Source organism: Faecalibacterium langellae (genome assembly GCF_002549775.1).
In the GTDB taxonomy this organism is placed as follows: domain Bacteria; phylum Bacillota; class Clostridia; order Oscillospirales; family Ruminococcaceae; genus Faecalibacterium; species Faecalibacterium langellae.
Genome location: NZ_NMTR01000004.1, coordinates 1 through 225108 on the forward strand (window position 1 = coordinate 1; position 225108 = coordinate 225108).

At 57.2% G+C, this 225108-nt stretch carries 229 protein-coding genes, 2 tRNA genes, 1 other RNA gene, 7 pseudogenes and 2 riboswitches (1 of these 241 only partly in view); of the genes and pseudogenes, 135 read left to right on the forward strand and 104 right to left on the reverse strand.

Annotated features, from left to right (window positions below):
• Positions 1 to 123: 123 nt before the first annotated feature.
• From CGS49_RS01235 to CGS49_RS01430, 38 genes and pseudogenes are all read right to left on the reverse strand, one after another.
• Complete coding sequence (locus tag CGS49_RS01235; RefSeq protein ID WP_097800160.1) at positions 124 to 327, reverse strand: transposon-transfer assisting family protein; 204 nt, start codon at positions 325 to 327, stop codon at positions 124 to 126.
• On the reverse strand, positions 317 to 832 hold the full coding sequence (locus CGS49_RS01240) for a YodL domain-containing protein (protein WP_097800161.1): 516 nt from the start codon (positions 830 to 832) through the stop codon (positions 317 to 319). Before CGS49_RS01240 ends, CGS49_RS01235 begins: the two co-directional genes overlap by 11 nt.
• An 8-nt stretch (positions 833 to 840) precedes the next feature.
• On the reverse strand, positions 841 to 1728 hold the full coding sequence (locus CGS49_RS01245) for an LPD16 domain-containing protein (RefSeq protein ID WP_097800162.1): 888 nt from the start codon (positions 1726 to 1728) through the stop codon (positions 841 to 843).
• Entirely contained in the window at positions 1728 to 3770 is a 2043-nt protein-coding gene (locus CGS49_RS01250; RefSeq protein ID WP_242975297.1) for a type IA DNA topoisomerase, read from the reverse strand. Before CGS49_RS01250 ends, CGS49_RS01245 begins: the two co-directional genes overlap by 1 nt.
• A gap of 100 nt (positions 3771 to 3870) precedes the next feature.
• Positions 3871 to 4599, reverse strand: coding sequence for a DUF4366 domain-containing protein (locus CGS49_RS01255; RefSeq protein ID WP_179859000.1), 729 nt, complete (start codon positions 4597 to 4599; stop codon positions 3871 to 3873).
• A complete protein-coding gene (locus CGS49_RS01260) occupies positions 4589 to 4855 on the reverse strand; it encodes a DUF4315 family protein (RefSeq protein ID WP_097800163.1) in 267 nt (88 codons plus the stop codon). Before CGS49_RS01260 ends, CGS49_RS01255 begins: the two co-directional genes overlap by 11 nt.
• 15 nt (positions 4856 to 4870) lie before the next feature.
• A complete protein-coding gene (locus tag CGS49_RS01265) occupies positions 4871 to 6604 on the reverse strand; it encodes a C40 family peptidase (RefSeq protein ID WP_097800164.1) in 1734 nt (577 codons plus the stop codon).
• Positions 6601 to 8994: a VirB4-like conjugal transfer ATPase, CD1110 family gene (locus CGS49_RS01270; RefSeq protein ID WP_097800165.1), complete on the reverse strand. Its 2394-nt coding sequence runs from the start codon at positions 8992 to 8994 to the stop codon at positions 6601 to 6603. Before CGS49_RS01270 ends, CGS49_RS01265 begins: the two co-directional genes overlap by 4 nt.
• Positions 8966 to 9331 (reverse strand): PrgI family protein, encoded by a 366-nt coding sequence (locus CGS49_RS01275; RefSeq protein WP_097800166.1) that lies wholly within the window; start codon positions 9329 to 9331, stop codon positions 8966 to 8968. The genes CGS49_RS01270 and CGS49_RS01275 overlap by 29 nt, the downstream gene beginning before the upstream one ends.
• Before the next feature lie 13 nt (positions 9332 to 9344).
• Entirely contained in the window at positions 9345 to 10211 is an 867-nt protein-coding gene (locus CGS49_RS01280; RefSeq protein WP_097800167.1) for a VirB6/TrbL-like conjugal transfer protein, CD1112 family, read from the reverse strand.
• Positions 10212 to 10424: 213 nt separating this feature from the next.
• Positions 10425 to 10520, reverse strand: a pseudogene (locus tag CGS49_RS14625) (Maff2 family mobile element protein); the annotation flags it as partial.
• Between the two features lie 86 nt (positions 10521 to 10606).
• Positions 10607 to 12226 carry a recombinase family protein gene (locus CGS49_RS01290; RefSeq protein WP_074754402.1) on the reverse strand — a complete coding sequence of 540 codons (1620 nt, stop codon included), beginning with the start codon at positions 12224 to 12226 and terminating at the stop codon, positions 10607 to 10609.
• Between the two features lie 111 nt (positions 12227 to 12337).
• Complete coding sequence (locus tag CGS49_RS01295) at positions 12338 to 12526, reverse strand: transposon-encoded TnpW family protein (RefSeq protein WP_020995296.1); 189 nt, start codon at positions 12524 to 12526, stop codon at positions 12338 to 12340.
• A gap of 14 nt (positions 12527 to 12540) precedes the next feature.
• Positions 12541 to 13383, reverse strand: coding sequence for an ATP-binding protein (locus CGS49_RS01300; RefSeq protein ID WP_074754404.1), 843 nt, complete (start codon positions 13381 to 13383; stop codon positions 12541 to 12543).
• A complete protein-coding gene (locus CGS49_RS01305) occupies positions 13380 to 14132 on the reverse strand; it encodes a phage replisome organizer N-terminal domain-containing protein (RefSeq protein ID WP_074754406.1) in 753 nt (250 codons plus the stop codon). Before CGS49_RS01305 ends, CGS49_RS01300 begins: the two co-directional genes overlap by 4 nt.
• Before the next feature lie 112 nt (positions 14133 to 14244).
• A complete protein-coding gene (locus CGS49_RS01310; RefSeq protein WP_430407815.1) occupies positions 14245 to 14610 on the reverse strand; it encodes a cysteine-rich VLP domain-containing protein in 366 nt (121 codons plus the stop codon).
• A gap of 10 nt (positions 14611 to 14620) precedes the next feature.
• On the reverse strand, positions 14621 to 16246 hold the full coding sequence (locus tag CGS49_RS01315) for a relaxase/mobilization nuclease domain-containing protein (RefSeq protein ID WP_097800169.1): 1626 nt from the start codon (positions 16244 to 16246) through the stop codon (positions 14621 to 14623).
• Positions 16218 to 16616: a plasmid mobilization protein gene (locus CGS49_RS01320; RefSeq protein WP_002584975.1), complete on the reverse strand. Its 399-nt coding sequence runs from the start codon at positions 16614 to 16616 to the stop codon at positions 16218 to 16220. The genes CGS49_RS01315 and CGS49_RS01320 overlap by 29 nt, the downstream gene beginning before the upstream one ends.
• 521 nt (positions 16617 to 17137) lie before the next feature.
• On the reverse strand, positions 17138 to 17350 hold the full coding sequence (locus CGS49_RS01330; protein ID WP_002586615.1) for a helix-turn-helix domain-containing protein: 213 nt from the start codon (positions 17348 to 17350) through the stop codon (positions 17138 to 17140).
• Positions 17343 to 17624 carry a sigma factor-like helix-turn-helix DNA-binding protein gene (locus tag CGS49_RS01335; RefSeq protein WP_069988273.1) on the reverse strand — a complete coding sequence of 94 codons (282 nt, stop codon included), beginning with the start codon at positions 17622 to 17624 and terminating at the stop codon, positions 17343 to 17345. Before CGS49_RS01335 ends, CGS49_RS01330 begins: the two co-directional genes overlap by 8 nt.
• A gap of 174 nt (positions 17625 to 17798) precedes the next feature.
• The gene (gene tet(W) / locus CGS49_RS01345; RefSeq protein ID WP_097800170.1) at positions 17799 to 19718 is read right to left on the reverse strand and encodes a tetracycline resistance ribosomal protection protein Tet(W); all 1920 of its coding nucleotides are present in this window, start codon (positions 19716 to 19718) and stop codon (positions 17799 to 17801) included.
• A gap of 652 nt (positions 19719 to 20370) precedes the next feature.
• Positions 20371 to 20499 (reverse strand): annotated as a pseudogene (locus tag CGS49_RS01355) (Maff2 family mobile element protein); the annotation flags it as partial.
• Positions 20500 to 20636: 137 nt separating this feature from the next.
• A pseudogene (locus CGS49_RS01360) lies at positions 20637 to 21455 on the reverse strand (VirD4-like conjugal transfer protein, CD1115 family); the annotation flags it as partial.
• Between the two features lie 41 nt (positions 21456 to 21496).
• Positions 21497 to 21655, reverse strand: coding sequence for a transposon-encoded TnpW family protein (locus CGS49_RS01365; protein WP_081027740.1), 159 nt, complete (start codon positions 21653 to 21655; stop codon positions 21497 to 21499).
• 143 nt (positions 21656 to 21798) lie between these two features.
• Positions 21799 to 23670, reverse strand: a complete 1872-nt coding sequence (locus tag CGS49_RS01370) for an AAA family ATPase (protein WP_055191777.1) — start codon at positions 23668 to 23670, stop codon at positions 21799 to 21801.
• Complete coding sequence (mobQ, locus tag CGS49_RS01375) at positions 23667 to 25163, reverse strand: MobQ family relaxase (protein ID WP_055191775.1); 1497 nt, start codon at positions 25161 to 25163, stop codon at positions 23667 to 23669. Before mobQ ends, CGS49_RS01370 begins: the two co-directional genes overlap by 4 nt.
• Positions 25129 to 25488 carry a DUF3847 domain-containing protein gene (locus tag CGS49_RS01380; RefSeq protein WP_055191773.1) on the reverse strand — a complete coding sequence of 120 codons (360 nt, stop codon included), beginning with the start codon at positions 25486 to 25488 and terminating at the stop codon, positions 25129 to 25131. The genes mobQ and CGS49_RS01380 overlap by 35 nt, the downstream gene beginning before the upstream one ends.
• 127 nt (positions 25489 to 25615) lie before the next feature.
• Entirely contained in the window at positions 25616 to 26140 is a 525-nt protein-coding gene (locus tag CGS49_RS01385) for a hypothetical protein (RefSeq protein ID WP_015516227.1), read from the reverse strand.
• Positions 26141 to 26766: 626 nt separating this feature from the next.
• Positions 26767 to 27111, reverse strand: coding sequence for a TnpV protein (locus CGS49_RS01395; RefSeq protein ID WP_097800172.1), 345 nt, complete (start codon positions 27109 to 27111; stop codon positions 26767 to 26769).
• Positions 27108 to 28994: a DUF4368 domain-containing protein gene (locus CGS49_RS14630; RefSeq protein WP_369807620.1), complete on the reverse strand. Its 1887-nt coding sequence runs from the start codon at positions 28992 to 28994 to the stop codon at positions 27108 to 27110. The genes CGS49_RS01395 and CGS49_RS14630 overlap by 4 nt, the downstream gene beginning before the upstream one ends.
• 60 nt (positions 28995 to 29054) lie before the next feature.
• Positions 29055 to 30035 (reverse strand): annotated as a pseudogene (locus CGS49_RS14635) (type IV secretory system conjugative DNA transfer family protein); the annotation flags it as partial.
• Positions 30032 to 30454 carry a PcfB family protein gene (locus tag CGS49_RS01405; protein ID WP_430407812.1) on the reverse strand — a complete coding sequence of 141 codons (423 nt, stop codon included), beginning with the start codon at positions 30452 to 30454 and terminating at the stop codon, positions 30032 to 30034. The gene CGS49_RS01405 and the pseudogene CGS49_RS14635, both read right to left, overlap by 4 nt.
• 66 nt (positions 30455 to 30520) lie before the next feature.
• Positions 30521 to 30952 carry a DUF3846 domain-containing protein gene (locus CGS49_RS01410; RefSeq protein ID WP_242975298.1) on the reverse strand — a complete coding sequence of 144 codons (432 nt, stop codon included), beginning with the start codon at positions 30950 to 30952 and terminating at the stop codon, positions 30521 to 30523.
• Entirely contained in the window at positions 30945 to 31076 is a 132-nt protein-coding gene (locus CGS49_RS14520) for a hypothetical protein (protein WP_275542713.1), read from the reverse strand. Before CGS49_RS14520 ends, CGS49_RS01410 begins: the two co-directional genes overlap by 8 nt.
• Before the next feature lie 8 nt (positions 31077 to 31084).
• The gene (locus tag CGS49_RS01415) at positions 31085 to 31507 is read right to left on the reverse strand and encodes a hypothetical protein (RefSeq protein ID WP_005945996.1); all 423 of its coding nucleotides are present in this window, start codon (positions 31505 to 31507) and stop codon (positions 31085 to 31087) included.
• A 63-nt stretch (positions 31508 to 31570) separates the two neighbouring features.
• The gene (locus CGS49_RS01420) at positions 31571 to 32500 is read right to left on the reverse strand and encodes a ParB/RepB/Spo0J family partition protein (RefSeq protein ID WP_097800176.1); all 930 of its coding nucleotides are present in this window, start codon (positions 32498 to 32500) and stop codon (positions 31571 to 31573) included.
• The gene (locus CGS49_RS01425) at positions 32457 to 33284 is read right to left on the reverse strand and encodes a ParA family protein (RefSeq protein WP_097800375.1); all 828 of its coding nucleotides are present in this window, start codon (positions 33282 to 33284) and stop codon (positions 32457 to 32459) included. The genes CGS49_RS01420 and CGS49_RS01425 overlap by 44 nt, the downstream gene beginning before the upstream one ends.
• A 4-nt stretch (positions 33285 to 33288) precedes the next feature.
• Positions 33289 to 34170: a DUF6017 domain-containing protein gene (locus CGS49_RS01430; protein WP_097800177.1), complete on the reverse strand. Its 882-nt coding sequence runs from the start codon at positions 34168 to 34170 to the stop codon at positions 33289 to 33291.
• Positions 34171 to 34666: 496 nt separating this feature from the next.
• On the opposite strand from CGS49_RS01430, the gene CGS49_RS01435 reads away from it, so the two are divergent.
• Together CGS49_RS01435 and CGS49_RS01440 are read left to right on the forward strand one after the other, a co-directional pair.
• Positions 34667 to 34897, forward strand: coding sequence for a DUF6061 family protein (locus CGS49_RS01435; RefSeq protein WP_097800178.1), 231 nt, complete (start codon positions 34667 to 34669; stop codon positions 34895 to 34897).
• Positions 34898 to 34995: 98 nt separating this feature from the next.
• Positions 34996 to 35553: a hypothetical protein gene (locus CGS49_RS01440; protein WP_097800179.1), complete on the forward strand. Its 558-nt coding sequence runs from the start codon at positions 34996 to 34998 to the stop codon at positions 35551 to 35553.
• Positions 35554 to 35577: 24 nt separating this feature from the next.
• Here the strand turns inward: CGS49_RS01440 and CGS49_RS01445 are convergent, their stop codons facing one another.
• The 6 genes from CGS49_RS01445 to CGS49_RS01475 all read right to left on the reverse strand — a co-directional run bounded on the left by CGS49_RS01445 (position 35578) and on the right by CGS49_RS01475 (position 41825).
• Positions 35578 to 35865 carry a transposase gene (locus tag CGS49_RS01445; protein ID WP_097800180.1) on the reverse strand — a complete coding sequence of 96 codons (288 nt, stop codon included), beginning with the start codon at positions 35863 to 35865 and terminating at the stop codon, positions 35578 to 35580.
• A gap of 137 nt (positions 35866 to 36002) precedes the next feature.
• Entirely contained in the window at positions 36003 to 36938 is a 936-nt protein-coding gene (locus CGS49_RS01450; protein WP_097800181.1) for a ParB N-terminal domain-containing protein, read from the reverse strand.
• 12 nt (positions 36939 to 36950) lie between these two features.
• Positions 36951 to 38486 carry a relaxase/mobilization nuclease domain-containing protein gene (locus CGS49_RS01455; RefSeq protein WP_097800182.1) on the reverse strand — a complete coding sequence of 512 codons (1536 nt, stop codon included), beginning with the start codon at positions 38484 to 38486 and terminating at the stop codon, positions 36951 to 36953.
• Positions 38458 to 38892 carry a plasmid mobilization protein gene (locus CGS49_RS01460; RefSeq protein ID WP_097800183.1) on the reverse strand — a complete coding sequence of 145 codons (435 nt, stop codon included), beginning with the start codon at positions 38890 to 38892 and terminating at the stop codon, positions 38458 to 38460. Before CGS49_RS01460 ends, CGS49_RS01455 begins: the two co-directional genes overlap by 29 nt.
• A 937-nt stretch (positions 38893 to 39829) precedes the next feature.
• A complete protein-coding gene (locus CGS49_RS01470; protein ID WP_179859007.1) occupies positions 39830 to 40939 on the reverse strand; it encodes a phosphotransferase enzyme family protein in 1110 nt (369 codons plus the stop codon).
• 19 nt (positions 40940 to 40958) lie between these two features.
• Complete coding sequence (locus tag CGS49_RS01475; RefSeq protein WP_097800185.1) at positions 40959 to 41825, reverse strand: helix-turn-helix domain-containing protein; 867 nt, start codon at positions 41823 to 41825, stop codon at positions 40959 to 40961.
• A 141-nt stretch (positions 41826 to 41966) separates the two neighbouring features.
• On the opposite strand from CGS49_RS01475, the gene CGS49_RS01480 reads away from it, so the two are divergent.
• From CGS49_RS01480 to CGS49_RS01535, 12 genes and pseudogenes are all read left to right on the forward strand, one after another.
• The gene (locus CGS49_RS01480) at positions 41967 to 42245 is read left to right on the forward strand and encodes a hypothetical protein (RefSeq protein ID WP_097800186.1); all 279 of its coding nucleotides are present in this window, start codon (positions 41967 to 41969) and stop codon (positions 42243 to 42245) included.
• A complete protein-coding gene (locus CGS49_RS01485; RefSeq protein WP_097800187.1) occupies positions 42242 to 43615 on the forward strand; it encodes a carbohydrate ABC transporter substrate-binding protein in 1374 nt (457 codons plus the stop codon). The genes CGS49_RS01480 and CGS49_RS01485 overlap by 4 nt, the downstream gene beginning before the upstream one ends.
• A gap of 87 nt (positions 43616 to 43702) precedes the next feature.
• On the forward strand, positions 43703 to 44587 hold the full coding sequence (locus CGS49_RS01490) for a carbohydrate ABC transporter permease (protein ID WP_097800188.1): 885 nt from the start codon (positions 43703 to 43705) through the stop codon (positions 44585 to 44587).
• A gap of 12 nt (positions 44588 to 44599) precedes the next feature.
• Positions 44600 to 45496, forward strand: a complete 897-nt coding sequence (locus CGS49_RS01495) for a carbohydrate ABC transporter permease (protein ID WP_097800189.1) — start codon at positions 44600 to 44602, stop codon at positions 45494 to 45496.
• 11 nt (positions 45497 to 45507) lie between these two features.
• Positions 45508 to 45696, forward strand: a complete 189-nt coding sequence (locus tag CGS49_RS01500; RefSeq protein ID WP_097800190.1) for a DUF6903 family protein — start codon at positions 45508 to 45510, stop codon at positions 45694 to 45696.
• 39 nt (positions 45697 to 45735) lie between these two features.
• Positions 45736 to 47895, forward strand: a complete 2160-nt coding sequence (gene gnpA / locus CGS49_RS01505) for a 1,3-beta-galactosyl-N-acetylhexosamine phosphorylase (protein WP_097800191.1) — start codon at positions 45736 to 45738, stop codon at positions 47893 to 47895.
• A gap of 149 nt (positions 47896 to 48044) precedes the next feature.
• A pseudogene (locus tag CGS49_RS14640) lies at positions 48045 to 48200 on the forward strand (type I restriction enzyme endonuclease domain-containing protein); the annotation flags it as partial.
• Positions 48201 to 48299: 99 nt separating this feature from the next.
• Positions 48300 to 48839, forward strand: coding sequence for a DUF6036 family nucleotidyltransferase (locus tag CGS49_RS01515; protein WP_242975300.1), 540 nt, complete (start codon positions 48300 to 48302; stop codon positions 48837 to 48839).
• On the forward strand, positions 48827 to 49366 hold the full coding sequence (locus CGS49_RS01520) for a transcriptional regulator (protein ID WP_097800192.1): 540 nt from the start codon (positions 48827 to 48829) through the stop codon (positions 49364 to 49366). The genes CGS49_RS01515 and CGS49_RS01520 overlap by 13 nt, the downstream gene beginning before the upstream one ends.
• Positions 49367 to 49384: 18 nt before the next feature.
• Positions 49385 to 51226: a recombinase family protein gene (locus tag CGS49_RS01525; RefSeq protein ID WP_242975301.1), complete on the forward strand. Its 1842-nt coding sequence runs from the start codon at positions 49385 to 49387 to the stop codon at positions 51224 to 51226.
• 15 nt (positions 51227 to 51241) lie between these two features.
• The gene (locus CGS49_RS01530; RefSeq protein WP_097800193.1) at positions 51242 to 51715 is read left to right on the forward strand and encodes a LysR family transcriptional regulator; all 474 of its coding nucleotides are present in this window, start codon (positions 51242 to 51244) and stop codon (positions 51713 to 51715) included.
• 196 nt (positions 51716 to 51911) lie between these two features.
• Positions 51912 to 52934 carry a hypothetical protein gene (locus CGS49_RS01535; protein WP_242975302.1) on the forward strand — a complete coding sequence of 341 codons (1023 nt, stop codon included), beginning with the start codon at positions 51912 to 51914 and terminating at the stop codon, positions 52932 to 52934.
• 78 nt (positions 52935 to 53012) lie between these two features.
• Here the strand turns inward: CGS49_RS01535 and CGS49_RS01540 are convergent, their stop codons facing one another.
• A complete protein-coding gene (locus CGS49_RS01540) occupies positions 53013 to 53963 on the reverse strand; it encodes an RluA family pseudouridine synthase (protein WP_097800194.1) in 951 nt (316 codons plus the stop codon).
• A gap of 104 nt (positions 53964 to 54067) precedes the next feature.
• Here CGS49_RS01540 and CGS49_RS01545 point away from each other — a divergent pair, with 104 nt between their 5' ends.
• The 7 genes from CGS49_RS01545 (at position 54068) to CGS49_RS01580 (ending at position 62628) form a co-directional block, all read left to right on the forward strand.
• On the forward strand, positions 54068 to 54784 hold the full coding sequence (locus tag CGS49_RS01545; protein ID WP_097800195.1) for a hypothetical protein: 717 nt from the start codon (positions 54068 to 54070) through the stop codon (positions 54782 to 54784).
• Between the two features lie 425 nt (positions 54785 to 55209).
• The gene (gene alaS / locus CGS49_RS01555) at positions 55210 to 57873 is read left to right on the forward strand and encodes an alanine--tRNA ligase (RefSeq protein WP_097800196.1); all 2664 of its coding nucleotides are present in this window, start codon (positions 55210 to 55212) and stop codon (positions 57871 to 57873) included.
• Between the two features lie 33 nt (positions 57874 to 57906).
• Entirely contained in the window at positions 57907 to 58239 is a 333-nt protein-coding gene (locus tag CGS49_RS01560) for a histidine triad nucleotide-binding protein (RefSeq protein WP_097800197.1), read from the forward strand.
• 29 nt (positions 58240 to 58268) lie between these two features.
• Complete coding sequence (locus CGS49_RS01565) at positions 58269 to 58808, forward strand: phosphoribosyltransferase family protein (protein ID WP_097800198.1); 540 nt, start codon at positions 58269 to 58271, stop codon at positions 58806 to 58808.
• Between the two features lie 90 nt (positions 58809 to 58898).
• On the forward strand, positions 58899 to 60926 hold the full coding sequence (locus CGS49_RS01570) for a ComEC/Rec2 family competence protein (protein ID WP_242975303.1): 2028 nt from the start codon (positions 58899 to 58901) through the stop codon (positions 60924 to 60926).
• Positions 60927 to 60988: 62 nt separating this feature from the next.
• Positions 60989 to 62017 carry a DNA polymerase III subunit delta gene (gene holA / locus CGS49_RS01575; RefSeq protein ID WP_097800199.1) on the forward strand — a complete coding sequence of 343 codons (1029 nt, stop codon included), beginning with the start codon at positions 60989 to 60991 and terminating at the stop codon, positions 62015 to 62017.
• Positions 62014 to 62628, forward strand: a complete 615-nt coding sequence (locus CGS49_RS01580) for a ribonuclease M5 (RefSeq protein ID WP_097800200.1) — start codon at positions 62014 to 62016, stop codon at positions 62626 to 62628. The genes holA and CGS49_RS01580 overlap by 4 nt, the downstream gene beginning before the upstream one ends.
• Positions 62629 to 62644: 16 nt before the next feature.
• On the opposite strand, the gene CGS49_RS01585 is transcribed toward CGS49_RS01580, so the two are convergent.
• Positions 62645 to 63340 carry a sigma-70 family RNA polymerase sigma factor gene (locus CGS49_RS01585; RefSeq protein WP_097800201.1) on the reverse strand — a complete coding sequence of 232 codons (696 nt, stop codon included), beginning with the start codon at positions 63338 to 63340 and terminating at the stop codon, positions 62645 to 62647.
• 171 nt (positions 63341 to 63511) lie between these two features.
• Between CGS49_RS01585 and CGS49_RS01590 the strand changes: the two genes are divergently transcribed.
• From CGS49_RS01590 to CGS49_RS01615, 6 genes are all read left to right on the forward strand, one after another.
• Complete coding sequence (locus tag CGS49_RS01590; protein WP_097800202.1) at positions 63512 to 63727, forward strand: HFLK protein; 216 nt, start codon at positions 63512 to 63514, stop codon at positions 63725 to 63727.
• 115 nt (positions 63728 to 63842) lie between these two features.
• Positions 63843 to 64370, forward strand: a complete 528-nt coding sequence (locus tag CGS49_RS01595; protein WP_097800203.1) for an isochorismatase family protein — start codon at positions 63843 to 63845, stop codon at positions 64368 to 64370.
• A 10-nt stretch (positions 64371 to 64380) separates the two neighbouring features.
• A complete protein-coding gene (locus tag CGS49_RS01600; protein WP_097800204.1) occupies positions 64381 to 64899 on the forward strand; it encodes an O-acetyl-ADP-ribose deacetylase in 519 nt (172 codons plus the stop codon).
• 18 nt (positions 64900 to 64917) lie between these two features.
• Positions 64918 to 66000, forward strand: a complete 1083-nt coding sequence (locus CGS49_RS01605; RefSeq protein ID WP_097800205.1) for a hypothetical protein — start codon at positions 64918 to 64920, stop codon at positions 65998 to 66000.
• A 14-nt stretch (positions 66001 to 66014) separates the two neighbouring features.
• A complete protein-coding gene (gene sfsA, locus CGS49_RS01610) occupies positions 66015 to 66680 on the forward strand; it encodes a DNA/RNA nuclease SfsA (protein ID WP_097800206.1) in 666 nt (221 codons plus the stop codon).
• Positions 66681 to 66790: 110 nt separating this feature from the next.
• A complete protein-coding gene (locus CGS49_RS01615; RefSeq protein ID WP_097800207.1) occupies positions 66791 to 67168 on the forward strand; it encodes a desulfoferrodoxin family protein in 378 nt (125 codons plus the stop codon).
• Positions 67169 to 67340: 172 nt separating this feature from the next.
• Here CGS49_RS01615 and CGS49_RS14530 read toward each other — a convergent pair.
• Together CGS49_RS14530 and CGS49_RS01625 are read right to left on the reverse strand one after the other, a co-directional pair.
• Positions 67341 to 67574, reverse strand: a pseudogene (locus CGS49_RS14530) (transposase); the annotation flags it as partial.
• A gap of 82 nt (positions 67575 to 67656) precedes the next feature.
• Positions 67657 to 68487 carry a helix-turn-helix domain-containing protein gene (locus tag CGS49_RS01625; protein WP_242975304.1) on the reverse strand — a complete coding sequence of 277 codons (831 nt, stop codon included), beginning with the start codon at positions 68485 to 68487 and terminating at the stop codon, positions 67657 to 67659.
• Positions 68488 to 68706: 219 nt separating this feature from the next.
• On the opposite strand from CGS49_RS01625, the gene CGS49_RS01630 reads away from it, so the two are divergent.
• The 9 genes from CGS49_RS01630 to CGS49_RS01670 all read left to right on the forward strand — a co-directional run bounded on the left by CGS49_RS01630 (position 68707) and on the right by CGS49_RS01670 (position 76782).
• Complete coding sequence (locus tag CGS49_RS01630; protein ID WP_097800210.1) at positions 68707 to 70095, forward strand: MFS transporter; 1389 nt, start codon at positions 68707 to 68709, stop codon at positions 70093 to 70095.
• A gap of 3 nt (positions 70096 to 70098) precedes the next feature.
• Entirely contained in the window at positions 70099 to 70854 is a 756-nt protein-coding gene (locus tag CGS49_RS01635) for an alpha/beta hydrolase family protein (RefSeq protein WP_097800211.1), read from the forward strand.
• Between the two features lie 30 nt (positions 70855 to 70884).
• Complete coding sequence (gene bilR / locus CGS49_RS01640; RefSeq protein ID WP_097800212.1) at positions 70885 to 72810, forward strand: bilirubin reductase, long form; 1926 nt, start codon at positions 70885 to 70887, stop codon at positions 72808 to 72810.
• Between the two features lie 664 nt (positions 72811 to 73474).
• Entirely contained in the window at positions 73475 to 73753 is a 279-nt protein-coding gene (locus CGS49_RS01645) for a helix-turn-helix domain-containing protein (protein WP_097800213.1), read from the forward strand.
• A 280-nt stretch (positions 73754 to 74033) separates the two neighbouring features.
• On the forward strand, positions 74034 to 74333 hold the full coding sequence (locus CGS49_RS01650; RefSeq protein ID WP_097800214.1) for a helix-turn-helix domain-containing protein: 300 nt from the start codon (positions 74034 to 74036) through the stop codon (positions 74331 to 74333).
• 86 nt (positions 74334 to 74419) lie between these two features.
• The gene (locus CGS49_RS01655) at positions 74420 to 74881 is read left to right on the forward strand and encodes a 2-thiouracil desulfurase family protein (protein ID WP_097800215.1); all 462 of its coding nucleotides are present in this window, start codon (positions 74420 to 74422) and stop codon (positions 74879 to 74881) included.
• Positions 74866 to 75642, forward strand: coding sequence for an HAD hydrolase family protein (locus tag CGS49_RS01660; RefSeq protein ID WP_097800216.1), 777 nt, complete (start codon positions 74866 to 74868; stop codon positions 75640 to 75642). The genes CGS49_RS01655 and CGS49_RS01660 overlap by 16 nt, the downstream gene beginning before the upstream one ends.
• An 87-nt stretch (positions 75643 to 75729) precedes the next feature.
• Positions 75730 to 76317 (forward strand): pentapeptide repeat-containing protein, encoded by a 588-nt coding sequence (locus CGS49_RS01665; protein ID WP_097800217.1) that lies wholly within the window; start codon positions 75730 to 75732, stop codon positions 76315 to 76317.
• A 12-nt stretch (positions 76318 to 76329) separates the two neighbouring features.
• A complete protein-coding gene (locus tag CGS49_RS01670) occupies positions 76330 to 76782 on the forward strand; it encodes an aminoacyl-tRNA hydrolase (RefSeq protein WP_097800218.1) in 453 nt (150 codons plus the stop codon).
• Between the two features lie 80 nt (positions 76783 to 76862).
• On the opposite strand, the gene CGS49_RS01675 is transcribed toward CGS49_RS01670, so the two are convergent.
• Entirely contained in the window at positions 76863 to 77168 is a 306-nt protein-coding gene (locus CGS49_RS01675) for an alpha/beta hydrolase (RefSeq protein WP_242975306.1), read from the reverse strand.
• A gap of 14 nt (positions 77169 to 77182) precedes the next feature.
• Positions 77183 to 78064, reverse strand: coding sequence for a DUF5131 family protein (locus CGS49_RS01680; RefSeq protein ID WP_343215850.1), 882 nt, complete (start codon positions 78062 to 78064; stop codon positions 77183 to 77185).
• A 114-nt stretch (positions 78065 to 78178) separates the two neighbouring features.
• Between CGS49_RS01680 and CGS49_RS01685 the strand changes: the two genes are divergently transcribed.
• The 3 genes from CGS49_RS01685 (at position 78179) to CGS49_RS01695 (ending at position 80776) form a co-directional block, all read left to right on the forward strand.
• Positions 78179 to 79210: a macro domain-containing protein gene (locus tag CGS49_RS01685; protein ID WP_097800219.1), complete on the forward strand. Its 1032-nt coding sequence runs from the start codon at positions 78179 to 78181 to the stop codon at positions 79208 to 79210.
• A gap of 91 nt (positions 79211 to 79301) precedes the next feature.
• On the forward strand, positions 79302 to 79961 hold the full coding sequence (locus CGS49_RS01690) for a vWA domain-containing protein (protein WP_097800220.1): 660 nt from the start codon (positions 79302 to 79304) through the stop codon (positions 79959 to 79961).
• Positions 79962 to 79975: 14 nt separating this feature from the next.
• A complete protein-coding gene (locus CGS49_RS01695; protein ID WP_097800221.1) occupies positions 79976 to 80776 on the forward strand; it encodes an ADP-ribosylglycohydrolase family protein in 801 nt (266 codons plus the stop codon).
• 260 nt (positions 80777 to 81036) lie between these two features.
• Here the strand turns inward: CGS49_RS01695 and CGS49_RS01705 are convergent, their stop codons facing one another.
• The 3 genes from CGS49_RS01705 to CGS49_RS01715 all read right to left on the reverse strand — a co-directional run bounded on the left by CGS49_RS01705 (position 81037) and on the right by CGS49_RS01715 (position 82797).
• Complete coding sequence (locus tag CGS49_RS01705) at positions 81037 to 81453, reverse strand: DUF2871 domain-containing protein (protein ID WP_097800222.1); 417 nt, start codon at positions 81451 to 81453, stop codon at positions 81037 to 81039.
• Between the two features lie 227 nt (positions 81454 to 81680).
• Positions 81681 to 82358 carry a hypothetical protein gene (locus tag CGS49_RS01710; RefSeq protein WP_097800223.1) on the reverse strand — a complete coding sequence of 226 codons (678 nt, stop codon included), beginning with the start codon at positions 82356 to 82358 and terminating at the stop codon, positions 81681 to 81683.
• Positions 82348 to 82797 carry a MarR family winged helix-turn-helix transcriptional regulator gene (locus CGS49_RS01715; protein WP_097800224.1) on the reverse strand — a complete coding sequence of 150 codons (450 nt, stop codon included), beginning with the start codon at positions 82795 to 82797 and terminating at the stop codon, positions 82348 to 82350. The genes CGS49_RS01710 and CGS49_RS01715 overlap by 11 nt, the downstream gene beginning before the upstream one ends.
• A 575-nt stretch (positions 82798 to 83372) precedes the next feature.
• On the opposite strand from CGS49_RS01715, the gene CGS49_RS01720 reads away from it, so the two are divergent.
• The 14 genes from CGS49_RS01720 (at position 83373) to CGS49_RS01780 (ending at position 93070) form a co-directional block, all read left to right on the forward strand.
• Entirely contained in the window at positions 83373 to 83837 is a 465-nt protein-coding gene (locus CGS49_RS01720; protein ID WP_097800225.1) for an Hsp20/alpha crystallin family protein, read from the forward strand.
• A gap of 219 nt (positions 83838 to 84056) precedes the next feature.
• The gene (locus tag CGS49_RS01725; RefSeq protein WP_097800226.1) at positions 84057 to 84527 is read left to right on the forward strand and encodes a GNAT family N-acetyltransferase; all 471 of its coding nucleotides are present in this window, start codon (positions 84057 to 84059) and stop codon (positions 84525 to 84527) included.
• A 69-nt stretch (positions 84528 to 84596) separates the two neighbouring features.
• On the forward strand, positions 84597 to 85631 hold the full coding sequence (locus CGS49_RS01730; protein ID WP_097785050.1) for an alcohol dehydrogenase: 1035 nt from the start codon (positions 84597 to 84599) through the stop codon (positions 85629 to 85631).
• 222 nt (positions 85632 to 85853) lie between these two features.
• Positions 85854 to 87542 (forward strand): adenine deaminase, encoded by a 1689-nt coding sequence (ade, locus tag CGS49_RS01735; RefSeq protein WP_430407813.1) that lies wholly within the window; start codon positions 85854 to 85856, stop codon positions 87540 to 87542.
• Positions 87543 to 87817: 275 nt separating this feature from the next.
• Positions 87818 to 88390, forward strand: a complete 573-nt coding sequence (locus CGS49_RS01740; RefSeq protein ID WP_343215851.1) for a YczE/YyaS/YitT family protein — start codon at positions 87818 to 87820, stop codon at positions 88388 to 88390.
• A gap of 43 nt (positions 88391 to 88433) precedes the next feature.
• Complete coding sequence (locus tag CGS49_RS14100) at positions 88434 to 88604, forward strand: hypothetical protein (RefSeq protein ID WP_172678648.1); 171 nt, start codon at positions 88434 to 88436, stop codon at positions 88602 to 88604.
• A gap of 178 nt (positions 88605 to 88782) precedes the next feature.
• Positions 88783 to 89142 (forward strand): GNAT family N-acetyltransferase, encoded by a 360-nt coding sequence (locus CGS49_RS01745; protein ID WP_242975307.1) that lies wholly within the window; start codon positions 88783 to 88785, stop codon positions 89140 to 89142.
• Between the two features lie 55 nt (positions 89143 to 89197).
• The gene (locus CGS49_RS01750; protein WP_227621720.1) at positions 89198 to 89722 is read left to right on the forward strand and encodes a peptide-methionine (S)-S-oxide reductase; all 525 of its coding nucleotides are present in this window, start codon (positions 89198 to 89200) and stop codon (positions 89720 to 89722) included.
• 17 nt (positions 89723 to 89739) lie between these two features.
• Entirely contained in the window at positions 89740 to 90459 is a 720-nt protein-coding gene (locus tag CGS49_RS01755) for a DUF554 domain-containing protein (protein WP_097800230.1), read from the forward strand.
• A gap of 28 nt (positions 90460 to 90487) precedes the next feature.
• On the forward strand, positions 90488 to 90748 hold the full coding sequence (locus CGS49_RS01760) for a hypothetical protein (RefSeq protein WP_097800231.1): 261 nt from the start codon (positions 90488 to 90490) through the stop codon (positions 90746 to 90748).
• Positions 90749 to 90800: 52 nt separating this feature from the next.
• Positions 90801 to 91292 carry an HD domain-containing protein gene (locus tag CGS49_RS01765; RefSeq protein WP_005922554.1) on the forward strand — a complete coding sequence of 164 codons (492 nt, stop codon included), beginning with the start codon at positions 90801 to 90803 and terminating at the stop codon, positions 91290 to 91292.
• A gap of 2 nt (positions 91293 to 91294) precedes the next feature.
• Positions 91295 to 91807 carry an NAD(+) diphosphatase gene (locus tag CGS49_RS01770; RefSeq protein ID WP_097800232.1) on the forward strand — a complete coding sequence of 171 codons (513 nt, stop codon included), beginning with the start codon at positions 91295 to 91297 and terminating at the stop codon, positions 91805 to 91807.
• Positions 91808 to 91892: 85 nt separating this feature from the next.
• On the forward strand, positions 91893 to 92618 hold the full coding sequence (locus CGS49_RS01775; protein ID WP_242975309.1) for a Fic family protein: 726 nt from the start codon (positions 91893 to 91895) through the stop codon (positions 92616 to 92618).
• Positions 92615 to 93070 (forward strand): (deoxy)nucleoside triphosphate pyrophosphohydrolase, encoded by a 456-nt coding sequence (locus tag CGS49_RS01780; protein ID WP_097800233.1) that lies wholly within the window; start codon positions 92615 to 92617, stop codon positions 93068 to 93070. Before CGS49_RS01775 ends, CGS49_RS01780 begins: the two co-directional genes overlap by 4 nt.
• Positions 93071 to 93460: 390 nt before the next feature.
• Here the strand turns inward: CGS49_RS01780 and CGS49_RS01785 are convergent, their stop codons facing one another.
• The 3 genes from CGS49_RS01785 to CGS49_RS01795 all read right to left on the reverse strand — a co-directional run bounded on the left by CGS49_RS01785 (position 93461) and on the right by CGS49_RS01795 (position 95292).
• Positions 93461 to 93976 (reverse strand): hypothetical protein, encoded by a 516-nt coding sequence (locus CGS49_RS01785; RefSeq protein WP_097800234.1) that lies wholly within the window; start codon positions 93974 to 93976, stop codon positions 93461 to 93463.
• 128 nt (positions 93977 to 94104) lie between these two features.
• Positions 94105 to 94443 carry a helix-turn-helix domain-containing protein gene (locus CGS49_RS01790; protein WP_097800235.1) on the reverse strand — a complete coding sequence of 113 codons (339 nt, stop codon included), beginning with the start codon at positions 94441 to 94443 and terminating at the stop codon, positions 94105 to 94107.
• Between the two features lie 195 nt (positions 94444 to 94638).
• Positions 94639 to 95292, reverse strand: coding sequence for an NAD(P)H-hydrate epimerase (locus tag CGS49_RS01795; protein ID WP_097800236.1), 654 nt, complete (start codon positions 95290 to 95292; stop codon positions 94639 to 94641).
• Positions 95293 to 95493: 201 nt separating this feature from the next.
• Between CGS49_RS01795 and CGS49_RS01800 the strand changes: the two genes are divergently transcribed.
• From CGS49_RS01800 to CGS49_RS01830, 5 genes are all read left to right on the forward strand, one after another.
• Complete coding sequence (locus tag CGS49_RS01800) at positions 95494 to 96477, forward strand: Gfo/Idh/MocA family protein (RefSeq protein WP_097800237.1); 984 nt, start codon at positions 95494 to 95496, stop codon at positions 96475 to 96477.
• A gap of 95 nt (positions 96478 to 96572) precedes the next feature.
• Positions 96573 to 96782, forward strand: coding sequence for a hypothetical protein (locus tag CGS49_RS01805; protein ID WP_097772305.1), 210 nt, complete (start codon positions 96573 to 96575; stop codon positions 96780 to 96782).
• 583 nt (positions 96783 to 97365) lie between these two features.
• Entirely contained in the window at positions 97366 to 98133 is a 768-nt protein-coding gene (locus CGS49_RS01820; RefSeq protein ID WP_097800238.1) for an EFR1 family ferrodoxin, read from the forward strand.
• A 286-nt stretch (positions 98134 to 98419) separates the two neighbouring features.
• Complete coding sequence (locus CGS49_RS01825) at positions 98420 to 99178, forward strand: cyclase family protein (RefSeq protein ID WP_044953415.1); 759 nt, start codon at positions 98420 to 98422, stop codon at positions 99176 to 99178.
• A gap of 18 nt (positions 99179 to 99196) precedes the next feature.
• A complete protein-coding gene (locus CGS49_RS01830; RefSeq protein ID WP_097800239.1) occupies positions 99197 to 99673 on the forward strand; it encodes a YbaK/EbsC family protein in 477 nt (158 codons plus the stop codon).
• 141 nt (positions 99674 to 99814) lie between these two features.
• Here CGS49_RS01830 and CGS49_RS01835 read toward each other — a convergent pair whose 3' ends face one another.
• A complete protein-coding gene (locus CGS49_RS01835) occupies positions 99815 to 100948 on the reverse strand; it encodes an SLC13 family permease (protein WP_097800240.1) in 1134 nt (377 codons plus the stop codon).
• A gap of 333 nt (positions 100949 to 101281) precedes the next feature.
• Positions 101282 to 102673: a sodium-dependent transporter gene (locus CGS49_RS01840; RefSeq protein ID WP_097800241.1), complete on the reverse strand. Its 1392-nt coding sequence runs from the start codon at positions 102671 to 102673 to the stop codon at positions 101282 to 101284.
• Between the two features lie 149 nt (positions 102674 to 102822).
• Between CGS49_RS01840 and CGS49_RS01845 the strand changes: the two genes are divergently transcribed.
• Both CGS49_RS01845 and CGS49_RS01850 read left to right on the forward strand, forming a co-directional pair.
• Entirely contained in the window at positions 102823 to 103662 is an 840-nt protein-coding gene (locus CGS49_RS01845; RefSeq protein WP_242975310.1) for a LysR family transcriptional regulator, read from the forward strand.
• A gap of 266 nt (positions 103663 to 103928) precedes the next feature.
• Entirely contained in the window at positions 103929 to 104399 is a 471-nt protein-coding gene (locus CGS49_RS01850) for an Hsp20/alpha crystallin family protein (RefSeq protein WP_097800243.1), read from the forward strand.
• 132 nt (positions 104400 to 104531) lie between these two features.
• Here the strand turns inward: CGS49_RS01850 and CGS49_RS14645 are convergent.
• Positions 104532 to 105514, reverse strand: a pseudogene (locus CGS49_RS14645) (aldo/keto reductase).
• Here CGS49_RS14645 and CGS49_RS01860 point away from each other — a divergent pair.
• The gene (locus CGS49_RS01860) at positions 105464 to 105886 is read left to right on the forward strand and encodes a MerR family transcriptional regulator (RefSeq protein ID WP_097800244.1); all 423 of its coding nucleotides are present in this window, start codon (positions 105464 to 105466) and stop codon (positions 105884 to 105886) included. The pseudogene CGS49_RS14645 and the gene CGS49_RS01860 sit on opposite strands and share 51 nt — an antisense overlap.
• Before the next feature lie 14 nt (positions 105887 to 105900).
• On the opposite strand, the gene CGS49_RS01865 is transcribed toward CGS49_RS01860, so the two are convergent.
• Positions 105901 to 106656 (reverse strand): EFR1 family ferrodoxin, encoded by a 756-nt coding sequence (locus CGS49_RS01865; RefSeq protein WP_097800245.1) that lies wholly within the window; start codon positions 106654 to 106656, stop codon positions 105901 to 105903.
• Positions 106657 to 106805: 149 nt separating this feature from the next.
• On the opposite strand from CGS49_RS01865, the gene CGS49_RS01870 reads away from it, so the two are divergent.
• Entirely contained in the window at positions 106806 to 107378 is a 573-nt protein-coding gene (locus tag CGS49_RS01870) for a TetR/AcrR family transcriptional regulator (RefSeq protein WP_097800246.1), read from the forward strand.
• 300 nt (positions 107379 to 107678) lie between these two features.
• Entirely contained in the window at positions 107679 to 108068 is a 390-nt protein-coding gene (locus tag CGS49_RS01875; RefSeq protein ID WP_097800247.1) for a C-GCAxxG-C-C family protein, read from the forward strand.
• Between the two features lie 60 nt (positions 108069 to 108128).
• Here the strand turns inward: CGS49_RS01875 and CGS49_RS01880 are convergent, their stop codons facing one another.
• Positions 108129 to 108575, reverse strand: coding sequence for a hypothetical protein (locus CGS49_RS01880; RefSeq protein WP_097800380.1), 447 nt, complete (start codon positions 108573 to 108575; stop codon positions 108129 to 108131).
• Between the two features lie 62 nt (positions 108576 to 108637).
• Entirely contained in the window at positions 108638 to 109147 is a 510-nt protein-coding gene (locus CGS49_RS01885) for a hypothetical protein (RefSeq protein ID WP_242975315.1), read from the reverse strand.
• Positions 109148 to 109441: 294 nt separating this feature from the next.
• Here CGS49_RS01885 and CGS49_RS01890 point away from each other — a divergent pair, with 294 nt between their 5' ends.
• Positions 109442 to 109933, forward strand: a complete 492-nt coding sequence (locus CGS49_RS01890; protein WP_097800248.1) for an HD domain-containing protein — start codon at positions 109442 to 109444, stop codon at positions 109931 to 109933.
• A gap of 81 nt (positions 109934 to 110014) precedes the next feature.
• Here CGS49_RS01890 and CGS49_RS01895 read toward each other — a convergent pair whose 3' ends face one another.
• Entirely contained in the window at positions 110015 to 110878 is an 864-nt protein-coding gene (locus tag CGS49_RS01895) for an aldo/keto reductase (protein ID WP_097800249.1), read from the reverse strand.
• Entirely contained in the window at positions 110875 to 111705 is an 831-nt protein-coding gene (locus tag CGS49_RS01900) for an MATE family efflux transporter (protein WP_207653395.1), read from the reverse strand. Before CGS49_RS01900 ends, CGS49_RS01895 begins: the two co-directional genes overlap by 4 nt.
• A 50-nt stretch (positions 111706 to 111755) precedes the next feature.
• On the opposite strand from CGS49_RS01900, the gene CGS49_RS01905 reads away from it, so the two are divergent.
• Positions 111756 to 111962, forward strand: coding sequence for a LysR substrate-binding domain-containing protein (locus tag CGS49_RS01905; protein WP_097800250.1), 207 nt, complete (start codon positions 111756 to 111758; stop codon positions 111960 to 111962).
• A 67-nt stretch (positions 111963 to 112029) separates the two neighbouring features.
• Here CGS49_RS01905 and CGS49_RS01910 read toward each other — a convergent pair whose 3' ends face one another.
• Positions 112030 to 112158 (reverse strand): oxaloacetate decarboxylase, encoded by a 129-nt coding sequence (locus CGS49_RS01910; RefSeq protein WP_097800251.1) that lies wholly within the window; start codon positions 112156 to 112158, stop codon positions 112030 to 112032.
• Positions 112159 to 112171: 13 nt separating this feature from the next.
• The gene (locus CGS49_RS01915; RefSeq protein ID WP_097800252.1) at positions 112172 to 113302 is read right to left on the reverse strand and encodes a sodium ion-translocating decarboxylase subunit beta; all 1131 of its coding nucleotides are present in this window, start codon (positions 113300 to 113302) and stop codon (positions 112172 to 112174) included.
• A 545-nt stretch (positions 113303 to 113847) separates the two neighbouring features.
• Here CGS49_RS01915 and CGS49_RS01925 point away from each other — a divergent pair.
• On the forward strand, positions 113848 to 114087 hold the full coding sequence (locus CGS49_RS01925) for a hypothetical protein (protein WP_097800254.1): 240 nt from the start codon (positions 113848 to 113850) through the stop codon (positions 114085 to 114087).
• 69 nt (positions 114088 to 114156) lie between these two features.
• Here the strand turns inward: CGS49_RS01925 and CGS49_RS01930 are convergent, their stop codons facing one another.
• Positions 114157 to 114681 carry a nitroreductase family protein gene (locus CGS49_RS01930; RefSeq protein WP_097800255.1) on the reverse strand — a complete coding sequence of 175 codons (525 nt, stop codon included), beginning with the start codon at positions 114679 to 114681 and terminating at the stop codon, positions 114157 to 114159.
• 209 nt (positions 114682 to 114890) lie between these two features.
• Here CGS49_RS01930 and CGS49_RS01935 point away from each other — a divergent pair, with 209 nt between their 5' ends.
• Positions 114891 to 116231, forward strand: coding sequence for an MATE family efflux transporter (locus CGS49_RS01935; protein WP_097800256.1), 1341 nt, complete (start codon positions 114891 to 114893; stop codon positions 116229 to 116231).
• Between the two features lie 62 nt (positions 116232 to 116293).
• Here CGS49_RS01935 and CGS49_RS01940 read toward each other — a convergent pair whose 3' ends face one another.
• On the reverse strand, positions 116294 to 117145 hold the full coding sequence (locus CGS49_RS01940; protein WP_097800257.1) for a hypothetical protein: 852 nt from the start codon (positions 117143 to 117145) through the stop codon (positions 116294 to 116296).
• Positions 117146 to 117322: 177 nt separating this feature from the next.
• On the opposite strand from CGS49_RS01940, the gene CGS49_RS14390 reads away from it, so the two are divergent.
• The 3 genes from CGS49_RS14390 (at position 117323) to CGS49_RS01955 (ending at position 119140) form a co-directional block, all read left to right on the forward strand.
• Positions 117323 to 117637 carry a DUF6017 domain-containing protein gene (locus CGS49_RS14390; protein ID WP_242975317.1) on the forward strand — a complete coding sequence of 105 codons (315 nt, stop codon included), beginning with the start codon at positions 117323 to 117325 and terminating at the stop codon, positions 117635 to 117637.
• Positions 117638 to 117726: 89 nt separating this feature from the next.
• Positions 117727 to 118233, forward strand: a complete 507-nt coding sequence (locus CGS49_RS01950) for a CarD family transcriptional regulator (protein WP_097800258.1) — start codon at positions 117727 to 117729, stop codon at positions 118231 to 118233.
• 427 nt (positions 118234 to 118660) lie between these two features.
• Positions 118661 to 119140 carry a peptide-methionine (S)-S-oxide reductase gene (locus tag CGS49_RS01955; RefSeq protein WP_097800259.1) on the forward strand — a complete coding sequence of 160 codons (480 nt, stop codon included), beginning with the start codon at positions 118661 to 118663 and terminating at the stop codon, positions 119138 to 119140.
• Between the two features lie 98 nt (positions 119141 to 119238).
• Here the strand turns inward: CGS49_RS01955 and CGS49_RS01960 are convergent, their stop codons facing one another.
• The gene (locus CGS49_RS01960; RefSeq protein WP_097800260.1) at positions 119239 to 119940 is read right to left on the reverse strand and encodes an L-2-amino-thiazoline-4-carboxylic acid hydrolase; all 702 of its coding nucleotides are present in this window, start codon (positions 119938 to 119940) and stop codon (positions 119239 to 119241) included.
• A gap of 169 nt (positions 119941 to 120109) precedes the next feature.
• Here CGS49_RS01960 and CGS49_RS14395 point away from each other — a divergent pair, with 169 nt between their 5' ends.
• From CGS49_RS14395 to CGS49_RS01985, 5 genes are all read left to right on the forward strand, one after another.
• Positions 120110 to 120784, forward strand: coding sequence for a ZIP family metal transporter (locus CGS49_RS14395; RefSeq protein ID WP_242975318.1), 675 nt, complete (start codon positions 120110 to 120112; stop codon positions 120782 to 120784).
• 22 nt (positions 120785 to 120806) lie between these two features.
• Complete coding sequence (locus CGS49_RS01970) at positions 120807 to 121709, forward strand: ABC transporter permease (RefSeq protein WP_179859002.1); 903 nt, start codon at positions 120807 to 120809, stop codon at positions 121707 to 121709.
• A gap of 139 nt (positions 121710 to 121848) precedes the next feature.
• On the forward strand, positions 121849 to 122334 hold the full coding sequence (locus tag CGS49_RS01975; RefSeq protein ID WP_097800262.1) for a MarR family winged helix-turn-helix transcriptional regulator: 486 nt from the start codon (positions 121849 to 121851) through the stop codon (positions 122332 to 122334).
• Positions 122315 to 124081 (forward strand): ABC transporter ATP-binding protein, encoded by a 1767-nt coding sequence (locus CGS49_RS01980; RefSeq protein ID WP_242975319.1) that lies wholly within the window; start codon positions 122315 to 122317, stop codon positions 124079 to 124081. The genes CGS49_RS01975 and CGS49_RS01980 overlap by 20 nt, the downstream gene beginning before the upstream one ends.
• A complete protein-coding gene (locus CGS49_RS01985) occupies positions 124059 to 125711 on the forward strand; it encodes an ABC transporter ATP-binding protein (RefSeq protein ID WP_097800263.1) in 1653 nt (550 codons plus the stop codon). The genes CGS49_RS01980 and CGS49_RS01985 overlap by 23 nt, the downstream gene beginning before the upstream one ends.
• Here the strand turns inward: CGS49_RS01985 and CGS49_RS13855 are convergent.
• The 10 genes from CGS49_RS13855 to CGS49_RS02030 all read right to left on the reverse strand — a co-directional run bounded on the left by CGS49_RS13855 (position 125692) and on the right by CGS49_RS02030 (position 134534).
• A complete protein-coding gene (locus CGS49_RS13855) occupies positions 125692 to 125880 on the reverse strand; it encodes a hypothetical protein (protein WP_143405791.1) in 189 nt (62 codons plus the stop codon). The two genes, CGS49_RS01985 and CGS49_RS13855, sit on opposite strands and share 20 nt — an antisense overlap.
• A 149-nt stretch (positions 125881 to 126029) precedes the next feature.
• A complete protein-coding gene (locus tag CGS49_RS01990; protein ID WP_097800264.1) occupies positions 126030 to 126611 on the reverse strand; it encodes a hydrolase in 582 nt (193 codons plus the stop codon).
• 2 nt (positions 126612 to 126613) lie between these two features.
• Complete coding sequence (locus CGS49_RS01995) at positions 126614 to 126835, reverse strand: YdbC family protein (protein ID WP_044954026.1); 222 nt, start codon at positions 126833 to 126835, stop codon at positions 126614 to 126616.
• A 97-nt stretch (positions 126836 to 126932) separates the two neighbouring features.
• The gene (locus tag CGS49_RS02000; protein WP_097800265.1) at positions 126933 to 127391 is read right to left on the reverse strand and encodes a hypothetical protein; all 459 of its coding nucleotides are present in this window, start codon (positions 127389 to 127391) and stop codon (positions 126933 to 126935) included.
• Positions 127392 to 127432: 41 nt separating this feature from the next.
• Complete coding sequence (locus CGS49_RS02005; protein ID WP_097800266.1) at positions 127433 to 130237, reverse strand: AAA family ATPase; 2805 nt, start codon at positions 130235 to 130237, stop codon at positions 127433 to 127435.
• On the reverse strand, positions 130234 to 131376 hold the full coding sequence (locus CGS49_RS02010) for an exonuclease SbcCD subunit D (protein ID WP_097800267.1): 1143 nt from the start codon (positions 131374 to 131376) through the stop codon (positions 130234 to 130236). The genes CGS49_RS02005 and CGS49_RS02010 overlap by 4 nt, the downstream gene beginning before the upstream one ends.
• A gap of 284 nt (positions 131377 to 131660) precedes the next feature.
• The gene (locus CGS49_RS02015; RefSeq protein WP_097800268.1) at positions 131661 to 132131 is read right to left on the reverse strand and encodes a peptidoglycan-binding domain-containing protein; all 471 of its coding nucleotides are present in this window, start codon (positions 132129 to 132131) and stop codon (positions 131661 to 131663) included.
• A 51-nt stretch (positions 132132 to 132182) separates the two neighbouring features.
• Entirely contained in the window at positions 132183 to 132812 is a 630-nt protein-coding gene (locus tag CGS49_RS02020) for a stage II sporulation protein R (protein ID WP_242975320.1), read from the reverse strand.
• Between the two features lie 66 nt (positions 132813 to 132878).
• Positions 132879 to 134240, reverse strand: a complete 1362-nt coding sequence (locus CGS49_RS02025) for a PFL family protein (RefSeq protein ID WP_179859008.1) — start codon at positions 134238 to 134240, stop codon at positions 132879 to 132881.
• Positions 134241 to 134264: 24 nt separating this feature from the next.
• Entirely contained in the window at positions 134265 to 134534 is a 270-nt protein-coding gene (locus tag CGS49_RS02030) for an ACT domain-containing protein (protein ID WP_005944416.1), read from the reverse strand.
• On the opposite strand from CGS49_RS02030, the gene CGS49_RS02035 reads away from it, so the two are divergent.
• The 5 genes from CGS49_RS02035 to CGS49_RS02055 all read left to right on the forward strand — a co-directional run bounded on the left by CGS49_RS02035 (position 134521) and on the right by CGS49_RS02055 (position 137594).
• Complete coding sequence (locus CGS49_RS02035) at positions 134521 to 134763, forward strand: hypothetical protein (protein WP_097800270.1); 243 nt, start codon at positions 134521 to 134523, stop codon at positions 134761 to 134763. The genes CGS49_RS02030 and CGS49_RS02035 overlap by 14 nt on opposite strands.
• Positions 134764 to 134768: 5 nt before the next feature.
• Positions 134769 to 135248 (forward strand): Lrp/AsnC family transcriptional regulator, encoded by a 480-nt coding sequence (locus tag CGS49_RS02040; RefSeq protein ID WP_005935606.1) that lies wholly within the window; start codon positions 134769 to 134771, stop codon positions 135246 to 135248.
• A complete protein-coding gene (locus CGS49_RS02045; RefSeq protein ID WP_097800271.1) occupies positions 135248 to 136432 on the forward strand; it encodes a pyridoxal phosphate-dependent aminotransferase in 1185 nt (394 codons plus the stop codon). The genes CGS49_RS02040 and CGS49_RS02045 overlap by 1 nt, the downstream gene beginning before the upstream one ends.
• Before the next feature lie 13 nt (positions 136433 to 136445).
• A complete protein-coding gene (ispE, locus tag CGS49_RS02050) occupies positions 136446 to 137318 on the forward strand; it encodes a 4-(cytidine 5'-diphospho)-2-C-methyl-D-erythritol kinase (protein ID WP_097800272.1) in 873 nt (290 codons plus the stop codon).
• A 66-nt stretch (positions 137319 to 137384) separates the two neighbouring features.
• Complete coding sequence (locus tag CGS49_RS02055) at positions 137385 to 137594, forward strand: DUF378 domain-containing protein (protein ID WP_410475804.1); 210 nt, start codon at positions 137385 to 137387, stop codon at positions 137592 to 137594.
• A 33-nt stretch (positions 137595 to 137627) separates the two neighbouring features.
• Here CGS49_RS02055 and CGS49_RS02060 read toward each other — a convergent pair whose 3' ends face one another.
• The 3 genes from CGS49_RS02060 to CGS49_RS02070 form a co-directional block, all read right to left on the reverse strand.
• Positions 137628 to 138266 carry an AhpC/TSA family protein gene (locus CGS49_RS02060; protein WP_097800384.1) on the reverse strand — a complete coding sequence of 213 codons (639 nt, stop codon included), beginning with the start codon at positions 138264 to 138266 and terminating at the stop codon, positions 137628 to 137630.
• A gap of 96 nt (positions 138267 to 138362) precedes the next feature.
• Positions 138363 to 138567, reverse strand: a non-coding RNA gene (gene ssrS / locus CGS49_RS02065) — 6S RNA.
• Between the two features lie 29 nt (positions 138568 to 138596).
• A complete protein-coding gene (locus tag CGS49_RS02070) occupies positions 138597 to 138911 on the reverse strand; it encodes a DUF1292 domain-containing protein (protein WP_097800274.1) in 315 nt (104 codons plus the stop codon).
• Positions 138912 to 139152: 241 nt separating this feature from the next.
• Here CGS49_RS02070 and CGS49_RS02075 point away from each other — a divergent pair, with 241 nt between their 5' ends.
• On the forward strand, positions 139153 to 139881 hold the full coding sequence (locus CGS49_RS02075) for a peptidylprolyl isomerase (protein WP_097800275.1): 729 nt from the start codon (positions 139153 to 139155) through the stop codon (positions 139879 to 139881).
• Positions 139882 to 140040: 159 nt separating this feature from the next.
• Here the strand turns inward: CGS49_RS02075 and ruvX are convergent, their stop codons facing one another.
• Entirely contained in the window at positions 140041 to 140472 is a 432-nt protein-coding gene (gene ruvX, locus CGS49_RS02080) for a Holliday junction resolvase RuvX (protein ID WP_097800276.1), read from the reverse strand.
• Between the two features lie 147 nt (positions 140473 to 140619).
• Here ruvX and CGS49_RS02085 point away from each other — a divergent pair, with 147 nt between their 5' ends.
• The 26 genes from CGS49_RS02085 (at position 140620) to CGS49_RS02215 (ending at position 172898) form a co-directional block, all read left to right on the forward strand.
• Positions 140620 to 143976: a PD-(D/E)XK nuclease family protein gene (locus tag CGS49_RS02085; RefSeq protein ID WP_097800277.1), complete on the forward strand. Its 3357-nt coding sequence runs from the start codon at positions 140620 to 140622 to the stop codon at positions 143974 to 143976.
• Positions 143973 to 147686 carry a UvrD-helicase domain-containing protein gene (locus tag CGS49_RS02090; RefSeq protein WP_097800278.1) on the forward strand — a complete coding sequence of 1238 codons (3714 nt, stop codon included), beginning with the start codon at positions 143973 to 143975 and terminating at the stop codon, positions 147684 to 147686. The genes CGS49_RS02085 and CGS49_RS02090 overlap by 4 nt, the downstream gene beginning before the upstream one ends.
• 241 nt (positions 147687 to 147927) lie before the next feature.
• Positions 147928 to 148479, forward strand: a complete 552-nt coding sequence (gene infC / locus CGS49_RS02095) for a translation initiation factor IF-3 (protein WP_242975321.1) — start codon at positions 147928 to 147930, stop codon at positions 148477 to 148479.
• An 18-nt stretch (positions 148480 to 148497) separates the two neighbouring features.
• On the forward strand, positions 148498 to 148701 hold the full coding sequence (gene rpmI, locus CGS49_RS02100; protein WP_005928215.1) for a 50S ribosomal protein L35: 204 nt from the start codon (positions 148498 to 148500) through the stop codon (positions 148699 to 148701).
• A gap of 57 nt (positions 148702 to 148758) precedes the next feature.
• Positions 148759 to 149109 (forward strand): 50S ribosomal protein L20, encoded by a 351-nt coding sequence (rplT, locus tag CGS49_RS02105; RefSeq protein ID WP_097800280.1) that lies wholly within the window; start codon positions 148759 to 148761, stop codon positions 149107 to 149109.
• Positions 149110 to 149279: 170 nt separating this feature from the next.
• Positions 149280 to 150086, forward strand: coding sequence for a TrmH family RNA methyltransferase (locus tag CGS49_RS02110; protein WP_242975322.1), 807 nt, complete (start codon positions 149280 to 149282; stop codon positions 150084 to 150086).
• Positions 150083 to 151210: a DNA-processing protein DprA gene (gene dprA, locus CGS49_RS02115; RefSeq protein ID WP_097800281.1), complete on the forward strand. Its 1128-nt coding sequence runs from the start codon at positions 150083 to 150085 to the stop codon at positions 151208 to 151210. The genes CGS49_RS02110 and dprA overlap by 4 nt, the downstream gene beginning before the upstream one ends.
• Positions 151211 to 151341: 131 nt before the next feature.
• Complete coding sequence (gene topA / locus CGS49_RS02120) at positions 151342 to 153426, forward strand: type I DNA topoisomerase (protein ID WP_097800282.1); 2085 nt, start codon at positions 151342 to 151344, stop codon at positions 153424 to 153426.
• 209 nt (positions 153427 to 153635) lie between these two features.
• A complete protein-coding gene (gene trmFO, locus CGS49_RS02125; protein ID WP_097800283.1) occupies positions 153636 to 155012 on the forward strand; it encodes a methylenetetrahydrofolate--tRNA-(uracil(54)-C(5))-methyltransferase (FADH(2)-oxidizing) TrmFO in 1377 nt (458 codons plus the stop codon).
• A 29-nt stretch (positions 155013 to 155041) separates the two neighbouring features.
• Entirely contained in the window at positions 155042 to 156058 is a 1017-nt protein-coding gene (gene plsX, locus CGS49_RS02130; RefSeq protein WP_097800284.1) for a phosphate acyltransferase PlsX, read from the forward strand.
• Between the two features lie 166 nt (positions 156059 to 156224).
• Complete coding sequence (gene rnc / locus CGS49_RS02135) at positions 156225 to 156899, forward strand: ribonuclease III (protein WP_097800285.1); 675 nt, start codon at positions 156225 to 156227, stop codon at positions 156897 to 156899.
• Positions 156900 to 160457 (forward strand): chromosome segregation protein SMC, encoded by a 3558-nt coding sequence (gene smc / locus CGS49_RS02140; RefSeq protein WP_097800286.1) that lies wholly within the window; start codon positions 156900 to 156902, stop codon positions 160455 to 160457.
• 182 nt (positions 160458 to 160639) lie between these two features.
• Complete coding sequence (gene ftsY, locus CGS49_RS02145) at positions 160640 to 161590, forward strand: signal recognition particle-docking protein FtsY (protein ID WP_097800287.1); 951 nt, start codon at positions 160640 to 160642, stop codon at positions 161588 to 161590.
• A gap of 108 nt (positions 161591 to 161698) precedes the next feature.
• Positions 161699 to 162391: an RdgB/HAM1 family non-canonical purine NTP pyrophosphatase gene (rdgB, locus tag CGS49_RS02150; RefSeq protein WP_097800288.1), complete on the forward strand. Its 693-nt coding sequence runs from the start codon at positions 161699 to 161701 to the stop codon at positions 162389 to 162391.
• 488 nt (positions 162392 to 162879) lie between these two features.
• Positions 162880 to 163176: a YhbY family RNA-binding protein gene (locus CGS49_RS02160; RefSeq protein ID WP_097800290.1), complete on the forward strand. Its 297-nt coding sequence runs from the start codon at positions 162880 to 162882 to the stop codon at positions 163174 to 163176.
• 1 nt (position 163177) lies between these two features.
• Positions 163178 to 163825 (forward strand): nicotinate (nicotinamide) nucleotide adenylyltransferase, encoded by a 648-nt coding sequence (gene nadD, locus CGS49_RS02165; RefSeq protein WP_097800291.1) that lies wholly within the window; start codon positions 163178 to 163180, stop codon positions 163823 to 163825.
• Complete coding sequence (yqeK, locus tag CGS49_RS02170) at positions 163822 to 164400, forward strand: bis(5'-nucleosyl)-tetraphosphatase (symmetrical) YqeK (protein WP_097800292.1); 579 nt, start codon at positions 163822 to 163824, stop codon at positions 164398 to 164400. Before nadD ends, yqeK begins: the two co-directional genes overlap by 4 nt.
• Positions 164401 to 164548: 148 nt before the next feature.
• A complete protein-coding gene (locus tag CGS49_RS02175) occupies positions 164549 to 165919 on the forward strand; it encodes an LCP family protein (protein ID WP_097800293.1) in 1371 nt (456 codons plus the stop codon).
• Between the two features lie 29 nt (positions 165920 to 165948).
• Entirely contained in the window at positions 165949 to 166332 is a 384-nt protein-coding gene (gene rsfS / locus CGS49_RS02180; protein WP_097800294.1) for a ribosome silencing factor, read from the forward strand.
• A gap of 279 nt (positions 166333 to 166611) precedes the next feature.
• Entirely contained in the window at positions 166612 to 169161 is a 2550-nt protein-coding gene (gene leuS, locus CGS49_RS02185) for a leucine--tRNA ligase (protein ID WP_097800295.1), read from the forward strand.
• A 221-nt stretch (positions 169162 to 169382) separates the two neighbouring features.
• Positions 169383 to 169559: a 30S ribosomal protein S21 gene (gene rpsU, locus CGS49_RS02190; protein WP_005928271.1), complete on the forward strand. Its 177-nt coding sequence runs from the start codon at positions 169383 to 169385 to the stop codon at positions 169557 to 169559.
• A gap of 121 nt (positions 169560 to 169680) precedes the next feature.
• Positions 169681 to 169998 (forward strand): hypothetical protein, encoded by a 318-nt coding sequence (locus tag CGS49_RS02195; RefSeq protein WP_143405792.1) that lies wholly within the window; start codon positions 169681 to 169683, stop codon positions 169996 to 169998.
• A gap of 18 nt (positions 169999 to 170016) precedes the next feature.
• Positions 170017 to 170520 carry a YqeG family HAD IIIA-type phosphatase gene (locus CGS49_RS02200; protein ID WP_097800297.1) on the forward strand — a complete coding sequence of 168 codons (504 nt, stop codon included), beginning with the start codon at positions 170017 to 170019 and terminating at the stop codon, positions 170518 to 170520.
• Positions 170517 to 171386, forward strand: coding sequence for a TIM barrel protein (locus CGS49_RS02205; protein WP_097800298.1), 870 nt, complete (start codon positions 170517 to 170519; stop codon positions 171384 to 171386). Before CGS49_RS02200 ends, CGS49_RS02205 begins: the two co-directional genes overlap by 4 nt.
• Before the next feature lie 284 nt (positions 171387 to 171670).
• A complete protein-coding gene (gene efp / locus CGS49_RS02210) occupies positions 171671 to 172228 on the forward strand; it encodes an elongation factor P (protein ID WP_015563681.1) in 558 nt (185 codons plus the stop codon).
• A gap of 85 nt (positions 172229 to 172313) precedes the next feature.
• Complete coding sequence (locus CGS49_RS02215) at positions 172314 to 172898, forward strand: CD1247 N-terminal domain-containing protein (protein ID WP_097800299.1); 585 nt, start codon at positions 172314 to 172316, stop codon at positions 172896 to 172898.
• A gap of 62 nt (positions 172899 to 172960) precedes the next feature.
• On the opposite strand, the gene CGS49_RS02220 is transcribed toward CGS49_RS02215, so the two are convergent.
• Positions 172961 to 173239, reverse strand: coding sequence for a hypothetical protein (locus CGS49_RS02220; RefSeq protein WP_097800300.1), 279 nt, complete (start codon positions 173237 to 173239; stop codon positions 172961 to 172963).
• A gap of 220 nt (positions 173240 to 173459) precedes the next feature.
• Between CGS49_RS02220 and CGS49_RS02225 the strand changes: the two genes are divergently transcribed.
• Positions 173460 to 174359 carry a GDSL-type esterase/lipase family protein gene (locus tag CGS49_RS02225; RefSeq protein WP_097800301.1) on the forward strand — a complete coding sequence of 300 codons (900 nt, stop codon included), beginning with the start codon at positions 173460 to 173462 and terminating at the stop codon, positions 174357 to 174359.
• Positions 174360 to 174403: 44 nt separating this feature from the next.
• On the opposite strand, the gene CGS49_RS02230 is transcribed toward CGS49_RS02225, so the two are convergent.
• Positions 174404 to 176065 (reverse strand): formate--tetrahydrofolate ligase, encoded by a 1662-nt coding sequence (locus CGS49_RS02230; RefSeq protein WP_179859003.1) that lies wholly within the window; start codon positions 176063 to 176065, stop codon positions 174404 to 174406.
• A 48-nt stretch (positions 176066 to 176113) separates the two neighbouring features.
• Positions 176114 to 176199: riboswitch (ZMP/ZTP riboswitch) on the reverse strand.
• 132 nt (positions 176200 to 176331) lie between these two features.
• On the opposite strand from CGS49_RS02230, the gene CGS49_RS02235 reads away from it, so the two are divergent.
• From CGS49_RS02235 to CGS49_RS02260, 6 genes are all read left to right on the forward strand, one after another.
• Positions 176332 to 177483: a cysteine desulfurase family protein gene (locus CGS49_RS02235; RefSeq protein WP_097800303.1), complete on the forward strand. Its 1152-nt coding sequence runs from the start codon at positions 176332 to 176334 to the stop codon at positions 177481 to 177483.
• Between the two features lie 13 nt (positions 177484 to 177496).
• The gene (thiI, locus tag CGS49_RS02240; protein ID WP_097800304.1) at positions 177497 to 178696 is read left to right on the forward strand and encodes a tRNA uracil 4-sulfurtransferase ThiI; all 1200 of its coding nucleotides are present in this window, start codon (positions 177497 to 177499) and stop codon (positions 178694 to 178696) included.
• Positions 178697 to 178703: 7 nt separating this feature from the next.
• Positions 178704 to 180026 carry a competence/damage-inducible protein A gene (locus tag CGS49_RS02245; RefSeq protein WP_097800305.1) on the forward strand — a complete coding sequence of 441 codons (1323 nt, stop codon included), beginning with the start codon at positions 178704 to 178706 and terminating at the stop codon, positions 180024 to 180026.
• A gap of 21 nt (positions 180027 to 180047) precedes the next feature.
• Positions 180048 to 180977 carry a competence/damage-inducible protein A gene (locus tag CGS49_RS02250; protein ID WP_242975324.1) on the forward strand — a complete coding sequence of 310 codons (930 nt, stop codon included), beginning with the start codon at positions 180048 to 180050 and terminating at the stop codon, positions 180975 to 180977.
• Positions 180978 to 181134: 157 nt separating this feature from the next.
• A complete protein-coding gene (locus CGS49_RS02255) occupies positions 181135 to 182367 on the forward strand; it encodes an FMN-binding protein (protein WP_097800306.1) in 1233 nt (410 codons plus the stop codon).
• Between the two features lie 57 nt (positions 182368 to 182424).
• On the forward strand, positions 182425 to 183021 hold the full coding sequence (locus CGS49_RS02260) for a TetR/AcrR family transcriptional regulator (RefSeq protein WP_179859004.1): 597 nt from the start codon (positions 182425 to 182427) through the stop codon (positions 183019 to 183021).
• A 67-nt stretch (positions 183022 to 183088) separates the two neighbouring features.
• Here the strand turns inward: CGS49_RS02260 and CGS49_RS02265 are convergent, their stop codons facing one another.
• Positions 183089 to 184306 (reverse strand): M20 metallopeptidase family protein, encoded by a 1218-nt coding sequence (locus CGS49_RS02265; RefSeq protein ID WP_097800308.1) that lies wholly within the window; start codon positions 184304 to 184306, stop codon positions 183089 to 183091.
• Positions 184307 to 184489: 183 nt separating this feature from the next.
• On the opposite strand from CGS49_RS02265, the gene CGS49_RS02270 reads away from it, so the two are divergent.
• Together CGS49_RS02270 and CGS49_RS02275 are read left to right on the forward strand one after the other, a co-directional pair.
• Positions 184490 to 184837: an ArsR/SmtB family transcription factor gene (locus tag CGS49_RS02270; RefSeq protein WP_097800309.1), complete on the forward strand. Its 348-nt coding sequence runs from the start codon at positions 184490 to 184492 to the stop codon at positions 184835 to 184837.
• Positions 184834 to 186180 (forward strand): MATE family efflux transporter, encoded by a 1347-nt coding sequence (locus tag CGS49_RS02275; protein WP_097800310.1) that lies wholly within the window; start codon positions 184834 to 184836, stop codon positions 186178 to 186180. The genes CGS49_RS02270 and CGS49_RS02275 overlap by 4 nt, the downstream gene beginning before the upstream one ends.
• 72 nt (positions 186181 to 186252) lie before the next feature.
• On the opposite strand, the gene secA is transcribed toward CGS49_RS02275, so the two are convergent.
• From secA to CGS49_RS02305, 6 genes are all read right to left on the reverse strand, one after another.
• The gene (gene secA, locus CGS49_RS02280; protein WP_097800311.1) at positions 186253 to 189093 is read right to left on the reverse strand and encodes a preprotein translocase subunit SecA; all 2841 of its coding nucleotides are present in this window, start codon (positions 189091 to 189093) and stop codon (positions 186253 to 186255) included.
• 211 nt (positions 189094 to 189304) lie between these two features.
• Positions 189305 to 189955: an HAD family hydrolase gene (locus CGS49_RS02285; RefSeq protein WP_097800312.1), complete on the reverse strand. Its 651-nt coding sequence runs from the start codon at positions 189953 to 189955 to the stop codon at positions 189305 to 189307.
• A gap of 25 nt (positions 189956 to 189980) precedes the next feature.
• Positions 189981 to 190508: a QueT transporter family protein gene (locus CGS49_RS02290; protein ID WP_097800313.1), complete on the reverse strand. Its 528-nt coding sequence runs from the start codon at positions 190506 to 190508 to the stop codon at positions 189981 to 189983.
• Between the two features lie 8 nt (positions 190509 to 190516).
• Positions 190517 to 190616, reverse strand: a riboswitch (PreQ1-III riboswitch).
• A gap of 225 nt (positions 190617 to 190841) precedes the next feature.
• Positions 190842 to 191732, reverse strand: coding sequence for a DegV family protein (locus CGS49_RS02295; RefSeq protein WP_097800314.1), 891 nt, complete (start codon positions 191730 to 191732; stop codon positions 190842 to 190844).
• On the reverse strand, positions 191723 to 192229 hold the full coding sequence (locus CGS49_RS02300) for a tRNA (cytidine(34)-2'-O)-methyltransferase (protein WP_097800315.1): 507 nt from the start codon (positions 192227 to 192229) through the stop codon (positions 191723 to 191725). Before CGS49_RS02300 ends, CGS49_RS02295 begins: the two co-directional genes overlap by 10 nt.
• Positions 192230 to 192241: 12 nt before the next feature.
• A complete protein-coding gene (locus CGS49_RS02305; protein WP_242975327.1) occupies positions 192242 to 193078 on the reverse strand; it encodes a bifunctional hydroxymethylpyrimidine kinase/phosphomethylpyrimidine kinase in 837 nt (278 codons plus the stop codon).
• A 187-nt stretch (positions 193079 to 193265) separates the two neighbouring features.
• Here CGS49_RS02305 and CGS49_RS02310 point away from each other — a divergent pair, with 187 nt between their 5' ends.
• Positions 193266 to 193472, forward strand: a complete 207-nt coding sequence (locus CGS49_RS02310) for a hypothetical protein (RefSeq protein ID WP_097800316.1) — start codon at positions 193266 to 193268, stop codon at positions 193470 to 193472.
• Positions 193473 to 193518: 46 nt separating this feature from the next.
• Here CGS49_RS02310 and CGS49_RS02315 read toward each other — a convergent pair whose 3' ends face one another.
• From CGS49_RS02315 to mtaB, 3 genes are all read right to left on the reverse strand, one after another.
• Positions 193519 to 193992 (reverse strand): pilin, encoded by a 474-nt coding sequence (locus CGS49_RS02315; protein ID WP_097800317.1) that lies wholly within the window; start codon positions 193990 to 193992, stop codon positions 193519 to 193521.
• Between the two features lie 240 nt (positions 193993 to 194232).
• On the reverse strand, positions 194233 to 195783 hold the full coding sequence (locus CGS49_RS02320; RefSeq protein ID WP_097800318.1) for a 4Fe-4S dicluster domain-containing protein: 1551 nt from the start codon (positions 195781 to 195783) through the stop codon (positions 194233 to 194235).
• 249 nt (positions 195784 to 196032) lie between these two features.
• Complete coding sequence (gene mtaB / locus CGS49_RS02325; protein ID WP_097800319.1) at positions 196033 to 197328, reverse strand: tRNA (N(6)-L-threonylcarbamoyladenosine(37)-C(2))-methylthiotransferase MtaB; 1296 nt, start codon at positions 197326 to 197328, stop codon at positions 196033 to 196035.
• A gap of 187 nt (positions 197329 to 197515) precedes the next feature.
• Between mtaB and CGS49_RS02330 the strand changes: the two genes are divergently transcribed.
• From CGS49_RS02330 to plsY, 8 genes are all read left to right on the forward strand, one after another.
• Complete coding sequence (locus CGS49_RS02330) at positions 197516 to 198763, forward strand: D-alanyl-D-alanine carboxypeptidase family protein (protein WP_097800320.1); 1248 nt, start codon at positions 197516 to 197518, stop codon at positions 198761 to 198763.
• Positions 198764 to 198977: 214 nt separating this feature from the next.
• Positions 198978 to 200309, forward strand: a complete 1332-nt coding sequence (locus CGS49_RS02335; protein WP_097800321.1) for a glucose-6-phosphate isomerase — start codon at positions 198978 to 198980, stop codon at positions 200307 to 200309.
• Positions 200310 to 200373: 64 nt separating this feature from the next.
• Positions 200374 to 200778 (forward strand): hypothetical protein, encoded by a 405-nt coding sequence (locus CGS49_RS02340; protein WP_097800322.1) that lies wholly within the window; start codon positions 200374 to 200376, stop codon positions 200776 to 200778.
• A 143-nt stretch (positions 200779 to 200921) separates the two neighbouring features.
• Complete coding sequence (locus tag CGS49_RS02345; protein WP_097800323.1) at positions 200922 to 201422, forward strand: YceD family protein; 501 nt, start codon at positions 200922 to 200924, stop codon at positions 201420 to 201422.
• A 26-nt stretch (positions 201423 to 201448) separates the two neighbouring features.
• Positions 201449 to 201628: a 50S ribosomal protein L32 gene (gene rpmF / locus CGS49_RS02350; RefSeq protein ID WP_005920250.1), complete on the forward strand. Its 180-nt coding sequence runs from the start codon at positions 201449 to 201451 to the stop codon at positions 201626 to 201628.
• Positions 201629 to 201827: 199 nt separating this feature from the next.
• Positions 201828 to 203153 (forward strand): DUF512 domain-containing protein, encoded by a 1326-nt coding sequence (locus tag CGS49_RS02355; protein ID WP_097800324.1) that lies wholly within the window; start codon positions 201828 to 201830, stop codon positions 203151 to 203153.
• 30 nt (positions 203154 to 203183) lie between these two features.
• Positions 203184 to 204527, forward strand: a complete 1344-nt coding sequence (gene der / locus CGS49_RS02360; protein ID WP_097800325.1) for a ribosome biogenesis GTPase Der — start codon at positions 203184 to 203186, stop codon at positions 204525 to 204527.
• A 27-nt stretch (positions 204528 to 204554) separates the two neighbouring features.
• Positions 204555 to 205217 (forward strand): glycerol-3-phosphate 1-O-acyltransferase PlsY, encoded by a 663-nt coding sequence (gene plsY / locus CGS49_RS02365; protein ID WP_097800326.1) that lies wholly within the window; start codon positions 204555 to 204557, stop codon positions 205215 to 205217.
• A gap of 68 nt (positions 205218 to 205285) precedes the next feature.
• Here plsY and CGS49_RS02370 read toward each other — a convergent pair whose 3' ends face one another.
• The 4 genes from CGS49_RS02370 to CGS49_RS02385 form a co-directional block, all read right to left on the reverse strand.
• Positions 205286 to 205873 (reverse strand): transporter, encoded by a 588-nt coding sequence (locus CGS49_RS02370; RefSeq protein WP_097800327.1) that lies wholly within the window; start codon positions 205871 to 205873, stop codon positions 205286 to 205288.
• Between the two features lie 159 nt (positions 205874 to 206032).
• Positions 206033 to 207034, reverse strand: a complete 1002-nt coding sequence (locus CGS49_RS02375; protein WP_097800328.1) for a substrate-binding domain-containing protein — start codon at positions 207032 to 207034, stop codon at positions 206033 to 206035.
• Positions 207035 to 207057: 23 nt separating this feature from the next.
• Positions 207058 to 208683 carry a DUF5046 domain-containing protein gene (locus CGS49_RS02380; protein ID WP_097800329.1) on the reverse strand — a complete coding sequence of 542 codons (1626 nt, stop codon included), beginning with the start codon at positions 208681 to 208683 and terminating at the stop codon, positions 207058 to 207060.
• A 140-nt stretch (positions 208684 to 208823) separates the two neighbouring features.
• Positions 208824 to 210206: an MATE family efflux transporter gene (locus tag CGS49_RS02385; protein ID WP_097800330.1), complete on the reverse strand. Its 1383-nt coding sequence runs from the start codon at positions 210204 to 210206 to the stop codon at positions 208824 to 208826.
• Positions 210207 to 210572: 366 nt separating this feature from the next.
• On the opposite strand from CGS49_RS02385, the gene CGS49_RS02390 reads away from it, so the two are divergent.
• Entirely contained in the window at positions 210573 to 211409 is an 837-nt protein-coding gene (locus tag CGS49_RS02390; RefSeq protein ID WP_242975328.1) for an RICIN domain-containing protein, read from the forward strand.
• A gap of 73 nt (positions 211410 to 211482) precedes the next feature.
• Here the strand turns inward: CGS49_RS02390 and CGS49_RS02395 are convergent, their stop codons facing one another.
• Positions 211483 to 212133 (reverse strand): Crp/Fnr family transcriptional regulator, encoded by a 651-nt coding sequence (locus tag CGS49_RS02395; protein WP_097800332.1) that lies wholly within the window; start codon positions 212131 to 212133, stop codon positions 211483 to 211485.
• Positions 212134 to 212221: 88 nt separating this feature from the next.
• On the opposite strand from CGS49_RS02395, the gene CGS49_RS02400 reads away from it, so the two are divergent.
• On the forward strand, positions 212222 to 212944 hold the full coding sequence (locus tag CGS49_RS02400; protein ID WP_097800333.1) for an ATP-binding protein: 723 nt from the start codon (positions 212222 to 212224) through the stop codon (positions 212942 to 212944).
• A 51-nt stretch (positions 212945 to 212995) separates the two neighbouring features.
• Here the strand turns inward: CGS49_RS02400 and CGS49_RS02405 are convergent, their stop codons facing one another.
• From CGS49_RS02405 to CGS49_RS02415, 3 genes are all read right to left on the reverse strand, one after another.
• Positions 212996 to 213847: a phosphoheptose isomerase family protein gene (locus tag CGS49_RS02405; protein ID WP_097800334.1), complete on the reverse strand. Its 852-nt coding sequence runs from the start codon at positions 213845 to 213847 to the stop codon at positions 212996 to 212998.
• A 112-nt stretch (positions 213848 to 213959) separates the two neighbouring features.
• Positions 213960 to 214051 (reverse strand) — tRNA-Ser (locus tag CGS49_RS02410).
• A gap of 126 nt (positions 214052 to 214177) precedes the next feature.
• Positions 214178 to 214269: transfer RNA gene (locus CGS49_RS02415), tRNA-Ser, on the reverse strand.
• A gap of 247 nt (positions 214270 to 214516) precedes the next feature.
• Here CGS49_RS02415 and CGS49_RS02420 point away from each other — a divergent pair.
• Positions 214517 to 215536 (forward strand): alpha-hydroxy-acid oxidizing protein, encoded by a 1020-nt coding sequence (locus CGS49_RS02420; protein WP_097800335.1) that lies wholly within the window; start codon positions 214517 to 214519, stop codon positions 215534 to 215536.
• Positions 215537 to 215795: 259 nt separating this feature from the next.
• Here the strand turns inward: CGS49_RS02420 and spoIID are convergent, their stop codons facing one another.
• Positions 215796 to 216806, reverse strand: coding sequence for a stage II sporulation protein D (gene spoIID / locus CGS49_RS02425; RefSeq protein ID WP_097800336.1), 1011 nt, complete (start codon positions 216804 to 216806; stop codon positions 215796 to 215798).
• 245 nt (positions 216807 to 217051) lie between these two features.
• Between spoIID and CGS49_RS02430 the strand changes: the two genes are divergently transcribed.
• The 7 genes from CGS49_RS02430 to gpmI all read left to right on the forward strand — a co-directional run.
• The gene (locus CGS49_RS02430) at positions 217052 to 218422 is read left to right on the forward strand and encodes a citrate synthase (protein WP_097800337.1); all 1371 of its coding nucleotides are present in this window, start codon (positions 217052 to 217054) and stop codon (positions 218420 to 218422) included.
• Positions 218422 to 219207 carry a hypothetical protein gene (locus tag CGS49_RS02435; RefSeq protein ID WP_097800338.1) on the forward strand — a complete coding sequence of 262 codons (786 nt, stop codon included), beginning with the start codon at positions 218422 to 218424 and terminating at the stop codon, positions 219205 to 219207. The genes CGS49_RS02430 and CGS49_RS02435 overlap by 1 nt, the downstream gene beginning before the upstream one ends.
• 197 nt (positions 219208 to 219404) lie before the next feature.
• Entirely contained in the window at positions 219405 to 220436 is a 1032-nt protein-coding gene (gene gap, locus CGS49_RS02440) for a type I glyceraldehyde-3-phosphate dehydrogenase (RefSeq protein WP_097800339.1), read from the forward strand.
• A 145-nt stretch (positions 220437 to 220581) separates the two neighbouring features.
• On the forward strand, positions 220582 to 221511 hold the full coding sequence (locus CGS49_RS02445) for a hypothetical protein (RefSeq protein WP_097800340.1): 930 nt from the start codon (positions 220582 to 220584) through the stop codon (positions 221509 to 221511).
• Positions 221512 to 221745: 234 nt separating this feature from the next.
• Positions 221746 to 222954: a phosphoglycerate kinase gene (locus CGS49_RS02450; RefSeq protein WP_097800341.1), complete on the forward strand. Its 1209-nt coding sequence runs from the start codon at positions 221746 to 221748 to the stop codon at positions 222952 to 222954.
• Between the two features lie 116 nt (positions 222955 to 223070).
• Entirely contained in the window at positions 223071 to 223841 is a 771-nt protein-coding gene (gene tpiA / locus CGS49_RS02455; protein ID WP_097800342.1) for a triose-phosphate isomerase, read from the forward strand.
• 98 nt (positions 223842 to 223939) lie between these two features.
• Positions 223940 to 225108, forward strand: partial view of a 2,3-bisphosphoglycerate-independent phosphoglycerate mutase gene (gene gpmI, locus CGS49_RS02460; protein ID WP_097800343.1) — the 5' portion only. Its footprint extends 358 nt past the window's final position; 1169 of the gene's 1527 nt are visible here — the first part of the coding sequence; it begins with the start codon at positions 223940 to 223942; its stop codon lies beyond the right edge, outside the window.

Consider the following 225108-nt stretch of genomic DNA (forward strand, 5'->3'; position numbering starts at 1 on the left):
GAGCAGAGCCACAGGAAAATTGCGGAGAAATCGCTTGAAGAGAGGAATTTTGTCTAATTTGATTATAGCATATCTTTTGGAAGAACAAAATACTTTATGTACGCCGCCCGCAGGCGGCAAAGATTAGTCCGGGGGAAATTCCAGTTCGGCAAACTCCGCATCGGTCAACAGTTTCAGCTTTTCGATACCCCCCTCCGACAGTTCCCGCAGGGCAGTTTCGTCAGGCATCAGGTAGCACTGCATGAGCCGCAGTTCGTGGATAAGCCCCATCCGGGTGCCGGTGTTGTAGAGCATCATCAGCATGAGTTCTTCATGGTTAAAGTTCATGGCCGCTCCTTTCTTTTTTACATCCGCCGGGATTGCACTCCGGGGCATCGCACTTTTCTTTGAGATTCATCAGCACCGAAGGACGTTCCGGCTTTGTATCCAGAAACCCCGGCAGTTCCTTGAAGCCGATGCTGTCCACATAATGCACAGATACCTCGCCATTGCGTTTGATTGCAATCACATCGCTGACGGACAGGCTGTGCCCCTCAAAATCCTGCGGGCGGGAGATGTTGAACATCTGAAACAGTTCTTCCAGAACCTCGTTGTCCGGCACATCCTGCCACATGGCGGGCAAATCAGCATAGTAGGTGACCTCGTAATGCTCCGGGTCTGGCGTTTTGCCCCGACGATGCAGTTCCCGCATGGAAGCAAATCTTTCATCGAGGATTTTTTCGTCATGCCGCAGCTGCATCACCATATAAACATCGCACCCTGCGTTCAGAAACTTCTGCGGGATGTCCGTCATGGGCTCACCGTCAAAATTCTGGTTCCATTTTTGCTGCATCGTCTACCTCACAGTTCTGGTGCAGAACGTGCAGACGATTTTGGCGCAGACGTATCACTTGCCATTTCTGCCAGCTTTTCCAGTGTGGAAGGGCGATGGTCTGCACTCAGTTTCTCGGCTTCCGCAACTTTATCCATGACTGCATCGTAGTCCTGCAGTAGCCGCCGGCCCTTTTCCATGTGGTGCGCTTCCAGAATCTGCTCACGGGCTTCCTGAATAGTCAGTTCCGGGGCATCCAGCTGCCCACCGTCCATCACAGAATAATCGCTGTGGTAGAGGGTGTAGTCCCATCCATCCTCACAGGACTGGATTGCAAGGTAGCCTTTGCCGCCCAGTTCCCACGCCGCCTGCTCGTCCTGTGTCTGAATCTCCGGGTAGAAGTCTGCATGGTTTCGTTCCATGACCTCGGCAAACTGGCAGATGTGGAACACATTGCCCAGACCGCCCATGTCAAAGTGATAATCATCCAGATGTTCCAGCCGTGCCGTAAAGCTGCGCCCATCCGGGTAATCCACCTGTACAACTCCGCCATCTGGAATGCGGTAGAGGTCGTCATAGTGGCTGTTGATGAGACGAATATCCTTCGGCAGCGTTTCCGGCTCCCAGATGCGCCGTCTGCCGATACCAGCTTGCGGGATGTTTTCGAGGATCTTTACGCTTTCCTGTTGGATGGCCTTGCGGTCATCGTCCGAAAGTTCAAACAGATACCAGTTCCGGGCGGCAGGAATGGCGTTCCTGCCATCGGGCGGCAGGTTCTTTTCCGAGATCTGCCCGCTTTCCAGCGGCTCACCAGTTACCTTGTTATAAGTGGCAAAGCCGACCCCTGCACCGTTTTCTCGGAGATGCAGATAGCGTTCATCGTTGATAAGGTAGACCGCTTCTTTTATCTGCTCCATCAGCACCCACCTTCAAATTCCAGCGAAAACTTGCTGCGGCCATCGGGTTCAGTGCTCAGCAGGACGGTGGCGTTGTAGGTCTTGCCCTTGGCGCTCTTGCAGTCCTTCAGCCGGACACGGCCATCCCGCAGCAGCTTGTCCGCCATTCGGCCATCCAAACGCTTGCCCAGACGCTTAAAGAACGCATTGTCCTTCCACAGCACGAAACGGCAAGGGTTGGATTCACAGAACCAGCCTTTTTCACGCTCTACAACATTTGCACCGCAATTCGGGCAGACACCAATGATTTTGTTTTTCATAAGCGCATTCGCTCCTTTCGCAGCCTCGGTGGTCGTTACCAGCGAGGAAATCATCTCTTTAATTTCAGTCATAAAAGTTTCCGACTCCATTTCGCCGCGTTCGATTTGCAGCAGCTTTGTTTCCCAATCGGCGGTCATTTCCGGGGATTGGATTTCTTCGGGCATCACGGTGATGAGGGCTTTTCCCTTGTCGGTGGGCAGCAGCACCTTGGTTTTCTTGGTGCCCTTGCGCTCCAGAAAGCCCTTCTGCACCAGCTTTTCGATGGTGGCAGCTCTGGTTGCTGGAGTGCCGATGCCCTGACGCTCTACACCCTCCGGCATACTGTCTGCACTGGCGGTTTCCATCGCATGAAGTAGAAGGTCCTCGGTGAAATGCTTCGGCGGGGACGTTTGACCTTCTTTCAGTTCGGCATTGAGGATGCCGCACTCGTTTTCCGCTGCATTGGGCAGGGCGGTGAGTTCCTGTTTTCGGTTCAGGATGTCTGCCAGCACCTTGCGTTCCACCGCTTTCCAGCCTTCCTCCAGAACCTCCTTGCCCTTGGCGGTAAACTCCTCCCCGGCACATTCGGTGGTCAACATGGTTTCCAGATACCGGAAGGGTTTGCCTACCGCCATCAGCGTCCGGGCAATGATGAGTTTCAGGGCGTTCTGCTCGCCCTTGGGCAGTGCGTCCAGATTGGCTTGCAGCATACTGCGAGTGGGCAGAATGGCGTGGTGGTCGGTGACTTTTTCCCTGTTGACGGTGCGCCGTGTCCGGGGCACCGCCTCGTCCACATCTTCCGGGGTAATGTTGAGAAACCTTTCCAGTTCCTCAGTCAGTTCCTCCAGCATTTCCTCGTCATCGTCGGTGATATAGCAACTATCAGTTCTGGGATAAGTGGTAAGTTTCTTCTCATACAGGTTCTGCACATAGTCCAGCGTCTGCTGTGCGCTGTACCCCAGCAGGCGGTTGGCATCCCGTTGAAGGGTGGTTAGGTCGTACAGCGGCGGCGGATTCTCGGACTTTTCCTTGCGGGTGATGCGCTGGATCGTTGCCACCATCTCCTTTCGGCAGGCTTCCAGCAGGTTCTCTGCAACGGTTTTTTCAGGAATGCGGTGGCTGGATGCCGTGCAGCCGCTGGTCAGTTCCAGATCCACCGTGTAGAATTTCTCTGGCGTGAAGGCGGCAATGGCAGCTTCCCGCACCACCGTCATGGCAAGCACCGGGGTCATAACACGCCCCACCGCCAGCGGTTGACCGTACAGACACGAAAAAAGCCGGGAACAGTTGATACCAACCATCCAGTCGGCACGTTCCCGGCAGAGTGCTGCATTGTACAGCGCATCGTATTCAGTTGACGGTTTGAGGTGGGCAAAGCCCTCCCGGATGGCAGATTCCTCCATGCTGGACAGCCACAGGCGGGAAAAGGGCTTTTTGCAGCCTGCTTGCTGATACACCAAGCGGAAGATCAGTTCTCCCTCGCGCCCTGCGTCCGTAGCACAGATCACGCTGTCCACATCTGGGCGGTTCATCAGGTCTTTCAGGATACCAAACTGCTTTTTGGTGGATGCAGACACAAGGTACTGCCACTTTTGCGGCAGGATGGGCAAATCTGCAATGCTCCACTTAACATACTTGGCATCGTAGACATTAGGCGGAGCCAGTTCCACCAGATGACCAACGCACCAGCTTACTAGATAGCCGTTACCCTCCAGATAACCGTCTTTGCGGTTGGTGGCACCGAGGACTTTGGCGTAGGACATGGCAACCGAGGGCTTTTCTGCTACAACTAGAATTAAAATAAGCGTTCCCTCCAATCTGTTTTCATTTGGATATGTACGGCGGCAAAACGCCGCCTTAAAATCAGATGGGTTCGGTATCTTCCTCACTGGGTTCCTCCGGCTCGTCCTCGGTGGGAATTTCAAAATCACCCTTGTCCTCGGTGTAGTTTGCATCGGGGTCAAGGGCTTCTTTTTCGGCCTGCTTTTTCTGCTTCTGCTTCGCAAAGGCATAGAAAACGCCGCCTACCGCCAGCGCAATCAGCACGACCGCACCCAGAAAGCCGGACGCGATCTTTGTGACCTTGTTCTCCTTGGGCTGTTCCGTGCCGGATGCTGCCGCTTCTTCGGCGGCTTTTTTCGCTTCTTCCTCGGCTTTCAGCTTATCCTGTTCCGCCTGCGCCGCCGCTTCTTTTTCAGCGGTATAAGCATCGGCAGCATCTTCCTCCATCAGAGCCAGAAGGTCGGCTTCGTCCACAAGGTTCATAAAGTGGACGGTCTGCTGCCCTTTGGCGTTGCGGTCAATCACCAGATAGAAAGTCGCACCCGACTTCGACACCAGCGTAATGAACTGCTGTCCACTGCCATCGGAATAGTCGGTGTGATAGTCGTCTACCAGCGTCAGATTGCCCTCCGGGGTCAGGACACCAGAGGTTTCGTCCGTGACGGTGACAGTATCTTCCTCCTCCACGATTTCCGGCAGAACAGGCTGTTCCACCGGGGTGGAATCGCCCTCAAAGGCAAAAGCGGGAGCTGCCATGCCGATGCACAGCACCGCCGACACCAGCAGTGCGCCAAATCTCTTAATCTTCATCCGAATCATCCTCCTTGTCGAAAGTTGCGCCCACAGCGGCCAAAGCAGCCGGGTTCGGGGTGGTAGTGGCAGACTGCCGCAGCAGGGCGGCAAGCTGTTCCGGGCTGACCTTTGCACTGCGCACCATTTCGTTCACTTCGGCGGCTTCGGCCTCCTGAATCCGCCGTTCCAGAATTTCAATGCGGTTGTTCAGCTTGATGCGCCGCTCTTTCTCTTTTTCGAGCATCGCGCGCAGCTTTTCCAGTTTTTCGCTCATAGTAAACCCTCCATTTCATTTTGAAAGCCGCCCAAATCCTGCGAGATGCTTCTCCCAGTAGGACGAGTGGATATTTGCGTATTTGATGGGGTCTCCGGCACTGACCATCATGCCATTGCCGAGATAGATCCCGGTATGGCTCATGCCGGGGGTGTCGTAGGTGCCTTTGAAAAAGACCAAATCTCCGGGCTTTGCTTCGGCTTCGCTGATGTGCTGGCTCTTGTTCCACAGGCCGTTGGCGGTGGTGCGCCCCACATCGTAGCCGTTCTGGTTGTAGACCCAACAAACGTAGCCTGAACAGTCAAAGCCAGTTTCCGGGGTAGAACCGCCCCATACATAGGGCGTGCCCACATACTTTTGGGCTTCCTTGTAGATGGCGGCAAATTCGCTGTCGGTCAGGGCTTCTGCCGGAATCTGATAATCGATGCCCGGTGTGCCGGAGCCATCGGAACCACCGGTCGGCAGACCACCGTTGAACAGGTAAGGCCGACCACCCAGTGTGTCCTGAAAGATTTCGTAGCGTTTCCACTGGTCAGCATCCAGTTCCTCCCGGATAACGACCTCCAGCCCTTTGTTCACCAGCTTTGTGTGAAAAATGCGGTACTCGTAGGGCACCTGCGTGGGAACCGGGATTCCTGCCGGGCTGATGACCCAGACCGTCTTATACCGTATCTGCACCTCCACCCATGTGGTCAGCTTGTACTGCTTTTTGAAGGTCTCCTTCAGCTTGCCCTGCACCTCTGACCGGGTATAATCGTCATATAGAGTCGTGAGAAAAGAGGTCAACTGCCATGGGTCATGCTCGATGGGGTCGAGATGGTACTGGTACTCGTTGTAGCCGGGGTGGTCGGCGGGGGTGCGCTTGATTTTCTTATCCAGTTCCTTTTCCAGCTTCTTGTAATCCTGTTCTGCGCCCCGGATGTCCCTGTCCTCGGCGGAGTACATGGTCTGCCCGGACACCTGTGTGCCGCCGGAAAAGAGGATGCCGCAGGAGGAAAAGCCGGACATCACCATCAGGATGAGCAAAAGAAAAACGCCCACGATTACCAGAACGTGTGCGTTGCCCTTGGCGGCATTCATCAGCCCTTTCACAGCGGTGCTGACGGCAGTTTTGCCTTTCTCCACCGCCTGTTCCACGCCGGACCGGGCAGCAGATGCACCGTTGGATACCGCCTTACCGCCTGCGGTCTGCGCCGCTGTGCCCGAACGGGCGGCGGCATAATAGCTCTGCCGGATGTTCTGCTTCTGCCGCCACCGGGAGAGCCAGTTGGAGCCTCCCTCGCCGGTGCCGGATGCGCCTGCATCTTGTGCCGCAGTCGGCTCTCGTGCAGAAGATTTTGCGGTTTTGGTGCCCTTCTTGCCCTGCATCTTGGCTTTCTTTTTCAGCTTCCGGGCATAGCGGCTCTTGGCAATATCGTGGGTGGTCTCGGCGGCTTTTTCGCCCTCGCTCAGAGCCTGCACACCGACGTTTTCATCCTCGTACTGATCAACCTCCCGATGCACCGCAGACCGGGCGGCATGGGCGGCGTACATTTCCCGCTTCTGCGCCTTGCTCAAACGGCTCAGTTCGTCCGGGGTCAGTTCGGCCTTGCCGAACCGCAGGTGCTGGGCTTTTTCGGCAGTCTTTTCTGCATCGGTTTTCAGCTTTTTCTTTTTGGGCACCGACTGCTCCACCTTGGTTTTCTTCGGGGGAGAACGGGTCTTTTTGGCAGACGGCTCCTCTCTGAGATTCAGCTTCGGTTCACTCATTTCTGCGCCCCCTCCGAAACCTCCCCCAACTTGGTGGTCATGATCCGATAGAGTTCCAGATCGGTGGGGAAGCGGTCAACGAAGGGCAGAATGACGTTGCCGAAGAACAGCAGCCCCTCGCCCTCGCCGGAGTGGGTCACATAGGAAAGCTGGTGGGGCGAGATGTTGAGCTGCTTTGCGAGAATTTGCCGGTCTCCCGCCGCCTGATTCAGCATGATGATCATGTCGCTGTTCTCGAAAATATTCTCGACCTCACGAGAAGAAAGAAGGTCTTTGACGTTCTGGGTTAATCCAGTCGGAATACCGCCCCACTTACGGAAACGCTTCCAGATTTCCACGGAATAAGCGGCGGTCTGCTCCTCTTTCAGCAAAAGGTGCATCTCATCCATATAATACCGGGTAGACTTGCCGCTGCTGCGGTTTGCCGTGACACGCCCCCAGACCTGATCCTGTACGATGAGCATACCGAGCTTCTTCATCTGCTTGCCCAATTCCTTGATGTCATAGCAGACGATGCGGTTGTTGACGTTTACATTGGTTCTGTGATTGAACAGATTCAGGGAGCCTTTCACATAGATTTCCAGAGCCGTGGCAACATGGTGGGCTTCTTTCTCGTCCTGTTGGAGTAGGGCGTTGTACAAATCCTCAAGGATGGGCATATTCTCCGGGCAGGGGTCCGCAAAATATTTGCGGTAGATCAGATGCACACAGCGGTCGATGACAGTTTTCTCCACCGGCAGCAGCCCTTCTTTGCCGCCCACCACCAGTTCACACAAAGAAAGAATAAAGTCAGCTTTCAGGGAAAGCGGATTATCTTCCTCCGAATAGTTGGCGTTAATGTCCATGGGGTTGATGAACTGGGTGCTGTTGGGGCTGACTTTGATGACCTGACCCTCCAAACGATTCACCAGCGGCGAGTATTCGCCTTCGGGGTCGTTCACAATAATATCATCATCCGTCACCAGAAACGCATTGGCAATTTCACGCTTTGCCGAGAAACTTTTGCCGGAGCCGGGCGTACCCAGAATCAGGCCGTTGGGATTCTTCAGCTTCTTCCGGTCCACCATGATCAAGTTGTTGGACAGGGCGTTCAGGCCGTAATACAGGCTTTCTTTGCCGGACTGATACAATTCCTGCGTGGTAAACGGAATAAAAATTGCCGTGCTACTGGTGGTCAGACCGCGCTGAATCTCGATCTGGCAGTCTGCCAGCGGAAGCGAGGACATCAGCCCCTGTTCCTGCTGGAAGTCCAATCGGCACAGGTTGCAGTTGTGCTTCTGGGCGATGGAGCTGGCCTGAAAGACGTTGTTTTCCAGTTCCTGCTCCGTGCGTCCAGTGTTCAGCACCAGAAAGGTGACAAGGAACATCCGCTCGTTCTGGCTCTGCAATTCCTTCAGCAGGGCTTTGGCATCTCTGCCGTAGGTCGCCAAATCCGACGGAATGATGTCAATATCATATCCGGCACGGATGGCTTTCTTCTGCTCCTCGATCTTGCTGCGATCCAGTTCCGTGATGGTGCGCTTGACCGTCTTAATGGCCTTGTTCTGGTCAACAGACTGGATGTGCATGGTGACGATCTGGGAAGAATCCATGTCCAGAAAATCCTTCAAAAGCTGGTCGCTGATGTCGGATGCCGTGATGCTCAAGAAACTGGCGGCGCAAAAAATGCCGCCCATCTGGAACGTCCGGGAGTTTTTGAAGGCAAAGGCGGTGGGTGCAATGGCATCCTTCACGGACAGCCCGCTTTTCACGAGGTCTTTCCAGTCAAAATGAAACTTGCTGGCACCGTCCATGTTGAACATATCGTGCATGAGTTTCAGCCGCTGGGCACCGTTCAGGGGCTTTGCCTGCACCCCCAGCCGGTGGAAGTTGTTCAGCAGGTCATTCTGGATGTGGTCGAGCCGGGGCTTGACCTGTGCCATGCTTTCGCCCTCCACACCAAAGGTGATGAATTTGGTCTTAGTCAGACCATTATTGCCCTTGGCAAGCTGCTGCCGCAGCATCTGGGAATACTCCGCACGAACATCGTCAAAGCCGTCTTTCTGGTACGGAATGCGGATGCTCTTTTCAAACTCGGTGCTGTCGGTTGCCATGTTCACAAAGGACAGCTCAAATTTGATGCTGGAATCAAAGAAGTTCAGAAAACTGCACCATTCCTCAAAAATCGCAGTCTTATCCTCCTGCTGTGCCAACTGATAGTTGATGTCCTGATACTGGATGGTGCGGGTGTAGTAGTTTGCTTTCACCCGGCAGGTGCCATCCTCAAACATCCGCTGCATGGGGATGGATTGCTGGGCGGTTCGGGGCACAGTGGGCTTTGTGTTCTGCCTGCGCTTCTGCGCAGACTGCGGCTTGCTGTGCTTACCGGTCTTTTTCCAAAACGGGATCATGGGTCATGCCTCCTTTCATCAAAATTGCATAGTAGTTGTTGGTCTTGTAGGGGCGAATCTTCGGGCGGAGAAACCGGGACTGCACATAGTACGACAGCAGCTTTTCCAAAGGCTGACCGTTTTTCTCGTACATTCCAAGAAAGAACGCTGGCAGCATCACCGCCATCATGCCGAGGGTGGCGGCAGTGTTGCCGCCGGAATCCCGGAGTACAAAAAACAGCGGCACCCCAATGAGAGCCGCTGTACCGAAACAAAGCAGTTGCCGTTTGGTCAGGTTGAACGCCACTTTGGATTTGACCTTGGTCAAATCACGGGGCACGGAAATATACGCAGCCAAGTAAGCACCTCCTTTAATGCGCTCCGAGGACGGATTTCGTCACGGAGCTGGTCTTGAACAGGCTGAAACAGAGCAGGACGGTGTAGCCCACAATGCTCCAAATGGAGTTGATTGCATCCCCGGAAATCGCTACGCTCTGGATCAGCACCGCATAAATCGCCACGCAGATGAGGATGAGAAAGCCCTGAAAGCCCAGTGCGAACAGGCATTTCAAGTAGTTCTGCCCCATGTGGCTCTGCTCGTGGTTGCCGAAGGTCGCCATGGGGATGGGCGCAAGGCTTACCATGCAGTAAATTTCGATCATACGCCCGTACACGATGACAAAAATGATGATGCTCAAGATCCGCATGGTGATGCCGATGAAGAAACTTTGCAGGAACAGCCCGAACAGGGGGCCTATGTCCATCTGCATCAGGCTGGCTTCCAACATCGACAGGCCAATGTCGTTGACACGGGCGTTCCCCGTGATGATACCTCTGGAATCGGACACCACCTTCTGGGTGATGTCGAACACCGCCATCACAATATCGAAGGTGTTGCTGATGAGCCACACCGAAACAGCGGTCTTGAAAATCCAGCGCATGATGAGGGCAGGCTCGAACTGCGCCATGTTGTTGTGTTGGGTGATCATCTCGATCAACTCATAACAGGCAATGAAGGTCAGGATGATGCCCGCAATGGGCAGCACCACATTCCGAGAAAGAGCTTCGATCATTGCGAAAACGCGCGGTTCAAAGCTGGAGGGCTTGGTGCCCACCTGCTGGGCGATATTGCCGACCTGCGTGTTCACATCATCGAACAGGCCGGAAAGATTGGACATAATGCCTGCCGTCAGGATGCCTTTGATCCAGTCAGCAATGGCTTTGAGAACGGTTTCCATTCAGCAGTCACCGTCCTTAGCTGAAGTGGTTGATGAGGGTCTTGAGCAGGTTCAGGAGAAAGATAATGTGAGTCAAAAACTGCATAGAAAACACTCCCTTTCAGTTATCAGGTGGATATTCGATGCAATGCGCTCCTTATGATAAAGGGCTGTTATCCGCAGCAGAGATGGAGCGATTGCGTATGTACAGGCGGGAAACCCCGCCTGCGGCTCTTAGCCGAACAGACCAGACAGCAGAGGAATCAGGGTGATGCCCACCAGAGCAACGCCGCCGCCAGCCATGAGCTGCTTCATGCCCTGAGACTTTGCTGATGTGCGATAAAGAAGTAATAGAAGTGTAAAAAATTTTGCCGTTCCTATCCGGCACTTGGCCATTGTGTCGGATAGGTCGGGCGTTAGGCTTCGGGCAAGTCAATTTTGCCGACAAAGCTGTAATAAATCTCAATGTCCTGCCTGCGGGTGCCGTTCTCGTCATAGCTGCACTCATGCACGACGATTTTCTCAATCATTTCCCGCAAGAGGGTGGGTGTCAATTCCTCAAAGGCAAGGTGCTTGCGGACAATCCCCATGAATTTCTCGGCGTTAACGGTGGCCGCCTGCGACTTGTCCAGTTCCGCCTGCAATGCGGCGGTGCGGTCTTTCAGTTCCCGCTGCTCCTGCTCATAGTCTGCCGACAGTTCCATGAAACGCTCGTCGCTGATTTTGCCGTTCACATTGTCCTCATACAGCCGCTTGATAATGCGGCTCACTTCGGCAATCCGCTCCTGCGCCTGTTCAAGCTGCTTGGTGGCTGCGGCGGTCTTTCTCTTGCCGCCGATTTCGTTCTGCTGGATCAGCAGCTTTACAAAACGGCTCTCGTGCCTGGCAGCATACTCCGTCACTTGCCGGAGATTGGAGAGGACACCGGCGGTCAGCAGGTCGGTGCGGATAAAGTGCGCCGTACAGTCGCGGGTGCGCTTCTTGTAGCTGCCGCAGATGTAACAGTCCTGCTTGCGGTTCTTGTTCTGATACCGCTGCTGGTACATCACATGGCCGCAGTCGGCGCAGAACAGCATACCAGAGAACAGCCCCACTTCGTCATAGCGGTTCGGGCGTTTGCGCTGCTTGCGTAACTCCTGCACACGCTCCCATGTTTCCGTGTCAATAATCGGCTCATGGTGGTTCTCAAAAATGGCCTGCTTCTCAATGGGATTTTCTACGCTGTGCTTGGTCTTGTAAGAGGGCTTTTCCGTCTTGAAGTTTACCAGACAGCCGGTGTACTCCCGGTTTTCGAGGATATGAACGACGGTGTTCGTCGCCCATTTACACTCATAGCCGGGGTGGTAGCGGCGTGTGCTGCCTGTCCTGCGGTATTCCAGCGTCCCCGGCGTGGGGATTTGCTGTTCCGTCAGCATACGGGCAATCTTGGTCGGGCCGTTCCCCGCAAGGCAAAGCTGGTAAATCTGCTGGACAACCGGCGCGGTTTCCTCGTCAACGATATAGTTCTCGTCCTCGTCCATGAGGTAGCCATACACCGGCTTGCTGGTAACGGGCTTGCCGCTCATGCCTTTTGCTCTTTTAACTGCCTTGATTTTCTTGCTCGTATCTCTCACCAGCCATTCGTTGAACAGATTTCGCAGAGGGGTAAAATCATTGTCCATGCCGCCGTTTGCGCTGTCCACATTGTCGTTGACAGCGATAAAACGCACGCCCTTTTGAGGGAACAGCATTTCCGTGTAAAACCCTACCTGCAAGTAGTTTCGCCCTAACCGGCTCATGTCCTTGACAATGACCGTACCAACTTTCCCGGCTTCAATGTCCGCAAGCATGGCTTGAAATCCGGGCCGCTGGAAGTTCGCGCCGGAATAACCGTCGTCGGTGTACCAGCGCAGATTGGTAAAGCCGTTCTGTTTTGCGTAGGTTTCGAGTATCCTTTTTTGGTTCGATATGGAATTACTCTCGCCTTGCAGCTCGTCCTCATGGGACAATCTCGGATAAAGGGCGGTAATGAGGTTTTGGGTGGCTTGTCTTAACATAAAATCCTCCGTTTCTGACAGCCAGCCCCACTATTCCGTGGTTTCATTGTACCACGGAACAGCGGGGGCTGTACAGCGGCAAAAGCGTTAAATTTGCTTCTTTACAGTCGGTCAAATTGCCGGTTTTTGCGTAGCAGCGGCTTCCGCTTCCAGTACCCGCGCCATTTTGTCGGCGGCGGTGGTCGTGGTATCTTTCTTGAAATAGCCGGACACGACAAGGACGGAATTGCCCATGCGGATTTCCGTCACGCAGTCGGGGCGGCGGGCGGTGCGGGTGTCGTGCTGCTTGTTATCTGCCATAGGCAATACTCCTTTCAGTCGGTAATCAGTTTCTTCATGCTCTCCATTTTCCGCTTGGCGGTTTCCTGCCGGAAGTTGTCGCCGGTAAAGCGTACCGGGACGCACATGGAAAGCAGCCGGTCATAAATCCGGGAATGGGCGGTGTCCTCCGGGTTTCGCAGGTCGTCCAGCGTGAGGTTGGTCGTGACGATCAGCGGCTTGCCGCTGCGGTAACGGCTGTCAATCACATTGAAAACCTGTTCCAGCCCGTAGTCGGTGCCGCGTTCCATGCCAAAGTCGTCAAGGATCAGCAGCGGATAGCGGCAAAGGCGGGAAATGTACTCGTTGCGCCCCTCAAAGCTGGCGGCAAGGTCATTGAGGATCAGGGCAAAGTTCGTCATGTGGACGGGGATTTCTTTCTCCATGAGGGCGTTTGCGATACAGCCCGCAAGGTAGCTTTTCCCGGTTCCTACGCCGCCCCAGAACAGGCAGCCGATATTGTCTGTCCGCATATCCTCCCAATGCTCCACATACCGGCGGGCAAGCCCGGCCTGCGGGTTCCTGCCGTTGTCATTCTCGAAAGTCCAGTCCCGCATGGCGGGGTCGGTAAAGCCCCGGCGTTTCAGTTCTTCCACGGTGTCAAGGTGCCTGCGCCGCTTTTCGGCGGCTTCCCGTTCCTCGCGGGCGGTTTTCTGGCAGTCGCACTCTGCCGGGTGGCGGTCGCGCCCGAAGATAGCGGCCTTATCCGGCGCAAAATAGGCTTCTTTCGGCTTGCGGCACTTGCCGCAGTACAGCAAACCGTCCTCGCCGGTGTAGTCCTCCGGCTCCGGGGTGGTGGCCGTCATATTCTCCAAAACAGCGTTGATTTCGTTCTTCATAAACTCTCGCCCTCCTTGCATGAGTAGTCTGGTATGCCCTTTTTCGGGGCTTTCTTAGTTGCGTCCTCCTGCGCCCATTTGTAGATGGTGGCGGCATGGCTCTTGTATCGCTTGCCGCTGGACGCGATATGGCAGGATAGCCGGTCAATGTAATAGTCCCATTTGCCGGGCAGGTCTGCTTTCAGCCCGTCCAGTTCCGATTGCGAAAGAAAAACATTTTCATACCGGCCATAGGCGGCGCGGGCGGGTTGTCCCGTATCTAACTCTCGCTCTCTCTCTTTTTCTATCTCTTTCTCTATCTCTATCTCTGGTGGACAAATGTCCGCTTGATATGGTGGACATTTGTCCGCCCCGGCCTTTGGCAAGGCTTTCTGCTCCTGCAAAGCCAGCCTTGCCCGCCGTTTTCGCTCCCCCTCGGTAGAGGATTGGCCGATCAGTAGTTCAATGTTGCTCATATACAGTGCGCCGTTCTGTAACGGCTCCACAAGCCCCAGCTTCATAAAAATCTGCAAGGCCCGTTCTACGGTGCCGACTTGCTGACGGGTAATGGTGGCAATCATCTGCGCGGTGTAGGGGATATTTTCATCAAGCTGCAACTTCCCGCCGTTTTTCAGCGATTTCAGGTACAGTTTCAAGAGGATGTTGGAATAGAGGATACCGTCCTGCATACTTTCCAGCAGCACAATGGCGTCCTCGTCAAAGTAATTCTCTTTCAGCTTGAGGTAGTAGTATTTTCGGTTGTCTGACATGGTTCCTCCTTTGGGTGGATTTGGGGTGTTTGTACGCATTTAGAACGCCGTTTCCGGGGGAAAAGGATAAATGTATCGCGTACCCTTTGACACCCACGAAAAAAGCCTTGATTTATGCGGGTTTGAAAGGCTCTAAAGCGTGACATCTCTGCCTTTGTTTCCGCTTTCTCTCGGCGGCGCGGATTTTCTTCATGCGCCCGGCGCAGTCGGGGCAGTATTTCCCCCGGTTGGATTTGGGGACAAAGGCCGCTCCGCAGACGGCACACCGTTTCCGGCTCCCCCGGTATAAGAGGGCTGCGGACAGCTCCCCGTCAAGGGGCAGGACAGCCACACGGAACCAGCGGCACATGAGGGAAAGGGAAATGCTCTGGACGCACACGCAAGGCTCCCCGTCGTCTAACAGCAGGCAGTTCCCCTCGTCGTAGTTACAGCACTCATGTACCAGCCGCCGCGCCCGCCGGTGCTGGCGGTAGTCCATGCGGGGCAGGTTATCGCTCATGGCTCTGCTCCTTTCTGCGGTGCGGCTCGTCCCGGCGCAAAATCTGGTTGATATTCCGCTTGACGGTCTGCAACTCCTTGAACCGCTGCTTCTGTTCGTGATAGGTGTTATACAGGCCGTCTTTCTCGGAGATAAGCTGCTCGATCTCGGCCTGCAACGCTTTCCGGGCGGGCAGCTTGGTAATGCCATGCGCCTTGAAATACCGGGCGGCTGCGTCGGCTATGATAAAATCGCTCTCATGGGCCTGCCGGTATGCGGCGCGGGCTTTCTCGGATTTCTGCGCTTTCAACCCGTCGCGGGCGGGCTTGGTCTGGGCGTAGGCCAACACCTGCCGCTGCAACTCCTTTTTCCCTTGCAGCTTGGTTTCCAGTGCTTTCAGTTCGCCGCTGGTCTGGCGCATTTCCGCATAGGCGGTATCAACGGCGGCTTCTAACTGCTCCGGGGAAGTAAAGCCGTACTGCTGGTAGACGGACAGCGTTTTGGCGGCCTGCTTCAGATTGTGTATCTTCGCCCAGCGTTCATAGCCCCGGCCTTTGCCCTCGGCCATTTTCTGCTCAATGTCCACAAGCCGCTGCACTCCGTCCTGTTTGGGGGCGGTTTGAGGGGCTTTTGCGGGCTGTATGCCGCGTTTCTCCTGCCAGGGGTATTCAGGTATGGCTGCGGCCTTTTCTATGGCTCTGGCGGCATTCTGCTCCAAAACGGCAAGGACGGCGGTGCGGTCAAAATCGTCGCCCAGCTTCCGGGCGGTGATGGGCTTTGTCCTGTCCGGCGTGAGATAGGACAGCCGCCCCCGGCTCTCCTTGACGGTCACACCCTCCCGCAGCAGCAGAGAGGAAAACTCGTCAAAGCTGGCGGCGGTGGCAAGGGCTTTCCGTATGGTCTGCCGCAGCTTTTCCTTGTTCGTTTCAAACTTGGTCTGCCGGGGCGTGATACCATCGGCAATCATGGGGGCGTTCTGCTTGTCCAGCGCGGCTTGTCCCTTTTTCTGCGCCCAATACTCCCGGTCGGTGATGCGGTTCTTGCTGCCGTTCAAGAGGTCGATTTGGTAAAGCTCCTCCCGGTGGCACATCTCCATGACTTCGGATTTGAAGTAGCGCAGGGCAGCGTCGGTACATCGGTGCTTGCAGCCGGCTTTCGTGTCGGCTGGCCTGTCCATGTAGGGCAGGAACGGCACTTCCTCAATCCGCAGGCTGTTTATGACGATATGCACATGAATGTTGCCGCTGTGGTTATGCCCGTCCGGGTGGGTGCAGACAAGGGCTTGGTGGCCGGGGAAATGTTCTTTACAGAATTGCTCCCCCAACGCCTGCGCCCGGTCTACGGTCAGGCCGTTGTCCGGCCCGTCCCGCGGGTCAAAGCTGATGATGTAGTGGTGGCTTTTCACATCTTCCCGCCGCTGGTTTTTCTCATAGCGGAGATTGGCCCGCATACACGCAACGGCAAAATCCTCCCCGCCGCAGTTCAGCGTAGACAGCCGGTAGTCCTCGCGGGGGATAAGCCTGCCGGTTTCATCAAGGACGGGCTTCATGGTAAATTCGTCATGCTCAAAGAGCAGGTATTGTTCGGCGGCTCCGTAGTCGGCGTTTTTAGAGTTGATATGTTTGAGTGTTGCCAACCGCGTCACCTACTTTCTTTAAGACTTCATACTTGAGGGCGGCAAGGTCGGCTATGGCGGCGCGTACCTCGCCGGACAACGCATGATAGGGCGCGCCGTACTCGTTCAGATACCGGGCAATCTGGTTGAGGTTGCCGCCGATCCTGCCGTACTCGGCTGCGAGCTTCCCGACAGCGGAGAGCAGTTCGTCATTGACCGACGACACATGGAGTACGGGGCGTATGGTGGTACGCCGTATCGCCTGCCGGAGAAATTCCGACTGGCTGATACCATAGGGCGCAAGCCGCGCTGTGAAGTCGGCGTATTCATCTTCGGTCAGCCGGGTTTTCACAACGCGGCTGCGGTGGGGTGTGTTGTATTTTTTTCGCATGGTCGTGACCTCCTTTCTTGCCGCATGAGCGCGGCGGGGATAAGCGGCGCAAGCCGCATAGCAGGGTTTGGGGAAGGCACTCCCCAACAAGTTTCCCGCGAGGGGCAAAACCGCAGAATTGCGGATTTTGGCACCGTGGTAGAAACTTGCTCTCCGTGACTGCAAACTTTCTCTCACTTCCGTCCGCCACTTTTTTGGAAAACTGCAACCACAAAAGTTTGTTTCTCTTTTTCTGCTACTACTAATCCTGTAAAGGGCATTCCTGCCCGCTTTCGCTAAAATGACACCGGACGCAGTGGTTTCTACCCGGTGTTGGAGAAATCCTTTCTCTTTGCCCTCTACTACGGGTAAATGCTCCAAATGCCAAACACCAGGGCAGAAAAATTCCCTCCTCGCTTACTACTACAACCGGCAGGGGGCAAAATGGCCGGGAGCGGAGCCGGACAACAAAAAAAGCAGTAAATCTTTTTCAAGACTTACTGCTTTCGCTGGCCGCGTCGGTGGCGGCTGGTATTCAGTTTTTATGACTTGTCCGGTGGTTCGTCAAGCCGGAACTTGAATTGACAGTCAATTAACCGCTGCTTTACATAGTCCTCCACCTCGGCGTTGACCTGCCCGTTCACTTTTGAGAAATAGCGGATATATCCGGCGTAGTGGAGCAGGACAGCGTTCACGGCTTCTGGGTCGCCCTCACGGGCTTTGAGGATTGTTTCATAGGGGAGAAGTCTACTCATACCGGCTCACCCCCATTTCTTCGCGTAGCCGCTGCAAGGCAAGCTGGATATGCCGCCCCGCTGTGCTGCGTGACCGGCCAATACACGCGCCGATCACGCGCTGCGGCTGGCGCAGAAAGTAATAGCGCAGGATTTCTTCCCGCGTCTGCTCCGGCAAAACAGAGATCGCGTCGGCAAGGGCGGCGTTGCAGAGCAGGACGGTCTGACCGCAGACGGTAAATGGGTATTCCTCGTCCGGCTCCGACGCGGCAAACTGGACAAACTTCTCGTTCATCAGATAGTCAAGGGAATTGTGCGTTCTCCTCCCAGATTTTTTTACTTTCCTCTGTTCCCATGTTCTCTCCCACTCCCCAAATTTGCTTTTTTGCTTCCATTAAATCTTCCTTACTATATTCCATTGTTACCCTCCATAACTTCTGATTGTTGCCGTCTTGACGATTATGTATCTTTACATTACCTTCTGAAACATATGGCGCACCTTGTCCAGGCGGCTGTTTGGACGGCGGGGCTGGATGACCGGCTGACCGACAACGGCCTGATATCCTTTCAGCTCTGTAAGGCATACGCTCCGCCCGTTGGTGTAAAAGGCCAGATCAGTACGGTATGCCTGTATACAGCGGGCGGGAATCTCGCCAGTAAAGACAACTTCATCCTTTTTTACCTGGGCCGTTTCGATGGTGGCACAGTATTTCGGTGCATCATGATAAGCCCTGGAAAGGTATTCCTGGGGCGCATAGAGGATGAAGGAGAGATAAGGTTCCAGCAGCTGCGTCCCCGATTCCTTCAATGCCTGTTCCAATACAATCGGGGCCAATGAGCGGAAGTCCGCCGGCGTGCTGACCGGACTGTAATAAAGCCCGTATTCAAAGCAAATCTTACAGTCCGTTACGTTCCAGCCGAACAAGCCCTGCTCCAGCCCGTAACGGATACCATCCCTGACAGCGTTTTGAAAACTCTGGTTCAAGTATCCCAGCGAAACCCGGCTCTCGTATTGTACACCGGAGCCAAGCGAGAGTGGTGTAACAGACAGTCCTATGGATGCCCAAAACGGGTTGGGCGGCACCTCGATATGGATGGTGTGGCTGGCTGCTTTGAGCGGCCGCTCCATATAAATGACGGAGGGTTCCTTTACCACTGTTTCAAGCTTGTATTTTTCCGACAGCAAAGCGGAAACAACCTCCAACTGCACCCGGCCCAAAAAAGAAAGAATGATCTCATGGGTGATGGAATCCACTTCGCAACGCAAAAGCGGGTCAGTATCCGCAAGTTGCGTAAGAGCGTCCAGCAGCCGTTCTCTTTGCGCTGCCGTTTTCGGCGCAATCGTCGTCCGCAGCATGGGGAGGGGGTCCTCGCGCCACCTTTTACGAGGGAGCCGGGTTTGGTCCCCTAATACATCGTTTAACCTCACGCTGTCGCTGGGAAGGATAACAATTTCACCCTGATAAGCGGTGTCTGTCCGAACAATTTCCCCTTTGGATGGAATACGCATCTCTGTGATTTTCAGCTTTTCTCTCCCGGCCAGGGCCACCGTATCCCGCAGGCGCAGCGTTCCGCTGTATAACCGTAGATAGACACGCCGCTGGCCGCAATCGGTGTACTCAACCTTGAAAACGCTGCCGCATAGGGCGGCGCCCCCCTGTTCCCCAATCGGTTGGAACAGCCCTGTCACCGCATCCATCAACGGTTGAATGCCAAGGCCATTTTTGGCGCTGCCATGATAGACTGGGAACAGGGAGGCGTCTTGAACCCGCTGCTGTTCCTCCCGCGCAAGTTTTTCCCGGCTGATTGGTTCTCCTGCGATATACTTTTCCAATAATTCATCGTTATTTTCGATGACCGCATCCCATGCTTCTATGTCGGTATTTTCCTCCAGGACTATTTCCGGGGACAGCGACACCGTCTGCTTGATGATAATATCGGCGGAGAGCTTATCCCGAACAGACTGAACCACGCTCTGCAAATCAACGCCAGCCTGGTCGATCTTGTTGATAAAGATAACGGTGGGAATGTTCATTTTCCGCAGGGCATGGAACAGAATACGGGTCTGGGCCTGCACGCCATCTTTAGCGGAGATCACCAAGATGGCCCCATCTAAAACAGCCAAAGAGCGGTACACCTCCGCCAAAAAATCCATGTGGCCGGGCGTATCCACAATGTTAACTTTACATCTGTGCCACTGGAAGGAAGTGACTGCCGCTTGAATGGTAATCCCACGCTGCCGCTCCAAAAACATGGTGTCCGTCCTCGTTGTCCCTTTTTCGACGCTCCCCGGTTCTGAAATGGCTCCGCTGGCATATAGCAGGCTCTCCGTCAAGGTCGTCTTTCCAGCGTCTACATGGGCAAGAATTCCAATATTGATTATTTTCATGTGATTGTCCTCCCTTTACAGCCCCAAAGGGCATAAAAATCCCCAGCAGTAAAATACTTTTACCACTGGGGATTATAAGTTGCGGACATACACATATACAGCATACACCTGTTTGTGATTGCTGTTTTTGGGGATATGTCAAAATTGATAAGGCAAAAGTATTCTTAAATTGGGTACAAAAAACTAAGCCCCTACAAAAGGAGCTATCATAATCCTTTGTTCCCACTATTTGATTATAGTTTTATTTAAGAAAACCTTGCCGCATATTTTTTACTCCTTTTCTGGTTTAAATCATTGTATCACATCAGTTTTAGGAAAGCAAGTACCTAAAAGAAATTTTTCTTCCCCTTATATGTAACAATCATACCGGCTTCCTAGCGTTCAGAATGTTTTCTGCTGTCTGCTGTGGTGTTTGGTTGGAATTGTCCAACCAAAAGCCGATCCGTGGTGTTGTCTGCATTTTACTAAATACAAATTCAATGTATACAGAAAGATATAAGGAGTGGGAGGGATTCCGCCGTAGTTGGCATTGTAGGAAAATCCAAAAGTTTAGATTTTCCCACAATGCTTATCTTTTGGTCTTTGGTTCGGAATAGTGTAGTGCTGGCGGTCTATCTCTTGTTTTCGGTTGCTTGCTTCCTTACCGTACATGAGCATTTGCGGAGGGGTTATCGCCGCCGTAACCCTCCATCAGGTTGACGGCACCCCACACGCCCAGACCGGCACCCAATGCCACGACCAGAGTCTTCAGAACGTCCACTGCGCTGTTAAAGAATTCCATAGAAAAATCTCCTTTGTTTTGAAAAAGTGACCCTGCACACACCTGAAATCCGTTTGCAAAAAGCCGAAAACCACGGCGAAGGCTGATTTTCCGGTGTACCTGTTGGGTCAATGGGTAAAAAATAACCGCTCGTCTTATCAGGCGGGCGGGAGTGAATCAGCATCCACCATGACAAAGGTATCGTCTGGGTGGATTTTTTCTTTTCGGTTCAAGAACTTCTCGATATCGAGTGCGTTCTTGGGGTCATAGTCGGAGGTGTACTTGTAGTTCGGGTGCTGGGTCAGGTCGTACTTGTCGCTCATAAACGGGCGCACACCCCGCAATTGCAGGATGCACTTGCCGCCATCCAGCACCGCCAGTTCATCCCGGCTCATAAGTTCGTGACCGAGTTTTTGATAGTTGGTGCCATAGCTTGGGCTATTGCCACGGGTATCGGAATTGTTGTAGCTGTCGATGGTTTCCTTGCCGAGTGCTTCGGCAAGATCTTTCAGGGTGGTAGGCTCACTGCCGCCGAGGAAAATCTGGCTGTCCATATTGCCCACGATGGTATCCGCATTATCTTTGTAGATGGCTTTCAACTGGCTGCGGGTCTGCAAGACCAGACACGCCGAGATCTCACGGCTGCGGATGGTAGCCACCAGCTTTTCCAGATTGGGAATCTGCCCGATATTGGCGCACTCGTCGATCAGACAGCGTACATGGATGGGCAGCTTGCCGCCGTACACATCATCTGCCTTGTCGCACAGCAGATTGAAAAGCTGGGTGTAGACCATCGAAATCAGAAAGTTGAAGGTGCTGTCCGTATCGCTCATGATAAGGAACAGCGCCGTTTTCCGGTCACCTAGCTTGTCCAGCGCCAGCTCATCGTACATCGTTAAATCACGCAATTCTTGGATGTCGAAGGGGGCTAATCTGGCACCACAGGAAATGAGGATGGATTTTGCGGTCTTGCCAGAGACGAAAAGTCAAGGACTTTTTCATCAAATTCAAAAAGAAGTCACATTTTGCGGACTTCTTCACGGAGCATACGCTTGATTTTGTCCTCCATCGTCTCCTTGGCGGTCTCGCTGAAATGGACACGGACGATATAGGTGGTCTTGCCAATCTGCTTTCTGACAGTCGGGCAAGTGGTGGTGTTGGTTGCGGTATTGTTCATTCAAAATCCTCCTGTAAATGAAAAAGTGCCCGGTAACTATTCATCATCGGGCGGTGTCGGTATGAGGGAACAAGGCAAGGCGGCAACATTAAGGTATCTATAAAAACCTTGCCGTCTTTGCCACGCTTGCCGTGTTCCTGTTGTCAGTCTCGGAGATAGCAGACCCATGCTGTGCTGTCTTTCTCGGTCACAAGCCTGTCTCCGATACGGCTCTTTGCCGTTCTCATGGTGCGTGAGGAAATCCCACGCTCATTGACTGCCTTTTCCAGCTCTGCACTCGGCATACGCTTTCCGTTTGCAAGCAATTCCAGAATGAGCATTTGCGCCTGTGCGGTCTTGCTCTCGGTCTTTGCGGTGTCTGTCCCGGCAAGAAGCTCGTCAGCGGTAATGTCATAAGCCCCTATCCACTCAAAGCCTTTCTCGTCTCCCAGAGAAAAGGCAAGGGACTGTCCGGGCGGCGCAAGGGAGCTTTTCTCATGGATAAGTACCCTTGTTGTGGGGCTGTCCCTCAGCTTGCCAATAAAGAGCAGACTGCGGACTGCCGCCGTAATGTCGATAGACCCTAATCCCCGGTAGGTGCTTTGCGTTCCTGCGGCTTTGTTGAGGTGTCCGATCAGCACGATAGCGCACCCGGTAGCCTGTGCAATGTCTCCCAGACTGCGGAATATCGGGCGCACTTCATTTGCCCGGTTCATGTCCACATCTGCGCCCAGAAACGCCTGCACCGGGTCAATGATAACCAGCCTTGCGTTGTTCTCACGGATTGCCCTTGCTATGCGCTCATCGGCAAGGGTCAGCGGCGTGTCTCTATCGTCAATGACAAGTACTCTTTCAAGGTCTGCGTCCGCTTCCATCAGCCGGGGCTTAACGGTATCGCCCAGACCGTCCTCGGCGGTCTGATAGATGATATTGAAAGGCTCAAGTGTCTCCATACCGGGTAAAGGCTTTCGATTGGTGCAAGCCGCCGCAAGGCGCATAGCAAAGTAGGTCTTGCCCTCGCCGGGATTGCCCTGGATAATTGTCAGCTTTCCAAAGGGGATATACGGAAACCATAGCCAATCCACGCTCGTCAGCTCCACATCTGCCATGCGGAGCATGGGGACAGGCTGGGCGGTGGGCAGCTCTCGCAGCGTGATTGTCTCGGCTATGAATTTGCGGCTGGGAATGTCCCCTTGCTGACGGAGAACATCGTTCCAGTCTTTCCTTGCCGGGACAAGGCGAATGACGGCGATCTCGCTGGGAATGTCCTGCGCCAGTCGGAAGCAGGCTTCACCTCCTGCGGTGTCGCTGTCAAGGCAGAGGAATACTTTTCGGGTGTCCTTGCGTTCAGAAAGAAAACGGTCAAGGGCTTTGCCCGAAACGCCGCCCAGGGCAAGATAATTTCTTGTCTGCCAATCCTGCGGATAAAGGCAGATAAAGGACAAAAGGTCAATCGGCGCTTCAAAAACAAAAAGCTGGTTGCCGTTTCCCTCATAGCGGAACGGATAGGACTTGTCAGACCCGGTAATATCCTGTCTGAATGGGTCTGCCGTTCCTCGCACATGGGCGTATCTCGGCGTACCGCTTCGGTCTCTGCCGACAAACACAACATTGTGCCGCTTTGCGTCCTCGTAAATATCCCCGGAAAGAAGAAAAGCCTCAACAAGCGTTTTGTTGAGACCTCGGCTTTCTGTGAGATATTGAATTGCTCTGTCGGCTGTTCGGTTGTGCAAGGGCAAGTGGAACGCTGTGGGCGGTGCTGTGGTGGCTTCGGTCTGCCCCTCGCCGCTTTCGCCGGTCAGGAGCTGGACGGCTTCGGGAAAGGACTTTCCGTAAAACTCCATGACAAAATCAATGGGATAGCCGCCCTTGCTCTGGCTGTGTCGAAACCACTTGTTTCCCCGGACGGTCAGGCTGTCATGTTCTTTCCAGCGGTATTCTCGTCCGCTTTTGATAAGTGTCTCTCCCTGTGTGCGGAGAAAATCTTCCAGTCTGACGGCGTTTGCCCGGTCAATCTGTGCTTGGGTGTAATTCATCGGGATAGTTCCTCCTTTTTCTGTCGTGTTTGGGGTCGATTTTGGAGTTTTTGTTCCTCTGTGCGCTCGTTAAATCGGGCGGCAGTATCTACACATGACTTGACCTTCCAAAGGCGGTGTAAATCGTCTCTGACGGTCTTAAACTCGCCATAGGTGGTGTTGTGCGCCTGTTCCAGCTCGTCATACTCGTCGGACAGCTTTTTCATATCCACCTTGCCGTCCGGGAACTCCTCGGTCAGCTTGCGTCTGGCGGTGTAGAACATTTTCAGCTCGTCGGCGTGTTCTGCCTTGTACTTGGCTCTGGACTTCTCAAACTTGATTTTCTGCAAGCCGTCACAGACAGGCTTCAAGCTCTGGAAGGTAGCGGAGTAGTCATAAAGCCGCTTGATTTCTTTCATTCGTGCGGTCTGCCCGTCCAGCGTTTTCTTCAAGCTCTCTGTGGTGGAGCTGTGTTCATTGACATGGCTTTCCAAATCTTCAAGGGTGTAAATGCCGTTTGCCCGGAGATAATTGAAAGTCTCGTTCATCTCCTTTAGGTTGCTGATTTTGCCTTTCTGGGAATAAGCCCCGGCTTTGCGCTGGGTGTAGTAGGCGTTCAGCAGAGAAACAAGGTCGGGGGTCTGCGGCTTGGCAAGCTCTGCTTTTGCTTCGGCAATCCAATCGAACAGGAGAGTGATTTTCTTCTTGATGTCCCGGATAACGGCATTGGTGGCTTTGATCCAGCGGTTGAACTCTCCCTTTTCGGTGCGTATGCCTTTCTTCTCCATTGCCCGGACGGTTGCGCCCTCATGGATGGTGGGAAGTAAATCCACGCCCTGCCGTTCATAGCTTCGGTGGTCGATACGGACAGTAAGACCTTTCTCCGCAAACTTGGCGTTGCACATTTCAGCCCATGTCTGCCGCCAGTGTTCCAGCGTTTCGGGACTGCCCCAGTCGGTAGTGGGAACGGCATTGAAAACAAACTCTCCGTTCTGGTCTCGGATGCGGTTGCCGTCCTCGTCCAGCGCATACACTCGGCGTTGCTTTAGTCCCCATGTGCCGTCCTGCTCGATGGGACGGATAGGACAGAGGAAATGAAAATGGGGGTTGGGTGTGCCGCCGTCCTCATGCTCCTTTTCGTGAAAGGAAACATCAACGGTCATGCCACGGCTCACAAACTGCTCCAACAAAAATTTCCTTGCCAGAGCGATGTTTTCTTCAAGGGAAAACTCATTCTGCAAGGAAATCTCAAAACTGTATGCAAGCTGTGCCGTCTTTCCACGCTCGGCTTTTTCCACGGCGTTCCATAGGGTCTGACGGTCTGCGTATTCTTTCGGTGCATGGGACGGCAGGAGAATGTCGGAGCATATCACGCCGCCCTTGCGGGTGTAGTCGCTGTATTCGCCATAATACTCGCTATACAATCGCTCCCCGGCACGGTAGGCGGCAGAAGCAATAGCGGACTGTCCTGCGCTTCGCTTAGTCTGCGTGACGCTCAGATGAAATAGTGCCATCGGCTTTCTGCTCCTTTCCTCTGCTCGCTTGGTTGATGTGGGTAATCGCCATGTGACGGACGGCTCGCTGGACTTCGGGCAGAGAAAAGATGTACTCCATCAGCTCCGTCATTTCGGTGCGTGTGAGATCTTTGAACTCCGGGGCAAGGCTCTCAATCGTGCCGCCCAGATTGCAAAGACGGTGGGTGCGCTTTTGTCTCTCGCCTTTCTCCAGATACTTCTTTCTGTTCTCCAGACGCTCCAGCTTGTGCTGTTCCTGTGCAAGCTGTGTCTCGACCTGTTCCTTTTCGGCTCGGAGCTGTTCAAGGTTTTTCGGTTTTGCCATTTTTCGTGACCTCCTTTTTTGAAAATGGGGATAAAAAAAGACCGTCAACTTTTCGCAGATTGCGACCAGTCAACGGTCAGTTTTTCGGTATTCAGTTGTTGTGTTCAGTTCGGTAAATTGAAGTTGGTCAAAGTTGTTGGCGAAGATATTCCACAACATTTCCATTCGTATCATAGAAACAGATGTTTCCTACATTGAGGGGCAGGACAATGGCGAAAGGCTTGCCACTATCAATATCAATCACCTGAATGCCGTTGCCATCATCTACTTCAAGTCGAACAATATTTTGGGTATTCATTGAGATAAATGCCCTTTCGTTATTTCCCTCAACAACAAACTCTGCAATGTAATCATCAACCTCAACTATATCTCCACCACCACGGAAGAAATATCCAAAAGACAAGCCAGGGCGATTTACATAGACAGAAAAAGTGTGGTCTGTCTTGTCCTGTGGGTAAGAAATAAATGCAGCCATTGTGTCGGAAATGCTTCCATCAACAATCCAATCATCCAAAATTTTTTGAGATTGGCGAATGTCTGCTTCTAAACTGTTTGCGGTTTTACCAATGTCATTGTTTGCATAAAGGAAACCGAAAACCAACACACAAGCCAAAATAACACCCAAGAGGATTATGGGTAATTTCTTTTTCATAGAATCACACTCCTTTATCAAATTAAGATTCTTGATTTTCAAACTTGCTGGCGGCGAACGGTTTGTCAAAACCGTTTGCGGACGGCAAGTCCACAGGGGATAGCCGCTTTAGCGGCGCAAGGGGGTGTAGCCACCTTGACGGAACGAAGTGACGCAACATTCTCGGTCATGCAGTTTTCTTCTGCTGACGGAGAATGAAGCTCCGCAGGACGCACTACTCTCGACAGAGAGTATAGAAGTGCGCCCTTTAGTTCCTAAAGGGGTTTTATCAGTGCGACAAACTGAAATTTTACGATTTTTTGTTTTTCAAAAAGTCAATAGTTCTTTTCACGATAAATACGATACATATCAAACCTGCAATCCCACAAACAATAGAGTCCTTTAAGTCTGCAAATCCTCCTGTGTACTGCATTGCATAATAATAAACCGTCCATATCAGTATCAATACGAACACACTAATACTTAACCAATAAGACTTTTTCTTCATCTAATTTTCCTCACATTGAACTTCCGATTTGTTGCTCAATTTCGTATTCAAATTATACCATAAAACTTGTGAACAATTCTACCGCAACTTTGGACTATATGAGAAAAGTCCGAACAGTTTTCTGCCCGGACTTCCTCGCTCAATTATAAATCAACTCTGCTTTCACAACTTCCTCTGCCTGCGCCTTGCAAGCGTTCATCTGCCGCACCCATTCCATTTGGTTTTCAGCTTTCAGTTGCTCGGTCACGCCGTTTTGCTCTGCCAGTGACCGCACGATCAGCTCCATGCGGTTTCGTGCCGCTTCGTCAATCTCGGCGCAATGCTCAAAGAACTTGTCGGATAGTACCAGCTCATTGAACAGTATCGGACGGTGCATTTTCAGATACGCCTTGCGAAGTCTGCCGTAGTGTCCGAGGGGCTTGGTCTTGCGGATAACGATGTTCGGGATAAGATAATCTCCGTTCTGTGTGTAAGCGATATTCATGCTGTTTGTACTCCTTTCATCGGCTCTCTCTGCGGTAAACTGCTGACAGGGACGAACACGCCCTTTGCAATGTCCTCCGCACGAATGGCGGCTTTCTTAGCTTCAATTTCTGCCTTTTTCCGCTTCTTGATTTTGTCCTCGTATCGCTTCTGCGCTCCGCTGGCTTTCCGCTTCAAGTAGTTCTGATGAAGCCTGTCCTTGCGTTCCTCACGCTTGCGGATTTCCTCTAATTCCTCCGGGGTAAGCTCCGCTTCTCCAAACGCCGGGGGAACGAATCGCCCAACAAAATTGAAGTAAATCTCGACCTCCTGTGTGGTCTGTATACTGCCTTTACGGTCACGCTCATGCACAAGGATTTTCTCGATAAACTCGTTGAGCATGGCAATGGTCAGCTTGTCGAAGTTCTCATACTTGTCAATCAGAGCGATAAAACGGTCAGCGTCCTTTTCGTGCTTCTCATAGCTCTTGACAGCCTTTTCCAGAACAGAGATTTCAGCGGTAAGTTCGGACTGTTCCTTTTCGTATTGAGCGTCCAGAGTGGCGTATCTGCTGTCGGACAGCTTTCCTAAAATGTTGTCCTCATAGATTTTACAGAGCAGGACTTCCAGCTCGGAGACTCTCTGCTTTGCGGTGGCAAGGCGTGTCCGCTGTTTCTTGACCTCTGCCGTCTGCTGGCTGGACTGCGCTTCCTGCACCACACGGACAAACTCGGCTCGGTCATGCTTGGCATACTCGGCAATAGCTTTGAGCATTTCAGAGACAAGGGACAGTACCACATCTTCATTGATACGGTGCTGTGTCGTGCAGAGCTTTCCAACTGGGACTTTGCTGTATTGGGAACAGGTATATTGAGAAATACGCTTGCCGTTGTTGGTACGGTGGACATACATCTTGCCGCCGCAATCGGCACAATAGAGCAAGCCCGTGAGGGGAGCTGCTTCGCCCCAGCCGTCCGGGTAGCGTCTGACATTCCCACGGATTTTCTGCACAAGGTCAAAGGTCTGCTGGTCAATGATAGGCTCATGGGTATTCTCGAAAATTGTCCATTCGTCCTCCGGGACATAATGGCTTTTCTTGTCCTTGAAGTGCTTTCGGGTCTTGAAATTGATGGTGTGTCCCAGATATTCACGCTTTTCAAGAATGTTGCAGATGGTGGAAGAACCCCAGTCGTACACATCTTTGAAAGTCTTATTCTTGTTCACACCCTCGCCGTGCTGGGCAAGGTAAGCGGACGGAATAAGCACCTTTTCCGATTTCAGTTTGCTGGCGATCTGATACGGACCGTAGCCGTCAATCGTCATGGAAAAGATACGCTTTACCACTTCGGCGGCTTCGGGGTCAACCAACCATTGGTCTCTGGCTTCATTCCAGAGATAGCCGTAAATGACCGTGCCTGTAAGGTGCTTGCCGGACTTGCCTTTGGACTGGAAAGTGGAACGGATTTTACGGCTGGTGTCTCTGGCGTAATACTCGTTCATAATGTTGCGGAAAGGGGTAAAATCATCGTCCCCTCTGGCACTGTCCACGCCGTCATTGATGGCGATAAGGCGAACGCCACGCTGACGCAGGATTTCCATAATCTGACCGACTTTCAGATAGTCACGACCCATGCGGCTCATGTCCTTGATACACAGGTACTCCACATTCCCGGCTTCAACCTCTTTCATCATTGCCAGAAATCCGGGACGGTCAAAGCAGGTACCGCTAATGCCATCGTCCGTGAAATGGACAATGTTTGTAAAGCCCTGCCGTGCGGCGAACTCCTCCAACATAGCCTTTTGATTGGAAATGGAATTGCTCTCACGCTGTTGGTCATCATCTTTGCCAAAGTCATCACGGCTCAGTCGTTCGTACAGAGCTGTGATTTTCTCATTTTTTCTCATAACTTGCGCTCCTTTCTTCGGTTTTAGGTTGTGTGTTCTAAGAGACTTCCCAACCGCTTGATTAAGAAGTCTTTTAGAGCATACAACACCGGCAGCCAGCTTGTAAAGTTTGTACTGCCGCCCGGCAAAGCTGTTTGGCTTCTTTTTTGCCAGTTCCTCAAACAGCAGATCCACCGGGTTCTGGTATTCCTCATCGTCCTCCAGCACCTGCATGGTGTTGAGCATTTCCAACAGTGTTGCAAAATTCTGCTCCTCCACAGGGGCTTCATAATGCAGATAGGCGATCAGTGCAGTGAGCAAAAGACGTTCGCTTTTCTCCCAAAATGGATCGCCGCCGCTGCCTTCACCTTTCGTGTTGGTCATCAGGGTCGTGACCAGTTTCAGAATATCTTTTTCGCTGTGGACATAGGCGAAGGGGTTATAGTGCATCGACTTTTTGAAGTTGATGGTGTTCAGGATCCTGACCTTGTAGCCGTTTTTCAACATTGCGTTGCCACATTCAAGCAAGATCGTACTTTTGGGGTCAGTGACCACATAGGAGCTGTGACATTGTAAAAGGTTGGGCTTGAGCCAAAACCGGGTCTTGCCGCTGCCGGAGCCGCCCACCACCAGCACGTTTTTATTTCTCGCGTTCTTGGGGTCCGGCGGGCGATTGCTCATCATCAGCCGTTCCGTTTTGGTAAGGATGATATTGTCCTCAAACTTCGGAGCCATGAACGGCTCAATGTCCTTGGGGGTGCCCCACCGGGCTGAACCGTACTCCATGCCATGCCGGTACTTCTTGGCGTTTTTGCCACGCAGATAGACCGCCAGTCGCAGCCCTGCGCCGCAGCATACGCCCACCAGCAAATCAAGCGGATGCAGGCTGGGCAGCGGGTTCGCAAACGCCAGCGGAACAGTGCCCATCATGGACATGATCTTATCGCCCAGTTCCTTGCCCTCCGCAAGCCGCCATGCTTCACCAAAGTTGGTTGCCGCCAGCCCTAGCAAAATATAGGGCAGATACAGTGCCAGCAGCTTTGTCAGCTTTTTCGTGGTCACAGTCCACGCTCCTGTTCCTTATGCCGGACTTTGCCGGGGAGTTCTGCCGCCGCCTGCACCAGTTCCTGCAATCGTGCCAGCACCGAGGGGCGTTTGTCCTTGTTCAGCAGGGACGCCGAATACTCCTTGAACGCAGAGTGAAAGGCTTCAGCGTCCGGGGCTTTGAAAAAGACCAGATACCGGGGCGGCACCTCGGAGGTGTCCTTGCGGATGGCGTAGTCGATGCCGTACTTTTTGGCATAGCGTTCCAAGCCATGGATACCGGTCTTGCTGATCTCCACGCTGGACACACCCCGGTTCTGCCGCAACAGGGTGCGGACGCTCTGCTTGCCTTGGGATGCCTTGGACTGGTACAGCCGAAACGCCGCCTTTACCGCCCGGAGGACAGTCCGGGCGGACAGCTTTGTGGTGGAAATCATAATGTTGAATGACTTCTGTTCGATTTCTTCCTGCACTGCCATCACCTCCCGTGCAGCAGGGTGATTTTAGCGGTCATGCTCAGCCGGGGGCTTGGTGCGGGGCTTTTCTGTGGGCGGTTCATCCGGCACCGGCAGCACCAGCAGATGGTTGCCCAGTTTCAGAAAGGCTTCCGGCTGATGAAAAAGCTGCTCGTACTTCTGCGCCAGTTCCGGGGTCAGGGATGCAAAATCCTCCTCGCCCAGACCCACCACCAGAAAGTCTCCGGCAACGGCATCGTACATTTCTCCGTTTTCATCCCGAAGGGCACGGTTCAGAGGCAGTCCCATGAGCTTGCCGTCATCGGCATAAACGATGGCAACCGGGTCGGCAAAGGGATAGCTTGCGCCGATGGAGCCGCCCACAGCCTGCTGCAAAGCCTTCAGGTCGTTATCGATCTCGACCTGCTGCGGATGCTGTCCCGGCGCAATTTGCAGCACTGATAAGGTGTTTTCAGCCATGCGAATCCTCCTTTCCGTTCAGTCCGATCTCACCGCTCCGTGCCTCCTGCATCAGAGCCGCCACGAAGAAGCCGAAAAAGGCACCCGCTTCAAAAAAGGCGAAACCGATAAAAAAGTTCAGCATAGCACACCTCAGTCGATGCAGATGCAGGGCAACTTCTGGTCGTCTGCCATCAGGGTGATGCTGTGGCTTGCCAGATACTTCTGGAACAGGTAGACCTCATCAATGGTCAGCGAGATGACCTCGCCGTCCATGTTGGTGCGGACCAGAATCACCGGGCCGGTCAGGTAGTGCTTGCCGCCCATCTTCAGCACTTGCGCCGGATTGTAGCAGAGCAGCAGTGAGGTATCAGGGAGGTTCAGGCAAGCATCATCCTCCTCAAAGCAGGGCAGGATGCCGGGAGCCTCATCCAGCGTGATGACGGTCAGCTCCATATCCGGGGCAATGGCTGCGAGGTAGACCTCACCGCCCCGGTTTGCCGCCAGTGCAGCGCAGATACGCACGTCAATGGTGATTTTCTCGGAGCGGATGGTACAGGTAGCGTTGTTTTTCATAGGCGTTTCTCCTTTTGTTTGCAAAAGAAAAAGACCCCATCGGGTCTTTCGTTACGGTATAAGTCAGCGTTCATTCTGCCGCTGCTGTTTGCGCTGCCATTGTTCCAGCAGCTTGATGATGGTGTCCTCCATCTGTTTCGGGGTGTAGCTGCGAGGAAAGTATTTTCGCAGGGTGTCGTTTTTGATGACTACCTTGTCCAGTTCATCCTTTTTTTCTTCTCCCATCACGGCAAAGGCAACATCATACGAGAAATGTCCTTCCTGCGCCAGCTTTTTAAGCCGCTGCGCTTGGGATAAAGACGGTGCATTCTGGGTGTCGTTCATTGCTTCTAAAAAATCCCGCTGTTGGCTTTCGTCCAGATAGGACAACTCCACAGCGGGATTGAAGGCAATTTTCTTTTCGTCCACCATGTCCAGCAGTTCGGGGATAAGGTTGGTCAGGCGGATGAACCGCTGGACGGTTTTATATCCCTCGCCAGCATCTTCCGCAACCCGTTCAATGGACAGCTTCGACTTCTGGACAATTTGTCCAGAAGTTAAATCTGACCTAGCACCTTGATTTTTTATTGCTTCCAGCTTCATCTTGTAAGCGAAAGCCCTCTCGCTTGGCAAGATGGTTTCGCGTTGAAGATTGCTGTCTACCATGAGCAAAACAGCGGCATCATCATCCATATTGCGGACAATGACCGGCAGGGTGTCCAGTCCGGCAAGCTGTGCAGCGTGCTGACGGCGATGCCCGGAGATGATCTCATAGCCCCCTTCCGGGCGAGGGCGGACAATCAGCGGAGACAGCACGCCGTACTGTTCCACGCTTTCCACCGTGCGCTGCATGGACTCGTCATCCAAGACCTTAAAGGGATGGTCTTTGAAGGGGAACAATTCTCCAATGGGAATCTGCTGCACCTGCTCCCGCTGCTGTTCCTGTCGGGATTCTTCCGTGGAGAAAATGTCATCTACCCCTTTCAGCGACACGCTTAAGCTGCTTTTCGGCATTCGCCAGCACCTCCTTCGTCAGAGATTGGTAGGCTTCTGCCACCTTACCTTTGGGGTCGTGCTGGAAAATGCTTTTGCCCACTGCACTGATTTCCGCAGCGCGGACAGACCGTGGAATGGTCTGGTCGAACACCTTGATCTTGCTGCCGTAAGCACCCCGAATCAGGTTGTCGATCTGCTGCCCATAGTTGGTGCGGCTATCTGTCATAGTCAGCAGGATGCCTTCGATTTTCAGCTTCGGGTTGATCTGCCGCCGAACTTTTTGGACGGTCCGTAAAAGCTGTTCCAGACCTTTTGCAGACAGGTACTGTGCCTGCACCGGAATCAGAGCAGCGTCTGCCGCCGCCAGTGCGTTGATGGTGAGCATCCCCAGCGAGGGCATACAGTCCAACAGAATAAAATCGTACTCCCGTTTGGCACTGTCCAGCACCTGTTTGAGCATCTTTTCTCGGTTCATGCTGTTCACAAGGGCAACTTCTAGCCCTGCCAGTTCAATGTTTGCTGGAATAAGGTCAACGCCCTCTGCGTGGTGCAGAATGCCCTCGCCGGGCTGGATGGGCTGGTCGTTCATGGCTTTCTGCATCAGGGTGGACAGAGTGGTGGGCAGTTCATCGGGCTGCTGCCAGCCCATACTAATGGTCAATGACCCCTGCGGGTCGGTGTCCACCAGCAGAATTTTTTTGCCCTCCATCGCCAGCCCAATGCCTAAGTTCTCACAGGTGGTGCTTTTCCCCACACCACCTTTTTGATTGGTGACTGCGATAATCGTAGCTTTCTTTGCGATAACATCACCCCGCTTTCGGTGAACCACGCGCAAAGTCGTGGTTTGTCTTGTTCTGATAGTAGAGGTTCATGGTGGTGGGCGCATTGTAGAGCATCGCCAGCAGATACTGCTTCATGTTCCGCACCGGGGCGGTGTTTTCTACCAGAGAATCCAGCACAAAACGGATGTGGTCAGCGTTCAGCTTCATAAACCGGCTGCGTACCACCTCGGCGGGCTTATCGTCCCCGGCAATGTGCAGCAGTTTGCGGTTGGTGGCACAGGTGTCCACCAGCAAATCTACGATCTGATAGATGGTATCCTCATCGTCCGGGCAGAGCCGGAGCAGAAGGTCTACCTCCAAAGACTGAGAAAAATATTCTTCCAGTTGGGCGCGTTTGCTCATCTCATCCGATTCTTCAGAATAGAATGGATCAGTCTCACTCATTTCAGTATCATTCTCTTTAGTCTTATTACATCGTGATTTTGAAGGGTCTTGACACGCGATTTTGAAGCCTCCAGAATCGTGATTTTCACGATTCTGGAATATTGATTTTGACGATTCTGCTGAAAAGTTTTTCACATACACCAAACTTGGCTTTCCCAGACCTCTGCGTTTTCGTTCAATCAGACCAAACTTTTCGAGTTCCCGGAGCAGCTTTGTCGCTTTGTTGTCTGCGCAACACAACGCCCTCTTGACATCCTCTATCGTGAAGGTAATGAACACCCGGTTCTGCTCGTCCAGCCAGCCGTTTTTCACGGACAGGCTCATGCGGTCAAGCAGGATGCCGTACAGGGTTTTGGCATCGGTTGATAAGCTCTGGAATCGCTGTTCCTGAAACAGAGCCTTGGGAATGCGGTAGAACGAAAACAGCTCTCCGGCCTGTCCGTAAAAATAGTCAAGGGTCATACAATTCTGTCAAGGATGAAAAAACAACGATGATTCATTGACATGGTTGACAAATCCTCCTTATAGATAATTCGTGCAAACAAAAAAGCGCAATCTCGATTTTTGAAAATCGGAATTGCGCCATGTAACTTAGTAGGGGAGAATGGTCATTTGTCAGGGTCGGTTGACCACAATTTGACCACAAAAGAAACGAAACATCTTGACATCTAACGAAACAGAATGATAAAATAATTTTGAAATTTGATGATACTGCGTACAAGTGGTATCGGAGTGTCCATTGCGTTTTTGAGAGAAGCACAATGGGGTTCAAGAGGCCGTGAGTTCGATTCTCGCCACTCGGACCAAACAAAAATAATCCGAACTTGTTTCCGATAGGAGATGGGTTCGGATTATTTGTTTTCTTCGGAAAACTCAATATGGGTGTCCGTGGAAGATGAAATCCGAAATCATAGATTGACCGACATAAGCCACAACATGATTTCAGGAGGACACGAGTATGAAGTACGATGCAAGAGCTTGCAAATTCAACATGGACACCGGCTGCGTGGAGCTGCTGCTCCGGGATGGAAGAAAAATTTCCATCAATTGCACCGGAGTCGAGGATGCGTTGGATGTGACCATAGCGCAGAGGGCAGAATTGGACTACCTCATCTACAATGACCCACTGGCGTATGCAGATTTGATTCTGAATGGTGACCCGGAGAAATATCTGAAACAAATTTTGTGAAATGAATATTCTGCGATTTTACTGAAGAATTGACAATGTAGCGAAAACTAGATATCATAGCAACAGGCTTTATTTTGTTTCAGAAGAGGTATTAGCATATGGAAGCGTATGAATTAGATAAAATAAAAGTTTTGGCAACTTCTTTCCGTGGTGCAATTGAGATAGCAAAAGATGCTGGTGAATTTGATAATGACTTTGCATTTCCTCGATTTCCCAAAGGATGCTGTGGAGATACAAGCAATCTTTTAGCTGAGTATTTGGCACAGCATGATATTTACACATATTATGTCTGTGGTCAAAAAGGTACCCAATCACACGCATGGCTGGTTCTTGTAAACACTGTAACAGTGACAACTGATAATTCAGATGCTGACAGAAAGTATAAAAGTCTGATAAGTGTTTATAATGAAGATAATGATGTAATGCTACTGCGAAAATACTATAACTTAAAAGATGCTATTATTATTGACATAACCGGAGATCAGTTCACAAATCAAAAATGTTTTTTGTATTATAACATTCCTGTTTATGTTGGTTTTTTAGATGACTTTCATAAACTTTTTAGGGTGGATCAATGCTCTATCCATGAACCTGCTAGATTGTGGGATGCTCGCTGCAAAAGTCTGTATCGAGCAATAACTAAATATATAAAGTGATTCGCAGTATGAAACGAAGTTTTTTCAATTAAGGTATAAAACAAAAACAGGGTGCGCCCACCCGGACGCACCCTGCCAAAAGCCACAGACAAGAATGATATGTACAGCAGGGAGTTCCCCAGCGGGAACTTCCTGTTTTTCGTTGTTTGCATGATGAGCCTGCTCTGCCTGCCATGCGGCAAACTCCCTCTGGCCTTCCTCACTGTTCCAGCAGGCAAGGATGGCCGGGTAGAATGCCCGTGCCAGACGGTCGATGACTTCATCGGGATATGGGAAAGTGTTTGTGGACTTTTTCTTTTTGTTCAAACGCACGCTCCTTTGATCGTCCCACCGTGGCAAATTCGGGCGAGAAAATCAAAGTTCCAATTTTTATCAGGCGCAAGGGCGCGGATAGTTTCCGCCCTGCACTTGCGGCTGGTGGCTCGTTGATGGCTTACAAGTGCCTGTCGTTATGCCGTTTTAGAGGATTCACCGCTGGATTCTGCAAGAACTTCGTCCAGCGTTTTCAAAAATTCAAGGTGAGGTTTCAAGGCAAAGCGAAGAACTTTGACCTGTTCCGGATGCGTAAGAAGTTTCGGGTTCAAGTCGAACGTAACTTCCCAACTCTTTCGCATGAGAGATTCAGCATTGTGGAGCCGATAGTACAGTTCGAGAAACTTTTGGGGAACATCATAGTTTTCATCAATGGTGTTGCTGGCGGCTTTTTCTGCCTGCTTCACCGTTACTTTGTTGGGCTTGACTTTCTTCGGCTTCGGCACATAATTCTTGATTTCTTTAAAGATTTCAGCCTGATCTTCGGGCTTGGCTTTGCCGAGATTTTCGAGAAGATAATCGGGAATGTGCAGTTCCTCGCGGAAGAACCGATCACGGAAACCGGGAGACAGTTCATCCGCAACGTCAACGCCGTGGGCATAGTATTCTGCCCGGCGGACTGAACTTGCGCTGCTGTGATTTTCCTGTGCAATGCGCTCACAGGTTTTCATGGGCTTCTGGTTGTGTTCAGATTGAACACTGCCAGATTTCTTTGCAGTATGCTGATTGCCGCGAAATGCTTCGGTGCGCTTTTCAGAGGAATACTGCTTACCCATAAGGAACTTCTTCTGCTCCGGGGTCAGATTACGCCGCCCTAACTGATTCTTGCAGATCCATGCGAGGACTTCTTCTCTGCTTTCAAACGGGAGCGGCATGGTAGAGAAAGAGATTTCGGGATGCTCCTGAACGATTTCATAACGATTGTGACCGTCAACAAGGGTGTTGTTCCACACGATCAAAGGAGAGAGCAGCTTGCCCTCTTTGAGGATATTTTCTTCAAGCTGCTTGAATTCATCATCGGTCAGAGGGGGAATCTGGGACTGGAACTCCGGGTCGATTTTCAGATTGATCATACGCACACTCCTTTATCTCTCCTGCTGCGCCGGTTCTTCCTCCCGGAAAAAGGACGCAACATTCTGCTTTGCGGTTTTCAGTTTGAGCAGTTCTTCCTTAGCTTCCTTGTACTGCTCGTAGAACTTTGCCTTTTCGGATGCCAGCTGCGCATACTCGGCTTCCAGCTTTTTCGGGCTGGGCAGCTTGGTGATGTCGTTTGCCTTGAAATAGGCTGCTGCTGCACGGTATGCTGTCAGCTCTGCACGGTGCAGCTCCTCAAAGGCTGCGGGTCGTTTGGCAGCTTTCAGTTTCTGCGCAATCGGGCGGTACTGCTGGTAGGCAGTAGCGTGACTGCGCAGATTCTTGTTTTCTGCCATGCGGGTTTCGAGGTCTTTCACCACTGCCAGTGTGTCGTGATACTTGGTTTCCAGTTCAGCGATGCGCTGGTTTAGAGCGTCCTCGTCGGTCAAGCCCTTTTCCTGCAGAAGCTTCACGGTCTGTGCCATAACTTTGAGATTGTGTTTCGTGAGCCAACGCTTATAGCCAATGCCCTTGCCCTCGGTCATCCTCGACTGGATGTCGATCAGTTTCCCAATGGTATCCTGCTTGAACTGAGCCTTGGGTTTGCGTTCGGCGTTTGCCTGCAACGTGGCAAGCACTGCTGCCTTATCGAACTTGTCACCGAGATGTTTCGCTCGGATGAACTTTGTTCTTCCAGCAGGCAGATAACTTAGGCATCCGCGACTTTCCTTGACGGTGATGCCATACTGCTGCATGAGCCTGTCAGAAAATTCTTCAAAGCTGGTAGCACGGTACAATACAGATGAAATCTGTCTCCGCAAGATGTCCTTTACGGTTTCAAACTTCTTCCGCTTGGGCGGCTGTCCGGCTGCAGTGAGGGCTGCGTTTGCAAGGTCGAGCTTCTGCTGCCCACGCCGTCTTGCCCAATACTCGGCTTCGCTCACGCGCTCCTTGGAGCCGTTGAGCAGGTCAATCTGGTACAGTCCGGCACCCTCGCACAACTCCATGACCTCGACACGCAAGTGCCGCATAGTCTGGGCAGTGCTGGAGTGCTTCATGCCCTCTAGCCAGTCACGGGGCTTCTGCATATAGGGCTTGCGTTCCACCTCGCGCATTCGGATGCTGCCGATCACGATGTGGACATGGATGTTTCCCGAATGGTTGTGCCCATCCGGGTGAGTGCAGACGATGGCAGGATGACCGGGAAAGTTTTCTTCGCAGAATTTCAGACCAAGGGCCTGTGCCTTTTCCATGGTCAGCCCGTTGTCGGCTGCATCTCTGGGGTCAAAGCTGATGATATACTGGTGGCTTTTGATATCACCGTGCTGGGTGTTCTTACCATACTTGCGGTTTGCCAGCAGACAGGCTGTTGCAAACGAGAAATCGCCACACTCAAGGGTGTCGAGCAGGTACGAATCCCGCAGCTTCGGCTTGCCCTGTTCATCCAGAAGTTGCTTTCCGGTGAACGCGTCGTGCTGGTAAACGAGGTACGCTTCGATGGCGGTGTAGTCCGAGTTTTTAGAGGCGATATGCTTGAGCGTTGCCATACAGTTCACCCAGAACTTTCTCGGCGCTGAGCCGGAATGCGGTCAGGTCTGCAAGTTCGTCAAGGATTTTCGCTCGAATCTGCTCGGTGTCTGCACCGCCGGAGTTGAAGTGCCTTGCAAGCTGGTTGAGGTTGGTGCCCACCTTGCTGCACTGAGCAAGCAGGGTGGAAACGGCGGTCAAGGCTTCTTCTCCGCCGTCGGCAACGATGACTGTTTTCTCGATCTTGACATTGTGGATGGCACGGCGGATAAAAGTGGAGAGGGAGAGATTCAGGAGTTTTGCAGTACATTCGAGTTCCAGTTTTTCATTTTCCGTTACCCGGAACTTGATGACGTGCGTTTTGATGTTCGGCGTGTCGTGGTGCTGGGAATTGCTAGGGGTCGATTGAACATTCGTTTTGGTCATTGTACCTCCTGTCTGTTCGATAACTCCTCGGTGAAGTTATGTAAGCACGACACGCCGTTGCTGTTCGCACCGTCAGGTGCGAACCATGAGCAGGGTTTGGGGCAGGCACGCCCCAACAAGATCACTTCGGAAATGCAGACGCATTGTAGAAGTGAAGTCCCGGATGGACAGAAAATTTTCAAGAATTGAAAATTTGTGGCCACGGGACGGTTCTTGCCCTCTACCGCTGCGCTCAAAACGTATTTTCAGTGATTGTTTCCGAATTGTTAAGACACAAAAATAAGTAGAGGTTGTCCTGCTCATGTATGAGAATCGCCGTTTGTTCCGAACGAAGTTCCTGCCCCTGTTTGTGCAACGGCGTTGACGGAAAGTCGGTATCACGTCCGGTCGGCTCATGAAATTTTCAAGGTGCAGCTCCCGTAAAAGAAAAATACCGCCCACGCAGCGCAGCGATGATTTTGTCGGGTGAATCGGCGGCAAAATGAATCGGGTGTGTTGCGGGGCGGTTAATCTTTCAGGGATGATCCACGGCGAGGCAGTGTTCAAAATGAACACGACCACATCTTGTGGATGGTTTCAAACCAATCCACAAAAGCAGCGGGATTTGTGACAGAGAATATCACGCATTGAACGGTGCGTCAAGATAATTTGAAAAAAATTATTGCGGCAAAGCGGTGATAGTAGGACTTATAGGAGGCTGCTTGAGCTGTTTTTTCTATTTACAGCTACAATGATAGCCATAGGGGGATTGTGATTGGTCAGGGCTGAAAAGGGCTTTCATAATTTGCTGCAGAGCATCATGTCCTCGACGCTCCCAGCGTCCTCAAAGGACGATTTGATGGGTGTGTAGGGATAAGCTGTAAAAAGAAGCATGGACGCCCCCGAAAAGGAGAGCGTCCATGCTTCTTGCTGTATCCGAATGGAGGAGATTGCGAAATCAGCGATTGTCCGGGCAGACGATTTCCAGCATCTGATCGAAAACCTCTTCCATCTGCCGCACCAGTGTGAACTGGGTGCGGGCGCGGTCGAGGTTGTGATCCGGGCGAGCAATATGGAAATAATGGTCGCCCTCCAGATAGTCAGTCAGAAAACGGATACCGCATTCCAGTGTCATGAGCCTTGCACCCCATGCAAGACTCTTTTTTTCTGCCATGCTCATAGATGCCCCGGCAGTGGAGAGATACCCTTTGGCGAACACTTCGTACAGATGCAGGTCAAAATGGACTTTGCTCTGGTCAGGTTCGTCCTCAGCGCAGTCGTTGGCACCGGTGCGGATGGAATCGCCGAAGTCGTAGGCCGAAAGTCCCGGCATCACGGTGTCGAGGTCAATGACACAGATGCCTTTTCCGGTAGCGGCATCGATGAGGACATTGTTGATCTTGGTGTCATTGTGGGTGACGCGCAGAGGAATTTCGCCAGCTGCCAGCTGATCCAGCAGGACATGGCAGTCCTGCTCCCTCGCATGGATAAATTCGATTTCCGACGTGATATTTTTTGCCCGGCTCAGTGCATCGGCGGCGAGGGCTTTTTCAAAATTGGCATAGCGGTTGGGCGTGTCGTGGAAGCGGGCGATGGTTTCGTGGAGGGTGGAGGCCGGGTAATCCTCCAGCTGGTTCTGGAATTTGCCCAGTGTCTCGGCCACGGTGCGGAAGTCGGTTTCGCTGCCGACCTGCTGCAAACAGATGGTATCTTCTACAAAGTCGTAGGCACGCCATGCGCCGCCGTCTGCATCCAGATAGTAAGTCGACCCCGACAAAGTTGGGATGACATTCAGCGTTTCCCGTGCTGGGTCGCCGCCCTCGGCAAGAATTTTCGCCCGCAGATGCCGGGTCACGCCGCAGACATTCTCCATCAGGCCCACCGGGTTAGTAAAGGTATCTGTGTTGATGCGCTGCAAAATAAAGCGTTTGGAATGATCTTCCCGCCAGACCACAAAGGTGTCGTTGATATGCCCCTCACCATAGTGGTGAGCATCGCAGAGCACAGGTCCGCCAAAATCAAAGGCATTTGCAACAGACTGGAGCAGAGAAAGGGTAACGGATTTCATCATAAATTCCTCGTTTTCGTTATACTTCATGCCGTTTTGACGGGGCAGGGCGTTGTCCCTGCCGCACCTGACGGCGGTATTCATTGGGGGTCAAGCCTTCCGCCTTGCGGAAGCATTGGGAAAAATAGCTGGGAGAGGAAAAACCCATCAACTCGCTGATCTGCGCCAGACTGTAACCGGTGTTGCCCAGCATATACTTGCTTTCCTCAATGCGGCGGCGGTTCAGATAGGTGATGGGAGAGATGCCATACTCTTTTTGGAAGGTATGGGCCAGATAGTATTTGTTGATGTGGGCGATTTCGGCAAGGGCATCCAGCGAGATATCTTCGCGGTAGTTGCTGTCCAGATACCGCTTGATCTCCACACACTCCCGGCTGTCGGAGCGGGGCGTTTCCTCTACCTGCAAAGAAAGCGTGGTACACCGCACCAGCCAGATGAGCAACACTTCCAGCAGATCCTGACAGACCGTTTCGCAGCCGTCCAGACTGCGGTCTGCTTCGGCCAGCAGCATATGGAGCAGCGTCACCATCCGTTCCCGATTTTCCCGGCAGTTGAATATGGCGTAGGAAGAATCTGATTTTCCAAATAAGATCTCGATGCCAGCAACGCCCAATACAATGTATTCCAGCGGTGCAGCATTCAGGCTCAACTCGGTATGCTCTACCTGCGGATTGACGATAATCATATCATCCGGTTTGACCGGATAAAGCTGACCGCTTAGATAAAACTGACCTTCTCCGCTCAGACAGTAGAACAGCTCTGTGCAGGAATGGGTGTGGGCAGTACTGTTCCAATCGCCGCCAAATTTGCTTTTGCTGATGTACAGCAGCCGGAAGGATTCCCGTGGAGCGGGAGCATGGCGGATATCAAATCGCTCGGTACTCATAAATGGCTCCTTTTGAGGCAAAACGCAAAAACTATAAAAATAAAAGCAAGATACTAAAAATGCAAGTCTAAAAACGATGCGTTTTTTCGTGCGTTTTTTCTCATTATAGAGGCAATGAAGAAAAAATGCAAGCCCTGATTTTTGGATGGGTTCAATACTTTTGCCTTCGATGACGTGCAAAAATGTGTCAAATTAGTTACAGATTGGGAAATGTTCCAAAACAATCCGACCAATTTTAGTGCTTTTGCCGAAAGAATTTTCCAAAAAGCAATATTTCTAAAAAATGAAACAACAAAGACCTTGTTGCAAACCGTAAAAACCTCTATATTGGAACCAGAAAAAACCACAGCCCTCTCGGACGAAGCCTGTTTGCCCCGGCTGTGTTTTGAACGGAATTTTATGATGGAGGATACACTATGAAACGCATTTCTCGTCGCAATTTTCTGAAAGCGGCTGGCGTGGGCGCCGCTGCACTGGGTCTGGCCGCCTGCGGCGGTTCTTCCAGCTCTACCGCTTCCAGCACAGCTTCTTCTGCCGTTGCATCGTCCGCTGCTCCCGCTGAGGACGTGACCATCAAGGTCGCCGCCATTGAGACCGCTTACGGTTCCGAGATGTGGCAGAAAGTCACTGATGCCTTTACCGCCCAGACCGGCATCAAAGTGGAGCTGACCACCGACAAGAATCTGGAAGATGTCATCGGCCCCTCCATGCAGGGCGGCGACTACCCCGACGTGGTCCATCTGGCCACCGGCCGTGAAGCTGCCCTGACCGAGCAGTTCATCAAGGGCAACCTGATCGCCGACATCACCGATGTGCTGAGCATGACCGTGCCCGGCGAGAGCAAGAAGGTGAGCGAGAAGATTGCCGGCGGCTTTACCGACACCTCCCTGACCAACCCCTACGGCGACGGCAAGACCTATCTGGCTCCCATGTTCTACAGCCCCTGCGGCCTGTTCTACAACGCCGGTTTCCTGAAGGAAAAGGGCTGGGATGTGCCTACTACTTGGGATGAGATGTGGGAACTGGGGGATAAGGCTGCTGCCGAGGGCACCTATCTGTTCACCTACCCCACCACCGGCTACTTCGACGCATTCTTCTACGCACTGATGTACGCCGCAGGCGGCCCCGACTTCTTCAACAAGGCTACCCACTACGAAGAAGGCATCTGGGACACCCCCGAGGCACAGACCTGTTTTGATATCGTGACTAAGCTGGCCTCCTACACCAATCCCATCACCCCCGCACAGGCCAACGATCAGGACTTTACCCAGAATCAGCAGCTGGTGCTGGACAACAAGGCCCTGTTCATGCCCAACGGCACATGGATCGTGGGCGAGATGGCCGAGGCTCCCCGCGCCGACGGCTTCGAGTGGGACATGACTGCTCTGCCGGCTGTCAAGGCGGGCGGCGACCAGTACAGCTACACTTGGTTCGAGCAGGCATGGATCCCGGCGGGTGCAGAACATCTGGATGCAGCCAAGCAGTTTGTAGCCTATCTGTACAGCGATGAAGCCTGCAAGCTGTTTGCCGAGAGCGGTGCTATCCAGCCTGTGCTGGGCATTGCCGATGATCTGGACGGCGACAACAAGATGTTCTACTCCATTTATGATAACGGCGCAAAGGCAGCTATGGGCAACTTCGCTTCCTTTACCGCAATCCCCGGCGTGGAAGTCCGCACCGTGTTCTTCGATCCCGTCAACTCGCTGGTGTCCGGCAGCATGACCGAGCAGCAGTGGATCGACGGCATCAAGTCCGCCAGCGACCAGATGCGCGCCAACATCATCGAGTAATTAAGCCCTGCCCAGCGGGGGCGGTTTTTACCGCCTCCGCTTTTTTGGGCTGTACAGTACCATCAAGAAAGGAGCGGTCAATCCCCTATGAGAACGGATAAAAGCCGCAAACGGTTCGTATTCCTCTGTGTGGCACCGGCTACCATCCTGTTTTTCCTCTTTATGATCCTGCCCACCCTCAACGTGTTCCGCATGAGTTTGTATGAGCGGGGTGCCTATTCTCCCAACGAGACCTTTGTGGGGCTTAAAAACTTCCAGCATCTGCTGCGGGACGCCCAGTTCATCCGCTCCATGCAGAATATGATCCTGCTCGTGGTGGTGGTCACCATCGTCACCTTTGCGTTTGCACTGGTGTTTGCCGCCATCCTCACCCGCGAAAAGATCAAAGGCCAGAACTTTTTCCGCATCATCTTCTACATCCCCAACATCCTGTCGGTGGTCGTCATCTCCGGCATCTTCTCTGCCATCTATAAGCCGGAAAACGGCATGCTGAACAGCATCATCGGCCTGTTCCGCAACATGAGCGACCCCATCCTGTGGAAGGGCGAAAAACTGGTCATCCCCTCCATCATCATTGCCATGGTGTGGCAGGCCATCGGCTACTACATGGTCATGTACATGGCCTCCATGTCTGCCGTGCCCATCAGCCTGTACGAGAGCGCCAATCTGGACGGTGCCGGGCGGCTGACCCAGTTCTTCCAGATTACCATCCCCCTCATCTGGACGAATATCCGCACCACCCTGACCTTCTTCATTATCTCCACCATTAACATGGCGTTCCTGTTTGTCAAGGCCATGACCAGCGGCGGGCCCAACGGCGCATCGGATGTGGCGCTGAGCTATATGTACAGCCAGAAGGACGCTGGCCTGTATGGTTACAGTATGGCCATCGGCGTGGTAATCTTCCTGTTCTCGTTTGCCCTGTCCGCCTGTGTCAACAAGGTCACCAACCGCGATACGCTGGAATTTTAAGGAGGGAAGAAGATGCAGAATACCACCGAAAAATCTTCCCGCTCTGCGGAAGGTCTGTACAAGTTTTTCATCTATTTTGTGCTGGTTCTGCTGGCCGTTACCATCATCGTGCCGGTGGCATGGGTGTTCATGGCCTCCATCAAGCAGAATGCAGAGTTCTACGGCAACCCCTGGGCACTGCCCGCCGGGTTCTACTGGCAGAACTTCGTCAACGCATGGAACGGCGCGAAAATGGGCGAATATATGCTCAACTCGGTCATCGTCACCGCGCTGGCGCTGGCGCTGCTGCTGGTCGTTGCCCTGCCCGCCGCCTACTGCCTGTCCCGCTTCCACTTCAAGGCGCGCAGGCTGCTGAACACCCTGTTCATGGCGGGCTTGTTCATCAACGTGAACTACATCGTGGTGCCCATCTTTCTGATGCTGCGGGACGGCGATGTGTGGCTGAAAAGCCATTTCGGCAGCGGCTTTCTGCTGAACAATCTGGCGGTGCTGGCGGTGGTGTACGCCGCCACCGCGCTGCCCTTTACCATCTACCTGCTGTCGGGCTATTTCGCCACTCTGCCGCACGATTTTGAGGAGGCCGCCTATATCGACGGTGCAAGCTATTTTTCCACCATGACCCGCATCATCTTCCCCATGGCAAAGCCCTCCATCATCACCATTATCCTGTTCAACTTCCTGTCCTTCTGGAACGAGTATATCATCTCCATGACCCTGATGAGCTCCACCAAGGCACCCCGCACCCTGCCGGTAGGTCTTTTGAACCTGATGCAGGCGCAGCAGAGCGCCGCCCAGTACGGTACCATGTACGCAGGCCTTGTGCTGGTGATGCTGCCCACCCTGATTTTGTACATCTGCGTGCAGCGGCAGCTGACGCAGGGCATGACCGTGGGCGGCCTGAAAGGTTAAGGTGACAGACGATGAAAGCATATTGGAAAAACCATCCCGCCCTGCGCATGATCCTGATGCTGGCGCTGTTCGTGCTGGCACTGGTGCTGGTGGTGTCCGGCTGGAAAATGACCGGACAGCTGGCAGGGCTTGGCATCATGCTGGTGGGCGTAGCGCTGCTGCTGGCTGTGCTGGCGCTGTATAACGCCGCCTACGATTGACCCCCTACGATTCAAAGAGAGGCAAAAGGAGAGTTTCCCATGGATGAAATAAGAAAGACCGGGCGCGTGACCATTCCCACAGACTTGGACGTTGTACCCGAAACACTGGAGATCTTAAAAAAGTGGGGTGCCGATGCCATCCGCGACTGCGACGGCACCGACTTTCCGCAGCAGCTGAAGGATGCCGATGCAAAGATCTACTCCACCTATTATACCACCCGCAAGGACAACGCATGGGCCAAGGCGAACCCGGACGAGGTACAGCAGTGCTACATCATGACCGGCTTCTACACCGCGCCCGGCGACACCGTGACCATCCCGCTGATGAAGGGCATCAGCCCGGAGCTGATGCAGGTGAACACCAACGACGACATCACCCGCTGGTGGGAGGTCATGGATCGAACCACCGGTCAGCCCGTGCCGCCGGAGCAGTGGAGCTACGCCGACGGCAGTGTGACCGTACAGGCCGTGCCGTTCCATGAGTATACCGTCAGTTTTCTGGCTTACCTCATCTGGGACCCGGTGCATATGTACAACGCTACCACCAACGGCTGGACGAATTTTGAGCACCAGATCACCTTTGACGTGCGTCAGCCCAAGACCCACAAGTATTCCATGGAGCGCCTGCGCAAGTTCATTGCAGAGCACCCCTATGTTAACGTCATCCGCTACACCACCTTCTTCCACCAGTTCACCCTGATCTTCGACGAGCTGAAGCGGGAGAAGTTCGTGGACTGGTATGGATACTCTGCTTCGGTCAGCCCTTATATCCTCAACCAGTTCGAGCAGGAGGTGGGCTATAAGTTCCGCCCGGAGTACATCATCGATCAGGGCTACTATAACAACCAGTATCGGGTGCCCAGCAAGGAATTCCGGGATTTTCAGGCCTTCCAGCGCCGTGAGGTAGCAAAGCTTGCCAAGGAGATGGTGGACATCACCCACGAGTGTGGGTGCGAAGCCATGATGTTCCTCGGCGACCACTGGATCGGCACCGAACCCTTTATGCCGGAGTTCAAGAGCATCGGTCTGGATGCCGTGGTGGGCAGCGTGGGCAACGGCTCCACCCTGCGCCTGATCTCTGACATTGAGGGCGTGAAGTACACCGAGGGCCGTTTCCTGCCGTACTTCTTCCCCGACACCTTCCACGAGGGCGGCGACCCGGTGCGGGAAGCCAAGGAGAACTGGGTTACAGCCCGCCGCGCTATCCTGCGCAAGCCCATCGACCGCATCGGCTATGGCGGCTATCTGAAACTGGCCTTGCAGTTCCCGGAGTTCGTGGACTACGTGGAGAGCGTCTGCAACGAGTTCCGCGAACTGTACGAGAACATCAAGGGCACCACACCCTACTGTGTCAAGCGAGTGGCCGTGCTGAACTGTTGGGGTAAAATGCGGGCTTGGGGCTGTCACATGGTGCATCACGCCCTCTATTACAAGCAGAACTATAGCTATGCCGGTGTCATTGAGATGCTGTCCGGTGCGCCCTTTGATGTGAAGTTTATCAGCTTTGAGGATATCAAGAACGACCCGCATCTGCTGGATTCGTTGGATGTCATTATCAATGTCGGCGATGCCGACACCGCACACACCGGCGGCATCTGGTGGGAAGACCCGGAGATCTCCTCCGCTATCCGCAAGTTCGTCTGGAACGGCGGCGGCTTTATCGGCGTGGGTGAGCCTTCCGGTCACCCGTATCAGGGCCACATTCTCCAGCTTGCCAGCGTGTTGGGCGTGGAAGAAGAAAACGGCTTCACCCTGAACTACGACAAATACAACTGGGAGGAGCACCCCGACCACTTTATCTTGCAGGACGCCGACCAACCCGTGGACTTTGGCGAGGGCAAAAAGAACATCTACGCCCTTGAAGGCACCGAAGTGCTGGTGCAGCGAAACAAAGAAGTGCAGATGGCGGCACACGACTTCGGCAAGGGTCGTGCCGTGTACATCAGCGGCGTGCCGTACAGCTTTGCCAACAGCCGTACCCTGTACCGTGCTATCCTGTGGAGCGCCCACAGCGAGGAGGAACTGCATACATGGTTCAGCTCCAACTACAACGTGGAGGTGCACGCCTACGTCAAAAACGGCAAGTACTGCGTGGTGAACAACACCTACGAGCCGCAGGACACCACCGTTTACACCACCGGCGGCAGCAGCTTTGCTCTGCATCTGGATGCCAACGAGATCAAGTGGTATGAGATCTAAGTTCTCCTTTTCATAAACGAACACAACGGGCAGCTCTGTTACCAGAGTTGCCCGTTGTGTTTGCTGTATCTGCCGATAACTCAACCTGTGTCAATCGAACGCTGCAATGGAGATGGCTGGAAACGCAGAAATTCAGTAATGCAAGCGTAATAGACCTGCAGAAAAAAGAAACTGCCCGCGCAAGTATGCGTAAGATGGTGAAGCACTTGCTGAAAAAATATAAGTATCCACCGGAAGATTATGATACGGCAATCAGCACGGTTATTAGCCAGTGTGAGATGTGGACTGACAACATGATAGTATGAATTGTATGAAATGCCGTTGATTTGTGCTTGACAATCGGATTCCTTTTCTGTAAAATGATTTTAGAAAATACTATTATTGAAAATAAGAAAGGCTGTTTTATGGGAAAGATGATCTTAGATGACCTCCGCAAGCGTCTGGAACGTCTGGACGAAGACGCCGATCTGATGATCGACAATAACGACCGCTATCAGATGGTGATTGTGGGCGGCAGTGCATTCATTTTGATGGGTAAGCTGACCCGCGCCACCCATGACATTGATGCCTTGAGTGTTCCGAAAGAACTATACAGTTTGCTCGGCAAGTACGACATCAACACCGATGTGGAAGCCTACATCGACAATTTCCCGTATAACTTCCAAGACCGGCTTCAGCCGCTACCCTTTGGTGGTACAAAGGTGCAGTTCTACACTCCCAGTCTGGAAGACTTGGTGATTGCAAAGCTCTGCTCGTTCCGGGATACTGACAAGGCAGACGTAGAGAGCGAAGCTGTGCGGAACTCTTTGGATTGGGACTTGCTGGAACACCTTGCAACGGATGAAGATGAACTGAAAGCCAGCATCTTGAACGATTGGCGGTATCGGGATTTTTATATCCGTTATCAGGAGTATGTGGAGAGGTGGAGACCATGCGAAAGCTGACATTTGAGGGTTTCTTGAAGCAGTATGTGGCAGAGCTTTCCGGGGTGCAAACGGCAAGCGTCCATAAGCTGGCAGATCGTATGGCTGAAAATCCCCGCCTGAAAGAACCGCTGTTTCTCTATGCGCTGGCCTTTAATAAAGTAGAACTGCTGCTCCGCTACACCGCAAACAGCACGATTGCTGCGGAATATGAGCAGCTTTCCAATCGCTACTCGCTGGCGCAAATGCTTCTACTTCTGGAAAAACAGTCACCTGAACTGCCAGAAGGCTATCGGAAAGTCTGGCGCAGCTATTGTTCGGTGCGGGATGCCGTCCTTGCAGACAATGACACGAAAGAACTGATCCATCGCCGGGTATTGGAACTTCAGCGAAAAAAGAAATTGACGAATTATCGTCTCTACACGGACTTAAAGCTGAATCCGGGCAACGTGAACGCATGGCTCAAACACAACGATTCCAGCAAAATGAGCCTTGACTGTGCACGGCAGATCTACAAGTATGCAAAAAGCTACCCGTCTGTTCGATAAGAAAAAGGAAGTGAGTCTATGACCGCCGTAATCTACGCCCGCTATTCATCAGATAACCAGCGTGAAGAATCTATCGAGGGGCAGATTCGGGAATGTACCGCCTATGCGGAAAAGAACGGCATCACGGTCATCAAGCACTACATTGACCGTGCATTCTCTGCCAAAACGGACAATCGCCCGGAATTCCAGCAGATGATCAAAGACAGCGGCAAAAAGCTGTTTGATGTTGTTCTCGTCTGGAAATTTGACCGCTTTGCCCGGAATCGTTTTGATAGTGCTAACTACAAGATGATTCTGAAAAAGAACGGCGTCCACCTGATTTCTGTTATGGAACCCATTGCCGAGGGCTCACAGGGCATTCTGGTAGAAACCCTTCTGGAAGGTATGGCGGAATACTACTCGGCAGAGCTGTCCGAAAAGGTGATTCGTGGTCAGACCGAAAACGCTCTGAAAGGGAAGTGTACCGGCGGTACGGGAACCATTGGTTATAAAATCGACGAGGACAAGTTTTATCATCTTGACCCGCTGACCGCTCCGCTGGTGCTGGAAGCTTTTCAGCGGTATGACAACGGCGATAAGATGGTGGAAATCGTAAACTTCCTCAATGACAAGGGTGTCCGCAATATGTTGGGCGGCAAAATGACCCACAGTAGCGTAAACACCATGCTGAAGAACCGCCGGTACATTGGCGAACTGTCTTTCCGGGATATCGTTGTGCCGGGAGCGATTCCAGTTATTGTTCCGAAAGACCTGTTTGACCGGGTGCAGAAGCGTCTGGATAAGAACAAGCGTGCCCCTGCCTGTGGCAAGGCAGACGAGGAATATCTGCTGACCACCAAGCTGCTCTGCGGCAAGTGTGGTGCGCTGATGTTCGGCGAAAGCGGAACCAGTGCCACCGGACGCACCTACTATTATTATAAATGCGCCAACGTCAAGCGCCGCAAGGGCTGCAATAAAAAGACCGTGCAGAAGGACTGGCTGGAAGATCTGGTCGTCCGGGAGACCATGAAGCTGATTCAGGACGATGCGATGATCGACAAGATCGTTCAACTGGTCATGGATGTCCAGAATCAGGAGAACACCACGATCCCGCTGCTGGAAAAGCAACTGCGAGAGGTCAACAAAAAGTTGGACAACCTGATGAAGGCAATCGAGGACGGCTTGTACACCCGGACAACGAAAGAGCGTCTGGAAGCGCTGGAAATCCAGAAAGATGAGCTGACTGTAAAAATCGCAGATGAAAAATTGAAGAAGCCCAGCTTCAATGAGGATTTCATCCGATTCTGGCTGATGAAATTCAGAAAGTTCGATATTTCGCAGAAAAAGCAGCGGAAAGCGCTGATTGAAATTTTTATAAATGCCATTTTCCTGTACGATGACCGGATGCTAATCACGTTCAACTACAAGGATGGCACCCAAATCGTCCGATTTGAGGACGCTTTGACGGCTGATGGGGTAGAAGGAAAAAGTTCGGATTTGTCCAGCTCTGCTGGACCAAAAGCTCTCTCGATTCGTCGAGAGAGCTTTTTTGTTTGTGTGCTTGTCAAAATGGAACAGCAGGGCCGGTGGTCAATGACCACCGGCCCTGCTGCGTTTACTGCGCCGCTTTTTTGCACCAGAGCAGCCCGCCACGTCGACGGCGGTGTCGGCGGCGTTGAACAGCTGCTGCAGCATGCTGCTGGCGGCAATGGGCAGGGCGAACCGGATCAATTTCCCGGTCAATGGCCTGTGGAGCATGTCCACGGAGGATGCGGTCTGCATGGAGATTCCTCCTTGAAAAAACGCAGGCATTATTGTAGCACCTGTTGTAGAATGAGAAAAGCGAATCTTTCAAATGCTATCCATGCAAAAACTGAATGAAACGGAGGAAGCCCCATGGACATGAACCTGCTGAAGTACCGCGCATTCGTCGCCACGGTGGAAGACGGCAGCTTTACCCGCGCGGCAGAACGGCTGCATTACTCGCAGTCCGGCATCAGCCGGATGATCGCCGACCTGGAGCGGGAGTGGAACCTGACGCTGCTGGAAAAAGGCGCAAAGGCCGAGATTGCGGCGCTGTTTGAGCGGTATCACCTGCAGCCGAACGTCCACTTCACCACCTGGGACGACTACGCGGTGATGTCCATGGTGGAAAGCGGGCTGGGCATCAGCATCCTGCCGGAGCTGATCCTGAAGCGGGTGCCCTACCGCATTGCTATCCGGGAGCTGGATGTGCCCGCGCTGCGCACCATCGCGTTCTGCCTGCGGGACAGAAAGAACGCTTCGCTTGCGGTGAAGCGCTTTCTCGAATATCTCGATTTCCGCGAAGAAAAAACAGCACAGCCATGCGGGAAAGCTCGAAAAAATTGAAAAAAGTCGGGACGAAATTTTGTGGGATGTGTAGAATATCGCTCGAAAAACTGGACATTTTGCCTAACAAATAGAGTGGAAACGTGTCAATATTGAGAAAAAAGTTTCACCATCGTTTACAAAACGGTTACAAGCTGGTATACTTTAAGGCAGTGAACGCATGAAAGCTGCCTGAGACCGAAAGGAGAATCCACCCGTGAATACCGCTGCACCGTCCCGAAAGAAGAAGCTGCTGAGCCTTGTGCTGACGCTGGTGTTTCTGCTCACCTGCCTGCCTGCCGCTTTTGCAGTGGACCTGAACGTGGACGCGGGCTTCTACTTCAAGCAGAGCCGCGGCGGCACCTGCACGCTGGCTTCGGCCGCCATGATGCTGCGGCGGCGCGCCTACTTCGACGGCCTGACCGACTGGTCTTCCGTCACCGAGAACAGTGTGCGCGGCACGGCATGGGCCAACGGCCTGTCTCACAGCTTTACATACAAGGAGATGCAGGTGGGCTACGCCACCCTGCCTTCCAGCAAAGTGGAAAAGATCCAGACCCTCATCACCCTGCTTTCGCAGCACCCGGAGGGCATCGTCCTGTATGACCGCAGCCAGCCCCACGCCGTGCTGCTGACCGACTACACCAACGGCGTGTTCTATTGCTCCGACCCGGCCGGGAACATTTCCTCCGGCCGCATCCCGCTCACCAGCTCCAGCGTGTCCGTCAACGGCGCGTCCTGCTACTGGTACGTTACCTCTGACCACAACTCGGTGGCTTCGGTGGCCGACGGTCTGCGCCTGGAGGGCATGAGTTACCCGGTCAACATTCAGGTGGGCAAGGGCATGGCCCTGACCGGCACGGCCAACAGTGCATCCGGCACCACCCTGACCAGCGTGCAGGTGGCCATTCTGGACACCAATGATCAGCCCGTGCAGACCGCACAGGCGGTGGTGGAAGGCACCAGCTTCTCCTTCAAGAGCGTGGACAGCCAGATCAAGTTCGGTGAGCTGGCAGAAGGCGCTTACACCTACATGGTCATGCTGACCGACTCCAACGGCGAGACCCTCTGCTTCACCAGCGACTTCACCGTTTCGGACGGTTCCAGCAGCACGGCTACTTATTGGTCTGCACAGGACACCGAAGGCACGAAGCTCTCCGAGGGCATCCAGCAGATCGAAACGACTCTGACCGATGCGGCCGAAACGACCATGGGCTGGCTCACCAGCCTGTTCGGCTAAAGATGCAAACAAAGCGGCCCGGAATGTGAAAAACATTCCGGGCCGCTTTTTGCTGTCTGGGGTGCTTGAGAAAACGTCTTATTTCAGCGTACCGTCCAGCACCTGGCTGTAGTACCAGGGCTTCGGGGCGTGGAAGGTCTTGCCGCTGAGGAACTCAAAGTCTGGCTGGTTGAAGTGCGGCATGGTCAGCTCCCAGGCGCACAGGGCCTGATACTTCAGCTTCAGCTCACGGTTGGCGGTGTTGTTGCCGTACTTGCTGTCGCCCAGGATGGGGCAGCCGATGCTGGCCATGTGGGCACGGATCTGGTGGGTGCGGCCGGTGATGAGATTGACCTTCAGCAGGGCCAGACGGCCGGAGACGGCGATGGTCTCATACTGGGTCTCCACTTCCTTGGCACCGGGCTGCTTGTCCTCCACGATCTTCACGATGCCGCGGTCCGCATCCTTGAGCAGGTAGCCGCCCAGGGTGGCATCCGGCGGCACGGGGCGGCCGAAGGTGACGCAGAGGTAGGTCTTTTTCACTTCACGGTTCTTGATGGCGGCCAGGAACAGCTCCTCGGCTTCCGGGGTCTTGGCAATGATCACAAGACCGCTGGTGCCGGTGTCCAGCCGGTGGCACAGAGCGGGGGTGTACAGGCTGTTTTCCTTATACTCGCCCTGCTGGTTCAGGTAGAGCAGGGCACGGTTCAGCAGGGTGTCGTCCTCCGGGCCGTCCACGGCAAGGCCGGCGGGTTTATTTACAATTAAAATCTGCGGGCAGTCGTACACCACCTGTGCCGGGCCGCGGGCGTTCTTCCAGGCCGGGCCGTCCACGCGCTTGTCGGCGTCCAGCACCTCGTCCAGAATGAACAGCTTGATCTCGTCGCCGGCCATCACGCGGGTGGAGAGCGGCTGTTTTTTGCCGTTGAGCTTGATCTTATTCTCGCGCAGAGCTTTGTTCAGGCGGCCGGGGGTCAGGGCGGGGTACTGCTGGGTCAGATAATTGTCAAGCCGGGTGGGGGCCAGACATTTTACTTTTAAAATTTTCACGGGAAATTCCTCTCTATCTTAAAATCAGTCGCAATAGAATGGGTCTTTGATTCGTTTTTATTGTAGCGGAAGAAATCTACCGCGTCAAGAAAGAAGGCGTTTTTATGAACCTGAAATATAAGATTCTGGCTGTTCTGGCTGCGGGCATTGCGTTGACGGCCTGCGGCGGCTCCGGCACCCCCGCCAGCACCCCCGCCTCCAGTGCGGTGCCCGCCTCGTCCCATGTGGCAGAAGAAGGCGTTACAGAGCCGATCAATCTGCTGACCGGGACACTGGACGATCTGGACGACCCGGATACGGTAACGTTTATCCCGGCATCCATCGTTTCCGGCGTACAGGACGGTAAATTGACTGCTAAGGTGTTCAGCTACGACCGTTATAAAAAAGAGGATATTGAAAACCTTGCTGTTGGCGACAAGATCACCTTCCACGAGGAGGGTGCGGCATGGAATCAGGTCGTGAACGATGCGGTGACGAGCATCGAAAAAAATGACGAATACCATCTTGTAAGCATCAACGGCGGCATGGAGCAGCCCAGCGGGCTGGACTTGAAGCTGGAGGATGACGACACCTACCGGACGATGACCTTTGACGATTACCCGCTCTATTACGAGATGGGAGAAAAGACGATGCCGCTGGCAGAGGATGTAGTGCTGAAAGACAGTTCTGCTGACCCGCAGGCCGAAGCCGTGGAGACCACAGGCGCGGATGCGGTGGCAGCGGCGATCAATGCGGAACCCGACAACTGGACCACCTATAATACCACGCTGGTGGTGCAGGGCGGCAAGGTGCTGGAGGTGCGCCGCATCTGGGTGCCGTAAATTTTGCTCAAAACCGTTGACAAACGTATTGCGTATGCTATAATTTAGCTGTACGCGAAGGGACGCTGTGTCTGCTTTGCGGAATGTAAAATTATGACAGATGGCAATGATGGGGTCAGAAATGCACACACCACCGTCCAGAGAGAGCGCCCACGGCTGTAAGGCGCTCCGGTCGGGATCATTTCGCGCCACCCCGGAGCTTCCGGCGAATGTAAACCGGACGCTGCGCAGCGTTAATGCGCCGAAAGCGGCAGGGGACAAGTGATCCTTTGCAATTTGGGTGGTACCACGGAGTTTGATGCACAAGCAGCCTTCGTCCCTTTTGGGATGAGGGCTGCTTTTTGTTTTTTCACCGTGCCGCCCCTCTGCCATAACAGCATAAAAACGGCGCCTGAGCGCCAAAAACGATTGAGGAGAGAAAACCTATGCAATGGACCGGTTTGAATGAACTGCGTGAAAAGTACCTGAGCTTCTTTGAGAGCAAGGGCCACCTGCGTCTGGACAGCTTCCCCCTGGTGCCGAAAAACGACCCCAGCCTGCTGCTGATCAACAGCGGCATGGCCCCCATGAAGAAGTGGTTCCTGGCGCAGGAGGAGCCGCCCCGCCATCGTGTGACCACCTGCCAGAAGTGCATCCGCACCCCGGATATCGAGCGCGTGGGCATCACCGCCCGCCATGGCACCTTCTTTGAGATGCTGGGCAACTTCTCCTTCCAGGATTACTTCAAGGAAGAAGTCATTCCCTGGGCCTGGGAGTTCCTGACCAGCGACGAGTGGATGGCCATCCCGAAGGACAAGCTGCACATCTCCGTCTACGAGGAAGATGACGAGGCTTACGATATCTGGACCAAGAAGGTGGGCATCGCTCCGGACCACATGGTGCGTCTGGGCAAGGAAGACAACTTCTGGGAGCACGGCTCCGGCCCGTGCGGCCCCTGCTCTGAGATCTACTTCGACCGCGGCCCCGAGTACGGCTGCGGCAAGCCGACCTGCGGCGTGGGCTGTGACTGCGACCGCTATATGGAAATCTGGAACCTGGTGTTCAGCCAGTTTGATGCTGACGGCAAGGGCCACTACGAGCGCCTGGCACGCCCCAACATCGACACCGGCATGGGTCTGGAGCGTCTGGCCTGCGTGATGCAGGGCGTGGGCAACCTGTTCGAGGTGGACACCGTGCAGAGCGTGCTGCACCATGTGGAGCACATCGCAAACAAGACCTACGGCGACGACGCCAAGACCGATATCTCCATCCGCGTCATCACCGACCACATCCGCAGCTGCACCTTTATGGTGTCGGACGGCATCCTGCCTTCCAACGAGGGCCGCGGCTATGTGCTGCGCCGCCTGCTGCGCCGCGCCGCACGTCATGGTCGGATGCTGGGTGTTACCCGCCCGTTCCTGGTGGAGCTGGTGGAAACGGTCATCCAGTCCAGCGAGTCCGCCTACCCCGAGCTGCGGGAGCACGATGCCTACATCAAGAAGGTCATCGGTACCGAGGAAGCAAATTTTGCCCGCACCATTGATGCCGGCATGAACATCCTGAACACCATGATCGATGGTCTGGAAAAGGCACACGAGCATCTGCTGAAGGGTCTGGACGTCTTCAAGCTGAACGATACCTTCGGCTTCCCGCTGGACCTGACCAAGGAGATCGCTGCCGAGCAGGGCATTGAGATCGACGAGGAAGGCTTCCACGCCGAGATGACCAAGCAGAAGGAGCGTGCCCGCGCCGAGCGCCTGAAGAAGAACATCTCCGGCTGGAGCGAGGACCTGTTCGGCGCACTGGAGGCCGAGCCCACCGTCTTTACCGGCTACGACACCCTGACCGACAAGGGCACCGTTGTGGCGCTGAGCGACGAGGAGACCCTGACCGATGCCATTGCCACCGACGAGGAGGCAAAGGACGGCGTGCTGGTGGTGCTGGATAAGACCCCCTTCTACGCTGAGATGGGCGGTCAGGCTGCCGACCACGGCGTGCTGAGCAGTGCTGACTGCAGCCTGCGCGTGTTGGATGTCAAGAAGACCCCAAAGGGCTACTATGTCCACACCTGCGTGCTGGAAAGCGGCATCGTGAAGGTGGGCGACCACCTGACCGCTCAGGTCGATAAGGAATACCGCATGGCCATTGCCCGCAACCACACCGCCACCCACCTGCTGCAGGCAGCTCTGCGCGAAGTGCTGGGCGACCATGTGCATCAGGCAGGCTCCTATCAGGATGCTGAGATCACCCACTTCGACTTCACCCACTTCAGCGCTGTGACCCCCGAGGAGCTGGCCCGCGTGCAGAAGATCGTGAACGACAAAATCTACGAGTCCATGAACGTCACCGTCAAGGAGATGCCCATTGAGGAAGCCAAGAAGCTGGGCGCAATGGCTCTGTTCGGCGAGAAGTACGGCAAGGTGGTCCGCGTGGTCGATATCGAGGGCTGGTCCACCGAGTTCTGCGGCGGCACCCACGTCAAGAACACTGCCCAGATCGGCGGCTTCAAGATCGTGAGCGAGTCCTCCGTTGCTGCGGGTATCCGCCGCATCGAGGCTGTCACCGGCCGCAACCTGCTGATCCGTGCAAACCTGCAGGAAGTAATGCTGCACACTGTGGCAAACACCCTGAAGGCAAACAACGTCACCGCTCTGCCTGCCCGTGCCGAGGCTGTCATGGCTGAGAACAAGGCTCTGAGCAAGGAGCTGGAGGAGATCAAGGCAAAGGTCGCTGCTTCCAAGGTGACCAGCCTGTTCGACAATGCCGAGGAGATCGGCGGCGTGAAGATCGCTTCCGCTTACTTCACCGGCACCACCGGCGACACCCTGCGCGGCATGTGCGATACCATCCGCGACAAGGCTGTTAAGCCTGCTGTGGCTGTGCTGGTGGGCAAGGCTGAGGACAAGATCACCATGGCCGTCACCGTCACCAAGGCTGCACAGGAAAAGGGCCTGAAGGCTGGTGCGTTGGTCAAGGAGATCTCCGCCATCGCAGGCGGCAAGGGCGGCGGCAAGCCCGACTTTGCAATGGCCGGCCTGAAGGACGAGACCAAGATCGACGAAGCTCTGGCTGCTGTCGGCGGCATCGTCAAGAAGGCCCTGGGCGAATAAGACTGCATCAAAATCAGAAAGGAGTTGTTTCCCATGGAAGATTGTCTGTTTTGCATGATCGCAGAGGGAAAGATCCCCTCTAAGAAGCTGTACGAAGACGAGCAGGTGGTGGCGTTTTACGACATCAACCCGCAGGCCAAGGTGCACTTCCTGGTGGTGCCCAAAAAGCACATCCCCTCTGCCGCTGCGCTGACCGAAGAAGACGGCGCACTGCTGGGCCACATCTTCGCCGTCATCGGCAAGCTGGCCAAGGAGCAGGGCCTGGACAACGGCTACCGCGTCATCTCCAACGTGGGTGAGGACGCAGGCCAGACCGTGAAGCACCTGCATTTCCATGTTCTGGGCGGCGAAAAACTGCCTGTCTGATTTCAATAGAAAAGGGAGATCGTTGAATTATGGCTGAGACTTATACGCTGCACGTTGCAGGCCTGACCCGTGAACTGACCCGCTGCAAGCTGAACGACCACATGGACATTGCTGCTTTCATCATGCTGGGCGATACCGAGCTGACCGTGGCTGCTGCTGCGGAGCTGCTGAAGAAGTGCCCGGATTTTGATATCCTGCTCACCGCCGAGGCCAAGGGCATCCCGCTGGCGCACGAGATGAGCCGTCAGAGCGGCAAGCCCTATATCTGCGCCCGCAAGGGTGTCAAGCTGTATATGCCGGACCCCGTGGTAGTGGAGGATCAGTCCATTACCACTGCCGGTAAGCAGAAGCTGGTCATCGACCGCAAGGAGCTGGAAAAGATGAACGGCAAGCGTGTGCTGGTGGTGGACGATGTCATCTCCACCGGCGGTTCCCTGAAGGCTCTGGATGCTCTGGCCGAGCAGACCCAGTGCACCATCGTGGGCCAGGCCGCTGTTCTGGCCGAGGGCGACGCAGCCGAGCGCAAGGATATCATCTTCCTGGAGCCGCTGCCCCTGTTCTTCCACTAAGCCGTCATGCGACGCCCGCTCTGCGTTTTCTGCGCCGGAATGCTGGGTGTTGAGTTAGTGTACGCTTTTTTGCCGCAAACGGAACGTTTTGTGCCGTTTGCGGCATTTTTTGTTGCCCTTTGCCTGCTGCTCTGCATCTTTGAAAAGACGCGGGCGGCGGCGCTGTGCATCCTGCTGGGGGCCGCTGCGGGCATGGCGTCCGTGCTGTACACCGAGAACCGGATGGAACAGCTTCGGGTGCGGTACGCCGGGCGTCCGCTGGTGCTGACGGCAGAGGTGGAAACGGCCTCGGACTCCTATTACCCCGGCATCGTGGATGCGGTCCTGCATGTGGAAGAAGTGAACGGCCAGACGGTGTCCTTTCGGGTGGAGTGCGAGACGCTGCCGGACTGCGAAGCAGGCCAGCGGGTGCAGGGACGCTTTACCCTGGCGGCACCCGCAGCAGGCAGCCGGGTGGACCGATACACCGACGGCATTGCCCTGCTGGCCGTACCGGACGAAGACAAACCGGATCTTGAAGTTCTGGGCGAGAGCGGCAGCTTCCGCGCCCGCACCCACCGCCTGCAGCAGAAACTCAGTGCATCCCTGCGCCGCCGCATGGATGGCAGCACCGGCGGTGTGCTGGCCGCTATGACGGTGGGTGACCGCAGCCATCTTTCAGCGGCGCTGCGCAGTGCTTACCGGAGTGCGGGCCTGTCCCATGTGCTGGTGGTCAGCGGCATGCATGTGTCCATCCTCTGCGGTGATATCCTTTCATCGCTTATCCCTTATGAATGGGAGCAGAGCTACCGCAGCCGCAAGCGTCGGGCCCTGTTCCGCAGTCTGCTGGCCTTTCTGCTCATGGGCGTGACCGGCTTCACGCCCTCGGTGTGCCGTGCGGCGGTGGCAGTGTGGGTGAGCGCGCTGGGAGTGTGGGTCTACGGTGCACCGGACACCCTCACCTCGCTGGCCGTTGCGGGCATTGCCATGACCGCGGGCAACAGCTATGCAGCCTGTGATATCGGCTTCGAGCTCTCGTTTGCGGCTGTGCTGGGCACCGTGGCGGGCGGTGCATGCGTCCGCCGCGCCCGGGAGTGGTACTGCCGCCGGTTCTGGAAAAAGGCGAAGAACCCGGTCAAACGCCCGTGGTATCTCAAGCTGCCAATGCGGCTGTGGGGCCTGGCGGAAAGCGCCTGCATCGCGGCTTGTGCGTCGGCTGCCACCTTCCCGGTGCTAGTGCTGCGGGGGCTGAGCATCAGCGTGTGGGCGGTGGCATCCAGTGTGGCCGTGCTGTGGCTGGTCCAGCCGATGCTGCTGCTCGGCCTTGGCACGGCTTTTGCCGGGCTGGTCCCGGCCCTTGCGCCGGTGTATGGGCTGCTGTCCCGTGCGGCCGTGCTGCTCACCGGCCTGATGGACCGCTGGGCGCTGTGGCTGGCCGAAAAGCCGGGCACCGGTCTTTATTTTGACACGGCCTATGCGGCCATCGTGTGCCTTGTGCTCATCGGGCTGTGCTGGCTTGCATTCCGCTGGAAGGTGCGCCTGCGTGCAGCCGTACCCTGCATCCTGCTGACGGCGGCGGTGACCGTCGGGCTGGGCAATGCTCTCAGCCGGGACGTGGTGCACATCGACCTTGTGGGCAGTGCCAACGCGCCGGCAGTGGTGGTCACCCAGAACGAGACGGCCGTGGTGCTGTTCCGGGGCGGAGCTTCTGCCCAGAACGCAGTGGAAAACCAGCTGGCTCGGCGGGGCGTGCAGAACGTGGAACTTCTGGTGGACCTGCGCACGAAGCCGCAGATGGCCTGCACGCTGGAAGCGGCGCGGACCGTCCGGGCCGAACAAATGGCGGCGAACACGGCACAGGAGCTGCGGTGCACACCGGCACGGGTGGAAGTGCTGCGCACCCGGGGCGGCAGCCTTGCGCGGCTGACCATCGGCAACCGGCAGTTTGTTGCCCTCAGCGGAAATGTGGAACTGGCAGAGCCGGTCTCAGCACAGTGGCTGCTGGCATCGCCTGCAAAGCCGACGGCAGTCCGGTATGGGAATGTGCTGGCGTTGCGCCGGTACGATTGGCTAGAGAGTGGGGATGCACTGCCTGCATCCCTCAGCCTGCGCCGGGGCGGCGGACTGAAGGCAGAGTAACGCTTTGCATTTGTGCCGGAGTGTGGTACAATAAAACAATATGAGGGAAGGGAGGTGCCTGCATGGCCACCGAAGCAAAACTGCGGCAGCTGGCCGACAAGGGCTGCCCGGTCTACTATTTTTATTCCAGCGAACGCTACCTTGTGCGGCAGGCGGTGGCGGCGGCCACCCGCATCCTCACGGCCGACAGCGACGAGGACGCTACCGTGCTGGACGGCGCGGCCCCGGAGATCGAACAGCTCATTATGGCGGCGGGCACTATCTCCTTCTTCGGCACCCGGCGCGTGGTGGTGCTGCCGGAGGTGGAGCCCGGCGGCTACGGCGACAAAGACCTGGAGGAACTCTGCAGCACCCTTGCCAGCCTGGAAAACGCCGTGGTGGTGCTGGGCAGCGTGTTTGAGCTGGAGCGCAATAAGCTCAAGATGAGCAAGCGGGCGCAAAAGCTTATTGCCCAGTGCAAAGCCCTTGGCTACACCGAAGAACTGGCAAAACCCAAGCCCTTTGAGCTGAAAGTGATGATGATCGACCGCGCCAAAGAGCAGGGGGCCACCCTGCCGGAGGGGGCTGCCACGGCTCTGCTGGAGCGCTGCGGCGAGGACCCCTTCCTTTTGGAAAACGAGGTGGACAAGCTCTGTGCGCTGTCCGGCTACCAGACCGTCTCGACGGCCATGGTGGCCGAGATGAGCACGGTGAGCCTGGATGCGGACGTGTTCGAGATGATCCGCATGATCACAGCCAAAAACGCCACCGGTGCCTGCAAGAAGCTGCAGACTTTGCTGCGGCTGCAGCAGGAGCCCATCGCCATCACGGGTGCCATGATCGGCAGCTATGTGGACCTGTATCGGGTCAAGCTGGGGGCTGCAAAGCGCAAACCTTATGGCACCGTGTTCAAGGATTTCGGCTATAAGGGCAGCGACTACCGGCTCAAGCGCTCGGCGGAAACGGCGTCGCACTATACGCTGAAGCAGATCGAAAATTGTATGCAGGTGCTGCTGGAACTGGACCAGAGCCTGAAAGGCCAGCCGGTGGACGCGCAGATTTTGCTGGAAACAGCGCTGTGCCGCCTGGCGATGGCGGGGAGCGGACGATGAAGGAAAACGAGATGATCCACACCGGCCGGGTGCTGATCGTGGAAGGAAAATACGATGCAGCGCGGCTTTCACACCTGACGGACGCCATGATCCTGCTGACGGACGGCTTTGGCATCTACAGCGACAAACAGCGCCAGCAGCTGTTCAAGGCGCTGGCGCAGAAAAACGGATTGATTCTGCTCACCGATTCGGACGCGGCGGGCTTCCGCATCCGCAACTATATCACGAATCTCGTGGGCGCAAAAAACGTGGTGCAGGCCTATGTGCCCGCCATCCACGGCAAGGAAAAGCGCAAGGAGCAGCCCGGCAAAGAGGGCCTGCTGGGTGTGGAGGGCGTGGACGATGCCATCGTGCTGCAGGCCTTGCGGGATGCCCTGGGTGCAGAGGCCGGGGCCACTCCCGCCCGCCCGGAGGGGCGGCAGATTACCTACACCGATCTGTATGAATGGGGCCTTTCCGGCAAGCCGGGCAGCGCCGAGCGCAAGGCGAAGCTGCTGAACGCGCTGGGCCTGCCGCCGCGTCTTTCCAAAAAAGAGCTGGTGGAAGCACTGAACCGTCTTTACAGCTTTGAACAATTAAACGAAATGCAGTTGAAAATTCTGGAAGATTGAACGCACGGCGCAAAGGCTATGGCTTTTGCGCCGTTTTTGTGTCCCATCGCTGGCGCAGCAGGTCCAGCGCATGGGTCTCCAAGCGGGAGACATAGCTCCGGCTGATGTGCAGAAGGCCTGCCACTTCCAGCTGGGTCAGCGGGGGCTGCCCGGCCAGGCCGTACCGCAGCAGAATGATCTGCCGCTCCCGGGCGGGCAGAGTGTCCAGCAGCTGGCGCACCCGGCGCACCGCGTCCTGGGTCTCGCAGGTGTCTTCCATGCAGAAGCTGTCCTGCAGCACATCGGCCAGCGTCAGGGCCGAGTCGCCGTCCGCTTCCAGCGATTCCTGCAGGGAGATGGTCTGCCCGGTCTTGCGGTCCCGCCGGAACTGCATACGGATCTCATTTTCAATACACCGGCTGGCGTAGGTGGAAAAGCGCGCTTTGCGGGTGGTGTCAAAGGTGTCCACGGCCTTCATCAGGCCGATGGTGCCGATGGAAACAAGGTCTTCCTGGTCGCCGGGGAGAGCGTAGTATTTTTTCACGATGTGTGCCACCAGCCGCAGGTTGTGCCGGATGAGCTTTTCCCGCGCAGCGGTGTCCCCGGCGTGCAGGGCGCTGAAGGCGGCAGCCTCCTCCCGGGCTGTGAGTGGACGCGGAAAGCAGCCGCTTTCCAGATGGAGCGCCAGAAACAGAAATTTTGTGGCGAAAAATTGCAGCAGGGTCAGCAGCATACCGGTTCCCTCCGTTCATTGCGGCGAAAAAAATGCATCACTGGAATGTATGCGCGAAGGCTTGGACGTTATCCAAACAGAAAAAAGAACATAAGGGAAGTTTATGGTACATCACTTTTTGTATAATAACCTCATAAGAAGCAACAACAGACTTCTGAGGAGGACAAAACAATGGCAAACGGTGACTACGGCTACTTCGGCAAAGGCGACACGGGCTATGCCCAGTACATGACGGCATTCAACCGCAGCTTCGGCGGTTCGTCCGGCGGCGGTGGTGGCGGCGGAAACCACAACAACAATGGCGGCGGCGGGGACGGCAGCGGATGCGGCTGCCTGATCGCTATTGCAGTGGTCGTGGTGCTGATCCTGATCGTCCTGGGTGGCTGAATCAATCCCTGCAGGTGAAACACAAGTTTTCCCTGTGGGGATTTTTTGAATCTGCTTGTAGAAAGCGGTGGTCTATGATAGGATGGGGCTAACGAAAAATTAGGAGGGCTTACACATGGTTTTACTGGTTGTGGATACACAAAAAGGTATCGTGGATGAACGCCTGTATGCGTTTGAAAAGTTTGTCAGCAACATCAGGGAATTGATCCGGACTGCCCGCGAACAGGGAATCGAGGTCGTCTATGTCCAGCATGACGATGGGCCCGGTACCGGTTTCTCCATCGGGGACGATGAATTTGAGGTCTATTCCGGGTTTGCGCCACTGCTGACGGAAAAACGGTTCGTCAAAACCGTATGCAGTGCGTTCAAAAAAGAAAGCGGTCTGCTGGAATATCTGACGGAAAAGGGCGAAAAAGATGTGATGGTATGCGGCATCATGACGGACTTCTGCATCAATGCAACGGTGGAGGCGGGCTTTGAGCATGGCCTGCACATGATCGTTCCTGCCTATGCAAATTCCACGCAGGACAACGAGTACATGACGGGGGAGCAGAGCTATCGCTATTATAATGAGTTCCTCTGGCCGGACCGCTATGCCGATTGTGTGCCCATGGACAAGGCACTGGAGCTGCTCAAAAAGTGAGGTGTTTACAATGATTTCTGAAAAAGTAAAAAATCAGATTCAAGTGGTGCAGGGTGACATTACTAAACTGGAATGTGACTGCATCGTAAATGCGGCCAACCGCAGTCTGCTAGGTGGCGGTAGTGTGGACGGTGCTATCCACCGAGCAGCAGGGCCGGAACTGCTGGCTGAGTGCCGCACGCTGCACGGCTGCCGCACTGGAGAAGCAAAAATCACCAAGGGTTACCGGCTGAAAGCAAAGTACATCATTCATACAGTAGGGCCAATTTACTCCGGTGTGGCAGAAGATGCGGTGCAGCTGGCGGATTGTTACTGCAATTCGCTGGATCTTGCCAAAGAGCATAACGTTCACAGTGTTGCATTCCCTGCAATTTCGACCGGCGTATATGGCTACCCGCTGGAAGATGCCACAGAGATTGCGGTCAAAACAGTGGCGCAGTGGCTGGAAGATAACGCGGATTACGCCATGCAGGTGATTTTCTGCTGCTTCGATGCCCGGACGGAGCGGGTGTATCAGGCAAGGCTGTAACCGGAAGAGGTGTGAGAGATGGGCTTTTTCAAAAAGCTGTTTACAGGGATCGGGTTTGCGGCAGGTTTTCTGTTCTTCGGATGCTTGTCAGTGATTGTGTATGCGTCCCGTGGACGGCATAAACCCTGCCATCGGCGCAGCAGCTTTTGGAACACACTGGAGCGCTACCTGATTTTTTCGTGGATCTGTGATGGTGTGCGCAGCAGCCGGAAACGAGCGGAAAAGTCCTATTATCAGCGCACAGGCAGCGATTTCTGGCAGACGCAGACACGGGTTCGACCGGAAAATGTTAAAAATGCTGTTCCTGCGGTGAAAACACCAAGGCCGGAGGCAAAAAGCACGAGCACAGGTGCAACGCGGTCGGTAAAACCAAAGAGAACGGAGCGTCCTTCTGCGGCACAGAAAGCATCGGCAGCACAAAGCGGTGCCAAAAGCGTGTCGGTGCCGACTGTACTAGGGCAAAACGTTTCGGAGGCTGACGCAGAAAAGCACAGCGAATGGTCAAAGCCTAAGCCAGAGCCCAAGCAGGAGCATGCTGCGCAACAGTCAGAAGCCAAAGAAGTACATCAAAAGTCCGCACAGCAATTGGAAGCAGAACGGCAGCAGAAACTGGAAAACCTGCGTGCTGCAATGCAAAAACAGATTTGCACCATTCATGCAGATGTGGAACTTCCGGCCAACGGTCAGAATGACAGTGAAGCGGCGGAGCAGAAACTGCATATCCTGCTGTATAAATCCACACTGCCTGAGAATGACCTGAATCAAGCGCTGGATGAGCTTCGGACGGAGCGCAGACGGCAAAAGGCAGAGTATCAGGGGGCACCGTTTGCGGATGTGTTTCTGGTGAACCTGATTTTGTCCGATGAGGACAGTGAGCGGGCCTGCATCGTGGATGTGGGGGATACCGGCATGAGCTATGTCATTCCGTGGGGCAGCATCCCGAAAGACCTGCAGGAATCGCTGCACCGCTACGTATCGGAAGCGGAAGGAAAACTCTGCGGCTACTGCAAGGAAGAACTCTGCAACAGTGAAAGCGGCAGGATGGTCGTGGAACTGTATCTTGGTAAACAGGATGGGCATGGCTCCCGAATCCTGTACTGAAAATGGAGTAAAGATTGAAATACAGAGAAATCGCAGACGGCATTTTTGTTGACCGTCCCAACCGCTTTATTGCCCATGTGGAAGTGAATGGAGCAGTGGAAACCGTCCATGTCAAGAACACCGGGCGGTGCAAAGAGCTATTGCTGCCCGGCACGGCGGTGCGGCTGGAAGTGTCGGATAACCCGAAACGCAAAACGAAATACGACCTTGTGGCGGTACATAAGCAGGGGCTTGGTTGGGTCAACATGGACAGTCAGGCACCCAACAAGGTAGTAGGAGAGTGGCTTGCAAAACAGGGCTACGACTATATCAAGCCGGAATTCACCTATGGGAAGTCCCGCATCGACTTTTACATGGAAAAGGGCGAACAGAAGTACCTGCTGGAAGTCAAGGGCTGCACACTGGAAGTGGACGGTATCGGCTATTTCCCGGATGCACCCACCGAGCGCGGTGTGAAGCACCTGCACGAACTGGCGCAGGCACAGCGGACAGGATATCAGTGCGCTGTGGTCTTTGTGATTCAGATGGAAGGCATCACCGAGGTGCGGCCAAATGTCAGCACACAGCCGGAGTTTGGCACGGCACTGGCCGAAGCAAAGGCTGCAGGTGTGCAAGTGCTGTTTTTGCTCTGCCATGTAGGGCGGGATAGTCTGGAAATCGTGGAGCAGAGGGAAGGGTGAAGACGGCAGAAAAACGCTTTGCGTGATTCAGTCACAGAAATCACAACTAGGAAATGTTATCATATAGACACAAGAAATACACCGATAACATTCCAATGGAGGATTTCGATATGAAGGCAAAGTTTTACATCTGCAATCACTGCGGCAACCTCGTCACTACCATCCATAACGCAGGCGTTCCGCTGGTCTGCTGCGGGGAGAAAATGAAAGAGCTGGTTCCCAATACGGTGGAAGCCAGCGGCGAGAAGCATCTGCCGGTGGCAGAGCTTTCCGGCAGCAGTCTCACAGTTACGGTGGGCGCGGTGGAACACCCCATGGCGGATGTTCATCACATCCAGTGGATCTTTGTGGAGACCGAGAACGGCGGGCAGATCCGCTATCTGAACCCGGGGCGGGCTCCCAACGCGGTGTTTGAACTGGGAAGTGAAAAGCCGGTGGCCGTTTACGCATACTGCAATCTGCATGGGCTCTGGATGACGAAACTCTGATACAATCAATGCAAGAGGCTGTTGCAAAATAGCATTCTTTCAAGCTATTGAAAACTCCCGCACTCACCGTGCAAATCAGGCAGAATGTTGAAAACTCAAAGGCAGATTTCAAAAAATAAGTACAGCAAAGCTGAGCATCTGTGAAAAAGCAGGTGCTCAGCTTTTTGAATTTTCAGTTTGGAAAAATTCTACTCTTTTTGAGAGGAAAAAGATGGGATTTTCGCTTTCCGCGTTGCAATTTGGAAAAGAACTTCTGGAGGTCAAAAGCGAGGCAAAGGAGAAAGAGTTCTGTTGAAATGTTGGTCTTTCCCCGCATCAGGAAGCGTTTGAATTTACGATTGCTCTTGAGCACGCCGAATGCCCCCTCTACCTGAATGGATCGATTCATCCGGAGAAGCGCTCCTTTCTCGGAAAGAAGATAGGCAACCCCTTTTGGGGAAGTCTATCTCATTTTTTCGTGGGGGCTATTTTGCAACAGCATCTATGATTTATCCCCGTGCATCCTGCCGGGTGGTGCTGAAATAGGCCTTGGGGGTCATGCCGTACTCCTTTTTGAAGGCGCGGAAAAAGTGGTTGTAGCCCCCAAAGCCGCTTGTTTTGTAGACCTCGGTGATGGGCAGCCCCTGCTCGATCAGGGTGCAGCAGCGGTCCAGCCGGGCTTTTACGATGTAGCGGTGCACCGTCTGCCCGGTCTGCCGCTTGAACTCCCGGGCGATATGCTCCCGGGAAACAAAAAATTCCTTTTCCAGCCGTTCCAGTGTCAGCTCCTCGGTGAGGTGGGCCTGGATAAAAAGGAACACCTCGTCCAGCATCAGGTGATGGCGGCTGACCGCAGCGGTATGGAACTCGGCATGGATGCAGGCGCGCAGCGCCAGCACAACAAACATCTGCAGGATGCCGTGTTCAAAGACGGCTGCGCCAAACTGCGTTTTTTCCTGCGGCAGAACGATCATTTTACGGGCGAGATTTTTGAGCAGCATATAGATCTGGCTGTCCGGGCGGACGGCTACCTGATGGAACGGCACCACGTTGAAGCTCTTTTCCAGGTCGGTGTCCGCATCCGATAAAAGCGCCAGCGCCTCCGGGGAGAGCTGTACCCGGATAAGCTCCAGCGGGCCGTATGCACCGGGGTATTCCAGCCTGCCGCCCCGCCCGGGCTTGAAGATGATCAGGTTCTGCTGCTGCGCGGGCAGTACAGCATCGGGACAGCGGAAGATGCCATTGCCGCGCATGACGAGAAACAGGTCATAATAAGCACCCGAAAAGTATTCCCGGACGGCGCTTTCGTTAAAAACATAACGTGTTGCTGTATAATTCACAAAAAATCCTCCTTGGAAACTGTCATGCGTAACAGTTTGTTGTACACAACAGAGCAGTACAACTGTTATAATTGCATAATACATCAATTTAAGATAGTTTTCAATCATTTTTTGGATATGTATTGATGGAAAATTAACGTATAATGCAGACAGAGAGAAGAGACTTGCGAAAAAAGTCTCGTGGTGTCATTCGTTTTTTAAAAGGAGGATAAAAACTCAATGGACCAGAAAAAGACCGTCCGCCCCTTCTCCATGAAGGACAAGATCGGCTATACGCTGGGCGATCTGGGCTGCTGCTTCACCGAGCAGTACCGTGCCATGTATCTGTCGATCTTCTACACCCTGATCCTGCAGGTCAACCCCTTCCACGTGGGTATCCTGCTGCTGATCACCAAGATCTGGGACGCCGTGAACGACCCCATCATCGGCGCCATCGTGGACTCCCGCAAGGCCACCAAGGGCGGCAAGTTCATCCCGTGGATCCGCGCCTTCTCCTTCCCCATGGCAGTGCTGTGCATCCTTGGCTTTGTCAATGTGGGCAATATCAACTACGGCCTGCGTCTGGCCTACATGTTCGTCACCTACGTTCTGTACGAGGCGCTGTACACCTGCGTCAACGTGCCCTTCGGCACCCTGTCCAGCGTGATGACCGATGATGTCAGCCAGCGCACCGCACTGTCCCGCTACCGCAGCCTTGGCGGCACCATCTTCATGACCGTCATGGTCATGATCGGCCCCCTGTTCCTGTATGTGAACAACCAGCCCGTGGCCGGCCGCTTCCTGATGCTGGCCTGCATCTGCGCTCTGCTGGGCCTGCTGTGCCTGCAGATCACCTGCGTGTGGTGCAAGGAGCGCGTGGAAGTGCCCGAGCGTCCGCAGGGCGAAAAGCTGAACTACCTGCACGTCCTCAAGGAGATCTCTCACAACAAGGCTCTGCTGGGCGTTATGTTCTTCAGCCTGACCGGCATGATCGGTGCTTCCGTGGTCAACGGCCTGAACACCTACCTGTACAAGGACTTCTTCGGCAACGTCAAGATCCAGGCAATTTCCGGTATGCTGAGCGTGCTGTACGCTGTGCTGTCCTTTGCCATCACCCAGCCTCTTGCCAACAAGTTCGGCAAGAAGGAGTGGTGCTGCATGGGCGCTGGCTTTGCCGCCATCGTGTTCGGCATCCTGTTCTTCTTCCCCGTCCACAACCCTGTGGCCTTCATCGTCATCAACGGTATCTGCTATCTGGGCGCTTCCGGTATGCAGGTGCTGATCTGGGCTATGGTCAACGACGCCATCGACTACCATGAGCTGCAGACCGGTGAGCGCAACGAGGGCATCGTTTACTCCACCTACTCCTTCTTCCGCAAGCTTGCAAGCGCCATTTCCGGCAGCCTGTCCAGCTTTGTGCTGGGTGCCATCGGCTATAACGTGACCGTCGGCGCTGTGCAGACCGCAGGCGTTGTGAACGCCATCTGGAAGAGCTACACCGGCATCTACTTCCTGGGCTACGGCATTGCAGTTGCCATCCTGTTCTTCGTCTACCCCCTGACCAAGCAGAAGACTGCTGAGATGCTGACCGAGCTGAAGGCTCGCCGCGCCGCAAAGGAGAGCAAGTAAACCATGAAGATCTTACAGGTTCAGTTTAAAAACCGCAATGGCCACACCCTGCGTGGCATCGTGACCCTGCCCGATACCGAGGGCAAGGTGCCCTTTGTGGTGCATCTGCACGGCTTTGCCGGCAGCTGCAGCGGCTACAAGTCCATGTACACCCACCTGTCCCGCGCTCTGGCAGCGCAGGGCATCGGCAGCGCCCGGTTCGATTTCTACGGCAACGGCGAGAGCGACGGCGAGTTCGAGGATATGAGCTTCGACGGCCTGCACACCGATGCACAGGATATCTTTGCATGGGCCGCTGAGCAGCCCTATGTGGACAGCGAAAAGCTGTTCCTCTCCGGCCAGAGCATGGGCGGCTACATTGCCGCCTCCTGCGCACCGGTCATCCAGCCCCACGGCCTGATTTTGCTGTGCCCGGGCGCCGGGATGTGGTTTGGCTGCGCACAGCGCGCCGACGGCGTTGTGCAGACCGGCAAGGACTACACCGACATGGAGGGTCTGTGCTACAAGATGGCCTTTAACTACGAGATGGCCAAGCACCCCGACCCCTTTACCGAGGCCAAGGGCTACAACGGCCCGGTGCTGCTGCTGCGCGCCGACGATGACCGTCTGGTGGACGAGGGCACCTGCAGCCGTTACGCACAGGTGTACACCGCACCCGAGGTGGACACCATTGCAGGCGGCGGCCACAACTTTGCCACGCTGGCAGCCCGTGCCGCCGTGGAGGAAAAGACCGCAGCATTCATCAAAGCAAATCTGTAAAGCAAAGCATATCTGCAAGGAGGCTTTTATATGCAAAACGTAATTCTGCAGCCCATCGAGGTGGGCGGACAGACCTTTAAAAACCGCATCATGTTCCCCCCGCTGACCACCGGCTACGAGAAAAACGGCATGATCAGTGAGCAGGACATGGGCTTCTACACCCGTCTGGCAAAGGGCGGCGTGGGCTACATCGTTCTGGGCGATGTGGCACCCATCAACAGCTTTTCTCCCACCCCCAAGCTGTTTGACGACAGCCAGATCCCTGCCTTCAAGGCACTGGCCGACAGCGTACACGCCTACGGCACCAAGCTGGGCGTCCAGCTCTTCCACCCGGAGTACGACGTGGACGCCATCAACAGCCTGTTCATGCAGAAGAAGTTTGACGAAATGCGTCAGCGCCTGCATCACGACATGATGTTCTTCACCGATGAGGTCAGCGAGGAGATGCTCATGGCCATCATCGATAAGATGTGCGCCTGCGCAGTGCGTGCCCAGAAGGCCGGTGTGGACGTGATCCAGATCCACGGCGACCGCCTGAACGGCTGCCTGTGCTCCACCCGCATGAACCACCGCACCGATAAGTTCGGCGGCAGTCTGGAGAACCGCGTCCGCTTTGCCCGCATGCTGACCCGCGCCATCCGCAAGGCTGTGCCGGATATGGTCATCGACTACAAGCTGTCCATCGTCACCCCGCAGCGCGGCAAGGGCGGCATTGACGAAGCCGACGCCGTGCAGTTTGCCCAGTGGCTGGTAGAGGACGGCGTGGATATGCTCCACGTTGCGCAGGCCAACCACACCGGCAACATGGCCGACACCATTCCTCCCATGGGCGTGCAGCCCTACGGCTTCTTCGTCAAAATCGCCGGGGACATCAAAAAGGCCGTCAATGTGCCGGTCAGCGCCGTGGGTCGTATCGTGGACGCCGACATGGCTGCGCGTGTCATCGAGAGCGGCATGGCCGATATCGTTGCCATGGGCCGTCCGCTGCTGGCAGACCCCGATTGGGGCGCAAAGATTGCTGCCGGCAAGGCCTGCGATATCCGCCGCTGCATCAGCTGCAACAAGGGCTGCACCGATGCCATCCAGAACCGTCAGTTCCTCTCCTGCGTGCTGAACGCGGAGAACGGCTACGAGAACACCCGCAGCATCCAGCCCGCAGCGCAGAAAAAGAAGATCGCCGTCCTCGGCGGCGGCCCTGCCGGTCTGGAAGCCGCCCGTGTGGCAGCGCTGCGCGGCCATGACGTGACCCTGTTTGAAAAGACCACCACTCTGGGCGGTCAGCTGAACATTGCCTGCGTACCTCCCCGCAAGGAGGAGATGCGCCGTGCCGCACAGGATCTGATCCATGCTGTCTGCAACGCAGGTGTGCACCTGTGCATGGGTCAGACCCGCACTGCAGAGCAGCTGAAGGACGCCGGTTTCGAGGCCGTCATCAATGCTGTGGGCGCACACAGCGCTGCACCCCGCATCCCCGGCATTGACAGCGTGAACGTGGCCGATGCATGGAAGGTTCTGGCCGGTGAGCAGCAGGTGTACGGCACGGTTGCCGTCATCGGCGGCGGCATGGTGGGCTGCGAGACCGCAGAGTATCTGGCTGCCCGCGGCTGCAAGGTGTCCGTTATCGAGATGATGGACAAGATCGCCGCAGGCGAGAGCACCACCATTCTGCCCACCCTGCTGGAAAACTATAAGACCTACGGCGTGGAGCAGTACCCCAGCCACAAGGTCAAGGAGTTCCGCATGGACGCCGTCGTCTGCGAGAACAAGGACGGCGCAGAGGTGACCATCCCCTGCGATCACATCGTGCTGGCCATGGGCGCACGTTCCAACGTGTTTGACGCTGCCGAACTGGAAGCTGCCGGTATCCCGGTATATGCCGTCGGCGATGCCGCCGGTAAGGCAGCGGACATCTCCAACGCCATCCGCACCGGCTACGATACCGCCTGCCAGCTGTAAAGCGGAAAATATGGTTTTATTTGTGGGACTGTTGCAAAATAGCTCTCTGAAAAAATAATGCACAAAATCCGGAACCTTTTCAGGGCCAAAACGGCTCAAAAAGAGTTCCGGATTTCTAATTTTATGCTATTTCTTTGTGCAAGTTGCTATCGCGTTTTTATTTTGCAACAGCCCCTTTTTGATGAGAACTTTATGCGGTTCTTTTGGTTCGGAACTGTGTATAAATGGGATGGATAAAATGAGCAGGCACACTATATGCGTTTGTTAAACGCTGGTAGTGTTTAATTTTTTGCGTGGAATCGTGAAAATGAGACCTGTGAAAAACGTGGAAAATTTGATATGTTTGCGCTGCAAACTAAGACATATTGATGTTTTTGAAACGAGTTTATAGTGAAATATGTGTAATTCGAGTGCAGATATTCATTCTTATGAGTTTGTTGTGTGAATTTGTCACGTTCCGCCGCAAAAAAGGACCTGACGGAAAAAATACTCTGTGGTAATTTATGAGCAAATTCGCTTTTGTGAAATAAAGTCGAATTTGAATCCGCATGCATTATCCTGGTATGCGGAAAAGGAGAAAGCATCTTTATCGCAGGGAGGATTGCAAACAAAACCCAGTTCCTCCGCCCAAACCGCTGTGTAGCAGCAGAAAGGACGACCGAATATGAGTTATGACAAAGTGCAAGTCGGCAACAGAATCCGCGGAAGCCGCCTCGAAAAAAGCTGGACGCAGGAACGGCTTGCAGCAGAAGCTGAAATTTCAGTGCAGCAGCTTCGAGCATTGGAAAAAGGACAGCGCAATTTGGGTGTAGACCACTTGGGACGCCTGTCGGATGCAATGGGAGTCAGCAGTGATTTCCTGCTGAAAGGTTGTTCTGAAAACAGTACATTGGTTTGCAAGATGCTGGATGACCTCAAGAAAAAATTGCAGCCGTCAGAGTAAATCGCAGAAAAATGAGCGGTTTTGTTGCTGAAACAGTATGTTTTAGTGCTTTACAGTGATGAAAACACTTGCTATAATATCGCCATGGCGCAAGTTTCAGTTGCGCAAGAGGGAAAATTGCCTGAAATGCATGAAAGGCTGATAATACTCCGTGAGCTGCTCACAAGAGCAGCTCCATCGAGTCGCGGTCATTGTGCATTTTCAAGCTGAAAACAGGCCGGGACTCGGAAAAGGAGTCTCGGCCTGTTTGTGTTTTCGGCGCAAAGGAAAGGATTGAACAATGCGATTTGATGCAAAAGAATTCGGCGGACGTATCCGCGATTTGCGGAAAAAGAAGGGGATTACACAGGAACAGTTGAGTATAATGCTGAACGTTAGTGCGAACCATCTTGCAAAAGTTGAAACGGGAAGCCGCTGCTGCTCGATTGAGTTGCTGCAGGATCTTTCGTCCTGCCTGAATGTCAGAACGGACTATCTGCTGAACGAAGATGCACCGCATAACAACCATCTGAGGGAAAGACTGACGTTTCTTGCACAGGAATTAGAAAAGATTACGGCGGACCTCCCGGTATGGGGATAGGAAAAAGCAGAATCCTCTTTTTCAATGCCCAAAAGCGTGGTAGAATAGGGAAAAGATTCAGTATCTGAAAAACGGAGCGCGCAACAATGAAGATTCTGGTCAGCGCCTGCCTGCTGGGCGAAAACTGCAAATACAGCGGCGGAAACAATTACAATCAGGCGGTCTGTGATTTTGCGCGGGGGCATCAGGTGGTTCCGGTCTGCCCGGAGGTGCTGGGCGGCCTGCCCACACCGCGGTGCCCGGCGGAAATCATGCAGGGCGTTGTCACGAACAAAGAGGGCATCAATGTGGACCGGGAGTTCCGAGCGGGCGCAGCCAAGGCCCTTGCCATCGCAAAAGAAAATGGGGTGGAGCTTGCCATCCTGCAATCCCGCAGCCCCAGCTGCGGCGTGAAGGAAATTTACGATGGAACGTTTTCCGGGACAAAGATTCCCGGACAGGGTGTTTTTGCCAAGATGCTGATGGACGAAGGCATCCGTGTTCTGGATGCCGGGGAATTGCCTAAAATTATCTTGAAAAATGAGGACGGAAAATGTCAATCAGACTGATTTGCAGCGATATTGACGGTACGCTGCTGCAATACGGCAGGAAAGAGCTGGAAGGCGAGATCTTTGAACAGATACGGGAGCTGCATCGGCGCGGTATTTTGTTCTGCCCGGCATCCGGCCGGCAGTATACCAGCCTGCGCAAGCTCTTTGCACCGGTGGCGGACTGCTGTGTGTTTCTCTGCGAAAACGGCGGCGTGATCTATAAGGACGAACAGTGCATCGCCAAGAATCCGATGCCGCGTGCATTGGCCGAAGAAATCGCCAACGACCTGTGGACCCGCAGCGACGGGCAGGGCGAAGTGATGCTTTCCGGCCAGAATACTGCATACCTGATGGAGCGGGGTCTGGGAATGCTCAAGCGTATTCAGTTCATCGGGAACAATTATCAAATCATCCATGACCCTTCCGAGGTGCCGGAGGAGATCACAAAAGTATCGGTGTATCTGCACGAAGGCGTAGAATCTTACACGGAACGGTTTGTCCCACGATGGAAAGAGGCGAACTGCGCTGTGGCAGGGCCGTACTGGATCGACACCACCTTTGCCAACAAGGGCATTGGTGTGAGCAGCATCTGCAAAACTCTGGACATCGACCTTGCCGATGTGATGGCTTTTGGCGACAATTATAACGATGTGTCGATGCTGGACATTGTGGGTGTGCCCTACATTATGGATGGTGCCGCCGCACCGCTGCGGGAAAAGTACCCGAATCATACACCCCGCCCAGAGGATGTGCTGCGGGAGTTCTTGAAGCAAGCGTAAATTTGGAACGCGCACGTTCCAAATTTGAAATGATACGATACAAGCTGCACGGCCTTGTTGGAAGAACTGCGCTGACAGGAGAATTTTATGACAGAGCGTTATTGTGAAGGTGAACGGTTTGCTGACCTGTCGTTCACCGAGGAGACTTTTGAGGACTGCGACTTTACCGACTGTGTGTTTGTGGATTGCTCCTTTACCAAATGCGAACTGGATCATACCACGCTGAATGAGTGCAAATTCGTGCGGTGTGAGATCACAGGTCTGCGCAGCACTCATTCTTCGGTGCAGTCGCTGGATTTTGAGGACTGCCGCCTGCAGGAGATCGAGTGGGCACCGCTGCTGTCCAATGGTGCCTTCCCGGACCCCATCCACACCCTGAAGGATTGCAGCCTGAAATACAATACCTTTACCGAAATGAACTTCAACCGCTTTGATTTTTCAAACGGCAACGAAATTGTCGGCTCAATGTTTGCCAAATGCGAGATGCAGCTGGCGAATTTCAAGGGCGTGGAACTTCACGAAACGGAATTCTACCAGTGTGATCTGCGCAAGGCGGATTTCCGGGATGCTACAGGCTATAAGGTGGACATTCTGGGCAGCCGCCTGAAGGATGCAAAGTTTTCCCTGCCGGAAGCGGTGAATCTGCTGGCAGATTTGAAGATCAAACTGTCGTAAGAAGGAGAAAAAATGCGTCAACTCATCATTGCACGAAAAGATCTGCAGATGTCTCCCGGTAAGCTGGCGGCGCAGTGCTGCCACGCTTCGCTGGCGTTCCTCACCGACCCCATCGGCATGGGACAGGGCGTGGAACCTATCGAGAAAGACGGAGAAATTACCGGCTATCGGGCAGAAATCATGTTGGATAAGGCAACTTACGAAGAGTGGTTCGATGGCTCTTTTACCAAAACGATCTGCGGGGCGAAGAACCGCAATCAGCTGCTGAAAGCAAAAATAATTGCCGAGGAATTGGGCCTTGTGGAAAACAAAGACTTCTTCCTCATCCGGGATGCCTGCCACACCGAGCTGGAGCCGGAAGAATTTGATGAAAACGGCGAGGGTATGACCCTGACCTGCATCGGTTTCCGCCCGCTGCCGGATGAAATTGCACATCAGATCAGCCATAAATTTCATTTGTATTGATTCCTGATTTACGGAATACGAAAGAAAGTCCCGGCCATTCTCCTGTGACATACAGGAAAATGGTCGGGATATTTTGCTTTTTATTGAAGATTCATCCACGCCGCCAGTGCATCCGCTGTTTGCTGCTGCTGCTCCTCGGCGGAAATGGCGGGTGTGCCGTCACCCTTCTGCGCACCGTAACTGCCGAACCCGGCGTGACAGCCGCCGTCAATGACCGTTTCAGTGGTGTCCTGCGGGAGGTTTGCACGGTCGGCTTCGTACTTCTCACGGTTCAGCACGCCGTCCTCGCTGACATAAATGCCGAATGCAATGCAGACGGCCAGCAAAACAGCCAGCAGGCAGAGGGAAAACCTGCGGGGAAACGATTTTTTCTTCTGGTTCTTCATAGAACTCCTTTATTTTATAAGCATTTTCCACAGTCACTGCAGCCGTTGCAGATCAGTTTGCTGCCACAGGTCTCGCAGTTTGCGCGGAAATGCGGCACATATAAATCCTCTTGTGGGATAGGGTAGCCCCAGTCGTCCACGAGGTCAAAATGGATGGGCCTTCCCTGAAAGTTCATACCGGACTTATAGGCCATCCGGCTTTGCAGCTGCTTGTTTGGCAGGTGGTAGCGCCTGCCGTCCTTGATGAACACGGTGCCGGTCTCGATAAAGCAGAAGGTCACATTGGCATCCACGCATTCCTGCCGGAGAGACTTGACCCAATCAAAATTGCAGGGGCGGGCACCATCATAGTTTTCGCCGCCGCAGATGACCTGTTCGATCTGCCCGGCGGCAAGGTACTGCCGGATGCTTACTGGCCCGATGAAGGGCGCGCACATGATGCCCTTATGTTTGAAGGGCAGGTCAAACAGGATGGGGATGCGCTCATCGGCGCGGCGCTGGTTTTCGCAGGTGACGTTGAAAAAGATGTTGTCCCATCCGCTGCCCCAGTCCGGCGGCAGGCACTCCCGCACCCGCTGCGGACGCTTGGTGAGCAGGAAAAACACCACATCGCTGCGCTGGCGCATGATGTCCCACGCCTCAGCCCGCCACGGGTCGGCTTCTTCCAAGAAGAAATCCGAGGTCATGCAGACCCGGATCTGCTCGCCGCTCTGAATCTTATAGTGTCCGGTGCGGTCTTTCTGGAGCGGGTAGGAAAAGCCGTTTTTTGTTTTGTAAATTTCGGCCCCGTTCTGGTCCCGCATCCGGTCAAGAAAATACATGTAGCAGTTCTGGCAGCCCTCGCTGCACTTGACGCAGCCGTGCCATGGATTCCAGATGTCGTGCAGGAAGCTCACCTTCTTTCGGTACCTATTATTATAATAGCTGCGCGGACAGGAAACAAGAGTACCCCTTGCACCGCCCTGCCGGATGTGATAGGATGAAGAAAACCATGTGAGGGAGGAACTACCATGCCGTTTCTGATGATCCGCAACGACATCACCAAAGTGGCAGCGGATGCCATTGTCAACCCGGCCAACCGGAACCTTTTGCAGGGCAGCGGCACCAGCCGCGCCATCTATCAGGCGGCAGGGGAGCAGGAGTTGACCGCCGCCTGTGAAGCCATCGGCCGTTGCGAGTTGGGCAGGGCCGTGTGTACCCCGGCATTCGGGCTGTCGGCAAAGTACGTTTTCCATGCAGTCTGCCCGGCGTGGCACGGCGGCGGGTTCGGCGAAGTTGAACAATTAGCCGGTGCCTACCACTCCGCATTGGAATTAGCCGCAGAGTACCACTGCGAAAGCGTGGCTTTCCCGCTGCTGTCCAGCGGAAACTATGGCTACCCGAAAGAGCAGGCCTTCCGCATTGCGGTGGACACCATCACACAGTACGTCATGGAGCACGACCTGACCGTGTATCTGGTGCTTTACGACCGGGATTCGCTGGCCGTGAGCCGGAAGCTGTTCGCCTCGGTGGAGGAGTACATCGACGACCACTATGTAGCACAGAACGATGAAAGCTACGGATTTGGCCGTCGGCGCAGGGAATTGTCAGAACGGCGAAGGCTGCTGGAAGAAGATGCCTCCTTGCCGATGCTGGGGGCAGTTCCGGCACCCGCCGCGGCACCCATGGCGGCCCGCAGTCTGGAAAGCCTGATGGACAACCTCGGCGAGAGCTTCACCACCCGGCTGCTGCGGCTTATAGACGAGCGCGGGCTGAAGGATTCCACCGTGTACAAGCAGTCCAATATTTCCCGGCAGCATTTTTCCAAAATCCAGTGCAACCGGGACTACAACCCCAAAAAGAAGACCGTGCTTGCCTTTGCGGTGGGGCTGCACCTTTCCGAGGACGAAACCATCGACCTGCTCAAGAGCGCGGGCTATGCCTTTTCGGATGGCTCCAAGCGGGACTGGATCGTGCGGTACTGTCTGGAACACAAAATCTATAACATCAATCAGGTCAATACGCTATTGTTTAAATACGATCAGGAACAGCTGGGCGCGTGATTTGTCGCCTGCCCGTTGACCTTTTGCCCTCCGGTTTGTGGTATCCTTTTGCCAACGAAAGCGATACACCACAAAACGGAGGGCATTTATTATGAAGAAAAATCTTACCGAGCTTGTTTTCATTCTGGACCGCAGCGGTTCCATGGGCGGGCTGGAGCAGGACACCATCGGCGGGTTCAATGCTATGCTGACCCGGCAGAAGGAGCAGGAGGGCGAGGCCAATGTGACCACGATCCTGTTCGACCATGAGGTGCAGCTGCTGCACGACCGTTTTCCGCTGAAGGCTGTTGCGCCGCTGACCGAAAAGGACTATTACGTCCGGGGCTGCACGGCCCTGCTGGATGCCATTGGTTACGGCGTGGAGAAGATAGTGAACATTCAGCGCCATCTGCCGGAGAGTGAGCGTGCCGAAAAGGTCATCTTTGTCATTACCACGGACGGGCTGGAAAACGCCAGCAAACGGTTTAGCTATGAGAAGATCCGCCGGATGATCGAGCGGGAAAAAGAGCAGTACGGCTGGGAGTTCCTGTTCCTCGGTGCTAACATGGACGCCGTGAAGGAAGCTGCCCGCTTCGGCATCTCGTCCGACCGGGCTGTGCGGTTTGAGAATGACGCACAGGGCGTGGCGGTCAACTACCACGTTGTCAGCGAGACAGTCTCCCGGATGCGGGAAGCACCCTGCTGCGCGTCCATCGGCGCAGAGTGGAAAGAACAAATCGAAGCTGATTTCCAGAAGCGGCATCATAGGTAAGGGAGGAAACAGCCATGTTAGGAGCAATCTTGGGTGACATCGTGGGCAGTCCCTATGAATTTGACCACAACAATTACAAGCACAAGGATTTTCCGCTGCTGAGCGAGAAATCGCACTTCACCGATGATACGGTCATGACCGTTGCGGTGGCACGGGGATTGATTGCAGGTAAGGGCATCCCGGAGAGAACATTTGAAGAAACAAAGAGCGAGCTGCGCATTTGGGGAGAAACATACCCTCATGCCGGTTACGGCGGGATGTTCCGTCGGTGGCTGCACACAGAAAATCCGAAGCCCTATGGCAGTTTCGGCAACGGCTCGGCTATGCGGGTGTCAGCAGCGGGCTGGCTGTTCGATACGCTGGACAAAACGCTGGAAATGGCAAAAGTGACCGCTGAAGTCACCCACAACCACCCGGAGGGCATTAAAGGTGCGCAGGCCACGGCGGCAGCAATTTTTCTGGCCCGTACCGGCTACAGCAAGCCGGAAATCAAACAATATGTGGAGCAGACCTTCGGCTATGACCTGAACCGCACCTGCGATGTGATACGCCCGACCTATCATCATGTGGAAACCTGTCAGGAAACTGTGCCGGAAGCCATCATTGCATTTCTGGAAAGCGTCAGTTTTGAGGATGCACTTCGCAATGCGGTCTCTCTGGGCGGCGACAGCGACACCCTTGCCTGCATCACCGGCGGCATTGCCGAAGCTTTTTACGAGATGCCGCAGGAACTGCGGGACGAGACTTTGAAACGTCTGCCGGAGGATATCCGGGAAGGATATGAGCTGTTTCGGTGGAACATCGGCCAGAGATAAGACATTCGGAGAACCAAGGAGCAGATACAACACACTCGTGATGTGAAGTATCTGCTCCTTGGTTTTTAATAAGACTCGATGGAGGGCGTCTTGCATCGGCCTGAAAAATCCGATATACTGAACCCAGAGAGTATATCGAATTTTTTGGGAAAAGGAGAGAACGGTATGGAACATCTTTATCAAGCGGTAAACGCAAAGGGAGTTCTACCCGGACATTCATCCGTGACAGAACTCCCTTTTTCTTATTTCGGGGCAGTCCCTTACCGGCTTTCCGGGACGCTGCGCTTGAGCTGCAGCAACACCAGCACCATGCTGACGCCCAGCAGGATGTGCCCGATGCCGGCAATGCCGGAGATCGCAGCATTGGTCCCCTTGGAAAACTCGGTGCCCAGTACCTGTGCCACGCCGCGCACCACCATCATCACGGCGGTGATGTTCAGACCGACCTGATAGGTCAGGATCGCTTTGCCGGTCTTGGCGGTGGTAAAGGCAAAGCTCTTTTCCAGCAGGAGAAGCAGCAGGAAGAACAGCATTCCCAGCAGAAAGTAGTGGGTGTGCACCACTGCAAGGGTGGTCTTGCCGGTAAAGCCGTTGAACTTGGTGAACTCACGGTAGAACACCCCGCCCACCATGGCGAGGATGGCGTACACCAGAGAGGTATTGAGATAGCGTTTCATCGTCATTGCTCCTTTTTCATTTTCAATCATTGTTTTGTCGTTCTGAGCAGCGGCCACCGCCCTGCCGAAGCTTGCACCGAACAGAATGCCTGCCAGCTGCAGCGACGCCCCCAGACCGGTGTTAGAATACCGTTTTCTCTATTCTGCCGGTTGAATGGCGTTTGAAGTTAAAGAGTATCTTGCTGATCATATAATAACGATCCGCATTTATTTCTTCTGTAACACAGTCACAGAAGCTGCAGACCCATGGCGATGATCCACATATAGGAGCAGGTCTTGGGGATCATCAGCAGGCCCACTTTGGGCTTGGTCTTACTGAAAAGGGTCACAGGCAGGTAGCAGCCGAAGGAGATGAGGATGGCTGCCACCATCCGGGTCATATGGTAGTCGCCGGTGTTGCCGGAGATGGCGTACAGGATGATGACGCCGAGGCCGGTAAGGGCAAACACCGCGTTGCGCAGGATGGACAGGGTGGGGTTGCCCTCATCGGTACACCAGTTGTTCTGGGGCAGCAGGCAGATCAGGATGCGCAGGATGGCAGACAGCCAGATCAGGACTTCCACAGCTACAGGAGCCTGAAGCTGAGGGAAGGTGGCCTTCCAGACATACAGCAGGATGATATAGAATACCGTCATGGTGATGGAAGAGACCTGCAGCCCGATGCCGAGCTGCTTTTTGATCCGGTCGCTGCTGCCTCGCACGGCCCGGATGATCCGGGGTACCAGATGGAAGGCGTCACCGCCGCAGAGGGTCAGGGTCAGAATGCCATATAGGATAAAAAGGCTGCGGCCCTGAGCCATCGTGAAAAAGAGGATGCCTGCGATGAGATCAAAGATCAGATAGGCGGCATCGAACACCGCCTCCATCAGGTCGGGCATTTTGGGCTGATAGGTTTTATGATTCATGATGTGCCATTCCTTTCATTTTGAGGCATTCTTCTGCGTTGTCGCATATCTTCTGGAATGCCTGTTTACAAGCTGCGATCTGAGACTCTGAGAGTCCCTGAAGCATATCTCTGGCAAACTGCCGCTGAGCCTCAAGCCCTTCAGCGATGATCGGCTGAGCCGACGCGGACAGATAGACATCGATATGCTTTTTGTTCCCGTCGGCGACCTTTTTTTCGATCAGTCCCCGCTCCTCCAGCACTTTCAGTGAGGTGGAGACATGAGACTTGGTGGAATTGCGCACCCGTACAATATCTGCAGCGGTATGGTACTGAGGGTTATGGTGTAAAAACATCAGAATATCATACTCCATCTGTCGGAGCTGGTATTTCTGACATACGGATGACATCAGCAGCTCATAGTAGCAGGTAATGGCTTTGTGATGATCCCAAAAGTTCATAGATACCTCCTGTGATGTATTGTTCTATTTAGAACGGTTCTATTTAGAACGATTGCATTATATGCTATCCCCGCCGCTTTGTCAAGAGGAAATTTCTTCCGACGATGTTCTTGACCGGAAAATAGGACTCATTGCCCTGCGGAGCCTTTTCTGCCACGTCAACACAGTGAACAAAGAATAAAAAACAGCGACCCCGGAGAGCGGTGGGAAATATCTGTCTACGCCGATGTACCGGCAGAAATGATAAAAACACGATGATGCGACTGAATTTTGAAAAGATTGCATAGGATTTTATAAAAGTATTATTCTTTTATGAATTTTAGCGCTCTTATGTTGACACTGCTAAAAAACGGTGCTATAACAGTGGCGTGCTCAGGAGGAAGGGCAAAAGGAGAGCCGCTAGGCTCCCCGGAAAGCCCTTCTGAATGACGCTTTCGCGTTTGCGAAGCAATAAACGCCCCGGTGGGGCGTTTAAGCGACCGAGCGGTCTTGCGTCAGCAAGATGGAGGGGCTTTGCCCCGACAAGCGAAAATGTTTTTGCCCCGACCCGAACGCCGGGATTGGAGGAATGATTTATGCTTATGCCGACTGTTTTCCATGAAAACCTGTTCGATGATTTCTTCGATCCGTTCTGGAATGACGCTGCACTGGAACGTATGATGAACCGTGAGGCTCGTGATACCTTTGGTAAGCGCGGTGCAAACATGATGAAGACCGATGTCAAACAGACGGACAACGGCTACGAAGTAGCGGTTGATCTGCCGGGCTGCAAGAAGGAAGACGTTCAGATGGATCTGAACGACGGCTACCTGACCATTCAGGCAGTGCGCAGTCACAGCAACGATGAAAAGGATAAGAAGGGCCGCTATCTGCGGCGCGAATCCTTCTCCGGCACCTGCGCGCGCAGTTTCTACGTGGGCGATGTGAAGAAGGAAGACATCCACGCAAAGTTCGAGGATGGCGTCCTGCACATCGAGCTGCCCAGCTCTAAGCAGACGAAGGCTTTGCCTGAGAACTCGAATCTGATCGAGATCGAGTAAATGCCGGTCGTGTGCGCCAAGGCATAACGTATATAGGGATGCCCCCGGAGAGCTGCAACAAGCCCTCCGGGGGCATTTTTGTTTCGCTATCTTTTCCGCAAGGGAAAACCATGGTATACTGAGAACAGCAACTCAGAATTTATGGAGGTACTTCACTATGGAATTCGGAGCCGCCGCAGGAAAACGAGCGGCCCGGAGAAAGCTTTGAGGAAACGTAAAATGAGAATCCGTAAGGCAGAGGAAAAAGATATTCCCAGACTTCTTGCGCTGCTGGGGCAGGTATTGCAGATCCACGCAGAAATCCGTCCCGATGTTTTTATTCCCGGCACCACCAAATACACCGTCCGCGAGCTGGCAGAGCTTTTGAAGCAGGAGGACAGACCCATCTACGTTGCCGTGAACGAGGGCGATGTGTGTATGGGCTACGCTTTCTGTCAAATGCAGGAGCAGCCATTTTCTACGAATATGGTACCCTTTAAGTCATTGTTCATCGACGATTTGTGCGTTGACCAGCAGGCACGGGGACAGCACATCGGAGAAAGCCTGTTTGAATATGTAAAGCAGCAGGCAAAAGAGCAAGGCTGCTACGAGGTGACGCTGAACGTCTGGGCAGGGAACACCTCGGCAGAGCACTTCTACGAAAAAATGGGCATGAAGACAAAGGAACGGCAGATGGAGTATATCCTGTGAGCCGGGTGAGCGGCTGACTTTTGCGGTATACTCCGTTCGGAAAGATCAAAGCGCATGGAGGAAAAAAGCATGCTGACCTATACCTATGTTTCAAAGGGGACGTTTGCCCTGATGGAAAAACCAAAGCCGGTGCTGCAGCACGAGAGGGACGCCATTGTAAAGGTGACCCTTGCCAGCATCTGCTCCAGCGATCTGCACATCAAGCACGGCAGCGTGCCCCGGGCGGTGCCCGGCATCACGGTAGGGCACGAGATGGTGGGCATCGTAGAAGAAGTGGGCAGTGCGGTGACCAATGTGAAACCCGGCGACCGGGTGACGGTGAACGTGGAGACCTTCTGTGGAGAGTGCTTTTTCTGCAAAAAAGGCTTTGTGAACAACTGCACCGATCAAAACGGCGGCTGGGCGCTGGGCTGCCGCATCGACGGCGGGCAGGCGGAGTATGTCCGGGTGCCCTTTGCGGATCAGGGGCTGAACAAGATCCCGGACGGCGTTACCGATCGGCAGGCGCTGCTGGTGGGCGATGTGCTGGCCACCGGCTTTTGGGCGGCACGCATTTCGGAGATCACCCCCGAGGATACCGTGCTGATCCTCGGTGCAGGGCCGACTGGCATCTGCACGCTGCTGTGCGTCATGCTGCACAGCCCCAAGCGCATCATCGTCTGTGAAAAGGACGCAAGCCGCCTGCAGTTCATCCGTCGGCACTACCCGCAGGTGCTCACCGTGCAGCCGGAGGACTGCGCCGCCTTTGTGCGTGCCCACAGCGACCACGGCGGGGCCGATGTGGTGCTGGAGGTGGCAGGGGCAGACTCCACCTTCCGGCTGGCATGGGAGTGTGCACGGCCCAACGCCGTTGTGACGGTGGTGGCACTGTACGATAAGGCACAGACCCTGCCGCTGCCGGAAATGTACGGCAAAAACCTCACCTTTAAGACCGGCGGCGTGGACGGCTGCGATTGTGAAGAAACGCTGCGTCTCATCGCAGAAGGCAAGATCGATACCGAACCGCTCATCACCCACACCTACCCCCTGCGCCGGATCGCAGAGGGCTACGAGCTGTTTGAAAAGAAACGGGACGGCGTGATCAAGGTGGCAGTGGAGTGCTGACGGTCTGCGCCAAGGCACAACGCACATAAAGCGGCCCCGGAGAGCTGTAACAAGCCCTCCGGGGCCATTTTTGTTCCTGGCATCTTTTCCGCAGCGGCAAGGCGTGGTAGAATAAGGGCAGAACCAATCCACAGGTGAGAAAATCGAACTTCAGAGAGAGGAGATATTTCTATGCAGTCTGATGAGCTGAAACGCCGGATCTCGGCAGGCAGAGGAGATGCTTTGGCTGATCTGGTTTTGAAAAATGCCAGAATTGTCAATGTGTTTACCGATGAGATCGACACCGCTGACATTGCCATCAGCGGAAATTCGATCGTGGGCGTGGGCATGTATCACGGCCGGAAAGAAGTTGATCTGCACGGCAAATATGTCTGTCCGGGCCTGATTGATGGGCATATCCACATCGAAAGCTCCATGCTCTGTGGTCCGGCTTTCGAGCAGGCAGTGCTGCCCCACGGTACCACTGCGGTGGTCACAGACCCACACGAGATCTCGAACGTTGCGGGGCTGGAAGGCTTGGATTTTATGCTGGAAACGACAAAAAATCTGACCCTTTCGGTTTATTTCATGCTGCCCTCCTGTGTTCCGGCCACGGATCTGGATGAATCCGGTGCGGTGCTGAACGCAGAACAGCTGCGGCCTTACTACGGCAATCCCCGCGTGCTGGGGCTTGCGGAACTGATGAATGCCTACGGAACGGTGCGCTGTGACCCGAAGATCCTGCAGAAGATCCGCGACTGCACCGAAGCGGGAAAGATCGTGGATGGCCATGCACCGCTTTTGAGCGCTAAAGACCTAAATGCTTATATTGCGGCAGGCGTTCAGTCTGATCACGAGTGCTCCAACATTGAGGAAGCCATGGAAAAATTCCGGCTCGGACAATATATCATGATCCGGGAAGGAACGGCTGCCAAAAATATGGAGGCTCTGATGCCGCTGTTCCGGGAGCCTTATTGCAGCCGCTGCATGCTGGTGACGGATGATAAGCACCCCGGTGACCTGCTGGACAGCGGACACATCGATTCCAACATCCGTAAAGCAATCCGGCTGGGCGCAGACCCGGCAGTGGCCGTCAAAATGGCGACGCTGGTTCCGGCACAGTATTTTGGGTTCAAGCAGCACGGTGCCGTGGCACCGGGGTATGCTGCCGACCTCATTGTAGTATCGGATGTGGAATCCTTTACGGTCGAGCAGGTTTACAAGAATGGCACGCTGGTGGCCGAGCACGGAAAAACGCTGAAACCCGCATCGCTTGACATCGACCGTGTGAGATTTTCCCACGTTATGGATTCCTTTGATCTGGAGGAAATCACGCTGCAGGATCTGGAACTTCGGGAAAGCGGGGAGCAGGAGCGTGTCATCTGCCTGAACCGGGGCGAGCTGCTTACGGAGGAAAAAATCATCCCGTTCCAGCGGCATCCGGGCAAGGCTCCCGGTGTGGACCCGGAACACAACATCGTAAAACTGGCCGTTTTTGAGCGGCATCATCACTCCGGCCATGTGGGCATTGGCTTTTTAGGAAACTTCAGCCTGAAATGCGGAGCCGTTGCATCGAGCATCGCTCATGATTCCCATAACCTGATCGTGGCAGGGGACAACGATACCGATATGATGCTGGCCGGCAACACTGTGCGGAAAAACAAAGGCGGACTTGCGTTTGTGGCAGATGGACAGGTCGTGGCAGAACTTGCGCTTCCGGTGGCCGGATTGATGAGCACCGAAAGCGCAGAGAGCGTTGCGGCGAAAATGCAGGCGCTGAACGATGCCCTCAAGGCACATGGTGTAGCGGAAGACATCGGCATCTTTATGACCCTCGCCTTCGTCAGCCTTCCGGTCATTCCCAGACTCAGACTGAACACCTATGGCATCGTCGATGTAACGCAGCAGAAAATCGTTCCGGCTGTTTTTTAATAGGCGATAACAAAAATACTGCCGGAGACCGACCTGAATGGTCCGTCTCCGGCAGCAGAATATTTTGTTCCTACTCTTAGAATCAAGTCTCGTCAAGTGAAAAATTGACGGAAATTCTTATTTGATAAATCGGAATTTGTGGATGAGAGTAATTTGCTGGTATTAAATAAATTAGAGCGGTTGCTAACGGTATGCTTTAAACCCAAAGAAAATTATACGAGGAGTGAATTATTAAAAGTCAATGAAAAATAACAATAAAAAAAACACTAAAGAAATTGGCAATCCTTGTAATAGGTTCTATAATTGCGGCTTATGGAATTACACTTGCACTGTATGCTGGATTTGGCGGAGCTACGCTTGCGGTGCTGTGGCAGGGGATTGCAAGAACATTTCACATAAGCATTGGCACAGCATCTTTTGTTGTAGCATTGGGAATGATTTTGTTTGCGCTCATTTACGATAAAAGTCAGATTCATATAGGAACTGTGTTGTACCAGATTGTATACAGTACCTGTGTAGATTTGTTTGCTAACTGCCATATTTACAGTACCTATAAGTGGATCAATTTTTTAATTATGTTGTTAGGAGTGGTTTTGTTTGCTGTCGGAACAGGACTATATGCGTCGGCATCCCTTGGTAGAGGCTCCTATGAGGCAGTCACTTTTGCTTTAGCAGAAAAAAATCACTGGCAGATTAAATTTGTCCGAATGGCATTGGATATTTTGGTTGTTGTTACAGGTGTTTTGTTTGGTGGAAAGTTTGGTGTATGCACGCTTATTACAGTTATCATTTCAGGCCCAATTATCCAATTTGTTAATGCGAAAGCAAAACAAGTTTTAAAGATATGATAGTAAAGAAACTTACAACTTAGAATTTGTGGAGGAAACAAATATGGAAGATAATAAATCAACGAATGTCAAGAAAACGGTAAAATCAGGAATAACTTTTGGAAGTGCATTAGCTATGGTTATTAGTTATACAGCGTGGAAGTCTGTCGGTTGGGCGATTTTTCATGGATTACTTAGTTGGGTGTATGTCATATACTTCCTTTTGCGTTACTAAATTCGCGTTTGTGGAGCGAAGCAGAACAATGAAAGCCCCAGTGGGGCTTTTAAGTGACAGAACGGTCTTGCGGCAGCAAGATGGAGGGGCCTCGCCCCGACAAGTTCACGTTTGTGGAAGTTATAAAGGGGTGCATCATGGAAATCGAGTATAAATAAAAGATTTCACGGCCGATGAATTGCAGAAACTGTTTTTATCCGTTCACTGGGAATCCGGCAATTATCCCGAAAAACTTGTCCGTGCGATGCACAATTCCACACGAGTTATTTCTGCGTGGGATGGTGATAAGCTGGTCGGGCTGGTTCGCGCGCTTGATGATGGAGAAACAGTCGCATTTTTGCATTATCTTTTGGTGGACCCTGCTTATCAGGGACAGTACATTGGAGATGAGCTGATGAAACGGATCATGAGTTTCTATCAAAATCTTCTGTATGTGAAAGTTATGCCGTCTGATCCTAAAACGATCCCATTTTATGAGCGATATGGCTTTCAACAATATGATAATTACTCTGCAATGGTGCGGAAGCACTTTTTGTGAGGTGGTATGATGGATCGATTTGCAGCTAGCAAGGAAACCGTAAGGAGTACAGAGCATGGATGCAAACTGTACCAGTAAAAGAAGGAAAGTCAAGAGTATGGAAACGGTATACATTGCAGGCGGGTGCCTTTGGGGCGTCCAGCATTTTTTTGACACGGTGCCCGGTGTACGGACGACCGAAGCCGGGAGAGCCAACGGAACAACAAACACGCTGGACGGCCCGTATGATGGATACGCAGAGTGCGTTAAAGTGGTCTTTGATGAGAAATGTACCAGTGTTACAGAGCTTATGGAGCATCTGTTTGAAATCATCGACCCGTACAGCCTGAACAAACAGGGCGTTGATGTTGGAAAAAAGTATCGCACGGGGCTTTACAGCACAAATCCCGGGCATCTGGAAGAAGCAAGAGCCTTTATTGACAGCCGGAAGGACCGGGATAAAATCGTTGTGGAAGTGCTGCCGCTGACGAATTACGTCCGGAGTGCAGAGGAGCATCAGCACCATCTGGAGCGGTACCCGGAAGACTGCAGCTACTGTCATATCCCGGATGAAGTCTTAAACAAATACAGGAATCAGTAAGCAAAGGAAAAACGAAAATGCGGGGATTGGGAACGATCATCAATGCGCTGGCCATTGTGATAGGCGGTGTGCTGGGTATTCTGTTCAAACGCTTTCTGAAAGAGCGCTATCAGGATACAATCATCAAAGCTACGGGCTTTTCCGTGGTGTTTCTGGGAGCGGCGGGAACGCTCTCCAAGATACTGACGGTTAGGCCAGACGGAACTTTGAGCACCGGTGGCTCTATGGTCATGATTCTATCGCTGGCGTTGGGTGCGCTGCTGGGTGAACTTATTGATCTGGATGCACAGTTTGAACGCTTTGGCGAGTGGCTCAAACACAAGACTGGCAGTGACGGCGACAACCAGTTCGTCAACGGCTTCGTGTCAGCATCCCTGACGGTGAGCATCGGGGCCATGGCCGTCATCGGCTCCATTCAGGATGGCATCTACGGCGACCATTCCACGCTGGTAGCAAAAGCGATTCTGGACTTTATCATTGTGCTCATCATGGCGTCCTCCATGGGAAAGGGCTGCGTGTTTTCATTTATTCCGGTGGCAGTGCTGCAAGGTGCCATGACGGCTCTTGCGGTAGTGCTGTCTGGCTTTATGACGGACGCTGTGCTGAACAATCTCTCGCTGGTAGGAAATATTCTGATTTTTTGTGTGGGCATCAATCTGGTGTGGCCCAAAACCATCAAGGTGGCAAACCTGCTGCCGTCCCTTCTGGTTGCAGTGGCGCTGACGGGGATTTTATGAATCGGAATTTGTAGAGGGGTGTGATTATATGAAAAACAATAACCCACAAAAGCAGGCTGCCATTTCTTGGATCATTTTGATGATAGGAATATTGCTCGCAGTAATAGGAGCAATGACGGCAAAGGAGTACAGAGTAAACCTATGCCTGCTAATCGGTGCAATGGTTGTTATTGGTGGTATTGTATATCATCTCACCATGATGAAATGTCCTTATTGCGGTTGCTCGCTTGTTGGTTATAGGCCGATCCCTAAAGAATGTCCAAAGTGTCATAAAAAATTTGAAGAATAAGTTCGCGTTTATCAAGGTGAACATTTAAGTATTAAAAACGGGAGTGAAACAAATGATGACCATTGCACAGATCATGGAAAAGATGATCGCCTTTTCCGAAGGGAATATCCATGACATCACGCACCTGAGCTGCGTGTGGACCTATGCCAAAACCATTGGTGAGCTGGAGGGGCTGGACGCAGACACGCAGTTTATTCTGGAGGTGGCGGCCATCACCCACGATATCGCCTGCCCGCTCTGCCGCAAAAAGTACGGCAACACCAATGGTAAATATCAGGAGCAGGAGGGTGCCCCGCTGGTGCGGGAGTTCTTGGCGGATACCGGCATGACAGCAGAACAGATCGACCGGGTGGCCTATCTGGTAGGGCACCACCATAGTCCGGCGCAGATCGACGGCATTGACTATCAGATTCTGATTGAGGCGGATTATATCGTCAATGCGTCCGAAAGCGGGTACGACCAGCAGGCAATCCGAACCTTTATGGAACATACGATGAAGACGGCAGCAGGTATCCGGCTGACGAAAACAGTGTTTGGAGTGTAAAAATGATTCAGAAGCATTGCTTTGAATGCGGTACGGCATTGATTGAAAAAGAACTGGAAGAAGAGGGCATTGTGCCTTATTGCCCGAAATGCCAGCAATACCGGTTCCCGATGTACAATGTGGCAGTCAGCATGATTGTTGTGGATGAGGAGACCGGGAAAATCCTGCTCATCCAGCAGTACGGTAAGCTCTCTTATATTCTTGTGGCCGGGTATGTGAACCGCGGTGAGGCAGAAGAACACGCCGTGGTGCGGGAAGTCCGGGAAGAAACCGGGCTGGAAGTAGAACACCTCCGGTTCAACCGTACCAAGTTTTTTGAGCCGTCTAACACGCTGATGTGCAACTTTACGACTTTCGTCAAAACCGCAAAGGCGCTGCATATCAACCACGAAGTGGACCGCTGCAAGTGGTTCACCCCGCAGGAAGCCAGAGAAAACATCCGTCCCAACAGCCTTGCAGCGGAATTTTTGAATGCGTATCTGGACGAAGTGGGGAATAAGCCGATGGAGATGTGATCCGTGACGGAACCACGGGAATTTTGACGGAGAGTATCAACTATATCAGATCAGCACAGGGGATTATCTCCCGGATGAAGATTGATTGCTGCCAAACCACTTTTATCGGCATGGCGAGGTTGTTATTGTGGGCGGTGAAGAACCCAGACCGGGACTTCCGGCAGAGCGGCTTCCCGGTGCCATGAAATGTCTTGTCGATTTTGCGAATGCCAATGACGGCATCAATGAGCTGCATAAGGCTGCCATTCTGCACTTTGCTTTTGCGTACTACCACCCCTATTTTGACGGGAATGGACGCACTGCATGGCTATTCCACCTCTGGTATCTTGTTCAGCAGGGCTATCCTGCGGCACTGTTCACGTCGTTTTCCCGATACATCGCTGAAAACAAGGACGCATATTACAAAGCCTACGAACGCGTGGAGAGAAATGCTCTGATTTCCGGCTATACGGATGTGACTCCCTTTCTGTTCTACTTCTGCAATGGGGTCTATAACCGCCTGCAGGTGGATGCAGTCCCGCCGAAAACTGATCTTGAGGTATATCAAACTGCTCTTGCGGAAGGAAAAATCACAGAAAAAGAACGGCTGCTCTGGGAGTATGTTCTGTCTGCTTATGGTGCAGAGGAGTTTACCACAAAGCAGCTGGAAAAGGATTTCCGAAACGCTGCGTATGCAACCATTCGGACGTTTGTGATGAAATTCCATGAGATGGGGCTGCTTACTGCGAGAAAAGCAGGAAACAGGGTGTTCTATCGTGTCGGTGGGACTTCTGACGGTCGGCCTAATGAATCCAAAAGGAGAACGTTATGAAAACGATTCGTGTTGTGGCCGCTGTGATTTGCGACTCCATGCAGAAAAAGTACAAAATCTACGCTACCGCCCGCGGTTATGGTGACTACAAGGGTCAATGGGAGTTTCCGGGCGGCAAAATCGAGCCGGGTGAAACCCCGCAGCAGGCTCTGAAGCGGGAAATCGAAGAAGAACTGGACACGGAAATCGCCGTGGAGGATTTAATTGGTACAATCGAGTACGATTATCCGGCGTTTCATCTTTCCATGGACTGCTTCTGGTGTGAAGTGGTTTCCGGCGATCTTGTTCTGAAAGAAGCGGAAGCTGCACGATGGCTGACAAAAGATGACATTGATTCCGTTCCGTGGCTTCCGGCGGATCAGACCATTTTGGATGTTGTCAGAAGTTCAATGCAGCCAGTGAAACCACTCCATACCAGCGAATATGACAACGAACCTCTGCAGAGATGCTGAGTATTCAGCTTCTTCGGCAGGGCGTTTTGCTGGTTCCTGTGATGTGGCTGCTGAATCAGACTTTGCATCTGGCCGGAATCTGGATCGCCTTCCCAGTGACAGAATTTGTGGTGTGTATCATTGCAGTGGTTTTTGTCAGAAAGGATAGGTCGTGTCATGAGAGTTGATTATGGATGAAACAAGGCAGGAACTAAAAGCATTGGGCTTCAAAGAGTTTTGCACCTTCGATAAAATGAAACCGATGTATCATTCATTATAATAGAACACCTCCCGATAGCACCATTCAAAACAAGTGCCTGCCGGGAGGTGTTTTGCAGTTTGGGAGAGTAAAAAGATCAATCTTCAAATCTGCGGTGGCCACAGCCAAGGAAAAGACGCATTGTTCAATTTTTACCCCATAATGCATTCTGGTGCATTGAGAACCTGCATCAGGTGAGAGGCTGCTTCCTCCAGATATTCGTACTTTTCTTTTTCAGGAATAAATGATTTCATCAGCGGAATGCCCCATTCCTGCATGCAGACTGCGAGCTGCTGTGCTTGACGAGCAGCGCTTTTACGCATCTCCGGGGTGATATCCGCGTCCAGAACATAGGCTGTGGTAAACGCTCCGCAGGAATCTTCTGTCAGCTGTATCATGGAATCGTGATCTTTCCAGAAGTAACAGAACCAGACGCGCCCGCCGATTCTCTCCATATCAGAGTGAAGTTCTTCTGTGTCGCTCCACTGAGGAACCATGAAAAGAACGTTTTGCAGGGTCTCGTAGGCCTGCTGCTCTTCCGGAGTTGCCTTTTTGCAGTGGTACTCGCGTGCAATGTTCCGCTGCCCATACAGGGCAAACTTCCCCTGCCGGGCAAGTTCGATGTCGTACTGAATGTCGGCAAGAAGACTGTATTGCGGCTCGCTCATATTGGTCACCTCACAAATCAACTCTTTCGGAATGAATATGCTCTATAGATAACATTATATCCAAAAGAGTTGCAAAAGAAAAGCGCATCCGCCAAAATTTAAGCAGATGCGCTTGCAAGGTTATAGGTTCAGTCTTCTTTTGTAAGGTAAGGCAGATTGGCAATATAGGTGTCCAGCAGATCGAGTGCTGCTTTTTTCTGCATGGGCGTCAGTCCCTCTAAACGCTTGCTGATCTCATCGTCCGTCACATGGGATGCACTGGGAACCAGATCACACAGAAGAGTGTCCGCTGAAACATTCAAACCATTCAGGAGCTTGACGATCGTAGCAAGCCCCGGTTCTTTTAGTCCGCGTTCCACCATGCCGACATAGTTGGGTGACAGATTTGCCTTTTCTGCAAGCTGTTCCAGTGTTAGGTTCTGCTTCAAACGCTGCTCCCGAAGCCTTTGTCCAAATAGCTCTTTCATTGTGTGACCTCATCCTATCGAGTTGTTTATACTCTTTAGGATACCTGTTGCTGCCTTTTTCATACACACACGAAAGAGATTGTTCATTGCGATAGAGATTTAAAAAGCAAAAAAGAATGTCGGAAATCGACCGTAACAGTCAATTCCCGACAGTAGGATTTCAAAAAACAGTGCATTACAAATGGAAGAGTCACTTCAAAACTCTGGGTGCCATTCATCCCGGATGCCGATGTCGGAACAGACGATTTTTCCGCACAGAGGTGCAGAAGATTCTACCACATGCAGGGGCTTATAGCTGTCGAAAGTCACGGTCAGGTCTGCATGAGCGGCCCCCTCGGCGACTTCGCCGGTGTCAGTGTTGATGCCGCTGGGCAGGTCTACAGCCAAAACAAAAGCGCCGCTTTTGTGCAGACGGTTCATCAGCCCGCAGGCGGCAAGGCCGGAGGGCCGCAGTGCGCCATGGAATCCGGTGCCGTAAAGAGCGTCCACGACCACATCAAAGTGCTGCGTTTCCAGCACGGTGCAGTCGGCGCAGATGTTCACCGACAGGGAATGCAGACGCTCAAAATTGGTGATGGCATCTGTGGTTTTGGGTTCGCCTTCGGCTAAAAGAGCAGTCACATTCCAGCCGTCTTTTGCGGCGGCACGGGCAATCACAAACCCGTCACCGCCGTTGTTACCTTTTCCGCAGACCACCAGCAGGCTGCCGGGATGTGGAAACTGCTTTTGCAGTTCGGCGTAAGCTGCCAGCCCGGCGTTTTCCATCATTTGCAGGTAGGGCAGACCGTGGGCATCCCCGGTTCGTTCAATTTCCTTCATCTGCGCAGCCGTCACAATGCGATGTTTCATGTTGGCACCTTCTTTCTATCTCTATTATAATGGATGAGAATGTTTGGAACAAGATGAAAGATACCGGTGCATAGGATCTGTCCCCGGAGAGTTGGAAAAGCCCTCCGGGGGCATTTTTGTTTTTCACTATCTTTTCCGCAGGGGAAAACCATGGTATACTGGACGCAACGAATCTAAAGTAATAAACCGGGAGGTACCGTTATGAAGTGGGGAATTTTAGCGACCGGCACCATTGCCAAAAAGTTTGCATCTACGGTAGAACAGATGGGCGCAGAGGGGGAGCAGCTTGTTGCCGTGGGGTCACGGCGCATGGAAAGTGCACAGGCGTTTGCACAGCAGTACGGCATCCCCCGCTGCTACGGTTCCTACGAAACCCTTGCCGCCGACCCGGAGGTGGAGGCTATCTATATCGCCACCCCCAACACCCTGCACTACGAAAACTGCAAGCTCTGCTTGGAGCAGGGCAAGCACGTTTTGTGCGAAAAGCCCTTTACCATCCGCCCGGAGCAGACGCAGCAGCTGTATCGTCTGGCGGAGGAAAAGCACCTCTTTCTCATGGAAGCGTTCTGGATCTGGCTGCTGCCGCTGTATGACCGGCTGCGCGAGATCCTTGCGGCTGGCACCATCGGGGAGCTGAAGCAGATCACCTGTCAGTACGGCTTTGTTGCCTCCGGCGCCCGGAAGGACCGCAAGTTTGATTCCGGTCTGGGCGGCGGTGCACTGCTGGATATCGGTATCTACAATCTGGGCTTTCTGCGCATCCTCACCGGACAGGACCCGGAGAAGGTGGAGACCAAAGAGGTCCACATCAACGAGTACGGCACCGACGATTACAGCCGCCTTGCGCTGACCTACCCCGGCGGCTGCAAGGCAGAGTCTGTCCAGACCATCGGGCAGGAGCTGGAGCGAAATGCCCGTATCGTTGGCACCAAGGGCAGAATCTTTCTGCCGGATTTCCAGCACGCCGAGACCATGACGCTGGAAGTGGAGGGCAAAGAGCCGGAGGTCATCCGCTGCCCGGTGGACATCAACGGCTTTGAGTATGAGATCCGGGAAGCAAGCCGCTGCGTCAAGCTGGGACGTACCGGCAGCGACCGCTACACCCCGCAGGACAGCCTTGCCCTGACCCGCCTGATGTACGACACCCGCATGAGCTGGGGCATGAAGTTTGCGGGCGAGGTGTAAGCACACACCTTGCCGCAAAGGGCTTTTTGCGTGTGGAGACTATGGCATACGGAGAGCGGCAACTCGGAATTGATATAAAAAAGAAGGACACATAGATGAAAACAGTGGTTCTTTATAATATTATTTCTTTTATCATCCTCGTTGCTTTGATTTTTGTCTTAAGGATTGTTAGTAAGAGTAATTTAAGACAAAATCAACAACTTGTTATTAAAGTCATTGCAACTATTTTAATTGTTTGTGTGATAGCGTTCGTGCTTTTTATTGATGCAATAGCATTTGGCATTATAGGACCAGTTCAAGATTAACAATTCCAGTTTGACAAGGAAGTGCTTTGCATGAAAAAGCGTATATCAAGGATTCTCGGTTTAATAATGCTGATTATAGCTATTGCATTTATAGTGTTTGCATTGAACCATCCAGAAATGAGTTTTCCTTGGAACAATACCATTACTTGGTTACTGTATGGTTTATATATTCTTGTGACAGTCATGTTGCTTATTGCGCCTAAGACGAAGAAGTAAACAATTCGCGTTTGTGGAGCGAAGCGGAACAATGAAAGCCCCAGTGGGGCTTTCAAGCGACCGAACGGTCTTGCGGCAGCAAGATGGAGGGGCCTCGCTCCGACAAGTTCGCGTTTGTGGAGCAAAGTGGAACAATGAAAGCCCCAGTGGGGCTTTCAAGCGACCGAACGGTCTTGCGGCAGCAAGATGGAGGGGCCTCGCCCCGACAAGTTCGCGTTTGTGGAGCGAAGCGGAACAATGAAAGCCCCAGTGGGGCTTTCAAGCGACCGAACGGTCTTGCGGCAGCAAGATGGAGGGGCCTCGCCCCGACAAGTTCCAGTCTGCTGGGCAGACGGACATCTGAATAACACAAAATGAGGGGGCAGCCATGGTACTTTATTTTACGGGAACCGGCAACAGCCGGTATCTGGCGCGGCGCATTGCCGAAGGGTTGGAGATGCCGCTTTACGACCTGAACGCCTGCATCAAGGCAGGGGATACTGCCCCGGTGCAGACCGGGCGGGACGTGGTGCTGGTGACGCCTACCTACGCATGGCGTATCCCCCGGGTGGTGTCGGAGTGGCTGGGCAAGACCGAGCTGACCGGGGCAGAGCGCATCTGGTTTGTGATGGACTGCGGCAGCGAAATCGGCAATGCGGCAGGCTATAACCGGCAGCTTGCGGCGCAAAAGCAGCTGCAGTATATGGGCACAGCCCAGATCATCATGCCGGAAAACTACATTGCCATGTTCAATGCACCCCAAAAGGAGCAGGCACGGAGCATCGTGGAGCAGGCAGAGCCTGAACTTCAGAAAGTGCTGACCCAGCTCAAGGCCGGGCAGGAGTTTCCTTCGCCGAGAGAGACCCTCTACGACCGCTTTATGAGCGGCCCGGTAAATCCGGTGTTCTATCGCTTCTTTGTAAAAGCCGATGCCTTCCGGGCAACGGACGCCTGCATCGGCTGCGGCAGGTGCGTGGAACTGTGCCCCCTGAACAACATCCATCTGGAAAACGGCAAGCCGGTCTGGGGCAAAAACTGCACCCACTGCATGGCGTGCATCTGCTATTGCCCGAAAGAAGACATCGAGTACGGCAAAAAGAGCAAAGGGAAGCCCCGGTATCACTTTGAAGCACTGGAAAAGAAGCAGGACGTATGAAATTAAGGGGGCTCCGGCAGTGGGCATCCGGCTGACGAGAAGGCAGATTTGTCCTTGAAAGAATAAACCTATTGACATGGTGCGAAAATGGGCTTATACTATCCCCAACACAAGGAAGGGAGCGCAGACAGATGAAACATACAGCAGATGTCCGGCACAGACTACCCGGGCGAATGCGCTGCTCCCAGACAAATTCCCGGCAGACAGACTGAGAAAAAACAGGAAGATGCCGTTGTCTGGGAGAAGTGCCCGAACATACATCGTCATAATAAAAGGAGAACCGACAATGGCTGATTATAAACTGTGGAACGCACTGAAGAATGCTAAAAAATATCGCTGGGTGGAACTTTCTCACTCGCTGAACAACGAAAGCCCCTACTGGTCCGGCATCCCGGAAGGCTCTGTGGAGCTGGCAAAGACCGTGTGGGACTGGGGCAAGCCGGAACTGGAATGCCTGATCCAGACCTTCAAATTCCCCGGACAGTTCGGTACCCATATCGACTTCCCGGGTCACTTCATCAAGGGCAAAGCACTGTCCGAAAAGTACGATGTGAACGACCTGATCTTTCCGCTGGTGGTCATCGATATCTCTGAGCAGGCCAAGAAAGACCCCCGCTACGCTGTGACGGTGGAGGACATCAAGGCCTATGAGGCAAAGTACGGTCCTATCCCGGATGGCGCACTGGTGGCTCTGCGCAGCGACTGGTATAAGAAATGGCCGGATATGGATGCACTGTCCGGCATCGATGCAGAGGGCAAAGAAAATGCTCCCGGCTGGTCGCTGGAAGCATTGGAGTATATCTACAAGGTGCGTAACGCCGCCGCCAACGGTCACGAAACGCTGGATACCGATTCCTCTGCGGTGGCGGAGGAAAAGGGCGACCTTGCTTGCGAGCGCTATGTTCTGGACAACGACAAGCTGCAGGTGGAAGTGCTTGCCAATCTGGATAAAGTACAGCCCGCCGGTGCGGTGGTCATTGTTTCTTACCCCCGCATCGAGGGTGCAACCGGTCTGCCCGCACGAGTCTGGGCCATTACCGAATAAGAGCGGAGAAATGGGAAAATGTCGTTTGAAAAAGCAAAAGCAGATCTGGAAGAAAAAGGTCTGGGAGACCATGTCATTGTGCTGAATGAGTCCTCGGCAACCGTGGCCGAGGCGGCCCACGCACTGGGCGTAGAGCCTGTCAGCATCGCAAAAACGCTGTCGGTTTTGCAGGGCGAAAAGCCGGTGCTCATCGTCACCGAGGGCACGGCAAAGCTGGACAACCACAAGTACAAGAGCCTGTTCCACATGAAAGCCAAAATGATCCCCTACGATGAGGTGGAGACCTATGTGGGTCATGCCTCCGGCGGCGTCTGCCCCTTTGGGGTGAACGAGGGCGTGGCGGTCTATCTGGACGAGAGCCTGCGCAAGTTCGATACCGTTTACCCGGCCGCAGGCAACGGTCACACCGCCGTCAAGCTGACCTTGCAGGAGCTGGAAGCAGCCGCCGGAGCCGAGGGCTGGGTGGATGTCTGCAAGGAGCCGGAAGGCGAGTAAGGCATCATACAATAAACGCAAAGGGAGTTCTGCCCGGACCTTCGTCCGTGACAAAACTCCCTCTTTGCTTCATAAATCTCAGTACGGAGGTCTGCCGGGCAGCAGGAAAATAGACGTTCATCGAGCTGCCTGTTGCCACGCTCAGCGGAGCAAGAACCACACGCCCAGCAGGATTGCAAGGAAGATCAGATTGGACAGGGTGAACAACCCAAAATACTGCTTCTTCCCTTGTGGCAACTCCCGTGCAATCTGCCGGTAGGAGATAAGGCTGGCCATGGATGCGATCAAAGTGCCAAGACCTCCCAGATTGGTGCCGATGATAAGGGCTTGTGTCTCTGCCGTGAACCCGGACAGCAGCAAGGCGGCGGGGACATTACTGGTGACCTGCGAAGCGAGAACCGCTACCAGAACTTCCCGGCCGGTCAAAAACTTCTGCAGCCAGCCGGAAAAGGCAGGAATGCGGCCAAGATTGCCAATGAAGATGAAAAAAGCCACAAAGATCAAAAGCAGGGAATAGTCCACCGTCCGTAAGGTGCGTGGGTCTGCAAAAAGGGCGCAGACGAGCACAGCGGCAAAGGCAATGCCATAGGGCAGCACCCGGATCACGGACAGCAGGCAAACGGCAAACAACACCAGATACAGCAGGATGATTTTCTGATCCCCCTGCGATGCAGAGGAAGAAACAAGCTCGTCCACGGAGAGGGCGGCAGAGGTTTTCCGGCAGACCATTGCTGCCCAAGCCAGCAGCAGGAGCAGAGAGACCAGTGTGTAGGGCAGCATAAGAAGCACAAAGCCCCCGATGCTCATGCCGCTTTTTCCATAAAGATAGAGGTTCTGCGGGTTGCCGATGGGGGTCAGCATACTGCCAAGGTTTGCCGCAATGGTCTGCATACAGACCACCGGGATCAGAAGGGAGCAGCGGACATCCGCTCCCAGACGGCTCAGAACCACGAACGTAAAGGGAACGAAGGTCAGCAGGGAAACATCGTTGGTGATGAACATGCTTCCGAAAAAGCACAGCCCGACCAATACCATCGTCAGCTGAAAGGTGCTGTGGGTGTGGGACAGCAATGTACGCCCCAACCCATCAAAAAAGCCCTGCCGCCGCAGCCCGGCCATGACCGTCATCAGGGAAAACAGGATCGCCAGTGTGCGCAGATCGATGTAGCCGAGATACTGCACATCCGGCAGAACAAAGAAGGCGGAGACAACGGCCAGCACAGCGGCTGCGGTGAGGACCGTTTCCTGCTGAATGAATTGTTTGAGTAGTTTCATAGAGACACATCCTTGTAGTTGTAAAGGCAGCCCTGCTGCGATGCCGGACGGCCTTTTTCCGTATTTCAGAGCAGCAGCTTTTGCAATTCATTTTTGCAGCACCATCCTACTCCATTAGAGCGGCATCGTCAAGAGAAAACAGAAAAAACGCGATTCGAGCAAGAAAAAACGGATGGCTCCGCAGAACCATCCGCTAAAACTGGTATACTTAGTCTTTCCGATACTTATACGCACCCTCAATGGCGTGGATCAGATGATAACGGAACCGGGCGTGTCGGGGCGAGTCCCTTTCTGCTCGTCCGGTTTCCCAAAAGCCCGCAGGGGCTTTACGGCTTAAGCAAGGATCCCGGTGGACTGCAAAAACAGCACCAGCATCATCACCGGGGCAACGTAGCGGATCATCACCCGGTAGAGCTTTTTGCGGCGGAAGGTCTCGCCGTTGCGCTGCATCTCGTCAATGACGTAATCCGGCGTCATGACCCAGCCGATGAGGATGGTGGACAGCAGCGCGATGAAGGGCATCATGACGCTGTTGCTGATGTAGTCCATGATGTCCAGCAGTTGGCCCACCGAGCCGTTGGGCAGCTGCACTTCAAAATAGAAAATGCTGTAACCCAGTGCGATGATGGCAGAGGCGGCCAGATAAATGACCGCCAGCACCAGCACGGTCTTTTTGCGGCCCGAGTGGAAAATCTCCATGCAGTTGGCGGTGATGGATTCCAGCACCGAGATGCAGGAGGTCAGGGTGGCAAAAATGGCGGTGACGAAGAACAGGATGCCCACGAAGGTGCCGGCCTTGCCCATAGCGGCAAACACCTTGGGCAGCGAGACGAACATCAGGCTGGGGCCTGCGCTCATGCCCTCGGTGCCGGAGAACACATACACGGCGGGGATGATCATGGCACCGGCCAGCAGCGCCACGCCGGTATCAAAAATTTCGATCTGATTCACCGCCTTGTTCAGGTCTACGTCCGGTTTGACGTAGGAACCGTAGGTGATCATAATGCCCATGGACACACTGAGAGAGAAGAACAGCTGGCTCATGGCGTCCAGCAAGATCTGCAAAAAGCGGCTGACGGTCAGCCCTTCCATGTGCGGGGTCAGGTAGTAGCGCAGACCTTCCAGACCGGTGCGCATCTGCCCGGAAGCGTCCTCGTGGCGCAGGGTGAGGGCGTAGCCCGCGATCACGACCACCAGCACCAGCAGGATGGGCATCATGTAGCGGGACACCCGCTCAATGCCGCCCTCCACGCCGTTGTACACGATGAAAGCCGTCACGCCCATGAACAGCAGGGCGAACACCACAGGCGACACCGGCGAGGTGATGAAGCTGGTGAAATAGCCGTCCTCGGCAGCAGCGGCAGACTGCCCGGTGAGGTAGACCACCGCATATTTCGTGATCCACCCGCCGATGACCGCATAATAGGTCATGATCAGTACCGGCACCAGAAAGGTGAGGATGCCGAGGAATTTCCATTTTGGGCGCATGGTCTCGTAGGCGCGGATGGCACTCTGCTTGGTGCGGCGTCCGATGGCGATATCCGAGGTGAGCAGGGTAAAACCGAAGGTCAGCACCAGCACCAGATACACCAGCAAAAACAAACCGCCGCCATCCTTTGCGGCAAGGTACGGGAACCGCCACAGGTTGCCGACACCCACCGCACTTCCGGCGGCAGCAAGGACAAATCCGATTTGTCCGGAGAAACTGCTTGCTTTCTTTTCCATGATTCTCAAACTCCTATCCTAAAAACCTATTGTAATATAGGATAACATGAAGTATCATATCAGTAAACCCAATAAAATTACTACGACCTATAAATTTTACTTATGGAGCGTTTGCGATGCGGGAACAGAAAGACCGATACGAGATATTCTTGAAAGTATGCGAAACAGGCAGCTTTTCCAAAGCAGCGGAAGCACTGAACTATACCCAATCCGGCATCAGCCAGATGATGGCGGGATTGGAAGAAGAATTGGGCGTACAGCTGTTCGCCCGCATCAACCGGGGTGTGACCCTGACCGACAACGGCACCCGCCTTTTGCCCTATGTCCGGGAATTGGCCAACCAGAAAGCCCGGCTGCGGCAGGCGACCTTCAACATCAATCACAAGGTGGAGGGCAAGCTGCGGGTAGGCAGCTTTTCCAGCATCACCACCCTGTGGATGCCGGAAGTCGTGCATTATTTCAAGGAAAATTACCCCAAAGTAGATGTGGAAATTCTGGACGGCAACTATGATGAAATTCGTGACTGGATCATCCATGGGCAGGTGGACTGCGGTTTTCTCTCGTCCATCGTGGCGGACGATTTGAAATTCTATCCGCTCTGGGATGACCCGCTGTGTGCCGTGTTCCCGGAGGGACACCCACTGGCTGTACAGCCCAGTGTGACCCTGCCGCAGCTGTTTCAGCATCCGCTCATCATCGAAACCCCTGGCTGCGACAATGATATCCAGCACCTGATGCTCAAATGCCCGGTGAAGCCGAATATTGCATACAGCTTCCGGGACGATACCCTCATCATGGCCTTTGTGCGCAGCGGGCTGGGCGTGACCATCTCGCAGGAACTGGTGATGCAGGCGTTCGGCTGCCCCGGTGTGGTGTCCCGCCCGCTGGAGCCTGCCTGCTGCCGGACGTTGGGACTGGCGTTTTCCAAAACGGCAAGCTCGGTGGTGAGCCGGACGTTGCTGGATTATTTGCAAAAGGCCGAACGCTGAATGAACTCGCTGAATGATGCTTCACACAAAAATGACTGTGGTACGCTGTAATATTGAAGAAATTGCATGAGATTTTATCAAAGTGTTATTCTTTTGTGAATTTTAGCACTCTAAGCTTGACAGTGCTAAAAACATGTGCTATAACATAGGCGCAGTCAGGAGAGAGGGCAAAAAGGAGAGCCGAGAGGCTCCCCGAAAGGCCTGCGTTCCTGATGAGCATAAAGATTTTTGACCCGACCCGAACGCCGGGATTGGAGGAATGATTTATGTTTATGCCTGCTGTTTTCCATGAGAATCTGTTCGATGATTTCTTTGATCCGTTCTGGAACGATGGCGCGCTGGAGCGTGCGATGGACCGGGAAGAACGTGAGACCTTCGGTAAGCGCGGTGCAAACATGATGAAGACCGACGTGAAGCAGACTGCCGATGGCAATTATGACGTTGCCGTTGACCTGCCCGGCTGCAAGAAGGAAGACGTTCAGATGGAGCTGAATGACGGCTACCTGACCATTCAGGCGGTCCGCAGCCGCTCCAATGACGAGAAAGATCAGAACGGCCGCTACCTGCGCCGTGAGACCTTCTCCGGCACCTGTGCCCGCAGCTTCTATGTGGGCGATGCTGTGAAGAAGGAGGATATCCACGCAAAGTTTGAGGATGGTATCCTGCATATCACGCTGCCTGCACCTCAGCAGCAGAAGGCTCTGCCGGTCAATCCCAACCTGATTGAAATTGAATAACTGCATGTACCGGCGTGAAAATACCGGTGCATAAAGCAAGCCCCTGCGGACTTTGGATTGATTCCGAAGCTCGCAGGGGCTTTTTGCGTTTTGCTGTCTGTTCAGCAGCAAAGAACTACTTTATTTCTGCCCTTACCAGGTCAGCGAAAATTCCACAAGCTCCGGTGTTTCCGGCTTGCCGATCAGCGGTTCTTTTTTGTCCAGTGCGGAGAGACGTGCCATTTCCTCGGCGGTCAGCGCAAAATCGAACAGCGCAAAGTTTTCGCGGATATGGGCAGGCTGGGTGCTTCTCGGAATCACGGCGATGCCCTTTTGTGTCAGGAAGCGGAGTTGGATCTGCGCCGGGGTCTTGCCGTACTTTTCAGCAAGGGCGAGCACAGCGGGCTCTTTGAACATTTCGCTGCGGTTTCCTTGACCAAGCGGGGCGTAGGCCATGTGCGCCACCCGGCTTTTGTCCATCCAGCTGCGCTCGGCGGTGCGCTGGCAATAGAGGTTCGTCTCAATCTGGTTGACGGCCGGGACGACCTTGTTGTAGGCGATCAGATCCAGAAGTTGGTCCGGCTCAAAGTTGGAAACGCCGATGGCCCGGACTTTGCCTTCTGTATACAGCTTTTCCAAGCTGCGTAATAGTTTGCGAACGGCCAATGCAGGAGCAGCAGGTCGATATAGTCCGTTTGCAGATTTTCCAGCGACTGCAGGACCGTTTGCTCTGCATTTTCATAGGATTTGAAATTCACCTTGGTGACGAGAAACAGTTTTTTGCGGTCCATGCCGCTGGCCTTGATGCCTGCGCCCACTTCTTTTTCATTGCCGTAGGCTTCGGCTGTGTCGATCATCCGATAGCCGCTTTCGATGGCGGCCGCAACGGATTTCGTGCAGGTCTCGCCGCTGAGCATAAAGGTGCCAAAGCCGACCAGCGGCATCTGCACGCCATTGTTCAAAGTCAAGTATTCCATATTCCGTCCTCCGTTTCTGCGTTTACAGCGCTTGGCTTGCTGTGCTATAATCATTGTAACAAGTTCGAGTAACACGAAGTCAAGAGGAACTTTTGCGGAGGACGGGCCATGCGTTATACGATCAAGCAGATGGCAGAGATGTTCGGCGTGACCGAGCATACCCTGCGCTTTTATACGGACAAAGGACTGCTGCCCTGTGAGCGGGACAGCGGCAACCGCCGGGTGTTCACCGAAGAATCCGTGAACTGGATGCAGGGCATCCAATGCCTGAAAGGGTGCAGCGCGTCCCTTGAGGACATTCAGGAGTACTGCCGCCTGTGCCTGCTGGAAGAATCCGAGGAAAATCTGCGGGCGCGGTATGCGATCATCCTGAAACAGAGGGACGAAGCTTATAAACGCATCGAAGAAGCCAAGGCGACCGCAAAGTATATGGACGATAAGGTGGCGCACTATGAAGCTATCTTAGCCGGACTTGCCCCGGACGATACGAACCCGAAAAACTGGACAGCGGGGAAGCGGCCAAAGCACTGAGAAAGTTTTGCATTTTATGACAGCCTGAAGTGGCTGTACTGTCCATGCTTTTGGGTGCGGCTGCCGTACTGAATGGCAAATTTGGGGCAATGGTGCAGGCAGGAAAGGCACATGACGCACTGCTCTTTGACCCAGACGGGCTTTTTGTCCCGGAGCTGGATGGCCGAGACCGGGCAGTTCCGGGCACACAGGCCGCAGCCGATGCAGCTGTCCTCCACATGGAAATGGTGTGTCTGACGCATGGAAGGATATTCGATGGCATAAACGGACTTTGCGAGCCAAAGCGGCATTTTGCGCTGAATGAAGTCGCCGGATGTGCGGCTCTGAATCAACTGAATGGTGCGGTCGATCTGCGGCTCTGCGGCGGCGTTGATGCGCTGCACTTTTTCTTTGCTGCTCAAATCAAACAGCGGCGTCCAGGTATCCGGCATTTGGACGCTGAATTTTGCCGAGACAGTCAACCCGCTGCGTTTTAAGATGTCTTCTGCGAAGCGTCCGGTCTGCCCCGGCGTTGTGCCGTAGGTGGCGGCGAACCACAGATAAGACGGCCGACTGCGCAGAGTCAGCTTTTCCAGAAATTCCTGCACGATGCTGGGCAGCCCCCAAGAATAGGTGGGGCAGATGATCCCCACGGTTTTGTCCGTTTCATCAAAGGAAAAGTGGTCGCTTTTGCAGCAGTCGGGAATCGAAATCGTTTCGTCACCGGTCGCGGCGGCAATGCGTTCGGCAACATAGCGGCTGTTGCCGGTGGCAGAAAAATAAAAGATCATAATGGTGCAGCTCCTTTTTCTTTTGTCTTACATTGGACAGTTGCAAAATTTCTGCACTTATGATAAAACAGAATCAGCCGGAAAGCAATCTGCGAATCGGAACTTCCGTCCAAAGATAGACAAATTTTTAAAAATGCAAAGGAATGGCCATGAAATACGATGGTTCGCGCCCGATGACACGCGGAGCGAAGCGCACATTGACAGCGTTCAGCAATGGGATGCTGCTGCTCCTCACAAAAAAGCCGTTTGAGGAAATTACCGTGGGAGAACTCTGTGAGGGAGCACAATACCCGCGCGCAACATTTTATAACTACTTTGATGACAAGTATGATCTGCTGGAGTATTGCTGGCAGACGCTTGCGGCACAAATTGGGCTTTCGGAGTATCACCATGCACCGGAAAACGAAATGCTCTACCTCTATTTTGACCGGATCTATGATTTTACACGGGAAAACAGGAGTACGGTCTCGCAGATCCTGCTTCATAACCCGGAGAACGGATATATGGTTTCGAGCTTCCGCAGCTTTCTGAACGGACAGATGCGGGAGATTTTTCAAAAGTGTATGGATGCTGCAGAAAAGGAGATCCCCAAGGAACTGCTTGCCGACCATTACAGCAATACGCTTTTTCTGGTGTGGCAGTGGTCGGCGCTGAAAGATGCTTCCTGCACGAAAGAAATGGGAAGAACGTATCTACGGATGCTTTTGAGCAAGATAGGGTGATGGATGATTCATTGCCTTTTCGGCGGCGGAAAAGCGTGGTAGAATAAGAACAAAATCGGGATGATGCCATAAACCGGAAATTATGGAGGTGCAGTAATGTACAAGACGATATTGATGGAAGAAATTACCCTGGAAAATGCAACCGAATAAATGAAAAAGTACAAGAAATGGAAAAAGACGGTTATCAGATCAAAACCATGTCCTTTTGGGGAGCAGATAAAGCTGTGTTGATCTTCAAAAAAGGACTAAAAGGAAGTTTGCTATAACTTCGCGTTTGCCAAAGAAAAAGGAGGGTATAAAATGACCATCGAAGAACGGGCGGCACAGGCCGCTGAATGGAAAGCAACGGGCCAGTGCAACTGCGCGCAGGCGGTGCTGAAAGTGTTTGAGGACAAGCTGCCGGTGGATGCCGACACCCTGATGAAACTGGCCGCGGGCTATGCCGCCGGCATGGGCTGTATGGAAAGCACTTGCGGGGCATTGATCGGTGCCGTGATGGTGGCGGGCATCGCCACGGACGGCAGAGGGACGCCCCGCGTTTCCAAAGAGCTGGTGCAGACATTCAAAGAAAAATGTGGTGCCACCATCTGCAAAGACCTGAAAGGCGTCGAGACCGGTACGGTGCTGTGCCCCTGCCCGGAGTGTGTCCGCAATGCAGTGCTTGCCTTGGGCGAAGTGCTGGGGGAATAACGAATAAAAACGAAATGCCGGGCGTGACAGCGGCTTTACTGCTGCACCCGGCATTCTGTTTTATTTGTTCATGCGGTGGTTCTTGTCGTTTTTTGTTCCATCCGGAGTCCTCTTTTCGATTCTGATCCCGACAATAAACGAAAGCAGAAAAACGGCAAGCCAAATCAAAACGCCATAGTGTGTCTTGAGCTGCCACACTTTCCCTACATACATGTCCGGTGTGATTCTCGCGGCATTTACTTTGATAATGAAATCGCCCAGCGACTGCCCGATCAGAATTCCCGCCCAGTTTCCGATCGCTGTGATAAGAGCCGCTTTATACTTTTCCAGAAAACAGAAAGTGACGGGTGCAGCCCATAGACACAAATAATAATGGTTTGCTGTCCATTCAAACAGGTAGATTCCATGAAACACTGTTTGAGACAGAAAGTAGCACAGCACATATGCTGAAAATACGATGAACAAAAAGCTGAAACAAGCTTTATTCTTTGAAAATGTGTTTTTCATAGGGTGCTTGAACTCTATCGCAATTTGCATCTCTGTGTTTTCTTATAAAACAACTTGGCGGCTCACCTTGATACGATCTCAACTGTCGGCATCTTGCTATCTGATCCGAGTTCATCATCTTCTGCAACTCGATAACCGGTAACATTTATAGAATACATATAATCTGAAATATCCGGATTTTCTTCATCCTCTGAAAGTTCAACTTCAAATGGCTCAAATTCAAACACATAAGAGGTTCCTTCAAGGAGTTCTCCGGTCAAGTCCTTCTGGAAATGAAGCAAAAATGGCCTGTCCTGAAAGAAGTGAACAACAGCAATCGTTTTTCCCGGAAGGGCATAATAATCGGGCAAGAGCTGCTCAACAGTAGCCGTGAAAGAACCCGAAAATTGTGCAAAACGTTTTTCGTTTCCGGCCGCTTGCTGTTTTCCGTCATGATACCCTGCTTCGTAGCCGGCAGTGTAACCCTCTTTGTAGTTTGCATCAGGGGCATCCGAGTTTTGCGCACTCATTCCGCAGCCAGATAATGAAAGTACCAGCGCAAGACAAAGAACCCTTGCAACAATCTTTTTCATACGGTTCCCTCCATCGAAGAAGATGTCTGCGAATTTTAGAGAACGACCTATCGTAATTTAATCCTGGTTTATTTCGTTTGTCCATAGAATTTTTCAAAATCGTATGACTGCACATAAATTTTGGAGAAATTTATAGCACAATCACGGTTTTTCTTCGCTGATACTCGGCTTATTTCCCTGCATCTTTTCCGCAGTGGCAAGACGTGGTAGAATAGGAATGAAATCATAGCTGTTTTGATAAATCGGAACTTTTTGAATGGAAATTTCAAACATCAAAAACAGGAGCAAAAACAAATGATGACGATTGCACAGATCATGGAAAAGATGATCGCCTTTTCCGAAGGAAACATCCACGACATCACGCATCTGAGCTGCGTGTGGACCTATGCCAAAACCATCGGGGAACTGGAGGGGCTGGACGCAGACACGCAGTTTATTCTGGAAGCGGCGGCCATCACCCACGATATTGCCTGCCCGCTCTGCCGCAAGAAGTACGGCAATACCAATGGCAAATATCAGGAGCAGGAGGGTGCCCCGCTGGTGCGGGAGTTTCTGGCTGATACCGGTATGACGGCAGAACAGATCGACCGGGTGGCCTATCTGGTGGGGCACCACCATAGCCCGGCGCAGATCGACGGCATTGATTATCAGATTTTGATCGAAGCGGATTACATCGTCAATGCGTCCGAAAGCGGGTACAGCCAGCAGGCGATCCGAACCTTTCTGGAGCACACCATGAAAACAGCGGCAGGCATCCGGCTGACCAAAACAGTGTTTGGTATGTAAAAACACAAAAACAGCGCCCATTGTGAGCAGAAAAAACTCACAACGGGCGCTGATGTTTTATAACAACAGAGTTACGGAAACTTATACCTGATACGAACAAGCGGCATCCAGAAATGCATGGACTTTCTCCGCTGTATCGCGGCTGCCAAAGCAGCTGTGCCCGGTGTCCAGTGCGGCAATCTGCTGCATTTCGGCATCGGTCAGCGCGAAATCGAAGATGTCCAGGTTTTCCTTCATGCGCTGCGGATTGGCTGATTTGACCAGCGGCACGATGTTCCGCTGCACCAGCCACCGCAGCACTACCTGTGCTACACTTTTGCTGTGGGCGTTTGCAATGGCGCAGAGGGTTTCGTTCTCAAACAGTTTGCCCTGCCCGGCAGCCAGCGGCGACCACGCCTGCATCTGGATGCCCTCGCGTTCCAGATAGGTGCGCTCGTTTTCCCGCTGGAAAAAGGCATTGCACTCAAGCAGGTTCACGGCAGGCTTCACCTTGTTCCAGAACAGAAAATCCGCCAGCCGGTCCTGCGTGAAGTTGTCCACGCCGATGGCCCGGACTTTGCCCTCTGCATACAGCTCCTCCATAGCCCGCCATGCGCCGTAGTAATCATGGTAGGGCTGATGGATGAGGTAGAGGTCAACGTGATCCAGCCCCAGCCGTTCCAGTGAGCGGGCAAAGCCGCGCTTGGCACCTTCATAGCTGGTGTCGGTGACCCACAGCTTGGTGGTGATGAACAGCTCCTCCCGCGGTACGCCGCAGCGGCGGATGGCGCGGCCCACAGCTTCCTCGTTTTCGTAGGCAGCAGCGGTATCGATGAGGCGGTAACCGCTCTGGATGGCCTGCACGACGGCTTCCTCACAGGCGGCGGCATCGGTCATGCGGAACACGCCATAGCCGATGCGCGGCATGGTGACGCCATTGTTCAGGGTGACAAAATCGTTGTTCATGCGGAGATCTCCTTTTTCTCTTGCTTTTTCATCCGTGTTGTGGGGCGGCAGACGATGAGCGCCGCCAGGATCAGAACAGCAGTGACGAACAGGCTGAGCGGGTAGACCAGCATCAGGGTCTGGAAATCTGCATGGCGGGGGAACACCGCCTGCACCCAGAAGATACGGATGCCGCAGACGCCCAGCGTCGTCAGGACGGCCGGGGCCAGCGAAATGCCGAAGCCCCGCAGATAACCCGACATCAGCTCATACAGCAGGCTGAACAGGTAGCCGGAGAAGATGATGGACAGGCGGGTATAGCCCAGTGCAATGACCTCCGGGTCGCGGTTGAACAGCGCCAGCAAAGAGTGTCCGAAATAGAGCACAACGCCCATAACGGTCACAGTGACCAGTACATCTTCCAGCAGGCAGAGCGCGAAGGTCTTGCGGCAGCGGTCGAGCTGCCGGGCACCGTAGTTCTGCCCCACGAAGGTGGTACAGGCCTGACTGAACGAGTTAAAGGTATAATAGGCGATGACCTCAATGTTGAATGCTGCACTGGATGCCGCAATCACCACGGTGCCGAGGCTGTTGATGGCCGCCTGCACAATGATGTTGGCAAAGGCAAACACGGCGCTCTGGATGCCGGCCGGCAGGCCGATCTGGACGATCTTGCAGAAGCTGGCATGGTCAAACTGCAGGGCGTGGGCGCTCACGCGAATGGTCATATCCGTATGGGTCAGGCGGTAGAGCAGGAGCAGCGAACTGACCGCATTGGAGATCACCGTGGCGATGGCAACACCGTTGACCGTCATCTTCAGCACGATGACGAAGAACAAATTCAGCACAACATTCAGCACGCCGGAAAAGGTCAGGGCGATCAGCGGCGTCCTATAATGTGATCTACGGGAACCCGCTTCTGCTGGTCCAAAGCGGGCTGGGGAATCTGCTGGTCACGCGCGACCTGCTGGCCCCGGAACTGGAGCCTGGTGTCCGCTTTCTCCCGCTGGACCCGCCGCTGGAGACCCACTATATGCTCGTCTGGAAAAAGAATGCGACCCTGACGAAACCGGCCGAACGGTTCCTCTCCATGCTGACGGGGTGATCACAAAAAATGCTGCCGGGGATCGACCGTAACCGTCCATTCCCGGCAGCAGAAGCTGCGAAACGAATTATTTCCGGCGAGTCACCTGGTTGAGCAGCATCACGGCCAGAACAATGACGCCAATGACGAGAATGATGCCGACCATCCCGATGAGCATCATGGGCAGCGTGGTCATCCACGAAGAAAGATGAAGCATAAGAGCACCTCCATTAAGCCATCAGGGTCAGGATCAGGCCGCCTGCAATGACGGACGCGATCTGCCCCGAAACATTGACGCTGATGGAATACATCAGCAGGAAATTCTGGTTGTCTTCTTCCAGTCCCATCTTGTTGACGACACGACCGCTCATGGGGAAGGCAGAGATGCCGGCCGCGCCGATCATCGGGTTTAGCTTTTTGCCTTCGGGCAGGAACAGGTTCAGCAGCTTTGCAAACAGCACGCCGCCTGCAGTATCAAAGACGAAGGCCACCAGACCCAACGCAAGGATGAGCAGAGTGTCGGGACGGACGAACTTGTCGGCGGTCATCTGCCCGGCTACCGTCAGCCCCAGCACAATGGTGATAAGGTTCGCCAGCACATTCTGTGCCGTTTCGCTCAGGGCGTTCAGTACACCGCACTCCCGCAGCAGGTTGCCAAACATCAGGAAACCGACCAGAGCCACACTGGCCGGAGCCACCATGCCGGCGATGATGGTGACGGCAATGGGGAACAGGATCTTGGTCAGTTGGCTGACATTGCCCTTCTCATAGGGCATCCGGATGCGGCGTTCTTTCTGCGTGGTCAACAGTTTGATGACTGGCGGCTGCACGATGGGAACCAGTGCCATGTAGCTGTACGCGGCCACCATGATGGCACCGAGGTACTGGGAGTTGAGGGTGTTTGCCACAAAAATGGCGGTGGGGCCGTCTGCCGCACCGATGACGGCAATGGAAGCGGCATCTTTCAGGTCAAAGAAGAAGCCGGCCAGAAACAGCGTGAAGAAGATGCCGAACTGCGCCGCCGCACCAAAGAGCATGAGCCACGGCTTTTCCAGCAGCGGGCCAAAATCGATCATGGCACCAATGCCGATGAAAAGCAGCAGTGGAAACAACTCGTTGGACATGCCCGCTTCAAACAGAGCCGAAATCGGCCCCACCGTATCGCCCTGCGTGATGGCACCAGACAGGGGCAGGTTGACCAGAATGGCACCAAAACCCATGGGCAGCAGCAGGCTCGGCTCCATCTTTTTGGCGATGGCAAGGTAGATGAGCAGGGCACCGATGCCCCACATCACCACCATCTGCCAAGTCAGGTTCCCGAAATTGGAAAACAGACTTGCGAATGTGTTCAGAAAGTTCATTTTTCTTACCTCCTTGTGTTCCGGTACGGCGGCAAGAAAAAAGAGACTTCTGCCACAGTACCTTGTCTGTGACAAAAGTCTCAAGCGAACACATGACATCGGGCATTTCTGCCGTGATGACGCTGCCATGCAGCAGCCTCCCGGATGGAAAATCGGAAAACTGCCCTTTACTCCCTTTTATCGAATGTAGTAAAGCAGAAAACAGGGGAGTTGTCAAGAAGAATGCAGAGATCTTTTCTGTATCTTATCTTGCTCAAAACTCCGGTTGCCCTTTTTCAGCAGTTCATTGACTTCTTCGTTGTGCTTGATGTCTTTATACGTCATGGTTTGCCGTTGTGTTCTCGGAGCCGTTGGAGGATGCAGAAAAGCGGCTGATTGCTGCTGTTTCGTAACGCTCGTATTGTGATTTTTGACAAGTATCCACCGTTTGTTTTTTGTGAAGAACCGCCTTTGAATTTTGATTTTCATTTCTTTATAATAAAAATAGAACGGTGTCATGCCGGAATATATGGTAGAAGCACCTTTTGAAGATAGGAGAATCGAACATGAAACGAGTAAAAGCCGCCTGCATTTGCCAGACCCTGCACTTTATGCTGAAGGATGGCGAAGATCATCTTTATGCAGTCAAGCAGGTCAAGGATGAAGTTGAAAAGTACAAGAGAGATTTGGAGCGCAATCACACCCAGTACAAAATTGTGGAGCAGACCGAACAGCCGGATGGCTCCATCATCGTGAAGGTCATCAAGCAGTATAATTCTGCTCCTGTGGGTGACTATCTGAACTAATTACTCCTCTCATAAAAATGACCGCTTCCGTTCAAAAAACGGAAGCGGTCATTTTACGTCAATGGGATTTTACCATTGCTCAAAATGCACCCGGTCGTCCTCATAGCGGCTTTCACGAGGAGTGGTGATGTCTGCTTCCGGATAGCCAAGGACGATGATGGAGTGCGGCACGATGGTCTCCGGCAGGCCGAACAACTTTTGCTGGGCTTCTACCCGGTCCATCTGGGGCCAGGTGCCCAGCCAGACTGCACCAAGCCCAAGCTCCTGCGCGGCAAGGCAGATGTTCTGGGCCGCGATTGCACCGTCAATGACCCAATAATCCTTTGCCAAGCGGAATGCACGGTCGAGGTCGCCGCAGACGAGGATGCCAGCGGCGGCGTGTCGCAGCGGTTCGGCAGGGCGGCCATTAGCATCAGCCATCTGCGCCAACTTTTCCGGGTCGGTCACGACCACAAACGACCAGTCCTTTGCATTGACGCAGCTCGGCCCGCTCATGGCGGCTTCCAATAGCTGATGCAGTGTTTCGCTTTCAATGGGCTTATCGGTAAATTTCCGGCAGCTGCGCCGGGTGAGAATGGCCTCCAGAGTATTCATAGGGATGTACCTCCTGCGTTGATTTGCCCCCAGTATAGCACAGCGGTTTGAAAATTTCATGTGCGGTTTGGCTTGCAATTTTGCGGCGTTCCGGTTATAATACGTTCCGAACCAAATACAAAAAGCCGGCTGACAAAGCGTGAAATCCTGAGGAATTGCTACTCCTCAACGATTTCGCGCTTTTTTGTTTGCCCGAAAAAGGAGAACGTATGAACTCGAAAAACAAACTGGCGGAAATGCCCATCCGCCCCCTGCTCTACACCATGGCGGTGCCGCTGATGCTGTCGCTGCTCATCCAGTCGCTGTACAACATCGTGGACAGCATTTTTGTGGCGCGCCTGTCGGAAACAGCCCTGACCGCCGCTTCCCTTGTGTATGCCATTCAGTTTTTGATGATCGCCATCGGCGTGGGCACTGCCGTTGGTCTGAACGCCCTGCTCTCCCGCAAGCTGGGGCAGAAAAAGCCGGAGGAAGCCTGCCGTGCCGCCACCACCGGCCTGTTTCTGATGCTGGGAACCTCGCAGGTGTTCACGCTAGTAGGCCTGCTGTTCTCAAACCAAATCGCCGCCGCATTGACGAACGACCCGGATTTGCAGGAGCTTTGCCGGGAATATCTTTCGGTGAACCTCGTGTTCTGCTGGGGCATCTTTTTGCAGACCTACGGCCAGCGGCTTTTGCAGGCCGTGGGTGATACGGTGCTGTCTATGATTTCGCTCATCATCGGTGCAGTTATCAATATTATCCTCGACCCCATCATGATTTTCGGCCTACTGGGCTGTCCGGCCATGGGCATCCGGGGCGCTGCTATCGCCACCGTCATCGGTCAGCTCATCGGCGCGGCGGCTGCGTTGTGGTTCAACCGGGTCAAGAACCCGGTCATTCACGTCCGTCTGAAGGGCTATCGCTTTTTGTGGCAGGATGTGGCCGATATTTACCGGGTCGGTCTGCCCACCATCGTGATGCAGGCCATCGGCAGTGTGATGACCTTTGCAGTCAACAGCATTCTGCTGGGCGTGTCCTCCACGGCGGTGGCATTTTTCGGCATCTATTGCAAGCTGCAAAACTTCCTGATGATGCCGGTCAACGGTCTGGGACAAACGGCAATTCCGGTGGTGGGCTTCAACTACGGCAGTGGTCAGTCTGATCGGGTGAAACAGGCGTGGAAAGTGCTTCTGCCCACCGGCGTAGTCTTTGCGCTCTGCGGCACGGCGGTGTTCCTGCTGTTCCCAGCGCAGCTTCTGGGGCTGTTCTCGGCCAGTAACGAAATGCTGGCCTTTGGTGTGCCTGCCCTGCGCATCATCTCGGTGACCTTCCTGTTTGCAGTCATCACGATTCTGTGCGGCTACTTCGCGTCCGGCCTTGGCAACGGTGTCGTCAACATGATCGGCGGCGCGCTCCGTCAGCTGGTGGTTCTGGTGCCGTGTCTATGGCTGCTCATCCGCACGGCGGGCATCGACAAAGCATGGTTTGCGTTCTGGGTGTCTGAGGTGGTGGCTTGCGCATACAGCTTGTGGGCAGTGCGAAAAGAGCTGCGAAACAAAGTGAAATAACAAAAAGAATCGGGCGGAACGCTGGGAACACCAACATTCCGTCCGATTCTTTTTATTGTCGATTAGTTTGCAGCGGGAATCGCCACATTCACCGGCAGGACGTAAACGCCATCTGCGGTGTAGTAGGTGATCTGGGTGATGGTTTTACCGATCATCGAAGCATAGTAGGCATCGTCTGCGTCAAAGCCCAGCTCGGTGCCGCGCCAGATGTTCGTCACATGGTGCAGGCCGTACTCCGCACCGTCCGCGGTGGTCATCACAACGCCGTAGACCTTGTTGGTGCTGACATCCAAATCAAAACCGTTGACCTTCATCTCGTAATCGGTATGACGGCCGTTCGTAACCAGCTCTACGGTTGCGCCGTTCACGGTCGTTTCTGTGGCCTTGACCTTGCCGAACTCCCAGCTGCCGGTGAACACATTGTACCATGCCGTTGCATAGTAGGCAGGAGCCTCGCTCAGCTTGTAGTAAGCATAGCTGTCGTTCTCGAACAGCGCGTTCACGCCGGAATAAGTGGTCGTGGTGTCTTTGCCACGCAGTTTTACGGTGATGTCATAGCTGGTGTCATCGGTGACCTGCTTCGAGCTGTCCAGCGCCCACGGGGTCAGCACCTTGACTGGGAACGAAACGCCGGTAATGTCCGAGCCGTCGCTGTTGACGTGATAGGAGCCATTTGCCAGATTTCCGGCACGGGTCTTGGACTTGGTGGCGCTGGTCACAGCGTCTACTTCGTTCTCTACGCCAGCCGATTTGTAGAACTGTGCGTAGGGGATGTTCATGACAACATAGGTGGAGGAAATGCAGTTTTCTTCTTCCGCAGCTTCCACATCCTGTGCGGCAAAGGCCGGAACCGATACGGCACACACCATCATGGCAGCAGCCAGAACACCCGCGAATGTCTTTTTCAATCTCATGGTAACACACCTCATCAAATGAAATTTTTGAGCTAGTCATAACTAACATTATACGCTAAAAGAAAAGCCGGTGTGGACTTAAGTCAGCTGGTTAGAAATGGCTAACGAACGGCTTTAAGATATCATGATTGGGTAAAATTGTCAAGATGATTTATCGCAAAAGCAGAAAGCTTTCCAATGGAATGGGCGGGAAGCCGAAAGGAAACGGCCTGTCAAATCTACCGGGACCTGGTTTTGGAGAACATCGAGGAGGATGCCCTCATCCCAAATCCCCGGATAGACCGGGAACAGCTGGACGAGATCGTGGACATCCCGTTCACCGTACCAGCAGGCCAGACAGCCAGCCGTCCCGTCGCCGCCGCTGCTGCCCTTGCCGCAGACCACCAGCAGCCTGCCGGGCTGAGAAAACTGCTTTTGCACAAGAATCTCCCTTGTCGTTTTGCGCATGGTGCACGACGCAAACTTTGTGAAAAAACGCCTTTGAAGCCATAGGACGCTTTATGGTACAATAAAGATGAATGAAAATGCGCAGGAAAGTCCGTTTTGTGCGGGCTGTTCCACTTGGATGAAAGAGGAGCAATATGGCAAAGTATCAGGCAGGAATGCTCGTGGTCTATGGAAATCTTGGAGTGCATGAGATCGAAACGGTTGGTCCGCAAAGCTTTTGCGGCGAACCGGCAAAGGACTACTACACCCTTCGCCCTTATTTTTCGGATTCCCACGATCGCAGCTATATCCCCACCGAGAAAGAGGACGTTCTCCGGCCGGTCAGCCCGGCGGAACAAATCACGGTTGATTTGGAGAAGATAAAAACAGAAGAACTTCCGGCTCCCGTCTCCAACAACCAGACGGTCTTGGCGGAACATTATCAGGCCGTGATCCACACGAATGACTTCTACGAATATCTGAAACTTTACAAAGAACTGTCCCGGAAGCAGATCGCCCAGCGGGGCAGAGGACGCAAGGTCAATGCCATGGACAGCCATTTTTACCAGATGACAGAGCACGTTCTGCAGGAAGAACTTGCTGCTGCGCTGCACGAAACACAGGAGGACGCAGGCAAACGGCTGGCTGAGGCAGTGAAGTAAAAAGGACCGCTTCCATGCAAAAAACGGAGGCGGTGCTTTTGTTTTGGGCAGCGTAAACGAGCGACAAACGCCAGCCAAGCTGGCGGCTTTGACTTTCATGGGCCCGGAGGGCACGTCTTGCATCGACCTGTGAAATCCGATATACTAAAATAAATACACCCACTGTACGGCGCGCATCTGCTCCTGCCCGAAGGAAGCCGTTGAATACGGCAAAAGAGCGCGGGAGAGCCGTGTTATCAAAAGAAAAGGATGCCGTGCGGCTCGCCATAAAAGCAGCCGGAATGCGGTGGGGTGTAAAGGAGCGACAGGATCCGTTCCGGAGATTAAAGAATGGAAATGAATGGTTGGAAGTCAATCGGGATTTGTGGACGAAATCTGCATTGGGACATTGGCGGAGCGTTTTACGCGGAATGGAGGAAACAAAAATATGGAAACAGTCTATATCGCAGGCGGATGCCTGTGGGGCGTACAGCATTTTTTTGACACGGTGCCCGGTGTGCAGATGACCGAGGCCGGCAGAGCCAACGGAACGACCGACTCGCTGGACGGCCCATACGACGGCTATGCAGAATGCGTAAAAGTGGTCTTTGACGAGAAGCGCACGAGTGTTCCGGAACTGATGGCGCATCTGTTTGAGATCATCGACCCCTACAGTCTGAACAAACAGGGCGTTGACGTCGGCAAGAAATACCGGACGGGGCTGTACAGCACAGACCCAAGACATCTGGAAGAAGCAAGAGCCTTTATTGACCACCGGGAAGACCGGGACAAGATCGTTGTGGAGGTGCTGCCGCTGACAAATTATGTCCGAAGCGCCGAGGAACATCAGCACCATCTGGAACGGCACCCCGAAGACTGCAGCTACTGCCACATCCCGGACGAGGTCCTGAACAAATACAGGCGGTAAAGCCCCGGAAAACGGCAGCAGCCCTTAGCGTGTGACGGCAGAATAGAAAAAGAGGACCCCTCTGCAAGCCTTGAAAAAGGCCGACAGAAGGGTCCCTTTTACGTATTGCGTCTGTACCCGTTTTCATCCCGGTATTCGGGGTGGTCCTTGAGGTAAGGGTCCCGGTCGCCGCAGATGGTGAAGTCGCATTTGTACCCGTTTGCGCAGGTGGTCGTGCGGATCAGTCTGGCGTGGATCAGCTCCATGGACGCATAATCCACGTTGCACAGGGCGGCCATGATGTCGGTCAGCCCGTGCTGGATCGCAAATTCCGCCACAGGGCACGCGGTGAACTCGTAATAGATGGGCTTATCCTTCTCATAAGGAGCCACTGCCATTTCGTAGTCGTGCCATTCGTCGCAGCGTGCTTTGGCAGAGGTGAAAGCCCGGTGCAGCAGCCGCCTGAAAAACGGCTTGTTACAGTCCACAAATTTCAGTCGGCGGAACGAGGGCAGGATCAGCGCTTCTTCCATCTCCTCGATCTCCCGGAACGAGGTCACGGCTTTGCACACCACATAATAGCTCAGGATGGCGATGCAGTCGTAGGTGCCGCCCGCACCGTTGTGGAAATTTTTTGCGCCGCCAAGGTCGGTGCGCCAGTCCGAGAGAAAGGCTGCATACTGCCGCTGCACCTGCTCCCAGACGGCTTCCCGCCGGGCTTCCGGGTAGTGCAGAGCGATTTTGGCCAAAATCTCCTTTTTGCAGGGCTTGGAGTAGAGCACATGGCAGTTCCGGTCAAATTGCAGTTCGCTGTCTTTCATACAGGTTCCTCTTTTCGCTTCAGGCAGGGTGGATGTTCTGCGTCCTGAGAAAAGAATACCACATGCGGTTTGCGGTGTCAAACGAGGAGGGCTGGCCCTTGACGGCAGGTGCGGAATGCGCTATACTTCCCTTGAAGTTATACATAACTAACTATGAAGGGAAAGCGTTATGACAGATGCATTTTACGGGATCCTGATCCCATTTCTGGGCACCTCACTGGGGGCGGCCAGCGTGTTTTTTCTCAAGCAGTCGCTGGGGGACCACATCCAGCGTGCGCTCACCGGGTTTGCGGCGGGCGTGATGGTGGCGGCGTCCGTCTGGAGCCTGCTCATCATCCATTTTGTGCAGCTGGAAGCGCTGAACTGGTGCAAAACGGCCATCCCCATCGGCTGCGCACTGGGCACCGTCACCTGCTGGGTGCTGTGCCTGATTTTGCGCTTTGTCGTGAAGGGCGAGTGGGTGGACATGCCGCTCTTTGCAGTGAGTGCCAGCGGCATCCTCAGCGGTGCCGTGGCGGGCGTTGTCACCGTGTTCATCGCGGCCCATTCCCCGGCCCGGCAGGCGGCGCGGGTGTCCCCGGCGGCAGTGGTCTCCGGCAATGCCGACACAGCGGCCCACTACGCCGCCCACGCGGCAAAGCCCGGCCTGCTGAAAGTGGAGACCTCTCTCGGCATCCACCACGCCATGGGTGCCAGGAAAAACCTGTTCCTGATGACCGGTTCCTTTGTGCTGATGATCGTGCTGTTTCTGGCGTTTTCGGCCTGTCTGGATATCGTGCACAAGTTTCTGCCCTCGGTGAACAGCCATCTCACGCCGGATTTTTTCCATCTACAGCGTGGATGACACCAATTCCCTCGACCCCGCCATGGCTGACGAAATTGCGGCTCTGCCCGGCGTGAAGTGCACCTACGGCACCATGTCCCGCACGGCACAGCCTGCCCGGATCAACGGCGCGGAAACCACCATCGACCTCTATTCCTACGGGGACGCCATGCTGGACGACGCCAAAAGGTCCGTTGCCAGCGGCGACCTTTCCAAGGTCTACGGCGACTCCGGCTATGCGCTGGCCATTTTCAGCGACGCAACCCGCCTGAACGTGGGCGACAGCGTCACGGTCAACGGCCAGACGCTGGAGATCGCCTGCGTGCTGTCCGAGGGCATCGGCAGCATCAGCGGTGCCCCCGTCATCGTCTGCTCGGGCGAGACGTTCACCCGCCTGACCGGCGAGACCCATTACATGCTCCTGAATGTCCTTGCGGAGAAAGACATCTCCGACGCCGCCGTGCAGAAGCTTTATGCGCTGGCAGGCGACGCCGCCGTGTCGGACAACCGGGAGCTGCAAAGCGAGGTCAACGGTTCCTACTGGGTGTTCCGCCTCGCGGCCTACGGCTTTCTGGCCATCATCTCCCTCATCACGGTGCTGAACATCGTGAACAGCATCTCCATGGGCGTTTCGGCCCGCACCAGGCAGTACGGTGCCATGCGCGCCGTGGGCATGGAGGGCCGGCAGATCACCAGAATGATCGCCGCCGAAGCCGTCACCTATGCCGCCTGCGGCACCGTGACCGGCCTTGTGCTGGGCCTTGCGCTCCATCACCTCATCTATGCAAAGATCGTCATCACCCACTTCGGCGGTGTGTGGAGGGTACCGACAGAGTCCATTGCGCTGATCGTCCTGCTGGTGGCGGTCTCCTGCGTGGCGGCGGTGCACGGCCCGGCCAGGCGCATCCGCAATATGCCCATCACGGCCACCATCAACGAACTGTAACACCAGGCCCCGGGGAACGGCAGAACGCCTCCGGGGCTTTTGCTGTTGCCGCGGCCCTTGACGGATATGGAAAGTGTGCTATAATGGTTGCACCTACAACGATGTAGGTGCATCTTTTGCAAAGACACCGGAGGTGCCTATGGATATCACACAACGAAAGATCACAAAGATCGCGCGGGAAGCGGAAAAGCTGGTGCTGCTCACGGTACGGGAGGAAGGCGTCGGCACGGCGGAGATCGACCTCATCCATGCGCTGCGCCACCACCCCGGCTGCACGCAGGCCCAGCTGGCCGAGCTGCTGCACGCGGACAAGGCCGCCATTGCGCGGCGCACGAAAAACCTGGAGGCAAAGGGCTACCTGACCCGGCAGGACGCCCCCAACGACCGGCGCAGCCAGCTGCTGTACCCCACCGAAAAAGCGGAAAACCTGAAGTCCTCCAAGGCGGAGGTGGAAGCCGCCTTCTATGAATACCTGACCGGTGTGCTCACCGCAGAAGAAGCCGCTGCCTTCGCGGCCACACTGCAAAAGCTCTACACCGCGTCCAAGACCGAGAGCCGGGCGGGCTTCCCGCACTTCCGAAAAGCCGCAGGAGGTGAAACGACCCATGAAGCCCATAAAGAATGATAAGACCTTCCGCCCGGACCGGGTGCTCTCCTATTTCCGGGTGGAGTGGCTTCCGCTGGCTTTCGTGACCCTTTCGGGCCTTGTGTATAACATCGGCCTGCTGGCAACGCCCTGGTTCGAGGGACGGCTGGCCCAGTGCCTGGCGGATATCCTGGGCGGCAGCGAAACGGCGGCCAATATGGCGCTGCTGGTGCTGGCCTACATCCTCGTCACCCTGCTGGTGCAGGCGGCGCGGTTCATCAAGCGCTTTTACGTGCGCCGCTTCGCCAACAACATCAACCGCCGGATGAAGGGCATCCTGTATGCCAATCTGGTGCGGCAGAGCAAGGCCGCGCTGGAACAGCAGGGGGCCGGTGAGCTGATGACCAAGGCCATCTCGGACGTGGACGACTGCGTGGAAGGAATGCGCAAGTTCACCACCGAGATCTTTGATACCGGTGTGGCGCTGGTGGGTTATGTGGTCATGCTGTTGGTGTACGACTGGCGGCTGGCCCTGCTGAGCCTGCTGTTCACGCCCTTCTCCTATGTGTGCGCGGCGTGGATGAAAAAGCCGGTGCAGCGGGCCGGTGCGGCCTACAAAAAGGCCGCCGGTGCCCTGAGTGCCGCCACGCTGGACCGCGCCCAGAACGCTGTCACCTACCGCATTTACGGCTGTGAGGACGCCCGGGTGGAAAAATACGAGGATGCTCTGAACACCTACGAAAAGACGGCTGTGCGCAACAATGTGTGGCAGTCCGCCCTGCCGCCGCTGTATCTGGCGGCGTCCAATGCGGGCGTGCTGTTCATTTTGTGGTTCGGCGCAAAGAATGTGCTGGGCACCGGCTGGAGCGCATGGGACATCGCAGCCTTCACCACCTTCCTGTCCTGTTTCACCAAGCTGGTGGTCAAGTCCTCCAAGGTGGCAAAGCTGTTCAACGCCGTGCAGAAGGCGGAAGTCTCGTGGAAGCGCATCAAGCCGCTGATGAAGCAGCCCGAACCGCTGGAAGCGCTGCACGTCCCGGCGGCACAGGATGTCACGCTGGAGAACCTCTCCTTTGCCTATGGCGGGGAGCCCATCTTCTCCGGCCTGAGCCTGACCGCCCGCCCCGGCGATATCATTGGCGTCACCGGCCCGGTGGCCTGCGGCAAATCCACCTTTGGCCGGGTGTTCCTGTGCGAAGCACTCTATGAGGGTTCGGCGAAGTTTGGCGGCAGAGAGTTCTCGGCCCTGACGGCGCGGCAGATCGCTGCCACCGTCGGTTATCTGGGCCATGACCCGGAACTGAGCGCCGACACGGTGCAGAATAATGTGCTCTGCGGCAGTGCGCAGGATGCCATGCCGTGGCTGGCCGCCGCCGCACTGGACGGCGAAATGCAGGCCATGGAAAACGGCGCGGACACCGTCATCGGCCCCAGCGGCACCCGACTTTCCGGCGGCCAGGCCCAGCGCCTGGCGCTGGCCCGCACGCTGGCCCACCCGCGCCCGGTGCTGGTGCTGGACGACCCGTTCTCGGCGCTGGACCGCAGCACCGAGGATATCGTCTTTGCGGACCTGCAGGCCTACGCGAAGGATAAGGTCGTGTTCCTCATCTCGCACCGGCTGTATCACTTCCCGCAGATGCAGCAGATCATTTATATGGACGGCGGCAGGACCACCGTCGGTACCCATGACGAGCTGATGGATGCAGTGCCGATGTACCGCCAGCTGTACGAGAGCCAGACTGTAAAGAAGGGAGGCGACCTGGATGAAGAACCGTGTGAAGCGTAAAAACGGCGTGTTTGAGGCTCTCCGCATGGCGGCCGCAGCCCACCGCCTGCTCACGGCGGGCACCATCCTGTGCGTGGCGGCGTCGGTGCTGGCATCGCTGGTGCCGCCGCTGCTGCTGGCGGGCATCATCGACCGGCTGACGGCGGGCATCCCACTCACCTTCCTCGCGGCGCTGCTCTACTTTGGCAGTCTGGCGCTGGAAGGGGCGCTCTCGTCGGCGCAGGAAAGCCTTCTGGTGCTCTTTGGCCAGAAGATGACCCACGCCCTGCGCAGTGAAATGTCCCAGAAGCTGACGCTGCTGCCTGCCAGCACGCTGGTGGACCAGAACCCCGGCGAGGTGGCGGCCCGCTTCTCCGGTGATGTAGACACAGTAGAAGCTCTGTTCACCTCCGGCATCATCAGCATGGCGGCGGATGCCTGCCGCATCGTGTCCATTCTGGTGGTCATTGCGGTAAAAAACACCGGTCTTGCCCTGATCCTGTTGCTGGTGCTGCCGCTGTTCGCGGTGTTCACCCGCGTGGTGCAGAAGCGGATGCTGGCCGCCCAGCTGGACAACCGCCGCGCGGTGGCGGCCGTATCCGGCCAGGTGCCGGAGACCCTGCACAACATCCGCACCATCCGGGCTCTGGGGCTGGAAAGCTATATGGAGCGCCGCTACGACCACTGCATCGGCGACAGTTATGCCGCCATGGAGCGCACGAACTTCTACGACGCCATCTATTCGCCGGTGGTGCTGGTGCTGAACGCCGCCGTGGTGGGCATCATGATGCTGCTATCCGCTTCCGGCAATGCCACCGTGCTCACCTTCTTCGGCATGTCGGTGGGCACCTCGGTGGCCGTCATCAACTACATCTCCCGCATCTTTGCGCCCATTGAGAGCCTTGGCATGGAGATCCAGACCATCCAGTCTGCCATGGCAGGCGTCAAGCGCATCGACGCTTTCCTCAGCCAGCCCGAGCGCGCTATCCCACCGGAGCGGAAGGACGCTGCCCGGGGCGACGTGGAGCTTTGTCATGTGACCTTCGGCTATGGGGAAAAGCATGTGCTGAACGACTTCTCCATGACCGTGAAGCAGGGCGAGCAGGTCACGCTGGTGGGCCGCACCGGCGCGGGCAAGAGCACCGTGTTTAAGCTGCTGCTGGGCCTGTACCGGCCCGAAGCGGGCAGGGTGACCATCGGCGGGGTGGATGTGGCGAACATCACTGACCGCGAGCGACGCACCTGCATCGGCTGCGTGGAGCAGCATTTCTCCCGGGTGCCGGGCACGGTGCTGGAGCAGATCACTTTGAATGACCCGGCCATCACCCGGGAAATGGCGCGGGAGGCCGCCAAGCTGGCCGGTATCGACGCGGCGATCCAGACCCTGCCGGAGGGCTACGACACCGTATGCACCGACGGCATGTTCTCGCAGGGCGAGTGGCAGCTGCTGTCCATCGCCCGCGCCGCCGCTGCCGACCCGGCGGTGCTGCTGTTGGATGAGATCACGGCGAACCTCGACGCCGAGACCGAAGCCCGGGTGCTGGAAGCGCTGCGCCGTGCCTCGGCAGGCCGCACGGTGCTGTCGGTGTCCCACCGCATTTATGAGAACCTCGGCGGCCGCACTGTGGAGATCAAGACCCAGGTGCAGTAACCACAAGAAAAACAGAATGCCCTCTGCGCGCACAAAATGCCTGCAGGGGGCGTTTTTGCATCTTTCCCTCGGGTGAAAAGTATGGTATACTCCAAAAGTAGTTTGTCATGACAAATCGCAGGGTATCCTGCGAAATATGGTATTTTTCCGATACTTCTTTGATGGTCATGCGGCACAGCCTCCTTTGCACGAGACGAGTATAGAACCTGGAGTTTGCTCCAAGTCAAGAGCTTTTTGCAAAATTTTTTCCGAAATACAAAAAAGGCCCTGCCGTTCCCTTCGGAACAGCAGAGCCGGATCATTGCGGATGCAGAAACTTCAGCGCACAGCGCTGGTGCGGTGCTCCATGAGATAGGTGGCCTCCAGGTCGGCGATGTGCAGCTTGACGGCCAGCGGATACTTGTCGTAGGCTTCCGAGATGGCAAAGCAGCCGCCCCGGGCCGCGTCGTCAAAGCCGCCCATGTGCCAGCGGATGGCAACGGCTTCCTCGATGCGCAGCTTCATGAACCGCTCGATGAGGAAGACGCTTTTCTCGCCGTGGCCGTAGGGGAACAGGTCCTCCACGCTGTAGCTGGGCACCTTTTCCCACTGGCCAGTCACGTCGTTTTTCACGTTGCGGGTACCGGCCTTATAATAGTTGGCCTTGCACAGATCGTGCAGCAGCGCGCAGATGGCGAAGGTCTCCTCACTGTCGCCCTCGGTGAAAAAGGTGTCGTGCAAAGCGTGGTAGACGTTCAGGCTGTGCATACACAGCCCGCCCTCACAGGCCCCGTGGAACCGGGTGGAGGCCGGCGCGGTGAAGAAATCGGTCTTGTGGTCCAGCCAGTCCAGCAGCTTTTTGCTGCCGGGGCGGGAGACATGCTGCTGCCAGATCTGCAAAAATTCTTCGTGGTCGCCCATGTTCACAGCTCCAGATCGTCCAGAAGGCCCTTGAGGATGGCCATCTCGTCGTGGCTCAGGGAGATGCCCTTGCCCATGCGGGTGCCGTCCGGGGACCAGTCGCGGATGTCGTACTTGGGTTCGCCGTCGTTCCAGCTGATGAGGTTGAGCTGACGCTCCCAGCCGCGGGGACGCTCGGAGAGCACAGCGATGCGCTGGACGACTTCATATTTGATCTCTGCCATGATGCAAAACCTGCCTTTATCTTTGTTTGCTACCATAATAAGGGAAGTGGACGAAGATTTCAACAGGTTCGGCAAAAATAATTTGAAAATTTTTTATTTAGCCGTAGGGCGATTCTTCCCGCCAGTCCACGAGGTCCAGCACACTGGCGGTGTCGTCGTCCGGGGCGGGGTGGGCCGAGTGGGTGTGCTGTTCGGTGCTGAACAGGCCGGGCGCATAGTGGGCCATCACGCTGGCCTGCACATCCCCGGCCAGAAAATCCCGGGCGTTTTTCTGGTAGCAGGCGGCAGGGGTGCCGTCGGTCATGGGCACGCTTTGCGGGGCGCTGTTCGTGCTCGGGTGGGGCGTCTGGCCGGGGGTCTCGATGTGGGGCGGCACCTGTGTGCCGGGGGCAGTGGGGTCGCCGGGCAGCAGGATATCCGGGCTGTCGGGCTTGTTTGCGCTGTCCGGGGCTTTGCCCAGCGGCGGGCTGCACCGGCTGCAGCTGTTCTCCGGGGCCGCAGAAGGCCCGGGCAGGTCCTCCATCTGATGGCGGATGAATGGCGTAAGGGAACTCATAAAATCACCTCCGGGGATAGGATGCCCGGAGGTGAGGGGATTTACACGATCAATTCCACCGTCGAGCCGCCGGTGCGCCCTTTGCGCACCACCACCTGCCGGTCGATGCGGTCTTTCAGCGCCCCCACATGGGAGATGATGCCCACCAGGCGGTCGCCCTCGGTGAGGCCTGCCAGCACCCGCATGGCCTGTTCCAGCGATTCGTCGTCCAGGCTGCCGAAGCCTTCGTCCAAAAAGAGGGTGTCCAGCCGGATGCCGCCCGCCGCGCTCTGCACCTCGTCCGAAAGGCCCAGCGCCAGCGCCAGCGACGCCTTGAAGCTCTCGCCGCCGGAAAGGGTCTTCACGCTGCGGCGGGTGCCGTTGTAGTGGTCGATGACGCCGAGGTCAAGGCCGGACTGGCTGCGCTGGTTCTCGGCCCCGATGCGCTCCAGCTCGTACTGCCCGGCGGTCATCTGCATCAGCCGGGTGTTGGCGTGGCGCAGGATGCGGTCGAGATAGTTCATCTGGATGTAGGCTTCGAGGCGGATCTTCTGCTTGCTGGTCAGGGTGCCGCCTGCCGTGGCGGCAAGGGCGCTCACCCACTGCCAGCGCTGTTCCAGTGCCGCGCGGGCGGCAGCAGCGGCGCGGTAGTTTTCGGCGGCGGTGCGGTTCGGCAAAAGCTGTGCGGCCAATTGCTGGGCCTGCTCCCGCAGGGCGGTGCGGGCCGCAGAAAGCTCGGCCTGCCGGGCCTGCAGAACTTCAAGCGGCTGTTCCGGCACGGCTTTGGCGGCAGCGGCCTGCTGGGCCAGCAGAGCGTCCACGGCGGCTTTGGCGGCAGCGTGGGTCTGCTGGGCCCGCCGGAGGGCGGCTTCCGCCTGTTCCATGCCGGTGCGGAAGGTACGGCGCTTCGCTTCCAGCGCGTCCAATGCAGCCTGCGCTTCGGTGCGCTGGGGGCAGGGCAGGGCAGCCCGCTGGTCGGTGATCTGCCGTTCCAGCGCGTCGGCCCGGGCAGACTGGGCTGCAGCGGTGCGGTCGGCGTCGGACGCGGCCTGTTCCAGCGCCGGGCGCTGGCGGGTCCTGGCCTGCCGGTCGGCATCCAGCGCGGTGCGGCGGGCGCAGTCGGCTTCGGCCTGCCGGAGGGCAGCGGCGCATCCGGCCTGTGCCGTGTGCAGGGCGTCCGCCTCCTCGGCCAGCACGGTGGTCATCAGGGCAAAGGTCAGCTGCACCGGGCCGTCCGGCGCGGTGAACCGCTGGGGCAGCAGGCTTTCGGCGTCCCGGCGCAGGGAGCGGCGGGCTTCGTCGGCGGCAGCGTTGGCGCTCTGGGCGGCGGTGCTGGCGGTCTGGGCCAGAGCATCAGCCGTGTCGGCTTCCTGCTTGGCGGCGTCCACCTGCGCCTGGGTGGGGGCCGTGCGGGGCAGCTGGGCTTTGGCCGGGTGATGGGTGCTGCCGCACACCGGGCAGGGGGCACCCTCGGTCAGCTCCCGGGCCAGCACACCCGCCTGTGCGTCCAGAAAAGCCTTGTCCAGTGTATCCCGGCGGGCATGGGCCTGCGCTTTCGCTTCGGCAGCGGTGCGGTAGGTTTCCTGTGCGCGGCGGGCTTTCTGGGCCAGTTTCTGGCAGGCGGCAAGACGGCTCTGTAGCGTGGCAAGCGCTTCGCCGCGCTGGGCCAGCTCTTTTTCCTGTGTCTCCAGCGCCAGCTTTTGGGTGGGCGCGGCTTCCAGTGCGGCAAGGGCCTGCTCGTCGGCTGTGAGCTGCGCCGCCAGAGTTTCCAGCTGGGCACGCTTCTTCGCGGCCTGTGCCCGGGCCAGCTGGGCGGCGTCAGCGGTCTGTTTCTGCTCACGGCACAAGGCGTCCAGCGCGTCGTAGGCGCTCAAAGCCGCCTTTGCCTGCGTGACCTGCCCGGCCAGCGCATCCAGCTGGGCGGCGTCGCCTGCGTGGCGGGCGCTTTCGGCCCGAGCGGCTTCCAGTGCGGGCAAGGCTGCGGCAAGGGCCGCCTGCTTTTCCGTCAGCTGCGCGGCCAGCTGCGCGGCCTGCCGGGCGGCGCCCAATTGCTGCTGCAGGCCGTCCAGCTGGGCTTCTGTCTGTTTCAGGGCGGCAGCGGCCGTCTCCTGCGCGGCGGTCTGCCGGGTCAGCAGGGCGTCCAGCAGAGCCAGCGTGGTTTCCGGTTCGGTCTGGGCGCTGAGTGCGGCAAGGGCTGCGGCGTCCGGGTCGTCGGGGGCATACTGCACGCCGGAAAGCAGGCTGTCCAGCTTTGCGTTCTGGGCGGTGCGCTGCTGGTTCAGGCGGGAGGCTTCCTCCTGCAAGCGGTCCTGCAGGCGGGCATAGCGCTGGGTGCGGAACAGCTTGCGGAAGATGCGGATGCGCTCCTCGGTGGAGACGTTGAGCAGCTTTGTGAACTGCCCCTGCGCGATCATGGCGATCTGCGAAAACTGGCTGTAGTCCAGCCCGATGATCTCCTGCACGGCGGCGGTCACGTCTTTTGCTTTGGTCACCGGCGGGCGGCCGTCGGCGTAGGTGAGGGTGGCGTCGGCCTTCTCGGCGGTAAAGCCCTCGCCGCGCACCTTGGGGCGGGTGTACTCCGGGTTGCGGCGCACAGTGTAGCGGGCGCCGTTCACCTCAAATTCCAGCTCCACAAAGGTGGGCGTTCTAGGGTCGGCGTACTTGCAGCGCAGCATGGCCCCCTCGCGCACGCCGCCGCTGGAATGGTCATACAACGCGTATGTAATGGCGTCAAACAGGGTGGTCTTGCCCGCGCCGGTGTCGCCGGTGACGAGGTACAGTCCGCCCTTGCCCAGTTTTTCCAGTTCCAGCACCGTTTCGCCCGCATAGGGGCCGAAGGCCGATAGAGTGAGCTTTAACGGCCTCATGCGTCCTCGCCCTCCTTCCAGATGTCCTCAATGAGCTGCTGGCAGAAGGCCGCCTGCTCGTCGGTCAGCGGCTGGTTGTTCTGCAATTCGTAAAAGGCGGCAAAATGTTCCAGCGGGGTGATATTCTCGGTGCGCTCCGGGGCCGTCACTTCCCGGTCTTCCCGGGTGCGGAGGTTGTCATAGTCCAGCCGCATCAGGTTCGGGTAGACCACCCGCAGGCGGGCCAGTGCGTCCGGTACGTCCTGCTCGTCGGTGAGGGTGATGTGCAGGTAGTCCTCCACGGCGGTGCCCGCGTAGGTACGGCGGTCGGTCAGCTCCATGTAGCTGCCGCGCACTTCGCGCAGGTCGTGCTTCGGCGTCAGCGGGGCGGTGGTGATGGTCACGTCGCCCTTTGTGCCCAGTTCCACGAACGTAGCGCTCTTGTGCTGCCCTGCTTCCGAGAAGGAATATTTGAGCGGGGTGCCGCAGTAGCGCACAGCGTCGCGGCCCACCTTCTGCGGACTGTGCAGGTGGCCCAGCGCCACATAGTCAAAGCCGTCGAACAGGCTGGCATCCACGCTGTCCACACCGCCCACCGACACTTCCTCGCTCTCGCAGCAGGCAGCCCCGGCCACGAACTGGTGGGCCACCAGCACGCTGCGGTGGGCGGGGTCCAACTCGCAGTGCCGCAGCACGCAGGCAAGGGCGTCGTTGTAGCTTTCCATGGGCTCGTCCGGCCAGACATGCCGTACCATGGCGGGCTTCAAAAAGGGCAGCAGATACACATCCACGGTGCCGTGGGCATCCTGCAGCGGGATGGGTTGCGGCGCGCCGGAAAATACCGGACTGACGTAGACGCGGCTGGGTTCCAGCAGGGCCGAACCAAAGGCGATGCGGTCCGCCGAGTCGTGGTTGCCGCTGATGGCGAATACCGGAAGCTTGCGCGCCGCCAGCTGGGTCAAAAACCAGTCCAGCAGACGCACGGCCTCGGCGGGAGGCACGGGCTTATCGTAGAGGTCGCCCGCCAGCAGCACGCCGTCCACGGGCGTTGTGTCCAGCAGGGACAGGATTTCTTCCAGAATGTACCGCTGGTCGTCCAGCATGGAGAACTCGCACACCCGCTTGCCGAGGTGCAGATCGGATAAATGCAGAAAACGCAAACAGGAACACCGCCTTTCAAAAGGGTTTGCTTTATTATACAGCAAGTGTGGTTTTGAGGGCAAGAATAGAAAAAGCGTCTGCAGGACGGGAAGTCTCACAGACGCGATAAAGTGGCTCGCCCTCTCTGCCGTCACGACGAAGCTTCTGGTGCATCCGTAGGGAGCGGATTTATCCGCTCCGCAGGCAAGAAATATCTGCCGGGAAACAAGCGGAACGCATAAATGCGTTCCCTACACCAGAACAGATACGTTTCCGGGTTTGACTGAGAGGGCGAGGCCGTTTTTTAGAACATCTTCTCCCAGGTGCCCTGGCCCACGATGCCGTCGGCGGTCAGGCCGTTGCGCCGCTGGAATCGCTGCACGGCCGCTGCCGTGGAAGCACCAAACCTGCCGTCCGCGGTCAGCCGCTCACCCAGCGAGTTGAGCTTCTGCTGCACCAGCCGCACCGTGCCGCCCGCACTGCCGCTGCGCAGGGCGATGCCGGGGTAGGGCACGTTCAGGCCGTGCTTGGCGGTGTAGCGGGTGTAGAGCACATTCCAGGTGTTTGCGCCCACCTTGCCGTCCACGTTCATCTTGTTTTTCAGCTGGAACTCCTTCACGGCGTTCTCGCTGGCTACGCCGAACTTTCCATCGGCCTTCAGCTCGCCGTACCATGTGCAGGCATCGCGCACACCGTTGAGCCATGTCTGCACAAGAGCTACGTCCGGCCCGGAGGAGCCGCGCTGGATGAGGGAATAATAAGCAGGGATCGCCATAATGATCACACGCTCCTTTCGCCTCATGCTATGCGGCGGCGGGCGCGGGCGTTACCCGACGAGAACCACGGTGTCCCGGCGGGCGGTGCGCTGCTGCACCCACTCCACCACTTTGAAGCGCAGGATGTACTCCCCGCACACAAGGTCGTTTTCTTCCGGCAGGGCGTAGCTGCTGCAGGCGGCGCGGCACAGGCCCGGGTAGAGCACGCACCACCAGTTGCGGCCCGCACCGGAGCCGAGCTCGATGCGCACCGCGTCGTACCGCCCGGCGGGCAGCGTGCCGGAGCCATAGCGCCGGGTGGGGAAATACATGTTCACCAGCTGCACCCGCACCGGGGCCCGGAGGCCCAGCTTTGCCAGCGCGTGCCGGGCCGTGAGCTGCAGCTCGAACAGATGCTGTGCCGCCCAAGTGAGGGCTTCGGGTTTGCTCTGAGCCGGGCAGGCGGCATCCAGATAGGCCAGCACTGCGTCCCGCACATGGAGTTTAGCGCTCTGGTCGGCCACGGAATCGCTCCCGGCCCGGATGTGCAGCCGCAGGGTGTCGGCGCACACCAGTGCCCCGGTGTCCCGCTGGGTGCGGGCCCACGCGGCGGCCTGCAGCGCACCGCACAGGGCAAGGGAAAGAAGCAGACCAAGGCAGAGCAGCGCCATCTGGCGGCGGGTGAGTGTTCTGGATAACATAAAAAACAGACCCTTCTTCTGGAAATATCATCCAGAGGATGGGCCTGTTGGAAGTGTTTTATTCGCTCAGTTCTTCAGCGACTGCATGGGGGCAGGCAGACGGCCGCCGCGGTTGATGAACACCGAGGGGTCGTGCTGGTTGACCGCCATGATGGGGCCATAGCCCAGCAGGCCGCCAAAGTCCAGCACCTCGCCTGCCTTGCGGCCAATGGCGGGGATCACGCGCACGGCGGTGGTCTTGCTGTTCACCATGCCAATGGCGGCTTCGTCCGCGATGAGGGCGCTGATCACGGCCGGGCTGGTGTCGCCCGGGATGATGACCATATCAATGCCCACCGAGCAGACGGCGGTCATGGCTTCCAGCTTTTCAATGGTCAGGCAGCCAGTCTCGGCGGCGTGGATCATGCCCGCGTCCTCGCTGACCGGGATGAAGGCACCGGACAGGCCGCCGACGTGGTTGGAGGCCATCACGCCGCCCTTCTTCACGGCGTCGTTCAGCAGGGCGAGGCAGGCGGTGGTGCCGCAGCAGCCGCAGGTCTCAAGGCCCATTTCTTCCAGAATGTTGGCCACGCTGTCGCCGATGGCCGGGGTGGGGGCCAGCGAAAGGTCGATGATACCGGCGGGCACGCCCAGCGCCTGCGAAGCAAGGTTTGCCACCAGCTGGCCCACGCGGGTGATCTTGAAGGCGGTGCGCTTGACCAGCTCTGCCACCTCGTCGATGGGGGCGTCTTTCGGCAGGCGGGCCAGGGCGGCACGCACGGCACCGGGGCCGGAAACGCCGACATGGATCTCGCAGTCCGGCTCGCCGGGGCCATGGAATGCACCGGCCATGAAGGGGTTATCTTCCGGCGCGTTGCAGAACACGACAAGCTTTGCCGCGCCGATGCACTGACGGTCCGCGGTGAGCTCGCTGGCCTTCTTGACGGCCTCGCCCATGAGCTTGACGGCATCCATGTTCAGGCCCGCCTTGGTGGCACCGATGTTCACCGAGCTGCACACGATGTCGGTCTCGGCCAGGGCGCGGGGGATGGACTCGATCAGGCGGCGGTCACCGGCCGAGAAGCCCTTGTGCACGAGGGCACTGTAGCCGCCCACAAAGTTGACGCCCACCTTTTTACCGGCGGCGTCCAGGGTCTTGGCAAAGTCCACGGGGTCGGCGTCCGGGCAGGCACCCAGCAGCATGGCGATGGGGGTCACGCTGATGCGCTTGTTGATGATGGGGATGCCGTATTCGGCGCTGATGTGCTCCACAGCGGGCACGAGGTTTGCGGCCTTGGTGGTGATCTTGTTGTAGATGTTCTCGCAGGCCTTCTTCGGGTCCGGGTCGATGCAGTCCAGCAGGCTGATGCCCATGGTGACGGTGCGCACGTCCAGATTGTCCTGGGTGAACATCTCGATGGTCTCGAGGATGTCACCGGTGTTAAACATACTCATTGCAGTGTACTCCCTCCATCAGATGGTGTGCATGGCGTCAAAAACTTCCTGACGGGTCACGTTGATCTGCATGCCCATCTCGGCGGCCAGCGCGTCGGTGCGCTTGTGCAGCTCCTCGTGGCTGACGTTGCAATTGCTGATATCCACCAGCATGATCATGGCGAACATGCCCTGCAGGATGCTCTGGGTCACGTCCTCGATGTTGATGTTCAACTCGGTGCACAGACCGGCGACTTTGGCGACCACGCCCACGGTATCGTGACCAATGACGGTAATGAATGCTTTCATCGTTTCCACCCTCGTTTTCCAGTTCGTGAATGGTGCCGCGAATGTTCCGGCACACCCTTACCACCCCAGTATAGCAGATTTGGCAAATTTTGAACACACTTTTTGTAAAAAAGAGCAGACAACGGCGGAAAAAGACATTCTATCAAAAAAGCGGATGCAATCTTTTCCGGCTTGTGCTATACTTATAAATAATTTCCGCGAATTTTCCCATCGGGATGAGAAGGAGTAACTATCATGGAACAGCTTTTGAAGATTCTGGAAGACAATGCGCGGCTGCCCATCGAGGACATTGCCACGATGCTGAATAAATCCCCCGCCGAGGTGGCGGCGATGATCGACCTGGCCCGGGCACAGGGCATCATCAAGGGCTACAAGACCCTTGTGGACTGGGAAAAGGCCGGGGTGAACCGGGTGGAAGCAGTCATCGAGCTGAACGTCAGCCCCAAAAAGAGCCGCGGCTTCGATGAAATTGCGGCCACCATCGCCGCCTTTGACGAGGTGGAGAGCGTGCTGCTGATGAGCGGTGGCTACGACCTGCAGCTGGTCATCAAGGGCCAGACCTTCCAGGAGATCGCGCTGTTCGTGGCAAAGCGGCTTTCGCCGCTGGACGACGTGCTGTCCACTGCCACCCACTTTGTGCTGCGCACCTATAAGAAGGAAGGTCGTCTCTATCAGGACGAAGAAATTGACGAAAGAGAGTGCACGGTGCTGTGATGGACTACGATAAACTGATCGCGCCTGCCGCCGAGGAGATGCGTCCCTCCGGCATCCGCAAATTTTTCGATCTGGCTGCCGAAATGCCCGAGTGCATCAGCTTGGGCGTGGGTGAGCCGGACTTCAAAACGCCCTGGGCCGTGCGCGAAGCCGGCATTGAGAGCCTGGAGCATGGCCGCACCCGCTACACCTCCAACGCGGGCCTGAAGGAACTGCGCGCCGAGGTGGCAAAGTATCTGGAGCGCCGCATGGGTCTGCACTACGACCCGCTGCACGAGGTGCTCATCACGGTGGGTGGCAGCGAAGCCATTGACATGTGCATCCGCACGTTGGTGCAGCCCGGCGACGAGGTCATCATCCCGGAGCCCTGCTTTGTGTGCTACGAGCCCATCACCACTCTGTCCGGCGGCGTGCCGGTGCATGTGGCCTGCCGCCAGGAGGACGAGTTCCGCCTGCGTGCCGACGCCCTGAAAGCAGCCATCACCCCCAAGACCAAGCTGCTCATCATGCCCTTCCCGAACAACCCCACCGGCGCGGTGATGGAGCGGGAAGACCTCGAGGCCATTGTGGACGTGCTGCGCGGCACCAACATCATGGTGCTCTCGGACGAGATTTACGCCGAGCTGAACTACGGCCTGCGGCCCCATGTGTCCATCGCCACCCTGCCCGGCATGGCCGAGCGCACCATCGTGGTGAACGGCTTCTCCAAGACCTACGCCATGACCGGCTGGCGCTTGGGCTACGCCTGCGGCCCGGCTCCCATCATCAAGATCATGACGAAAATCCACCAGAGCGCCATCATGAGCGCCCCCACCACCAGCCAGTATGCCGCTATCACCGCCCTGAAGGAGTGCGACGGCGAGATCGACCGGATGCGCGACGAGTACAACATGCGCCGCCGCCTTGTGGTGAAAAGCTTCAACGATATGGGCCTGACCTGCTTTGAGCCGCGTGGTGCGTTCTACGCCTTCCCCTGCATCAAGTCCACCGGCATGAGCAGCCAGGATTTCTGCACGAAGCTGCTGGAACAGAAGCATGTGGCCATCATCCCCGGCGACGCCTTTGGCGCTTCCGGCGAGGGGTACGCCCGCGTTTCCTACGCCTACAGCGTGGAGCACCTGAAGGAAGCGCTCAAGCGCATCAAAGAATTCCTGCAGGAAAACGGCATCTATCACGGCATCTGAGGAGGGGATATCCATGGCAAGGCTGAACTGCGTGACCGTTCTGGCCCCGGCAAAGCTCAACTTGGCGCTGGACGTGGTGGGCACCCTGCCCAACGGCTACCATGACCTGGACATGACCATGCAGGCCATCACCCTGCACGAGCGGGTGGTGCTGTGCCGCAGCCCCTACCTCAACCTGCGGTTGCCGGGCAGCCCGGTGGCCCCCAACAACAAAAACACCGCCATCAAGGCAGCGCTGGCCTTTTTTGATTACACCGGCCTTCTGGCGGGCGTGGATATCACCGTTTATAAGAGCACCCCGGTGCGGGCGGGCATGGCGGGCGGCAGTGCCGACGCCGCCGCCGTGCTGGTGGGCATGAACGCGCTGTACGGCGCACGCCTTTCCATGAGCGAGCTGTGCGCACTGGGCGCGAAGATCGGCGCCGACGTGCCCTTTGCCCTCATGGGCGGCACCTGCCGGGTGCAGGGCGTGGGCGACTTTCTCAAAGCGCTGCCGCCTTGCCCGGAGTGCTGGTTCACGGTTGTGATGCCGGACTATGGCGTCTCCACGCCGGAAGCCTTTGCGGCCTATGACCGCGTGGGCAGCAGCATCCACCCGGACTGCGAAGCGCAGGAAGCCGCCATCCGTGCCGGGGACCTGGACGCGCTGTGTGCCGCCGCAGGCAACGCGCTGGAAGAATGCAGCGGGGCGAAGGATACGAACGCCATCAAGGCCCTGCTGAAAGACCACGGCGCTGTCACGGCTCTGATGACCGGCAGCGGCGCGGCGGTGTTCGGCGTGTTCCGCGACGAAGCGTCTGCACAGGCCGCAGTTGCGGCGGCCCGGCAGCGCTGGAAGCAGGTGTACCTTGCCCGGCCGGACAGGGGCGGCGCACGGGTCATTTAAACGGAAAAATGCATAAACCTCCTTCCGATGGGCAAGAATAGCCCCAAAGGAAGGAGGTCTTTTTTTGTGCAGACCTTTTATAAAATCTGTCTTATTTTCATGATCGTCGGCGGCATCAACTGGGGCCTTGTGGGCCTGTTCCAGTTCGATTTCGTGGGCTGGCTGCTGGGCGGCAGCGCATCCATCTGGTCGCGCATCGTGTTCACGCTGGTGGGCATCGCAGCCATCTGCGGCATCCCGGGGCTGTTCTCGGACGAAGATTCGTCGGAAGGCTGAACAAAAGGCACCTGCAATGCAGGTGCCTTTTGTTCAGGGATTTTCGTCATTCCACCCCACAAGATCGGGCAGGGTGAGCGTCTCGTCCGAGCAGTGCGGGTGGGCCCGCTTCTGGTCCTCGGCCATGGTGTGCACCACCTCGTGGGCAATCTCCCGGATGGCGGTGCAGTCCTCGGGCAGGTCGGTCTGGCTGCGGCCGGAGTGGGTGAACAGAATTTTGCCCTCATGGCCCACCACCAGCGTCAGCGGCAGCAGTTGCGGCGCTGAGCTGTCGTAGCGGTAGCCCTGCTCTTTGGCGGCTTTGTAGATGCGCTGGGCGGCAAAGCTCCAGCTCAGCAGGCCACGGGCCTGCTCCACGCCCAGGTAGCTGTACAATACACCCGGTGCGTCGCAGATGACCGTGAAGGGGAACTCGGCACCCTTTGTGGCCTTGGCCACCATGCGGGGCGACGAGCGCACCACGCAGGCCAGCCGCACGCCCCGCAGCCGGGGCAGCGTTTCCAGATAGCGGGTGAGGTACTCGCGGGTGACGGGGTGGTCGAACGCGGGCAGAAAGATCATCACCAGCGGCTGGCTGCCCGCGCAGAGCTTGTAAAAATCGTTCCCCGGGGTGGTGGGGGTGTCAAAGGTGAAGCGGGGGATCGAGGTGCCCACCAGATGTTCTGCCTTCATGCCGCGTTTGCACATCCTTTCGTGATTCCAGTGGTAATAAAAAATCCACGCACCGTCTCTCTTGTGCAGAGGACAGCGGTGGATGATTTGTTATAAAAAGATCCCGCCCGGTCGTCTGCGGTCAATCAAACCTACCCTTACGGACAGGTGGGTGCCCTGTCGCCGGATTCGCGCTTCCTCATCGAGCCTCCATGGTCGACCCATGGCGGGGAGGTCTGCAATCCGCCGGAGAACTCCGGGCTCCCGTTGAATGATTAGTAGGATCATATAAACCGCAACAAATCGAGCCGGGCAGGAAGTCTTACCGGGTCATTTGTCTGGAAAACGAGGTCACTCGATCTCGAACTCGTCGCTCAGGCGCTGCTCAAACAGCTTGCTGACTTCCAGCAGGGTCTCGTCGTCTTCCACAACGTCCAGATACTCGCCTTCGTCGTCCTCGCCGACGCTCAGGATCACAAGCTGGGCGTCCTCGTTGACATCTTCTTCGTTTTCTGCATATTCCACAACAGCCAGGTAATGCACGCCCTTGTGGTCCAGCGCGTCGATCACCTCAAAGGTGACCTCGTTGCCGTCCTCGTCCTGCAGGGTCATCAGGTCCGGCTGATATTCATCTTCGGCATTGGGGTTCTTGATCTCGTCCGACATAAATGTTGTCTCCTGTATCGTGTCATAAGACGGGCTTTTGTGTGTCGGCCCGCTTGGTCTGCATATAGTGTAGCGTTTTTTTGCCTGCTCGTCAAGATGCTTTTTCGCACAGAATTTGTGGTGGAAATTTTCACGCATTTTCTCTCGCACTGCGGCGCAGAATGTGATATACTATCCTCTGAATCTTTTGCGCGCGGTACGCCGCGGGTTTATCATAGCATATGGAGCGGGGGATGAAAACATGCATAAAAAAAGATGGGCGGTGCTGGTTTTGGCCGCAACGCTGATGCTGACGGGCTGCAGCTTCGGCGGCCTTGGCGGCGGGGGCGGCAACTCAATTCAAAAGATCGACCGCCCGGCAGTGGAGTCGGCAGAGCTGCAGTTCAGCCACCCCACGGCAGGGGACACGGTGGCGGTGTTCGATACCTCGGCAGGCGTGTTCAAGGCGGTGCTGTTCCCGGAAAAGGCCCCGCAGGCCTACGATAACTTTGCGGGCCTTGTGCAGGCAGGTTACTACAACGGCCTGACCGTCTCCCGGGTGGAGAGCGGCTTTGTGGTGGAGGCCGGGCAGGGCACCGACGGCAAAGGCACCACCATCTGGAACGGCAGCCGCTACCCGGCAGAGACCACCGACAGCCTGCACCACTACTCCGGGGCGCTGTGCATGGGCACGGATGCTTCCGGCGAGTGCGCCAGCGTGTTCTACGTCGTGCAGACCCTGCCGGGGGACCAGTCGGTGACGCAGGAGCTGGTGGACCAGATGAACGATGCGGGCTACCGCGCCGAGGTGGTGAGCGCCTACCAGACCGCAGGCGGTGCGCCCTACCTGGACTACACCGACACGGTGCTGGGCCAGGTGTATGAGGGTATGGATGTGGTGGACGCCATCGGCCAGACCGGTGTGGATGAGAACCAGAAGCCCACCGAGGATATCACCATCAACAGTGTGACCATCGAAACGTATCAGTAAAAGCAAGGCACCCGCGGCAGAAACGCTTCGGGTGCCTTGTTTCTTATAACCTCATTCGTGAAAGTGCGTTTGGAGCGCTCCGCAGAGCGCGACAAACGCGAAAATAAAAAGAAAATTTCCGCTGAAGATGCCCAGAGCGTGAGCGGAGGGCATTCTCAATCAGATTTCATTTGGGTGTTCCTTCCGCCAGGCAAGATAATCGTCCAATATCACGGTGGCGCTGACGGAATCCAGAATTTCCTTCCGCTTTTCGCCAAAGGTGCCGCTCTCGTCCAGCAGGTCGGCGGCGGCACAGGTGGTCTGCCGCTCGTCCCACATGCGCACCGGCAGGCCGCTCCAGATCTCAACCGTCTTTGCCAGCTTGCGGCTCTTGGCGGCGCGTTCGCCCTCGGTGCCGTCCATGTTCAGCGGCAGCCCGATGACGATCATCTCTGCGCCGATCTCCTTTGCCACCTCGCATACCCGGGCGGCTACCTTGTTGCGGGCTTTCAGGGTGATCTGCGGGGTGATGGGCGTGGTGAGAAATTCGGTGCGGTCGCAGGTGGCAAGGCCGGTGCGGCTGTCACCGTAATCAACAGCTAAAATTTTCATGTCAGGGTTCCTCTTTCTGGGTGGAAAAATCGTTTTGCCTAAGTGTACCACAGCCCGGCCGCTCCTGTAAACCATAGGAGGGACACTTTTATTGGACCGGGTTTCGTGTTACAATAAGCATAAATCGTTTTTCAGGAGGGACACCCCATGCTCAAACTGGTTTTAGGCGGTTCCGGCAGCGGCAAAACGACCCTGCTGTATGCCCGCATCCGCGCCCGGGCCGAACAGGGCCTGCGCAGCATCCTGCTGGTGCCGGAGCAGTTCACGTCCAGCACCGAGGGCCGCATCTACCGCGAACTGGGCGATGCCCTTTCCGGCATGGTGGAGAGCTTTTCCTTCACGAGCCTTGCCGAGCACATCCTCTCGGCCGAGGGCGGCGCGGCGGTGCAGACCCTTTCGGACGCGGGCCGGGCCGTGCTGGTGCGCCGCGCGCTGGAAGAACTGCAGGACAACGTGCATTATTACTACCGCCACCGCCGCAGCGCGGCCTTCTGCCAGATGGCCGCTGAGACCATCGACGAGCTGAAAAGCGCGGGCCTTTCCGGCCAGCAGCTCTACACGCTGGCCCAGGACTGCGGCCCGGAGAGCGCGAAGCTCGGCGAACTGGCGATGATCTTTCAGGGCTACGAAACGCTGCTGGCGGGTACCGGTATGGACCCCGCCGACCGGCTGGAACTGGCCGCCGACCGTCTGGAAGCTGCCCTCGCCCGGGGTGAACTGCCGGAGTTCCTGCAAGGGCGGGAGGTGTTCATTGACGAATTCGACACCTTCAATGCCCCCAAAAAGCGGCTGATGGGTGCGATGCTGGCAGCCCTGCCCACCGTGACGGTGGCCCTGTGCGACGACGGTGCGCCCATGGTGCCCGGGGATATGGGGCTGTTCTCCGGTGCCAAGCAGGTGGCCGCACAGCTGCGGCAGCTGGCCCGCAAGAGCGGCACCGAGGTGGCCGCGCCGGAGCTGCTACGGCGCGACCTGCGCCACAAAGACGCCCCCGGCCTTGCCGCCGTGACCGAGCTTTTGGAGACCGGCAGCTGCGAAACCCTGCCTGCAGCCCCTGAGGTGCGTCTGTTTGCCGCCGCCAGCCGGGAAGAAGAAGCCCGCTGCACCGCCGCCGCCATCCGCCGCCTGATGCGGCAGGGCGTGCGCTGCGGCCGGATCGCTGTGGTCTGCCGCGATATCGCGAAGTACCGCGCCGCCATCCGGTACGAATTCCGCATGGCAGACATCCCGCTCTACTGCGACGAGCCCACCACGCCGGAGTTCAGTGCCCCGGCCACGGCGGTGCGGGCATTGCTGGCTTTGCTGCACGGTGCCGACCTCACCGAAAACCTCACTGTCCTTGCCAAGACCGGCCTGTGCGATTTGAAAGAGGAGCAGGTCTGCGCGCTGGAAAACTACGCCTACACCTGGTCGCCCAACGCGGCGGCGTGGCGCACAAAATTTGAGAAAAGCCCCAAGGGCTTCGGCGAAAACGAACTGACGGAGGAAGACCGGAAAACACTGGACGATGCCGAAAAGGCCCGCCAGCTGCTTGTGACGGCTGTGGACGAACTGCGCGGTAAAGTACGCGGCGGCAACGCAGAGCAGATCAGCCGGGCACTCTATTTCTGCCTGAAAGAACTGGGTGCTGAGGAACAGCAGGCCGCCCAGGTGGAAGCCATCCGCACGGCACGGGGCATTCCGGCGGCAGAAGAAGCCGCCCGCGAGTGGAACGTGGTGATGCAATTACTAAACGAGATGGCCCACCTGCTGGGCGGGCAGGGCGTCACCATCCCAGAATACGAAGACCTGTTCAGCTTGCTGCTGCGCTCGTCCGACCTCGGGCACATCCCCCAGACGCTGGATGCCGTGGTGCTGGCCAGCGCGGGCAAGATGCGTCTGGATGCGCCGGATTATGTCTTTGTGCTGGGCCTTTCGGAGGGCGAGTTCCCCTGTGCGCCGTCCGAGACGGGCCTTCTGACCCACGCCGACCGCGATGTGCTGATGGCAAAGCAGATCGACCTGCCGGACTGCTTCGAGAACCGCGTGGTGCGTGAGCAGGTGTGCTTTTACAAGGCCCTCACCGCCCCGGCAAAGGGGCTGTGGCTCAGCTGGCCAAAGGGGCAGGGGCAGACCCTGTGCGCGGCGCTGGAGCCCATCGTGGACGCGCTGCACCCGGCGGCCCCGGAACTGGAACTTTCTGATCTGGCCGCCACGCCTGCTGACGGTCTGGATACGCTGGGCGGCGGCTGGCCGCTCACGGACATCGAACGCGCCAGCCTGACCGAAGCGCTGCACGCCCCGGCAGGGGAAGAACCACGGGGCCTTGCCCTGCTGCGCCGCATGGAAGAAAACCCGCCCCGGCAGGTGAACGACCTGCCCGCGCTGGAAACGCTGTTGGGCCGCAAATTGCGCATCTCGCCCAGCCAGCTGGAAAAATACTATACCTGCCGGTACGGCTACTTTCTGCAGTATGTGCTGGGCCTGAAGCCCCGCAAGCGGGCAGAGCTTTCCGCAGACCAGAGCGGCACCCTGATGCACTGGGTGCTGCAGATGGCACTGGACCCGCACCCGGCCGCGGACAACCCCTGCGCCGGGCTGACGCCGTTTCTCGCGCTGGACGACGACGCCATGGCGAACCTTGCCAGCCTTCTGGTGGACGAATACGCAAAGCGCTTTCTGCCCGAGGATACGGCCCGCTTTGCCTACCTGCTCTCCCGCCTGAAAAAGAGCATGACGAGCCTTTTGTGCTACCTGCGGGACGAGCAGAACCAGTCCCGGTTCAAGCCGGTGGCCTGCGAGCTGAAAATTGGCCGGGGCGAAGATGCCGTGCCCGGGCAGGTGTATCATCTTTCCGACGGGCGCACCGTGCAGCTGGTGGGCACCGTGGACCGCGCCGACGAGTGGGTGGAAGAAAACGGCACCCGCTGGGTGCGCGTGGTGGATTATAAGACCGGCACCAAAAAGCTGAACCTGAAAGAGGTCTACTGCGGGCTGGACTGCCAGATGCTGCTGTACCTGTTCAGCCTGACCCGGGACAAAAGCGGACGCTTTACCGGCGCGGAACCGGCAGGCGTTTTGTACCTGCTGGCCGACCCGGCCCCGGAGATCACCACCCGCGAAAAAGCGGCCCGCAGCGTGGAATACCAGCTGGACGGCCTTGTGCGGGATGAGCAGAAGGTGTTCGACGCCATGGACGCCGACGAGACGGGCCGGTATCTGCCCTTCAATTATAAGGGCGGCGTGCCCAGCCCGAACCAGAAGGACAAGCGCGCCGACATCGCCAAGCTCAACCGCATCCAGCTGCATCTGGACGATCTGGTCACCCAGATGGGCACCCAGCTCTATGAGGGCCAGATCGACGCCCAGCCGCTGGTGACCAGCAAGAACCCCTGCAGCTTCTGCGATTACAGCTTTATCTGCTGCCACGAGACCGGCATCGGGGAGCGGGCACTGGACGCCCCGGCCAAGCCTTTTGAGCCGGAGGAATCCGAAGAAACCGGAAAGGAAGGTGAGGACGCATGAGTGGACCCAAATGGACCCCGGCCCAGCGTGCCGCCATCGACGACCGGGGCGGTTCCCTGCTGGTGAGCGCAGCGGCAGGCAGCGGCAAAACGGCCGTGCTGACTGAACGCGCCGTGCGGCTCATCACCGACCCGGAACACCCGGTGGACGCCGACAGGCTGCTCATCGTCACCTTTACGAATGCGGCGGCGGCGGAGCTGCGGGCCCGCATCGGGCAGGCACTGCTGCGCCGCAGTCAGGCGGAGTCCGGCAACACCGCCCTGCGCCGCCAGCGGATGCTTCTGCAGCGGGCACCCATCTGCACCATTGATGCGTTCTGTCTGGACCTTCTGCACAAGCACTTTCAGGCGCTGGATATCCCGCCGGATTTCGCCCCGGCAGACCCCGGCAGCGTGGAGGTGCTGCGGGCGGCGGCACTTTCCGAAACGCTGGAAAACGCCTACCGCGACCCGGATTTCTGCGCTTTTGCCGACCTTTACGGCAAGGGCCGCACCGATAAACCGGCAGGGGATACCATCCTGCATGTGTACGATTTTCTGCGCTCCCTGCCGGATTACGACCGCCGCCTGGACGAATATCTGGCCCCGTGGCAGCAGGAGAACGGCTTCGACGCCACCTGCTGGCATGACCTGCTGCTGGCCGAAGCCGCCCGCTGTGCCAAAGCCGCCCGGGAACTGCTGACGGCGGCGCTGGCCGACTGCAGGGCAGACTTTGCGCTGGCGCAGGTGCAGGCCGAGGAAAAAGGCAAAACGGCAGCGGCCAAAGCCAAGGCTGTGGCGGGCGTCAACGATAAGTTTGCCGAGCCGCTGTTCCGGCTGGAAAACGCAGCCGCTCTGCTGGGCGAGGTGGAGCGTCTGGCTCAGGCAGGGGAGTGGACGCCGCTGTATGACCGGCTCACGCCCTATGTACTGGGCATGGAGGAAGCACCCGGCCTGAAGGGCATGAAAAAGCGTCTGACCGGCGAACACAAGGCGGCGGTCAAGACCCGTGCGGAGGAAGCCGCCAGCCTGTTCGGGCAGATCACTGAGCTGATCTCCTGCAGTGAGGACGAAGCCGAAGCCGACCGCAAAGCCGCCCTGCCCCGGCTGCGGGCGCTGTTCGACGCCGTGCGGGATTTTGACGCCCGATTCGCGGCCAAGAAAAAAGAGCGCAAGCTGCTGGAATTCAGCGATTTTGAACACTTTGCCCTGCGGCTGCTGCGCGGCCCGGACGGCACCCCCACCGAGCTGTGCCGGAGCATCCGGCAGAACTACGCCGCCGTGATGGTGGACGAGTATCAGGACACCAACGCCCTGCAGGACGCCATTTACCGATGCCTTGCGTCTCCGGCAGGGGACAACCTGTTCCTCGTGGGCGACCTGAAGCAGAGCATTTACCGCTTCCGGCAGGCCGACCCCAGCATCTTCCGGGCAAAGCTGAACAGCTGGCCGGAACTGCCCGACGGCACGGCCCGCCCGCGCCCGGCCGAGGGCACCCCGGGCGCCGATGCCCTGCTGGCGCTGGATGCGAACTTCCGCTCCGCCCCACAGGTGGTGGCGGGCATCAATTTTATCTTTGAACAGCTCATGACGCCGCAGCTGGGCGACACCGCCTACGGCGACGGCCAGCGGCTGGTGTGCGGTGCGCCCAGCGAATATACAGGCAGCGTGGAAGCACAGTTTTTGCCCGACGACACCGCCGAGACCGACGCGGCGTGGATCGCCGGACGCATCGAAGAACTGGTGAAAAACGGCGAACCGGTGCGGGACGGCGCGGGCACCCGGCCGGTGCAGTACGAGGACTGCTGCATCCTGCTGGCGGCCCGCGGCGACTTTCTCGCCTACGAGGAAGCGCTGACCGCCCGGGGCATCCCGGTCTACGCCGACGCCCGCGAAAACCTGATGACCGCCCCCCACATCCGGCCCCTTATCTCGCTGCTGCGGGTCATCGACAACCCGGCGCAGGATATCTATCTTGCCGCCGCCATGCTGGGGCCCATGTTCGGCTTTACAGATGACGACCTGGTACGTCTGCGCGCTTACAGCGAACAGGCGCAGAAACAGCAGGAAACGGCTGCGCCCGGCGCAAAGCACACCCGCATGAGCCTGTACGGTGCGGTGCTGCAGGTGGTGCAGAGTGAGGATGAAACGCCCTTCACCCAAAAGGTGAAAATGTTTTACGACCGCCTGACCGAACTGCGCCGCATGGCCCGCAGCGCCCCGGCAGAGCAGTTAATGGAAGAAATTTTCGTCTCCACCGGCTATCTGGCGGCGCTGGGTGCCATGGAGAATGGTGCCCGCCGCCGCGAGGACGCAAGGCGGTTCGCAGCGTTCTGTGCGGCGTCCGGTGCGAATGGCATCTCGGCACTGGTGCGGGCCATCGACGCGGCAGCGCAGGCAGGCTCCACCGGGCAGGACACTGTCCCCGGCGGCTCCCGCCCCGGCTGCGTGACCATCATGACCATCCACCGCTCCAAGGGGCTGCAGTTCCCGGTGGTGTTCGTGGGCGACACGGCACGCCGGTTCAACGCGGCCGACACCCGCCAGCCGGTGCTGCTGCACCGCGAATACGGCGCGGGCCTGCGGCTGCGGCCGGAGCAGGGCGAGGGCGCTTACAAAACAGCGGCCTACACGGCCCTTTCCAACATGCACGCCCAGGAGATGCGCAGCGAACAGATGCGCCTTTTGTATGTGGCCCTCACCCGCGCGCAGGACAAGCTTATTCTGACCGTGCCGCTGGGCATTTCCAAATCCACGAACCCGCTGGCAAAGGCAGCGGCCTTCCTCGCGGCGGGCGCAGGCGAGACGCTGCACCAGCAGGCAAACAGCTTTGCCGACTGGCTGCGGGCGGCGCTGCTGGTGCACCCCTTCGGCGGGCCGCTGCGCAGGCAGGCGGGGGACCTGGAACTGCCTTTCGTGTTCAGCGAGAGTGAGATCAACATCACGGTGCAGGAAGCTCTGCCGGAGCCCGAAACACCGGAAACGCCCGAAGAAGCGCCGGAAGAAGCCGCTCCGGCGGACCCGGCGCTGGTGGAAGCACTGCGGGCGGGCTTTGCGTGGCGGTACCCGGCGGCACAGCTGGCCGAGGTGCCAGCCAAGGTGAGCGTGACCAGCATCGTGCACAAGGCCGAGCAGACCACGCTGGAACGGCCCGCCTTCCTCTCGAAGGACGGCCTGACCGCTGCCGAGATGGGCACGGCTCTGCACGCCTTTTTGGAGCACGCAGACTTTGCCGCCCTTGCGGCGGCGCGGGCGGCGGGTGTTCTGGACGAAGCCATTGCGGCAGAGCGGCAGCGGCAGGTGGGTGCCCAGCTGGTGGCCCCGGAGATCGCCGAAAAGCTGGACGCGGGCCGCATCCGCCGCTTTGTGGAAAGCGAAGCCTTTGCGAAAATTTGTGCCGCCGACAGGGTGCTGCGGGAGATGGACTTCATCACGGCGCTGCCTGCCAGCGCGGTGATGACGGCGCAGGGTGCCCCGGCCCAGCAGGCCGCCGCCGTGCACAGCGAACAGGTTCTGGTGCAGGGCATCGCGGACCTTGTGCTGGAATTTGCCGATCATCTAGAGCTGCTGGACTACAAGACCGACCGCCGCAAGACGGAAGAAGACTTCCTGCACGCCTACCGTGCGCAGCTGAACCTCTACGCTCTTGCCATCGACAAGCGCTTTGCCCCGAAAAAGGTGACTTATAAAGGCATCTACTCGCTGGAACTGGGGAAATTGATCGAGGCGTAATATTTTTTCCGCAAAACGCATAAAAAGTGCTTGACAGCGCGTTCTGCCTGTGGTAGAATAGCCGAGTAAAGAAAGCAGCTACGGCCCGTGCCGCGCTCGCCTTGTGGGGTCCAAATCCCCGGGCTATACCCGAAAAGCAGTTCATCTTTGTGTGAATTGCGGCTTTTGAGTGAATTCTGCGCGGCTGTCCTGAAAATGGGCGGCCGCGTTTTCTATGCCAAATATTGCAACAAAATGGATTTTGTTTGGAGGTGCATTCATTATCGCTACCGCTGGAAAGTCGAAGGAACTGGAGATCAACGGTCAGATCCGTGACCGTGAGGTCCGTCTGATCGGTGCAGACGGCGAACAGAAGGGCATTGTGTCCATTCAGGTGGCCATGCGTGCCGCTGAGGACGCCAATCTGGACCTGGTCAAGATCGCACCGCAGGCTGTTCCGCCTGTGTGCAAAGTGCTGGATTACGGCAAGTACCGTTTTGAACAGCAGAAGAAGGAGAAGGAAGCCAAGAAGAACCAGAAGGTGGTCGAAGTCAAAGAGACCCGCCTCTCGCTCAACATTGACACCAACGACTTCAACACCAAGCTGAACCAGACTGCCAAGTTCCTGGCAGCCGGTCACAAGGTGAAGGTTTCGATCCGCTTCCGCGGCCGTGAAATGGCGCACAGTGCTCTGGGCGCAGACGTGCTCAAGCGTTTTGCCGAGGCTCTGCCTCAGGCATCCACCGACAAGCCGCCGGTGCTCGAGGGCCGCACGATGTCCATTCTGCTGATCCCGAAACCCAATAAGGACTAATTTTAGGAGGAAACTAAAATGGCTAAGATGAAACTGAAGACGCACTCCGGCGCTAAGAAGCGCTTTAAGCTGACCAAGAACGGCAAGATCAAGCGCGGCCACGCATTCCGCAGCCACATCCTGACCAAGAAGACCACCAAGCTGACCCGTGGTTACCGTCAGCCCAGCTACGTTGATAAGACCAACGCCGCTACCATCAAGAGCATGCTGCCCTACGCCTAAGAGCGAGCCGCAGGCACAAACCATCTACTATTGAGACAACTAAAGGAGATATAAAAAATGGCACGTATCAAGGGCGCAACCATGACTCACAAACGTCGTAAGAAGATGCTGAAGCTGGCCAAGGGCTTCTATGGCTGCAAGAGCAAGCACTTTAAGATGGCCAAGCAGCAGGTCATGAAGAGCGGCAACTACGCTCTGGCTGGCCGCCGCATGAAGAAGCGTCAGTTCCGCAACCTGTGGATCACCCGCATCAACAATGCAGTCCGTCCTCTGGGCATGAACTACTCCACCTTCATGGCAGGCCTGAAGAAGGCTGGCATCGAGCTGAACCGCAAGATGCTGTCTGAGATGGCCATCAACGATCCCAAGAGCTTCGCAGCTCTGGTCGAGACCGTCAAGAACGCCTGATTAAGAACCTGATCCGAGACGCCCGCGCGTATACGCGGGCGTCCGTTTTGTATCCGGGGTTCTTGCGGACGAAAACAGTGTTTCAGGGCAGCGCCCTGCCGCAGGAGCTTTTGTGGCAGACGCTGCCCTTTTTGCTTTTTTGGCAGGCAGCAGACCAATTTTGAACGTGAATGCAGCGAAAGGTTGAGAACACCATGGACGAAAAAATCACCAGCCGGGAAAACGCAAAAATCAAATATGCCTGCCGCCTTTCTTCCAGCGCGGCCTTCCGCCGCAGTGAGGGCCGCTTTCTGGCCGAAGGGCGCAAGCTGTGCCCGGAGCTTTGCCGCGGCGCGCAGCTGGAGACCTTATTTTATACCGAGAGCGCCATGGCAAAGTGCCCGGAGCTGGCGTCCCTGCCCGGCGAACACTACCTTGTGGAGGACCATGTGGCCGACAAACTGGCCGACGTGGGCACCCATCAGGGCGTGTTCGGTGTGTTCCGCACCCCGGTGCACACACTGGATGAAGTGAAGAACGGCGGGCGCTACCTCGCCCTCGAGCGGGTGCAGGACCCCGGCAATGTGGGCACCCTGCTGCGCAGTGCGGCGGCCTTCGGCTTTGACGGCGTCATCCTCAGCGACGGCTGCGCCAGCGTGTGGGCCCCCAAGACCCTGCGGGCCTCCATGGGCGCGGCGGTGCGTATCCCGGTGATCGAAGCCGGGGCCCTGCCGCAGGCGGTGGCCCAGCTGCGGGCAAAGGGCATCACCTGTCTGGCGGCGGCGCTCTACAAGTCCCAGCCGCTGAGTGCGGCCAAAGCCAGTTACCCGGGCGGCGTGTGCGTCGTCATCGGCAGCGAGGGCCAGGGCCTGACCGATGAGACCATCGCCGCCTGCACCAGCACGGTGCGCATCCCCATGACCGACCGGGTGGAAAGCCTGAACGCCGGCATCGCGGGCAGCATCCTGCTGTGGCACTTCCGGGAGGAGAGCCTGTGAGCGGCCTTGCCGGGCAGACCAGCTTCTTCCCGCCGCCGGACCCGCTGCTGTGCTGGCTGTGGCTGGCCCATGTGCTGGGTCCGGCCAGCGCCCATGCAGGCCGCGTGCTGGACGCCTTTGGAGGTGCGCAGGAAGCCTGGGAAGCACGGGACACCGCCGAATTCCGCCTTGCGGCAGGGGATGCCGCTGCAGCCCGGGCGCAGCAGCTGGACCCGGAACAGTTCCACGGGCTGGTGATGCGGTGCGACGACCTGGGCGTGCGCATTTTGCCCTTTGACGACCCGGACTACCCGCTGGCCTTTTCCCGCATCCCGGATATGCCGCTGGTGCTCTACTGCACCGGCGATGCACTCTGGCTCAACGAGCCGGGGGCCGTGGGCATCGTGGGCAGCCGTAAGCCCACCGAGTACGGCCTGAACGCTGCGGCAGACATCGGCGGCGCACTGGCCAAAAGCGGTGCCATCATCGTCAGCGGCCTTGCCGACGGGCTGGACAGCGCCGGGCACAAGGCGGCCGTGAAAAATGACCGGCCCACCATCGCGGTGATGGGCGTGCCCATCGACCGCACCTATCCGGCGGCCAATGTGGCCCTGCGGCACAAGATCGAGCAGAAGGGCTGCGTCATCAGCGAGTACCCGCCCCGCAGCGACGGTGTGGGAGCCATCGGCTTTTTACAGCGCAACCGGCTCATTGCGGCGCTCAGCTCGGCGCTGCTGGTGGTGGAAGCCCGCGAAAAAAGCGGCACCATGTCCACTGTGGCCCACGCCGAGCGCTACGGCAAACCGGTGTTCGCAGTGCCGGGCAGCATCTATTCGCCCAACTCCGCGGGCACCAACGGCCTTTTGCGGGACGGACGGGCCCGTGCCGTGTGCACCGCCGAAGACCTGCTGGGCCCGCTGGGCCTGCACCCGGACAAGCCTGCCGCCGTCACGGCCCGCAGGCCGGAGCCGGTGAGCGACACCGAGCGCAAAGTGCTGGCCTGCATCGGCCCGAAGCCGGTGGGGCTGGAAGAACTGTGCGTGAACACCGGCCTGCCCACGGCGGTGCTGCTGAGCACCCTGATGAAGCTGGAGCTCTCCGGCCGGGTGTTCAAACAGCCGGGCCAGCGGTATGTGCTGCGGTAAAGCATAAATTTTACTGGCACTGCACACAACAAGTGTGGTATGATAAAAAAGAGAATCCCGCGCTGGGCACAAGGGGTGCACGGTGCGTTCTGATAAAAAGAAGAAAGAACATCGAATGGGAGTAATCACGAATGGCGAAACTGGTAATCGTGGAGTCGCCGGCTAAGGCGAAGACCATCGGCAAATATCTGGGCGATGATTATGAGGTCACCGCCAGCATGGGCCATATCCGCGACCTGCCCGCTTCTCAGCTGGGCATCGACGTGGAGCATGACTATGCCCCGCAGTACATCAGCATCAAGGGCAAGGAAAAGCTCATCAAGGAGCTGAAAAGCAAAGCCAAACACGCCGACGGCGTGCTTCTCGCGACCGACCCGGACCGCGAAGGCGAAGCCATCAGCTGGCATCTGGCCAACATTCTGGGGCTGGACCCCCACGAGCCCAACCGTGTCACCTTTGACGAGATCACTAAGAAGGGTGTGAAGGAGGGCATGGCACATCCTCGTGCCATCGACGAAGACTTGTTCAACGCCCAGCAGGCCCGCCGCGTGCTGGACCGTCTGGTGGGCTACAAGCTCAGCCCGTTTTTGTGGCGCAAGGTGCGCCGGGGCCTTTCCGCAGGCCGCGTGCAGAGCGTGGCCGTGCGCCTGATCGACGACCGCGAGAAGGAGATCGAGAACTTCAAGCCCGACGAATACTGGAACGTGGACGCCACCCTCGGCGCAGGCCACAAGAGCTTCACCGCCCGCCTGGCTTCGGACAGCAAGGGCAAGAAGCTGCTGCCGAAGAACGAGGCCGAGGCCCGCGCCATCGAAAAGGGCCTGGAAGGTGCCGAGTATGTGGTGACCGAGCTGAAAAAGGGCAAGCGCGCAAAGCAGCCCACCCCGGCCTTCATCACCAGTACCCTGCAGCAGGAGGCTTCCCGCCGGCTGGGCTTCACGGCCACCCGCACCATGCGCGCCGCTCAGACGTTGTACGAAGGCGTGGACATCGCAGGCCACGGCACCATGGGTCTGATCACCTATATGCGTACCGACAGCCTGCGTATTTCCGACGAAGCTGTGGCTGCCGCCAAGGAATACATCGCCGGTGCCTACGGCGAAGCCTATATCTGCCCCTACAAGCGCACCTGGAAGACCAAGAGCGCTACCGCTGCGCAGGACGCCCACGAAGCCATCCGTCCCTCGGTGCCGTCCCTGACGCCGGACGAGGTGGACAAGAGCATCAGCGGCGACACCGCCAAGCTCTACCGCATGATCTGGAGCCGCTTTATGGCCAGCCAGATGGCCGACTGCCAGCAGGACACCGTGTCCGTCACGGTCAGCGCGGCAGATTACCGCTTCAAGGCCAGCGGCTACACCGTCACCTTCGACGGCTTCACTGTCCTGTACGAGGAAGCCACCGACGAAAAGGAAAAGAAGGAGACCGCTCTGCCCCCGCTGGAACAGGGCCAGGTGCTGAAGCTGCGGGAGCTCAAGAGCGAGCAGAAGTTCACGCAGCCGCCCGCCCGCTACACCGAAGCCACCCTCATCAAGGCACTGGAAGAAAACGGCATCGGCCGTCCTTCCACCTATGCGCCCATCATCACCACCATCATCGACCGCGGCTATGTGGAGCGCGACCAGAAGAAGCTCAAGCCCACCCTGCTGGGCCGGGCTGTGGACGGCTTGATGCTGGAGCAGTTCCCCCACATCGTGGATGTGGACTTCTCCGCCCAGATGGAAAAGAATCTGGATAAGATCGAGAGCGGCAAGGCTGACTGGCACAAGACCGTGGACGACTTCTACAAGGGCTTTGCCGCCAGCCTCGAGCAGGCCGAGAAGAACATGGAAGGCAAGAAGGTCAAGGTGCCGGACGAGCCTTCCAGCGAGGTGTGCGACCTGTGCGGCCGCCCCATGGTCATCAAGGTGGGCAAGTACGGCAAGTTTTTGGCCTGCAGCGGCTTCCCCGAGTGCCGGGGAACCAAGCGTCTGGTGAAGGATACCGGCGGCATCTGCCCCAAGTGCGGCAAGGGCCGTATGCTGGAGCGCAAGAGCTCCAAGGGCCGCATCTACTACGGCTGCGAGCGCTACCCGGACTGCGACTTCATGACCTGGGATATGCCGGTGCCCACCAAGTGCGAAAAGTGCGGCAGCACCCTGTTCCGCAAGGGCAGCAAGCTCTACTGCGCCAAGGAAGGCTGCGGCTTTGAGATGCCGGTGCCGAAAAAAGATTAAATTGTGAACTGGCTCGCCCTCTCAGCCTCACTTCGCTCGGCAGCTCCCCCAAAGGGGGAGCCAAGGGCATGGCGGGAGTGCTCTTGCCTCTCCCTTTGAAAGACTTCCCCCGGTCGGTGGAAGATGTCGCGTTAGCGACAGAAAGGGGAACAAGGTGGCACGGCGTAAGCCATGACGGAGAGGGCGAAGACGCTAAAGGATAAGAGTATATGAATCAATACAAAGTTACCGTGCTGGGCGCGGGTCTGGCGGGCTGCGAAGCCGCCCTCTGGCTGGCGGGCAAGGGCGTGCAGGTGGACCTGTACGAGCAGAAGCCCACCCATTTTTCCCCGGCCCACAAGAGCGCCGGTTTTGCCGAGCTGATCTGCTCCAACAGCCTGAAAGCGGAGCGGCTGGATTCTGCCTCCGGTCTGCTCAAGGAAGAAATGCGCCGCATGGGCAGCCAGCTGCTGAACGCTGCTGAGACGGCCCGTGTGGCCGCGGGCGGTGCGCTGGCCGTGGACCGCGACGCTTTCAGCACCGAGGTGACCCGCATGGTGGAAAGCTGTGAGAACATCACCGTCCACCGGGAGCGGGTGGAGCACATCGACGAAAGCGCCCCCATTCTGGTGGCCACCGGCCCACTGACCGACGGGGCACTGGCCGACGAGATCGGCCGCCTGACCGGTGACGAGCGCCTGCATTTCTACGATGCCGTGGCCCCCATCGTCACGGCTGAGAGCCTTGACTACAACAAGGTGTTTGCGGCGTCCCGCTATGACCGGGGTGAAGCCGACTACCTGAACTGCCCCTTTAATAAAGAAGAATACGAAGCGTTCCACGCGGCCCTTGCATCTGCCGAGCGTGCACCCCTGCACGACTTTGACACCGGTGCCGAGCAGTCGGCCCAGCCCGACCCGGACGCCCACGGCAAAAAAGCCGATACCGTCACGGTGTACGAGGGCTGCATGCCCATTGAGATCATGGCCGCCCGCGGTGCCGATACCATGCGGTTCGGCCCGCTGCGCCCGGTGGGCCTTGTGAATCCGGCCACCGGCCACCGCCCCTGGGCCAATGTGCAGCTGCGCGCCGAAAATAAGGAGCGCACCCTGTATAACATCGTGGGCTTCCAGACAAACCTCAAGTGGGGCGAGCAGAAGCGGGTGTTCAGCATGATCCCGGGTCTGGAAAACGCCGAGTTCGTGCGGTACGGCGTCATGCACCGCAACACCTTCCTCGATGCGCCCCGGGTGCTGAACGCCGGCCTGAACCTGAAAGACCACCCCAACGTGTTCTTTGCAGGCCAGATCACCGGCTTTGAGGGCTATATGGAAAGCGCCGCCTGCGGATTGCTTGCCGCCCGCAGCCTGTACGCCCGCCTCGCGGGCAAAGAGCTGCCCGCGCCGCCGGTCGACACCATGTGCGGTGCGCTGGTGCAGTACCTGACCACCGAGAACAAGCACTTCCAGCCCATGGGAGCCAACATGGGCATTCTGCCGCCGCTGCCCGCCGAGACCCGTCCCCGGGACAAGCGGCTGCGTTACATGGCACAGGCCGAGCGCGCTGTTGCCAGCTTCCAGCACTGGCTGGAGGAAACTGCTCTGTAAGGCAAACCACCTGAAAGGAGAAAACAGGTATGAAGATCATTGTGGACATGATGGGCGGCGACAACGCCCCGCTGGCGGTTCTGGAGGGCGCTGCACAGGCCGTTAAGGAGTACGGTGTGCAGCTGATCGGTGTGGGCAACGAGGCGCTGGTGCGCAAGACCGCCGCCGAGCACAACATTCCGCTGGACGGCATCGAACTGGTGAACTGCACCGAGACCATCGAGATGTGCGATGAGCCCGCCCGCGCCATCCGTCAGAAAAAGGATTCCTCCATTGTGGTGGGTCTGAATATGCTCAAGGAGGGCAAGGGCGACGCCTTTGTCTCTGCCGGCAGCACCGGTGCACTGCACGTTGGCGCAAGCCTCATCGTGCGTACCCTCAAGGGCATCAAGCGCCCGGCTCTGGCCACCATGGTGCCCGCCAAGAAGCAGGCTTATCTGCTGCTGGACTGCGGTGCCAACGTGGAGTGCCGCCCGGAGATGCTGGCCGCCTTTGCGGTCATGGGCAGCTGCTATGTGAACAAGGTGGAGGGCCGCAAGAGCCCCAGCGTGGCGCTGACGAACAACGGTGCCGAGGAGAGCAAGGGTACCCCCATGCTGCGGGACGCACACCAGCTGCTGAAAGTCACCCCGGGCGTCCACTTCGTGGGCAACATCGAGCCGCGCGATGTGCCGAACGGTGAAGTGGACGTGGTGGTGTGCGACGGCTTCACCGGCAATGTGATCCTCAAGCTGACCGAGGGCGTGGCAAAAATGCTGCTGGGCATGCTGAAACAGATGTTCCTCGCAAATCTCGGCGGCAAGCTGGCCTACCTGCTGCTCAAGGGCGGCGTGGCCGACCTCAAGCACCAGATGGACAGCGAGGAATACGGCGGCGCACCCTTCCTGGGCGCGAAGCAGCCGGTCATCAAGGCACACGGTTCTTCCAAGGCCAAGGGCATCAAAAACGCCATCCGGCAGGCCAAGATCTGCGTGGAGAACGACCTGTGCGGCACCATGCAGTCTGCGCTGGATGAGCTGGCCGCAGCGAATAAAACAGAGGAATAAGGGCAGTGAAATCGCCCTCTCCGTCATTGCTTCGCAATGCCACCTCTCCCAAAGGGAGAGGCGAGATGCCTTTCGGGCGAGTTCTTGGCTCTCCCTTTGGGAAAGCTGGACGCGAAGCGGCCTGAGAGGGCGGGGATGCTGACCATATGAGCAAGGGAGTCGAAATATGAGCCATCAGTTGGAAACAATTATTGGTTATACGTTCAAAAACCCGGAGCTGCTGGAAACGGCCCTGACCCACACCAGCTACGCCAACGAGAGCCGCACCCCGGTCAAGCACAACGAGCGGCTGGAATTTCTGGGCGACAGCGTGCTGCAGATCGTCTCGGCAGATTATCTGTTCCACGCCTACGCCGACCGGCCGGAGGGTGATCTGACCCGCATCCGCGCCAGCCTTGTGAGCGAGGGGGCCCTGTTCCAGTTCGCGCAGGAGATCAACCTGGGCGAATACCTGCGCCTGGGCCGCGGCGAGGAGCGCTGCGGCGGACGCAACCGCCCCAGTGTGGTGTCCGATGCGTTTGAAGCACTCATTGCGGCGCTGTATCTGGACGGCGGCATGGATGTGGCCCGCAAGTTCATCCTGCCCTTCATCACCGAGGGCAAGCACGCCGAGGCCGACTACAAGACCCGCCTGCAGGAGATCGTGCAGCAGAACCCGGAAGAACGCCTGAGCTATGTGGTGGAAAGCGAGTCCGGCCCGGACCACGACAAGCACTTCGTGGTGGCCGTGCGCTTCAACTCCGACCGTGTGGCCCGGGGTGAGGGCCGCAGCAAGAAGGCTGCCGAGCAGTGCGCCGCCAAAGAGGCACTCAAGCTGCTGGGCGTGATAAAGGAAAAGTAAATGGTATTCAAGGAACTGGAGATCCAGGGCTTTAAGAGCTTCCCCGATAAGGTCAAGATCACCTTTGATGCGGGCGTTACCGGCGTGGTGGGCCCCAACGGCTCCGGCAAGTCGAACCTGTCCGACGCGGTGCGCTGGGTGCTGGGCGAGACCAGCTCCCGCCAGCTGCGTGCGGCAGGCAAGATGGAAGACGTTATCTTCGGCGGCACCCGGCGGCGCGGAGCCATGGGCTTTGCCAGTGTGCGCCTGACGCTGGATAACGCAAGCCACACCTTTGACGTGGACGCCGACGAAGTGACCATCGGCCGCAAGTATTACCGCTCCGGTGACAGCGAGTACACCATCAACGGGCAGGTATGCCGTTTGAAGGATGTGTACGAGCTTTTGCTCGATACCGGCATTGGCCGCGACGGTTATTCGGTCATCGGGCAGGGTCGCATCGCAGAAATCGTGGCGGCAAAAAGCAGCGAGCGCCGCGAGATTTTTGAGGAAGCCTGCGGCATTGCGAAGTACCGCTACCGCAAAACGGAAGCCGAGCGCCGCCTTGCCGCAGCGGGGGAGAACCTGGAACGCCTGCGGGACATCCTGGGTGAGCTGGAAAGCCGCGTAGGCCCGCTGGAAAAAGAGAGCGCCAAGGCCGAGAAGTTCCTCGAGCTGGCCGCCAAGCGCAAAACGCTGGAAGTCACCCTCTGGACCGACGGCGTGCATCGCGCCCGCGAAGCCGTGCGCCAGCAGGTGCGTGACTACGAGACGGCCCAGGCCGACTACGAGCGTTTTGACCGGGAGACGAAAGCCGCCGAGCAGGAGGCTGAGGAGATCCGGATGCAGGCACAGCAGCTGACCATTGCGGTCGAGCGCCTGAATGGGGATATCCGCAGCATCACCGAGCAGATCAGCGGGTCGGAAAGCCGCATCGCCGTGCTGGAAAACGACATCCTCCGCAACGAGGAAAGCGCCGCTTCCCTGCGGCAGGAGATCGCTGCCGGGGAGCAGGACAGCACCGAAGCCGCCGCCGCATTGCAGCGCCACCGGGCCGTGGCAAAGACCATGGAAGCCGAGGGCGAAAAGCTGGCGGCAGAGATCGAAGCGCTGAACGCGGAGATCGCCCGCCTGACCGACGCCAGCACCGCCAGCGGGGCCCGCAAGGACAGCCTGCGGGCGGAGCTGACTGGCCTGACCGCCCAGCGCACCGAAGCCCAGGTGGCGCAGGCTGCCGCCGAAGCCGCCGAGGAGACGGCCCGCCAGCGTCTGCCCGCCCTCGAACAGAGCCTGCAGGATGCCACTGCTCAGCGGGACGAAGCAAAACAGGACTTGGAGGATACGGTCAAGTACCGCCGGATGCTGGAAGAAAACGAAAAGCAGCTGGCAAATGTCCGCTCCGGTCTGGAGCTCAAGCTCAAAGGCCGCAAGGCCGCCCTGAACGAGGCCGACAACGCCGAACAGCGCCTTGGCCGCGAATTGGACGCCGCCCGTCAGCGCCTTTCCGTGCTGCGGGAGCTGGAAAAGAACATGGACGGCTACCAGAACTCGGTCAAGGCCGTCATGCGTGCCGCCGGTGCCCGCCGCCTGCGGGGCGTCATCGGGCCGGTGTCTGCTATCTTAAAGGTGGAACCCGGCTGCGAGGTGGCCGTGGAAACCGCCCTCGGCGGCGCACTGCAGAACATCGTGGTGGAGAACGAAGCCGCCGCCAAGGCGGCCATTGCCCTGCTGCGCAATGACAACGCAGGCCGCGCCACCTTCCTGCCGCTGGATACCGTCCAGCCCGGCGTGTTCCGGGGCCGTCTCTCCGGCACGGCTCGGCTGGCCTCCAGCCTTGTGCAGGCTGACCGCCGGTATGACAACATCGTGTCGAACCTGCTGGGCCGCATCATCGTGGTGGACGACATCAACGAAGCTTCCCGCGTGGCGCGGGACAACGGTTACCACAACAAGGTGGTCACGCTGGATGGTCAGGTGGTCAACGCGGGCGGCAGCTTTACCGGCGGCAGCGTGCAGCGCAGCGCAGGCCTGTTCACCCGCAAGCAGGAGATGGAAGAACTGCGGGTGAAAGCTGCCAAGCTGCAGAAGGACTGCCTTGCCGCGCAGGAAAAGACCGACCAGTGCAAGGAGCAGGTGGACGCTTTGCAGGCCGAGCTGACCGCTACGGCCAGTGAGCAGATCACCGCCGCCAACGACAAGGTGCGTGCCGAAGCGGAGCAGAAGCGGCTGGAAGCTGCGGTGCAGCAGCTGGAAACGGCCCGCAGCAACGGCCAGCAGCAGATCGACGCTTTACAGGCCGCCCTGACGGAAAGCCGCAGCAAAGCGGATGCCGCTGCACAGCAGCAGGCTGAGTTGACCGCGAAAATCGACCTGCTGACGGCGGAGATGAACCGCATCGCTGAGGGTGATGACAGCTTCCTTGCCCGGCAGAGTGAGCTCAGCCAGAAGCTGAGCGCCAAGCGGCTGGAACAGGTCACCCGCCAGAAGGACGCGGAGCTGGCCTACAGCCAGATCGCCGCGCTGGAACAGCGGGCCCAGGATGCCGCCGCACGCCGCGCTTCGCTGGAAGAAAGCCTTGCCGCACTGGCACAGCGCAGCGAGAGCTGCCGCACCGAAATCGCCGCCATCCGGCAGGCCAAGACCGACAGCCAGAGCGCAATTGCGGCAAAAGAAAAGGCCATCCGCGAAGCGACCGAAAAGCGCTTGGAGCGCCAGCAGGCCGAGACCGAGACCCTTGCCCGGGCCCGCACCTCGGCCGACAGCCGCGAGGAAATGGGCCGCGAGATGGCCCGCCTTGCCGAGCGAAAAGCCGCCGCCGAGACTGAGTATGACCAGACCGTGGCAAAGCTGTGGGATGAATACCAGCTCTCGGTGAGCCAGGCCGAGGAACTCTGCATCGAGTTCGAGAGCCTGACGGCCCTGCGGGCACAGGTGGCCGACCTGCGCGGCAAGATCCGTGCCCTTGGCAGCGTGAACGTCAGCGCCATCGAGGAATACAAAGAGGTCAAGGCCCGCTACGACGCGCTGGTGCGTCAGGTGACCGACGTAGAGGAAAGCCGCAGCGAGCTCAGCCGCATGATCTCAAAGCTTTCGGCCCAGATGAAGGAGATCTTCTCGGACAGCTTCCGCGCCATCAACGAAAACTTTGGCCGCGTGTTCACCGAGCTGTTCGGCGGCGGCGAGGCAAGCCTTGTGCTGGAAGATGAGACCGATGTGCTTTCCTGCGGCATCGGCATCCGGGTGGCCCCGCCGGGCAAGGTCATCAAGAACCTCGAGGCCCTTTCCGGCGGCGAACAGGCGCTGGTGGCCATCAGCATCTACTTTGCCATTCTGGCGGTCAACCCGGCCCCGTTCTGCATTCTGGACGAAATCGAAGCCGCATTGGATGACGCCAACGTGGTGCGGTTTGCCCAGTACCTGCGCCGGGTGAGTGACAAGACCCAGTTCATCGTCATCACCCACCGCCGCGGCACAATGGAAGCTGCCAATGTGCTCTACGGCGTGACTATGCAGGAGGACGGCGTGTCGAAACTGCTCAAATTGGATCTGGAACAGGTTGACGCCACGCTGGTTTCCTGATATAAAATAAGAAAGCAGAGAAGGCGAACATCCTCGCCCTCTCAGTCTCACTTCGTTCGCCAGCTCCCCCAAAGGGGGAGCCGAGAAGGGCGTTTCCCTTTTTGCTAAAAGCTCTCCCTTTGGGAGAGCTGGCGCGTAAGCGCCTGAGAGGGCGGACATCATTACAATAATAGGAGGACACTATGGGGTTCTTCGGATTTGGCAAGAAAAACAAAGAAAAAGAACAGGAAAAAATGAAAACGGGTCTGGAAAAGACCCGCACCGGCTTCTGGGGCAATATCCTCAACACCCTCACCGGCAGTGTCATCGACGATGACATGTACGATGACCTGGAAGAACAGCTCATCCTCGCGGACGTGGGCGGCGAAGTGGCCGTGCGTCTGGTGGACAAGCTGCGCGACCGCGTGCGCGAAAAGGGCCTGAAGACCGGCGAAGAAGCCGCCGATGCCCTGCGCGACATCATTGCCGAAGAAATGACGCCGGACGCCGAGATGGACCTTTCCGGCAAGCCGGCGGTCATTCTGGTCATCGGTGTCAACGGCGTGGGCAAGACCACCAGCATCGCAAAGCTGGCAGATTACTACACCCGCGAGGGCAAGCGCGTGATGCTGGCGGCCGGTGACACCTTCCGTGCTGCCGCCAGCGAACAGCTGGAGATCTGGGCGGACCGCGCCGGTGTGCCCATCGTCAGCGCAGGTGAGGGCGCCGACCCGGCGGCGGTCATCTTCGACACCGTCAAGTCGGCCACGGCCCGCGGCTATGACATGGTCATTGCCGACACCGCAGGCCGCCTGCACAACAAATCGAATCTGATGGCAGAGCTGGCCAAGATCAGCCGCAGCGTTAAAAAGGCAAGCCCCGAAGCCAGCCTGGAAACGCTGTTGGTGCTGGACGCCATCACGGGCCAGAACGCCATCAGCCAGGCCAAGGAGTTCTGCAAGGCGGCCGACGCTACCGGCATCATCCTGACCAAACTGGACGGTACCGCCAAGGGCGGCTGCGTCGTGGCGGTCAAGCAGCGTCTGGACCTGCCGGTGCGGTTCATCGGCGTGGGCGAGGGCATCGACGACCTGCTGCCCTTCACCCCGGAGGGCTTTGTGGAAGAATTGCTGCCCCGCGAGTGGAAGCACTGAAAAAAGCAAATGTGTGACGAAACTGCTCTTGGCTCTCCCTTTGGGAGAGCTGGCAAAGCCGGAAGGCTTTGACTGAGAGGGCGGAGACGTTGAAGGGAGTCGTATCGCATGAAGATTTGTGCAGCCACCGGCAACGCCGGAAAGCTCCGCGAGCTGCGCCGCATTCTGGAAGCGCAGGGCCACGAGGTGGTGAGCCAGAAGGAACTGGGCATCACCCTTGAGCCGGACGAGACCGGCACCACCTTTGCCGAGAACGCCCTCATCAAGGCCGAGACCATCTGCAAAGCCAGCGGCCTGCCCACCATCGCCGATGACTCCGGCCTGTGCGTGGACGCACTGGATGGTGCACCCGGCGTCTACAGCGCCCGCTACTGCGGCCATCACGGCGACGACGAGGCCAACAACGATAAGCTCTTGGACGCCATGAAGGCTGTGCCCGCCGAACAGCGCGGGGCAAAGTTTGTCTCGGCCGTGTGCTTCATCCTGCCGGACGGGCGGCACCTGACCTGCATGGGCGAGTGTCCGGGCAGCATCGCCTTCGAGCGGCTGAACGGGGACTACGGTTTCGGGTACGACCCGCTGTTCATCCCCGCAGACTGCGGCGTGGGCAAGCGGGACAAGCGCCCCAACACCGAGCACCGCAGCTATGCCCAGCTGACCCCGGACGAAAAGGACGCCATCAGCCACCGCGGCAATGCGCTGGCGGAACTGGAAAAGCAGCTGCCGGGGTTTCTGAATGCGGCCGCATCCGAAGGGGTGCTTGCACAGGTGTCTGGGAAAGTAGAAATCGAAATCAAATAAATTGGCTTGTGCGAAAGGGCAGCGCTGACGGAGATGTTCTCTTTTGGTGGCAAAAGAGAACCAGAAAAGCGCGGCGGTGCCCGCAGGGCATGAAAGCCCCAGTGGGGCTTTTAAGCCGCAGACCGGTTTGCGAAGCAAATGCTGCGTGTTCAGCGCAGCAAGGTCACGGCGATTTCGACGCGCTGGACCCACGAATCAAGGGCTGCTCGCCCTTGATAATCCCAAAGAAGAAGTCGGAACGGAAAAATGCTAGCCGCTTCGCTAAACGCATTTTTCGCGTTTCTCCGATTTCAAGTCGCTGCGCGACGGTCGCAAGACCGACAGCAGCAAATGCAATTTCCCGTTACGACCCCATCTTGTGAAAAAGTAAATTGGAAAAATCCGCAGATTTTTCCAATTTACAGAATTATAAATAAAATTTCCGCTGAATATGGCCAGAGCGAATGCGGAGGCCATTCTAAATCGTTTTAACTTAAAGGAGAAAAAATATGCTGACAAGCAAACAGCGCGCCATTCTGCGCGGCAAGGCAAACACCATGGACCCCGTTTTTATCGTGGGCAAGGGCGAGATCGACGAGACCATGATCCAGGGCGTGAAGGACTGCCTCGACGCCCGGGAGCTCATCAAGGTGAAGGTGCTGGAAAGCAGCATGTACAACGCCCGCGAGGCTTCGGTCAAGCTGGCCGAGGCCACCGGTGCCGATTGTGTGCAGGTGATCGGCTCCAAGTTCGTGCTCTACCTGCAGAAGAAAAAGGACAGCGCCTACGCCGACCTGCTGAAGTAAGATGAAGATCCTTCTCTACGGCGGCAGCTTCGACCCGCCCCACAACGGCCACCTGAACAACCTGCGTGCCGCCGCCGCCCGCGTGCGGCCGGACCGGGTGGTGGTGATGCCGGCAGGCACATCGCCCTTCAAGCAGGGCACGAACGCCTCCGGGGCGCTGCGGCTGGAAATGTGCGGGTGCTTCCACGCTTTGGCCGGGGAACCGGGCAGCACCGTCCCGCAGCTGGAGGTCAGCGGCTGGGAGATCGAACAGGCCGAAGCCGGGCACCGCAATTATACGGTGCTCACGGTGGAAAAGCTGGCCCGGGAAGCCCCCGGTGCGCAGCTGTACCTTGCCATCGGCAGCGATATGCTGCTGAGCTTTGACGGCTGGTACCGCTGGCAGGATATCCTGCGCCTTGCGCATCTGGTGGTGACGAGCCGCCATGTGGGCGATGACCCGCAGCTGCACGAAAAGGCACGGCAGCTGGACTCCACTGGCGCACGCATCCTGTTTGCACCGGTGGAAGCGCTGCCCATGGCCAGCAGTGAGCTCCGCGCCCGGCTGGCGGCCGGGGACCCCTGCGAGGCTGAGCTGCCGGAAACGGTGCGGGCGGTCATCCGCCGGGAAGGGCTGTACCAAAACAAAAAGGAAGACTTGAGCAAATGAATCTCAAACAGGCAAAGGAACTCGTGCGCAGCCGCCTGAGCGACAAGCGCTACGAGCACACCCTGAACGTGAAAAAAATGGCCGTTAAGCTGGCCAAAATTTACGGCGAGGACGAGGAGCGGGCTGCCCTGGCGGCGCTGCTGCACGACTCGGCCAAGGAGATCAGCAAGGACGAGATGCGCGAGTTGATGCGCCAGTACCCCCAGTACGCCGAGGGCGGCGAGGAGCGCCCGGCCCCGGTGTGGCACGGGGTATGCGCCGCCATCCTGGCCCGCACCCAGTGGGGCGTCACCGACGAAGCGGTGCTCAGCGCCATTGCCTGCCACACGGCGGGCAAGCCCGGCATGACAAGGCTGGACAAAATTCTATATCTGGCCGACATGACCAGCGCCGAGCGGGACTGGCCCGGCGTGAACAAGCTGCGCAAGCTGGAAAAGAAGGACTTGGACGCCGCCATGCTGGCTGCGCTGAAGCAGACCAACGATTTCGTGCTCTCGCAGGGAAAGCCTTTGGACCCCATGTCGAAGGCAGCTTACGAGGATATCTTCGCCCACAGCGGGAAAAATGATGGGTGAGAGCCGGGGCTGTTAAAATTGGTCCCGGCGGTGATCCCACAAAACCGATTGCAGATTCCGTCAGATAATGTTATACTAAAAAATATGACAGGTTTGCACAGAAAATGACTTTTGCAGATTTGCAAAGGCCAGGAGGATAGAAAACAGCATGAGCCAGACGCCACGCCATATCAGAACCGACCGCTCCCTCAACCGCCCGGATCAGGCAGCCAGCGCCGCACCGCGCCGTGCCGCCGCCTCCGGGCAGGGCCCGGTGCAGGGCGGTGCCCACAGCGAGCCGCCCCGCCGCCCGGCCCAGAGCCAGAGCGAACCGCCCCGCCGCCGCAAAAAGAAAAAGAAGACGCCTATCTGGCTGCCTCTGGCAGTGGTGCTGGCCGTGATCGCCGTGGTCTCCGGCGTGGTGGTTTATGCAGTCAGCCTTGTGAACCGTGTGGAGGACAGTCTCCGCCCGGACGACAGCACGCCCACCATCCAGGAGGAGATCAAGACCGCCGAGGGCTACAAGGGCGATGTGGTGAACATTCTGGTCTGCGGCATCGACTACGAGGAAGGCCGTGCTTACGGCGACGCAGAGTCCAACGACGGCATGACCGATATGATCCTCTACGTCCAGTTCGATATCAAGGGCAACGCCCTGCGGATGCTGCAGATCCCCCGCAACAGTCTGGTGACGACGGCGAACAAAAAGGTCACCCTGTCCAACGGCAAGACCTACGCGGCTTCGAACTACCAGATCAACTCGGTGGCACTTTCCAACGGCGGCAGCATCGCCGCGCTGGCCGATGTCATCTACGACCAGTACCGCCTGCCCATCGACTATTACGTCTCGGTGGACATGCAGGCGCTGGTGGAAATGGTGGACAACTTCGGCGGCATTGAGGTGTATATCCCCCACGATATGTCCTACGGCGGCAGCAAGCTGCTCAAGGGCTACCGCAATCTGGACGGCGCTTCGGCAGAGTTCTTCGTGCGCTGCCGCCACGGCGACGGCTACGCGAACTCCGACATTGACCGCCTGAACATGCAGCGCTATTTCTACGCTGGTCTGTTCAAGCGTGCCCGCGCCATGGGCATCACCGATATCCTGAACCAGCTGCCGCTGGTGTTGGAAAAGCACTATATCAAGACGGATATGGACATCACCACCATTGCAAAGCTGCTGGTGTCCTTCCTGAAGGTGGACAGCGCCAACATCATTCTGGCCCAGACGCCGGTGTTCATGGGCGTGCCCAACATGGGCAAGACCGACTCCTTTGCCGGCTACTCCTGCGTGGTGCCGGATGCAAGCTCCATCGCAAAGCTGCTCAACCAGTATTTCTGCACCTACACCGGCCCCATCGACGTGAGCGAGATGAACCTCGTCACCGATGACTGGCCCCACGGCACGGCCTCCACAGATGCCAACGTGCAGTATATGGGCCGCATCGACAAGGAGTCGGACGACGCCATCCTGAACGGCAACACCGACCTTGACAACGCAAAAACCACCGATGAGCTGGCTGCCAGTTCCGCAAACTGAGAAGCCGCTTTCACAGAAAGGAAAAATATATGGAGAACTTCAACGACAGCAAGGCTCTTGCAATCGAGATCGCAAAGATCCTGGATAAGAAAAAGGCCCACGATGTGCGCGTGCTGAAGGTGGAAAGCCTGACCGTGCTCACCGATTACTTCGTCATCGCGTCCGGCACCTCCACCACCCAGGTGGCAGCTCTGGCCGACGAGGTGGAGTTCGAGCTTTCCCAGAAGGGTCTGGAGCCCTACAGCACCGAGGGCTACGACTCCAAGAACTGGGTGCTGCTGGATTATTCCAACGTCATCGTGCACGTCTTCGTGCCCAACACCCGCACCTACTACGATCTGGAGCATCTGTGGGCAGACGGTGAGCCCATCGACATCTCCGAGTACCTCACCCCCGACAGCACCGTCGAGTAATTTCATCAAGGCAAACGGGTTCGCCCTCTCCGTCATTGCTCTGCAATGCCACCTCTCCCAAGGGGAGAGGCAAGGGCTGCACCGCCACATTCTTGGCTCTCCCCTTTGAGGAAAGACTTCCCCCGGTCGGGGGAAGATGTCGCATAAGCGACAAAAAGGGGAATCTGTCACCGAAGGTAACTGAGAGGGCGAGGACGCAAGAGAGCAAGGACCCTGAAAAGCATAAATCATTCCAATTGCGGTATTTTGCAAACGAAAAGTCTGGAGCTGATTACAAACATGAAGTACGATTACAAGGCTGTTGAAGCCAAGTGGCAGAAGGTGTGGGAGGACGAGAAGACCTTCCATGTCGAGATCGACCACTCCAAACCCAAGTTCTACGCACTGGTCGAGTTCCCGTATCCGTCGGGTGCCGGTCTGCATGTGGGCCATCCCCGCAGCTACACCGCGCTGGACGTGGTCAGCCGTAAGCGCCGCCAGAACGGCTACAACGTGCTGTACCCCATGGGCTGGGACGCCTTCGGCCTGCCCACCGAGAACTTCGCCATGAAGAACCACATCCACCCGGCCATCGTCACCAAGAACAACGTGGACCACTTCCGCAGCCAGCTGAAGGCCCTGGGCTTCTCCTTTGACTGGGATCGTGAGATCAACACCACCGATCCCGAGTACTACAAGTGGACCCAGTGGATCTTCCTGCAGCTGTACAAGAAGGGCCTGGCCTACAAGAAGGAAATGAATGTCAACTGGTGCACCGGCTGCAAGTGCGTGCTGGCCAACGAGGAAGTGGTCAACGGCGTGTGCGAGCGCTGCGGCAGCGAGGTCGTGCACCGCGTCAAGAGCCAGTGGATGCTCAAGATCACTGCGTATGCCGACAAGCTGATCGACGGTCTGGACGGCTTGGATTACATCGAGCGCGTTGCCACCCAGCAGAAGAACTGGATCGGCCGCAGCCACGGTGCTGAAGTCAACTTCGGCACCACCGCAGGCGACACCCTGACCGTGTACACCACCCGCTGCGACACCCTGTTTGGTGCCACCTACATGGTCGTCTCCCCGGAGCACGCTATGGTCAAGGCATGGCTCGACAAGGGCATCATCAAGAATGCCGATGCCGTCAAGGCTTATCAGGCCGAGGCTGCCCGCAAGAGCGATTTTGAGCGCAGTGAGCTGAACAAGGAAAAGACCGGTGTCAAGCTGGAAGGCGTCATGGGCATCAACCCGGTCAACGATACTGAGATCCCCATCTTCATCTCCGACTACGTTCTGTCCACCTACGGCACCGGTGCCATCATGGCAGTGCCCGCCCACGATACCCGTGACTGGGAGTTCGCCAAAAAGTTCGGCCTGCCCATCATCGAGGTGGTCAAGGGCAACACCCCGTCCAACCTGGACGAAGCCGCCTTTACCGATGTTGCCACCGGCACGCTGGTCAACTCCGGCTTCCTGAACGGCCTGTCTGTCACCGATGCAAAGAAGAAAATGATCGGCTGGCTGGAAGAAAACGGCAAGGGCCGCGATAAGGTCAACTACAAGCTGCGCGACTGGGTGTTCAGCCGTCAGCGTTACTGGGGCGAGCCCATCCCCATGGTGCACTGCGACAAGTGCGGCTGGCAGCCCCTGCCCGAGAGCAGCCTGCCCCTGACCCTGCCGGACATCACCGACTTTGAGCCGGGCCCGGACGGCGAGAGTCCGCTGGCCCGCCACAAGGACTGGGTCAAGACCACCTGCCCCTGCTGCGGCGGCCCCGCTACCCGCGAGACCGACACCATGCCCCAGTGGGCCGGTTCTTCCTGGTACTTCCTGCGCTACATGGACCCCCACTGCAAGGACGCCATTGCTTCCAAGGAGGCTCTGGAGTACTGGTCTCCGGTGGACTGGTACAACGGCGGCATGGAGCACACCACCCTGCATCTGCTGTACAGCCGTTTCTGGCATAAGTTCCTGTACGACATCGGTGCAGTGCCTTCTCCGGAACCCTACCAGAAGCGTACCGCTCACGGCATGATCCTGGGCCTGAACCCCCACAGCTTCGTCAACCTGCCCGCTGAGGAGCAGGACAAGCTGCTGAGGGAGTACGGCAGCCAGAAGGCCGCCGAGAAGGCTCTGGAGGAGAAGTACGGCGAGATGGCCCGCCACCCCATCGTCAAGATGTCCAAGAGCCTGGGCAATGTCATCAACCCGGACGAGGTGGTGGACCAGTACGGTGCCGACACCATGCGTCTGTACGAGATGTTCATGGGCGACTTCGAGCAGGCTGCCCCCTGGCAGACCTCTGCCATTGCCGGCTGCAACCGCTTCCTGGATCGCGTGTGGGCCCTGAGCGACAAGCTGGTGGAAGGCGAGGGCTATCGTCCCCAGATCGAGACCCTGATGCACCAGACCATCAAGAAGGTGGGCGCAGACATCGAGGGCCTGAAGATGAACACCGCCATCGCCCAGCTGATGACCCTGGTCAACGCCCTGTACGACAACGGCGGCGCTACCAAGGCCGAGTTTGAGACGGTTGTGCAGCTGCTGAACCCGTTTGCTCCCCACATGACCGAGGAGCTGTGGGAGAAGCTGGGCCACAGCCACGACGAGCAGCTGGCCTACTACCCCTGGCCCAAGTACGAGGAAGCCAAGTGCGTGGAGTCCACCGTTGAGATCGCCGTGCAGGTGAACGGCAAGGTGAAGGCCCGCCTGAAGGTGGCTGCCGACATCGACGCTGCTGCTGCCATCGCCGCCGCCAAGGCTGACCCCGCTGTTGCCGCCGCTTTGGAAGGCAAGCAGCTGGTCAAGGAGATCTACGTCAAGGGCCGTCTGGTCAATCTGGCCGTCAAGGGCTAAAACCCCACGATACCCCGCCGCAAGGCTGGATATACAACTACCCGCAGAGGCGGACCGGCGCACAGAACACCCGGGAACGTCTGTTCAAAATAATTTAAAAGTTTTGGGCAAAAAACTTTTAAAAAAAGGTTGACGAACCAGAGAAAATGCGCTATACTGTCTACTGTTAGTTACCATGTAACAACGAAATTCCTGCCTCACGGTCCAAGGGAGGGAATAAGATGTCGGAAATTCGTGTTAAAGAGGGCGAGTCGCTGGAAAGCGCACTGCGTCGCTTCAAGCGCAGCACTGCTCGCAGCGGTGTGCTCGCAGAGGTCCGTAAGCGCGAGGCTTACGAGAAGCCGTCTGTCAAGCGCAAGAAGAAGTCCGAAGCAGCCCGCAAGCGCAAGTTCAAGTAATTAACTGCTTGAAATCGCTGTTGCTTTAGATTTCAAACGCGTTGCTAACGCCGATGTAGGGGAGCCTGTATTTGCAGGCTCCCCTATTTTCATTGATAAGCAAAATAAATTAGGTGAAAGCATGAGTGATATGGATAAGACAGTTTGCATAGTTGATGCTGGAAGTGACGATGAGAATCGTAGAAAAAACGAAGATTGGCTAGCCCAATGCATAGAAAGACAAGAAAAGCTGCTGAAAAAGGCGCGGGAGAATCCACGAGTTCTGACACCGGAAATTGAAGCAGAAGTAGATGCAAAAGTAAGGGCAAAAATCGGTGAAGGCGGACATATGGGCTATTGTCATTGGTTCTGGTCCTGTAAGAAGGAGATTCTCCGGGAGGAATATGACATTGAATGGCTTTCTCCTGCAGAGACGAACCTAGGATGCATGTTCGATTGAGAAGAAAAAGGAGCTGTCATGCTGATTACCCCCGAATATGTTTTCAAGGATGTCACCCACATCACGCCGGAATGGCTGGCGGCAAAGGGCATCACCGCGCTGGTACTGGATATCGACAACACCCTCACGGCCGACCGCAGCCAGGAGCTGCCGGAGGAGGTGGCCGGGTGGCTGGACACCATGCGCAGCGCGGGTGTAAAGCTCACCATCGTGTCCAACGGGGCCGAAAAGCGGGTGCGCCCTTTTGCCCAGAAGCTGGGCCTTGCCTACCTGTACCGGGCGGCCAAGCCCCTGCCCTTTGCGCTGATGGTGGCCCAGCGCCGCATGGGCGTGAAGCACAGTCAGATGGCCATGGTGGGCGACCAGCTCTATGCCGACCGGATGGCCGCAGCGCTTTATGGCATCCCGGGCCTGATGGTGGTGCCCCGGGGCCCGGACCTCGGTGCGCAGGTCATCCTCAAGCGCAAATGGGAAAAGCGCCACTGGCAGCAGTATTATGACCGGGGAGGGAAGACCCTGTGAGTGAGTGGAAAATTCGGTTCGGCACCGCCGGCACCAGCGACAGCTTTGCCGCCCAAGGCTACAAGACCAGCCTTGACGTGCCGGAGTACACCGCTCAAATGGGCCTTGACGCCTTTGAGTACCAGTGCGGGCGCGGGGTGCGCCTGGGGCTGGACAAGGCGGCCAAGATGGCCGCGCTGGCCCAGCCGAAGGATATCCTGTTCAGCGTGCACGCACCGTATTATATCAGTATGTCCAGCCTTGAGGAAGACAAGCGGCTCAACAGCATCCAGTACCTGCTGCAGAGCGCAGCAGTGTGCAAGGCACTGGGCGGCAGGCGCATCATCTTCCACTCCGGCAGCTGCGGCAGGCAGAGTCGGGAAGCCGCCCTGGAAAAGGCGCTGGACACCATGCGCCGGGCCGTGGAAGCGCTGGACGCAGCCGGTTTTGCGGACATGACCCTCTGCCCGGAGACCATGGGCAAGATCGGCCAGCTGGGCACGCTGGACGAGGTGCTGGCCCTGTGTGCGGTGGACAAGCGCATCACCCCCTGCATCGACTTCGGCCACCTGAACGCCCGCACGCTGGGCGGCATCCAGGGCAAAGCCGACTATGCCGCCATCCTCGACCGTATGGGCGAGGCTTTGGGCGACGAGCGGGCCCAGCGGTTCCATGTGCATTTCTCCCGCATCGAGTATTCTGCGGGCGGCGAAAAGCGGCACTGGACCTTTGCCGAGACTCAGTTCGGCCCGGAGCCGCAGCCGCTGATGGAGCTGCTGGCCGAGCGAAAGCTGCAGCCTGTCATCATCTGCGAGAGTGCCGGCACGCAGGCGGAAGACGCCTGTGCGATGCAGAGAATGTATCGGGAAGCAGCACAAAGAGATTAAATGGCTCGCCCTCTCCGTCACCTTCGGTGACACCTCTCCCAAGGGGAGAGGCAAGAGCCCGACCATTACGTTCTTGGCTCTCCCTTTGGGAGAGCTGGCGAGTGAAACGAGCCTGAGAGGGCGAGGATGCTATTGGGAATGTGCGTGGTTCTGTGCGATTTGTAAATAATTTTGTGTTTTTATCGTCTTTTTTGCCGAAACCCCTTGCCAAATGCAAGCGGATTGGGTAAAATAAATAGAGATATGCGTTAAGCATCTGAGATTAAATTTATGGAGGAATTCCTATGATTTCTGCAGGCGAGTTTCGCAATGGCGTGACCTTTGAGCAGGACGGCCAGGTTCTTCAGGTCGTCGAGTTCCAGCACGTCAAGCCCGGCAAGGGCGCTGCCTTCGTGCGCACCAAGACCAAGAACGTCATCACCGGTTCTGTGGTCGAGACCAGCTACAACCCCACCGCTAAGTTCCCGCAGGCTTTCATCGAGCGCAAGGACGTGACCTACAGCTATGAGGATGGCGATCTGTACCACTTCATGGACAATGAGACTTACGATGACATCCCCGTCAACGCAAGCGATGTGCCCGATAACTTCAAGTTCTGCAAGGAGAACGAGCTGTGCAAGCTGCTGAGCTACAAGGGCAAGGTCTTCAGCGTTGAGATCCCCAACTTCATCGAGCTGGAAGTCACCCAGACCGAGCCGGGTGTCAAGGGCAACACCGCCACCAACACCCTGAAGCCCGCTACCGTCGAGACCGGTGCTGAGATCCGTGTGCCCCTGTTCATCAACGAGGGCGACCACATCCGCATCGATACCCGCACCGGCGAGTATATGGAGCGCGTCTAATTTTTCAGAACGTAAACCGGGCAGCGGACGACCGTTTGCCCGGTTTTTTGCAATCCCGCTTTAAAATAACAAGGAGGGCATTCGTATGGAACTGAACAAAAAGGCAGCTTATCTGCAGGGTCTTGTGGATGGTCTGGGCATTGATGATACCACCAAAGAGGGCAAGATCATCAAGGCCATGAGCGCACTGCTGGGTGAAATGGCTGAGGCCATCGAGAGTGTGGACGAAGATCTTTCCCGCGCCTACGACCAGATCAACGACCTGAGCGATGAGCTGGAGGATCTGGAAGCAGATCTGTACGAGGAGGAGGACGACGAGGACGACTCCGACACAGAGGATGAGGATGCCGAAGACGACGACGCAAACGATGACGACATCGCCAGCGAGCCGTTCTATGAGGTGGCTTGCCCCAACTGCGGCGAGACCGTTTACGTCAGCGAGGACGATCTGGACGCAGGGGAAGCCAACTGTGCCCACTGCGGCGTGACCTTTGAAGTGGCCCTGGAGGGCGACGACGAGGAAGCTGCCGAGGACGGCCCCGTGCAGTACGAAGTGACCTGCCCGGACTGCGGCACCACTTCGGTCTTTGAGGAAGACGAGCTGCTGGACGGTGCACCCAAGTGCCCCAACTGCGGCAAGGCTCTGGACTTTGAAGTGACTGAGGAATAAGCACCTGGAACAAACAAAAAGCTGCTGCACTTTGCTGTGCAGCAGCTTTTTTGCTATCAGATTCAGTGCTGTGCCTCGTTGGCGTCCTGCAGCCACATGCTGCCGATGTCCAGCGCGTTGAACAGACCGCGCTTCGTGCTCTGACGCATCACTTTGGAAGTGTCCGCCGTGGAGATCAGCATCAGCTGGACTTTATCGGCCACCTGCTGCTCGCCCACGGAAGTCGTGGTCAGGATCTGCAGATGAAGCACATAAGGGTCGGACATCCGGCCGTAGTACAGTTCATTGTCCTTGCGGACGAGGGGCTTGCCCTTGTAAGTCAGTTTCGGAGTAAATGCCATCGTGAAAGCCTCCCTATTTTTGATTCAGTTCAGTATATCACATTTGCAGCAGAAGATGCAAGTATTTGCGGGCTTTGTGCGGGAAAAGCTGTGCATTTCGTGCAAATTGTGCGGGACGCTGCGCAAAGAAAGCGGTTTTGCCTCTTGCCCGCCCGGGCAGATATGATATACTATAAAAAGAAAGCCGGGGTGTCCGGCACGGGAAAGCGAGGAGAAACGGATGGCGGATTATCAGGAATATCGGCGCAGAGTGCTGCACCGGCGCTGGCGCAGGCGGTTCATGGCAGCGGGGCTGCTGCTGCTGCTCATCATGCTGGGGGCCATCGGACTGCTGTGGAAGCGGCTGCACCGGGAGCAGCGGCCCTCGGGTGTGGTGCAGAACGCCATCCTGCAGCCGGTGACGCAGGATAACACCTGGAACACGGTGGGCTATGCTCCGGCGCGGCAGCTCAGCATTCAGACCCGCTCCGGCGGGTCCGGCACGGCGCTGGACTTCCGCATGGCGGCCCTGCCGGAAAACACTGCGGTGGAAAAAAGCTGGTTCAATGACGTGACCTTCGTGGGCGACAGCCTGACCCAGGGCATGCAGCTCTACGACGAAGGCCTGCCGAATGCCATGTTCTGCGCCTACAAGGGCGTGGGGCCCAACGTCATCGTGAACGGGGCCACCTGCCGCCGGGCAGATGGGGAGACCGAGGTGCCGCTGGAAGCGCTCACCGCCCAGCAGCCCCGGGCTATCTATGTTCTGCTGGGCACGAACGTGCTGGGCCGCGACACGGATTACACCAGCTTCCTGACCTATTACCGGCTGATGCTGGATATGCTGGCCCAGACCATCCCGAACGCAAAAATCTATGTGCAGTCCATCACGCCGGTGCGGCCGGAGGTGAGCAGCAAGGAGAACCACGAAGGCTTGAACAAGGAACGGCTGTGCCGCATCAACGACGAGCTGGCAGCCATCGCGCTGGATAAGGGCTGCTATTACCTCAACCTGTGGGAGGCGCTGGCCGACGAGAACGGTGACCTGAAAGAGGAATACGCCCAGCCGGACGGCTACCACCTGAAGCCTGCCGGATACACCGCCTGGGTGGACTACCTGTGCAGCCACACAGCAGAATAAAAAAATAAGAGGTTCGTCCGCGGACGAACCTCTTATTTTTTATCTTAGAACAGGCCAGTGATCTTGCCGTCGGCGTCCACATCAATGCCCACAGCAGCGGGCTTCTTGGGCAGGCCCGGCATGGTCATGATATTGCCGCAGATGACCACCACGAAACCGGCACCGGCAGCCAGACGCACTTCGCGCACCTCCATGGTGAAGCCGGTGGGGGCACCGGTGAGCTTTGCGTTGTCGCTGAAGCTGTACTGGGTCTTGGCGATGCACACGGGCAGATTGCCGTAGCCCATCTCGGTCAGCTCGGCCAGCGTCTTGCTGGCGGCAGCGCTGTAGTTCACGCCGTCAGCACGGTAAATTTTGGCGGCAATGGCGTTGATTTTGTCCTTCAGCGGCATCTCCAGCGGGTAGGTGTACTGGATGGGGCGGTCCTCCATGATCTCCAGCACCTTCTCGGCCAGCGCCTTGCCGCCCTCGCCGCCCTTGGCGAACACCTCGCTCAGCACGCAGGGCACGCCCTGCTCGGCGCACACCTGCTCGACATAGGCCTGCTCCTCGGCGGTGTCGGTGGGGAAGGCATTGATGGCGACCACCACCGGCAGGCCGAAGCCGTTCTTCAGGTTGTCGATGTGGCGGATGAGGTTGGAGGCACCGGCCTTGACGGCCTCGAGGTTGGGCTGGTTCAGGTCAGCCTTGGCCACGCCGCCGTGGCTCTTGAGGGCGCGCACGGTGGCCACCAGCACGCAGGCACTGGGTGCAATGCCTGCATAGCGGCACTTGATGTCCAGGAACTTCTCGGCACCCAGGTCGGCACCGAAGCCTGCCTCGGTGATGGTGTAGTCGGCCAGAGAAAGGCTGAGCTTGGTGGCCAGCACGCTGTTGCAGCCGTGGGCAATGTTGGCAAAGGGGCCGCCGTGAATGATGGCGGGGTTGTTTTCCAGCGTCTGGACAAGGTTCGGGTCCAGTGCGTCCTTCAGCAGGGCGGTCATGGCACCGGCCGCGCCGATCTCACCGGCCGTGACGGGCTTGCCGTCGTAGGTATAGGCGCACACGATCTTGGAAAGGCGCTCTTTCAGGTCAGAGATGCTGGTGGCCAGGCAGAAGATCGCCATGATCTCGCTGGCAACGGTGATGTCAAAGCCGTCCTCGCGGGGGGTGCCGTTCACCTTTCCGCCCAGACCGTCCACGATGAACCGCAGCTGGCGGTCGTTCATGTCCATGCAGCGCTTCCATGTGATGCGGCGGGGATCAATGTTCAGCGGATTGCCCTGCTGGATGCTGTTGTCGATCATGGCAGCCAGCAGGTTGTTGGCGGTGCCAATGGCGTGGAGGTCCCCGGTAAAGTGCAGGTTGATGTCCTCCATAGGCACCACCTGGGCGTAGCCGCCGCCGGCAGCACCGCCCTTGATGCCGAACACGGGGCCAAGGCTGGGCTCACGCAGGCAGAGCATGGTCTTTTTGCCCAGAGCGTTCATGGCATCGGCAAGGCCCACGCTGGTGGTGGTCTTGCCCTCGCCCGCCGGGGTGGGGCTGATGGCGGTGACAAGGATCAGCTTGCCCTGCTTTTTCGCGTTGTGGATCAGGCGGTGGTTGATCTTGGCCTTGTAGCGGCCGTAGGGGATCACGTCCTCATCGGCAAGGCCCAGCTGAGCGGCAATCTCCGTGATGGGCTTCATTTTGGCTTCCTGTGCGATCTCGATATCGGTTTTCATCCTGTACCCTCCTGTTAAACAAAAAGGCAGCTTTGCGCAGCAATTGCGCAAGGCTGCCCAGACGGTCGGCATTGACTCTCCCGCGCATCCGCACTGTGGTGCTCCACAAGGTTCCGTCAGCAGAAACGCGGTCTCTCTGCTGTAAAGATAGCACACCGGCGGGGTGTTTGTCAAGGAAAAACAGCACCAAATCTTTTGCGTTATACGGCAGGCTGTGGTATACTTATCATGGATTATTATGAAAACAGAAAGCAGGAATCCCTTTTATGCTGCAAAACCCTGAATTGCATTATCTGGACAACGCCGCCACCACCATCGTGGCCCCGGAGGTGGCAGATGTCATCGACAAGGCCATGCGGGAACACTGGGCCAACCCTTCCAGCCTGTACGGTCCCGGTGCCCGCAGTGAGGAAGCGCTGAACGCCGCCCGCGCCGCCGTGGCCCGCACCCTGGGCTGCAAGGCAAAGGAGCTGTACTTCACCTCCTGCGGCAGCGAGAGCAACAACCTTGCCCTGCTGGGCGCGGCCCGCACCCGCACCTTTGGCAAGGGTATCGTGGTGTCCGGCTTCGAGCACCCCAGCGTCCAGCGCCCGTTGGAGCGCCTTGCCGCCGAGGGCTACAACGTGACGGTGGTCAAGCCCCGCGCCGACGGCACGCTGGATATCAACGAAATGCTGGACCATGTGGACAAAAACACCATCCTCGTGGCCTGCATGATGGTGAACAACGAGGTGGGCACTCGCAGCGAGGTCGAGCGCCTTGCCGCCGAGGTCAAGCGCCGCAACAGCCGCACAATCGTGCATGTGGACGCCGTGCAGGCCTGGATGCGGGTGCCCATCAAGCTGGACAACATCGACACTCTCGCGGTGAGCGGCCACAAGATCCACGCGCCCAAGGGCATCGGTGCGCTGTACCTGTCCGACCGGCTGGTGCAGGCCTTCCAACCGCCATACCTCGGCGGCGAGCAGGAGCGCGGCCTGCGCCCGGGCACGGAAAATCTGCCCTATGCTATGGGCCTTGCCGCCGCAGCTACCCGCCTTGCCAAAACGATGCACAGCCGCGACACCGCCATGCGTGCGCTGAACCAGCGCCTGCGGGATGGGCTGAAAGCCTTCCCGGAGGTCGTCATCAACAGCCCGGCGAATGCGGTGCCGGAGGTGCTGAACTTCAGCGAGAACTGCATCAAGAGCGAGACCATGCTGGCATGGCTGGCGGAAGCACAGATCTATGTTTCCTCGGCCAGTGCCTGCGGCCGCGGCCAGCCCAGCCACACGCTGGCGGCCATGGGCAAAGACCCGCTGTCCATCGACACAGCCATCCGCGTTTCCTTCTGCGGCGACAACACCTCGGAGGACGTGGACGCCTTCCTCAACCGCTTTGAAGACGGTATGAAACATTTACAGAGAATCAAAAAATAATTGGAGAAAATCTATGCATGAGATCATTATGGGCTATCAGGGCGAAATGTCCCTGAAGGGCCTCAACCGCAACCAGTTCGAGTCGGCTATGATGAAGATTCTGCGCTACCGGCTCAAGACCGTGGGCAAGTTCAAGGTGTACTGCACCCAGTCCACCTTCTACATGGAACCCGAGGAAGAAGACGTGGATATGGATCTCGCCTTCGACCGGGTGAGCAAGGTGTTCGGCCTGGCCGCCCTCAGCCGCGCTGTGGTCTGCGACAAGGACTTCGATACCATCTGCCAGACCGCCGAGGACTACCTCGGTGCCAGCCTGCACGGCATCCGCACCTTCAAGGTGGAAGCCCGCCGCTCTGATAAGACCTACCCCATGACCAGCCCGGAGCTGATGCGGGAGTTGGGCGCTTATCTGCTGGGCAAGCACAACTACCTCAAGGTGGATGTGCACAACCCTGACTTCAAGGTCATCGTGGAGATTCGCGATTACGGTGCCTACATCCACGGCCCCAAGGTGCCCGGCGAGGGCGGCCTGCCCGTGGGCACCAGCGGCCGTGCGCTGAACATGCTCTCCGGCGGCATCGACAGCCCGGTGGCGGCCTACCGCATGGCAAAGCGCGGCCTGGCACTGGACCACATCCACTTTGCCTCCCCGCCGTACACCTCCGAGCGTGCAAAGCTCAAGGTGAAGGCACTGGCCCAGCTCACCAGCATCTACACCGGCAGCTCCAACCTGTTCGTGGTGCCTTATACTAAGCCGCAGGAGTATATCCGCGACAATGCGCCGGATGTGCTGTTCACCGTGCTGATGCGCCGCAGCATGATGCGCATCGCCAATGTCATTGCCAAGAAGCAGGGCTGCGAAGCCCTCATCACCGGCGAGAGTCTGGCCCAGGTGGCCAGCCAGACCGTCAAGGCCCTGCAGTGCACCGACGCCGCACAGGACCTGCCCATCCTGCGCCCGCTCATCGGCATGGACAAGACCGAGATCGTGGAGACGGCCCGCCACATCAACACCTTCGAGACCAGCATCCTGCCCTACGAGGACTGCTGCACCATCTTTACACCCCCGCACCCGAAGATCCGCCCGGAGCTTGCCGAAATTCTGGAAGCCGAAGCCGCCATGCCCGGCCTTGCCGCGCTGGAAGCCGAAGCCGCCGAAAACGCCGAGCGCATCCGCATCCGTATCACCGATCAGGTAGAGTTTGAGGGGTGATTTGTCCATGACGGCAGAAATTATCAGTGTGGGCACCGAGCTGCTGCTCGGCAATATTCTCAACACCAACGCCCAGTATCTGAGCCGCGAACTGGCGGCGCTGGGCATCACGGTCCAGCGGGAGAACACCATCGGCGACAACCACGGCCGCCTGGCCGATTTTGTCAACGAAGCCAAGCAGCGGTGCGATTTGTTAGTGTTCACCGGCGGCCTTGGCCCCACGGCGGATGACCTGACCAAGGAGACGGTGGCTGCCTGCTACGGCGACACGCTGGAATTCGACCCCGTGGAGTGGGAGAAGATCGTCGCTTTCTTCACCCGCACCCACCGCGAGACCACGCCCAACAACCGCAAGCAGGCCATGGTTCCGGTGCACGGCCACAAGGTCATCAACAACCACGGCACCGCCCCCGGCGCATGGTTCGAGCAGGACGGCCACTGTGCCGTGCTGATGCCCGGCGTGCCCCACGAAATGAAGGCCATGTGGGAGGAGAGCGTCCGCCCGCTGCTGATGGCCCGCCAGAACTGCACCCTGCACTCGGTCACCCTGCGGGTGCTGGGCGGCGAGAGCGATCTGGAATACCGCGTGCGGCATCTGCTGGAAAACGCAAACCCTACCGCCGCCATTTACTGCAAGACCGGCGAGTGTGAGATCCGCATCACTGCCCGGGCAGAAACCGACACAGAAGCCGAAAAAATGTGCCGCGCCTATGCCACAAAGTTCTATGATCTGCTGGGCGACGCGGTGTATGATGAGGATGTGGCCGGTCTGGAAGAAACGGTCATCCATACGCTGCAGGCAAGGGGCCTCACCCTCGCCACGGCAGAAAGCTGCACCGGCGGCCTCATCGCTCAGCGGCTCACCAGTGTGTCCGGTTCCAGTGAGGTGTTCGGCTTCGGCTTTGTCACCTACTGGGAGCAGGCCAAGGCAAAGATGGTGGGCGTGGACCCCGCCGTCATCGCCAAATATAACGTTGTGTCCGCCCCGGTGGCGGCGCAGATGGCACTGGGCGCTGCCGAGACGGCAGGTGCAGACATTGCCGTCAGCGTCACCGGCGTGGCAGGCCCCACCGGCGGCGACGCCGTCCGGCCTGTGGGCACCGTGTATCTGGGCGCGGCGCGCGGCGATACCGTCTATGTGAAAAAGCTGTTCGTCTCCCGCCCGGACCGCGCCATGGTGCGTGCCCGTGCGGCACAGGCGGCGCTGGAGCTGGCACTGCGGCTGGCACAGGGCAAGGTGCCCGCCGGGACGCAGGCGCTGGCAAAGAGTGCGCAGCACGATGACACCGCGCTGATGGCACTGGATGCATTCTTCCTCAAGGCAGACTAAATGCGGCCCCGGGCCGCGGGGGTGAAGCATTTGACACACGAAGAAAAAACACAGACGGCCTGCGTGCTGCGGCTGTTCGGTATGCCGGCGGCGGCGGTCCGGCAGGCAGCGCAGGCCTTTGCCGCCGAAGGTACGGCGGTGCGGTGCCGCAGCCGGGGCGCGGAAACGCTTCTGGCATTGCAGGCCGAGACGCCCGCCCAGCTGGAAAAAGCCCGGAAAGCCCTGCAGCGGCAGTTTGCCGCCCAGCTGTACGGAGAAGGGGAGACCACCCTTGCTGCTGCCACTGTGCAGGCGCTGGAAGCTCACAAAAAGCTGCTGGTCTGCGCGGACGCTGCCGCCGGGGCCCTGCTGGAAACGCGGCTGGAGACCGTGGCTGTGGCGGAAAAGGTGTTCGACTTTGGTGCCATGAGCTACGCGGATGAGAAAATTCGCGCAAAGCTGGACGCAAAGACCCGCCGGGTGAAGGGCGGGCCTGCCGCCATGGCCCTTGCCCGGGTGCAGGCCGTGCTGCGGCTGGTGGGCACCGACCTTGCTGCCGGGTGCGTGGAGCGCGCGGAGGACACCGTGCTGTTTGTGGGCAGCCGCCGGGGCTGCTGGGTGCGCACCGTGGCGGACACCGACACCCCGGCCCTCTGGCTGCTGGACATGCTGCGCCGGGCCGCGTGCGGTCTGCCGCAGGCGGCAGGGACAAGCTGGCAGAAGTATGGCAACGCCATCCCGCCGGAGTTTCTTATTGCACATGGCCTGCCGGACGTGTCGGAAGCTGCCCCGGCCAAGCCGCCTCGCGAGCGGCATTTGCTGCGCAGGCTCTTGCTTCTCCTGCTCCTTCTGGTGCTGGCAGGAGCCGCCGCGGCATGGTACTACACCGGCGGCGACCTGACCGCTCTGCCGCAGAAGCTGCAAAGCCTTGGGGCTGACAGCCTGCCGCATTCCGGGGCAAAACTGATTTGAATCCCATACCATCCCGTACAGGTTTGCCGCCTGTGCGGGATTTTTTTGCAAAAGGGGCTTGCAAAATGCAGCAAAGATTGTTATAATTTTATCCGTTCTAGTACATTGTACTAAAATTAAAAAGAATCAATGGATAATCGCAAGGAGAAAAGAAGTTATGAAACGAGCAGTATCCCTGATCCTCGCGGGCAGCCTGGCACTCAGCCTTGCAGCCTGCGGCGGCTCTGCATCCAGCACGTCCACCACTGCATCTTCTGCCGCAGGCACCACCCTCACCGGCAAGGGTGACGGCTTTGGCGGCGTCATCACCGCCACCGTTACCATGGAGGGCGACACCATCACCGCCGTCAGCTTTGACGCCCCGGACGAGACCGAGAGCGTTGGCGGCGCTGCACTGAGCACCCTTGCTGAGCAGATCGTGGCCGCCAACGGCACCGAGATCGACGGCGTTTCCGGTGCCACCTACACCACCAACGGCTGCAAGGCCGCTGTGCTGAATGCGCTGGACCCAGAAGCAAACCCCTATGAAGAAAACGCCGAGTCTACCACCGAGTGGCCCACCGGTGCTGAACCTGTGGAGATCCCGGCAGGCAGCAACATCGTGATGGCATCCACCTACGGCCTGTACACCAAGAGCCCGGATTCTGCACAGGACGCCGTCATCAAGGCTACCCTGTACTGGGACGAGGACACCGACACCTGCTATGCCATCCGCTTCAAGGAAGCACTGACTCCCTGGGAAGACACCGGCAGCACCAGCGGCTGGGCCTGCGTGGAGGACGCAGACGTGCTGGCAAAGCTGGGCGACGCCGTGATCCCCTTCAGCGCACCGGCCACCGAGTATAGTGAGGCTGTGGAGACCAACTACGCCAAGTACATCCAGATCGGCGATATCGTCTGGACCGGCACCGAGGGCAGCACCGCCAACTGCGAGCATGCGATCGTTTACTCTGCTGTCATCGACGGCACCGAGACCACCCTGTTCGACTACTGCGCCACCGAGGAGGGCGGCCAGTGGTACCTCGACGCCACTGACGGCAAGGACTGCTACCTGTTGACCAGCGACGAAGCCGCTTCTTCTGCCGATGCTGCCAATGTGGCGGCCACCTACAGCATGCAGTATAAGGAAGGCGACGGCCACGGCACCGCTTTCTGGTCCAGCCCCATCACCTTCCCCGGCAACATGCAGCTGCTGAAGGAGTTTGCCGAGCAGACCAACTTCAGCTATGATTACTACGCAGACGGCGGCCTGACCCAGAACGCCGACGGTTACTGGCAGACAGCCGATGCTGTTTCCGGTGCCACCATCGCCGAGGGCTGCACTTATCTGGATATGCTCAAGACCCTGTACGACCGCATCCAGAACGGCGAGTACGAAAAAGCTGTCTGAGAATGATGCTTCCCTTTTGGCCGGGTTATGGTATACTGGTGCAAAGGGGAGAACAACATGGAAGACACGAAAGGCAGAATTTTAACGGCAGCAGCACAGCTGTTCGAGCAGCAGGGCTACCGCAGCGTATCCATGCGGGCCATTGCAGCCCAGTTGGGCATCAGTGTGGGCAACCTGACCTATCATTTCCCGCACAAGCAGGATATCGCCACGGCCCTTGCAGAGCAGGAGCTGAAAACCATCATCCTGCCGGAGGACGCGACCTTGGCGGCATTGGACGGCTATCTGCGCCGCATGCTCATCTCGCTGGTGGATCACGCCCGTATGTTTGATGACCCGCTGCTGTTTGAAGACCTGCCCGGCCAGCAGCAGGAGAATGCGGCCCGCATCCACCGGCTGCAGCAGAACCTGGAACGGCTTTTCACGCAGCTGCGGCAGCAGGAGCGGTTCCGGCCAGAACTGGACGGCCAGACCCTGCAGGATGTGATCGACCTGATCATGTTCAGCCATGTGGGCTGGCAGCAGCGGGTGTCGGTCAGCCGTCAGGCCGCCGACGCAGCTGTGGATGACATGATGCGGATGCAATGGCTGTTGCTGCGGCCTTATCTGACCGAAGAAGGCTGTGCAGAACTGGAAGCACTCGCCGTAAAGTGAACACAAAAAAAGCAAGACCCCGGAGGACACTTGAACCTTCCGGGGTCTTGCTGTCTTTTTAAAAAAATTACCGGTGATCTTTCAGCCACCGCAGGCCCATATAGGCGTAGGCCGCTGCACCTTCGTAGAGCACGCTGTCGTCAAAGCGCACCTTCGGGTGGTGCTGGCCGTAGATATAGCCCTTGTTGGCGTCGCCGGCCGAGATAAACATGCTCACGGTGGGCACCTCGTGGCTGACGAAGGCGAAGTCCTCGCTGCCGCCGCCGGGTTTGCCGCCGGTGATGGGGGTCATATCCATGGCACCGCGGCCCAGCAGTTCGGTCATATAGGTGAGGGAATCTTTCGCCAGCGGTGTATCCACCACCATGCAGGGGCAGTGGTCGCTGAACTCCACCTCGGCGGTGCAGCGGTAGGCCGCCGCCACGCCCTGCGCGATCTCGGTCATGCGCTGATGGATCTGTTCGCTCACGGCACCCTCGGGGTCCACCGTGCGGATGGTGCCCCACATGTCAGCAGAGTCCGGGATGACGTTGGACGCTTTGCCTGCCTCGAACCGGCCCGTGGTGAACACGCCGAACTTCGCGGGGTCCAGCTCACGGCTGTTGATCTCCTGCAGGGCAATGTGGATGTGAGCCGCTGCGGTGATGGGGTCGATGCAGTTGTTGGGCATGGAGCCGTGGCCGCCCTTGCCGTGGACGGTGATGTGGTACTGCTCACAGCTTGCCATGGTGATGCCGCCGCCCGGCACCAGCACGGTGCCCACCGGCAGAGGCAGCCCGGCCAGAACGTGGAACATGACGGCGGCGTCCACCTTTGGGTTTTCCAGCAGGCCGTTTTTCAGCATGTCCAGCGAGCCCTGGAAAATCTCCTCGGCGGGCTGGAATTCCAGCTTCACGGTGCCCTCGATCTCGTCCTCGTGCTCTTTCAGCAGCTTGGCTGCACCCAGCATCATGGCCGTGTGCATGTCGTGGCCGCAGCCGTGCATCCTGCCCGGCACCTCGGAAGCAAATTCCTCGCCGGATTCTTCCTGAATGGGCAAAGCGTCCATGTCGCCGCGCAGCAAAATCACCTTGCCGGGCTTCTTGCCGCCCGCCAGGGCCAGCACGCCGCACTTGCCGCAGTCCTGCGGGGTGTAGCCCATCTCAGTCAGGGCCTTTTTGACCAGTGCCTTTGTCTCGGGCAGGTCAAAGCCCACTTCGGGGTGACGGTGCAGGGTGCGCCGCCACTCCACCAGCCGGGGCTCCAGTGTTCTTGCCGTTTCCAGCAGTTTTTCCGGTGCGATCATTCCAAAATCAACTCCCATCAAAATGTTTTTCACAGAAAAGTTTTTCTGATGTTATTATACCTGCAGACAGTTTCATTTGCAATCTTTTTTACGGGCCGTGTCTTTCCTCTTGACAAGTTTTCGGCTTCTCACTATAATTAAGAAAATTCTTAATTAACTGTTTGCTTAATTGCGAGGTGCACTATGACCGATCTTGAATTGCTCCATTTGATCACTGCCCCAACGCGGTATCAGCTTTTGACCCTTTTGCTGGAATATCATTACTGTGTCAAGGCTCTGGCCGCAAAGCTTGGCATCAGCGAACCTGCCGTCTCGCAGCAGCTTCAGGTGCTGAAAGACTGCGGCCTTGTCACCGGAGAACGCCTGGACTACCAGATGCATTACCGTGTGGACCGCACACGGCTGGAACAGGCGGTGCGCGCCGTCGCCCCCTTGCTTTCGGCCTGCCAGGTGCCGCAGAGCCGCCTGGAAAACTGTGCCTGCGAATTTGCCGGGACCTGCAGCCGGAGAAAGGCAGGGAAAAAGGCATGAGCATTTCCAATGACTATCTGATCACCGAAAACCCCCTGCGGGCTCTGATCCGCTTCTGTGCCCCTATGATTGCAGGCAACCTGTTCCAGCAGGCCTATACCATTGTAGATTCCGCCATTGTCGGCCATTACAACGGCGAGACGGCATTGGCCGCTGTGGGAGCCTCCTATTCTCTGACCACGATCTTCATCTGTGTTGCCATTGGCGGCGGCATCGGAGCCTCCGTGATCATCAGCCACCATTTCGGGGCCAGACGCTACGGACAGATGCGTTCTGCCATTTCCACTGCGATGCTGACATTTCTGGGCATCAGCGTTCTGCTTTCCGCAGTCGGGCTGCTGTTCAGCCGCCAGATCATGGCTGCACTGAACACCCCGGCGGATGCATTGGAGATCGCCGTGCGCTATCTGAATGTCTACTTTTATGGTCTGCCGTTCCTGTTCATGTATAATATTCTCTCTGCCCTGTTCAACGCATTGGGAAAATCCCGCATCCCGCTTTACTTTCTGATTTTTTCTTCGCTGCTGAATGTTGCGCTGGACTGGTACCTTGTGGCGGTGCAGGGGGCCGGTGTTCTTGGCGCTGCTTACGCCACGTTCCTTGCTCAGGGCATCGCAGCGGTCCTGTCGTTCCTTGTATTTTGCCGGGAGCTCCGTCAGTATGAGGGTGCTTCCGACGGGCTGTTCCGTCAGAAAGAGCTTTTGGCCATGGCCCGGATCGCACTGCCCTCCATCTTACAGCAATCCACGGTCTCCATTGGAATGCTGCTGGTCCAATCGGTGGTTAACGGCTTCGGCACCCAGGTCCTTGCCGGTTTTTCTGCCGCCATGCGGATCGAATCCCTCTGTGTCGTTCCCATGTCCGCCATTGGCAATGCCCTTTCCTCCTACACTGCACAGAACCTTGGAGCTGGCAGGGCTGACCGCGTCACCCAGGGCTACCGGGATGCAAACCGGATGGTCCTTCTGATCGCTGTTTTCCTCTGTGCGGTGCTGGAACTGTTCCACTCTCCCATCATCGCTCTGTTCCTGGACCAGGCTCCCTCGGCCCAGACGGTTGCCACCGGCGAAAGCTATCTGCGGTTCATCGGCTTTTTCTTCTGTCTGATCGGGTTCAAAATGGCCGTGGACGGAGTCCTGCGGGGTGCCGGTGACGTCCGGATGTTCACCATTGCCAACCTTGTCAACCTGGCCATCCGGGTGCTTCTCTCCTGGTTCGGTGCTCCGATCTGGGGTGTAGCCGTTGTCTGGTACGCCGTGCCCATCGGCTGGCTTGCGAACTTCTGCATTTCCTTTGCGCAATACCGCACCGGAGCATGGCGTACCCAGAGCCTTGCTCTCTGACTGCTCTTTCATACACAAAGCCCCCGGAATGGACTGTTTTTGTCCATTCCGGGGGCTTTTACAGATTCTTCTTTAGTTTTCTCCGGTGTTGGCTCCATCCGGGTGGTACTTGGCGCAGGTGCACTTTTTCCACTTCAGGCCGCTGCCGCAGGGGCAGGGGTCGTTGCGGCCGATCTTGATCACCCGCACCGGCTGGCCGTGGGGCGCACCCTTGGCACCGGGGGCACCGTTGCCGGGCACGAAGCCTTCACCGGTGGGTTTGGCCACCTGCTCACGCTTGGGGGCAGCACCGGCCTGACGGATCTCAATGGTCAGCAGCATCTTGATGCTGGACTCGCGGATGGAATCCACCATCTGGTCGAACATGTCAAAGCCCTCGATGCGGTACTCCACAACGGGGTCCTTCTGGCCATAGCCGCGCAGTGCGATGCCCTGACGCAGCTGGTCCATGTTGTCGATGTGGTCCATCCACTGGCGATCCACGCACTTGAGCAGGCAGATGCGCTCCAACTCACGCATGACGGGAGCGCCGTAGCGCTGCTCTTTGTCCGCCAGGATCTTCATGCCGCGGTCATAGAGCTGGTCGGCGATGCCCTGGCGGGAGATGTCGTCGAAGTCGGCCACCGTGTAGTGGAAGTCCTCGTCGGTGGTCAGCCAGCCCTGATAGTGGCGGCGCAGGGCACCAAAGTCCCAGTCATCCTTCACGTCACCGGCTAGGAACTGCCCGCAGCTGGAGTCGATGTTCTCCCGCAGCATGTTGTGCATCTCGGCGCTGATGTCCTCGCCATCCAGCACCTTGCGGCGTTGGCCGTAGATGATCTCGCGCTGCTGGTTCATCACGTCGTCGTACTTCAGCACGTTTTTGCGGATCTCGAAGTTGCGGCCTTCCAGCTTCTTCTGGGCGCTTTCCAGCGTGCTGGTGATCATGCGGTTCTCGATGGGGGTGTCCTCGTCGATCTTCAGGGTGTCCATCAGTCCGGAGACGCGGTCGCCGCCAAACAGACGCATCAGGTCGTCTTCCAGGCTCAGGTAGAAGCGGGAGGCACCGGGGTCGCCCTGACGGCCGGCACGGCCGCGCAGCTGGTTGTCGATGCGGCGGCTCTCGTGGCGCTCGGTGCCGATGATGAACAGACCGCCTGCAGCACGCACCTGCTCTGCTTCGGCGTCGATCTGGGGCTTGCACTGGGCATACAGCTCGTCGAAGCGCTTGCGGGCGGCAAGGATGTTGGCATCCTCGGTGTCGCCGTGGCCGTTGGCCTCGGTCAGCAGCATCTCCACCGCAGCCGGATCGGCGTCCTCGGGCTTTTCGGGGCTGAGCAGGTTCTCGCAGAAGTGCTCCTTGCGCATCTGGGCCTTGGCCATGAATTCGGCGTTGCCGCCCAGCATGATATCGGTACCACGGCCCGCCATGTTGGTGGCGATGGTGATGGCGCCTTTCTTGCCGGCCTGTGCCACGATCTCGGCTTCGCGTTCGTGGTTCTTTGCGTTCAGCACGTTGAAGTCGCGAGTGTACTTCTGCAGCATCTTGGCCAGCGTTTCGCTCTTTTCCACGCTGACAGTACCCACCAGCACGGGCTGGCCCTTCTGGTGGCATTCCAGCACCTGCTGGATGACGGCGTTGTATTTGCCGTTGATGGTCTTATAGATGGCGTCCGGGTAGTCCTTGCGCTGCACCGGACGGTTGGTGGGCACGCTGACGATGTTCAGACCGTAAATTTCGGTAAACTCGGTGGCCTCGGTCTTGGCGGTACCGGTCATGCCGGACAGCTTTTTGTACATGCGGAAGTAGTTCTGGAAGGTGATGGTGGCCAGCGTTTTGCTCTCGGCGGCGATCTTCACGCCCTCCTTGGCCTCGATGGCCTGATGCAGGCCTTCGTTGTAGCGGCGGCCGATCATCAGACGACCGGTGAACTCGTCCACGATGATGACCTGACCGTCCTTGACCACATAGTCGATGTCCCGTTGCATCACGCCGTAAGCCTTGATGGCCTGGTCGATGTGGTGGGCAAGGGTCATGTTCTCGGCGGCGGCAAGGTTCTCGATCTTGAAGTAAGCCTCGGCCTTCTTGATACCGCTGGCGGTCAGGGTGCAGGTCTTGTGCTTTTCGTCCACGACGTAATCGCCGTCGGCCTGCTCGTCGGTGGAGACCTTATCTTCCAGTTCCACGACAACGCTCTTGCGCAGGGTGCGCACAAAGCGGTCCACCTGGGTGTACAGGCTGGAGGAGTCCTCGCCGCGGCCGGAGATGATCAGCGGGGTTCGGGCTTCGTCGATCAGAATGGAGTCCACCTCATCGACGATGGCATAGGCGTGGCCGCGCTGCACCATGTTGGCCTTGTAGGTCACCATGTTGTCGCGCAGGTAGTCGAAGCCGAACTCATTGTTGGTGCCGTAGGTGATATCGGCTGCGTAGGCTTCGCGGCGGGCGTCGCCGTCCATGCCCTGTGCGATCAGGCCCACGGACAGGCCCAGCCAGCGGTAAAGCTTGCCCATCCACTCGCTGTCGCGCTTGGCCAGGTAATCGTTGACGGTGACGACATGCACGCCCTCGCCGGTCAGGGCATTCAGGTAGGCGGGCAGGGTGGCCACGAGGGTCTTGCCTTCACCGGTCTGCATCTCGGCAATGTCGCCGCGGTGCAGCGCGATGCCGCCGATGACCTGCACCGGGAAGTGCTTCATGCCCAGCACGCGCCACGCGGCTTCGCGGCAGACGGCGAATGCGTCCGGCAGGATATCGTCCAGCGTTTTGCCGTCGGCCAGCTGCTGTTTGAGGGCCGGGGTCTGGGCCTGCAGTTCGGCGTCCGGCATGGCTGCATATTTTTCCTCCAGTGCCAGCACCTGCTTGGCGATGGGGTTCACCTTTTTCAGCTCCCGGTCGGAGAAGCTGCCAAAGAGTTTTTCAACAAGGGACATTGGTCACACCTCATAAATCAAAATTCGGGCCATACAAGCGCCCGGAAAATGGACATATCAATACTCCTATATGATACACCAAAGCGGCAGACGCGTCAAACCTACAGCGATATTTTAGCCGCTTTTTGCATGAATTTTCTGTAAATTCGCGCGGGAAGAGGCGTGAAAAAGCAAAAGCCGTCTGCACAGCAGACGGCTTTTGCTTTTTACTTTATAATTTTTCCAGCAGCCGGGGCAGCTGGGCCAGATCGTCGATGACGTTCGGGCACACGGCTTCGAGTCGGGCGCGGGACTGATGCCCGCCGGTGTAGAGCACGCATTTTGTGCCCAGAGCCTTTGCTACCTCGGCGTCGTGCTGGGTGTCGCCGATCATCACGCAGGCGGCGGGGTCGATGCCGCTTTGGTCCAGCCAGGCTTTGCCCACCTGCACCTTGCTCACGCCGTAAATGTCTGCAAGGCCGAGCAACTCGGTGAAAAAGCCCTGCAGGCCCCGCGCGGCCACCTGCTCGATCAGGTAGTCCCGGCGGGAGGCGGAAAGCACGCTCTGCCGCCAGCCCCGGCGCGAAAGCGCGGCCAGCGTATCGGCGGCATGTGCAGACGGGGGACAGGCGTCCACCCCGGCGTTGTAGTGTTCCATGAAGCGTTCGGCCAGCTCCGGGTAGGGGTGCTTTGCAAAGTCGAAACCGGCGCGAATGTAGTATTCCTCAATGGGAAAGCCGAAAATTTCCCGGTAGGCGGCCAGATCGTACCGCTGGGGGTAGCCGTGGACTTCCAGCATCCAGTTCAGGCATCCGTGGGTGAAATCAACATCATCCAGCAGGGTGCCGTTCCAGTCCCAGAAGATCATACCGTTTGGCTGCATGGGAAACCTCCTGCGGCAAAGCCGCTTATGCCTCGGCAAAAATTTTGTTCAGGGCCTTGCTGCTTTCGATGATCTTCACCAGCAGCACACCCAGAATGGTGCAGCTGATCAGCTCACCGATGCCAACGGAGATGCCGTTAGTGATGCAGGCCAGCCAGATGGGTGCGCTGGAGGAGGGGTCCGGGAACATGACAGCAATCTCAATGCCGATGATCACGGCATTGAACAGCACCGGCGGCAGGCTGGCCGGGATGGCCAGACCCTTGATACGGATGTTCCGCAGCTTGTAGGTGACCAGGCAGGCCAGCAGGGTAGCCAGGGTGCCGAAGATGACATCCACGATGGTGGAGCCCAGCAGGTTCGAAAGGAAGCAGCCCAGCACCACGCCTGCAATGTACTCGGCACCGAACACGGGCAGCAGGCACAACGCCTCGGCTACGCGCACCTGCACCGCACCATAGGAGAAAGGCTGCAGGACCATGCACAGCACCACATAAATGGCTGCGACCACGCCGCAGCGCACCAGTTTACGGACGGAAGAATTCTGATTCATGATAATAACTCCAGCGGGAAGATTTTGACCTCGCAGGGCCGCCAGCCCCTGCGGGTTTGCCCGGCATGGTTCGAGACACGCCGGGGAGCCTAAAATCCTAAGTTGCTCTTACAGGATGCCGCGCAAAAAAGCACGGCAGAAGGGAGTATAGCATAAATTTTGGCAAATTGCAACGAATTTCCGCAGAATCAGGTACAGATGCAGGTTTTGGCTTGGACCCTTCCGGTGAAAAAGAGGTTCCGAAAAGCCCGCAGGCTTTTCGGAACCTCAAAATAAAAACATAATTACCGCTGAAACAGCCAGAGTGAAAGCGGAGGCTATTAAAATTGGGTGTTATCCGCGCGGATGCCCGGTGTACACCAGTGCCACGGTGTCGGGGCCGGTGTTGGCCGAGACGACACCGCCCAGCTCAAAGACGATGAGCGGGGCCTTGCCAAAGGCCTTGCGGCAGGCCTTTTCCAGGTCCTCGGCCTGCTTGATGTTGGTGTGGCCGATCATATATTCAAAGTCTTCCACGCCCTCAGCGCGCTTTTTGCACAGCTCCACCATGGCGGGCACAACTTTGTCGTCGCCGCGCACCTTGCTCTCCACCTTGGTCTTGCCGTCGATCAGGGTGATGATGGGGCGGATGCCCATCAGCTCGCCCATGACGGCAGCGGCGGCGGAGATGCGGCCGCTCTTTTTCATCTGCTTCAGGGTGTAGGGTCCCAGGATGATCTCCATGCAGTTCATCTGCTTTTCAAACTCCTGGATGACGTGGCTGATCTCGGCACCGTTCTGCAGCTTGCGGGCCATCTCGCACAGGTACCAGCCGAACACCATAGAATAGGTGTGGGGGTCCAGCAGGTGGATCTTCAGGTGGTGCTCCGGGCGCTCCTCCCGCAGCATGCCCTGGGCCATCAGGGCGTTGTTGTAGGTGGAGGAACCGGATTTATTGATGGGCACATGGATGACATCGGTGTAGCCCTCGTCCACATACTGGCAGTACTTCTCGCAGAACTGGATGGGCGTGATGGCGGCTGTGGAAGGCACACCCTTGGCTGCGCGCATCTTATCGTAGAACTCGGTGTTGGTGCAGCTTTCCCGCTCAACGTAATCCACATCGTCCAGCAGGATGTGGAAGCTCATGATGTCGATGCCGTACTTCTCGGCCAGTTCCTGCGGCATGTCGCAGGAGGAATCGGTCAGGATCGCGATCTTGCTCATAATGTCCCTCATTTCCATTCGTAATCTCGTAAGTGTCCGTGGTCCAACAGCTCCGGGAAGTCCCACTGGCGCAGCACTTCGTAAACGCCCACGGCCACGCTGTTGGAAAGGTTCAGGCTGCGGCAGGTATCCCGCATGGGCATCCGGATGCAGTGCTCCTGGTTGGCGGCAAGCAGTGCTTCCGGCAGGCCGGCATCCTCCCGCCCGAACACCAGATAGGCACCGTCCGGGTACTGTACGTCGGTGTAGCGCTGGGGTGCCTTGGTGGTGAAGTAATAATAGGGGCCGCTGTTTTTGGCAAAGAACTCGTCAAGGCTGTCGTAGTAGCTGATGTCGAGGTAATGCCAGTAGTCCAGACCCGCATGCTTGAGCTTCTTGTCGTCAATGGCAAAGCCCATGGGGCCCACCAGATGCAATCGGCAGGCCGTGCAGGCGCAGGTGCGGGCCACATTGCCGGTGTTCTGCGGGATGCGCGGCTCCACCAGCACGATGTTCAGCGTCGGTTTTTCGCTCATCGGTGCACCCCCTCAGTCGTTCCAGGCCACCGGGCACAGCCGGGGCAGCAGGGGCTCGAACCAGACGCCGAACCGGGTGTCCTGTTCCGGCGGGGTGTTCTGGATGGCCAGGGCCACGAACTCGGCGGCGTTGTCGGCGGCAGCACTCAGGGCGTTGCCCTGCAGCAGCGAGCCAATCAGCACCGCGCCGTACAAGTCGCCTGTGCCGGGGAAGCTGCGGCGGATGTGCAGCTTCTTGACAAGGAAGCGGTCGCTGCCGCTGCCCGCGCAGCCGATGTACTGCCCCAGCGGCAGGCCGGTGACCACCGCGCCCGGGGCGATGGCGGTCAGCTCGTCGGCCAGGGCCTGTGCGGCCTCGTCGGTGAGGGGCTCGGTCTGGGGCGTGCGCTGCAGCAGAAGCTGGGCCTCGGTGTAGTTGGGCAGGATCAGGTCCGCCGCCTGGCACAGCGCCCGGATGCGGTCGATCAGTGCCGGGGTGACGGTGGAGTAGGCCTTGCCGTTATCGCCCATCACCGGGTCCACCACCTTTTTGGCGGCGGGCCACAGGGCAAAGGCTTTCTCGGCCAGGGCCACCTGCGCTTCGCCGCCCAGATAGCCGGTATAGATGCAGTCAAACTCCACACCCAGGGCACGGTAGTGCTCCAGCGCCTGCGCGCCGTAGGTGCTGCCGTCCAGCCGGGCGGGGTCGCCCAGGCCGCCGGTGTGGGTGGAGAGCACCACCGTGGGCAGGGCCACGGGCTGCACGCCCATGACCGACAGCACCGGCAGGATCACCGCCAGGCTGCACCGGCCCATACCGGACAGATCGTGGATGCAGAGAACTTTTTTGGGTTCAACAGGATATATCAAATAAGGGAACCTCCTTACCAGTATGCAGAATGGGCTGCGGCCGGGTGGACCCGCACACAACACCCCATCATAAACATCGTAGAACAGTATACCACAAATTTCTGCATAAAAAAAGCGGATACCAGATAGTTTACAGGAAATAATAATGCCGGAGACCGGATCTTTTCACCGAAAGGAGTTTTGCAACATGAAACACGAAACGAACAGTTCTTCCGGAATGCTGCTGGGCATGGCGGCCGGTGCGGCTCTGGGTGCCGTGGGCGTCATGGCCGCCACCCAGAACCAGCGCCAGCTGCGCCGCACCACCCGCAAGGTGATGAAGGGTGCAGAGAACGCCGTGCTGCAGCTGGACAAAATGGTCGGCGACTTTGTGGAAAAGCACATGGAAGGCTAAAAAAAAAAACGCCGTTCCGAACGGAACGGCGTTCTTTTTTGAACACTTACTTTACCCAGATGCACATGCGGGCGGTGGTGTTGATCTCGCCCAGGACACTCAGGTCCATCTGGATGTTGCAGGTGACGGTCAGCGCCTTGTTGGCGTCACTGCCGGTCAGCACGGACGCGGGCAGGTTCTTGATGGTGAGCACGGCCGTGCCCTTGGAGATATCACCGGAGACGGTGCCGGAGTAGGTCACGTCGCCGATGGTCAGGCCGGACAAATAGCCGGTGACGCCCATCTTGCTCACCTGCTGAATGGGCAGGGTGAGGGTGTAGGTGCCGTTGGACTGGCGGGTGAGGGTGGCGTCGCGGTCCGCGTCGATGCCGGTGTTGGCCATGGACTCCTTATCGGACTTTTCCTTCCAGAACTTGACGCCCACCTTGGAGCTGGAAGCAGCGCCTGCGCCCAGTGCCAGCATGCACAGCAGCACCAGCGAAAGCACCACGGAACCGATGCGTTTATAAGATCTTGTCATAAAGATTCAGCCTTTCCTGCCGCAGAAGGCGGCTCTTTACCGGCTTTGCGGGAACACGCCAAAATGGTGGAGAAAAGCCGGTTTGTCAATGCTACCATAGCATAGCTGGGGCAAAATGTCAATCTGCTTCGTAATTATTTCACAAAAATGTTGCACATTGACGGAATACAGTGGAAAATGCGACGAAAAGAGCCGCCTCTCCGGCGGGAGAAGCGGCTCTTTGAAAATCAGTAGCGGTACTTAGACCTCAAAGTTGGGGTCATCCTTCAAAACGTGGATCTCGCTCATGAAGGGGCTCTGCTCCGGGTCGGCGAAGGGAGCCTTCTTGATATACTGGTTCAGCTGGACGGCGGTGCGTGCGGGGTCGGCAATGGTGCCTGCGCCGCCGATGCAGCCGCCCGGGCAGCCCATGCCTTCCAGCAGGTAGCCGTTGTACTTGCCGGCCTTGGCCAGCATCAGCAGCTTCTTGCACTCGGCCAGGCCCTGTGCGGATGCGATCTTGACCTCCATGTCGGGGTGCCATTCCTTGATCTTGTCGGCAACGGCCTTGGCAACGCCGCCGGACTGTGCAAAGCCGCGGCCTGCAGCGGATGCAGCGTGCAGGGCTTCGTCCTCGTCCACCTCCAGCAGGCTGGTGTCGATGTCCTTGGCCTCGATGATGCCGGCCAGCTCCTCAAAGGTCAGCACGAAGTCCACGTCCGAACGGACGGTGCGGCGGGAAGCTTCCAGCTTCTTGGCGGCGCAGGGGCCGATGAAGCACATGCGGGCCTCGGGGTCCTTCTGCTTCATCATGCGGGCGGTGAACACCATGGGGGTCATGGTCATGGAGATGTTCTTGGCAAGATCGGGGAAGGCGGTCTTTGCCATCATGCTCCATGCCGGGCAGCAGGAAGTTGCCATGAAGTTCAGCTTCTCGGGCACTTCCTCCAAAAAGTCGTGTGCTTCGTCCACGGTGCACAGGTCGGCACCGATGGCAACCTCGACCACGTCGTAGAAACCGACGGCCTTCAGGGCGGCCTTGAGCTTGCCGGTGGAGGCCAGACCCGGGAACTGGTTGATGAAGGCGGGAGCCACCAGCGCGTAGATGCGGTCGCCGCGGTTGAAGCCCTGAATCAGCTGATAGATCTGGCCCTTGTCGGCGATGGCACCGAAGGGGCAGTTGACCAGGCACTGGCCGCAGGAAACGCACTTGCTGTAGTCGATCTCGGCACGGCCCAGCTCGTCAGAGTGGATGGCACCCATGCCGCAGGCGGCTGCGCAGGGGCGCTCGGTCTTGACGATGGCGTTGTAGGGGCACACGCCGACGCAGCGGCCGCACTTGATGCACTTGTCCTGATCGATGGTGGAGCGGCCGCTCTCCCAAGTGATGGCCTTCTTGGGGCACACTTCCATACAGGGGTGGGCCAGACAGCCCTGGCACAGGTCGGAGACCTTGACCAGCTTTTCCGGGCAGCGGTTGCAGGCGAACTTGATCACGTTCACCAGCGGGGGATCATAGTACTTATCGGCGATGGAAGCATCTTCCAGACCGGAGACGACGCTGTTGTGCTCGTCCATGCGGCGGGTGGGCAGGCCCATGGCCAGACGGACGCGCTCCTCAACGATGGCGCGCTCCAGGAAGATGTCCTTGCGCAGCTTGCCTTCCTCGCCGGGGATGATGGTGTAGGGGATCTTGCGCATCAGGTGGTTTGCCTGCTCACCCTTGACATTGGCGTAGGCCATGCGGGCGACCTCGGTGAACACCTGACGGCGGATCTGGATGACCGTGGTATTGATTCCTCTGAAACTCATTCCAATCTCTCCTTGCTTTGCTCAAAACGAACAGACTGCTCCGCGCCCCGGCAGCGAACCTGCCGCAGAAAAAGACGGAGCGCACGGGCCGCATTGGTACCACACCGCTGCAAACGGTGCTGCGGCCCGAAGATTCCAATTTCATTTTACCATAAAGGGAGTGGCAAGAAAAGAGAAAAAGCGCAAAATTTGTTAAAAATTTGCGCTTTTGTGCTTTTGTATAAAAGAACCAAAAATGAGGGCTGAAAATCAGCAGATCGCTGCGCGGACCCGTTCGCCGTCGTATTCGCCCAGGCGCACATGCACGATCTCGCCGCTCTTGTGCCCCGGGGCAGACACCACCACCGGGATGTACAGCCGGGTGTAGCCGGTGAACAGGGTGCCGGAAAGCGGCGTTTCCAGCAGCACGTCGTCCTCGGTGCCCACATAAGCCGCCAGCACTTCCCGGCGGATCTCCTCGGCCTGCGCGTTCATCACGCGGCTGCGCTCCTGCTTTTCGCGCTCATGCACCTGCTGGGGGAAGTCGTAGGCCGGGGTGCCGCTGCGGCGGGAGTAGGGGAAGACGTGCACCTTCAAAAAGCCGATCTTCTTCAAAAATTCGCAGCTCTCCTCAAAATCGGCCTGGGTCTCGCCGGGGAAGCCGCAGATGCAGTCGGTGGTGAAGCTGACCGGACGCTCTCCGTAGGCGGCGCGGATCTGGTCCACCACCTGTGCATACTGCTCGGCGGTGTAGACGCGGCGCATCCGGCGCAGGGTGGCGGTGCAGCCGCTCTGCAGGCTCAGGTGGAACTGCGGGCAGAGCTTGTCCACAGCGGCAAGGCGGGTGATGAACTCTGGCGTGAGCATATCGGGGTCCAGGCTGCCCAGACGGATGCGCTCGATGCCTGGCACCTCGGCGCACCTTTCCACCAGCTCCACAAGGTTCGTGCCGGTGTCCAGGCCGTAGCTGGGCAGGGAGATGGCGCTGAGCACCACCTCGCGGTAGCCGGCAGCCGCCAGCTGACGCAGCTCGGCCAGGATGCTGGCCTCATCGCGGCTGCGCACCGGGCCGCGGGCGCGGGGGATGACGCAGTAGGCGCACTGGCGGTTGCAGCCATCCTCCACCTTGATGAAAGCGCGGGTGTGGGTCTCGAACCGCTCCACAGGCAGTTCTTCAAACTTTTCGCCGCGCTGGTGGGGGGTGATGGCAACGATGCGCTCGTGACCGTCCAGGAGTTTTTGTACATTGTCCAGAATGGCCTTGCGGTCGCCGTTGCCGCACACGAGGTCGGCCTCGGTGAACTGGGCGGCTTCCTCCGGGAAGGCCTGCGGGTAGCAGCCGGTGAGCACCGTGACGGCACCGGGGTTCTCGCGCTTTTTGCGGCGCAGCCACTTGCGGCTTTTCTGGTCGCCAAAGTTGGTGACGGTGCAGCTGTTCACGATGAACACATCAGCCGGTTCACCTTCCTGCGCGACGGTGAAGCCGTTGGAGCGGAACATCTGTTCCAGCGCGCCGGTCTCGTTCAGGTTGACCTTGCAGCCCAGAGTATAAAAACAAACTCGCATGAGGGATATCCTTTCGACAAAACAGGGATTCGATTTGCAGTACCCCTCATTATATAACACAAAAGCACTGCCATGCAAGATGGAATTTGCACAGGCAGGTGCTTTTGTGTGGAAAACCGGGCAGACATGCCGCTCGCAGCTGCCGCATACACTGCAACCAGAGAGTTTGTGCGGGGAGGGAAGCGGAATGGAACGGAGAAATCTGGCGCTTTTGTGTGCAGGGGTGGTGTGCTTCTGGCTGTTTGCGCTGGCATTCGGCACAGCACAGGACAGCGGCCTGCGGTGGGTGGAAGCACCGGCCGCCGCGCAGACGGCTGCAGCAGAGGCCGGGGAGCCCGCCGCGCTCACGGCGGCGCAGCCGGACTTGACCCTCAACTGCCGCGCGGTCTGCCTGATCGACCAGGACACCGGCACCGTTTTATATGAAAAAAATGCCGACCAGCAGATGCCCATTGCCTCCATCACCAAGGTGATGACCCTACTGCTGACCTTTGAGGCCATCCACGACGGGCGGCTGACGCTGGACACCCTTGTGCCCGTGAGCGAGCACGCCTACCACATGGGCGGCAGCCAGATCTGGCTGGAACCCGGCGAGCAGTTCACGCTGGATGAGATGATCAAGGCCATCTGCGTGTCCTCGGCCAACGACGCCGCCGTGGCGGTGGCGGAGCTGGTGGGCGGCAGCGAACAGGGCTTTGTCCAGATGATGAACGACCGCGCCGCCGAGCTGGGCATGACGAACACCACCTTCCACAACGCCTGCGGGCTGGATACCGAAGGCCACCTTTCCACGGCCCGGGATGTGGCCATCATGAGCCGCCAGATTTTGACCACCTGCCCGGAGGTGCTGCACTATACCGGCATTTGGACCGACACCCTGCGGGGCGGGGCCACCCAGCTGGTGAACACCAACAAGCTGCTGCGGCGGTATAACGGCATCACCGGTCTGAAGACCGGCACCACCGGCGGGGCTGGGGTGTGCATCAGCGCCAGCGCCACCCGCGACGGGCTGAACCTGATCGCCGTGGTGCTGGGGGCACCTTCCAGCAAAGACCGGTTCGAAGCGGCCACCACCCTGCTGGACTATGGCTTTGCGGCATGGCGCGCGGCCCCGCTGCCCGCCATGGAAGACCGGCCTCTCCTTATAAAGGTAAGGGGCAGCGCCGAGGAGAGCGTGCCACTGGAATATTCCGCCCTGCCGGAAAGCATCCTGATGCCGAAGGAGAGCGCGGCCGAGCTCACCGCGCAGCTCACCCTGCCCGACGAGCTGGATGCACCGGTGCAGCAGGGCCAGGCCGTGGGCATGGTGCGCATCCTGGCCGGGGAGAGTGTGCTGGGCGAGTACGACATCTGCGCGGCGGCCGATGCGCCGGAGATGGATTTTGGCACGGCGCTGGGCCTGCTGTGGGGCACTTTGACCGGGCAGAGTGGTTGAAAGAACGCTTTACCGTCTAAAAGTAAAAAATGGACCGCCGAACGGAACTGGCTGTGTGAACAATTCTGGATGAAGAAACAAAAAAACACTATTAAAATTGTATGAAATCCAAGGATTTTGACCTTGACTTTACCCGGAGGGAACGGTACACTTATACCAAGATATTTCCTCGCGGGGCAAAGGTCCCGAAAATCGTTTTGGAGGTTATAATAAAATGAGTGTTGCACTGAACACGAAGCACCTCTCCGGTTTTATCAGCGGAGAGGAATATGCAGCCATCTACCCGCAGGTGGAAGCTGCCCACAAACAGCTGGAAGCAAAGTCCGGCCCGGGCAACGACTTCCTGGGCTGGATGTACCTGCCCCGCGACTATGATAAGGAAGAATTCGCCCGCATCAAGGCAGCCGCTGCCAAGATCCGTGAGGATTCCGACGTACTGGTGGTCGCCGGCATCGGCGGCAGCTACCTGGGTGCCCGCGCTGTGGTGGAGGCCGTCAAGGGCATGTACCACAACGAGATCGAGGACGGCCTGAAGATCTACTTCTGCGGCAACAGCATCAGCCCCACCTATCTGAACAACATCATCAGCCTGTGCAAGGGCAAGCGCTTCTCCATCAACGTCATCTCCAAGTCCGGCACCACCACCGAGACCAGCCTGGCCTTCCGCGTGCTGCGCGAGCTGCTGGAGAAGGAGATGGGCGTCGAGGAAGCCAACAAGCGCATCTACGCCACCACCGACCGTGCCAAGGGCACCCTGAAGCAGCTGGCCGACGCACAGGGCTGGCCCACCTTCGTGGTCCCCGATGACGTGGGCGGCCGCTACTCGGTGCTGAGCGCTGTGGGCCTGCTGCCCATCGCCGCCGCCGGCATCGACATCGACGAGCTGATGAAGGGCGCAGCCGACGCCATGGAGCGTTTCTCCGTGCTGAGCCCCGATAACGACGCTTACAAGTATGCAGCCATCCGCAACATCCTGTACCGCAAGGGCAAGAGCGTGGAAATTCTGGAATGCTACGAGCCGGACTTCACCCTGATGAACGAGTGGTACAAGCAGCTGTTCGGCGAGAGCGAGGGCAAGGACAACAAGGGCCTGTTCCCCGCAAGCTGCATCTTCTCCACCGACCTGCACTCCATGGGCCAGTTCATCCAGGAAGGCTCCCGCATCATGTTCGAGACCATCGTGGATGTGAAGAAGCCGGCACAGGATCTGTTCATTGACCCGCTGGAGGGCAACTTCGACGGCCTGAACTTCCTGGCAAACCAGAACATGAGCGTGGTCAACCGCAAGGCCATGGAGGGCACCATCCTCGCCCACACCGATGGCGGCGTGCCCGAGGTGCTGATCGAGGTGGACGACCTGTCCGCTTACAATGTGGGCTACCTGATCTACTTCTTCTGGCGTGCATGTGCCTGCAGCGGCTACCTGCTGAGCGTGAACCCCTTCAACCAGCCCGGCGTGGAAAGCTACAAGAAGAATATGTTCGCCCTGCTGGGCAAGCCCGGCTACGAGGGCCTGACCGCTGAGCTGGAAGCCAAGCTGAAGTAAAAACAGGACGTTATAAAAAATGATCTCCCGCCGCAAGGCGTGGAAAATACAGGAGGACTGAACTATGATTAAACTGATTGTTGGTACCAAGGGCTCCGGCAAGACCAAGGCGATGATCGACCAGATCAATGACGCGGTCAAGACCTCCAAGGGCAACGTGGTCGTCGTGGAAAAGGGCATGAAGCTCACCTACGACATCGCTCCTGCTGCACGTCTGATCGACCTGGACGAGTATAAGATCGCCGGCGGCGAAATGCTGTATGGCTTCGTTGCAGGCCTGATGGCAAGCAACTACGATATCACCGATCTGTACATCGACGGCATCCTGAAGGTGCTGGATCACGACATCAGCCGTCTGGGCGTTGTGCTGGACGAGATGGCCGCCATCGCAGGCGACTCCGTCAAGGTCACCGTCACCGTCAGCGCAGACGAGGCTGCTCTGCCCCACGACGTGAAGAAGTACCTGTAATCGACGCGAATTTCGGGATCTGAACCATTTTGAACAGGCAGAGGACCGGGAAATTTAAATTTTTTCGGTTTTCTGCCTGTTTTGGTGTTGACAAAGGGCTGCGTTGGAGATATACTAACAAAGCAGCCTTTCAGAGGTGTACTATGCAATTTGACCTGAGAAAGTTTATCGCCACCGGCAGACAACCTTATCATGCAGAGTTTCAGTGTGATTTATCTGCACATGATTATGCCGGGGCAAGGATCCCCCAGCCTGTCACGGCCGTGTTTGACGCGGAGACGGACGGCGACGAGATCCGGATGACACTGCGGGCAAACGCATCGGTGCACGGAGAGTGCGCCCGCTGCCTCGACCCGGTCGTTCGGGATGAGGTAGTCGATACGGAGTGGACGGTCAAGGAGCGGGATCTGGATGACCCGGATTTCGATCTTCCGCTGGACGAAAAAGGCCATCTGGATGTGGATGAATGGCTCAACCAGGAGTTCATGTTCCAGATTCCCACGGTGCTGCTTTGCAGTGCCGACTGCGCCGGGCTCTGCCCCGTGTGCGGCAAGAAAAAAGCGGAATGTACCTGTCAGCCGACAGAGCAGACCGAAGCTACCGTAGACACAAGGCTCGCGATCCTTAAATCACTGCTGAACTGATAAACCCATCAAGGAGGTGCAAAAATATGGCAGTACCTAAGAGACATCTTTCCAAGGCCCGCCGCGACAAGCGTCGCAGCAATGTTTGGAAGCTGGAGGCCCCCGCACTGGTCAAGTGCAGCAACTGTGGCTCTCTGAAGCTCCCCCACCAGGCATGTGGCAACTGCGGTTACTACAAGGGCGAGGAAGTCATCAAGAAGGCCTAATTTGCGCGGAATTGGTGGCATAATGGTGTTATGTACAGAAGGGGAGGGCGCACGCCTTCCCCTTCTTGTTCTGTAACAGAGAAAATCCAAATCAGAAGCCCTCTCAGCCGCTTTCGGGCGGTCGCTCTCCCGGTGCGGAGAGCTTTTTGTACGTGAAAATACCTTTTTATAAAAGGAAAAGGAGGTGGATGCTGTGGCAATGAAGATCGCGCGGGTGGACCCCGGCAGCGAAGCGGAAGCGCTGGGCCTTGGCCCGGGTGACGAGCTGCTGAGCGTGGACGAAAACGAGCTGAACGACAGCCTGGACTACGATTTTTATACCGACAGCAAAAGCTTCCACCTGAAAGCAAGGGTGGCGGACGGCATCCGCGAGTGGGACGTGCAGCGTGCAGAGCGCGGCCCCTTCGGCTGCGACTTCCAGACCTATCTGGGCGACCAGAAGCACTCCTGCTCCAACCACTGCATGTTCTGCTTCATTGACCAGCTGCCCCCGGGCATGCGCGAGAGTCTTTACTTCAAGGACGACGACGAGCGGCTCTCCTTCCTGTTCGGCAACTATATCACCATGACCAACATGCAGGACCACGAGATCGACCGCATCATCAAGATGCACATCTCGCCCATTAACATTTCGGTGCACACCACGAACCCTCAGCTGCGTGTGCGGATGCTGGCCAACAAGCGCGGCGGCGAGGTGCTCAAGTACCTGCCGCGGCTGGTGGAGGGCGGCATTGCCGTCAACTGCCAGCTGGTGCTGTGCCGCGGCATCAACGATGGCGACGAGCTGCGCCGCACCCTGAGCGATCTGCTGGAGCTGACCCCTATGGTGCAGAGCATCGCGGCGGTGCCCTGCGGCGTGACGGATTACCGCAAAAATCTGTTCCCGCAGACGCCCTACGACGCCGCCACCAGCGCCGAAGTCATCGACATCATGGAAGAATTCGGCGACGAGTGCAAGCGCCGCCACGGCAAGCGCATCATTTATCCCAGCGATGAATGGTACCTCAAGGCCGGGCGGCCTATCCCGCCGGAGGAGTTCTATGAGGACTTTGACCAGCTGGAAAACGGTGTGGGCATGATGCGCCTGTACGCCAAGGAATTCCTGGACGAGCTGGAAAAACCGCACCGCATCTTCGGCTCCAAAAAGCTGGACGTGGTCACCGGCGAGATGGCGTCGCCCCTCATCAACCAGATGATGGCCGAGCTGCACCGCCAGTACCCCATGATCGAGGTGACGGTGCACACCATCAAAAACAAGTTCTTCGGCGGCAATGTGGGCGTGGCAGGCCTTGTGACCGCCACCGACATCATTGCCCAGTGCGAGGGCAAACTGACCAGCGGCACGTTGGGCGTGCCTGCCGTGATGCTGCGCGAAGAAAAGGATACCTTTCTGGACGATATCACCACCGATCAGCTGGCCCAGCGCCTGGGCGTGAAGGTGGAGGTGCTGCCGACCTCTGGCGGCGACGAAGCCCGCGCTCTGCTGCGCAGCGGCCTGCACATTGCAAGGAGAAGAAAAGCATAAAACCTTTTGTTATAGAAAGGAGGAACCCCTATGAGCAAACCGATCGTAGCAGTGGTGGGCCGCCCCAACGTGGGCAAATCCACCCTGTTCAACAAGCTGTGCGGTCAGCGCCTTGCCATTGTGGAGGACACGCCGGGCATTACCCGTGACCGCATTTTTGCCAACTGCGAGTGGAACGGCCATGACTTTCTGCTGGTGGACACCGGCGGTATTGAGCCCAAGGCTACCGAGGGCATTCTGGCCCACATGCGGGAGCAGGCCCAGATCGCCATTGACACTGCAGACTGCATCATCATGGTGGTGGACGTGCGCGACGGCCTGACCGCCGCGGACGAGGATGTGGCCCACATGCTGCGCCGCAGCCACAAGCCCATCATTCTGGCCGTGAACAAGTGCGACAAGGTGGGCGATGCCCCCATGGAGATGTACGAGTTCTACAACCTCGGCTTTGACGAGGTGATGCCCATTTCGTCCGTGCACGGCCACGGCACCGGTGATCTGCTGGATGCTGTGTGTGCCCACCTCGATTTCAGCGAGACCGTGGTGGAGGAAGACCGCATCCCCGTTGCCATCATCGGCCGCCCCAACGTGGGCAAGTCCAGCCTGACCAACCGCATTCTGGGCGAGAACCGCATGATCGTGGCAAACGAGGCGGGCACCACCCGTGATGCCATTGACACCCCGGTGGACAACGCTTATGGCAAGTTCATCTTTACCGATACCGCCGGTCTGCGCAAGCGCAGCAACATCACCGACGGCCTGGAGCGCTATATGGTGGTGCGTGCGCTGGCCGCTGTGGAGCGCAGCCGCGTGGCACTGATCCTTGTGGATGCCACCGTCGGCTTCACCGAGCAGGACAGCAAGGTGGCCGGTTACGCCCACGAGCAGGGCAAGGCCTGCATCATCGTCGTGAACAAGTGGGACGCCGTGGAAGGCAAGGAGACCAACACCATGGAGCTGCAGCGCCGCGGCTATGCCGAGTGCTTCAGCTTTATGGGCTATGCGCCCATCATCTTCATCTCGGCCCAGACCGGTTACAACGTGAACAAGCTGATGCAGCTCATCCGCGACGTGGACAGCCAGAACGGTGCCCGCGTGCCCACCGGTGTGCTGAACGAGATGCTGGCCCGCGCCACGGCCCGTATGCAGCCACCCAGCGACAAGGGCCGCCGCCTGAAGATCTTCTACCTGACCCAGGCATCCACCCGCCCGCCCACGTTCGTGGCCTTCGTCAACTCGAAGCAGCTGTTCCACTTCAGCTATCAGCGGTATATCATCAACCAGATCCGCGAGAACTTTGGCCTGGAACACACCCCCATCCGTCTGGTCGTGCGCGAGCGCGGCTCCGGCGAAGTGGGCGCAAAGGACGTGTAAGCGCCCGCAAAGGAGGCATCTGGCTTTATGATGAAAACGATCCTCATCGCCGCAGCCACCATCCTGCAGGCCTATCTGCTGGGCAGTGTGGACGCCGGCATCCTCATCAGCAAGTTCGTATACCACGATGACGTGCGCAAGCACGGCAGCGGTGCCGCCGGTATGACCAACATGCTGCGCACCTTCGGCAAGAAGGCCGCTGCCATGACGGCGGCGGTGGATGTGCTCAAGGGCGTTGCCGCTGTGTGCATCGGCCGGTGGATGTTCCACCTGCTGCCCGCCGACGCCGGTGTTTCGCCGTATCTGGGCGTGTATCTGGCCGCGATTTTCGCAGTGCTGGGCCATCTGTACCCGCTGTACTTCGGCTTCAAGGGCGGCAAGGGCGTGCTGGTGGCAGGCGGTGCCATTCTGGCCATCCAGCCGGTGCTGCTGCCGTTTCTGGCCATCATCTTCCTCGTGTGCCTGATCCCCACCGGCATGGTGTCGCTGGGCAGCGTGGCCATGGCTGCGCTTTACCCGCTGCTGACCATCCTCTATGGTGTCATCCGGGGCTATGCCGCCGGTGATATGCTGGTGTGCGCCATCGGTTCGGGCTTCATGTCCGGCATGGTGATCTACATGCATCGTGCCAACATCCAGCGCATCCGTGAGGGCAAGGAGTACCGCTTCGGTAAGCACAATAAAAAATAAATCTGTAAATGCAACCACCCCGCAGCGTACCGGGTCTCCGGCAGCGCTGCGGGGTGGTTTTGTTTGTGTTATTCCAGTTCCGGCTCAGCCTGTTCAAAATCGTACTCGTCAAAGTCTTCTTCTTCGGAAGGAATGGCTTCGGCCACCTCGTTTTCGGCGCGCTTTTTCAGCCGGGTGAGGAACTCCTCCGCCGGGATGCCGCTCTGGCTGGGGGAAAGGTCCGGGGCCGGGTGGCCATCCGGCAGGTGGGCACCAAAGGCCGGAACAAAGAAGAACTTGCGCACGATGAAGATCAGCGCGATGGCCCCCACGCTGAGCAGATTTTCCAGCGCGGAGTCATGCCCCACCACCAGATGCCGGGCGATGGCGTACAGCAGCACTTCCAGGCTGCTGCCGGGGCTGTGCTTGGCCAGCATCTTGATGAACTCGATGCCAATGACGATGTCGAGACTGCGTTCCAGAAAGCTGCGGATCTCCACCTCGTTGCCGTCGATCAACAGGCCCGGCATCCACTTGATGAGCGGCACGGCACTGAGCAGCAGGCCGACGAGCACAAGGCCCGAGAGCAGGATCTCCAGCAGGCTGGACGCCTGAATGATGCGGTTGCGCAGTTTGGTGCGCCAGCGGCTTTCCACATGAGAAGAAGGATGGTCCATAACGTGTTCTCCTTTTCGGCAATCTGCTGCAAAATGTTCGACGGCTAGCTGACTTTATTGTAGCAGAAATGCAGAACGGTGTCAATCGACGGCGAGACAGCAAAAAAGGCTTCCCTCGGCGGGGAGGGAAGCCTTTCGGTGAAAATATGCCGCTGCGGGTCAGTTTGCAGTGCTTTCCGTGGTTTGCGGGCCCACCGCTACATAGCCGGACTTCTGGATGCAGTTCTGCCCGGCGTCGGTGTCCAGCCAGTCATAGAGCTGGCGCTCCGGGCTGTCGGCGGCGGCGTCTGCGTGGAGAACAGCGTAGAATTCGTTGCACAGCGGGTATTTCTCGCTGGCAATGGTGTCGTTGGAAGGCTCGACTCCATCCACGGCCAGCAGCCGCAGGCCGGGCTGGGAGTACATCTGGTCGATGTAGTAATACACCGAAAAGCCGATGGCGTTGGCGCTGTTGTTGTAGGCGGCAAGGCTGTCCACCAGTTCGCCCATAGCGGTGGGAGCCAGTTCGGTGGGCGGGTCCATCAGTTCGCCGCCCTGAATGAGCAGCTTTTTGAATAGGGTCTGGCTGCCGGAGTCCTCGCTGCGCTGGAAGGCTACGATGTCGAGATCATCGCCGCCGACCTCCTTCCAGTTGGTGATCTTACCGGCGTAGATGTCCTTCAGCTGCTGCCGGGTCAGGCTCTTGACCGGGTTTTCTTCATTAACGATGAACACCAGCGCATCCCGGCCGATGGGCTTCTGCTCCAGCTGAGCGTCGGCTTCCTTCAGCTCATCCTTCACGTAATCCGGCGCTTCGTATACCACCAGCATCCTGGCGGTGTAATCCTCATCCGGGTACAGGCCGAAGCTCTCCCACGCATAGGCGGTGGTGGAGACCGAAATAGCGCTCTGGGCGGCTTCCAGGTCGATGCCGGTCGTGTCGGCCATCATCTGAGCCATCAGCGGGATGCAGGCCGTGCTGCCGTCCAGCTTGGGGAAGTCCTCCACGGCAAACAGGCTGACGGGCGGCACTTCGCTCACCGAGGAAGCGGGCGCTTCCGGTGCGGCAGAAGCACTGCTGGCGGGTGCATCCGAACCCTTGCAGGCGGTAAGAACGCCCGCCGCCGAGCAGGCGGCTAGGCCCAGCAGAAAGCTGCGGCGGGTGATTTTTGCGTTTTTCATAAGAAGTCCCTCCCAAGTTGGGCTCAATAACCCAGTTCGTCATCGGAATTGATGGAAGAAAAGATGCTCTGGCAGAAAAGCCAATTGCCGTCGGTGTCCATCCAGCCGTAGTAGAAGCCGCGCTGCGCCACGAACACATGGTCGGGCAGGTGGTTCAGGCTGTTGGCGTAATAGCTGTAGCAGCTGCCGAGGCCGCTGAGTACCACGTTGCCGTTTTCGTCCAGCACGTCGCACAGCGAGCCGCTGTTGCTGAGGGTGTCGGAAACGCCGCAATACAGCGGACGGCCCTCCGGGGTGGCGGTGAGGTAGTTCAGGGCGTAGTATTTGCTCTGCAGATGGGTCAGGTCGGAGACAAGGCCCTCGGGGCCGTAGACGCGGGTGGCGGTGGTCTCGTAGTTGTCGTTGTTCCGCAGTTCCAGCCAGACGTAGCCGTTGCCCGCGCTGTCCATCATCACGCTCTGCTGGTTCTCCACCGGCTCCACGGTGGTATCTGTGATGATCTTGCCGGTGTCGGTGTCATAGACCCGCAGGCTGCCGTTTTTGGCATAGAGGGCGATGGTGTTGTCCGTGACACTGCAGGCATACAGCGGCGTCACCTCGCCGGTCTCAAGGTCGTGCAGGTCATAGCCGTAATCACCGGTGGTGCGCCAGGTGACCACAGAACCCGGGAAATAATGGCTGGGCATGTCCTCAAAGGTGCTGATGACCCCGCGGTCCTCGGTGGTCATGTCCCGCAGCTCGTACCGGCCATCGTCGGTGACAAAGCACGCCGTGCCGTTGCCGCAGGTCTGGGTGTAGCCCGTAAAACTTTCACCGGTGGTGGGATTATAAAGCATCTGGTCCACCGGTGCACCGTCGGCGTGGTAGGTATCCAGTTCCACCCAGTCGGTCAGCTCATCGGGCGAATAGGAAATGCGGTAAGCGGTGGAGGTGTCGGCTCCATACACCTGCGTGCCGTCTTTCGTCAGAACGATGACCCAGCTGTGCAGGGAGGTGTCATCGTCCCATTCGTCGTCGGCAAGGTCGGCCGGGCGGGCGTAGCAGGTATAGACGAGGCGGTCACCGCACACGACGCAGGCGTATGCGCCCTCCGGTACGGGCAGGCTTTCGCCGGTGGCCGGGTCGATGACCTGACAGGTGCCATAGCCGCTGTAGCCGTCCTGATATTCGCCGTTGACCAGCCGGCTTTCCTGCAGCACCAGCAGGCCGTTCTGCAGGGTGGCACTCTGTTCGCCGTCAAAGGCCAGCACTTCAGTGCCGTCCTTATCATAGAGGGCGCTGCGGCGTCCGCCCCGGCCGGTGGGGTCCGACCAGCTGCGGAACCAGTAATCCGTCTCGCCGGTGACGACATCCTGCAGAAGGGTTACATTTTCACTGCGGGCAGACTGGTACAGCACCTTGCTGCCGCAGAGGATGGCGGTGCTGCTGCCGGCACGGTCGTAGCCGTAGAGCGCCCGCAGCTGGCCGTCGTCCAGCCGGGAGGCGTCGTACAGCGGCTTGCCGCTTGAGTCGGTGGGGACCGAGGCCGACGATGCCGGTTTGCTGGAAGCGGGAGGCAGCACGGCGCACCCGCAGCCCAGCGCGAGACTGAGCGAGACGCACACGGCGGCGCAGCCGATGCGGTTCATCTGGGAAGAAAAGCGTTTCATACGATCACTCCTTGTCAATGCAGAGGAACCGAAAAGCATTCTTGTAAATGGGAAAAATCCCGATTCAATTATAATACGAAACAGCCGCGCTTTCCATTGCAGGAAAACGCGGCTGTTGATTACAGTTTGGTGACAAGCGTTCAGGACGCCGTTTTGGCGTGCTCGGCGTCGTCCATCCGGCCCAGCTGGTTCAGGAACGCCAGCAGGAAGGGCACCGAGACGAGGAAGGTGAGCACATCCGCAATGGGCTGGCAGATCTCCACGCCCACAAGGCCGTGGGTGCGGGGCAGCAGGAGAATGAGCGGGATGAAGAACACGCCCTGGCGGCAGCAGGCCAGGAAGGTGGCGCGCCCGGCCTTGCCCACGCTCTGGAAGGTCATGTTCGCCACAACGATGACCGGCTGCAGCAGCACGGCCAGACACTGGTAATGGAAGGCGGGCAGGGCGATGGCCGTCACCTCCGGGTCGTCGCGGAACAGCCGGATGAGGGCATCACCGTTCAGCCAGCACAGGCCCACCAGCACCACCAGCATACAGAAGGCCGCACCTACCGTAAAGATGGCCGCCTGCCGCACCCGGCGGTACTTGCGGGCACCATAATTGAAGGACGCCACCGGCTGCAGGCCCTGCCCGACACCGATGGCCACCGAGATGATGAACATGAAGATGCGGGAGACGATGCTCATGCCGGCCACGGCGGCGTCGCCGTAGCTGCGGGCGGCAATGTTCAGCAGCATACCGCCGATGCTCTGCAGGCCCTGGCGGCCGAAGCTGGGCGCGCCGCCGATCAAAATCATGCCGAACTCCCGGGCTTCACGGGTGACGGCGGTGATGCGGAACTGGCTGACTGTTTTGCCCCGCAGGAACATGGACAGCAGGATGCCAAAGCTGATGGTCTGGCTGAGGGCGGTGGCGATGCCCGCACCGGCGGTGCCGAGGCCGAAGCCGAACATGAAGACGGGGTCCAGCACGATGTTCAGCACGCCGCCGGTGACTAGGCCGATCATGGCAAAGCTGGCCTTGCCCTCATAGCGCAGGATGTTGTTCATCACAAGGCTGGAGATCATCAGCGGGGCCGCGATAAGGATGGGCCGCGCATAGGCACAGGCGTGGGGCAGAATGGTGGACGTGCTGCCCAGCAGCATCATGAAGCCGGGCAGGGTCGCAAGGCCGATGACGGCCAGCACCACGCCGACGGCCAGTGCCGTAAAAAAGCTGGTGGAAGCAAAACGGGTGGCGGCCTCGGTGTTGCGGCTGCCCAGGCTGCGGCTGATGATGGTGCCGGAGCCGTGGCCCAGCGTGAAGCCCAGCGCCTGAATGATGGCCATCAGGCTGGAGACCACGCCCACCGCGCCGGACGCGCTGGTGGAGATCTGGCCCACAAAGAAGGTGTCGGCCAGGTTGTAGATGCTGGTGATGAGCATACTTAAAATGGTGGGAGCCGCCAGCCCTAAGATCAGCTTGGGGATGGGCGTCTCGGTCATCTTTTTATATTGCCGGATGTTGAGTTCATCGGATGTCATGAAAGGACCTCCTTCTTTTTATAGGATGCGAAAACCGCCCTGTGTGACAAAGGGCGGCGGATGATTCTGGCGGGTGCACGGAGCACCGGCACATAGTATAACGCAGCTGCGGCGAAAAGTCGAGAGCCCCGGAAACAGAAAAATGCACGCTTTGGGCCGGTCGAGCGGGAGAAAAACCACCCGAAAGGGCAGAGCTTTTTGTCAGTTTTGCTAAAGGATGGTCGAATTACTTGTGAAAAATCACGATATGTGGTATCATTTACCATGAGGAGAACAAAGAGGCCTGCACGCTGGTGCAGGCACCGGACAATATGGGCGGCCGCCGCAGGCAGAGCAGGGCCGGCCATGAACCATAGGGAGGAAAAAATGATGAAAACTGTCGCACAGACCGTGATCGAAGCCGATCACTTTTACACCATCGCCGCGCACACCGGCAACGTCATCCAGGCTGTGGAGGGCGCGAAGGAAGGCGGCACCGTTCGTCTGGGCAAGTATGAGCACAAGCCCGAGCAGGAGTGGAGTTTCGTCCGCGTGGGCGACGGCGTCTACCGCATCCGCAACCGCGCTTCCGGCAAGCTGCTGGACCTGACCATGACCGGCACCGCCAACGGCACCTGGCTGCATCTGTGGGAGGATGTGGGCGGCACCTCCCAGATGTGGAGCGTCCAGCCCACCCCAGAAGGCACCGTGCGCCTGCGCTCGTCCTGGGCCGGCGGCAAGTGTGTGGACACTGTGGGCATGGGGGCCGCTGTGGGCACCGTGCTGCAGATCTGGCAGGAAGTGCCCGGCGCAGAGGACCAGCTGTGGACCATCAATGAGGTGAAGGAGCGCGCAAAGCGTGCCGCCGCCAAGAAGGCTGAGGAGCCTGCCGTGGAAGCTGCGGAAGCTGCCCCCGCCGAGGAAAAGGCCCCGGCTAAAAAGCCTGCCGCCCGCAAGCCCCGCACCACCAAGAAGGCAGCCGCCAAGGCGGAAGAACCGAAGGCAGAGGAAACTGTGAAGACCGAAGCAACTCCGGTGGAAAAGCCCGCAAAGCCTGCCCGCAAGACTGCCGCCAAGAAGACCACAAAGGCGGCTGCCAAGGCAGAAACGGCCGAAGCCGCTCCCGCCGCAAAGGCCGAGGCACCCGCAGAGGAAAAGCCTGCAGCAGAGAAGCCCAAGCGCAAGTGCGCACCCCGCAAGAAGGCCGTGAAGGAAACGGTCTGAGCCTGACCGAGAAAAGCAATGCCCGCCGTGTTTCGAAAAATGCGGCGGGCATTTTTGTGCCTTTGCAGCGGAGTCATTCCGGCAGTTCGTTCAGCCGGAAGTGGTTCTTTTCAAATTCCAGCAGGCCTTCGTCCCGCATTTTGCACAGCTCTTTGGAGAGGGCGCTGCGGTCCAGGTTGAGGTAATCGGCCATCTGCTGGCGGTTGAAGGGCACGTCGAACTCCAGCCCGCCCGCCTTTGCCGCCTGCGCGGAAAAGTAGGTCAGCAGGCGGCCGCGTACCGTTTTGGGTGTGGTGCAGAAGATGCGCTGGGAAAGGCTCAGGCTCTTGCGCATGGAAACGGCCAGCAGGTTGCGCAGCAGAGTATCCCGCACAGCGGGGGACACTCTGGCGTCGGAAAGGACACGGGTGCTCAGCAGCAGCACGGTGCAGTCCTCGGCGGCAACGGCATCCACCATCAGTGCGTCGCCGCAGAAGGCGTAGGTCTCCGCGAAGGCCTGCCCGGCGGAAATGCTGCTCAGGATGCTTTTGGTGCCCCAGAGGTCGAGGTTCTCGATGTGGACGGTGCCCTGCACCACCACGCCGATCTCCTGCACCCGGCTCCCGGCGCGGAAAATGACGGTGTGCTTTGCAAATGTTTTCTGCCGCAGCAGCCCGGCGGCAGCAAGGGCATCCAGATCAGCCGGCGAAAGGCCCTGGAACAAAGGCGAAGGAACAAGTTTCATGAAAAAATCCTCGTTTCGTGGTTATGGCAACCGAAGCTTTGGCCTGATTATAGTATACTCAGTTCATCAAAGCAAGGAGGACTTTCCCATGATCCGCAAAATCATTCATATAGACGAAGAAAAATGCAACGGCTGCGGGGCCTGTGTCACCGCCTGCCATGAAGGAGCCATCGGCCTTGTAAACGGCAAGGCAAAGCTTATGCGGGACGACTACTGCGACGGCTTTGGCGACTGCCTGCCCGGCTGCCCCACCGGTGCCATCACCTTCACCGAGCGCGAAGCCGCCGCCTACGACGAGCAGGCCGTGCTGGAGAACAAGCAGAAAAAGGCAGCGGCTGCCGCCGAAAAGCCTGCCGCTCCGGCCTTCCACGGCTGCCCGGGCAGCGCCATGCGCAAGTTCCACCGGGAGCAGGCAGCCGCACCCGCTGCCGCTGCACCGCTGCAGTCCCAGCTGGCGCAGTGGCCCTGCCAGATCAAGCTGGTGCCGGTGAACGCGCCCTATTTTGACGGTGCCAAGCTGCTCATCGCCGCCGACTGCACCGCCTATGCCTACGCGAACATCCACGAGGAGTTCATGAAGGGCCATGTCACCCTCATCGGCTGTCCGAAGCTGGACGCCGTGGATTACAGCGAAAAGCTGACCGAGATCATCCGTAACAATGACATCAAGAGCGTGACCGTGCTGCGCATGGAGGTGCCCTGCTGCGGTGGGCTGGAACATGCCGCCGTCACGGCCCTGAAGAACAGCGGCAAGTTCATCCCGTGGAATGTGGTGACCTTCTCCACCGACGGGCGCATCCTGGACCGGTAATTGATAAGAAACACAAAAAGAGCAGACGCATCGCGTCTGCTCTTTTTGTGTTTAAGATGCATTCTGCACGAACTGCAGAACGCTCTGGATGGTCTCGCGGATCTGGACCAGCGTCTGGATGTCGTCATCCTTCATGCAGGAGGTAGGCGCGGTGAGGGTTACGGTCCGGGCGCTCACGGTGCCGGAAAGCCGGATGGTGACATCGTGCGCCGGGATGGTGAGCTGCAGCTCCACCGGGATGGCGTCGTCAAAGAATTTGTCCTTCTGGAAGCCGACGACCAGCACCGGGGCATCGGCACCGGCGCTGCCGGTGTTCAGCTGGAAGTAGAGGTAGCCGTCTCTTGCACTTTCCGGCTGGACCCGCTGCAGGCCCTTTGCATCCAGCTGGAATTCGGTCACGTCCTGCAGGCTGGTGGCCTCGGTGTCGACACCCAGCAGGCTGGCCAGCTGGCTTTGGGAGATGTAGCTGCCCAGCGACCAATCCGGGATCAGCAGCCCGGCCAGCGGATAGGCATCCGTGATGGAAGTGCGGACGTTCCGGTACAGCTGGCCCACATCATAAAGGGTCTCGTCGCTGCTGACGTACACCCGGGTGAGCGGGTCGGCCGGGATCACGGCCTTTTTTGCCGCGATGCTCAGCTGCAAAGCGTCCGGCGCATACTGGCCGGTGACGGTGCCGTTGGTGGCCCCGGCCTGCTGCAGGATGCCGTAAAGGGCAGGGGAGTCGGCGGTGGGGGTGATCTCGTAATCCAGCGTGAAGCTGGCCCCGGCCTGCAGGGCCTTGACCCGGCGGGCGACCAGACTGTAGCCGACGGCCGCCGCCACAACGGCGATGAGAAGCAGGCACAGCACCACGATGACAGCAATGGAGAGGCCGCGCCTTTTCTTGCGGGAAGAAGCCATGATGATCCTCCTTCGGTAAAACGATATTTTGTTCAGCATAGCGGAAGCGGAGCAAAAAGTCAAGCAGACGGCGGAAAAACAAAAAGTCCGAAACCTTTCGGTTCCGGACTTCTGGCGGAAAGATGGGGATTCGAACCCCAGAACGCTTTTGACACGTTACACGATTTCCAGTCGTGCGCCTTAGACCAACTCAGCCATCTTTCCATATTCAGTTCTGCGCCTTGGCGCCACACTATAATACCTGAAAGAAGCCCGTTTGTCAAGGACTTTTTTCAAATGCGGAAAACGGCGGAAAAACAAAAAGTCCGGAACTTTTCAGTTCCGGACTTCTGGCGGAAAGATGGGGATTCGAACCCCAGAACGCTTTTGACACGTTACACGATTTCCAGTCGTGCGCCTTAGACCAACTCAGCCATCTTTCCATATTCAGTTCCGCGCCTCAGCGCCCTACTATAATACCTGAAAGAGGAATATTTGTCAAGGATTTTTTCGAAAAAATTGCAATTTGGAGAAAAATGACGCTCCTGCGCAGGAGGACCGGAACGAACCGGCGCAGAAAATGTCCAAAGCTCTTGACGAAGGAAAAAAACGGGGCTATGATGAGGGCAGAGAGTGCTGCGGCAGGTCGTTTTGCGCCGCAGAAAGAGGAACAAAGGAGGATATTTTATCATGACTTATTCGGAAGTGCTGGCCAATGCCCGCGAGTGCATCGGCAAATACTGCAAGGCCTGCCCGGTGTGCAACGGCGTAGCCTGCAAAAACCAGATCCCCGGCCCCGGTGCCAAGGGCGTGGGTGACACGGCCATCCGCAATTATAATAAGTGGGCCGACATCCGCGTGAACATGGACACCCTGTGCGAGGGCGGCACCCCGGACACCCATGTGGAGCTGTTCGGCAAGACGTTTGCCTACCCCTTCTTTGCGGGCCCGGTGGGTGCCGTGAACCTGCACTACTCCGAAGCTTACACGGACATGACTTATAATGATGTGCTGGTGCGTGCCTGCGCCGAGAACGGTATCGCGGCCTTCACTGGTGACGGCACCAACCCCACCGTGATGGAGATGGCCACCAAGGCCATCGGCGCGGCGAACGGCTGCGGCGTACCCACCATCAAGCCTTGGAACATCGACACCATCAAGGAGAAGATGGCCGAGGCCAAGGCCAGCGGCTGCTTTGCCGTGGCCATGGATGTGGACGCAGCGGGTCTGCCGTTCCTGAAAAACATGACCCCGCCGGCCGGCAGCAAGAGCGTGGAAGAATTGGCCGAGATCGTCAAGCTGGCCGAGCGCCCGTTCATCGTCAAGGGCGTCATGACCGTCAAGGGGGCCCTGAAGGCAAAGGAAGCCGGTGCTGCTGCCATCGTGGTGTCCAACCACGGCGGCCGCGTGCTGGACCAGTGCCCTGCCACTGCCGAGGTGCTGCCGGAGATCGCAGCGGCTCTCAAGGACACCGGCGTGAAGGTGCTGGTGGACGGCGGCATCCGCACCGGTGTGGATGTGTTCAAGGCGCTGGCACTGGGCGCAGACGGCGTGCTGATCTGCCGCCCCTTTGTCACGGCTGTGTACGGCGGCGGTGAAGAAGGCGTGAAGTGCTACATTGATAAGCTGGCCGGGGAACTGGCCGACACCATGCAGATGTGCGGTGCGCATTCTCTGGCGGAGATCACGCCGGATATGGTGCGTATCTGAGCGTAACCATTTAAAATGGCCGCCGTTTCACTCTAGCCATATTCAGAGGAAAAATTATTTGTATTTGTAAATCGGCAAAGCCTGCGGGCTTTGCCGATTTACTTTTTCACAGAAAGGGTCGGTACGGAAAACAACGTTTGATTCGTGGAACATTTCATAAGATGAAGCTTCCTGTTATGGCCCCATCCCGTGAAAAAGAACTCCAGAAAAATCCGCTGATATGCTCAGAGCGGAGCGGAGAGCATTTTAAATTGTAAATTTACCGCAGCAGTTGCGTTCCCGGGTAGTAATGCGCTAAAATATCCGCATACCCTGCGCCCTGTTCCGCCATCGCCTTTGCACCCCATTGGCTCAGGCCGACCCCGTGGCCGTAGCCCCGGGTGGTGAAGCTGAAATTCCCGCTCTGGTACTGCACCGTAAAACAGGTGCTGCGCAAGCCCAGCACCCGCCGCAGCGCCGTGCCGGAGACAATCTGCCCGCACACCGGGAGTGCTTTTGCATACCCGGCGGCGGTCAGCTCGGCCGGGCCGAACCAGCTTTCCGGCGCGGCAAGGTCGGCGGTCAGCCCCAGCCCAGCCAGTGCCTGCTGCACCTGTGCGGCCGAGAAGGTGACGGTGTATTCGTAGTTGTCGGCGGCGAGGTCGGTGCTGCTGTCCACCGAGACGAGGTAGGGCAGGGCAGAGCCCCAGACGTTCTCGCTGGCCTCGGTCCGGCCGTTGGAGATGGCAAAGTAGCTGGTGCAGGCGGGGGAATTCTCATACGTAAGGAGGTCGTCCAGTACTTCGTCCACAAGGGACGAGAGCCTGGCATAGTTTTCGTCATAAGCGGTGCCCCAGTAGCTGCGCAGCACCGGCTCGGTCAGGCAGCCCTGCCGCCGGGCAGGGTCGGCGGTGAGCCAGGCACCGTTCTCGGCGGCGGAATGGTCGCGGCAATAGAGGGCATAGGTGTGGGCAGCCACGGCCTGCGCCTTGAGCGCTTCGTCCGGCCAACTCACCGGCATCTCGGCGGCCACGGCACCAAGAACATAGTCCCGGCGGGACAGCTCCACCACCTGCCCGGTGGAGCTGTCCTCGAACCGGAAGGTCTCAGAATCGGCGGAGGGTGCTTCCGCCGCGCTGCTGTCGGCAGGCGGTACACTGGGCACGGCATCCTCCGATGCTGCGGGCGTTTCCGGCGCAAGGACGGCCCGGGTGAGCCGATAGCTCACCAGCGGCAGCGCACTGCCCAGCACCAGCAGTGCCGCACACAAGAGCAGAAAAAACTTTTTCATAGCCGAACCCCCTCCGACAACCGTGTTTTTTAAATCAGAATACCGGAAACAGGATGCAAAACGATGCGAAAAAAGCATTTCCTCTTTTGCAAAAGAACGCATAAAATGACGTTTTTGCCCGGAAAAACGGGCTGCGGCGCAGTTGATGCTTGAATTTACTGCACAAAAGCGCTATGATAGAATTATGTCCACCAATGCGGGTGGAAGGGAAAGTATCAGAACATAGGATGAAAGGAGAACTCCCCATGAATTTTGCACATTCAGAAGTGGCGACCCTGGACCCCAACACCATGCGCACCTTGTGCGAGGAGTACATGGCGAACAACTACATCGACCCCGAGACCAGCGAACGGCTGGGCGTCAAGCGCGGCCTGCGCAATCCGGACGGCACCGGCGTGCTGGCAGGCCTGACCAATGTCTGCGACGTTGTGGGTTACAAGAAGGACCAGGAGGGCCACATCATCCCCATCCCCGGCAAGCTGATCTACCGCGGCGTGCCCATCGACGAGATCGTGGACGAGGCCTACCGCAACGACCGTTTCGTCTTTGAGGAAGTGATCTGGCTGCTGCTGTTCGGCAGCCTGCCCACCCGGGAACAGCTGGACGATTTCTGCGATATCCTGGCCGAGCACCGCGCCCTGCCGGAAGGCTTCATGGACACCATGAACGCCCCTTCGCCCAACGTGATGAACAAGCTGCAGCGCTGTGTGCTGGGCCTGTACTCCTACGATGAGCACGCGGAAGACCTGAGCCTGGAGAACATTCTGAACCAGAGCATCAACCTGATTGCCAGCATGCCCACCATGATGGTGAACGCTTACCAGATGAAGCGCCGCTATTATGATAAGCAGAGCATGTTCTTCCATCTGCCCAAGCCCGGCCAGAGCACGGCAGAGCACATTCTGAGCACCTACCGCCCGGATCAGAAGTTCACCCACGAGGAAGCAAAGCTGCTGGATATGTGCCTGCTGGTCCACGCGGACCACGGCGGCGGCAACTGCTCCACCTTCACCACCCGCGTGCTGTCTTCGTCCGGCACGGACACCTATTCCGCTATTGCGGCGGCCATCGGCGCGCTGAAGGGCCCCAAGCACGGCGGCGCGAACCTGATGGTCAACCGCCAGCTGAAAGACATCCTCAAGCATGTGGAGAACCCCGAGGACGACGACGAAGTGCGCGAATATCTGCGCCGCATCCTGCGCAAGCAGGCGGGCGACGGCTCCGGCCTGATCTACGGCATGGGACACGCGGTCTACACCATCAGCGACCCCCGCGAGGTGATCCTGAAGCAGCGTGCCCGCCACCTGGCCTACGAAAAGGGCTTTGAGGAAGAATACAACATGCTGTGCAGCATTGAGCGGCTGGCCCCCGGCATCTTCGCCGAGGAAAAGGGCAGCACCAAGCCCGTGTGCGCCAACGTGGACCTGTTCAGCGGCCTGATCTACAACATGCTGGGCATCTCGGAAGACATCTACACCCCGCTGTTCGCCATTGCCCGTGTGCCGGGCTGGTGTGCCCACCGCGTGGAGGAGGTCGTCTTCGCCAACCGCATCATTCGTCCCGCCTACAAGTATCTGGGCGTGCGCCAGAAATATAAGCCGATCGAGGAACGCTGATGAATTCTTCTGTACTGTTCGTTTTTGTTTTGGGGGTCCTGCTGGGCGTGCTGCGCGCAGCAGACCTGGCCCTGGGCACCGATGCCGCCACCGGCCTGTGCATGGTGGGCTCGGTGTGGTGGCGTTACCTGGCGCTGGGCATCGTGGTGCTGGCCGCCGTGCTGGTGGGCTGGAAAGCCGGTAAAAAAGCTGAGGCCGTTCGCAGCCGCCAGCCGCTGGCCGGTGTGCTGGCCTTCGTGGGCGCGGTGAGCTTCCTGGCTGCGGCCGGGGTGCAGTTCGCGCTGGGTGCTGCGGCCGGGGTGAGCGGCTTTGTGCGCGTCATCCTGGAATGTGCCTGCTCGGTGTGGCTCAGCACCATGGGCCGCTGCTGGCTGAGCCTCAATGACTGGAAGAAGCCCTTCGGCGGGCTGTATCTCGCCGTGGCGGGCAGCCTGCTGTTCTACTGGAACGTGCTGATGCGCTTTATGGAGAACTCCTCCAGCTGGCACCGGGTGCAGCCCACGGCGGCGGTCTGGCAGGCGCTGGCAGCGCTGGTGTTCCTTGCGGCGCTGGCGCGGGCGCTGCACGTCTTGCAGCCGGGCAATGCAAAGACCCTGTGTGCCGCCGGGCTTGCCGCCTTTGCGCTGTGCCTGTGCTGGCAGCTGCCCCGGGTGGTCGTTCTGCTGACCGGCATCGGCTGGGCAGCCCCGGCTGTCTGGGCGGAAATTTTTGCCGAGATCGGCCTGTGCTGCGTGGGCGGCATCGGCGCGGCGTGCGCTGCGGCCTGTGCAAACAGTCAGACTTGACAAAAATGTTAGCACTGTGTTGGCGCAATTGCCTAAAACGGGAGAGTTGTGCCGGACAAAATCGTACAAAAGCAAAAAAGTTGCAATTGTCTTGTTAATTTTTTGGCAGACACTTGAAACTTTCTGCGTTTTGGTCTAAAATAAAGATACCGTGATTTATCCAATTATGGGTAAAATAATTAGGAGGTACTATTAACATGGCTGTTAGAGTTGCTATCAATGGTTTCGGTCGTATTGGTCGTCTGGCTTTCCGTCAGATGTTTGATGCTGAGGGTTACGAGGTCGTCGCAATCAACGACCTGACCAGCCCCAAGATGCTGGCTCACCTGCTGAAGTACGATACTGCTCAGGGTTCTTTCTGCGGCAAAATCGGCGAGGGCAAGCACACTGTCGAGGCTACCGAGGATTCCATCATCGTTGACGGCAAGGAGATCAAGATCTACGCTGTCAAGGACGCAAAGGATGCTCCCTGGGGCGAGCTGAACATTGATGTCGTTCTGGAGTGCACCGGCTTCTACACCAGCAAGGAAAAGAGCATGGCTCACATCCAGGCTGGCGCAAAGAAGGTCGTCATCTCTGCTCCCGCAGGCAAGGATCTGAAGACCATCGTCTTCTCCGTCAACGAGAAGACCCTGACCAAGGAAGATCAGGTCATCTCCGCTGCATCCTGCACCACCAACTGCCTGGCTCCCATGGCTGACACCCTGAACAAGACCTACCCCATCGTTTCCGGTATCATGACCACTGTTCATGCTTACACCGGCGACCAGATGATCCTGGATGGTCCTCAGCGCAAGGGCGACCTGCGCCGTGCTCGTGCTGGTGCTCAGAACATCGTTCCCAACACCACCGGTGCTGCTAAGGCCATCGGCCTGGTCATCCCCGAGCTGAACGGCAAGCTGATCGGCTCTGCTCAGCGTGTGCCCGTTCCCACCGGTTCTACCACCATCCTGGTTGCCGTTGTCAAGGGCAAGGATGTTACCGTTGAGTCCATCAACGCTGCTATGAAGGCTGCTGCTTCTGAGTCCTTCGGCTACAACGAGGACCTGATCGTTTCTTCCGACGTCATCGGCATGCGTTACGGCTCTCTGTTCGACGCTACCCAGACCATGGTCGCTAAGATCGACGACGACACCTATCAGGTTCAGGTCGTGTCTTGGTACGACAACGAGAACTCCTACACCTCTCAGATGGTCCGTACCATTAAGTACTTCGCTGAGAACTGCTAATCACAGCTCTTAGTCTGCAAGTGCCTGAAACGGTATAAGTAGAGTTTTGCACCCTGTCTTTTGCGGGAGACCGTGAAGGGCAGGGTGCTTTTTTGCTGCACGGCCGAGAAAAGTACGGAGCGGATGTTGGAAAGGAGAAAAAACGATGGAAGATGTTTTCTTTACAGCGACAAAAAGGGCGCTTAAAAATATTACCAATACGTTTGATACAGTGTGGCCAATAGCGGTAGGACTATGGAACCTACGCTGTGCAGTGAAGGGCGTAAAAGATGAATGGCCATTGATCACCGAAAAACAATTGGCAGATAAGTTTACGGCTGGCAGCGGGATACATGGTGTGAACTATAAAAAGACCGTTATGACACAGAGTTGGGAAGAACAGCTGAATGGGCTTTCCTGGATGCTGCTTAACAGTACCATTCCAATTTATGAAGAATGGATAAAAGAACTAAATAGCGATATTTATAATGGGACAATAGACGAGAAAAAATTGCAATTCCCTAACAACATAGAGCGCGAAATCGCAAGATTACAGGGGAACGCATCTCAAATCATGAAGGACGCGTTTTATCAGACCTACTGCATCAAAAGAGACCGGAATTATGGCAATATCAAAGTAATGATGATGTGCTACAGGGCATTTAAAGAAGCGAGAAATTGCTATATGCACAATGGAATGATTGCGGATCAGAAAACGGTTGATGCATACAATGCCTATATTACAAATGCAACGTTGCAAAACTTGGAAATAAAAGAACTTCCGCTGTTTAAAAGAAATCCGATTTTAGGAGAGAAAATTGAATTGAATTTGCGGAGCGTCGTTGGCTTTTCATATGTTGTGATAAAAATTTTGGTCTCGCTGGATAGTGAGCTGGTCTGTACAAAACAGGCAGAGACTGAATTCAGAAAACGCTGGGAGCAGAAAAATGGAAAAGTAAAGCGAACATTGAAAGGAGACCACGAAAAGGCTAAAATTCAGGCGATGCAGTATGTGAAACAATGCAGGTTCCCGAAACCGGCAAATCCGGAAGATATGGTAAAGTACCTGCTCCAAGAGCGATTTGTGATGCCTTGATAAAGTTTGGCACGGCTTATGGTTCGTGGAGTGGGACGAAAGAAAGCAGTCTGCCTTTCGGTCAAACTATACACATTTCGGCGCAACAACCGCAAATGTTTGTTAAACAATTATCTATCGCATGTCCTTGCAATACGCGCGCTTTTTGTTTATAATAGTAGCATACGGGGCAGGGCCCCGAATGCGAGCGAAACTCTAGTTCAGAAATAAAAAGCTTGAGAGGAGTTTATTACCATGGGTTTAGGTAAGAAGACGATCGACGATCAGAACTACTGCGGCAAGAAGGTGCTTGTCCGCTGCGATTTCAACGTCCCGATGAAGGACGGTGTCATCACCAACGAGAACCGCATCAATGCAGCTCTGCCCACCATCCAGAAGCTGGTCAACGATGGCGCAAAGGTCATCCTGTGCAGCCACCTGGGCAAGCCCAAGAACGGCCCCGAGGCAAAGTTCAGCCTGGCTCCCGTTGCTGTGGCTCTGAGCGCAAAGCTGGGCAAGACCGTTGTGTTTGCTGACGACGACAATGTTGTGGGCGAGAACGCAAAGGCTGCTGTGGCTGCTATGAACAACGGCGACGTCGTTCTGCTGCAGAACACCCGCTTCCGCAAGGAAGAAACCAAGAACATGCCCGAGTTCAGCCAGGAGCTGGCTTCTCTGGCTGATGCATATGTGGACGACGCTTTCGGCAGCTGCCATCGTGCACACTGCTCCACTGCCGGTGTCACCGACTACATCAAGGATACCGCTGTCGGTTACCTGATGGAGAAGGAGATCAAGTATCTGGGCAACGCCGTGAACGATCCCGTCCGTCCCTTCACCGCTATTCTGGGCGGCGCTAAGGTCGCTGACAAGCTGAACGTCATCTCTAACCTGCTGGAGAAGGTCGATACCCTGATCATCGGCGGCGGCATGGCTTACACCTTCGTCAAGGCACAGGGCTACGAAGTCGGCAAGAGCCTGTGCGACGACACCAAGCTGGACTACTGCAAGGAAATGATGGCTAAGGCACAGGAGAAGGGCGTCAAGCTGCTGCTGCCCGTGGATGCTGCCTGCATCAAGGACTTCCCCGATCCCATCGATGCTCCCGTGGACGTCACCGTGGTGCCCGTCACTGCAATCCCCGCTGACATGGAGGGCTGCGACATCGGCCCCGAGACCATGAAGCTGTTTGCTGACGCTGTCAAGGCTTCCAAGACCGTTGTCTGGAACGGCCCCATGGGCGTGTTCGAGAACCCCACTCTGGCAGCAGGCACTCTGGCTGTTGCCAAGGCTATGGCTGAGAGCGATGCTACCACCGTCATCGGCGGCGGCGACAGCGCAGCAGCTGTGCAGCAGATGGGTCTGGGCGACAAGATGACCCACATCTCCACCGGCGGCGGTGCTTCTCTGGAGTACCTGGAGGGCAAGGAGCTGCCCGGCATCGCAGTCATCCAGAACGCATAATTTTCCCCGGCATCACAATGGGTGCGGCGGCTTTTGCGCCGCCGCACTTTTCATTTGTGCAGGAGCGGAAGATGCCGCTTCTGACGTTAGAAGGTAAATAAAGGAGATAGAGTATCATGGATAAGGCAAAGCGCAAGGCTATTATTGCTGGCAACTGGAAGATGAACAAAACCGCCTCCGAGGCTGCCGTTCTGGTGGACGAGCTGGTGCCCGCCGTGCAAGATGCAGGCTGCGAGGTCGTCATCTGCACCCCGTACACCGACCTGGTCACCGCTGTGGAGAAGACCAAGGGCACCAATATCCATGTGGGCGCCGAGAACGTCCACTTCGAGAAGTCCGGCGCCTTCACCGGCGAGATCAGCGCTGATATGCTGGTGGATCTGGGCGTGGAGTACGTCATCGTCGGCCACTCTGAGCGCCGCCAATATTTCGCCGAGACCGACCAGACCGTGAACAAGCGCGCTCTGGCTGCCCTGAATGCCGGCCTGAAGGTCATCATCTGCGTGGGCGAGAGCCTGCAGCAGCGTGAGGAGGGCGTCACCGAGGAGCTGGTCCGCATGCAGACCAAGATCGCTCTGCGTGATGTGACCGCTGAGCAGATGAAGAATGTCGTCATCGCTTACGAGCCTATCTGGGCCATCGGCACCGGCAAGACCGCTACCGCCGATCAGGCTGAGGAAGTCTGCGGCCAGATCCGCAAGGTCATCGGTGAGGTGTACGGCGAGGCTGTGGCCGAGGCTACCACCGTGCAGTACGGCGGCAGCATGAACGCCAAGACCTGCGAGGAACTGCTGAGCAAGAAGGATGTGGACGGCGGCCTGATCGGCGGCGCATCCCTGAAGGCCCCCGACTTTGCAGTCATCGTCAACGCAGCCACCAAGGGCTAAGCGCTGACCAATAACACGTTTTCCCAGCGCCCGGCTGCGCCGCATTTCCAGCGCTGTGCCGGGCGCTATTTGTTCAAATCATAAGGAGATCTACTTTTATGGCAAAGAAACCTGTTCTTCTGTGCATCATGGACGGCTTCGGCTGGGTGCCGAACGAGACCTTTGGCAACGCCGTGGTCGCCGCCAAGAAGCCCCACCTCGATGCTCTGATGGCAAAATATCCCATGACCACCATCAACGCTTCTGGCATGGCTGTCGGTCTGCCCGAGGGCCAGATGGGCAACTCTGAAGTCGGCCACACCAACATGGGTGCCGGCCGCATCGTGTACCAGCAGCTCACCCTCATCACCAAGTCCATCAAGGACGGCGAGATGCTGAAGAATCCTGTGCTGGTCAAGAACATGAAGGCTGCCATCGACGCGGGCAAGGCCATCCACCTGATGGGTCTGGTGGGCACCGGCGGCGTCCACAGCCATGCGGACCACTGGTTCGGTGTGCTGGAGATGGCAAAGCACATGGGTGCCAAGGAAGTCTACCTGCACTGCATCACCGATGGCCGCGACACCGACCCGCACTCCGGCAAGGGCTTCCTGGCCGACCTGCAGGCCAAGTTGGACGAGCTGGGCATCGGCAAGATCGCCAGCGTTTCCGGCCGCTACTACGCCATGGACCGCGACAACAACTGGGACCGTGAGGAGAAGGCCTACGCCGCCTTTGTCTACGGTGAGGGCAACCACGCCGCTAGCGCTGCCGAGGCCATCGAGGCTTCCTACGCAGCCGACAAGACCGACGAGTTCGTGCTGCCCTGCGTCACCTGCGAGGGCGGCCGCGTGCAGGACGGCGACACCGTCATCTTCATGAACTTCCGCCCCGACCGTGCCCGCCAGATGACCCGCATCTTCTGCGACGACGCCTTCACCGGCTTCGAGCGCCGCGGCGGCCGCAAACAGGTCCACTACGTCTGCATGGCCGAGTATGACGCTACCATGCCCAACTGCGAGGTGGCTTACCCGCCCGTGGAGCTGAAGAACGTTCTGGGCCAGTACCTGTCTGAGAACGGTAAGACCCAGCTGCGCATCGCCGAGACCGAGAAGTATGCTCACGTTACCTTCTTCTTCAACGGCGGCGTCGAGGCTCCCTACGAGGGTGAGGACCGCTGTGTCATCCCCAGCCCGAAGGTGGCAACTTACGACCTGCAGCCCGAGATGAGCGCCCCGGCGGTTGCTGCCGAGTGCGTTAAGCGCATCGAGAGCGGCAAGTACGATGT

Excerpts from the sequence above, each read along its gene's own strand:
- CGS49_RS02230 (WP_179859003.1), bottom strand. The coding sequence starts at position 176,065 with ATGAAAACCGATATCGAGATCGCACAGGAAGCCAAAATGAAGCCCATC.
- CGS49_RS02390 (WP_242975328.1), top strand. The coding sequence starts at position 210,573 with ATGATGAAAACTGTCGCACAGACCGTGATCGAAGCCGATCACTTTTAC.
- CGS49_RS01895 (WP_097800249.1), bottom strand. The coding sequence starts at position 110,878 with ATGAACAACGATTTTGTCACCCTGAACAATGGCGTCACCATGCCGCGC.
- CGS49_RS01515 (WP_242975300.1), top strand. The coding sequence starts at position 48,300 with ATGGGAAAGATGATCTTAGATGACCTCCGCAAGCGTCTGGAACGTCTG.
- CGS49_RS01320 (WP_002584975.1), bottom strand. The coding sequence starts at position 16,616 with ATGCGAAAAAAATACAACACACCCCACCGCAGCCGCGTTGTGAAAACC.
- CGS49_RS01890 (WP_097800248.1), top strand. The coding sequence starts at position 109,442 with ATGATGACGATTGCACAGATCATGGAAAAGATGATCGCCTTTTCCGAA.
- CGS49_RS01585 (WP_097800201.1), bottom strand. The coding sequence starts at position 63,340 with ATGCTGCTGACCCTGCTGCAATTTTTCGCCACAAAATTTCTGTTTCTG.
- CGS49_RS01830 (WP_097800239.1), top strand. The coding sequence starts at position 99,197 with ATGTCGTTTGAAAAAGCAAAAGCAGATCTGGAAGAAAAAGGTCTGGGA.
- CGS49_RS01825 (WP_044953415.1), top strand. The coding sequence starts at position 98,420 with ATGGCTGATTATAAACTGTGGAACGCACTGAAGAATGCTAAAAAATAT.
- rpmF (WP_005920250.1), top strand. The coding sequence starts at position 201,449 with ATGGCAGTACCTAAGAGACATCTTTCCAAGGCCCGCCGCGACAAGCGT.
- CGS49_RS02175 (WP_097800293.1), top strand. The coding sequence starts at position 164,549 with ATGAGCCAGACGCCACGCCATATCAGAACCGACCGCTCCCTCAACCGC.
- CGS49_RS14520 (WP_275542713.1), bottom strand. The coding sequence starts at position 31,076 with ATGCTGAACTTTTTTATCGGTTTCGCCTTTTTTGAAGCGGGTGCCTTT.
- CGS49_RS01765 (WP_005922554.1), top strand. The coding sequence starts at position 90,801 with ATGATGACCATTGCACAGATCATGGAAAAGATGATCGCCTTTTCCGAA.
- CGS49_RS01520 (WP_097800192.1), top strand. The coding sequence starts at position 48,827 with ATGCGAAAGCTGACATTTGAGGGTTTCTTGAAGCAGTATGTGGCAGAG.
- CGS49_RS02085 (WP_097800277.1), top strand. The coding sequence starts at position 140,620 with ATGCTCAAACTGGTTTTAGGCGGTTCCGGCAGCGGCAAAACGACCCTG.
- CGS49_RS01525 (WP_242975301.1), top strand. The coding sequence starts at position 49,385 with ATGACCGCCGTAATCTACGCCCGCTATTCATCAGATAACCAGCGTGAA.
- secA (WP_097800311.1), bottom strand. The coding sequence starts at position 189,093 with ATGTCCCTTGTTGAAAAACTCTTTGGCAGCTTCTCCGACCGGGAGCTG.
- CGS49_RS01915 (WP_097800252.1), bottom strand. The coding sequence starts at position 113,302 with ATGAACTTTCTGAACACATTCGCAAGTCTGTTTTCCAATTTCGGGAAC.
- CGS49_RS01795 (WP_097800236.1), bottom strand. The coding sequence starts at position 95,292 with ATGAAACATCGCATTGTGACGGCTGCGCAGATGAAGGAAATTGAACGA.
- CGS49_RS02285 (WP_097800312.1), bottom strand. The coding sequence starts at position 189,955 with ATGCAGCCAAACGGTATGATCTTCTGGGACTGGAACGGCACCCTGCTG.
- thiI (WP_097800304.1), top strand. The coding sequence starts at position 177,497 with ATGCATGAGATCATTATGGGCTATCAGGGCGAAATGTCCCTGAAGGGC.
- CGS49_RS01780 (WP_097800233.1), top strand. The coding sequence starts at position 92,615 with ATGAAAACGATTCGTGTTGTGGCCGCTGTGATTTGCGACTCCATGCAG.
- rdgB (WP_097800288.1), top strand. The coding sequence starts at position 161,699 with ATGAAGATTTGTGCAGCCACCGGCAACGCCGGAAAGCTCCGCGAGCTG.
- CGS49_RS01430 (WP_097800177.1), bottom strand. The coding sequence starts at position 34,170 with ATGACCCTTGACTATTTTTACGGACAGGCCGGAGAGCTGTTTTCGTTC.
- CGS49_RS01655 (WP_097800215.1), top strand. The coding sequence starts at position 74,420 with ATGAAGATTCTGGTCAGCGCCTGCCTGCTGGGCGAAAACTGCAAATAC.
- CGS49_RS01310 (WP_430407815.1), bottom strand. The coding sequence starts at position 14,610 with ATGGACTACCGCCAGCACCGGCGGGCGCGGCGGCTGGTACATGAGTGC.
- CGS49_RS02045 (WP_097800271.1), top strand. The coding sequence starts at position 135,248 with ATGGACTACGATAAACTGATCGCGCCTGCCGCCGAGGAGATGCGTCCC.
- CGS49_RS01970 (WP_179859002.1), top strand. The coding sequence starts at position 120,807 with ATGGCTGACGAAATTGCGGCTCTGCCCGGCGTGAAGTGCACCTACGGC.
- CGS49_RS01875 (WP_097800247.1), top strand. The coding sequence starts at position 107,679 with ATGACCATCGAAGAACGGGCGGCACAGGCCGCTGAATGGAAAGCAACG.
- CGS49_RS01250 (WP_242975297.1), bottom strand. The coding sequence starts at position 3,770 with ATGTCCTACGCCAAAGTCCTCGGTGCCACCAACCGCAAAGACGGTTAT.
- CGS49_RS01460 (WP_097800183.1), bottom strand. The coding sequence starts at position 38,892 with ATGACCAAAACGAATGTTCAATCGACCCCTAGCAATTCCCAGCACCAC.
- der (WP_097800325.1), top strand. The coding sequence starts at position 203,184 with ATGAGCAAACCGATCGTAGCAGTGGTGGGCCGCCCCAACGTGGGCAAA.
- CGS49_RS02215 (WP_097800299.1), top strand. The coding sequence starts at position 172,314 with ATGGAACTGAACAAAAAGGCAGCTTATCTGCAGGGTCTTGTGGATGGT.
- CGS49_RS01635 (WP_097800211.1), top strand. The coding sequence starts at position 70,099 with ATGAAGATCTTACAGGTTCAGTTTAAAAACCGCAATGGCCACACCCTG.
- CGS49_RS02000 (WP_097800265.1), bottom strand. The coding sequence starts at position 127,391 with ATGAGTTCCCTTACGCCATTCATCCGCCATCAGATGGAGGACCTGCCC.
- CGS49_RS01280 (WP_097800167.1), bottom strand. The coding sequence starts at position 10,211 with ATGGAAACCGTTCTCAAAGCCATTGCTGACTGGATCAAAGGCATCCTG.
- CGS49_RS02040 (WP_005935606.1), top strand. The coding sequence starts at position 134,769 with ATGGAACAGCTTTTGAAGATTCTGGAAGACAATGCGCGGCTGCCCATC.
- CGS49_RS01495 (WP_097800189.1), top strand. The coding sequence starts at position 44,600 with ATGCAGAATACCACCGAAAAATCTTCCCGCTCTGCGGAAGGTCTGTAC.
- CGS49_RS02265 (WP_097800308.1), bottom strand. The coding sequence starts at position 184,306 with ATGATCGCACCGGAAAAACTGCTGGAAACGGCAAGAACACTGGAGCCC.
- CGS49_RS02270 (WP_097800309.1), top strand. The coding sequence starts at position 184,490 with ATGACCGATCTTGAATTGCTCCATTTGATCACTGCCCCAACGCGGTAT.
- CGS49_RS01975 (WP_097800262.1), top strand. The coding sequence starts at position 121,849 with ATGGATATCACACAACGAAAGATCACAAAGATCGCGCGGGAAGCGGAA.
- gap (WP_097800339.1), top strand. The coding sequence starts at position 219,405 with ATGGCTGTTAGAGTTGCTATCAATGGTTTCGGTCGTATTGGTCGTCTG.
- CGS49_RS02025 (WP_179859008.1), bottom strand. The coding sequence starts at position 134,240 with ATGTTTAACACCGGTGACATCCTCGAGACCATCGAGATGTTCACCCAG.
- CGS49_RS01600 (WP_097800204.1), top strand. The coding sequence starts at position 64,381 with ATGATTTCTGAAAAAGTAAAAAATCAGATTCAAGTGGTGCAGGGTGAC.
- CGS49_RS01885 (WP_242975315.1), bottom strand. The coding sequence starts at position 109,147 with ATGAAAAAGATTGTTGCAAGGGTTCTTTGTCTTGCGCTGGTACTTTCA.
- CGS49_RS02450 (WP_097800341.1), top strand. The coding sequence starts at position 221,746 with ATGGGTTTAGGTAAGAAGACGATCGACGATCAGAACTACTGCGGCAAG.
- CGS49_RS01295 (WP_020995296.1), bottom strand. The coding sequence starts at position 12,526 with ATGGCAGATAACAAGCAGCACGACACCCGCACCGCCCGCCGCCCCGAC.
- topA (WP_097800282.1), top strand. The coding sequence starts at position 151,342 with ATGGCGAAACTGGTAATCGTGGAGTCGCCGGCTAAGGCGAAGACCATC.
- CGS49_RS01820 (WP_097800238.1), top strand. The coding sequence starts at position 97,366 with ATGGTACTTTATTTTACGGGAACCGGCAACAGCCGGTATCTGGCGCGG.
- CGS49_RS01880 (WP_097800380.1), bottom strand. The coding sequence starts at position 108,575 with ATGAAAAACACATTTTCAAAGAATAAAGCTTGTTTCAGCTTTTTGTTC.
- CGS49_RS02405 (WP_097800334.1), bottom strand. The coding sequence starts at position 213,847 with ATGGCTTCTTCCCGCAAGAAAAGGCGCGGCCTCTCCATTGCTGTCATC.
- CGS49_RS01650 (WP_097800214.1), top strand. The coding sequence starts at position 74,034 with ATGCGATTTGATGCAAAAGAATTCGGCGGACGTATCCGCGATTTGCGG.
- CGS49_RS01305 (WP_074754406.1), bottom strand. The coding sequence starts at position 14,132 with ATGTCAGACAACCGAAAATACTACTACCTCAAGCTGAAAGAGAATTAC.
- CGS49_RS01500 (WP_097800190.1), top strand. The coding sequence starts at position 45,508 with ATGAAAGCATATTGGAAAAACCATCCCGCCCTGCGCATGATCCTGATG.
- CGS49_RS01365 (WP_081027740.1), bottom strand. The coding sequence starts at position 21,655 with ATGAACAATACCGCAACCAACACCACCACTTGCCCGACTGTCAGAAAG.
- CGS49_RS02420 (WP_097800335.1), top strand. The coding sequence starts at position 214,517 with ATGACTTATTCGGAAGTGCTGGCCAATGCCCGCGAGTGCATCGGCAAA.
- CGS49_RS02355 (WP_097800324.1), top strand. The coding sequence starts at position 201,828 with ATGAAGATCGCGCGGGTGGACCCCGGCAGCGAAGCGGAAGCGCTGGGC.
- CGS49_RS01405 (WP_430407812.1), bottom strand. The coding sequence starts at position 30,454 with ATGATTTCCACCACAAAGCTGTCCGCCCGGACTGTCCTCCGGGCGGTA.
- CGS49_RS01395 (WP_097800172.1), bottom strand. The coding sequence starts at position 27,111 with ATGAATATCGCTTACACACAGAACGGAGATTATCTTATCCCGAACATC.
- CGS49_RS01410 (WP_242975298.1), bottom strand. The coding sequence starts at position 30,952 with ATGGCTGAAAACACCTTATCAGTGCTGCAAATTGCGCCGGGACAGCAT.
- alaS (WP_097800196.1), top strand. The coding sequence starts at position 55,210 with ATGCAATGGACCGGTTTGAATGAACTGCGTGAAAAGTACCTGAGCTTC.
- CGS49_RS01595 (WP_097800203.1), top strand. The coding sequence starts at position 63,843 with ATGGTTTTACTGGTTGTGGATACACAAAAAGGTATCGTGGATGAACGC.
- CGS49_RS01985 (WP_097800263.1), top strand. The coding sequence starts at position 124,059 with ATGAAGAACCGTGTGAAGCGTAAAAACGGCGTGTTTGAGGCTCTCCGC.
- CGS49_RS01770 (WP_097800232.1), top strand. The coding sequence starts at position 91,295 with ATGATTCAGAAGCATTGCTTTGAATGCGGTACGGCATTGATTGAAAAA.
- CGS49_RS01685 (WP_097800219.1), top strand. The coding sequence starts at position 78,179 with ATGCCGTTTCTGATGATCCGCAACGACATCACCAAAGTGGCAGCGGAT.
- CGS49_RS01715 (WP_097800224.1), bottom strand. The coding sequence starts at position 82,797 with ATGAACTTTTGGGATCATCACAAAGCCATTACCTGCTACTATGAGCTG.
- CGS49_RS01835 (WP_097800240.1), bottom strand. The coding sequence starts at position 100,948 with ATGAAACTACTCAAACAATTCATTCAGCAGGAAACGGTCCTCACCGCA.
- CGS49_RS02090 (WP_097800278.1), top strand. The coding sequence starts at position 143,973 with ATGAGTGGACCCAAATGGACCCCGGCCCAGCGTGCCGCCATCGACGAC.
- tpiA (WP_097800342.1), top strand. The coding sequence starts at position 223,071 with ATGGATAAGGCAAAGCGCAAGGCTATTATTGCTGGCAACTGGAAGATG.
- CGS49_RS02020 (WP_242975320.1), bottom strand. The coding sequence starts at position 132,812 with ATGTTATCCAGAACACTCACCCGCCGCCAGATGGCGCTGCTCTGCCTT.
- CGS49_RS01990 (WP_097800264.1), bottom strand. The coding sequence starts at position 126,611 with ATGGGCGACCACGAAGAATTTTTGCAGATCTGGCAGCAGCATGTCTCC.
- CGS49_RS01785 (WP_097800234.1), bottom strand. The coding sequence starts at position 93,976 with ATGAGCGAGCCGCAATACAGTCTTCTTGCCGACATTCAGTACGACATC.
- CGS49_RS02335 (WP_097800321.1), top strand. The coding sequence starts at position 198,978 with ATGAGTGTTGCACTGAACACGAAGCACCTCTCCGGTTTTATCAGCGGA.
- CGS49_RS02060 (WP_097800384.1), bottom strand. The coding sequence starts at position 138,266 with ATGAAGGCAGAACATCTGGTGGGCACCTCGATCCCCCGCTTCACCTTT.
- CGS49_RS01450 (WP_097800181.1), bottom strand. The coding sequence starts at position 36,938 with ATGATCAATCTGAAAATCGACCCGGAGTTCCAGTCCCAGATTCCCCCT.
- CGS49_RS01470 (WP_179859007.1), bottom strand. The coding sequence starts at position 40,939 with ATGAAATCCGTTACCCTTTCTCTGCTCCAGTCTGTTGCAAATGCCTTT.
- CGS49_RS01725 (WP_097800226.1), top strand. The coding sequence starts at position 84,057 with ATGAGAATCCGTAAGGCAGAGGAAAAAGATATTCCCAGACTTCTTGCG.
- CGS49_RS02445 (WP_097800340.1), top strand. The coding sequence starts at position 220,582 with ATGGAAGATGTTTTCTTTACAGCGACAAAAAGGGCGCTTAAAAATATT.
- CGS49_RS02015 (WP_097800268.1), bottom strand. The coding sequence starts at position 132,131 with ATGGCGATCCCTGCTTATTATTCCCTCATCCAGCGCGGCTCCTCCGGG.
- CGS49_RS01440 (WP_097800179.1), top strand. The coding sequence starts at position 34,996 with ATGGAAGCGTATGAATTAGATAAAATAAAAGTTTTGGCAACTTCTTTC.
- CGS49_RS01475 (WP_097800185.1), bottom strand. The coding sequence starts at position 41,825 with ATGAGTACCGAGCGATTTGATATCCGCCATGCTCCCGCTCCACGGGAA.
- CGS49_RS01710 (WP_097800223.1), bottom strand. The coding sequence starts at position 82,358 with ATGAATCATAAAACCTATCAGCCCAAAATGCCCGACCTGATGGAGGCG.
- CGS49_RS01760 (WP_097800231.1), top strand. The coding sequence starts at position 90,488 with ATGAAAAACAATAACCCACAAAAGCAGGCTGCCATTTCTTGGATCATT.
- CGS49_RS02430 (WP_097800337.1), top strand. The coding sequence starts at position 217,052 with ATGAATTTTGCACATTCAGAAGTGGCGACCCTGGACCCCAACACCATG.
- CGS49_RS13855 (WP_143405791.1), bottom strand. The coding sequence starts at position 125,880 with ATGACCATCAAAGAAGTATCGGAAAAATACCATATTTCGCAGGATACC.
- CGS49_RS01960 (WP_097800260.1), bottom strand. The coding sequence starts at position 119,940 with ATGAAAGACAGCGAACTGCAATTTGACCGGAACTGCCATGTGCTCTAC.
- CGS49_RS01545 (WP_097800195.1), top strand. The coding sequence starts at position 54,068 with ATGAACCTGAAATATAAGATTCTGGCTGTTCTGGCTGCGGGCATTGCG.
- CGS49_RS02220 (WP_097800300.1), bottom strand. The coding sequence starts at position 173,239 with ATGGCATTTACTCCGAAACTGACTTACAAGGGCAAGCCCCTCGTCCGC.
- CGS49_RS14100 (WP_172678648.1), top strand. The coding sequence starts at position 88,434 with ATGGAAGATAATAAATCAACGAATGTCAAGAAAACGGTAAAATCAGGA.
- CGS49_RS01490 (WP_097800188.1), top strand. The coding sequence starts at position 43,703 with ATGAGAACGGATAAAAGCCGCAAACGGTTCGTATTCCTCTGTGTGGCA.
- CGS49_RS02290 (WP_097800313.1), bottom strand. The coding sequence starts at position 190,508 with ATGAATCAGAATTCTTCCGTCCGTAAACTGGTGCGCTGCGGCGTGGTC.
- CGS49_RS01980 (WP_242975319.1), top strand. The coding sequence starts at position 122,315 with ATGAAGCCCATAAAGAATGATAAGACCTTCCGCCCGGACCGGGTGCTC.
- CGS49_RS01300 (WP_074754404.1), bottom strand. The coding sequence starts at position 13,383 with ATGAAGAACGAAATCAACGCTGTTTTGGAGAATATGACGGCCACCACC.
- CGS49_RS01590 (WP_097800202.1), top strand. The coding sequence starts at position 63,512 with ATGGCAAACGGTGACTACGGCTACTTCGGCAAAGGCGACACGGGCTAT.
- leuS (WP_097800295.1), top strand. The coding sequence starts at position 166,612 with ATGAAGTACGATTACAAGGCTGTTGAAGCCAAGTGGCAGAAGGTGTGG.
- ispE (WP_097800272.1), top strand. The coding sequence starts at position 136,446 with ATGGCAAGGCTGAACTGCGTGACCGTTCTGGCCCCGGCAAAGCTCAAC.
- CGS49_RS02030 (WP_005944416.1), bottom strand. The coding sequence starts at position 134,534 with ATGAAAGCATTCATTACCGTCATTGGTCACGATACCGTGGGCGTGGTC.
- CGS49_RS02195 (WP_143405792.1), top strand. The coding sequence starts at position 169,681 with ATGAGTGATATGGATAAGACAGTTTGCATAGTTGATGCTGGAAGTGAC.
- CGS49_RS02310 (WP_097800316.1), top strand. The coding sequence starts at position 193,266 with ATGAAACACGAAACGAACAGTTCTTCCGGAATGCTGCTGGGCATGGCG.
- CGS49_RS01695 (WP_097800221.1), top strand. The coding sequence starts at position 79,976 with ATGTTAGGAGCAATCTTGGGTGACATCGTGGGCAGTCCCTATGAATTT.
- yqeK (WP_097800292.1), top strand. The coding sequence starts at position 163,822 with ATGAATCTCAAACAGGCAAAGGAACTCGTGCGCAGCCGCCTGAGCGAC.
- CGS49_RS01955 (WP_097800259.1), top strand. The coding sequence starts at position 118,661 with ATGGAAACAGTCTATATCGCAGGCGGATGCCTGTGGGGCGTACAGCAT.
- CGS49_RS02300 (WP_097800315.1), bottom strand. The coding sequence starts at position 192,229 with ATGAGCGAAAAACCGACGCTGAACATCGTGCTGGTGGAGCCGCGCATC.
- CGS49_RS02295 (WP_097800314.1), bottom strand. The coding sequence starts at position 191,732 with ATGGAAATGAGGGACATTATGAGCAAGATCGCGATCCTGACCGATTCC.
- CGS49_RS01560 (WP_097800197.1), top strand. The coding sequence starts at position 57,907 with ATGGAAGATTGTCTGTTTTGCATGATCGCAGAGGGAAAGATCCCCTCT.
- CGS49_RS02160 (WP_097800290.1), top strand. The coding sequence starts at position 162,880 with ATGCTGACAAGCAAACAGCGCGCCATTCTGCGCGGCAAGGCAAACACC.
- CGS49_RS01950 (WP_097800258.1), top strand. The coding sequence starts at position 117,727 with ATGGCAAAGTATCAGGCAGGAATGCTCGTGGTCTATGGAAATCTTGGA.
- CGS49_RS01415 (WP_005945996.1), bottom strand. The coding sequence starts at position 31,507 with ATGAAAAACAACGCTACCTGTACCATCCGCTCCGAGAAAATCACCATT.
- efp (WP_015563681.1), top strand. The coding sequence starts at position 171,671 with ATGATTTCTGCAGGCGAGTTTCGCAATGGCGTGACCTTTGAGCAGGAC.
- rplT (WP_097800280.1), top strand. The coding sequence starts at position 148,759 with ATGGCACGTATCAAGGGCGCAACCATGACTCACAAACGTCGTAAGAAG.
- CGS49_RS02070 (WP_097800274.1), bottom strand. The coding sequence starts at position 138,911 with ATGTCGGACGAGATCAAGAACCCCAATGCCGAAGATGAATATCAGCCG.
- CGS49_RS01335 (WP_069988273.1), bottom strand. The coding sequence starts at position 17,624 with ATGAACGAGAAGTTTGTCCAGTTTGCCGCGTCGGAGCCGGACGAGGAA.
- CGS49_RS01850 (WP_097800243.1), top strand. The coding sequence starts at position 103,929 with ATGTTTATGCCTGCTGTTTTCCATGAGAATCTGTTCGATGATTTCTTT.
- CGS49_RS01240 (WP_097800161.1), bottom strand. The coding sequence starts at position 832 with ATGCAGCAAAAATGGAACCAGAATTTTGACGGTGAGCCCATGACGGAC.
- CGS49_RS01565 (WP_097800198.1), top strand. The coding sequence starts at position 58,269 with ATGGCTGAGACTTATACGCTGCACGTTGCAGGCCTGACCCGTGAACTG.
- CGS49_RS01330 (WP_002586615.1), bottom strand. The coding sequence starts at position 17,350 with ATGAGTAGACTTCTCCCCTATGAAACAATCCTCAAAGCCCGTGAGGGC.
- CGS49_RS01840 (WP_097800241.1), bottom strand. The coding sequence starts at position 102,673 with ATGGAAAAGAAAGCAAGCAGTTTCTCCGGACAAATCGGATTTGTCCTT.
- CGS49_RS02200 (WP_097800297.1), top strand. The coding sequence starts at position 170,017 with ATGCTGATTACCCCCGAATATGTTTTCAAGGATGTCACCCACATCACG.
- CGS49_RS01435 (WP_097800178.1), top strand. The coding sequence starts at position 34,667 with ATGAAGTACGATGCAAGAGCTTGCAAATTCAACATGGACACCGGCTGC.
- CGS49_RS02435 (WP_097800338.1), top strand. The coding sequence starts at position 218,422 with ATGAATTCTTCTGTACTGTTCGTTTTTGTTTTGGGGGTCCTGCTGGGC.
- CGS49_RS01935 (WP_097800256.1), top strand. The coding sequence starts at position 114,891 with ATGAACTCGAAAAACAAACTGGCGGAAATGCCCATCCGCCCCCTGCTC.
- holA (WP_097800199.1), top strand. The coding sequence starts at position 60,989 with ATGGCCACCGAAGCAAAACTGCGGCAGCTGGCCGACAAGGGCTGCCCG.
- CGS49_RS02075 (WP_097800275.1), top strand. The coding sequence starts at position 139,153 with ATGCATAAAAAAAGATGGGCGGTGCTGGTTTTGGCCGCAACGCTGATG.
- CGS49_RS14630 (WP_369807620.1), bottom strand. The coding sequence starts at position 28,994 with ATGAGAAAAAATGAGAAAATCACAGCTCTGTACGAACGACTGAGCCGT.
- CGS49_RS02245 (WP_097800305.1), top strand. The coding sequence starts at position 178,704 with ATGACGGCAGAAATTATCAGTGTGGGCACCGAGCTGCTGCTCGGCAAT.
- CGS49_RS02110 (WP_242975322.1), top strand. The coding sequence starts at position 149,280 with ATGCAGCGAAAGGTTGAGAACACCATGGACGAAAAAATCACCAGCCGG.
- rpmI (WP_005928215.1), top strand. The coding sequence starts at position 148,498 with ATGGCTAAGATGAAACTGAAGACGCACTCCGGCGCTAAGAAGCGCTTT.
- CGS49_RS01530 (WP_097800193.1), top strand. The coding sequence starts at position 51,242 with ATGGACATGAACCTGCTGAAGTACCGCGCATTCGTCGCCACGGTGGAA.
- CGS49_RS01870 (WP_097800246.1), top strand. The coding sequence starts at position 106,806 with ATGAAATACGATGGTTCGCGCCCGATGACACGCGGAGCGAAGCGCACA.
- trmFO (WP_097800283.1), top strand. The coding sequence starts at position 153,636 with ATGAATCAATACAAAGTTACCGTGCTGGGCGCGGGTCTGGCGGGCTGC.
- CGS49_RS01645 (WP_097800213.1), top strand. The coding sequence starts at position 73,475 with ATGAGTTATGACAAAGTGCAAGTCGGCAACAGAATCCGCGGAAGCCGC.
- CGS49_RS01660 (WP_097800216.1), top strand. The coding sequence starts at position 74,866 with ATGTCAATCAGACTGATTTGCAGCGATATTGACGGTACGCTGCTGCAA.
- CGS49_RS01615 (WP_097800207.1), top strand. The coding sequence starts at position 66,791 with ATGAAGGCAAAGTTTTACATCTGCAATCACTGCGGCAACCTCGTCACT.
- CGS49_RS02400 (WP_097800333.1), top strand. The coding sequence starts at position 212,222 with ATGATCCGCAAAATCATTCATATAGACGAAGAAAAATGCAACGGCTGC.
- CGS49_RS02345 (WP_097800323.1), top strand. The coding sequence starts at position 200,922 with ATGCAATTTGACCTGAGAAAGTTTATCGCCACCGGCAGACAACCTTAT.
- CGS49_RS01270 (WP_097800165.1), bottom strand. The coding sequence starts at position 8,994 with ATGATCCCGTTTTGGAAAAAGACCGGTAAGCACAGCAAGCCGCAGTCT.
- spoIID (WP_097800336.1), bottom strand. The coding sequence starts at position 216,806 with ATGAAAAAGTTTTTTCTGCTCTTGTGTGCGGCACTGCTGGTGCTGGGC.
- plsX (WP_097800284.1), top strand. The coding sequence starts at position 155,042 with ATGAAGATCATTGTGGACATGATGGGCGGCGACAACGCCCCGCTGGCG.
- CGS49_RS01865 (WP_097800245.1), bottom strand. The coding sequence starts at position 106,656 with ATGATCTTTTATTTTTCTGCCACCGGCAACAGCCGCTATGTTGCCGAA.
- CGS49_RS02370 (WP_097800327.1), bottom strand. The coding sequence starts at position 205,873 with ATGGACCATCCTTCTTCTCATGTGGAAAGCCGCTGGCGCACCAAACTG.
- nadD (WP_097800291.1), top strand. The coding sequence starts at position 163,178 with ATGAAGATCCTTCTCTACGGCGGCAGCTTCGACCCGCCCCACAACGGC.
- rnc (WP_097800285.1), top strand. The coding sequence starts at position 156,225 with ATGAGCCATCAGTTGGAAACAATTATTGGTTATACGTTCAAAAACCCG.
- CGS49_RS01720 (WP_097800225.1), top strand. The coding sequence starts at position 83,373 with ATGCTTATGCCGACTGTTTTCCATGAAAACCTGTTCGATGATTTCTTC.
- CGS49_RS01380 (WP_055191773.1), bottom strand. The coding sequence starts at position 25,488 with ATGGCAAAACCGAAAAACCTTGAACAGCTCCGAGCCGAAAAGGAACAG.
- CGS49_RS02375 (WP_097800328.1), bottom strand. The coding sequence starts at position 207,034 with ATGAAAAACGCAAAAATCACCCGCCGCAGCTTTCTGCTGGGCCTAGCC.
- CGS49_RS01755 (WP_097800230.1), top strand. The coding sequence starts at position 89,740 with ATGCGGGGATTGGGAACGATCATCAATGCGCTGGCCATTGTGATAGGC.
- CGS49_RS01235 (WP_097800160.1), bottom strand. The coding sequence starts at position 327 with ATGAACTTTAACCATGAAGAACTCATGCTGATGATGCTCTACAACACC.
- CGS49_RS02385 (WP_097800330.1), bottom strand. The coding sequence starts at position 210,206 with ATGACATCCGATGAACTCAACATCCGGCAATATAAAAAGATGACCGAG.
- CGS49_RS01420 (WP_097800176.1), bottom strand. The coding sequence starts at position 32,500 with ATGCCGAAAAGCAGCTTAAGCGTGTCGCTGAAAGGGGTAGATGACATT.
- plsY (WP_097800326.1), top strand. The coding sequence starts at position 204,555 with ATGATGAAAACGATCCTCATCGCCGCAGCCACCATCCTGCAGGCCTAT.
- smc (WP_097800286.1), top strand. The coding sequence starts at position 156,900 with ATGGTATTCAAGGAACTGGAGATCCAGGGCTTTAAGAGCTTCCCCGAT.
- CGS49_RS01485 (WP_097800187.1), top strand. The coding sequence starts at position 42,242 with ATGAAACGCATTTCTCGTCGCAATTTTCTGAAAGCGGCTGGCGTGGGC.
- mobQ (WP_055191775.1), bottom strand. The coding sequence starts at position 25,163 with ATGGCACTATTTCATCTGAGCGTCACGCAGACTAAGCGAAGCGCAGGA.
- CGS49_RS01385 (WP_015516227.1), bottom strand. The coding sequence starts at position 26,140 with ATGAAAAAGAAATTACCCATAATCCTCTTGGGTGTTATTTTGGCTTGT.
- CGS49_RS02255 (WP_097800306.1), top strand. The coding sequence starts at position 181,135 with ATGAAACGAGCAGTATCCCTGATCCTCGCGGGCAGCCTGGCACTCAGC.
- CGS49_RS14390 (WP_242975317.1), top strand. The coding sequence starts at position 117,323 with ATGGAATGGGCGGGAAGCCGAAAGGAAACGGCCTGTCAAATCTACCGG.
- CGS49_RS01670 (WP_097800218.1), top strand. The coding sequence starts at position 76,330 with ATGCGTCAACTCATCATTGCACGAAAAGATCTGCAGATGTCTCCCGGT.
- CGS49_RS01705 (WP_097800222.1), bottom strand. The coding sequence starts at position 81,453 with ATGAAACGCTATCTCAATACCTCTCTGGTGTACGCCATCCTCGCCATG.
- CGS49_RS02275 (WP_097800310.1), top strand. The coding sequence starts at position 184,834 with ATGAGCATTTCCAATGACTATCTGATCACCGAAAACCCCCTGCGGGCT.
- CGS49_RS01930 (WP_097800255.1), bottom strand. The coding sequence starts at position 114,681 with ATGAATACTCTGGAGGCCATTCTCACCCGGCGCAGCTGCCGGAAATTT.
- CGS49_RS01790 (WP_097800235.1), bottom strand. The coding sequence starts at position 94,443 with ATGAAAGAGCTATTTGGACAAAGGCTTCGGGAGCAGCGTTTGAAGCAG.
- CGS49_RS01860 (WP_097800244.1), top strand. The coding sequence starts at position 105,464 with ATGCGTTATACGATCAAGCAGATGGCAGAGATGTTCGGCGTGACCGAG.
- bilR (WP_097800212.1), top strand. The coding sequence starts at position 70,885 with ATGCAAAACGTAATTCTGCAGCCCATCGAGGTGGGCGGACAGACCTTT.
- CGS49_RS02380 (WP_097800329.1), bottom strand. The coding sequence starts at position 208,683 with ATGAAACGCTTTTCTTCCCAGATGAACCGCATCGGCTGCGCCGCCGTG.
- mtaB (WP_097800319.1), bottom strand. The coding sequence starts at position 197,328 with ATGCGAGTTTGTTTTTATACTCTGGGCTGCAAGGTCAACCTGAACGAG.
- CGS49_RS01630 (WP_097800210.1), top strand. The coding sequence starts at position 68,707 with ATGGACCAGAAAAAGACCGTCCGCCCCTTCTCCATGAAGGACAAGATC.
- CGS49_RS02395 (WP_097800332.1), bottom strand. The coding sequence starts at position 212,133 with ATGAAACTTGTTCCTTCGCCTTTGTTCCAGGGCCTTTCGCCGGCTGAT.
- CGS49_RS01800 (WP_097800237.1), top strand. The coding sequence starts at position 95,494 with ATGAAGTGGGGAATTTTAGCGACCGGCACCATTGCCAAAAAGTTTGCA.
- CGS49_RS01245 (WP_097800162.1), bottom strand. The coding sequence starts at position 1,728 with ATGGAGCAGATAAAAGAAGCGGTCTACCTTATCAACGATGAACGCTAT.
- CGS49_RS01805 (WP_097772305.1), top strand. The coding sequence starts at position 96,573 with ATGAAAACAGTGGTTCTTTATAATATTATTTCTTTTATCATCCTCGTT.
- CGS49_RS01910 (WP_097800251.1), bottom strand. The coding sequence starts at position 112,158 with ATGCTTCATCTTTCTTCGTGGATGACCACGCTGCCCATGATGCTCATC.
- CGS49_RS01255 (WP_179859000.1), bottom strand. The coding sequence starts at position 4,599 with ATGAAGATTAAGAGATTTGGCGCACTGCTGGTGTCGGCGGTGCTGTGC.
- CGS49_RS01370 (WP_055191777.1), bottom strand. The coding sequence starts at position 23,670 with ATGAATTACACCCAAGCACAGATTGACCGGGCAAACGCCGTCAGACTG.
- CGS49_RS02005 (WP_097800266.1), bottom strand. The coding sequence starts at position 130,237 with ATGAGGCCGTTAAAGCTCACTCTATCGGCCTTCGGCCCCTATGCGGGC.
- ruvX (WP_097800276.1), bottom strand. The coding sequence starts at position 140,472 with ATGAAAATTTTAGCTGTTGATTACGGTGACAGCCGCACCGGCCTTGCC.
- CGS49_RS01265 (WP_097800164.1), bottom strand. The coding sequence starts at position 6,604 with ATGAGTGAACCGAAGCTGAATCTCAGAGAGGAGCCGTCTGCCAAAAAG.
- CGS49_RS01665 (WP_097800217.1), top strand. The coding sequence starts at position 75,730 with ATGACAGAGCGTTATTGTGAAGGTGAACGGTTTGCTGACCTGTCGTTC.
- CGS49_RS01290 (WP_074754402.1), bottom strand. The coding sequence starts at position 12,226 with ATGTTAAGACAAGCCACCCAAAACCTCATTACCGCCCTTTATCCGAGA.
- CGS49_RS01455 (WP_097800182.1), bottom strand. The coding sequence starts at position 38,486 with ATGGCAACGCTCAAGCATATCGCCTCTAAAAACTCGGACTACACCGCC.
- CGS49_RS02315 (WP_097800317.1), bottom strand. The coding sequence starts at position 193,992 with ATGACAAGATCTTATAAACGCATCGGTTCCGTGGTGCTTTCGCTGGTG.
- CGS49_RS02320 (WP_097800318.1), bottom strand. The coding sequence starts at position 195,783 with ATGAGTTTCAGAGGAATCAATACCACGGTCATCCAGATCCGCCGTCAG.
- gnpA (WP_097800191.1), top strand. The coding sequence starts at position 45,736 with ATGGATGAAATAAGAAAGACCGGGCGCGTGACCATTCCCACAGACTTG.
- CGS49_RS01925 (WP_097800254.1), top strand. The coding sequence starts at position 113,848 with ATGAAACGAGTAAAAGCCGCCTGCATTTGCCAGACCCTGCACTTTATG.
- ftsY (WP_097800287.1), top strand. The coding sequence starts at position 160,640 with ATGGGGTTCTTCGGATTTGGCAAGAAAAACAAAGAAAAAGAACAGGAA.
- CGS49_RS01995 (WP_044954026.1), bottom strand. The coding sequence starts at position 126,835 with ATGGCAGAGATCAAATATGAAGTCGTCCAGCGCATCGCTGTGCTCTCC.
- CGS49_RS02225 (WP_097800301.1), top strand. The coding sequence starts at position 173,460 with ATGGCGGATTATCAGGAATATCGGCGCAGAGTGCTGCACCGGCGCTGG.
- CGS49_RS02260 (WP_179859004.1), top strand. The coding sequence starts at position 182,425 with ATGGAAGACACGAAAGGCAGAATTTTAACGGCAGCAGCACAGCTGTTC.
- CGS49_RS01750 (WP_227621720.1), top strand. The coding sequence starts at position 89,198 with ATGGATGCAAACTGTACCAGTAAAAGAAGGAAAGTCAAGAGTATGGAA.
- CGS49_RS01605 (WP_097800205.1), top strand. The coding sequence starts at position 64,918 with ATGGGCTTTTTCAAAAAGCTGTTTACAGGGATCGGGTTTGCGGCAGGT.
- rsfS (WP_097800294.1), top strand. The coding sequence starts at position 165,949 with ATGGAGAACTTCAACGACAGCAAGGCTCTTGCAATCGAGATCGCAAAG.
- CGS49_RS01675 (WP_242975306.1), bottom strand. The coding sequence starts at position 77,168 with ATGAAGAACCAGAAGAAAAAATCGTTTCCCCGCAGGTTTTCCCTCTGC.
- CGS49_RS01690 (WP_097800220.1), top strand. The coding sequence starts at position 79,302 with ATGAAGAAAAATCTTACCGAGCTTGTTTTCATTCTGGACCGCAGCGGT.
- CGS49_RS02330 (WP_097800320.1), top strand. The coding sequence starts at position 197,516 with ATGGAACGGAGAAATCTGGCGCTTTTGTGTGCAGGGGTGGTGTGCTTC.
- rpsU (WP_005928271.1), top strand. The coding sequence starts at position 169,383 with ATGTCGGAAATTCGTGTTAAAGAGGGCGAGTCGCTGGAAAGCGCACTG.
- CGS49_RS01260 (WP_097800163.1), bottom strand. The coding sequence starts at position 4,855 with ATGAGCGAAAAACTGGAAAAGCTGCGCGCGATGCTCGAAAAAGAGAAA.
- CGS49_RS01940 (WP_097800257.1), bottom strand. The coding sequence starts at position 117,145 with ATGAGATTGAAAAAGACATTCGCGGGTGTTCTGGCTGCTGCCATGATG.
- CGS49_RS01580 (WP_097800200.1), top strand. The coding sequence starts at position 62,014 with ATGAAGGAAAACGAGATGATCCACACCGGCCGGGTGCTGATCGTGGAA.
- CGS49_RS02035 (WP_097800270.1), top strand. The coding sequence starts at position 134,521 with ATGAATGCTTTCATCGTTTCCACCCTCGTTTTCCAGTTCGTGAATGGT.
- CGS49_RS01730 (WP_097785050.1), top strand. The coding sequence starts at position 84,597 with ATGCTGACCTATACCTATGTTTCAAAGGGGACGTTTGCCCTGATGGAA.
- CGS49_RS02340 (WP_097800322.1), top strand. The coding sequence starts at position 200,374 with ATGATTAAACTGATTGTTGGTACCAAGGGCTCCGGCAAGACCAAGGCG.
- CGS49_RS02235 (WP_097800303.1), top strand. The coding sequence starts at position 176,332 with ATGCTGCAAAACCCTGAATTGCATTATCTGGACAACGCCGCCACCACC.
- CGS49_RS14395 (WP_242975318.1), top strand. The coding sequence starts at position 120,110 with ATGACAGATGCATTTTACGGGATCCTGATCCCATTTCTGGGCACCTCA.